Source organism: Minwuia sp. IMCC3060 (assembly GCF_029909435.1).
Lineage (GTDB): Bacteria > Pseudomonadota > Alphaproteobacteria > Minwuiales > Minwuiaceae > Minwuia.
The window spans coordinates 2,945,437-3,171,465 of sequence record NZ_CP123782.1 but is presented as its reverse complement, the minus strand read 5'-3'; the positions used below and the strand labels follow the sequence as shown (position 1 = coordinate 3,171,465).

224 protein-coding genes and 6 tRNA genes (2 of these 230 cut by a window edge) are annotated in these 226,029 nt (G+C 65.3%); 152 read left to right on the top strand and 78 right to left on the bottom strand.

What is annotated here, in order from left to right; translation table 11 throughout:
* Both QGV54_RS14945 and QGV54_RS14940 read right to left on the bottom strand, forming a co-directional pair.
* Positions 1–123: the 5' portion of a molybdopterin cofactor-binding domain-containing protein gene (locus QGV54_RS14945; protein WP_281016041.1), read on the bottom strand. It extends 2,631 nt beyond the left edge of the window; 123 of the gene's 2,754 nt are visible here — the first part of the coding sequence; its start codon is at positions 121–123; the stop codon falls past the left edge of the window.
* On the bottom strand, positions 120–938 hold the full coding sequence (locus QGV54_RS14940) for an FAD binding domain-containing protein (protein ID WP_281019862.1): 819 nt from the start codon (positions 936–938) through the stop codon (positions 120–122). The genes QGV54_RS14945 and QGV54_RS14940 overlap by 4 nt, the downstream gene beginning before the upstream one ends.
* A gap of 99 nt (positions 939–1,037) precedes the next feature.
* Between QGV54_RS14940 and QGV54_RS14935 the strand changes: the two genes are divergently transcribed.
* From QGV54_RS14935 to QGV54_RS14925, 3 genes are read left to right on the top strand one after another with little or no spacing between them, the layout of a single operon-like run.
* On the top strand, positions 1,038–2,195 hold the full coding sequence (locus QGV54_RS14935; RefSeq protein ID WP_281016042.1) for an acyl-CoA dehydrogenase family protein: 1,158 nt from the start codon (positions 1,038–1,040) through the stop codon (positions 2,193–2,195).
* A 16-nt stretch (positions 2,196–2,211) separates the two neighbouring features.
* Complete coding sequence (locus QGV54_RS14930; RefSeq protein ID WP_281016043.1) at positions 2,212–2,484, top strand: cupin domain-containing protein; 273 nt, start codon at positions 2,212–2,214, stop codon at positions 2,482–2,484.
* On the top strand, positions 2,421–3,017 hold the full coding sequence (locus QGV54_RS14925; RefSeq protein WP_348638790.1) for a PAS domain-containing protein: 597 nt from the start codon (positions 2,421–2,423) through the stop codon (positions 3,015–3,017). Before QGV54_RS14930 ends, QGV54_RS14925 begins: the two co-directional genes overlap by 64 nt.
* A gap of 13 nt (positions 3,018–3,030) precedes the next feature.
* Here the strand turns inward: QGV54_RS14925 and QGV54_RS14920 are convergent, their stop codons facing one another.
* The 3 genes from QGV54_RS14920 to QGV54_RS14910 all read right to left on the bottom strand — a co-directional run bounded on the left by QGV54_RS14920 (position 3,031) and on the right by QGV54_RS14910 (position 5,529).
* Positions 3,031–3,465: a hypothetical protein gene (locus tag QGV54_RS14920; protein WP_281019973.1), complete on the bottom strand. Its 435-nt coding sequence runs from the start codon at positions 3,463–3,465 to the stop codon at positions 3,031–3,033.
* 80 nt (positions 3,466–3,545) lie between these two features.
* Positions 3,546–4,394: a 3-keto-5-aminohexanoate cleavage protein gene (locus QGV54_RS14915; RefSeq protein WP_281016045.1), complete on the bottom strand. Its 849-nt coding sequence runs from the start codon at positions 4,392–4,394 to the stop codon at positions 3,546–3,548.
* A 13-nt stretch (positions 4,395–4,407) separates the two neighbouring features.
* A complete protein-coding gene (locus QGV54_RS14910) occupies positions 4,408–5,529 on the bottom strand; it encodes a DSD1 family PLP-dependent enzyme (RefSeq protein ID WP_281016046.1) in 1,122 nt (373 codons plus the stop codon).
* A gap of 83 nt (positions 5,530–5,612) precedes the next feature.
* On the opposite strand from QGV54_RS14910, the gene QGV54_RS14905 reads away from it, so the two are divergent.
* From QGV54_RS14905 to dgcA, 7 genes are all read left to right on the top strand, one after another.
* Positions 5,613–6,608 carry a S1C family serine protease gene (locus QGV54_RS14905; RefSeq protein WP_281016047.1) on the top strand — a complete coding sequence of 332 codons (996 nt, stop codon included), beginning with the start codon at positions 5,613–5,615 and terminating at the stop codon, positions 6,606–6,608.
* Between the two features lie 249 nt (positions 6,609–6,857).
* The gene (locus tag QGV54_RS14900; protein ID WP_281016048.1) at positions 6,858–8,618 is read left to right on the top strand and encodes an EAL domain-containing protein; all 1,761 of its coding nucleotides are present in this window, start codon (positions 6,858–6,860) and stop codon (positions 8,616–8,618) included.
* 32 nt (positions 8,619–8,650) lie between these two features.
* Positions 8,651–9,496, top strand: a complete 846-nt coding sequence (locus tag QGV54_RS14895) for a tetratricopeptide repeat protein (protein ID WP_281016049.1) — start codon at positions 8,651–8,653, stop codon at positions 9,494–9,496.
* Complete coding sequence (locus tag QGV54_RS14890) at positions 9,493–10,743, top strand: VacJ family lipoprotein (RefSeq protein WP_281016050.1); 1,251 nt, start codon at positions 9,493–9,495, stop codon at positions 10,741–10,743. Before QGV54_RS14895 ends, QGV54_RS14890 begins: the two co-directional genes overlap by 4 nt.
* Positions 10,744–10,784: 41 nt before the next feature.
* A complete protein-coding gene (locus tag QGV54_RS14885; RefSeq protein ID WP_281016051.1) occupies positions 10,785–11,387 on the top strand; it encodes a gamma carbonic anhydrase family protein in 603 nt (200 codons plus the stop codon).
* 11 nt (positions 11,388–11,398) lie between these two features.
* Positions 11,399–12,394, top strand: a complete 996-nt coding sequence (gene dgcN, locus QGV54_RS14880; RefSeq protein WP_348637690.1) for an N-acetyltransferase DgcN — start codon at positions 11,399–11,401, stop codon at positions 12,392–12,394.
* Positions 12,391–13,374: an N-acetyl-D-Glu racemase DgcA gene (gene dgcA, locus QGV54_RS14875; protein ID WP_281016053.1), complete on the top strand. Its 984-nt coding sequence runs from the start codon at positions 12,391–12,393 to the stop codon at positions 13,372–13,374. The genes dgcN and dgcA overlap by 4 nt, the downstream gene beginning before the upstream one ends.
* Before the next feature lies 1 nt (position 13,375).
* On the opposite strand, the gene QGV54_RS14870 is transcribed toward dgcA, so the two are convergent.
* From QGV54_RS14870 to QGV54_RS14855, 4 genes are all read right to left on the bottom strand, one after another.
* Positions 13,376–14,389: an LLM class flavin-dependent oxidoreductase gene (locus tag QGV54_RS14870; RefSeq protein WP_281016054.1), complete on the bottom strand. Its 1,014-nt coding sequence runs from the start codon at positions 14,387–14,389 to the stop codon at positions 13,376–13,378.
* A 94-nt stretch (positions 14,390–14,483) separates the two neighbouring features.
* Entirely contained in the window at positions 14,484–14,978 is a 495-nt protein-coding gene (locus QGV54_RS14865) for a PAS domain-containing protein (protein WP_281016055.1), read from the bottom strand.
* 220 nt (positions 14,979–15,198) lie between these two features.
* Positions 15,199–15,720 (bottom strand): hypothetical protein, encoded by a 522-nt coding sequence (locus QGV54_RS14860; RefSeq protein ID WP_281016056.1) that lies wholly within the window; start codon positions 15,718–15,720, stop codon positions 15,199–15,201.
* A 156-nt stretch (positions 15,721–15,876) separates the two neighbouring features.
* Positions 15,877–17,730, bottom strand: a complete 1,854-nt coding sequence (locus QGV54_RS14855; protein ID WP_281016057.1) for an SLC13 family permease — start codon at positions 17,728–17,730, stop codon at positions 15,877–15,879.
* 133 nt (positions 17,731–17,863) lie between these two features.
* Here QGV54_RS14855 and QGV54_RS14850 point away from each other — a divergent pair, with 133 nt between their 5' ends.
* The 3 genes from QGV54_RS14850 to QGV54_RS14840 all read left to right on the top strand — a co-directional run bounded on the left by QGV54_RS14850 (position 17,864) and on the right by QGV54_RS14840 (position 21,225).
* Entirely contained in the window at positions 17,864–19,144 is a 1,281-nt protein-coding gene (locus tag QGV54_RS14850; RefSeq protein WP_281016058.1) for an FAD-binding oxidoreductase, read from the top strand.
* Between the two features lie 100 nt (positions 19,145–19,244).
* Positions 19,245–20,364, top strand: a protein-coding gene (gene prfB / locus QGV54_RS14845; protein WP_281016059.1) for a peptide chain release factor 2 whose coding sequence is annotated in 2 segments (ribosomal slippage) — positions 19,245–19,313 and positions 19,315–20,364 — 1,119 coding nt in all. Because the reading frame shifts where the segments join, the coding sequence is not laid out codon by codon here.
* A 15-nt stretch (positions 20,365–20,379) separates the two neighbouring features.
* Positions 20,380–21,225 (top strand): DUF3883 domain-containing protein, encoded by an 846-nt coding sequence (locus tag QGV54_RS14840; protein WP_281016060.1) that lies wholly within the window; start codon positions 20,380–20,382, stop codon positions 21,223–21,225.
* Positions 21,226–21,250: 25 nt separating this feature from the next.
* Here QGV54_RS14840 and QGV54_RS14835 read toward each other — a convergent pair whose 3' ends face one another.
* Complete coding sequence (locus QGV54_RS14835) at positions 21,251–22,648, bottom strand: L-serine ammonia-lyase (protein ID WP_281016061.1); 1,398 nt, start codon at positions 22,646–22,648, stop codon at positions 21,251–21,253.
* A gap of 165 nt (positions 22,649–22,813) precedes the next feature.
* On the opposite strand from QGV54_RS14835, the gene QGV54_RS14830 reads away from it, so the two are divergent.
* Positions 22,814–23,947, top strand: coding sequence for a CoA transferase (locus tag QGV54_RS14830; protein ID WP_281016062.1), 1,134 nt, complete (start codon positions 22,814–22,816; stop codon positions 23,945–23,947).
* A gap of 118 nt (positions 23,948–24,065) precedes the next feature.
* Here the strand turns inward: QGV54_RS14830 and QGV54_RS14825 are convergent, their stop codons facing one another.
* From QGV54_RS14825 to QGV54_RS14815, 3 genes are all read right to left on the bottom strand, one after another.
* Positions 24,066–24,860 (bottom strand): enoyl-CoA hydratase-related protein, encoded by a 795-nt coding sequence (locus tag QGV54_RS14825; RefSeq protein WP_281016063.1) that lies wholly within the window; start codon positions 24,858–24,860, stop codon positions 24,066–24,068.
* A gap of 77 nt (positions 24,861–24,937) precedes the next feature.
* Positions 24,938–25,375, bottom strand: coding sequence for an ArsI/CadI family heavy metal resistance metalloenzyme (locus tag QGV54_RS14820; RefSeq protein ID WP_281016064.1), 438 nt, complete (start codon positions 25,373–25,375; stop codon positions 24,938–24,940).
* Positions 25,335–25,670, bottom strand: coding sequence for a metalloregulator ArsR/SmtB family transcription factor (locus tag QGV54_RS14815; protein WP_281016065.1), 336 nt, complete (start codon positions 25,668–25,670; stop codon positions 25,335–25,337). The genes QGV54_RS14820 and QGV54_RS14815 overlap by 41 nt, the downstream gene beginning before the upstream one ends.
* Before the next feature lie 130 nt (positions 25,671–25,800).
* Here QGV54_RS14815 and QGV54_RS14810 point away from each other — a divergent pair, with 130 nt between their 5' ends.
* On the top strand, positions 25,801–27,156 hold the full coding sequence (locus QGV54_RS14810) for an NAD(P)/FAD-dependent oxidoreductase (protein WP_281016066.1): 1,356 nt from the start codon (positions 25,801–25,803) through the stop codon (positions 27,154–27,156).
* Here the strand turns inward: QGV54_RS14810 and QGV54_RS14805 are convergent.
* Positions 27,141–28,232, bottom strand: a complete 1,092-nt coding sequence (locus QGV54_RS14805) for a helix-turn-helix domain-containing protein (RefSeq protein WP_281016067.1) — start codon at positions 28,230–28,232, stop codon at positions 27,141–27,143. The two genes, QGV54_RS14810 and QGV54_RS14805, sit on opposite strands and share 16 nt — an antisense overlap.
* A 107-nt stretch (positions 28,233–28,339) precedes the next feature.
* On the opposite strand from QGV54_RS14805, the gene QGV54_RS14800 reads away from it, so the two are divergent.
* Positions 28,340–29,269, top strand: coding sequence for a hypothetical protein (locus QGV54_RS14800; RefSeq protein WP_281016068.1), 930 nt, complete (start codon positions 28,340–28,342; stop codon positions 29,267–29,269).
* Between the two features lie 55 nt (positions 29,270–29,324).
* On the opposite strand, the gene QGV54_RS14795 is transcribed toward QGV54_RS14800, so the two are convergent.
* On the bottom strand, positions 29,325–30,362 hold the full coding sequence (locus QGV54_RS14795) for an LLM class F420-dependent oxidoreductase (protein ID WP_281016069.1): 1,038 nt from the start codon (positions 30,360–30,362) through the stop codon (positions 29,325–29,327).
* A 73-nt stretch (positions 30,363–30,435) separates the two neighbouring features.
* Positions 30,436–31,113 carry an HAD-IA family hydrolase gene (locus QGV54_RS14790; RefSeq protein WP_281016070.1) on the bottom strand — a complete coding sequence of 226 codons (678 nt, stop codon included), beginning with the start codon at positions 31,111–31,113 and terminating at the stop codon, positions 30,436–30,438.
* Between the two features lie 167 nt (positions 31,114–31,280).
* Here QGV54_RS14790 and glmU point away from each other — a divergent pair, with 167 nt between their 5' ends.
* Both glmU and glmS read left to right on the top strand, forming a co-directional pair.
* A complete protein-coding gene (gene glmU / locus QGV54_RS14785; RefSeq protein ID WP_281016071.1) occupies positions 31,281–32,639 on the top strand; it encodes a bifunctional UDP-N-acetylglucosamine diphosphorylase/glucosamine-1-phosphate N-acetyltransferase GlmU in 1,359 nt (452 codons plus the stop codon).
* Positions 32,640–32,649: 10 nt separating this feature from the next.
* Positions 32,650–34,473 (top strand): glutamine--fructose-6-phosphate transaminase (isomerizing), encoded by a 1,824-nt coding sequence (gene glmS / locus QGV54_RS14780; protein WP_281016072.1) that lies wholly within the window; start codon positions 32,650–32,652, stop codon positions 34,471–34,473.
* Position 34,474: 1 nt separating this feature from the next.
* Here the strand turns inward: glmS and thiE are convergent, their stop codons facing one another.
* Positions 34,475–35,110 (bottom strand): thiamine phosphate synthase, encoded by a 636-nt coding sequence (gene thiE / locus QGV54_RS14775; protein ID WP_281016073.1) that lies wholly within the window; start codon positions 35,108–35,110, stop codon positions 34,475–34,477.
* A 103-nt stretch (positions 35,111–35,213) separates the two neighbouring features.
* Here thiE and QGV54_RS14770 point away from each other — a divergent pair, with 103 nt between their 5' ends.
* The 17 genes from QGV54_RS14770 (at position 35,214) to QGV54_RS14690 (ending at position 50,161) form a co-directional block, all read left to right on the top strand.
* Positions 35,214–35,573, top strand: a complete 360-nt coding sequence (locus QGV54_RS14770) for a dihydroneopterin aldolase (RefSeq protein WP_281016074.1) — start codon at positions 35,214–35,216, stop codon at positions 35,571–35,573.
* Between the two features lie 6 nt (positions 35,574–35,579).
* A complete protein-coding gene (ccmA, locus tag QGV54_RS14765; protein ID WP_281016075.1) occupies positions 35,580–36,266 on the top strand; it encodes a cytochrome c biogenesis heme-transporting ATPase CcmA in 687 nt (228 codons plus the stop codon).
* 14 nt (positions 36,267–36,280) lie between these two features.
* The gene (gene ccmB / locus QGV54_RS14760) at positions 36,281–36,931 is read left to right on the top strand and encodes a heme exporter protein CcmB (protein ID WP_348637691.1); all 651 of its coding nucleotides are present in this window, start codon (positions 36,281–36,283) and stop codon (positions 36,929–36,931) included.
* An 80-nt stretch (positions 36,932–37,011) separates the two neighbouring features.
* A complete protein-coding gene (locus tag QGV54_RS14755) occupies positions 37,012–37,755 on the top strand; it encodes a heme ABC transporter permease (RefSeq protein WP_281016077.1) in 744 nt (247 codons plus the stop codon).
* Between the two features lie 14 nt (positions 37,756–37,769).
* Positions 37,770–37,955: a heme exporter protein CcmD gene (gene ccmD, locus QGV54_RS14750; RefSeq protein ID WP_281016078.1), complete on the top strand. Its 186-nt coding sequence runs from the start codon at positions 37,770–37,772 to the stop codon at positions 37,953–37,955.
* Positions 37,952–38,395 carry a cytochrome c maturation protein CcmE gene (gene ccmE / locus QGV54_RS14745; RefSeq protein WP_281016079.1) on the top strand — a complete coding sequence of 148 codons (444 nt, stop codon included), beginning with the start codon at positions 37,952–37,954 and terminating at the stop codon, positions 38,393–38,395. Before ccmD ends, ccmE begins: the two co-directional genes overlap by 4 nt.
* Complete coding sequence (locus QGV54_RS14740; RefSeq protein WP_281016080.1) at positions 38,395–40,410, top strand: heme lyase CcmF/NrfE family subunit; 2,016 nt, start codon at positions 38,395–38,397, stop codon at positions 40,408–40,410. The genes ccmE and QGV54_RS14740 overlap by 1 nt, the downstream gene beginning before the upstream one ends.
* 14 nt (positions 40,411–40,424) lie before the next feature.
* The gene (locus QGV54_RS14735; protein ID WP_281016081.1) at positions 40,425–41,009 is read left to right on the top strand and encodes a DsbE family thiol:disulfide interchange protein; all 585 of its coding nucleotides are present in this window, start codon (positions 40,425–40,427) and stop codon (positions 41,007–41,009) included.
* Positions 41,006–41,482: a cytochrome c-type biogenesis protein gene (locus QGV54_RS14730; RefSeq protein WP_281016082.1), complete on the top strand. Its 477-nt coding sequence runs from the start codon at positions 41,006–41,008 to the stop codon at positions 41,480–41,482. The genes QGV54_RS14735 and QGV54_RS14730 overlap by 4 nt, the downstream gene beginning before the upstream one ends.
* A 6-nt stretch (positions 41,483–41,488) precedes the next feature.
* Positions 41,489–43,015, top strand: a complete 1,527-nt coding sequence (ccmI, locus tag QGV54_RS14725) for a c-type cytochrome biogenesis protein CcmI (protein WP_281016084.1) — start codon at positions 41,489–41,491, stop codon at positions 43,013–43,015.
* Positions 43,016–43,328: 313 nt separating this feature from the next.
* Positions 43,329–43,949, top strand: coding sequence for an NUDIX hydrolase (locus QGV54_RS14720; RefSeq protein ID WP_281016085.1), 621 nt, complete (start codon positions 43,329–43,331; stop codon positions 43,947–43,949).
* A 105-nt stretch (positions 43,950–44,054) separates the two neighbouring features.
* The gene (gene hslV, locus QGV54_RS14715) at positions 44,055–44,603 is read left to right on the top strand and encodes an ATP-dependent protease subunit HslV (RefSeq protein ID WP_281016086.1); all 549 of its coding nucleotides are present in this window, start codon (positions 44,055–44,057) and stop codon (positions 44,601–44,603) included.
* Between the two features lie 5 nt (positions 44,604–44,608).
* Entirely contained in the window at positions 44,609–45,925 is a 1,317-nt protein-coding gene (gene hslU, locus QGV54_RS14710) for an ATP-dependent protease ATPase subunit HslU (protein WP_281016087.1), read from the top strand.
* 87 nt (positions 45,926–46,012) lie between these two features.
* On the top strand, positions 46,013–47,338 hold the full coding sequence (fliI, locus tag QGV54_RS14705) for a flagellar protein export ATPase FliI (protein ID WP_281016088.1): 1,326 nt from the start codon (positions 46,013–46,015) through the stop codon (positions 47,336–47,338).
* Positions 47,335–47,745, top strand: coding sequence for a flagellar export protein FliJ (gene fliJ / locus QGV54_RS14700; RefSeq protein WP_281016089.1), 411 nt, complete (start codon positions 47,335–47,337; stop codon positions 47,743–47,745). The genes fliI and fliJ overlap by 4 nt, the downstream gene beginning before the upstream one ends.
* Positions 47,746–47,841: 96 nt before the next feature.
* A complete protein-coding gene (locus QGV54_RS14695; protein ID WP_281016090.1) occupies positions 47,842–48,462 on the top strand; it encodes a LysE family translocator in 621 nt (206 codons plus the stop codon).
* 79 nt (positions 48,463–48,541) lie between these two features.
* On the top strand, positions 48,542–50,161 hold the full coding sequence (locus tag QGV54_RS14690) for a carboxyl transferase domain-containing protein (protein WP_281016091.1): 1,620 nt from the start codon (positions 48,542–48,544) through the stop codon (positions 50,159–50,161).
* Between the two features lie 238 nt (positions 50,162–50,399).
* Here the strand turns inward: QGV54_RS14690 and QGV54_RS14685 are convergent, their stop codons facing one another.
* Entirely contained in the window at positions 50,400–51,482 is a 1,083-nt protein-coding gene (locus QGV54_RS14685; RefSeq protein WP_281016092.1) for a M14 family metallopeptidase, read from the bottom strand.
* A gap of 129 nt (positions 51,483–51,611) precedes the next feature.
* Between QGV54_RS14685 and proS the strand changes: the two genes are divergently transcribed.
* The 21 genes from proS (at position 51,612) to QGV54_RS14580 (ending at position 74,806) form a co-directional block, all read left to right on the top strand.
* Positions 51,612–52,964 carry a proline--tRNA ligase gene (proS, locus tag QGV54_RS14680; RefSeq protein WP_281016093.1) on the top strand — a complete coding sequence of 451 codons (1,353 nt, stop codon included), beginning with the start codon at positions 51,612–51,614 and terminating at the stop codon, positions 52,962–52,964.
* Positions 52,965–53,015: 51 nt separating this feature from the next.
* Positions 53,016–54,263 carry a lipoprotein-releasing ABC transporter permease subunit gene (locus tag QGV54_RS14675; RefSeq protein WP_281016094.1) on the top strand — a complete coding sequence of 416 codons (1,248 nt, stop codon included), beginning with the start codon at positions 53,016–53,018 and terminating at the stop codon, positions 54,261–54,263.
* Positions 54,256–54,942, top strand: a complete 687-nt coding sequence (locus QGV54_RS14670) for an ABC transporter ATP-binding protein (protein WP_281016095.1) — start codon at positions 54,256–54,258, stop codon at positions 54,940–54,942. Before QGV54_RS14675 ends, QGV54_RS14670 begins: the two co-directional genes overlap by 8 nt.
* A 467-nt stretch (positions 54,943–55,409) precedes the next feature.
* The gene (gene dnaE, locus QGV54_RS14665) at positions 55,410–58,877 is read left to right on the top strand and encodes a DNA polymerase III subunit alpha (RefSeq protein ID WP_281016096.1); all 3,468 of its coding nucleotides are present in this window, start codon (positions 55,410–55,412) and stop codon (positions 58,875–58,877) included.
* A gap of 223 nt (positions 58,878–59,100) precedes the next feature.
* Complete coding sequence (gene rpsB, locus QGV54_RS14660; protein WP_281016097.1) at positions 59,101–59,955, top strand: 30S ribosomal protein S2; 855 nt, start codon at positions 59,101–59,103, stop codon at positions 59,953–59,955.
* Positions 59,956–60,008: 53 nt separating this feature from the next.
* Positions 60,009–60,935: a translation elongation factor Ts gene (tsf, locus tag QGV54_RS14655; RefSeq protein WP_281016098.1), complete on the top strand. Its 927-nt coding sequence runs from the start codon at positions 60,009–60,011 to the stop codon at positions 60,933–60,935.
* A gap of 137 nt (positions 60,936–61,072) precedes the next feature.
* The gene (gene pyrH / locus QGV54_RS14650) at positions 61,073–61,738 is read left to right on the top strand and encodes a UMP kinase (RefSeq protein WP_348638758.1); all 666 of its coding nucleotides are present in this window, start codon (positions 61,073–61,075) and stop codon (positions 61,736–61,738) included.
* 44 nt (positions 61,739–61,782) lie between these two features.
* Positions 61,783–62,346: a ribosome recycling factor gene (gene frr, locus QGV54_RS14645; RefSeq protein WP_281016100.1), complete on the top strand. Its 564-nt coding sequence runs from the start codon at positions 61,783–61,785 to the stop codon at positions 62,344–62,346.
* A gap of 64 nt (positions 62,347–62,410) precedes the next feature.
* Entirely contained in the window at positions 62,411–63,085 is a 675-nt protein-coding gene (locus QGV54_RS14640; protein WP_348638789.1) for an isoprenyl transferase, read from the top strand.
* Positions 63,078–63,911 carry a phosphatidate cytidylyltransferase gene (locus tag QGV54_RS14635; protein ID WP_281016102.1) on the top strand — a complete coding sequence of 278 codons (834 nt, stop codon included), beginning with the start codon at positions 63,078–63,080 and terminating at the stop codon, positions 63,909–63,911. The genes QGV54_RS14640 and QGV54_RS14635 overlap by 8 nt, the downstream gene beginning before the upstream one ends.
* A 59-nt stretch (positions 63,912–63,970) precedes the next feature.
* Positions 63,971–65,125, top strand: coding sequence for a 1-deoxy-D-xylulose-5-phosphate reductoisomerase (gene dxr, locus QGV54_RS14630; protein ID WP_348637692.1), 1,155 nt, complete (start codon positions 63,971–63,973; stop codon positions 65,123–65,125).
* A 46-nt stretch (positions 65,126–65,171) separates the two neighbouring features.
* A complete protein-coding gene (rseP, locus tag QGV54_RS14625; protein ID WP_281016104.1) occupies positions 65,172–66,287 on the top strand; it encodes an RIP metalloprotease RseP in 1,116 nt (371 codons plus the stop codon).
* Between the two features lie 6 nt (positions 66,288–66,293).
* The gene (gene bamA / locus QGV54_RS14620) at positions 66,294–68,579 is read left to right on the top strand and encodes an outer membrane protein assembly factor BamA (protein WP_281016105.1); all 2,286 of its coding nucleotides are present in this window, start codon (positions 66,294–66,296) and stop codon (positions 68,577–68,579) included.
* Positions 68,580–68,686: 107 nt separating this feature from the next.
* Positions 68,687–69,244, top strand: coding sequence for an OmpH family outer membrane protein (locus QGV54_RS14615; protein WP_281016106.1), 558 nt, complete (start codon positions 68,687–68,689; stop codon positions 69,242–69,244).
* Positions 69,244–70,275: a UDP-3-O-(3-hydroxymyristoyl)glucosamine N-acyltransferase gene (gene lpxD / locus QGV54_RS14610; RefSeq protein ID WP_281016107.1), complete on the top strand. Its 1,032-nt coding sequence runs from the start codon at positions 69,244–69,246 to the stop codon at positions 70,273–70,275. The genes QGV54_RS14615 and lpxD overlap by 1 nt, the downstream gene beginning before the upstream one ends.
* Positions 70,272–70,754 (top strand): 3-hydroxyacyl-ACP dehydratase FabZ, encoded by a 483-nt coding sequence (gene fabZ, locus QGV54_RS14605; RefSeq protein WP_281016108.1) that lies wholly within the window; start codon positions 70,272–70,274, stop codon positions 70,752–70,754. Before lpxD ends, fabZ begins: the two co-directional genes overlap by 4 nt.
* On the top strand, positions 70,755–71,561 hold the full coding sequence (gene lpxA / locus QGV54_RS14600) for an acyl-ACP--UDP-N-acetylglucosamine O-acyltransferase (RefSeq protein WP_281016109.1): 807 nt from the start codon (positions 70,755–70,757) through the stop codon (positions 71,559–71,561).
* 3 nt (positions 71,562–71,564) lie between these two features.
* Positions 71,565–72,398, top strand: a complete 834-nt coding sequence (gene lpxI, locus QGV54_RS14595; protein ID WP_281016110.1) for a UDP-2,3-diacylglucosamine diphosphatase LpxI — start codon at positions 71,565–71,567, stop codon at positions 72,396–72,398.
* Complete coding sequence (gene lpxB / locus QGV54_RS14590; RefSeq protein ID WP_281016111.1) at positions 72,395–73,564, top strand: lipid-A-disaccharide synthase; 1,170 nt, start codon at positions 72,395–72,397, stop codon at positions 73,562–73,564. The genes lpxI and lpxB overlap by 4 nt, the downstream gene beginning before the upstream one ends.
* Before the next feature lie 12 nt (positions 73,565–73,576).
* Complete coding sequence (gene gloA, locus QGV54_RS14585) at positions 73,577–73,978, top strand: lactoylglutathione lyase (protein ID WP_281016112.1); 402 nt, start codon at positions 73,577–73,579, stop codon at positions 73,976–73,978.
* Between the two features lie 3 nt (positions 73,979–73,981).
* Positions 73,982–74,806 (top strand): isocitrate lyase/phosphoenolpyruvate mutase family protein, encoded by an 825-nt coding sequence (locus QGV54_RS14580; protein ID WP_281016113.1) that lies wholly within the window; start codon positions 73,982–73,984, stop codon positions 74,804–74,806.
* A 28-nt stretch (positions 74,807–74,834) separates the two neighbouring features.
* On the opposite strand, the gene QGV54_RS14575 is transcribed toward QGV54_RS14580, so the two are convergent.
* The gene (locus QGV54_RS14575) at positions 74,835–75,524 is read right to left on the bottom strand and encodes a helix-turn-helix domain-containing protein (protein WP_281016114.1); all 690 of its coding nucleotides are present in this window, start codon (positions 75,522–75,524) and stop codon (positions 74,835–74,837) included.
* A gap of 134 nt (positions 75,525–75,658) precedes the next feature.
* Here QGV54_RS14575 and QGV54_RS14570 point away from each other — a divergent pair, with 134 nt between their 5' ends.
* The 3 genes from QGV54_RS14570 (at position 75,659) to QGV54_RS14560 (ending at position 77,922) form a co-directional block, all read left to right on the top strand.
* Positions 75,659–76,495, top strand: a complete 837-nt coding sequence (locus tag QGV54_RS14570; RefSeq protein ID WP_281016115.1) for a methyltransferase domain-containing protein — start codon at positions 75,659–75,661, stop codon at positions 76,493–76,495.
* Between the two features lie 124 nt (positions 76,496–76,619).
* Entirely contained in the window at positions 76,620–76,907 is a 288-nt protein-coding gene (locus QGV54_RS14565) for a putative quinol monooxygenase (protein ID WP_281016116.1), read from the top strand.
* A 10-nt stretch (positions 76,908–76,917) separates the two neighbouring features.
* On the top strand, positions 76,918–77,922 hold the full coding sequence (locus QGV54_RS14560) for an NADPH:quinone oxidoreductase family protein (protein ID WP_281016117.1): 1,005 nt from the start codon (positions 76,918–76,920) through the stop codon (positions 77,920–77,922).
* Between the two features lie 104 nt (positions 77,923–78,026).
* Here QGV54_RS14560 and QGV54_RS14555 read toward each other — a convergent pair whose 3' ends face one another.
* The 3 genes from QGV54_RS14555 to QGV54_RS14545 all read right to left on the bottom strand — a co-directional run bounded on the left by QGV54_RS14555 (position 78,027) and on the right by QGV54_RS14545 (position 90,398).
* On the bottom strand, positions 78,027–79,679 hold the full coding sequence (locus tag QGV54_RS14555; RefSeq protein ID WP_281016118.1) for a FumA C-terminus/TtdB family hydratase beta subunit: 1,653 nt from the start codon (positions 79,677–79,679) through the stop codon (positions 78,027–78,029).
* A gap of 125 nt (positions 79,680–79,804) precedes the next feature.
* The gene (locus tag QGV54_RS14550) at positions 79,805–80,200 is read right to left on the bottom strand and encodes a hypothetical protein (RefSeq protein WP_281016119.1); all 396 of its coding nucleotides are present in this window, start codon (positions 80,198–80,200) and stop codon (positions 79,805–79,807) included.
* 40 nt (positions 80,201–80,240) lie between these two features.
* Positions 80,241–90,398 (bottom strand): hypothetical protein, encoded by a 10,158-nt coding sequence (locus tag QGV54_RS14545; RefSeq protein ID WP_281019971.1) that lies wholly within the window; start codon positions 90,396–90,398, stop codon positions 80,241–80,243.
* A 464-nt stretch (positions 90,399–90,862) separates the two neighbouring features.
* Between QGV54_RS14545 and QGV54_RS14540 the strand changes: the two genes are divergently transcribed.
* From QGV54_RS14540 to QGV54_RS14525, 4 genes are all read left to right on the top strand, one after another.
* Positions 90,863–93,733, top strand: a complete 2,871-nt coding sequence (locus QGV54_RS14540; RefSeq protein ID WP_281016121.1) for a peptidoglycan-binding protein — start codon at positions 90,863–90,865, stop codon at positions 93,731–93,733.
* Between the two features lie 87 nt (positions 93,734–93,820).
* Complete coding sequence (locus QGV54_RS14535; RefSeq protein ID WP_281016122.1) at positions 93,821–94,444, top strand: hypothetical protein; 624 nt, start codon at positions 93,821–93,823, stop codon at positions 94,442–94,444.
* A gap of 55 nt (positions 94,445–94,499) precedes the next feature.
* Complete coding sequence (locus QGV54_RS14530; protein WP_281016123.1) at positions 94,500–95,417, top strand: sulfite exporter TauE/SafE family protein; 918 nt, start codon at positions 94,500–94,502, stop codon at positions 95,415–95,417.
* A complete protein-coding gene (locus QGV54_RS14525; RefSeq protein WP_281016124.1) occupies positions 95,417–96,154 on the top strand; it encodes a TIGR02186 family protein in 738 nt (245 codons plus the stop codon). The genes QGV54_RS14530 and QGV54_RS14525 overlap by 1 nt, the downstream gene beginning before the upstream one ends.
* A gap of 34 nt (positions 96,155–96,188) precedes the next feature.
* Here QGV54_RS14525 and QGV54_RS14520 read toward each other — a convergent pair whose 3' ends face one another.
* From QGV54_RS14520 to QGV54_RS14480, 9 genes are read right to left on the bottom strand one after another with little or no spacing between them, the layout of a single operon-like run.
* Positions 96,189–96,602 (bottom strand): iron-sulfur cluster assembly scaffold protein, encoded by a 414-nt coding sequence (locus QGV54_RS14520; RefSeq protein WP_281016125.1) that lies wholly within the window; start codon positions 96,600–96,602, stop codon positions 96,189–96,191.
* Positions 96,599–97,819: a cysteine desulfurase gene (locus QGV54_RS14515; protein ID WP_281016126.1), complete on the bottom strand. Its 1,221-nt coding sequence runs from the start codon at positions 97,817–97,819 to the stop codon at positions 96,599–96,601. The genes QGV54_RS14520 and QGV54_RS14515 overlap by 4 nt, the downstream gene beginning before the upstream one ends.
* Positions 97,819–99,435 (bottom strand): molybdopterin-binding/glycosyltransferase family 2 protein, encoded by a 1,617-nt coding sequence (locus QGV54_RS14510; protein WP_281016127.1) that lies wholly within the window; start codon positions 99,433–99,435, stop codon positions 97,819–97,821. Before QGV54_RS14510 ends, QGV54_RS14515 begins: the two co-directional genes overlap by 1 nt.
* Positions 99,432–100,109 (bottom strand): XdhC family protein, encoded by a 678-nt coding sequence (locus QGV54_RS14505; RefSeq protein WP_281016128.1) that lies wholly within the window; start codon positions 100,107–100,109, stop codon positions 99,432–99,434. Before QGV54_RS14505 ends, QGV54_RS14510 begins: the two co-directional genes overlap by 4 nt.
* 3 nt (positions 100,110–100,112) lie before the next feature.
* A complete protein-coding gene (locus QGV54_RS14500) occupies positions 100,113–100,436 on the bottom strand; it encodes an XdhC family protein (protein WP_281016130.1) in 324 nt (107 codons plus the stop codon).
* Positions 100,433–101,704 carry a VWA domain-containing protein gene (locus QGV54_RS14495; protein ID WP_281016131.1) on the bottom strand — a complete coding sequence of 424 codons (1,272 nt, stop codon included), beginning with the start codon at positions 101,702–101,704 and terminating at the stop codon, positions 100,433–100,435. Before QGV54_RS14495 ends, QGV54_RS14500 begins: the two co-directional genes overlap by 4 nt.
* Positions 101,704–102,639 (bottom strand): MoxR family ATPase, encoded by a 936-nt coding sequence (locus QGV54_RS14490; RefSeq protein ID WP_281016132.1) that lies wholly within the window; start codon positions 102,637–102,639, stop codon positions 101,704–101,706. Before QGV54_RS14490 ends, QGV54_RS14495 begins: the two co-directional genes overlap by 1 nt.
* 54 nt (positions 102,640–102,693) lie before the next feature.
* Complete coding sequence (locus tag QGV54_RS14485; protein ID WP_281016133.1) at positions 102,694–102,852, bottom strand: hypothetical protein; 159 nt, start codon at positions 102,850–102,852, stop codon at positions 102,694–102,696.
* Positions 102,853–102,861: 9 nt separating this feature from the next.
* The gene (locus QGV54_RS14480; RefSeq protein ID WP_281016134.1) at positions 102,862–103,749 is read right to left on the bottom strand and encodes an NAD(P)-dependent oxidoreductase; all 888 of its coding nucleotides are present in this window, start codon (positions 103,747–103,749) and stop codon (positions 102,862–102,864) included.
* Positions 103,750–103,909: 160 nt separating this feature from the next.
* On the opposite strand from QGV54_RS14480, the gene QGV54_RS14475 reads away from it, so the two are divergent.
* From QGV54_RS14475 to QGV54_RS14465, 3 genes are all read left to right on the top strand, one after another.
* The gene (locus QGV54_RS14475) at positions 103,910–106,303 is read left to right on the top strand and encodes a penicillin acylase family protein (RefSeq protein ID WP_281019970.1); all 2,394 of its coding nucleotides are present in this window, start codon (positions 103,910–103,912) and stop codon (positions 106,301–106,303) included.
* Positions 106,304–106,390: 87 nt separating this feature from the next.
* A complete protein-coding gene (locus QGV54_RS14470; protein ID WP_281019969.1) occupies positions 106,391–107,293 on the top strand; it encodes a DMT family transporter in 903 nt (300 codons plus the stop codon).
* A 56-nt stretch (positions 107,294–107,349) separates the two neighbouring features.
* Positions 107,350–108,795, top strand: coding sequence for a mannose-1-phosphate guanylyltransferase/mannose-6-phosphate isomerase (locus QGV54_RS14465; protein ID WP_281016137.1), 1,446 nt, complete (start codon positions 107,350–107,352; stop codon positions 108,793–108,795).
* A 5-nt stretch (positions 108,796–108,800) separates the two neighbouring features.
* Here the strand turns inward: QGV54_RS14465 and QGV54_RS14460 are convergent, their stop codons facing one another.
* Genes QGV54_RS14460 through cobD form a run of 3 tightly spaced genes read right to left on the bottom strand, consistent with a single transcriptional unit; the run spans position 108,801 to position 111,538 of the window.
* Positions 108,801–109,571 (bottom strand): enoyl-CoA hydratase-related protein, encoded by a 771-nt coding sequence (locus QGV54_RS14460; protein ID WP_281016138.1) that lies wholly within the window; start codon positions 109,569–109,571, stop codon positions 108,801–108,803.
* A 36-nt stretch (positions 109,572–109,607) separates the two neighbouring features.
* Positions 109,608–110,549 carry an adenosylcobinamide-phosphate synthase CbiB gene (cbiB, locus tag QGV54_RS14455; protein ID WP_281016139.1) on the bottom strand — a complete coding sequence of 314 codons (942 nt, stop codon included), beginning with the start codon at positions 110,547–110,549 and terminating at the stop codon, positions 109,608–109,610.
* Entirely contained in the window at positions 110,546–111,538 is a 993-nt protein-coding gene (gene cobD / locus QGV54_RS14450) for a threonine-phosphate decarboxylase CobD (protein ID WP_281019968.1), read from the bottom strand. Before cobD ends, cbiB begins: the two co-directional genes overlap by 4 nt.
* Before the next feature lie 300 nt (positions 111,539–111,838).
* On the opposite strand from cobD, the gene QGV54_RS14445 reads away from it, so the two are divergent.
* From QGV54_RS14445 to cobM, 7 genes are read left to right on the top strand one after another with little or no spacing between them, the layout of a single operon-like run.
* Positions 111,839–112,075, top strand: a complete 237-nt coding sequence (locus tag QGV54_RS14445; protein WP_281016141.1) for a DUF6732 family protein — start codon at positions 111,839–111,841, stop codon at positions 112,073–112,075.
* The gene (locus QGV54_RS14440) at positions 112,075–113,169 is read left to right on the top strand and encodes a sirohydrochlorin chelatase (RefSeq protein ID WP_281016142.1); all 1,095 of its coding nucleotides are present in this window, start codon (positions 112,075–112,077) and stop codon (positions 113,167–113,169) included. The genes QGV54_RS14445 and QGV54_RS14440 overlap by 1 nt, the downstream gene beginning before the upstream one ends.
* Before the next feature lies 1 nt (position 113,170).
* The gene (locus tag QGV54_RS14435; RefSeq protein WP_281016143.1) at positions 113,171–113,806 is read left to right on the top strand and encodes a precorrin-8X methylmutase; all 636 of its coding nucleotides are present in this window, start codon (positions 113,171–113,173) and stop codon (positions 113,804–113,806) included.
* The gene (gene cbiE / locus QGV54_RS14430; RefSeq protein ID WP_281016144.1) at positions 113,803–115,017 is read left to right on the top strand and encodes a precorrin-6y C5,15-methyltransferase (decarboxylating) subunit CbiE; all 1,215 of its coding nucleotides are present in this window, start codon (positions 113,803–113,805) and stop codon (positions 115,015–115,017) included. Before QGV54_RS14435 ends, cbiE begins: the two co-directional genes overlap by 4 nt.
* Complete coding sequence (gene cobI / locus QGV54_RS14425) at positions 115,014–115,709, top strand: precorrin-2 C(20)-methyltransferase (RefSeq protein ID WP_281016145.1); 696 nt, start codon at positions 115,014–115,016, stop codon at positions 115,707–115,709. The genes cbiE and cobI overlap by 4 nt, the downstream gene beginning before the upstream one ends.
* Positions 115,706–117,502, top strand: coding sequence for a precorrin-3B C(17)-methyltransferase (gene cobJ, locus QGV54_RS14420; protein WP_281016146.1), 1,797 nt, complete (start codon positions 115,706–115,708; stop codon positions 117,500–117,502). Before cobI ends, cobJ begins: the two co-directional genes overlap by 4 nt.
* On the top strand, positions 117,499–118,257 hold the full coding sequence (gene cobM / locus QGV54_RS14415; protein WP_281016147.1) for a precorrin-4 C(11)-methyltransferase: 759 nt from the start codon (positions 117,499–117,501) through the stop codon (positions 118,255–118,257). Before cobJ ends, cobM begins: the two co-directional genes overlap by 4 nt.
* A 65-nt stretch (positions 118,258–118,322) precedes the next feature.
* Here the strand turns inward: cobM and QGV54_RS14410 are convergent.
* Positions 118,323–118,398: transfer RNA gene (locus QGV54_RS14410), tRNA-Glu, on the bottom strand.
* Positions 118,399–118,493: 95 nt separating this feature from the next.
* Here QGV54_RS14410 and QGV54_RS14405 point away from each other — a divergent pair.
* Both QGV54_RS14405 and QGV54_RS14400 read left to right on the top strand, forming a co-directional pair.
* Positions 118,494–119,294 (top strand): hypothetical protein, encoded by an 801-nt coding sequence (locus QGV54_RS14405; RefSeq protein ID WP_281016148.1) that lies wholly within the window; start codon positions 118,494–118,496, stop codon positions 119,292–119,294.
* A gap of 27 nt (positions 119,295–119,321) precedes the next feature.
* Positions 119,322–119,711 carry a RidA family protein gene (locus QGV54_RS14400; RefSeq protein ID WP_281016149.1) on the top strand — a complete coding sequence of 130 codons (390 nt, stop codon included), beginning with the start codon at positions 119,322–119,324 and terminating at the stop codon, positions 119,709–119,711.
* Between the two features lie 45 nt (positions 119,712–119,756).
* Here QGV54_RS14400 and QGV54_RS14395 read toward each other — a convergent pair whose 3' ends face one another.
* The gene (locus QGV54_RS14395) at positions 119,757–120,278 is read right to left on the bottom strand and encodes a hypothetical protein (protein WP_281016150.1); all 522 of its coding nucleotides are present in this window, start codon (positions 120,276–120,278) and stop codon (positions 119,757–119,759) included.
* Positions 120,279–120,466: 188 nt separating this feature from the next.
* On the opposite strand from QGV54_RS14395, the gene QGV54_RS14390 reads away from it, so the two are divergent.
* Positions 120,467–120,700: a hypothetical protein gene (locus QGV54_RS14390; protein ID WP_281016151.1), complete on the top strand. Its 234-nt coding sequence runs from the start codon at positions 120,467–120,469 to the stop codon at positions 120,698–120,700.
* 13 nt (positions 120,701–120,713) lie between these two features.
* On the opposite strand, the gene QGV54_RS14385 is transcribed toward QGV54_RS14390, so the two are convergent.
* From QGV54_RS14385 to QGV54_RS14355, 7 genes are all read right to left on the bottom strand, one after another.
* Entirely contained in the window at positions 120,714–121,058 is a 345-nt protein-coding gene (locus tag QGV54_RS14385; protein ID WP_281016152.1) for a DUF4112 domain-containing protein, read from the bottom strand.
* Positions 121,059–121,074: 16 nt separating this feature from the next.
* Positions 121,075–121,233, bottom strand: a complete 159-nt coding sequence (locus QGV54_RS14380; protein ID WP_281016153.1) for a YqaE/Pmp3 family membrane protein — start codon at positions 121,231–121,233, stop codon at positions 121,075–121,077.
* A 47-nt stretch (positions 121,234–121,280) separates the two neighbouring features.
* On the bottom strand, positions 121,281–122,486 hold the full coding sequence (locus QGV54_RS14375) for a CoA transferase (protein WP_281016154.1): 1,206 nt from the start codon (positions 122,484–122,486) through the stop codon (positions 121,281–121,283).
* A gap of 31 nt (positions 122,487–122,517) precedes the next feature.
* Entirely contained in the window at positions 122,518–123,144 is a 627-nt protein-coding gene (parA, locus tag QGV54_RS14370) for a ParA family partition ATPase (protein WP_281016155.1), read from the bottom strand.
* Between the two features lie 97 nt (positions 123,145–123,241).
* Complete coding sequence (locus tag QGV54_RS14365) at positions 123,242–123,661, bottom strand: hypothetical protein (protein WP_281016156.1); 420 nt, start codon at positions 123,659–123,661, stop codon at positions 123,242–123,244.
* A 48-nt stretch (positions 123,662–123,709) separates the two neighbouring features.
* Positions 123,710–125,113, bottom strand: coding sequence for a HAMP domain-containing sensor histidine kinase (locus QGV54_RS14360; protein ID WP_281016157.1), 1,404 nt, complete (start codon positions 125,111–125,113; stop codon positions 123,710–123,712).
* A gap of 140 nt (positions 125,114–125,253) precedes the next feature.
* A complete protein-coding gene (locus QGV54_RS14355; RefSeq protein ID WP_281016158.1) occupies positions 125,254–125,502 on the bottom strand; it encodes a hypothetical protein in 249 nt (82 codons plus the stop codon).
* Between the two features lie 316 nt (positions 125,503–125,818).
* Here QGV54_RS14355 and ihfB point away from each other — a divergent pair, with 316 nt between their 5' ends.
* The 3 genes from ihfB to QGV54_RS14340 are packed head-to-tail and all read left to right on the top strand — an operon-like array spanning position 125,819 to position 127,457.
* Positions 125,819–126,100: an integration host factor subunit beta gene (gene ihfB / locus QGV54_RS14350; protein WP_348637694.1), complete on the top strand. Its 282-nt coding sequence runs from the start codon at positions 125,819–125,821 to the stop codon at positions 126,098–126,100.
* Positions 126,101–126,144: 44 nt separating this feature from the next.
* Positions 126,145–126,492, top strand: coding sequence for a LapA family protein (locus QGV54_RS14345; protein ID WP_281016160.1), 348 nt, complete (start codon positions 126,145–126,147; stop codon positions 126,490–126,492).
* Positions 126,493–126,512: 20 nt separating this feature from the next.
* Positions 126,513–127,457 (top strand): ornithine cyclodeaminase family protein, encoded by a 945-nt coding sequence (locus QGV54_RS14340; protein ID WP_281016161.1) that lies wholly within the window; start codon positions 126,513–126,515, stop codon positions 127,455–127,457.
* Here QGV54_RS14340 and rlmB read toward each other — a convergent pair.
* A complete protein-coding gene (gene rlmB / locus QGV54_RS14335) occupies positions 127,436–128,698 on the bottom strand; it encodes a 23S rRNA (guanosine(2251)-2'-O)-methyltransferase RlmB (protein WP_281016162.1) in 1,263 nt (420 codons plus the stop codon). The two genes, QGV54_RS14340 and rlmB, sit on opposite strands and share 22 nt — an antisense overlap.
* Positions 128,699–128,922: 224 nt before the next feature.
* On the opposite strand from rlmB, the gene QGV54_RS14330 reads away from it, so the two are divergent.
* From QGV54_RS14330 to QGV54_RS14095, 48 genes are all read left to right on the top strand, one after another.
* Positions 128,923–129,008, top strand: a tRNA-Tyr gene (locus QGV54_RS14330).
* Between the two features lie 60 nt (positions 129,009–129,068).
* Positions 129,069–129,142, top strand: a tRNA-Gly gene (locus QGV54_RS14325).
* Positions 129,143–129,217: 75 nt separating this feature from the next.
* The gene (tuf, locus tag QGV54_RS14320) at positions 129,218–130,408 is read left to right on the top strand and encodes an elongation factor Tu (protein WP_281016163.1); all 1,191 of its coding nucleotides are present in this window, start codon (positions 129,218–129,220) and stop codon (positions 130,406–130,408) included.
* A gap of 70 nt (positions 130,409–130,478) precedes the next feature.
* Positions 130,479–130,554: transfer RNA gene (locus QGV54_RS14315), tRNA-Trp, on the top strand.
* A gap of 99 nt (positions 130,555–130,653) precedes the next feature.
* Positions 130,654–130,977 (top strand): preprotein translocase subunit SecE, encoded by a 324-nt coding sequence (secE, locus tag QGV54_RS14310; RefSeq protein ID WP_281016164.1) that lies wholly within the window; start codon positions 130,654–130,656, stop codon positions 130,975–130,977.
* A 6-nt stretch (positions 130,978–130,983) separates the two neighbouring features.
* A complete protein-coding gene (nusG, locus tag QGV54_RS14305; RefSeq protein WP_281016165.1) occupies positions 130,984–131,514 on the top strand; it encodes a transcription termination/antitermination protein NusG in 531 nt (176 codons plus the stop codon).
* A gap of 219 nt (positions 131,515–131,733) precedes the next feature.
* Complete coding sequence (gene rplK, locus QGV54_RS14300; RefSeq protein ID WP_281016166.1) at positions 131,734–132,162, top strand: 50S ribosomal protein L11; 429 nt, start codon at positions 131,734–131,736, stop codon at positions 132,160–132,162.
* A 4-nt stretch (positions 132,163–132,166) separates the two neighbouring features.
* Positions 132,167–132,871: a 50S ribosomal protein L1 gene (gene rplA / locus QGV54_RS14295; RefSeq protein WP_281016168.1), complete on the top strand. Its 705-nt coding sequence runs from the start codon at positions 132,167–132,169 to the stop codon at positions 132,869–132,871.
* Positions 132,872–133,201: 330 nt separating this feature from the next.
* Complete coding sequence (rplJ, locus tag QGV54_RS14290) at positions 133,202–133,717, top strand: 50S ribosomal protein L10 (RefSeq protein ID WP_281016169.1); 516 nt, start codon at positions 133,202–133,204, stop codon at positions 133,715–133,717.
* 60 nt (positions 133,718–133,777) lie between these two features.
* A complete protein-coding gene (rplL, locus tag QGV54_RS14285; protein WP_281016170.1) occupies positions 133,778–134,158 on the top strand; it encodes a 50S ribosomal protein L7/L12 in 381 nt (126 codons plus the stop codon).
* A gap of 231 nt (positions 134,159–134,389) precedes the next feature.
* The gene (gene rpoB / locus QGV54_RS14280; protein ID WP_281016171.1) at positions 134,390–138,487 is read left to right on the top strand and encodes a DNA-directed RNA polymerase subunit beta; all 4,098 of its coding nucleotides are present in this window, start codon (positions 134,390–134,392) and stop codon (positions 138,485–138,487) included.
* A 50-nt stretch (positions 138,488–138,537) separates the two neighbouring features.
* Positions 138,538–142,707 carry a DNA-directed RNA polymerase subunit beta' gene (gene rpoC, locus QGV54_RS14275; protein ID WP_281016172.1) on the top strand — a complete coding sequence of 1,390 codons (4,170 nt, stop codon included), beginning with the start codon at positions 138,538–138,540 and terminating at the stop codon, positions 142,705–142,707.
* A 520-nt stretch (positions 142,708–143,227) separates the two neighbouring features.
* A complete protein-coding gene (rpsL, locus tag QGV54_RS14270; protein ID WP_281016173.1) occupies positions 143,228–143,599 on the top strand; it encodes a 30S ribosomal protein S12 in 372 nt (123 codons plus the stop codon).
* A 17-nt stretch (positions 143,600–143,616) separates the two neighbouring features.
* Positions 143,617–144,087: a 30S ribosomal protein S7 gene (rpsG, locus tag QGV54_RS14265; RefSeq protein ID WP_281016174.1), complete on the top strand. Its 471-nt coding sequence runs from the start codon at positions 143,617–143,619 to the stop codon at positions 144,085–144,087.
* Positions 144,088–144,112: 25 nt separating this feature from the next.
* Positions 144,113–146,191: an elongation factor G gene (gene fusA, locus QGV54_RS14260; RefSeq protein WP_281016175.1), complete on the top strand. Its 2,079-nt coding sequence runs from the start codon at positions 144,113–144,115 to the stop codon at positions 146,189–146,191.
* Between the two features lie 88 nt (positions 146,192–146,279).
* Positions 146,280–147,470 carry an elongation factor Tu gene (tuf, locus tag QGV54_RS14255; RefSeq protein WP_281016176.1) on the top strand — a complete coding sequence of 397 codons (1,191 nt, stop codon included), beginning with the start codon at positions 146,280–146,282 and terminating at the stop codon, positions 147,468–147,470.
* Positions 147,471–147,540: 70 nt separating this feature from the next.
* A complete protein-coding gene (rpsJ, locus tag QGV54_RS14250; RefSeq protein ID WP_281016177.1) occupies positions 147,541–147,849 on the top strand; it encodes a 30S ribosomal protein S10 in 309 nt (102 codons plus the stop codon).
* Between the two features lie 17 nt (positions 147,850–147,866).
* Positions 147,867–148,619, top strand: a complete 753-nt coding sequence (gene rplC / locus QGV54_RS14245) for a 50S ribosomal protein L3 (RefSeq protein WP_281016178.1) — start codon at positions 147,867–147,869, stop codon at positions 148,617–148,619.
* Positions 148,620–148,621: 2 nt separating this feature from the next.
* A complete protein-coding gene (rplD, locus tag QGV54_RS14240; protein ID WP_281019864.1) occupies positions 148,622–149,242 on the top strand; it encodes a 50S ribosomal protein L4 in 621 nt (206 codons plus the stop codon).
* Positions 149,239–149,532 (top strand): 50S ribosomal protein L23, encoded by a 294-nt coding sequence (locus QGV54_RS14235; RefSeq protein WP_281016179.1) that lies wholly within the window; start codon positions 149,239–149,241, stop codon positions 149,530–149,532. Before rplD ends, QGV54_RS14235 begins: the two co-directional genes overlap by 4 nt.
* A gap of 4 nt (positions 149,533–149,536) precedes the next feature.
* The gene (gene rplB / locus QGV54_RS14230) at positions 149,537–150,370 is read left to right on the top strand and encodes a 50S ribosomal protein L2 (protein ID WP_281016180.1); all 834 of its coding nucleotides are present in this window, start codon (positions 149,537–149,539) and stop codon (positions 150,368–150,370) included.
* 106 nt (positions 150,371–150,476) lie between these two features.
* Positions 150,477–150,755 carry a 30S ribosomal protein S19 gene (gene rpsS, locus QGV54_RS14225; protein ID WP_281019967.1) on the top strand — a complete coding sequence of 93 codons (279 nt, stop codon included), beginning with the start codon at positions 150,477–150,479 and terminating at the stop codon, positions 150,753–150,755.
* Between the two features lie 4 nt (positions 150,756–150,759).
* On the top strand, positions 150,760–151,140 hold the full coding sequence (gene rplV / locus QGV54_RS14220) for a 50S ribosomal protein L22 (protein ID WP_281016182.1): 381 nt from the start codon (positions 150,760–150,762) through the stop codon (positions 151,138–151,140).
* A complete protein-coding gene (gene rpsC, locus QGV54_RS14215; RefSeq protein ID WP_281016183.1) occupies positions 151,140–151,829 on the top strand; it encodes a 30S ribosomal protein S3 in 690 nt (229 codons plus the stop codon). The genes rplV and rpsC overlap by 1 nt, the downstream gene beginning before the upstream one ends.
* A 22-nt stretch (positions 151,830–151,851) precedes the next feature.
* Entirely contained in the window at positions 151,852–152,271 is a 420-nt protein-coding gene (rplP, locus tag QGV54_RS14210; protein ID WP_281016184.1) for a 50S ribosomal protein L16, read from the top strand.
* Entirely contained in the window at positions 152,271–152,468 is a 198-nt protein-coding gene (gene rpmC / locus QGV54_RS14205) for a 50S ribosomal protein L29 (protein WP_348637695.1), read from the top strand. Before rplP ends, rpmC begins: the two co-directional genes overlap by 1 nt.
* A gap of 4 nt (positions 152,469–152,472) precedes the next feature.
* The gene (gene rpsQ / locus QGV54_RS14200) at positions 152,473–152,709 is read left to right on the top strand and encodes a 30S ribosomal protein S17 (protein ID WP_281016186.1); all 237 of its coding nucleotides are present in this window, start codon (positions 152,473–152,475) and stop codon (positions 152,707–152,709) included.
* 45 nt (positions 152,710–152,754) lie between these two features.
* Positions 152,755–153,123 carry a 50S ribosomal protein L14 gene (gene rplN / locus QGV54_RS14195; protein ID WP_281016187.1) on the top strand — a complete coding sequence of 123 codons (369 nt, stop codon included), beginning with the start codon at positions 152,755–152,757 and terminating at the stop codon, positions 153,121–153,123.
* On the top strand, positions 153,123–153,446 hold the full coding sequence (gene rplX, locus QGV54_RS14190) for a 50S ribosomal protein L24 (protein WP_281016188.1): 324 nt from the start codon (positions 153,123–153,125) through the stop codon (positions 153,444–153,446). Before rplN ends, rplX begins: the two co-directional genes overlap by 1 nt.
* 14 nt (positions 153,447–153,460) lie before the next feature.
* The gene (gene rplE / locus QGV54_RS14185; RefSeq protein ID WP_281016189.1) at positions 153,461–154,012 is read left to right on the top strand and encodes a 50S ribosomal protein L5; all 552 of its coding nucleotides are present in this window, start codon (positions 153,461–153,463) and stop codon (positions 154,010–154,012) included.
* A gap of 4 nt (positions 154,013–154,016) precedes the next feature.
* Positions 154,017–154,322, top strand: coding sequence for a 30S ribosomal protein S14 (rpsN, locus tag QGV54_RS14180; protein ID WP_281016190.1), 306 nt, complete (start codon positions 154,017–154,019; stop codon positions 154,320–154,322).
* A gap of 12 nt (positions 154,323–154,334) precedes the next feature.
* Positions 154,335–154,733 (top strand): 30S ribosomal protein S8, encoded by a 399-nt coding sequence (gene rpsH / locus QGV54_RS14175; protein WP_281016191.1) that lies wholly within the window; start codon positions 154,335–154,337, stop codon positions 154,731–154,733.
* Positions 154,734–154,735: 2 nt separating this feature from the next.
* Positions 154,736–155,269, top strand: coding sequence for a 50S ribosomal protein L6 (gene rplF, locus QGV54_RS14170; protein ID WP_281016192.1), 534 nt, complete (start codon positions 154,736–154,738; stop codon positions 155,267–155,269).
* A gap of 12 nt (positions 155,270–155,281) precedes the next feature.
* Positions 155,282–155,650, top strand: coding sequence for a 50S ribosomal protein L18 (gene rplR, locus QGV54_RS14165; protein ID WP_281016193.1), 369 nt, complete (start codon positions 155,282–155,284; stop codon positions 155,648–155,650).
* A 14-nt stretch (positions 155,651–155,664) separates the two neighbouring features.
* Positions 155,665–156,219 (top strand): 30S ribosomal protein S5, encoded by a 555-nt coding sequence (gene rpsE / locus QGV54_RS14160; RefSeq protein WP_281016194.1) that lies wholly within the window; start codon positions 155,665–155,667, stop codon positions 156,217–156,219.
* Positions 156,220–156,224: 5 nt separating this feature from the next.
* Positions 156,225–156,416, top strand: coding sequence for a 50S ribosomal protein L30 (gene rpmD / locus QGV54_RS14155; RefSeq protein WP_281016195.1), 192 nt, complete (start codon positions 156,225–156,227; stop codon positions 156,414–156,416).
* A gap of 46 nt (positions 156,417–156,462) precedes the next feature.
* A complete protein-coding gene (rplO, locus tag QGV54_RS14150) occupies positions 156,463–156,996 on the top strand; it encodes a 50S ribosomal protein L15 (protein ID WP_348637602.1) in 534 nt (177 codons plus the stop codon).
* Between the two features lie 107 nt (positions 156,997–157,103).
* Positions 157,104–158,447 carry a preprotein translocase subunit SecY gene (secY, locus tag QGV54_RS14145; protein ID WP_281016196.1) on the top strand — a complete coding sequence of 448 codons (1,344 nt, stop codon included), beginning with the start codon at positions 157,104–157,106 and terminating at the stop codon, positions 158,445–158,447.
* Positions 158,444–159,013 (top strand): adenylate kinase, encoded by a 570-nt coding sequence (locus QGV54_RS14140; protein ID WP_281016197.1) that lies wholly within the window; start codon positions 158,444–158,446, stop codon positions 159,011–159,013. The genes secY and QGV54_RS14140 overlap by 4 nt, the downstream gene beginning before the upstream one ends.
* 147 nt (positions 159,014–159,160) lie before the next feature.
* Entirely contained in the window at positions 159,161–159,529 is a 369-nt protein-coding gene (gene rpsM / locus QGV54_RS14135; protein ID WP_281016198.1) for a 30S ribosomal protein S13, read from the top strand.
* A gap of 6 nt (positions 159,530–159,535) precedes the next feature.
* Positions 159,536–159,925 (top strand): 30S ribosomal protein S11, encoded by a 390-nt coding sequence (gene rpsK / locus QGV54_RS14130; protein ID WP_281016199.1) that lies wholly within the window; start codon positions 159,536–159,538, stop codon positions 159,923–159,925.
* A 105-nt stretch (positions 159,926–160,030) separates the two neighbouring features.
* The gene (locus QGV54_RS14125) at positions 160,031–161,044 is read left to right on the top strand and encodes a DNA-directed RNA polymerase subunit alpha (protein WP_348637603.1); all 1,014 of its coding nucleotides are present in this window, start codon (positions 160,031–160,033) and stop codon (positions 161,042–161,044) included.
* A 43-nt stretch (positions 161,045–161,087) separates the two neighbouring features.
* The gene (gene rplQ, locus QGV54_RS14120) at positions 161,088–161,516 is read left to right on the top strand and encodes a 50S ribosomal protein L17 (protein WP_281016200.1); all 429 of its coding nucleotides are present in this window, start codon (positions 161,088–161,090) and stop codon (positions 161,514–161,516) included.
* A gap of 109 nt (positions 161,517–161,625) precedes the next feature.
* The gene (locus QGV54_RS14115; RefSeq protein ID WP_281016201.1) at positions 161,626–163,032 is read left to right on the top strand and encodes a Do family serine endopeptidase; all 1,407 of its coding nucleotides are present in this window, start codon (positions 161,626–161,628) and stop codon (positions 163,030–163,032) included.
* The gene (locus QGV54_RS14110) at positions 163,029–164,345 is read left to right on the top strand and encodes a replication-associated recombination protein A (RefSeq protein WP_281016202.1); all 1,317 of its coding nucleotides are present in this window, start codon (positions 163,029–163,031) and stop codon (positions 164,343–164,345) included. The genes QGV54_RS14115 and QGV54_RS14110 overlap by 4 nt, the downstream gene beginning before the upstream one ends.
* Positions 164,342–164,728, top strand: coding sequence for a fluoride efflux transporter CrcB (gene crcB / locus QGV54_RS14105; RefSeq protein WP_281016203.1), 387 nt, complete (start codon positions 164,342–164,344; stop codon positions 164,726–164,728). The genes QGV54_RS14110 and crcB overlap by 4 nt, the downstream gene beginning before the upstream one ends.
* Positions 164,725–165,711 carry an RluA family pseudouridine synthase gene (locus QGV54_RS14100; protein WP_281016204.1) on the top strand — a complete coding sequence of 329 codons (987 nt, stop codon included), beginning with the start codon at positions 164,725–164,727 and terminating at the stop codon, positions 165,709–165,711. Before crcB ends, QGV54_RS14100 begins: the two co-directional genes overlap by 4 nt.
* A 106-nt stretch (positions 165,712–165,817) precedes the next feature.
* The gene (locus QGV54_RS14095) at positions 165,818–168,115 is read left to right on the top strand and encodes a penicillin acylase family protein (protein ID WP_281016205.1); all 2,298 of its coding nucleotides are present in this window, start codon (positions 165,818–165,820) and stop codon (positions 168,113–168,115) included.
* A gap of 7 nt (positions 168,116–168,122) precedes the next feature.
* Here the strand turns inward: QGV54_RS14095 and QGV54_RS14090 are convergent, their stop codons facing one another.
* Both QGV54_RS14090 and QGV54_RS14085 read right to left on the bottom strand, forming a co-directional pair.
* Positions 168,123–168,974, bottom strand: a complete 852-nt coding sequence (locus tag QGV54_RS14090; protein ID WP_281016206.1) for a prephenate dehydratase — start codon at positions 168,972–168,974, stop codon at positions 168,123–168,125.
* 93 nt (positions 168,975–169,067) lie between these two features.
* A complete protein-coding gene (locus QGV54_RS14085) occupies positions 169,068–169,811 on the bottom strand; it encodes a 3-deoxy-manno-octulosonate cytidylyltransferase (protein ID WP_281016207.1) in 744 nt (247 codons plus the stop codon).
* A 181-nt stretch (positions 169,812–169,992) separates the two neighbouring features.
* On the opposite strand from QGV54_RS14085, the gene QGV54_RS14080 reads away from it, so the two are divergent.
* The 7 genes from QGV54_RS14080 to QGV54_RS14050 all read left to right on the top strand — a co-directional run bounded on the left by QGV54_RS14080 (position 169,993) and on the right by QGV54_RS14050 (position 179,229).
* Positions 169,993–170,532, top strand: a complete 540-nt coding sequence (locus tag QGV54_RS14080) for a cytochrome c family protein (protein WP_281016208.1) — start codon at positions 169,993–169,995, stop codon at positions 170,530–170,532.
* A complete protein-coding gene (locus QGV54_RS14075) occupies positions 170,529–171,326 on the top strand; it encodes an inositol monophosphatase family protein (protein ID WP_281016209.1) in 798 nt (265 codons plus the stop codon). Before QGV54_RS14080 ends, QGV54_RS14075 begins: the two co-directional genes overlap by 4 nt.
* A 99-nt stretch (positions 171,327–171,425) precedes the next feature.
* Complete coding sequence (locus tag QGV54_RS14070; protein ID WP_281016210.1) at positions 171,426–173,267, top strand: extracellular solute-binding protein; 1,842 nt, start codon at positions 171,426–171,428, stop codon at positions 173,265–173,267.
* An 8-nt stretch (positions 173,268–173,275) separates the two neighbouring features.
* The gene (locus tag QGV54_RS14065; protein ID WP_281016211.1) at positions 173,276–175,123 is read left to right on the top strand and encodes an extracellular solute-binding protein; all 1,848 of its coding nucleotides are present in this window, start codon (positions 173,276–173,278) and stop codon (positions 175,121–175,123) included.
* 72 nt (positions 175,124–175,195) lie between these two features.
* The gene (locus QGV54_RS14060; protein ID WP_281016212.1) at positions 175,196–176,299 is read left to right on the top strand and encodes a microcin C ABC transporter permease YejB; all 1,104 of its coding nucleotides are present in this window, start codon (positions 175,196–175,198) and stop codon (positions 176,297–176,299) included.
* Between the two features lie 261 nt (positions 176,300–176,560).
* Positions 176,561–177,589: an ABC transporter permease gene (locus tag QGV54_RS14055; RefSeq protein WP_281016213.1), complete on the top strand. Its 1,029-nt coding sequence runs from the start codon at positions 176,561–176,563 to the stop codon at positions 177,587–177,589.
* The gene (locus QGV54_RS14050; protein ID WP_281016214.1) at positions 177,589–179,229 is read left to right on the top strand and encodes an ABC transporter ATP-binding protein; all 1,641 of its coding nucleotides are present in this window, start codon (positions 177,589–177,591) and stop codon (positions 179,227–179,229) included. Before QGV54_RS14055 ends, QGV54_RS14050 begins: the two co-directional genes overlap by 1 nt.
* A gap of 5 nt (positions 179,230–179,234) precedes the next feature.
* Here QGV54_RS14050 and QGV54_RS14045 read toward each other — a convergent pair whose 3' ends face one another.
* The gene (locus QGV54_RS14045) at positions 179,235–179,975 is read right to left on the bottom strand and encodes a hypothetical protein (protein ID WP_281016215.1); all 741 of its coding nucleotides are present in this window, start codon (positions 179,973–179,975) and stop codon (positions 179,235–179,237) included.
* Positions 179,976–180,124: 149 nt separating this feature from the next.
* On the opposite strand from QGV54_RS14045, the gene QGV54_RS14040 reads away from it, so the two are divergent.
* Positions 180,125–181,069 (top strand): glyoxylate/hydroxypyruvate reductase A, encoded by a 945-nt coding sequence (locus tag QGV54_RS14040; RefSeq protein WP_281016216.1) that lies wholly within the window; start codon positions 180,125–180,127, stop codon positions 181,067–181,069.
* A 3-nt stretch (positions 181,070–181,072) separates the two neighbouring features.
* Positions 181,073–181,552 (top strand): GNAT family N-acetyltransferase, encoded by a 480-nt coding sequence (locus QGV54_RS14035; RefSeq protein WP_281016217.1) that lies wholly within the window; start codon positions 181,073–181,075, stop codon positions 181,550–181,552.
* 7 nt (positions 181,553–181,559) lie between these two features.
* Here QGV54_RS14035 and QGV54_RS14030 read toward each other — a convergent pair whose 3' ends face one another.
* Positions 181,560–182,402 carry an SMP-30/gluconolactonase/LRE family protein gene (locus tag QGV54_RS14030; protein WP_281019966.1) on the bottom strand — a complete coding sequence of 281 codons (843 nt, stop codon included), beginning with the start codon at positions 182,400–182,402 and terminating at the stop codon, positions 181,560–181,562.
* A 172-nt stretch (positions 182,403–182,574) separates the two neighbouring features.
* Here QGV54_RS14030 and QGV54_RS14025 point away from each other — a divergent pair, with 172 nt between their 5' ends.
* Entirely contained in the window at positions 182,575–183,303 is a 729-nt protein-coding gene (locus QGV54_RS14025) for an SDR family oxidoreductase (protein WP_281019965.1), read from the top strand.
* A gap of 15 nt (positions 183,304–183,318) precedes the next feature.
* Here the strand turns inward: QGV54_RS14025 and QGV54_RS14020 are convergent, their stop codons facing one another.
* From QGV54_RS14020 to nthA, 3 genes are read right to left on the bottom strand one after another with little or no spacing between them, the layout of a single operon-like run.
* The gene (locus QGV54_RS14020) at positions 183,319–183,696 is read right to left on the bottom strand and encodes a nitrile hydratase accessory protein (protein WP_281016220.1); all 378 of its coding nucleotides are present in this window, start codon (positions 183,694–183,696) and stop codon (positions 183,319–183,321) included.
* Entirely contained in the window at positions 183,693–184,358 is a 666-nt protein-coding gene (gene nthB, locus QGV54_RS14015) for a nitrile hydratase subunit beta (protein WP_281016221.1), read from the bottom strand. Before nthB ends, QGV54_RS14020 begins: the two co-directional genes overlap by 4 nt.
* Positions 184,355–184,981 carry a nitrile hydratase subunit alpha gene (nthA, locus tag QGV54_RS14010; RefSeq protein ID WP_281016222.1) on the bottom strand — a complete coding sequence of 209 codons (627 nt, stop codon included), beginning with the start codon at positions 184,979–184,981 and terminating at the stop codon, positions 184,355–184,357. The genes nthB and nthA overlap by 4 nt, the downstream gene beginning before the upstream one ends.
* A gap of 94 nt (positions 184,982–185,075) precedes the next feature.
* Between nthA and QGV54_RS14005 the strand changes: the two genes are divergently transcribed.
* On the top strand, positions 185,076–186,476 hold the full coding sequence (locus QGV54_RS14005) for a M20 family metallopeptidase (RefSeq protein ID WP_281016223.1): 1,401 nt from the start codon (positions 185,076–185,078) through the stop codon (positions 186,474–186,476).
* Between the two features lies 1 nt (position 186,477).
* On the top strand, positions 186,478–187,242 hold the full coding sequence (gene truA / locus QGV54_RS14000; protein WP_281016224.1) for a tRNA pseudouridine(38-40) synthase TruA: 765 nt from the start codon (positions 186,478–186,480) through the stop codon (positions 187,240–187,242).
* On the opposite strand, the gene QGV54_RS13995 is transcribed toward truA, so the two are convergent.
* From QGV54_RS13995 to QGV54_RS13975, 5 genes are read right to left on the bottom strand one after another with little or no spacing between them, the layout of a single operon-like run.
* Positions 187,209–187,817: a hypothetical protein gene (locus QGV54_RS13995; RefSeq protein ID WP_281016225.1), complete on the bottom strand. Its 609-nt coding sequence runs from the start codon at positions 187,815–187,817 to the stop codon at positions 187,209–187,211. The two genes, truA and QGV54_RS13995, sit on opposite strands and share 34 nt — an antisense overlap.
* Before the next feature lie 13 nt (positions 187,818–187,830).
* The gene (locus tag QGV54_RS13990; protein ID WP_281016226.1) at positions 187,831–188,679 is read right to left on the bottom strand and encodes an alpha/beta hydrolase; all 849 of its coding nucleotides are present in this window, start codon (positions 188,677–188,679) and stop codon (positions 187,831–187,833) included.
* The gene (locus QGV54_RS13985) at positions 188,672–189,091 is read right to left on the bottom strand and encodes a hypothetical protein (RefSeq protein WP_281016227.1); all 420 of its coding nucleotides are present in this window, start codon (positions 189,089–189,091) and stop codon (positions 188,672–188,674) included. The genes QGV54_RS13990 and QGV54_RS13985 overlap by 8 nt, the downstream gene beginning before the upstream one ends.
* Before the next feature lie 2 nt (positions 189,092–189,093).
* Positions 189,094–190,134: a S1C family serine protease gene (locus QGV54_RS13980; protein WP_281016228.1), complete on the bottom strand. Its 1,041-nt coding sequence runs from the start codon at positions 190,132–190,134 to the stop codon at positions 189,094–189,096.
* Positions 190,135–190,140: 6 nt separating this feature from the next.
* Complete coding sequence (locus tag QGV54_RS13975) at positions 190,141–190,797, bottom strand: DsbA family protein (RefSeq protein ID WP_281016229.1); 657 nt, start codon at positions 190,795–190,797, stop codon at positions 190,141–190,143.
* A 168-nt stretch (positions 190,798–190,965) separates the two neighbouring features.
* Between QGV54_RS13975 and QGV54_RS13970 the strand changes: the two genes are divergently transcribed.
* Together QGV54_RS13970 and QGV54_RS13965 are read left to right on the top strand one after the other, a co-directional pair.
* Positions 190,966–191,052, top strand: a tRNA-Leu gene (locus QGV54_RS13970).
* A gap of 90 nt (positions 191,053–191,142) precedes the next feature.
* Positions 191,143–191,228, top strand: a tRNA-Leu gene (locus QGV54_RS13965).
* A gap of 60 nt (positions 191,229–191,288) precedes the next feature.
* On the opposite strand, the gene pcaG is transcribed toward QGV54_RS13965, so the two are convergent.
* The 5 genes from pcaG to QGV54_RS13940 all read right to left on the bottom strand — a co-directional run bounded on the left by pcaG (position 191,289) and on the right by QGV54_RS13940 (position 195,120).
* Positions 191,289–191,879 (bottom strand): protocatechuate 3,4-dioxygenase subunit alpha, encoded by a 591-nt coding sequence (pcaG, locus tag QGV54_RS13960; protein ID WP_281016230.1) that lies wholly within the window; start codon positions 191,877–191,879, stop codon positions 191,289–191,291.
* Between the two features lie 3 nt (positions 191,880–191,882).
* Positions 191,883–192,596, bottom strand: coding sequence for a protocatechuate 3,4-dioxygenase subunit beta (gene pcaH / locus QGV54_RS13955; protein ID WP_281016231.1), 714 nt, complete (start codon positions 192,594–192,596; stop codon positions 191,883–191,885).
* Complete coding sequence (locus tag QGV54_RS13950) at positions 192,593–193,465, bottom strand: hypothetical protein (RefSeq protein WP_281016232.1); 873 nt, start codon at positions 193,463–193,465, stop codon at positions 192,593–192,595. The genes pcaH and QGV54_RS13950 overlap by 4 nt, the downstream gene beginning before the upstream one ends.
* A 58-nt stretch (positions 193,466–193,523) precedes the next feature.
* Positions 193,524–194,243, bottom strand: coding sequence for a Crp/Fnr family transcriptional regulator (locus QGV54_RS13945; RefSeq protein ID WP_281016233.1), 720 nt, complete (start codon positions 194,241–194,243; stop codon positions 193,524–193,526).
* Between the two features lie 118 nt (positions 194,244–194,361).
* The gene (locus QGV54_RS13940) at positions 194,362–195,120 is read right to left on the bottom strand and encodes a TVP38/TMEM64 family protein (RefSeq protein ID WP_281016234.1); all 759 of its coding nucleotides are present in this window, start codon (positions 195,118–195,120) and stop codon (positions 194,362–194,364) included.
* Between the two features lie 165 nt (positions 195,121–195,285).
* Here QGV54_RS13940 and QGV54_RS13935 point away from each other — a divergent pair, with 165 nt between their 5' ends.
* From QGV54_RS13935 to QGV54_RS13920, 4 genes are all read left to right on the top strand, one after another.
* Complete coding sequence (locus QGV54_RS13935) at positions 195,286–196,179, top strand: alpha/beta hydrolase (RefSeq protein ID WP_281016235.1); 894 nt, start codon at positions 195,286–195,288, stop codon at positions 196,177–196,179.
* 144 nt (positions 196,180–196,323) lie between these two features.
* On the top strand, positions 196,324–197,709 hold the full coding sequence (locus QGV54_RS13930; protein WP_281016236.1) for a 3-deoxy-7-phosphoheptulonate synthase class II: 1,386 nt from the start codon (positions 196,324–196,326) through the stop codon (positions 197,707–197,709).
* A complete protein-coding gene (locus tag QGV54_RS13925) occupies positions 197,684–198,889 on the top strand; it encodes a hypothetical protein (RefSeq protein WP_281016237.1) in 1,206 nt (401 codons plus the stop codon). Before QGV54_RS13930 ends, QGV54_RS13925 begins: the two co-directional genes overlap by 26 nt.
* Positions 198,890–198,908: 19 nt before the next feature.
* On the top strand, positions 198,909–199,418 hold the full coding sequence (locus QGV54_RS13920; protein ID WP_281016238.1) for a GNAT family N-acetyltransferase: 510 nt from the start codon (positions 198,909–198,911) through the stop codon (positions 199,416–199,418).
* A gap of 229 nt (positions 199,419–199,647) precedes the next feature.
* Here the strand turns inward: QGV54_RS13920 and gltA are convergent, their stop codons facing one another.
* Together gltA and gltX are read right to left on the bottom strand one after the other, a co-directional pair.
* Positions 199,648–200,952 (bottom strand): citrate synthase, encoded by a 1,305-nt coding sequence (gene gltA, locus QGV54_RS13915; RefSeq protein ID WP_281016239.1) that lies wholly within the window; start codon positions 200,950–200,952, stop codon positions 199,648–199,650.
* A 141-nt stretch (positions 200,953–201,093) separates the two neighbouring features.
* Positions 201,094–202,488 carry a glutamate--tRNA ligase gene (gene gltX / locus QGV54_RS13910; protein ID WP_281016240.1) on the bottom strand — a complete coding sequence of 465 codons (1,395 nt, stop codon included), beginning with the start codon at positions 202,486–202,488 and terminating at the stop codon, positions 201,094–201,096.
* A gap of 52 nt (positions 202,489–202,540) precedes the next feature.
* On the opposite strand from gltX, the gene QGV54_RS13905 reads away from it, so the two are divergent.
* Entirely contained in the window at positions 202,541–204,703 is a 2,163-nt protein-coding gene (locus tag QGV54_RS13905; protein WP_281016241.1) for a ComEC/Rec2 family competence protein, read from the top strand.
* Positions 204,704–204,736: 33 nt separating this feature from the next.
* Here QGV54_RS13905 and lexA read toward each other — a convergent pair whose 3' ends face one another.
* From lexA to QGV54_RS13875, 6 genes are all read right to left on the bottom strand, one after another.
* Positions 204,737–205,465 carry a transcriptional repressor LexA gene (gene lexA / locus QGV54_RS13900; protein WP_281016242.1) on the bottom strand — a complete coding sequence of 243 codons (729 nt, stop codon included), beginning with the start codon at positions 205,463–205,465 and terminating at the stop codon, positions 204,737–204,739.
* 189 nt (positions 205,466–205,654) lie between these two features.
* Positions 205,655–206,860: a gephyrin-like molybdotransferase Glp gene (gene glp, locus QGV54_RS13895; RefSeq protein WP_281016243.1), complete on the bottom strand. Its 1,206-nt coding sequence runs from the start codon at positions 206,858–206,860 to the stop codon at positions 205,655–205,657.
* Complete coding sequence (gene moaC, locus QGV54_RS13890; RefSeq protein WP_281016244.1) at positions 206,857–207,336, bottom strand: cyclic pyranopterin monophosphate synthase MoaC; 480 nt, start codon at positions 207,334–207,336, stop codon at positions 206,857–206,859. Before moaC ends, glp begins: the two co-directional genes overlap by 4 nt.
* A gap of 2 nt (positions 207,337–207,338) precedes the next feature.
* Positions 207,339–208,172 carry an indole-3-glycerol phosphate synthase TrpC gene (gene trpC / locus QGV54_RS13885; RefSeq protein WP_281016245.1) on the bottom strand — a complete coding sequence of 278 codons (834 nt, stop codon included), beginning with the start codon at positions 208,170–208,172 and terminating at the stop codon, positions 207,339–207,341.
* Positions 208,173–208,175: 3 nt separating this feature from the next.
* Entirely contained in the window at positions 208,176–209,213 is a 1,038-nt protein-coding gene (trpD, locus tag QGV54_RS13880) for an anthranilate phosphoribosyltransferase (protein ID WP_281016246.1), read from the bottom strand.
* Positions 209,213–209,797, bottom strand: coding sequence for an aminodeoxychorismate/anthranilate synthase component II (locus QGV54_RS13875; RefSeq protein ID WP_281016247.1), 585 nt, complete (start codon positions 209,795–209,797; stop codon positions 209,213–209,215). Before QGV54_RS13875 ends, trpD begins: the two co-directional genes overlap by 1 nt.
* A 137-nt stretch (positions 209,798–209,934) precedes the next feature.
* Between QGV54_RS13875 and QGV54_RS13870 the strand changes: the two genes are divergently transcribed.
* The gene (locus QGV54_RS13870; protein WP_281019964.1) at positions 209,935–210,816 is read left to right on the top strand and encodes a divergent polysaccharide deacetylase family protein; all 882 of its coding nucleotides are present in this window, start codon (positions 209,935–209,937) and stop codon (positions 210,814–210,816) included.
* Here QGV54_RS13870 and trpE read toward each other — a convergent pair.
* Together trpE and QGV54_RS13860 are read right to left on the bottom strand one after the other, a co-directional pair.
* Positions 210,800–212,323 (bottom strand): anthranilate synthase component I, encoded by a 1,524-nt coding sequence (gene trpE / locus QGV54_RS13865; protein ID WP_281016250.1) that lies wholly within the window; start codon positions 212,321–212,323, stop codon positions 210,800–210,802. The two genes, QGV54_RS13870 and trpE, sit on opposite strands and share 17 nt — an antisense overlap.
* A gap of 44 nt (positions 212,324–212,367) precedes the next feature.
* Positions 212,368–214,272, bottom strand: coding sequence for a SurA N-terminal domain-containing protein (locus QGV54_RS13860; RefSeq protein ID WP_281016251.1), 1,905 nt, complete (start codon positions 214,270–214,272; stop codon positions 212,368–212,370).
* Between the two features lie 193 nt (positions 214,273–214,465).
* Between QGV54_RS13860 and tpiA the strand changes: the two genes are divergently transcribed.
* Positions 214,466–215,230: a triose-phosphate isomerase gene (gene tpiA, locus QGV54_RS13855; protein WP_281016252.1), complete on the top strand. Its 765-nt coding sequence runs from the start codon at positions 214,466–214,468 to the stop codon at positions 215,228–215,230.
* 1 nt (position 215,231) lies between these two features.
* Here tpiA and QGV54_RS13850 read toward each other — a convergent pair whose 3' ends face one another.
* The 5 genes from QGV54_RS13850 to QGV54_RS13830 all read right to left on the bottom strand — a co-directional run bounded on the left by QGV54_RS13850 (position 215,232) and on the right by QGV54_RS13830 (position 220,178).
* Positions 215,232–216,101 (bottom strand): SDR family oxidoreductase, encoded by an 870-nt coding sequence (locus QGV54_RS13850; RefSeq protein ID WP_281016253.1) that lies wholly within the window; start codon positions 216,099–216,101, stop codon positions 215,232–215,234.
* Positions 216,098–217,324: a glycosyltransferase family 4 protein gene (locus QGV54_RS13845; protein ID WP_281016254.1), complete on the bottom strand. Its 1,227-nt coding sequence runs from the start codon at positions 217,322–217,324 to the stop codon at positions 216,098–216,100. Before QGV54_RS13845 ends, QGV54_RS13850 begins: the two co-directional genes overlap by 4 nt.
* Positions 217,321–218,094, bottom strand: coding sequence for a TylF/MycF/NovP-related O-methyltransferase (locus QGV54_RS13840; protein WP_281016255.1), 774 nt, complete (start codon positions 218,092–218,094; stop codon positions 217,321–217,323). Before QGV54_RS13840 ends, QGV54_RS13845 begins: the two co-directional genes overlap by 4 nt.
* A gap of 28 nt (positions 218,095–218,122) precedes the next feature.
* Entirely contained in the window at positions 218,123–218,866 is a 744-nt protein-coding gene (locus QGV54_RS13835; protein WP_281016257.1) for a phytanoyl-CoA dioxygenase family protein, read from the bottom strand.
* 94 nt (positions 218,867–218,960) lie between these two features.
* Positions 218,961–220,178 carry a glycosyltransferase gene (locus QGV54_RS13830; RefSeq protein WP_281016258.1) on the bottom strand — a complete coding sequence of 406 codons (1,218 nt, stop codon included), beginning with the start codon at positions 220,176–220,178 and terminating at the stop codon, positions 218,961–218,963.
* Between the two features lie 206 nt (positions 220,179–220,384).
* On the opposite strand from QGV54_RS13830, the gene QGV54_RS13825 reads away from it, so the two are divergent.
* From QGV54_RS13825 to QGV54_RS13810, 4 genes are read left to right on the top strand one after another with little or no spacing between them, the layout of a single operon-like run.
* Complete coding sequence (locus tag QGV54_RS13825) at positions 220,385–223,111, top strand: ABC transporter ATP-binding protein (protein ID WP_281016259.1); 2,727 nt, start codon at positions 220,385–220,387, stop codon at positions 223,109–223,111.
* Between the two features lie 13 nt (positions 223,112–223,124).
* Complete coding sequence (locus QGV54_RS13820) at positions 223,125–223,595, top strand: cyclic nucleotide-binding domain-containing protein (RefSeq protein WP_281016260.1); 471 nt, start codon at positions 223,125–223,127, stop codon at positions 223,593–223,595.
* Positions 223,596–223,626: 31 nt separating this feature from the next.
* Positions 223,627–224,115, top strand: coding sequence for a class I SAM-dependent methyltransferase (locus QGV54_RS13815; protein ID WP_281016261.1), 489 nt, complete (start codon positions 223,627–223,629; stop codon positions 224,113–224,115).
* A 19-nt stretch (positions 224,116–224,134) separates the two neighbouring features.
* Entirely contained in the window at positions 224,135–224,587 is a 453-nt protein-coding gene (locus tag QGV54_RS13810) for a PaaI family thioesterase (RefSeq protein WP_281016262.1), read from the top strand.
* Between the two features lie 4 nt (positions 224,588–224,591).
* Here QGV54_RS13810 and hemA read toward each other — a convergent pair whose 3' ends face one another.
* Positions 224,592–225,821 (bottom strand): 5-aminolevulinate synthase, encoded by a 1,230-nt coding sequence (gene hemA / locus QGV54_RS13805; protein WP_281016263.1) that lies wholly within the window; start codon positions 225,819–225,821, stop codon positions 224,592–224,594.
* 157 nt (positions 225,822–225,978) lie between these two features.
* On the bottom strand, positions 225,979–226,029 hold the end of the coding sequence (locus QGV54_RS13800) for a hypothetical protein (RefSeq protein ID WP_281016264.1). 450 nt of this gene lie beyond the right edge of the window; only the last 51 of its 501 coding nucleotides appear in the window; its start codon lies off the right edge, out of view; its stop codon occupies positions 225,979–225,981.

Here is a 226,029-nt window from a genome sequence, read left to right as displayed (position 1 = left end):
GAACTCTTCCCGCAGGACAGCGGTCAGCCGGGTCGCCGGATCGGATATTGCCTCCACCTGTTGTCCGTTGACCGTGAAGCGTACGCCCTCGACATGTCCGGCCAGTTCCGCGCCCATGCTCATGATGCGATCTCCTCCAGCGCGCGGATCGTGCAGGTCCGGGCGGCGTCGCGGCGGTATCCTGCGCTGGCCCTAACGTCATCAATGGGCGTCAGATCGGCGAAATGCTCCGGGCTCACGCATTTCTCCCATGGTTCCGCTGGGTCGCGCCCGGCAAGGGCCTGCTCCAGACCGGCCATGCGGCGGGCCACGACGGAGCACGAACCGACAGCGACGGCGGCCTCGCCATCCGCCAGCCGTGCGGCGACCATGGCGATGGAAATGACGAGATAGCGGCGGCTGCCCAGCTTCACGAAACTGCTGCGCCCCGTCGCACTTTCCGACGGAACATGCAGGGCCACCATCATCTCGTCCGGCTTCAGGTCCGTCTGTCGATTGCCCTGGATGAAGTCGCACAGTGGCACCTGCCGCGTCCCGCGCGCGGCGGAGGCCAGTTCGACCGTCGTGTCGAGGATCAGCAGCGGTGGCACACCGTCGGCAGCAGGCGAGGCATTGCACAGGTTGCCCGCGACCGTGGCGGCGTTCTGGATCTGGATCGAGCCGACTTCGCGCGCCGCGGCCTTCAGCGCATCGAAGGCAGGCGGCAGGTCGGCGCGCACGATTTCGGTCCATGTGGTGGTGGCCCCGATCCGCCAGCCGGTATCGGCAGGCTCGATGCCGCGCAGTCCGGAAATGCCGGAAATGTCCAGCAGCGGGTGTCTGAAAGGTCGTTCCACATGCGCCGGGTAGAGATCAGTGCCCCCGGCCAGCACATGCCATTGACGGGTGGCCAGCAGGTCCAGGGTCTCGGTCAGTTCCTTCGGTCGTGTCAGGCGCATCTGGGGCAAGCATCTTTCTCCGCAGTATTGCGGACAGCATGGCGGAGCGTCAGTCTATCTTCAATGCACGTGAGCATATGACCGGGGAGGGTCTTCAGGATGCAATTTGGGTTTACCGAGGAACAGGAAGCGTTCCGGGACACGGCGCGGCGATACAGTGCGGATCATCTGGCACCGCGTTACCAGTCCCGCGAGAGTCAGGACGGATTCGAGGACGGGTTGCTGACGTCCATGGGAGAGGTCGGGCTGCTGGGCGCCGACCTGCCGGTCGAGTTCGGTGGCTCCGGCGTCGATGCCGTGACGGCGGGCCTGCTGATGCAGGAGACCTCGGTCGGTGACATGAATGTCGCCTATGCGCAGCTGCTCGCCTCGCTGCTGGGCGACATCGTTGCGCGGCATGCTGATCCGGACGTCCGGCGCAAGGTCCTGCCGCCTGTCTGTCGTGGCGAAAGCATGATCGCGCTGGGGCTGACGGAGCCGCGCGGCGGGTCGGACGCCGCCAATCTGATCTGCAAGGCCGATCGCACCAATGACGGCTATGTCCTGAATGGCGAGAAGACCTCCATCTCCTGCGCCACCCAGGCGGACTGGATCATCGTTGCGGCGCGGACCAGCGGCACGGATGACGGTGCCCGTGGTGTCACCGCCTTTCTGGTGCCGATGGATGCGGACGGGGTCTCCACGTCGAAGTTCGAGGATGCCGGCGCGCGGGTGGTCGGTCGTGGCTCGGTCTTCTTCGACAATGTGCGGATCCCCGATCACATGCGCCTCGGGGCGGAGGGCTCGGGGTTCAAGGAGGTCATGGCCGGGTTCGACTATTCGCGCGCCCTGATCGGCCTGCAGGTGCTGGGCTGTGCCCGTGCCTCGCTGGAGGAAACCTGGGAATGGGTGCAGCAGCGCCAGGCCTTCGGCAATCCGATCGCCAAGTACCAGGGCGTGACCCAGCCGCTGGCCGAGGCGGAGACCAGGATGCGGGCCGCCGAACTGATCTGTTACCAGACGCTCTGGCTGCGGGATCAGGGACTGCCCCACACGTCCGAGGCGGCAATGTGCAAGTGGTTCGCGCCGCAGGTGGCGTTCGAGACCGTGCACCAGTGCCTGCTGCTGCATGGCCACATGGGCTATGCGATGGATTTGCCGCACCAGCAGCGGCTTCGTGATATCATGGGCCTGCAGATCGGGGACGGAACCGCCCAGATCCAGAAGATGATCATCTCTCGGGAGAAGATCGGCAAGGTTGCAGTTCCCTACGCATGACAGGAGATGAAGGCAAATGGTGGATACAGCGGAATTCGAGGCCGGGCTGACACGGGACGGCTATGAGGTCGTCGGCATCAAGTCACTGGAGCCTGGCTGTCACAATGATGCCCATGCCCATGACTTCGCCGTCCGCGCCATGGTCTTCGAGGGCGGCGTTACCCTGACCTTCAACGGGGAGGAACGCTCCTACGGTCCCGGCGACATCGTGGTCATGGATGCCGGCTGCGAACATGTCGAGGATGTGGGGCCGAAGGGGCTGAAGTTCCTCGTTGGCCGGAAGCACTGACGCTGGCAGATATCGACTCCTATTGGCGGACAGTCCCGTCGCTGGAATTCGACCCGGACGGCCTGGCGCTGCTGCATCTGTGGCAGAGACTGCGCCGCGAAGCCGGTGGACGGCTGCCCCATCGCGCTGCATTCAGACCGGCCGACCTGGTCTCGGTGCTGCCTTCTCTGGCGGTCGTCCAGGTGCTGCAGGGCGGCACGGCGTTCCGCTATCGGCTGGTGGGCAGCCGCATCGTGCAGATCGCCGGTCGCAATGCGACGGGCCTGATGCTCGACGATGAACTCTATGGTGCGGAATTTTCCCGAATGATCAGCCCCTACCAGGCTGTCGTTCAGGCGCGCGCGCCAGTCCAGACCAGATCACCTGTACTTTTCGCCGATACCTGGCGGGCATCGGACAACATGTTCGTGCCCTTCACGACGTCTGGCGACGCCATCGACCAGATCATTGTCAGCGTGCATCTGGCCGACGGCAAGACCGCCAGACACGATCAGTCCGGACAGATCGTGATCCTGCACGATCACGCGGTCTGAAGTCGCCGCAGGTCTATTCCGTCGCCTCGTTCCAGCGTTCCTGGAACGCATCGACGGCGTCGCTGAAGGATGCCTTCAGACGGTCCCAGCGATCAGCCGAGCCCTCTCGCATTTCCTCCAGCTTCTCTGCAGCGTCCTCGCGCAGTTCCTTCAGTTCCACCAAGCGCTCGTCCAGTGCCTCACGGGCTTCGCCGGAGGCATCCGAGGCCTCGTCGCTCAGGGTCTCGATCCGCTCGTCGAGGGCGTCGATCAGTTCCTCGGCCTTCTCGATGGCCTGATCCTTCTTCTCGACGGAATATTCCTGGACAGATGCCCATGCCTCGCGCAGTTCCTCGCGCAGTTCCTCGCGGGTCTCCTTGCCGGTCTCGGTGGCGTAGGCGGCTGAACTGGCGGCGAGAACGCCGGCCGACGCCAGGGCGGCAATCATCGTGGTGCGAAATCGGCTCATGGTCATGTACCTCCATGGATACTGAACGTGTCTGACAGCACCCCATATGGTCATCGGGTATGAGCTTTGAAGGTCCTGTCTCAGCCCTGTCCGGTCATGAGCCTGCGTGCCGTCGCCGGGTCGGCGAGCGGGCGACCCAGGCTTTCCGCGGCTTTCGCGGCCTGTCGGACAAGGGCGGCATTGTCGGGTGCAATGCTGCCATCGGCCAGTTGCATGTTGTTCTCGAATCCCACCCGGGCATGGCCCGAGAGTTCCAGCGCACGCGCCGCACAGGCGCTTTCCTGCGCCCCGAAGGCACAGACCGACCAGAGCCAGCCGGCATGATCCGGTGCGGCGCGCATGGCGGCGAGGAACGGGTCGATGTCGGCGGGTTCCGACTGCTGATCCTTGCTGTAGCGGCCGAGGACGAAGAGCACGTTCGGCTGCCCCTGCGGCACGACCTGTCGCGCCCGCAGGCGCTGGAAGCGCCGGACGTCGGCGTCGTCATACAGGATGTGCTGCACCATGATCCGCTGTTCAGCCGCGAAGGCCAGGAACCGGGCGAAGGCATCGACGGCGTCCGCATCCGTCTCATCCGGCACGAACTCCCGCAGTCCCAGCGAAACCGCCTCCGGCACCAGCGCGCGCATGGCCGCGAGCTGTGCCGGTGCCTGGTAGATTCCCGCCGCCTCGCTGGTGGCCTGCACGACCAGGTCATCGCCCACGGCTGCCCGGATCGCGGCGGTGGCCTGCCGGTACAGTTCAGGGTCGAGGCTGTGGCGCTGGCCCGAATCCCGTACATGCAGGTGGATCATCGCCGCGCCTGCCTCGCGGCAGGCACGCGCGGTCTCGGCAAGGGTCGCTGGCAGCACGGGCAGCGCCGCATGGTCACCTGTGGTGCGGCGCGCGCCGTTCGGCGCGACGGTCAGGATGGCTGGCTGTGCGTTCATCGAAACGGCTCCTTCAGAAGAATGCGCCACGGGCGGAGACGGGCCAGATCCGCTCCACCACGCCACCGCGATGGCCGACATACCAGTCGTGCAGGTTGATGGTCGGGTCGCAATGCCCCGGGATCAGCAGGATCTTCTGCCCCAGGTCGAGCCTTGCCCCGCCGTCCAGGCGCAGGGTGCCATGCTCATCCGATGGACCGGCATAGGTCACGCCGGGCTGGTCCACGACCAGCGGCAGGCCGGATTCGAAGCTGGTGGACTTCAGACCGACGTCGCAGATCGCGGTGCCTGCGCGGGCGGTGCTCATGATCGTGGTCAGCAGGAAGAGGCTGTGTTCGAACCGCCGGTCCGGTGCGCCATCGGCGTCGAGATTGCGGCCATAGTCCGCATCCATGAAGGCATAGGACCCGGCCTGCAACTCGGTCCAGAGGCCCGATTCGGCCTCGAAGGGTGCCGTGCCCGTACCCGCCCCGGTGACCGTCGGGCAGGCAATCTCGGCCGCTGCCAGCAGATCGAGCATCGTCTGCACCGCCCCGGCTGCATGGCGAATTGCGCCGGCGCGTTCCCCCGCGCCCCGGATGTGCTGGGCCTTGCCGTGATAGGCCTGGATCCCGGCGAACCGCAGTCCCGGCGCCTCACCGATCCGGCGGCAGAGCGCGACCGCCCCGGCATCCGGCGCAACACCGCAGCGCCCCATGCCCACATCGATCTCCAGATAGACGTCCAGCCCGACACCGATCCGCGTTGCGGCGGCGGAGAGGTCGTCGATGTTCGCCGCATCATCCACGCAGACGCCCATTGTCGCCGTGCGGGCCAGCCGTGCCAGACGCTCCAGCTTGCGCGGGCCGACGATCTGGTTGCTGACCAGCACGTTGCCGATGCCACCGTGCACCAGCACTTCGGCTTCCGACACCTTCTGACAGCATTGCCCGACAGCGCCGAGGCTGATCTGTGCCAGCGCCACATCCACGGACTTGTGGGTCTTGGCGTGCGGGCGCAGGCCAACCCCTGACGAGTCGGCGAGCTGCTGCATGCGCTGCAGATTGCGCTCGAACGCGTCCAGATCGACCAGAAGGGCAGGGGTATCGACGTCCGCGATCGCATCCCCCGGACGCGCGGGTGGTGGCTGGGTCATGGTGCGGTCGCTTTCTCGTGATGCAGGGAGGCTGGCTGCACGGCGTCGCCAGGCGTAGGCTGAACCGCAAGGGAGATCCGATCATGCGTGCAATGTTTCACTGCCTTGTCCTTCTGATCCTTGCAACGGTCCTGAGCAGTCCCGGGAGTGCCAGGGCCGACGATACGCCGTTACTGCGGGCACTGGACAGTCTTGTTCGGGTGAACACGGAAATCGCGCCCGATGGCCGGACGGCGCAGGCACTGGGCACCGAGCGCGAAGGTACCGGAATCGTTGTCGATGATTCCGGGCTGGTCCTGACCATCGGCTATCTGATTCTCGAGGCGATGGCCGCGACCGTCACCGACATCGACGGGAACCCGGTCGCCGCCGATGTTGTCGCCTACGATCACGCGACCGGGCTCGGCCTTCTGCGCGCCCGGAAATCACTGCGCCGACCCGCCGCACGGCTGGGAAATTCGTCCGGACTGTCGCGGGAAGCGCCTGCCCTGGTGGCCGGTCATGGCGGACAGGAAGCCGCCTGGCCCGTCGCCGTGGCTGACATCCGGGATTTCAGCGCCTACTGGGAGTATCTGCTGGAGGATGCGCTGTTCACGATGCCTCCGGTGCCGGCCTGGCAGGGGGCGGCACTGTTCGGTCCTGAAGGGCAGTTGCTGGGTGTCGGCTCGCTGTTCGTGCCTGATGCGCGACGCAGGCCCTCGCGCCGTCCGGGCAACATGTTCGTTCCGATAGATTCCCTGAAGCCGGTGCTGGGCGACATGCTGACCGCGGGGCGCGGCGTGGCCTCGGAACGTCCGTGGCTTGGCATCTTCACCGACGATCAGAGGGGGTATGTTGTGGTTACATACGTCGCCGTCGATGGCCCGTCGGAGGCCGCAGGACTGCGACCTGGAGATATCGTGCTGGAAGTCGACGGCGAACGGGTCCGGACCATGGCGGAAATGTACCGAAAGGTCTGGACGATGGGCAATCCCGGTGTCGCGGTGCCATTGACCCTGGGACGCCAGGGCGGATTTCACAAGGTCACCGTGACCTCCGGCGACCGGTACAAGTACCTTAAGTGGGAAAGTACCTACTGAGACCGGTCGGACAAGGCACGCCGGAAGGGTTACCTGATTAAGGGGATATTTACAGGTCATAGGTACTACTGGGAGCCGGTCCCTTGCAGAACCAGGCTTTCCGGTTACGGGAGCAAGCTGCGGATCGTGGACATGGCAGAAGGCCGTGCAGGAGTTTTCATGCCCAGGGGCAGCAGTATGCACAATGGTCGTTTTCAGGTTCTGACCGTGTCTTCCGGCCACGGTCGCCTCGATGAGATAGCACCCAGGTTGAGTGTCGGCGGCACCACGGTCGTCGGTCACAGGGTCGCCTCATTGGAAGAGGCGGTTCAGGCCGCCGAGGCGGATCAGTTCGACTGCATCCTGCTGGACATGGGAACCGACGCCGACGCGCCGAAGGCGTTGCGCAATCGCCTGCTCGACAAGGCCATCAACCTGCCGATCATCGTGGTCGCGGACGGTCTCTCGTCCTCGGAGATGGTGGAACTGATGCGTGCCAATGTGGCTGACTGCATCACCGGCAGGGACCTGAGCATCGACCGTGTCGTGCGTGCGATCTGGAACGCGTCCCGGTCCGCCCGCACCGAGCGGGCACTGAGCCTGGCGGAGGCACAGCGCGTCCACAACGTGCTGCACGATCATCTGACCGATCTGCCGAACCGCTCGCTGTTCTTCGACCGCCTCGACCAGGCCCTGTCCCTGGGTGACAGGCAGCGGACACCGCTGGCGATCCTGACCTGCAACATCAATGGCTTCAATCGCATCAATGGCGAGATGGGTCACCATGTCGGTGACCAGTTGCTGCGTGCGGTGTCGGAGCGGATCAGTTCCGCCCTGCGCCGCTCCGACACGCTGGCGCGTCTGGGCGATGACGAATTCGGTGTCATCCTGCCCACCGGCGCCACCCAGGAAGGGGCCGAGCGCGCGGCGGCCAAGATCATCGCCGCGCTCGACATGCCGTTCGAGCTGCATGACCACACGTTCAGTATCGGCATGCGGATCGGCATCGCGCTGTATCCGACCCACGGCACCAAGGGATCGACCCTGCTGGTGCGCGCGGAGAACGCCATGCGGGACGGTCGGCGTGACAACCAGAGATTCGCGGTCCATGTCGCGGGCCGCCACCATGATCAGGACAAGGGCCGTCCCCTGGTCGAGGAATTCAAGCACGCCCTGAACGATGGCGACCGCCAGTTGTTCATGACCTTCCAGCCCAAGATCAACATGCGCAAGCAGCAGATCCATGGTGTCGAGGCACTGGTTCGCTGGCGTCATCCAGACCGCGGCATGGTCTTCCCCGACGACTTCATCCCGCTGGCCGAGGATGCCGGGCTGATCGACAAGCTGACCATGCATGTGCTGAACCACACGCTGGCCCAGCAGGCGGCCTGGCGGGCGGAGGGCATCGACCTCACCGTCGCGGTCAACCTGTCGGCCAAGACCCTGCAGGACGCCCGTTTCCCGGCCCAGGTGCAGGACATGATGCGCAAGTGGTCCTCCGATCCGACCAAGCTGGTGCTGGAGATCACGGAGAGCGCGATCATCCTGGACGTCGACCGCGCGACGGCAACGCTGAACCAGCTCGACAATCTGGGCATTCGCATCTCCATCGACGATTTCGGCACGGGCTATACCTGCCTTTCCTACATCCGGCGCCTGCCGGTCGAGGAACTGAAGGTCGACAAGTCCTTCGTCATCGGCATGGCCACATCGCCGGACGACTGGGTGATCGTCTCGTCCCTGATCGAACTCGGCCACAACCTCGGCATGACCGTGGTGGCCGAAGGGGTCGAGGATGAGCAGACCCTGCGCACACTGGGCGAGGTCGGCTGTGATTTCGCGCAGGGCTACTACATGGCACGTCCGCTTCCTGCCGATGACCTGACCGAATGGCTGATGACGTCCCCCTGGGGGCTGGAAACCACCATGGCAGGCGGCATGGCGAAGCCCAGCACCTCACCGCGTCATCTCCGCGTATCCGGCAAGGCAGCCGAGAACGTTCATGAGTTGCGCCCGGCCTCCAGTATGTGACAGTTTCCCTCGTCGACTGACGGAGGGTTCGGATGCAGATCGGAGCGGCCTGGCGGAGTAGTGTCCGCCGCGTTCTTTGCTGGGTGCTGCTGGTCATCGCCTTGGCACCATCTGCCATGGCGGAAACGGTTGCCGACGGGCTGAATGCCTATCGTGACGGTGATTTCGAGCGCGCACGGCAGATCTGGCAGGACCTGGCCGATGACGGCAATGCCGCCGCGCAGTTCAATCTGGGAACACTCTATGATTCCGGCGAGGGTGTTGCGCAGGATACCGCGCGCGCGGCCGAGCTCTGGGCCGCTGCGGCGGATCAGGGCCTGCTGATCGCGGCCCACAATCTCGCCTTGATGGAACTCGAACAGGCGGAGGGAGATCCCGCCCGTCTGGAGGCCGCCCGCGCGCGGCTGGAGCAGGCCGCAGCATCCGGTCTGCCCAGGGCGACCTATACCCTTGGCAAGATGTACCTGATGGGTGTCGGCGTGCCGCAGGATGAGGCCAGGGCGCTTGAACTGCTGCGTCGGGCAGCGGACGCCGGGCTGCCACAGGCGGAATACAACATGGGCAAGATCTATCGCGACGGTCAGGGTGTGACGGCTGATCCGGTCGCCGCCGCGGACTGGTTCGGGCGCGCGGCGCGTCACGGTCACGCCGGGGGACAGGATCACTATGCCCGACGCCTCGTGATGGGGGAGGGGGTCGCGGCAGATCCCGTCACGGCGCTGGGCTTCGCATTGCTTGCCGCCCGCCAGGATTACCCTGATGCTCTCGCCATGGCCGAAGACCTGAAACAGAAGCTGGGGATCATGGATGTTGCCGCCGCAGTACGGTTCGCCGATACCTTCGTGCCTGTCCCGCCTTCCACGGCGGTGACCCAGTGACGTCCGTGGCGTGGCAGTTGCTTCGTCGTGGGCTGCTTGTCCTGTGCGGGTTGCTGCTTCTGCTCGGAACCGCCAATGCACAGGCGGATCTGCCGCCCGACCTGAGACAGCGCCTCGACCATGGTGTTGCGGAGGCCCGGGCACGCAATGCGGAGGCGCGGGAAAACCCGGCTTTCAGCGATCTCAGACCCGGCAATGAACATGTCGCCTCCGTCGCGGTGATCAACGCGGCAGGCAACCCGTCGCGCGCCGCTGCGATCGTCGGCTATCTCTCGGAGCAGATGCCGGAGGCGCGGGGACAGATCAGCCGCGCGGTGGGTGGCAGTTTCCCGGGCTTCGGCACGGAGATTCGCGCCGCCGCCGGTACGCCGCCGACACCGCCACAGCCTGCGTTCGCGCAGGGCGCGGATACGGTCGGCTTCTGGTACAACCAGCCTGCCCTCGACCGGTTCCGCACCGGCCCGGCGGTTGCCGTTTCGGATGCCCCGCTGCCATCGGTCGGGGCCGGGCCAGCATCGGGGACCGGGCCGAAGCGTTCAGCCGAACTGCCCCCGCTCGTGGCTGTGGAGCAGCCCTGGGATCCGCTGCAGCCCATGAACCTGCTTTTCTACAGCTTCAATCAGGCGGTGGACCTGGTGGTGCTGCGTCCTGCGGCCTGGTTGCTGGACAAGGCACCGGACCCGGTCCAGACCAGCATCGCCAATGCGGTCCACAACTACAGCGAACCGATCATCTTCGTGAACGACATCCTGCAGGGCGAGTTCACGCAGGCCAGCCTGTCGGTGGGGCGTTTCGCACTGAACACGACGCTGGGCCTGGGGGGCCTGTTCGATGTTGCCGACATGTGGTTCGGGTGGGAGCCGCACAACGCCGACTTCGGGCAGACGCTGCACAGCTATGGTGTTCCGCCGGGTCCCTATCTGGTGCTGCCGGTGCTGGGGCCGACCAACCTGCGTGACGCGTTCGGCTATGCGGCGGCGGAGGCGGCGGACCCCTTCGCGCTGGTCACCCGGGTGCCGGGCCGTATCGTCCACGGTACCGTGGAGGAACTGTCGGACCGCATGATCGCCTATCCCGCCGAGGAAGCCATACGCAATGGCGAGAACCACTACGAGCGCCAGCGCGCACTGTACTATCAGCGCAGGGCCGTTACCCTGTCGCGGCGCACATCGCGACAGACAGACGGGGCGGCGCTGGACGCCGACCTGTCGCGGCCGGAATTCCACCGGCCTGAATTCGATCACTGACGGGGCGGGATTGATCCGCCCTCTGGGGAGGAAACTGGGACATGCCGATCTTCGGTCCTGATGTCACGCTCAACAATCCGGCCTACATCGACGAGTCCGCGCGCATCTTCGGCAAGGTGACGATCGAGGAACAGGCGTCCGTCTGGGCCTATGTCGCCATGCGCGCGGAAGTACGCGACATCGTCATCGGCAAGCGCACCAACATTCAGGATTTCTGCATGGTGCACGTGGGGTCCCATACCAGCTCCATCATCGGGCAGGACTGCTCGATCACCCATCATGCGATCATCCATGGCTGCCAGCTGGGCGACAACGTGCTGGTCGGCATCAATGCGACGGTCATGGACGGGGCGGTGGTGGGCGACAACTGCATCGTCGGGCAGAATGCCTTCGTGCGGGAGAACCAGGTGGTGCCCCCCAATTCCATCGTCGTCGGCGTGCCTGCCGTGGTGAAGGCGACACGCAACAACTATCTCGCCAACCGCATGAATGCGTTCATGTATTACGAGAACGCGCTGGCCTATGCGCTGGGCAATTATCGGCGTTGGAACGAGGAGTCATTCGTGCAGCTTGCCGCCGACGAAATGGACCGGCTGAAGGCTGAACTGGCCGCGATGCAGTCACAGGAGGCACAGCAGCAATGAGCACCGCCAACATCGAGATCCGCGCCCCTTACCTGATGTTTCTGGGCGACGTGCATGACCAGCTTGCCGCCAAGACGGCCACGGGGGTGGTCCACTGGCGCCGTGACGACTGCATCGGCCAGGTGCGCTTTCCCGACTGCAAGGCCGATCTGGGCCTCTCCGACATGACCGTGGCCGAAGGGCGGCAGGCGGGGGCGGCCACACTGGTGATCGGCGCGGTCAATCCCGGTGGCGTCCTGCCCGATCACTGGGTGGCAGCCATCGTCGAGGCGCTGGAGAGCGGTATGGATGTGGCCTCCGGCCTGCACATGCGGCTCGCCGCGCAGCCGCAGGTGGCGGCGGCGGCGCGACGCACGGGCCGCGCCCTGTTCGATGTGCGCCATCCGACAGGCAGCCTGCCCACCGGCAAGGGCACGAAACGTCAGGGCAAGCGGCTGCTGACCGTGGGCACCGACTGCTCCGTCGGCAAGATGTACACCTCCCTCGCCATCGCTGCCGAGATGCAGGCGCGGGGCTGGAAGGCGGATTTTCGCGCCACGGGCCAGACCGGAATCTTCATCGCCGGTTCCGGCATTTCGGTTGACGCGGTGGTCGCCGACTTCATTTCCGGCGCGGCGGAGGTGCTGGGTCCGGCCAACGACCCGGACCACTGGGACATCATGGAGGGGCAGGGATCGCTGTTTCATCCCTCCTTCGCCGGGGTGACCATGGGGCTGATACACGGCTCCCAGCCCGATGCGCTGGTGCTCTGCCATGAGCCGACCCGGCGGAAGATGCGCAACGTGGAACATCCGATTCCGGCCATCGACGCCTGCATCCGGGCGCATGTGGAGGCGGCGCACCTGACCAACCCGGACGCCCGCTGCATCGGCATCGCCGTGAACACCAGCGCATTGCCGGAGGCCGAGGCCGCCGACTGCCTGAAGATGATCGCCGACCAGCATGGCCTGCCGACCGTCGATCCGGTGCGGACCGGCGTTGCCGTGCTGGTGGACGCGCTGGCGTGAGGCAGCTTTCGTTTCAGCGGGAGGTCTGGCCGATCCGGGGCACCTTCCGCATCTCCCGCGGGACCAAGACCACCGCCGAGGTGCTGGTTGCCCAGGTGACCCAGGACGGCGTCACGGGGCGGGGTGAATGCGTGCCCTATCGGCGCTATGGCGAGACCTTCGAGAAGGTGGAGAAGCAGATTTCGGAGGCGCAGAAGGCCATCGAAGGCGGCGCCGACCGGCACGCCCTGCTGGAGCTGATGATCGCGGGCGCGGCCCGCAATGCGGTCGATTGCGCGCTGTGGGATCTGGAGGCGAAGCTGGCCGGAAAGCCCGTGCATGAACTGGCAGGCCTGCCCGCACCGGGACCCGTCACCACCGCTTTCACCGTCACCCTGGACGATCCGGAGAAGATGGCGGAAGTCGCGGCGCGGGAGGCGCATCGCCCGCTGCTGAAACTGAAGCTCGGCAATCCGGACGGCGATGTGGTGCGCGCCCGTGCCGTTCGGGAGGCAGCCCCGGATTCGATCCTCGTCGTGGATGCCAATGAGGGCTGGAAGCCCGACCAGCTGAATGACCTCTTCGCCGCCTTTGCCCAACTGGACGTGCGGATGATCGAACAGCCCCTGCGTGCCGGTGACGACGCCGCGCTGGGCACGGTCAGCCGGGCGGTGCCGATCTGTGCCGACGAGAGCTGCCACGCCACCGACAGCCTGGACGCGCTGCGGGGCCGCTACGACATCGTCAACATCAAGCTGGACAAGACCGGCGGCCTGACCGAGGCGCTGCGCCTGCGCGACGCCGCCCGGGCACAGGGGTTCCAGGTCATGGTCGGCTGCATGGTCGCCACCAGCCTCGCCATGGCCCCGGCCCTGCTGGTGGCGCAGGGCGCGGACTTCGTCGATGTCGACGGCCCCCTGATGCTGAAACAGGACCGCGAACCGGGCCTGACCTTCGACGGTTCGACCGTCAGTCCGGCGACTGCGGATCTGTGGGGGTAATTCAGCCCACCGCCGCCTTCAGCCGGGGCGCGACTTCCTTCACGAACTTCTCCAGGTGCGGGTTCATCTGGTCGGTGGTCATGCCGGGCGGGACGGCCCAGGTGACCAGGTCGGTGATGCCGAACTCGGTCACGAAGGCGGTCAGTTCGCGAACGCAATGGTCCACGTCGCCGACTACCCAGCTTTGGGGAATGCGGCCGACATCGGTCGTGCTGGACAGGCCGTCCCCGGATTCGCGGTTGAAGCGCAGGTAGACTTCCATGCGATAGCGTTCCGCGCGTTTCACGGCGGGCCAGTCGCGTTCCGGGTCGTCGGTGACGAGGCAGGAGCGGATGATGCCGATGCGCCGGGTGTCCGGGTCAATGCCCTTTGCCGTCATGTCTTCCCGCCAGGGGTCCAGCACCTCTGCCCGCGTGCCCTGGGGCAGCAGGTTGGTGCCGAAACGGGCAGCGCGACGGGCGCCGGCCTCCGACATGGCGGCGATCCAGAGCGGCGGGCCACCCGGCTGCACGAAACCCGGCTTGATCACCACATCCTCGAACTGGAACCGCTTGCCGGTGAAACTGAACGTCTCGCCGGAGAAGCAGTGCTGCAGGACCGCGATCCCTTCCTCCGTGCGTGACACCCTCTGCTTCACGGGAATGCCGAAGCCGCGGAACTCGTGCGGCGCGTAGCCCATGCCGATGCCGATCTCCACCCGTCCGTTGCTGATGTTGTCGATCACGGCCAGATCCTCGGCCAGCCGTACCGGGTTCTGGAACGGCATCAGGCAGATGTCCGACGACAGGCGCACATGCTTCGTGCGTGCCGCCATGGCCGCCGCAACCGGAATCCACGACGGCAGGTAGCCGTCGTCGAGGAAGTGATGCTCGGTGAACCAGGCGAGGTCGAGCCCCAGCGTATCCAGCCAGGCCACCTGATCCATGATCGAGGCATAGAGATCCGGGTTGGCGATGCCGGAATCCGGTGGATTGCGGAAGTCATAGGCGACGCCGATCCTCAAGGCTGGCTTCATCGGTCACTCCCTCCTGCGGCGAACGGTCAGGACCATGATGCCTGAACCGGGCGCGCAGATACAGAATGCGTGGCTGCGGGACGGGTCCGACGTCTCAGCGGACGGTCATGATGGTCAGGAACTGGTCAACTGTCCGGCCATCGGTGGCCAGCGGCAGCATCAGGGATTCCTGTTTCAGGAAGTCACGCCCACGCCAGTTGACGGTGCCCCAGCTCCGGACTGGCCGGGGGGTGTCCATGAGGCACAGGTAGGTCTCCAGCGCCCAGGACGGCATGGACGCGCCCACGGCCTTGCCGGTGTTGTCCCGACCGACCAGATCGACGATGCGGGTGCCGACCAGTGAATAGACCAGGTCCTGCCGGTCCGGGTTGACGCGCAGCAGGCAGAGCCATCCGAAGTAGGGCTGAAGCTCCGTCACTGTGAAATCGGACCGCGCGGGCAATCTTTCGCCGACATACCGGCTTTCCCAGAGGGTCAGCAGGGAGGCGACCAGTGGGTCATCAAATGCCAGTGCGGGGTCCAGATAGAACTCTGGTGGGGCGGAAAGTGCTTCCAGTCGGGAATCTTGGGCGGGCCAGGTGCGATTCATGTCTGCCTTTTCACTGGTGCGCCCTGCGCCGCTCAATCGGACGGAGGCCAGCAACTTCTCGTTCTGGGTGGAGGAGCCGCGACGGACATCCCGTTTTCGCGACCGGCCTTATCCCTGGTGGCATGCTTTGTCCAGAGCCGGACCGGCACAACCCACGGACCCGGTGTCGCAGTCCGGTTCTCGCCATGCCGACCGGCGGTCGGGAATCATGTCGTATCCGTCAGGTGCGGTGTGGCGTGTCGGGAGGGCTGTAGAACATTGCCAGTATCATCACCTGATCCACTTCGACGCCATCGTGGGCGAGGGGCAGCATCAGGGCCTCGTGCCGCAGGAACTCGCGTTTTCGCCAGGCGGCCGGACCCCAGAGGCGCAGGGGACGTGGATACCTGAGGAGCTGCATGGAGATGTTCCGCACGCCCTCCGGCAGGACCTCGCTCAGCTTCTTCCCGGTCGAGTCGCGTCCCACGTTCCGGACAATGTTGGTGCCGACCAGGGAGAGGACCATGTCGGACCGGTCCGGGGTGACGCGCTGCAGGCACAACCAGCCGAGATAGGGGCGCAGGCTGTCCATGTCGAAGTCCCGACGTGCCGGCAGTTGGCCTGCAGTGCAGCGGGAAGTCCAGAGGTCGAGCAGTGAGTCCGGCAGCTTGTTGTCGAACTGCAGCGTCAGATCAATGTTGAAATCCGGCGCCACACCCAGGGACTGGTATTGACGGTCGAACGGTTGCCAGATCGCGTTCATCTGCTCGGGCTCCCCACGGGCCACAGGACCAGGGCACCAAGGCCGCCATTCCGCAGTGCGCGCGAAACCCTGCCCTGACCGCGCGCCTCGGGCCGTAGAACTGGCGGAACGGTACGCGGATACGCCACTGGTGCGCGTATCATCGCACCGAATGGCTCAAAGGTCGAATGTCAGGGCCGCAACGCATGTGAACGTGAGCCAGATCAGCACCAGCAGGGGCAGTCCCGCCTTCACATAGTCGCTGAACCGGTAATGGCCGGGGCCCATGACCAGGAGGTTGGTCTGATAGCCCATCGGGGTCGCGAAGGAACAGTTGGCCCCGAACAGGGTAGCGTAGACGAAAGCCACCGGCGGCACCCCCAGCTGGTCCGCCAGGCCGATGCCGATGGGGGTGAACAGCACCGCAGTGGCGTTGTTCGACAATACGTTGGTGAAGCAGGCGACCAGCAGGAAGAAGCTGGAGAGGATCACCACCGGCGGCGCACCGTCCAGCACCGCCATCAATTGCTGCGCCACATAGTCGGCACCGCCGGTGCCATGCAGCGCGGTGCCCATGGCAAGTGCGGCCCAGACCAGCACGGCCACTCGCCGGTCCAGTGCGCGGGAGGCCTGGTGGATGTTCAGGCAGCCGGTGGCCAGCATCAGCACCGCCCCGCCAAGGGCCGCCACGACGATGGGCAGGATGCCGGTCGCCGCCGTCGCCACGACAGCGCCGAAGATCAGCGCCGCCCGCTTCGCCAGTTCCCGCGCCGGCAGGTCATAGGCCGACCATTCCTGCAGGATGACATCCCGGTTGAACCGCAGCCTGTGCACGTCGCTGCGGTGCCCCAGCGTCAGCAGCACATCGCCCGCCTCCAGACGGATATCGTTCAGGCCCTGCCGGATCATGCGGCTGCGGCGCTGGATACCCAGGACCGTACAACGGGTGCGGGTGTGAAAGACGATCTGTGCCAGATTGCGTCCGATCATCCGGCTGGCCGGAGCGACGATGACTTCCGCCAGCAGGAAGTCGCGGTCCATCGGCGCGTCATCGCCTTCCGGCGGGGGCAGGTCGTCGCTGGCATGCATCGCCTGCAGCATATCCGGCGTCCTTGCCATGGCCTCGGTGATCGACTTGCGCGTGGCGGCGATGATCAGCTCGTCGCCGACCTGCAACTCGATCTCGTCGAACGGGGGGAGCATCTGCTCCTCCCCCCGCTGGATCAGGCGCACGGTGATGCCGGGCATGCTGGGGAACAGTCCCGCGCGCGGTTTCTCGCCCACCAGGGACGATCCGTCGCGAACATCGATCTGGGCGATGAACTGCCGCCCCTCCACACCATGGGTCAGGGACTGGGCCAGGGTTGCACGGTCCGGCAGCAGTCTTGGGGCAACGAAGATGACGTAGATCATGCCGACCCCGGCCAGCACGATGCCGATGGCGGTGATGTCGAAGAACTCGATCTTCGGCTGACCGGCGCGGACGGCAGCGGCGGAGACCAGCAGGTTGGTGGACGAGCCGATGACCGTGGTCATGCCGCCCAGGATCGCGGCATAGCTGAGCGGGATCATCAGGCCACTGGCGCTGCGCCGCATCCGGTCGGCGATGACGACCATGATCGGAATGAAGATGACCACGACCGGCGTGTTGTTGAGGAAACCGCTGAGTGCCATGACAGCGCTCAGGGCCGCCGCAACGGCCAGGAAGGGGTGTTTCCGCCGCAGTGACACCATCCTGCGCGCGGACCCGTCCAGCGCGCCCGTCCGCACGATTCCCTGCCCGACGACCATCAGGGCGAGTACCGATATCAGGGCCGGATCAGCCAGCCCCGCCAGCAGCGTCGTGGTGGTGATCTCCGGCAGGCCCGGCTGCGCCGCCTGCGGCATGTGGAAGAACAGTGCCGACAGGAAGGCCACGACGCACAGGGACACCATCTCGATGGAGAACCGCTCCGTCGCATAGGCCACCACCGCCACGGCGATGATGCCGAAGACCAGCCACATCTGCAAAGTCGGCTCGATGGCCGCCATGGACCTGTTCCCCCTCCGGATGCCTGCGGTCACGCGACCTTCCCGGACCGAGCCAATATGGCGTAGGGCAGGGATGTTGCAATGCCTGTCTCCGTGGCTTGCCCGCTGCGCGGGGGAGGCGTATGAGGCGCGTATGAGCATCCCACCCGAAGCATGGTCCTACTACGAGGCCACGGTGCGCCGGCCAGTGTTCGCGGACCTGCCTGACGGCGATGTCGAGGCAGAGGTCTGCGTTGTCGGCGGTGGTCTGACCGGCGTCAGCGTCGCGCTGGAGCTGGCGGAACAGGGTGTGGATGTCCGGCTGATCGATGCCGGGCGGATCGGTGGCGGTGCCAGCGGGCGAAACGGCGGGCAGATCAATACCGGGCTGGCACCGGGCGCCACCGGCCTGCTGGACCTCTGCGACCGGGAAACGGCACGGGCGCTGTTCGACCTTTCGGAGCAGGCGATCCGGCTGATCGATGCGCGGGTGGCGCAGTACCGCATCGACTGCGACCTGGCGCGCGGGTTCTTCTTCGGCGCGGTAAAGCCATCGCGCATGAAACACATGGTGGCGGAGCGCGATGCCCTGCGGGATGTCTTCGGTCTCGACCGGCTGCATGTGCTTGACCGGGCCGAAGCCATCGACCTGACCGGCTCGGACCGGTTTCATGGGGGTCTGCTCGACCCTTCCGCCGGTCACCTGCACAGCCTGAAATACTGTCTCGGCCTCGCGCGCGCGGCGACAGCGGCGGGTGCGAAACTGCATGAGAACGTGGCGGCCACCGCCGTGGACGCCGAACAGGGCATCGTCACCACAGATCGGGGCACGATCCGCGCCGAGCATGTCGTTGTTGCCGCCAATGCCTATCTGGACGGGCTGCTGCCCGCGGTTGAACCACGCGCGCTGGGGGTCGGCACCTGGGTCATGACCACCGCGCCCCTGCCGATGGAGGTCAGGGAGCGGCTGCTGCCTGGCAATGAATGCGTCTGCGACGACAACAATGTCCTCGACTACTTCCGTTTCACGGCAGACAACCGGCTGCTGTTCGGTGGCGGCGTCAGCTATCTGGGGCGGGAGGATGGGCCGCAGGCCGCCGGGCTGCTGCGCCGTCGTATCGCCATGACCTACCCTGAACTGGCCGACGTGCCGGTGGGGGAGGTCTGGGGCGGCAAGGTCTCCATCACCATGAACCGCCTGCCGGATCTGGGGCGTGTGGGGCGGCGGGTCTGGTATGCGCAGGGCTTCTCCGGCCAGGGTGTGGCGGTCACCGGCATCGCCGGAAAGCTGATTGCGGAGGCGATCCGGGGCGACGACAGCGGCTTCCGCGTCATGGCGGATGTGGCGCACAGGGACTTTCCGGGCGGGCCGCTGCTGCGGCGCCCGCTGGTCACGCTCGGGCGTCTCTGGTACCGCCTGCTGGACCACTTCTGACACCCTGCGCGGCGCATCCGGTTTCCCTGTTGCGCCGCATCGTGTATCTTCCCGCCTCCGAACCTGATTTTCCGATACCTTCCAAGGGGTTGTACTGGCCATGCGCGCCGAAACCGAACAATTGGTCGCCGACATCAAGCAGTCACTGGAACTGCTGAGGAGGCGTCTTTGACTGGGATCAGTCCCTTCGCCGTCTCGATGAACTGAATGCCCTCGCCGAGGATCCGGACCTGTGGAACGACGCGGACCGGGCCCAGGCGCTGATGAAGGAGCGCACGACGCTCGACCAGTCGATCACCCGGCAACGCGAACTCGAACAGGAACTGGATGACTCCGCGGAGTTGATTCTGCTGGGGGAGGAAGAGGACGACGCCGCCACCGTGGAGGAGGCCGAGGCCACCCTGCGCCGCATGAAGGAACAGGTCGACCGCCTGTCGCTGGAGGCCCTGCTTTCGGGGGAAGCCGACAGCAACGACAGCTATCTGGAAGTCCATGCGGGTGCCGGTGGCACCGAAAGCCAGGACTGGGCGGAGATGCTGCTGCGCATGTATGTGCGCTGGGCGGAGAAGCGCGGCTACAAGATCGAATGGATCGAGGAATCGGGCGGTGAGGAGGCCGGCATCAAGTCCGCCACCGTGCGGGTCCAGGGCCACAACGCCTATGGCTGGCTGAAGTCGGAGAGCGGCGTGCACCGCCTGGTGCGGATTTCGCCCTATGATTCGCAGAGCCGCCGCCACACCAGCTTTGCCTCCGTCGGGGCGTTCCCGGCCATCGATGACGAGATCGACATCGAGATCGAGGACAAGGACCTGCGGGTCGACACCTACCGGGCGTCGGGCGCGGGTGGCCAGCACGTCAACCGGACCGATTCGGCGGTGCGTATCACGCATGAGCCGACCGGGATCGTCGTGCAGTGCCAGAATGACCGCAGCCAGCACAAGAACCGCGCCGCCGCCATGTCGATGCTGAAGGCGCGCCTCTACGAGCGTGAGCTGCAGATCCGGGAAGCCGAGAAGCAGGCCCTGCACGACGCCAAGGGCGACATCGGCTGGGGCCACCAGATCCGCTCCTACGTCCTGCACCCCTACCAGATGGTGAAGGACCTGCGCACGGGCGAGGAAACCGGCAATACCCAGGACGTCCTCAACGGCGACCTCGACGCCTTCATGGAAGCCGCCCTCGCCCAGCGCGTCGGCGGCGGCGAGGCGGAGGCGGGATAGGGACGATCAGGTGTCATGAGCGGAGAGTCGCCAGCGGGTCAGGACTGGAGCGATCGCGAGATCGACCTGATCGTTGCCGACTACTTCGCCATGCTGCGGCTGGAGCTTGCCGGCGAACGTTACAACAAGACCGAGCGTCGGCGGGCGTTGCAGCAGTTCGTCAAGCGCTCTGACGGTTCCATCGAATTCAAGCACCAGAACATCAGTGCCGTTCTGCGAGAACTCAGCCTGCCATGGATCTGGGGCTACAAGCCCGCAAAGAACTACCAGAAGACCGCCCTGCCCGCAGGCATCGAACGCTATCTGACGAAGCAGCCGGAAACCGTCGCGACCGCAGAAGCGTTGCGACCGCCGCAGGGATTGCAGGAGAGCGGAATCATCTTTCTTGAAACCGCACCGCCGCTGGTCGCAGCTGATACCGTCCTGGGCACCGAAATGCAGAGATTGGTACGCAAGTTCGACCCCGCAGCACGGGATGCCCGCAACAGGGCGCTGGGCAAGCGGGGAGAGGAGAAGGTGTTCCATGACGAACGGGCGCGCCTGAAACTTGGTGGGCGTGATGATCTCGCCCGAAAGGTCGAATGGACTTCGCAGGAACGGGGCGACGGCGCGGGGTATGACATCCACTCCTTCGACCTTCGCGGCAGGGAGCGCCTGCTGGAGGTCAAGACGACCACCGGCACCCGCACCACGCCGTTCTTCATCTCGGAGAATGAGCTCAGCTTCTCGGAGGAGCGTCCCGACGCCTTCTGCCTGGTGCGGCTTTACCAGTTCGGCCATGAACCCGGTGGCTTCGAACTCCGACCGCCATTGGAAAAGTCGGTGAATTTGAAACCGACCACCTACAGGGCGTCGTTCTGATTTCGATCGCCGTCGTCTGCGTCCCTCAACACTCCACCATGCTGACCGGGATGCGGAGGGCGAGGCCGCCGAGGGAGGTTTCCTTGTAGGTGGCGGCCATGTCGCGGCCGGTGTCGCGCATGGTCTCGATGACCTGGTCCAGGCTGACGAAATGGGTGCCGTCGCCCTTCAGGGCCAGCCGGGCGGCGTTGATGGCCTTGATGGCGCCCATGGTGTTGCGTTCGATGCAGGGGATCTGCACCAGCCCGCCGATGGGGTCGCAGGTGAGGCCCAGATTGTGTTCCATGCCGATCTCCGCTGCGTTCTCCACCTGCTCGTTCGTGCCGCCCAGCACCGCGGCGAGACCGCCCGCGGCCATGGAGCAGGCGACGCCGACTTCGCCCTGACAGCCGACCTCCGCCGCCGAGATGGAGGCGTTGAGCTTGTAGAGGCTGCCGATGGCGGCGGCGGTGAGCATGAACTTCACGACACCGGCGTCGGAGGCGCTGTTCACGAAGCGGGTGTAATAGGCCAGCACGGCGGGGATGACGCCCGCCGCGCCATTGGTGGGGGCGGTGACGACCCGGCCCCCGGCCGCATTCTCCTCGTTCACCGCCAGGGCGTAGAGGTTGATGTAGTCCATCACCGTCAGCGGGTCCTTCATGCTGGCTTCCGGCCTGGCCAGCAGGGACTGGTGAATGGCACGGGCGCGGCGTTTCACCTTCAGCCCGCCGGGCAGCAGGCCTGTCTCCCGACAGCCACGCTCGATGGAGCTTTCCATCACCTGCCAGATCTCGATCAGGTGCGCTGAAACATCAAGGCCGGGGCTGATCGCCGCCTCGTTCGCGGCCATCATCTCGGCGATGCTCAGCCCGGTCTGCCGACCCCGTTCCAGCAGCTCGACCGACCCTGCAAAGGGATGGGGTACCGCGATGTTGCGTCCCGCCCAGGCCGGTGTCTCGCCCCGCATCTCCGCCTGGTCCTGGATGAAGCCGCCGCCGACGGAGAAGATGACTTCCCGGTGCAGTTCCGCGCCGGTGGCGTCCTCAGCCACGAAGACCATGCCGTTCGGATGCTCGGGCAGGCTTTCGGTCAGCAGGAAATCGAGGTCGCGTCGCGGCTCGAAGCCGATCTCCACCCGCCCGTCGAGCAGCATCCGCCCGGTCTCGCGAATCTGCGCCACCATGCGGTCGGCATCGTCCGCATCCACCCTGTCCGGCACCTGGCCCGCCAGGCCCAGGATCAGTGCCTTGTCGGTGGCATGGCCAAGGCCGGTCAGCGCGAGGGAGCCATAGAGGTCGACCCGTACCCGGGCGGTGGCCTCCGTCAGCGCACGGCTGTCCAGCGCGTCAAGGAAGCGGCGCGCGGCCCACATCGGGCCGACGGTGTGGGAACTGGACGGGCCGATGCCGACCTTGAACATGTCGAAGACGCTGATGGTCATGGGTGCAGCCTCCTGAGCGCGCGCGTCCTACCCTAGCGTCAATGTACTTGCGTGGGGGCGGTCCATGCACGGCGTGGACGGCAACAATACCGACATCGCGGTTTGACCATCGCCTCTGCGGGGGCATAGGTTCGCGACAGACGGAACATTTGGGGAGAACCGGTCGTGACCTTGCCTCTGGAAGGACTGACGGCTTACGAATTCGGCAGCAATGTCGCGGGGCCTTTCGCGGGGTCGATCCTTGCGGAACTGGGCGCGACCCTGATCAAGGTGGAGCGGCTGGAGGGCGACGACGCCCGTGTCTGGGGACCGCCGTTCGCCGATGACGGCACGGCGACGATCTTCCACGCCCTGAACCGCAACAAGCGCTCCATCACCGTTGACCTGAAGGACCAGGCGGCGCTGGACGAGCTGAAGGCACGCATTGCCGCCGATGGCGACATCGTGGTGCAGAACATGCGCCCCGGTGCCATGGCGCGGCTGGGACTGGATGCGGAGACCCTGCTGGGCCTCAACCCGCGTCTGATCGTCTGCAACCTGCACGCCTTTGGTGCCAGCGGTCCGCTGAAGGACCGCCCTGGCTATGACGCGCTGATGCAGGCCTTCGGCGGCATCATGTCGGTCACGGGGGAGGAGGGGCGTCCGCCGGTGCGGTGCGGCATCTCCGTCATCGACATGGGCACCGGCATGTGGTGCGCCATCGGTATCCTTTCCGCCCTGCTGCGGCGCGGCGTGACGGGCAAGGGCGGGGTGGTCGATGCGGCCCTGTTCGAGACCGCGGTGCAGTGGATGACCTTCTATTCCGCCGATGCGCAGGTCACCGGCAAGTCACCGACACGGCATGGCTCCGGCGTGCGCGGCATTGCCCCCTATGAGGCGTTCGAGTGCGCCGACGGCTACCAGATCGTCGCCGCCTCCAACGACCGGCTGTTCTTCAAGCTGGCGGACGCGCTGGGTCACCCGGAGTGGAAGAACGACCCGCGCTTCGCCACCAATCCGCAGCGCGACGCACACCGGGTGGAACTGAAGACCATGCTGACCGGCATCTTCCTGCGTGAGCCCCGCAGCCACTGGCAGGGGATTCTGGATGACGCCGGGGTGCCCAGCGCCCCGACCCAGACCACCCAGGAGGTTCTGGCCCACCCGCAGACGATTGCCTCGGGCATGGTGCAGCATCTGACCGGCTATCCGCTGGGCCTTATCGGCCTGCCGCTGCAGTTCGACGGCAATCGCCCCGGCCTGCGCAGCAGCGCGCCCGCGCTGGGCGAGGCCAACGCTGAGGTATTCGGCGGGGAGTGAGCGGTATTTTATCGCCGACCCCGGCCTGCCCTCTCCCCCTGCCGACCACCCACGGGATTATCCTGAACGGGCGGCCGGGAGGCGGAGAGGGCAGGCCGGGGACCGCAAATGATTCCCCTCAGCCGTTCGGCCAGTCGGGCTTGCGCTTCTCCTGAAACGCGCGGAAACCTTCCTTGGCGTCTTCGGTGCCGGCCATGACCGGTAGCATCAGTTGCGTGTACTGCTGCGCCTCGTGGATCGGCATGTCCTGCACGGCGTGCAGCGCCAGCTTGCCCAGCCGCATCGCGGTGGGGGAGCGGCTGGTGATGTCGGCGAGCATCTCGTCCAGCACCTTGTCCAGTTCGCCTGGCGGCGCGACGGCATTGAGGACACCCTCCGCTGCGGCGCGCTCCGCGCTCCACGGGGTGCCGCGCATGCAGAGTTCCATCACCTTGCGGCGGGGCAGGACGCGCAGCATGTAGGGCAGGATGGTCATGGGAAACAGACCGACGCCGACTTCCGGCGTGCCGAGGCGCGCGCCTTCGACACCCACCGCCAGGTCGGCGACGCAGACCAGGCCGAAGCCGCCGCCCAGTGCATGACCATTCACCCGCGCGATCACGGGCAGGGTGCAGGTCTCGAAGGCGCGGAACATTTCCGTCAGCTGCAGTTGCGGACGCGCCGGATCGGTGGCGAAGGGGCTGCCGTCCGGCTGTGGGGAAAGGTCGCCCCCGGCGCAGAATACACGGTCCCCGGCACCGGTCAGCACGACCGCGCGAATCGCCGGGTCAGCCTGTGCGCTGGCCAGTCCCGCGGCGATGCCGCCCGTCACCCGGTCATTCAGTGCGTTGCGGCGTTCCGGCCGGTCGATGGTGATGCGGCAGACCGCGCCATCCATCTCCACACGTACCGGATTTTCCTCAGTATCGGCCATTGCCGTCTCCTCCCCTGTGTCTCTCCCGGGCCGCAGCCTAGGCGATAGGGGAGGAGTGGCAAGTCCGGTCTGTCGGATCAGCCGCAGCAGGCGCCGCCGGAGGCCGGTTTCTCGACCTCGTCCAGCGGCTGGTGGTCGGAGCCGTAGAACTGGATCTCCGCCATGGTGTGGAAGGTTTCCCACGGGACACCGGCGGGATCGCGTGACCAGGACTTGTTGCCCTTGGCGTAGCAGCAGGCAGCATCGCGCTGCGGGGCAACCATCTCTTCCGCAGCAGCCATGCGCGCCTCGATCTCTTCGACTTCGGCGTCCGTATCGACCTGCAGGCCCAGATGATCCAGCCCTTCGCTGCGTCCGGCGCGGGTGGAGATCGCAAAGTTCACTGCCGGATCATCCAGCATCCACTTGGCGTAGTCGTGCTTCTCCACTGTCGGCGCGACATCGAACATGGTCGAGTAGAAGGTCTTGGACCGCTCAAGATCCGAAACCGCGATATGCACGTGCAGGCGTTTCATCCGTCTTCTCCTCTCGGGCGCAGCAATTCTGCATCAGGAAGCTTGAGAGCAGCGCGACCTTCGGGAACTCCGCCCGATGCACCATCCGGCGCCCGTCGCGGGTGGCCGTGATCAGAGCTGCCCGTTTCAGGTGGTCGAGGTGATGGCTGAGCGTCGTCCAGGCGATCTCCAGTTCCCGCACCATGGTGGAGGCATCGGCACCGTCGCGTCCGCGTTCCACCAGATAGCGCAGGATCTGGATCCTGCTGGGATGACCCATCGCCCCGAAGGCTTCTGCTGCTATCTCGTTATCCATGTTTCTAGATATATAGATAATGAGGCGCGCGTCAAGCGGTTCCTGGTGGCGGGCAATGCGATATCCTCTGCCTGCAACACCGGCGGCGATCCTGCCCCGGACGCATGAACTTTCCGGAGAAGGTCCCGCAATGATCTCACGGCGGCGCGCATTGGGTGGCTTGGCGGCCACGGCGGCGATGGCCGGTACCGGTTCGGGGTCGTCGATGGCTGTGGGTGCCGACAGGTCCGTGATTGTCATTGGTGCCGGGATTGCCGGACTGACCGCAGCACGAATGCTCCACCGGAGCGGAATTGATGTCGTGGTTCTGGAGGCATCCGGGCGAATCGGCGGGCGCATCCGGACAGACCGCAGCATGGGTATTCCGCTGGAGGCTGGTGCGGGCTGGATTCATGGCCCGGATGGCAATCCGCTGAGCAGGCTGGTCACGGCGACCGGCAGCGAGACATTCGTCACCGATGACGACAGTCTGGAGGTGCGCACTGCGGACGGTTCCATTGTTCCCGGTCAGGAAGTGGAGGCGACGGAGGACCGGTTGCAGGACATCATCGACGCCGTTGATGCAGTCGCGGAGCCAGGTGCGGGACTGGCGGACGTGATCCATGATGTCGCGCCCGGGGCATTGGATCAGCCCCTGCTTCGCTGGATGGGGTCAGCCTTTACCGAGTTCGATCAGGGAGGCCCGCTGCATCTGCTTTCGGCCAGTGACTTCGATGAGGGCGCAGAGTTCGACGGGGCAGATGTGATCGTGAATGGGGGCTACGACCGCCTTCTCGACCCCCTGCGCCGGGGCCTCGATATCGCCTTCCGGACGCCGGTGGACGCGATACGCCTGCTGCCCGGCGGTGCCGGGGTCGAGGTCCGGGCGGGAGACCGGACATGGCGCGCGCGCCAGGTCGTTTGCACCGTTCCACTGGGCATTCTGAAACAGGGCCGGATAGGTTTCGAGCCGCCTCTGCCAGATGGCCACCGGTCTGCGATTGCGCGGATGGGCATGGGAAACGTGACCCGGATCGCGCTGAGGTTTGCCGCGCCGTTCTGGCCTGTCGGGACGCAGTATTTCGGCATCGTGACGGATCCACCGGGTCGTTGGTGCTGGTTCATGAACGCCCGCACCTTCTCATCCCGGAATATCCTGATCGCGATTTCCGTAGGGTCATATCCGGCAATCGCCGAGGCCATGACGGATGAGGAAATGACCGCTGATGTGATGCAGGTGCTGCGTGGTGCCTTCGGGTCAGCTGTGCCCGAACCGCTGCAGATCATGGCGACACGCTGGTCCCGGGAACCGCACGCGCTCGGGGCCTATTCCTTCAGTCACCGGGACAGCAGCATGGATGACTGGCACATGCTGGCGAAGCCGATCGGAGTCGCCCTGCACCTGGCGGGTGAACATACCAGCTGGCGGCATCGCGGCACCACACATGGCGCCTTGCTGAGTGGTCGCCACGTCGCCCGGCGCATACTTGATCAACTGGCGAGGTAGGTCAGCCACCCCTCGTACTGCCGGTCCAGCCGGTCGTGGTCGATCGGCCCCGCATGGCCGGGACCGGGCATCTGGCCGTCGCGGACTTCGCTGGGGGTGATGCCGAACCGCTTCTTGAAGGCCCGGCCGAACGCCGTGTCGCTGCCATAGCCATGCATCAGGGCGATCTCCAGCAGGGACCTGTGCTGGTGCTGCGGGCTCAGCAACTGCTGCAGCGCGCGGCGCATTCGCGCCTCCCGGATATAGCCCGCGATGCCGCCCATCGGCTCGAACATCCGGTACAGCACCGTGCGTGACATGCCGGCCTCTGCGGCCAGCCACTCGGGGGTCAGGTCGGGTTCCGCGAGATGCGTCTGGATCAGCCGCCGGACCGCCGTCATCCGGCCAAGGTTGCGCAACTGCTCCTGTGGCAGGTTCTCGTCATGCGCCGCGTTCAGGCAGGCCGCGACCAGCGTCAGCGCCGCCGCGCCCAGGTTCTCGGCTTCGGAAAGGGACATCTTTCCGGCGTGACTCATCGCACCGCGGAGGAAGTCCCAGAGGATGGCGACCGTCGGTTGCTGGCGGGTGAAGTGGCGCATGTGCTGGTCGTCGGGGGCGATCAGCCGCTCCGAAAGCAATTCCCGTGGGATGATCAGGGAGAGGTTGCTGAAGGTATCCGTGGTCGCGTGCATTTCACGGGCAAGGTCGTAGACCAGCATCGTGGCGGCCGGATGATCGATCTCCAGGGATCCCGCGACTATCCTTTGCGCGCCTGTCTCGAAGAACTGGATCATGTAGTGATCCAGGCCGTCCTGGCTGATCCGCCCTGCACCACGGGTGAACATCTGCGCCCGCGTCTGGCAGCGGGCGAGCATCATCGGCCCCAGCATGGTCGCGTGGATGCGCGCCTCGAAACCGTCCTGCAAGGCGCTGCGCGGGGCATCGACATCGAAGATGACGGCAATACTCTCCTTCCAGATGCCGAACTGGTCACGTGTTTCGACATTGCCGACGTCGAACAGCGCCTCCGGCGCGAACCCCTTGCGGTTCGACGGTGAAAGGTCAGCGCCTGAACCTGTCGCGTCTCCTCCCAGCATCGGCTCCACTCCCTGTCGAATATCCGGGACACATGATCGGGCGCGACAATATCGCGCGGGCTAGCCTTGGATGAATGTTCTCCGTCACAGAGAAGGCCGTGAACCGAATGTTGCTCAGAAGCTGCGAGATTGCCTCACCCGGAAAATCCGACTTCCTGTCCCTGCGTCCCGACAACCACGATACCTTCAGTCTGACGATGTGGCAGGGCAATGGCGGTGCAGACCAGCGCTTCGTCTTCGTACCTGTGGATGAATCATATCATCGGATACTGACCTTGCGAAAGGATGCCGCCGACCGGCCCTTCCTGGGGGTGGAGCGGCAGTCAGGCGAGGTGGTGGTGGGCCCGCACACCAGTGATGGCAGCCAGCTCTTCCGTGTCATCGACCAGGATGAGGGCCATTTCTCCATTGCCGCCTGCCTTGCCGGGTGCGGCTATCTCGACAGTGCCGACGGCACCCGGGACGTACGCTTCCGTGCCGGCGAGACCAGCGGCGCGCCGCGCCGCAGCCAGTTGTTTCATGTCATCAATGATCACTGCCTCGACTACACGTCCGCCATGCTGGTGGAGACAGGCAGCAAGCCGCGCGCCTTCAAGCTGCTGGAGTGCATCAATGTGGTTGTGGAGGCGGAGCAGTCGGTCTTCCTGCTGCAGGCACTGTCGCTGGAGCAGCTGGAGCGGCTGGCGCGGGCCCTGATCACCGATCCCGGTTTCCGCGCGCTGGTGCAGGATGTCGGTCAGCAGGGCTACCTCAGCGCCAGACAGGCGGAGGCCACCGAACTGCTGCAGAACGCCAAGCAGATCGTGAAGAAGCACCTGGGCCTCAACATCGATCACACGCCGCCGTCGATCGGCGGCATCGTTGCCATCATGGCCGTGACCTGTGCCCTGATGCCGCTGCGCATCTCCACGGAGGAGAAATCCGTGGTCGAGACCGTCGTCGGCACCCTGGGCCTGGTCTCCGCCGTCCTCAAGATCGTCACCCTGCTCGGCATCGGAGGGGCACTCTGGTTCATCGAGATCATGTGGACCGAGTGAGAGGGGGCGGCCCGCTGAAGGTGCCGGGGCGCACTTTCAGCGGGCCGCAATCTCCCTAGAACAGTTCCTTCGCCAGGATTTCCAGGGCTTCCTTCGAGGTGGCGCGGCAGAGCATGGCGCTGACCTTGCGCTCCTTGCCGGCCTGTTTCCAGGCGGCGAGCTGTTCGCGGATGTGGCCGGCCGGGCCGACCAGCGCGACCCTGTCCACCAGTTCATCGGGAACCATCGAGAAGGCTTCGGCCCGGCGACCGGACAGGAAGGCGTCCTGGATCGCGGAGGCGGCCTCGCCATAGCCCAGACGGGTGGCATATTCGGCGTAGTAGTTTTTCTTCTTCGCGCCCATGCCGCCGATGTAGAAGCCCATGTTCTCCTTCACCGGACGCCGCGCCGCCTCGATGTCGTCATTCACGACCACGGTGACGAAGGGGCAGATGTCGAAGTTCTGCAGGCTCTTGCCCTCGGTCTTGCCGAAGCCCTGGTCGATGTAGGTGCCGATGGCGTCATAGTTGGACGGGTCCATGTAGACCGGGATGACCCCGTCGCAGACCTCGGCGGCGGTGCGGATGCCGCCCGGCGAGATGGAGGCGGAATAGATCTTCAGCGGATGTTCGGGGCGCAGGATGGTCTTCAGCGGCTTGCCGAGGCCGGTGGCGCCGGGACCGTTGTAGGGCAACTGGTAATGCGTGCCCTCATGCGTCACCGGCTCCTCCCGCGCGATCACCTTGCGCATGATGGAGACATACTCGCGGATCAGTTCCAGCGGCTTGCCGTAGGGCACGCCGTGCCAGCCCTCGATCACCTGCGGGCCGGACGGGCCGAGACCGAGGATGAAACGACCGCCGGACAGGGCCTGCAGGGTCAGGGACGTGGTGCTCATCAGCGCGGGGGAGCGGGCCTGCATCTGGCAGATGCCGGTGCCGACCTTGATCTTCGAGGTCTGGCTGAGAATCCATGAGGCGGAGGAGATGGCGTCCGCGCCCCAGGCTTCCGACGTCCAGACGGAGTCATAGCCCATCGCCTCCGCCGCCTTGATCATCTCCATGTCAATTCGGTAGTGGGCATCGCCCGTGCCGAGTATCAGACCGACGTCCATTGCGCGCATCCTCCCGCATCGCAGAAATTCCTGCGCGGGAGGTTAGAGCATTCCGTCAGAAGATGGAATCGGCTCAGGCGCGGTTTGCGTTCAGCCGCGCGATGGCGGCATCCAGCTGGTCGAAATGGTCGATCACCGCGTCCGCGCCCAGGTCGTGCGCCGACCCCCGGCCATAGCCGAACGTGACGGCCACGACGGGCACCCCGGCGTTGCGGGCTGCACCGACATCCGTTGCAGAATCACCCACCATGATGGCCCGTTTCGCATCACCCCCGGCCAGGCGGATGGTTTCCAGCAGATGCCGCCCGTCCGGTTTGCGGAAGGCGAAGGTATCGGATCCGGTGACCGCGTCGAAATGGTGGTTCAGGCCCAGCAGGTCGAGCAGCCGGTCCGCGAATTCGAAGCGCTTGTTGGTGCAGACGGCGACTTTCGCGCCACGGGCCCTGGCCCGCAGCACCGCCGAGATGGCCCCGGGATAGGGCTCGCTCAGGTCCGCCAGATGTGCCTGATAATGGTCGAGGAACAGGCCCATCAGACGCTCGTAACCGGCGCCTTCCGGCAGGGTTCCCGTATCGCGGAAGCTGCCCTGGATCATCGGTCCCGCGCCATCGCCGATCAGGTCCTTGACCCGGTCGAAGGAAACATCCGCGCGTCCCTCGTGCCGCAGCAGCCAGCGGACAGTGCCATAGAGGTCGGGTGCGCTGTCGATCAGGGTGCCGTCCAGATCGAAGACAATCGTGTCTGCTGTCATTTCACTCCGCCCCGCCGCTCTGTTCACATCAAGGGCGCGGTTTACAGCAGGAATGGCATGGTGTCTGCAAACCTCTGAAACATCGTTTGAATTGTTGTGTGTCGTGTGACTGTGGCACTGTCACTGTGCGCCAGACGTTCGGGGCGCACTTGGGAAGGGAATGCGGAATGGGGTCGAAATCTCTGGCGGCCATTGTACTGGCTGCGGGCAAGGGCACGCGGATGAAGTCCGATCTGCCGAAGGTGCTGCACCGTGTTGCGGGCAAGCCCATGATCAATCACATCCTGGATGCGCTGGCCCCGCTGCAGCCTGCGCGGACCACCGCCGTCGTGGCCCCGGGCTATGATGATGTGGCGGCCGCCGTTGCGCCCGCCGAGACAGCGATCCAGAGTCCGGCGCGGGGCACGGGCGATGCCGTGCTGGCGGCGCGGGAGACGCTGAAGGATTTCGACGGCACCGTGCTGGTGCTGTTCGGGGACACGCCGCTGCTGACCACCGCCACGATCCAGGCAATGGTCGATGCCATGGCCGGCACGGATGACCCGGCGGTCGCGGTGCTGGGCTTCCGTCCTGATGATCCGGCGGCCTACGGGCGTCTCGTCACCTCCGGCGACGGGCAGCTTGAGGCAATCGTCGAATTCAAGGACTGCTCGGAGGCGCAGAAGCAGATCACGCTCTGCAATGCCGGGATCATGGGGCTGGACGGTCGCGTGGCCCTGTCGCTGCTGGAGCGGATCGACAGCAACAATGCGCAGAACGAGTTCTACCTGACCGACGTGGTCGCCATTGCCCGCGGTGACGGGCGCGCCTGTGTCGTGGTCGAGGGTGATGAGGAAGAGGTCATGGGCGTCGACAGCCGGCTGAAGCTGGCGGAGGCGGAGGCCGTGGCTCAGCGCCGCCTGCGGGAGGCCGCGATGGCCGATGGCGCCACCCTGATCGCGCCGGAAACCATCTGGTTCTCCACCGATACCGTGCTGGGCCGCGACGTGGTGATCGAACCGCATGTGGTCTTCGGTCCCGGCGTCACGGTGGCCGACAATGTCCGCATCAAGGCGTTCAGCCATCTGGAGGGCGCGACCGTGGCGACCAAGGCCGATATCGGACCCTATGCCCGCCTGCGTCCCGGTGCGGACGTGCGCCAGGGGGCGAAGATCGGCAATTTCGTCGAGGTCAAGAAGGCGGTGATCGAGGATGGGGCCAAGGTCAATCACCTGACCTATGTCGGCGATGCCCGCGTCGGTGCCGGGGCCAACATCGGGGCCGGGACCATCACCTGCAACTACGACGGCTTCATGAAATATCACACCGACATTGGTGCGGGGGCCTTCATCGGTTCCAACAGTGCGCTGGTGGCGCCGGTGAAGATCGGCGACGGGGCCATCGTCGGTGCCGGATCGACCATTGCGAAGGATGTACCGGCGGATGCCCTGGTGGTGACCCGTGCGAAGCCGGTGGTGAAGGGCGGCTGGGCCGCAGATTTCCGTGTCAGACAAGCCGCCGCCAAGGCCGCGCAGAAGAAGAACTGAGGATCAGGCCATGTGTGGAATTGTTGGTGTTGTCGGTGGAGCCGAGGTTGCGGGTCGTCTGGTCGAGGGTCTGCGCCGTCTCGAATACCGGGGCTATGACTCGGCGGGTATCGCGACCCTGGTGGACGGCGGAATCGACCGCCGCCGGGCCGAGGGCAAGCTGGTCAATCTGGAGAATGTGGTGCGCGACCATCCGCTGGATGGCGTCATCGGCATCGGCCACACCCGCTGGGCCACCCACGGCATTCCGAACGAGACCAATGCCCATCCCCACGCCACGGACAAGGTCGCGCTGGTCCACAACGGCATCATCGAGAACTACCGGGAACTGGCGGCGGAACTGAAGGCCGCAGGCTCCGTCTTTGCCTCCGAGACCGACACCGAGATCGTGGCACATCTGATCACGCGCCACCTGAACGATGGCGACGACCCGCAGCAGGCGGTCGCGCGCGCCCTGAAGCGGCTGGAAGGCGCCTTCGCGCTGGCCATCATCTTCGCCGGTCACGAGGGGCTGATGATCGGCGCCCGGCGCGGCAGCCCGCTGGCCGTCGGCTATGGCGATGGCGAGATGTTCCTGGGCTCCGACGCCATGGCGCTGGCACCCATGACCAACCGCATCAGCTACCTTGAGGAAGGCGACTACGTCGTCCTGCACAATGAGAGCGCCAGCTTCTTCGACGCCGACGACAATCCGGTGAAGCGGGAGATCAAGCAATCGGCCATTTCCGGCGCGATGATCGGCAAGGGCAACCACCGCCACTTCATGATGAAGGAGATCTTCGAGCAGCCCGCCGTGATCGGCGACACGCTGCACAGCTACCTGAACCCGGCGACGGGCGAGATCCACATGCCGCCGATGCCGTTCGACATGGCGACGGTGACCAAGGTGACGATCATTGCCTGCGGCACCTCCTTCTATGCCGCCATGGTGGCGAAATACTGGTTCGAGAGCGTGGCGCGGCTGTCGGTGGAGGTCGATGTGGCCTCCGAGTTCCGCTATCGGGAAGCCCCGCTGCCGGAGGGGGGCCTCGCCATCTTCATCAGCCAGTCGGGCGAGACCGCCGATACCCTGGCGGCGCTGCAGTACGCCAAGGCCAACGGCCAGCACATCGCGGCAATCGTCAATGTGCCGGAAAGCTCCATCGCACGGGAGGCTGACCTGGTGCTGCCGACCCTGGCGGGGCCGGAGATCGGCGTGGCCTCCACCAAGGCCTTCACCTGCCAGCTCGCGACGCTCGCCTGCCTGGTGATCGCCACCGCCCGTGCCCGTGGCGCCATTGACGAGGCGGAGGAAGACCGCCTGTCAGCGGCCATCGCCCATGTGCCGGCCATGGTGTCGGAGGTGCTGAACCACGACGACACCATCCGCGACCTGGCGCAGAGCATCTTCGAGGCGCGGGACGTGCTGTATCTGGGGCGTGGTCCCGGCTACCCCATCGCGCTGGAGGGCGCGCTGAAGCTGAAGGAAATCTCCTACATCCACGCGGAGGGCTATGCCTCCGGCGAGATGAAGCACGGCCCCATCGCCCTGATCGACGAACTGGTGCCGGTGATCGTGATCGCGCCCACCGACAAGTGGTTCGACAAGACCATCTCCAACATGCGCGAAGTCATGGCGCGCGGCGGGCGGGTGGTCTTCCTGTCCGACGCCAAGGGCCTGGCGGAAGTCGGCAGCGACGCCGCCCACACCGTCGAGATCCCCATGGCCGACCCCTTCGTCGCCCCGATCCTCTACTCGATCCCGGTGCAGCTCCTCGCCTACCACGTCGCGGTACTGAAAGGCACGGACGTCGACCAGCCCCGCAATCTCGCCAAGTCGGTGACGGTGGAGTAGGTCAGCCGCCCGCGAACACCCGGTTGAACGCCGCCACCGCTTCAGCGGGGCCGTCCGGGTGGTTCCAGACGCCGTTGACGACGGCCAGGAAGTCGGCGCCGGCGGCGACCAGCGGGGGGCAGTTGTCGACGGTGATGCCGCCGATGGCGACGCAGGGCACGGTGGTCATCGCGGACCAGATCTCCAGCATGTCCACCGTCGCCTGTGACTTCGGCACCTTGGTGGTGGTGGGGAAGAAGGCACCGAAGGCGACATAGTCGGCCCCGGCATCCGCTGCCTCCATCGCGAGCTGGCGCGAATCGTAGCAGCTGACACCGACGATGGCGTTGCTGCCGACGGTGGCCCGCGCGGTCTCGTAGGGCGCGTCGTCTCCGCCCACATGCACGCCGTCGGCATCGAATTCGGCGGCGAGGTCGGGGCGATCGTTGACGATGAAGGCGACATCGCGGGCCTGCGCCACCGGCATCAGCCTCTCGATGGCGCGGCGGATTGTGTCGTCATCCACATCCTTCAGCCGAAGCTGCAGGCAGGCGACATCGCCCCCGTCCAGGGCGGTGGCCAACGTGTCCGCGAACGCATCCGGGTCCAGTTGCGGCGGGGTGATCAGGTAGAGGCGGCAGGGCGTTTCATCGTTCATGCGTGACCTGTACTGTTGGTCACGCGCCGGGGCAAGTGCCGCTTGACGCTGAGGCGGCGGGGTGGCTACCTCACCCGCGCAACCCGCTGCCGGAGGATGAACCGTGTCGGACAGTTACAGGATCTTCGTACGCGACCTGGTTCTGGCCATGGAAATCGGGATCCATGATCACGAGATCGGGCGGAAACAGAGGGTGCGGCTCAACCTGGATGTCGAGACCCTGCGCGACGTGGACACCCCCGGCATCGACGGCGTGGTCTCCTACGAGGACCTGATCAACAACATCAAGGACATCGTCGATCGCGGCCATATCGACCTGGTGGAGACGCTGGGCGATGCGGTGCTGGAGATGGTGGTGGAGGACCCGCGCGTGATCGAGGCCGTCCTGCGGATCGAGAAGCTGGACGTCTTCGGCGATGTGGAGAGTGTCGGCGCGGAAATGACCCGCCGTCGCGAGATCTGACCGCCGATGGCTGAGGCGCCGCTGCTGCAGGGCCGGGATCTCGCCGCACTCAGGGGGGAGCGGCTGATCTTTGCCGGTGTCGGCTTCGAACTCGACAATGGCGGGCTGCTGAAGCTCACCGGTCGCAACGGCGCGGGCAAGTCCACCCTGATCCGCATGATCGCCGGTCTCGTCGCGCCCTTTGCCGGCAGCCTGCACTGGAAGGGCGCGGAAGTGGGCCGGGACCGGGAGGCTTTCCTGGCCGACCTGATCTATGCCGGGCACCAGGACGGGCTGAAGACGGCGCTGACGGCCACCGAGAATCTCGAGCTGTTCGCCCGCCTGCGGGGGGCGTCCGACCGGGATGCGGTCGCGGCGCTGGGCAGTTTCGGCATCGCGGAACTGGCTGACCTGCCGGTGCGTTACATGTCGGCAGGCCAGCGTCGCCGGGTGTCCCTTGCACGGCTGCTGATGTCGCCTGCAAGTCTCTGGCTGCTGGATGAACCGCTGACCGCGCTGGATACGGGGGCCATCGCGCAACTGGGTGTCGTCGTCGATGCGCATCGCGATGCAGGCGGCATGGTCATCGCCGCCACCCATGCGGACCTGCCGGGGCAGCCGGGCAGCGTGCTGGAGATCGTGCCGCCCGTGGATGCGGACCTCGATACGGACCTGGACGACGAGATGGACGGTGACAGGGAGGACGCGTGGTGAGCCGCACGTTCCTGATGCTGATCCGCCGTGACCTTCTGCTGGCCCGTCGGCAGGGCGGGGGCAGCCTGCTGTCCATCACCTTCTTCGTGCTGGTGGTCAGCCTGTTTCCGCTGGGGGTCGGTCCGGCACCGGAGACGCTGGAGCGAATCGCCGCCGGAACCATCTGGGTCGCGGCGCTGCTGTCGGTGCTGCTGTCGCTGGACCGCATGTTCCAGGCGGATCTGGAAGATGGCAGCCTGGACCAGCTCGCCCTGCTGCCGCTGCCGCTGTCGCTCGTGGTGCTGGCCAAGACCATCGCCCACTGGCTGACGACGGGCCTGCCGCTGACGCTGGCCGCGCCGCTGCTGGGCCTGCTGATGCAGCTCTCGCCGGATGCCTATGGTGCCCTGATCGCGGCCATGTTGCTCGGGACACCGATCCTCAGTCTGATCGGGGCCATCGGGGCGGCACTGACGGTCGGTGTCCGGCGTGGCGGGGTGCTGCTGACCCTGATCGTGACACCGCTCTACATCCCGGTGCTGATCTTTGGCGTCAGTGCCGCGGAGGCAGCGGCGCAAGGGTTCTCCTATTCCGCTCATATGCTTTTTCTATCGGCCATCCTGTCTGGCGCAATCGTGATCGCGCCGATCGCCGCAGCGTGGGCACTGAAACTTGCCTTGGACTAGGTTCCTGTGAGAAATCAGAGCCGTACTGCGACGACCGTCACCTTGGAATTCGCGGTTTTCGCCCCAGCTTGAGGAGCGACATGCACAGGTTTGCCAACCCCACGCGCTTTTTGCGCCTTGCCGCCGCCGTGCTGCCGTTCAGCGCGGCCGTCGCTGCGTTGTGCCTGGGCGCGGGCCTGGTGTGGGGCCTGTTCTTCGCGCCGCCCGATTACCAGCAGGGCGACACGGTGCGGATCATGTTCATTCATGTGCCGGCCGCGATGATGTCCATGGGCGTCTACGCAGGTATGGCCATCGCCAGCGCCATTGCCCTGATCTGGCGTCATGCGGTCGCCGACCTGATCGCCAAGGCCAGCGCTCCCATCGGTGCCACCTTCTGCTTCATCTGCCTGCTGACCGGCTCGCTCTGGGGCAAGCCCATGTGGGGGACCTGGTGGGTCTGGGACGCGCGCCTGACCTCCATGCTGATCATGCTGTTCATCTATCTGGGCTACATGGCGCTCTGGCAGGCCTTCGACGACCAGACCAAGGCCGCCCGCGCCGCCGCGATCCTGGCGCTGGTCGGTGCGATCAACCTGCCGATCATCAAGTTCTCCGTCGAATGGTGGAACACGCTGCACCAGCCCGCCAGCCTGATCACCATGTCGGGGCCGAAGATCCATGCGTCCCTGCTCTGGCCACTGTTGCTGATGATCGTCGGGTTCGGGGCCTATTACCTGACAGTGCTGATCTATCGCGTCCGCGCCGAGATCCACATGCGCCGCACCCGGATGCTGCGCCTCGCGCAGGCTGACCGCCACGCGGCGATGCAGGCCGCGGAATGAGTTGGGGGGGCAGCATGAGTGAATTTCTTTCCATGGGCGGCTACGGCTTCTTCGTCTGGACATCCTGGGGCGTCGGTGCGGTACTGATGATCGGCCTGCTGATTCAGAGCATCGCCGCCGCGCGATCCGCCGCACGTGAAGTCCAGGCCATCGAACAACTCAGCCCCCGCCGCCGCCGCAGAAAGGCAGACGCCGAATGAGGCCAAAACGCCAGCGACTTCTGATCGTCATCACCGGCCTCGTGTTCATCGGGGCGGCAATCGGGTTCGCGCTGTTTGCGCTGAACGAGGAACTGGACGTCTTCCGCAGCCCCTCGCAGGTGGCCGAGAGCGGCTTCCCTGAAGGCAAGCGGTTCCGTGTCGGTGGACTGGTCGAGGATGGATCGGTCAGCAGCGAGGGGATCGTCACCACCTTCCGCGTGACCGACGGGGCGCATTCCCTCACCATCTCCTACGACAAGATCCTGCCGGACCTGTTTCGCGAAGGGCAGGGGGTGATCGCGCTCGGCACCCTGAACGCGGGCGGCACCTTCGAGGCGCAGGAAGTCCTGGCCAAGCATGACGAGAACTACATGCCGCCGGAAGTCGCTGACGCGCTGAAGAAATCCGGACATTTCAAACCTGAAGGCGGAGACAGCTGATGGCACCCGAACTCGGCCAGTATGCACTGGTCCTCGCGATCCTGGTCGCGGTGGTGCAGGCCATCGTGCCCCAGATCGGCGCCTATCGCCGCGATGCCGCCTGGATGGGGGTTGCGCCCGTGGCGGCGCGGGCGCAGTTCCTGCTGGTGCTCTTTGCCTTCGGCTGCCTGATGACCAGCTTCATCGCCTCCGATTTCTCGGTGGTGAATGTCTTCGAGAACAGCCATTCCCTGAAGCCCATGATCTACAAGATCAGCGGCGTCTGGGGGAATCACGAGGGCTCCCTGCTGCTCTGGATCCTGATCCTGACCCTGTTCGGGGCCGCCGTGGCGCAGTTCGGCCAGAACCTGCCGCCGACCCTGCAGGCGCGGGTGCTGTCGGTGCAGGCCATGATCGGTGTCGGCTTCCTGGCCTTCATCCTGTTCACCTCCAATCCCTTTGCCCGGCTTGATCCGGCGCCGTTCGAGGGCGCGGGCCTCAATCCGCTGCTGCAGGATCCGGCGCTGGCGATCCATCCGCCGTTCCTCTATCTTGGCTATGTCGGGTTGTCGGTGGCCTTCTCCTTCGCCGTCGCCGCCCTGATCGAAGGGCGCGTCGATCCCGCCTGGGCGCGCTGGGTGCGGCCCTGGACCCTTGCCGCCTGGTGCTGCCTGACCGCGGGTATCGCGCTCGGCAGCTACTGGGCCTATTACGAGCTTGGCTGGGGTGGCTGGTGGTTCTGGGATCCGGTGGAGAACGCGTCCTTCATGCCCTGGCTGGCGGCAACCGCGCTGCTGCATTCCTCCATCGTGGTGGAGAAGCGTGATGCACTGAAGAGCTGGACCGTGCTGCTGGCGATCCTGGCCTTCTCGCTCTCGCTGCTGGGGACCTTCCTGGTCCGCTCCGGCGTGCTGAATTCCGTCCATGCCTTCGCCTCCGATCCGGCGCGCGGCGTCTTCATCCTGGCGTTCCTGGTCTTCGTGGTCGGCGGATCGCTGACGCTCTATGCCATTCGTGCGCCATCGCTGAAGGGTGGCGGACTGTTCCGGCCGATCAGCCGGGAGGGTACGCTTGTGCTCAACAACCTGCTGCTCTCCACCGCCTGTTTCACCGTGCTGCTGGGGACGCTCTACCCGCTGTTCCTCGATGCGGTTGCGGAGGAGAAGGTCTCGGTCGGCCCGCCCTATTTCAATGCGGTCTTCGTGCCGCTGATGACGCCGCTGATCGCCGCGCTGGCGATCGGGCCGATGCTGGCATGGAAGCGGGGTGATCTGGCCGGGGTCATGGGGCGGCTGAAGTTCGTGGCGGCGATTGCCGTTCTCGTCGGACTGGGCATGGCCTGGTACGCCTGGAACGTGATGCCGCTGGCGGTGCTCGGCTTCGCACTGGTGGCCTGGCTGTCGCTGGGCGTGTTCCGCGAATGGGCGGAGCGGGTCAGGCTGTTCCGCTGGGACATCGCTGACAGCTGGCGACGTGCCACCGGGCTGCCGCGCGCATCCTACGGCATGTCGGTGGCGCATCTGGGCGTGGCCCTGACCGTCTTCGGCATCACCGCGTCGGAAGCCTGGCAGGAAGAGAAGCAGGTCTTCATGCGCCCCGGCGACGTGCAGACCGTCAGCGATTTCGAACTGACCTTCGTCGGCGCGGAGCGGCTGCCTGGTCCGAACTATTCGTCGCTGGCCGGAACCTTTGCGGTCACCCGCAACGGCCAGCCGGTGACGATCCTGCAGCCGGAGGCCCGGACCTTCACCAATCCGCCAATGGAAACGACGGAGGCTGCGATCCGCACCACGCTGGCCGGTGACCTCTATACCGTCGTGGGTGAAGGGGATGGTCAGGGTGGCTATGCCGTGCGGCTGTACTACAAGCCGATGGTGATCTGGATCTGGCTCGGCACGCTGGCCATGATGATCGGCGGCATGATCTCTCTCAGCGACCGTCGCCACCGGATCGGCGCACCTGCCCGGAAACCGGCGGAGGCGGCGGACACTGATCGCGACAGCGGGGCGCTTGCCGCCGCCGGTGCGGGCGATTGAGCGGGGAGCCGGACATGACCGACAGTGCTGAACAGGGTGGCGAGACGCCGTCGCGGCGTCGGACCCGCACCGGGCTGCTGTTTGCCCTGATACCGGTTGCCGCCTTCGTCGTGATCGGTGTGTTCCTCTTCCGCGGCCTGTCGCTGGACCCGTCGGAGATCTATTCGGTCCTGATCGACAAGCCCGCGCCTGCCTTCGATCTGGCGCCGCTGCCGGGCAAGGAACACGGTCTCGCCACCAGCGACCTCACCCAGCCCGTGCAACTGGTGAATGTCTTCGCATCCTGGTGCGTGGCCTGCCGGGTGGAGCATCCGCTGCTGATGGAGCTGAAACGCAACGGAACGGTTCCGATCTATGGTCTGAACTACAAGGACCAGCCGCAGGCGGCGCTGAACTGGCTGCGCAATTTCGGGGACCCCTACGATCGGATCGGCTCTGACCTGAACGGGCGTGTCGGCATTGATTTCGGTGTCTACGGCGTGCCGGAAACCTTCATCGTCAATGGCGAGGGTATCATCGTGCGCAAGATCACCGGGCCGATCACACCGCAGATCCTGCAGAAGGAACTGCTGCCCCTGATCGCGGAGATGCAGAAGTGAGCCGCTCCGCCCTTGCGACACTGATCGGCGCGGCGTTGCTGATCCTGAGTCTGCCCGCCTTCGCCATCTTCACGGAGAAGCCGCTTGCGGACCCGGAGCAGGAGGCGCGGGCACAGCACCTGATGCGGGAATTCCGCTGCCTCGTCTGCCAGAACCAGGCGATTTCCGAGAGCCATGCGGACCTGGCCGGGGACATGCGGGCCATCGTGCGTGAACGCATCGCCGCCGGGGACGATAATGATGCGGTGCGGCAGTACTTCATCGACCGTTACGGCGACTGGGTGCTGCTGGACCCGCCGCTGAACCGCAAGACGATCCTGCTCTGGGCGGGAGGTGGCGTGATCCTGCTGGTCGGGGCCGGGCTGATCTTCATCCGGATGCGGCGTTCGACCCGGTCCGGGGCGCTGGGACAGACGGCGCTTTCCGAGGCCGAGAAGGCCGAACTTGAACGACTGATGCGAGAGCAGGGCTGAGCATAGATGAACCTCTGGATTGCTGTTGGCCTGATCACTTTCGCCGTTTCCGTCTATCTGCTGCGGCCCCTGATACGGGGTGGCAATGCCGGCGTGCGACGCGGTGACTTCGATCTTTCGGTCTATCGCCGGCAGCTGGATGAACTGGCTGCCGATGCGGAACGCGGGGTGATTTCCGGACCCGAGGCGGAGGCCGCGCGGGTCGAGATCCAGCGGCGCATGATCCAGACCGGTCGCGATGCGGAGACTGCGGCGCAGGACGGTGGCAACAGCCGCTTCATTGTCGGCGCGATCGTGGCCATTGCCCTGCCGGCCGCTGCGGCCGCGCTCTACATGGTGCTGGGATCTCCCAACCTGCCCTCCCAGCCGCTTGCCGACCGGGGCGCGATACCGGGCCGGACGCAGGTTGCGCAGGCCGGTGGCGCTGAGGCTGCGGCCAGCCAGGAAGGGCTGGCCTCCATCGAGAAGATGGTGGAAAGCCTGTCCGACAAGCTGGAGAAGGATCCGACCGATTTCGATGGCTGGATGCTGCTGGGCCGTTCCTATGGCGTCATGGAGGCCTATGACAAGGCGGTGGAGGCCTATGCCCGCGCCGCTGCGCTGCCGGAAGGTTTCGGCGATGCCAATGCCCAGATGCAACTGGGGGAGACCATCATCTTTGCCAGCCAGGGCGTGGTGACGGAGCGGGCGCAGGGCGCATTCCGCCGGGCGCTCGAAATCGATCCCGGTCACCCCGGGGCGCAGTTCTATCTGGCGCTGGCCATGGGGCAGGCGGGCAATCTGCGCGGCGCCTACGAGGGCTGGCTGGCGCTGGCTGCCCAAAGCCCTGCCGACGCGCCCTGGATGCCTGCGCTGCGCGCGCGGCTGGAGGAAGTGGCCCGGGATCTGGAGATCAGCCTGCCTGATCCGCTGCCGACCCTGCCTGCGGCACCGGCGGGGGCACCGCCCTCCGCGCCGGTTGCTGCCGCGCCGGGTTCCGCGCCCGCGCCATCTGCTGCAGCACCGTCGACGCCGCCCGCCGCTGGCCCGATCGCGGGCACCCGCGGACCGGATGCCGAGCAGATGCGTGCGGCGGCTGAAATGTCGGCGGATGACCGTCAGGCCATGATTCGCGGCATGGTGCAGCGCCTTGCCGACCGCATGGCCGACAATCCCGATGACGCCGATGGCTGGAACCGACTGGCCCGCGCCTATGGCGTGCTGGGGGATCAGGAAGGCGCGGCGGAAGCCTATGGCAATATCGTTCGGCTGAATCCGAATGACGTGCAGGCACGCCTGTCGCTGGGTGGCGCCTATCTGGCCCAGGTCGGGCCGGGGCCGATGCCTGCCACGGCGATCGAGCAGTTCGAGGCGGTGCTGGCGCTGGATGCCGACAACCCGGATGCACTCTGGTTCCTCGGCCGTGCCGATGCGGAGGCCGGGCGCAATGATGCGGCACGCGAGAAGTGGCAGCGTCTGCTGGGGCAGCTTCAGCCGGGATCGGAGGCGCACGACAATGTCCGCGCCCAGATCCAGCGACTGGACGAAGGCTGACCTGACCCGGGTATCCCGAAAGAAAAAACGGAGGCGTCCCAGGGGGACACCTCCGTCGAGTGTCGGCCGCCGACAGTCGCGGTCGGCCGATGAGGGAATGCTGCGGCGCCAAAATCACGTGGTGACAAGCACCGAACAGGTCTGACGAAGCAATTCACGATCCACACACGTGTGGGTTATTTGCTTTTGTATTTCAACGGCCTCAAACAGGTCGCAGCGTGCCGTTGCCCTGTTTTCGGACAGGGTACCTGTTTCAGAATGATTCAGTTTCCGCGAACTGTCCCGAAATGGGGCGTGCCGGTGAGCGACCATCATGCTTGAAATACCGGGGCGCTTCACCGCAAAGTCGGACGATGCGGAGCAGGAGAAATCTACATTGACCATTCCCAGTCATCTGCCGGGCGCCGATCAGTTCTCGACCCGGGTTCCGGAGGGCGACAACAGAGAACGCATGGTATGCGGCGATTGCGGCTGGGTTCACTATGTGAATCCGAAGATCGTCGTCGGCGCTGTCTGCCGTCTGGATGACCGGATCCTGCTGTGCCGCCGCGCCATCGAGCCGCGTCACGGCTTCTGGACCATCCCCGCCGGCTTCATGGAGGAGCGGGAGAGTTCCGAACAGGGGGCCGCGCGCGAGGCCATGGAGGAGGCCCATGCCGACATACGCATCGGCAACCTGCTGGCGGTCTACAACATCCCGCGGATTTCGCAGGTGCAGCTGATCTACTGCGCGGAGATGAATGCGCCGGAGGTGAAACCGGGACCGGAATCACTGGAGGTTCGCTACTTCGCCTGGGACGAGATCCCGTGGGATGAACTGGCGTTCCCGAGTGTCACCTGGGCACTGCAGCAGTACCGTCAGGTCTGGAACAGTCCGTCCTTTGCCGCCTTCACCAACCCGCCGGGCGAGACGGGCGCAAGCACCCCCGGGTGAGCCGCGGGCAGGCATCGCCGCCTTGAACGGTACGGCAGACAATATACATGGTGGCGGACAGCCCTGACGGCTGTCGCCACATTCTTCCTCAATTCGGGAGCGATCATGGATCAGGAGCAGTCGGCCACCTGGCACGGCACAACCATTCTCTCCGTGCGCAAGGGCGGCAAGGTCGTCATTGCCGGCGACGGGCAGGTCACACTCGGCCAGACCGTCATCAAGGCCAATGCGCGCAAGGTCCGCAGGCTGGGCAAGGGCGACATTGTCGCCGGATTTGCCGGGGCCACCGCCGACGCCTTCACCCTGTTCGAACGGCTGGAGGCGAAGCTGGAACAGCATCCGGGCCAGCTCACCCGTGCCGCCGTGGAACTGGCCAAGGACTGGCGCACGGATCGCTATCTCCGGCGGCTGGAGGCCATGATGGCCGTGGCGGACGCGGAGACTTCGCTGGTCCTGACCGGTACCGGCGATGTGCTGGAGCCGGAGGACGGGCTGATCGGCATCGGCTCCGGCGGCAACTACGCGCTGGCCGCCGCACGGGCGCTGATCGACCGCGACGACATGGACGCGGAGGCGATTGCCCGCCGCGCCATGAAGGTCGCGGCCGACATCTGCGTCTATACCAACGAAAACGTCATCATCGAGAGTGCCTGAACCCCATGAGTGATTTCAGCCCGCGCGAGATCGTCCACGAACTGGACCGCTTCATCATTGGCCAGAACGACGCCAAGCGCGCCGTTGCGGTGGCGCTGCGCAACCGCTGGCGTCGCCAGCAGTTGCCTGACGACCTGCGCGACGAGGTGCTGCCCAAGAACATCCTGATGATCGGCCCGACCGGTGTCGGCAAGACGGAGATCTCGCGGCGGCTGGCCAAGCTGGCCCATGCGCCGTTCCTGAAGGTGGAGGCCACGAAGTTCACCGAAGTCGGCTACGTCGGACGTGACGTGGAGCAGATCGTCCGTGACCTGCTGGAAACCGCCATCACCATGGTCCGCGAACGCAAGCGCAAGGAAGTCCGTGCCCGCGCCGAGCAGGCGGCGGAGGAACGTGTGCTGGACGCGCTGGTCGGCGATGGTGCCAGCCGCGAAACGCGGGAGAAGTTCCGCCAGAAGCTGCGCAACGGCGATCTGGATGACAAGGAGATCGAGCTGCAGCTGCGTGATGCGGGCGGCGGTTTCAGCCTGCCCACCTTCGACATTCCCGGCCAGCCGGGCGCGCAGATGGGCATGATGAATCTCAACGACATCCTCGGCAAGGCCATGGGCGGCGGCAAGGGCAAGCCCCGGCGCATGACCGTCGGCGACAGCCATGAAGTCCTCATCGCCGAGGAATCCGACAAGCTGCTGGATGACGAGGATGTGGTGCAGGACGCGATCCGGCGCGTGGAGGACAATGGCATCGTCTTCCTGGACGAGATCGACAAGATCACCGCGCGCTCCGACCGTCAGGGCGCGGACGTGAGCCGGGAAGGGGTGCAGCGCGACCTGCTGCCGCTGATCGAGGGCACGACCGTGTCCACCAAGCATGGCGCGGTGAAGACCGACCACATCCTTTTCATCGCCTCCGGCGCGTTCCATGTGGCGAAGCCGTCGGACCTGCTGCCTGAACTGCAGGGGCGCCTGCCGATCCGTGTCGAGTTGCTGCCGCTCACCAAGTCCGACTTCAAGCGCATCCTGACGGAGACGGAGGCCAGCCTGATCCGCCAGTACACGGCGCTGATGGGCACGGAAGAGGTGACGCTGACCTTCGGCGATGACGCCATCGACGCGCTGGCCGATCTGGCGGTGAAGGTGAACGAAAGTGTCGAGAACATCGGTGCCCGCCGCCTGCACACGATCCTGGAGAAGGTGCTGGAGGAAATCAGCTTCACGGCCAGCGACAAGGCCGGTGAGACTGTCGTGATCGATGATGCCTACGTGCGGGACCGGATCGGCGATCTCGCCCAGAACGCGGATCTTTCGAAATTCATTCTCTGATTCCGAGGGTACCGTTCACCGGAAATTAAGGCTGTTGCGTCAGCTTGGGTGTCGAGATCGAGCAACGACACATCCGGTGAATTTCCCTTGCGCACACTGCTGACCGAACTCGAACAGATACCCGCGCGGCAGGAATATGGCCGCGTCGCCGCTGTACAGGGCCTGATGGTCGAAGTCGCCGGGATCGCCTGGCGGCTCTCCGTCGGCGGTCGTGTCCTGCTGGAGACCCGTGACGGTCGCCAGGTGGAGGCAGAGATCGTCGGATTCCGCGGCGACCACGCGCTTGCCATGCCCTTCGGCCAACTGGAAGGCGTGGGTGTCGGCTGCAAGGCGGTCGTCGGTGCGGAACAGCCCTGCATCCGTCCCGATGCATCCTGGCTGGGCCGTGTCGTTGACGCCATGGGACGCCCCATCGATGGCGGCCCGCCGCTGGTGCAGGGCCGGCAGAGCTATTATCTGCGCGCCCGCCCGCCTTCGGCCCACCTGCGTGACCGGGTCGGTGCGCCGATGGACCTCGGCATCCGTGCCATGAACACGTTCCTGACCACCTGCCGCGGGCAGCGCATGGGCATCTTCGCCGGGTCCGGTGTGGGCAAGTCCGTCATGCTGTCGATGCTGGCACGCTACACCGAAAGCGATGTGGCCGTGGTCGGTCTGGTGGGGGAAAGGGGCCGCGAGGTGAAGGAATTCATCGAGGACAATCTGGGACCGGAGGGCATGGCGCGGACCGTGGTCGTCGTCTCCACTTCCGACGAACCCGCGCTGATGCGCCGCCAGGCCGCGCATCTGACGCTGACCCTGTCGGAATATTTCCGCGATCAGGGGCAGGAAGTGCTCTGCATGATCGACAGCATCACCCGTTTCGCCATGGCGCAGCGGGAGATCGGACTGTCGGCGGGTGAACCGCCTGCCTCCAAGGGCTACACGCCGTCCGTCTTTGCGGAACTGCCGCAGTTGCTGGAACGGGCCGGTCCCGGCATTGGCGGGGCAGCGATCACGGCGCTGTTCACGGTGCTGGTGGAGGGTGGGGATCATGACGAACCCATCGCCGACGCGGTGCGCGGCATCCTGGACGGCCACATCGTGCTGGAACGCCAGATCGCGGAACGGGGTCGCTATCCGGCCATCAACATCCTGAAATCGATCTCCCGCACCATGCCCGCCTGCCAGACACCGGAGCAGCGCGAAGTGGTGTCGAAGGCCCGTGACCTGCTGGCCGCCTATGAGGAGATGGGCGAGATGATCCGTATCGGTGCCTATCGTCGGGGCTCCGACCCGCGCATCGACCAGGCCATTACCTATAACCCGGCACTCGAAGCCTTCCTGTCGCAACGGCAGGAGGAGCGTGCCGATCTGCATGACGGGTTCGAACAACTCGCCGGACTGCTTGAACAGGGAGGCCTGGCGGCATGAGCACGCTGGACAAGTTGCTGCAGGTATCGAAGCTGGAACTGGATCGCCGCCGTCACGAGATCGGCGAGCTGCACGCCATGCGCGAGGACCTGCAGGAGCGCTGTGACCGCATCGATGCGCGTATCGCTGCGGAGAAGGCGGCGACTGTCAGCGATCCACTGGCCGGAACCACCATCGGGGCCTTCGTCAACGCGGCCCGCCGTCAGCAGGAAACCCTCACCGCCTCCATGCAGGAAGTGGACGCCCAGATCGACGCCCTGCGCGATGTGGTGGCGGAAGCCTTCCGCGAGACCAAGCGCTACGAGAACCTGATCGAGCGCAAGCAGGCCGAACGCCGGCGCGCGGCCGATCGCCGCGAACAGATCCAGATGGACGAGATCGGTCTGCGCCAGATGGCCGGGAACTGAGGATCCGTCGCCTTTCCGGCCGCAGCAACTAGCCTCTTGACGCTCCTGCCCGGGCAGGGATGACTGCCCGCCAGTGATCCCGACGGAGCCGGTCCCATGTCCCTCGACATCTATCTCGCCTATGTTCTCGCCTCTGCCCTGCTGGTCGTGCTGCCGGGACCGACGGTCATGCTGGTGGTGGCCAATGCCCTGTCGCGGGGACGACCGGCGGCGATGAAGTCGGTGATCGGTGTCGGGCTTGGGGATGTGACCGCGATGGTGGTCTCCTTCGCCGGTCTCGGCGCGGTGCTTGCCGCCTCCGCGACCCTGTTCACGGCGCTGAAGTTCGTTGGCGCGGCCTATCTGATCTGGCTTGGTATCGGTCTGCTGCGGGCGAAGGCGGACCCGTCGATCCTGACCGACGTGCAGCCGTCAACCGGCAGGCAACTTGTCCGTCAGGCCTGGATCGTGACGGCGCTGAACCCGAAGGGCATCGTCTTCTTCATTGCCTTCGTGCCGCAGTTCATGGACCCGGCCGCGGCGGCGCTGCCGCAGTTCCTGATCCTGGGCAGCACCTTCCTGGCGCTGGCTGTCATCAATGCCGCCGCCTATGCCTGGATCGCCGGGTCGGTGCGCCGCCACATCACGCAGGTCTCGACCCTGCGCTGGATCAACCGGATCGGCGGTTCGGTAATGATCGGCGCGGGCCTGCTGACGGCGGCCATGCGCCGGGCGTGACCCCGGTGGCGGAACGGATGCTTCAATCCTGCGTCAACAGCCTGTAGCCTGCCCCGACAGCCAATCCGGGGAGGGACTCTTGGCCGTTCTGCAATCTCAGATCTCGACGAACAGTGACAGTTTCAAGGCCAATCGCGCCGACATGCTGGGCATGATCGCGGCGGTGCGCGCACTGGAACAGAAGGTACGCGACACATCGAACGCGAAGGCCGATGTCTTCCGCTCCCGCGGGCAGTTGCCGCCCAGGGCGCGCATCGACCAGTTGCTCGACAAGGGCTCGCCGTTCCTGGAGCTTTCGACGCTTGCCGGGCTCGGCATGCATGACGACGACGGCTCCAAGAGCGTCATGGGCGGCGGTGCCATTGCCGGCATCGGCTATGTGCAGGGCATCCGCTGCATGATCTCGGCCTCCGACAGCGGCATCAAGGGCGGCACCATCGCGCCCATGGGTCTGAAGAAGAACCTGCGAGTGCAGGAGATCTGTCACGAGAACAAGCTGCCCAAGATCAACCTGATCGAATCAGGTGGCGCCAACCTGAAGTACCAGTCCGACATCTTCGTGGAGGGCGGGCGCGGCTTCTACAATCAGGCGCGGATGTCGGCGATGGGCATTCCGCAGATCGCGGTGGTGCATGGCTCCTCCACTGCGGGCGGGGCCTATGTGCCCGGCATGTCCGACTACACGATCATGGTGAAGGGGCGCAGCCGCGTCTTCCTGGCCGGTCCGCCACTGCTCTATGCCGCGACGGGTGAGGTTGCGACGGACGAGGATCTGGGCGGGGCGGAGATGCACAGCCTGGTCTCCGGCGTGTCCGAGTTCATGGCGGAGGATGATGCCGATGGCATCCGCATGGCCCGCGACGTGATGGGCAAGCTGCGCTGGAACGACCGCCTGCCGCCGGAGCCTGCGCGGACCTGGCGCGAGCCGCTGTATGATCCGGACGAGATCTGCGGACTGGTGCCTGCGGACTATCGCCGCCCCTACGACGCGCGGGAACTGATCGCGCGACTGGTGGACGGATCGGACTTCGTGGACTTCAAGAGCAACTATGGCCCTGCCACGGTCTGCGGCTTCGCGGAGGTCATGGGAATGGCCGTCGGCATCGTCGGCAACAATGGTCCCATCGACAATGCCGGGGCCACCAAGGCGGCGCAGTTCATGCAGCTATGCGATCAGGCGGATACGCCGATCGTCTTCCTGCACGACACCACCGGCTTCATCGTCGGCACGGAGTCGGAGCGCGGCGGCATGGTCAAGCATGGCTCCAAGATGATCCAGGCCGTCTCCAACGTGCGGGTACCGAAGATCACGCTGATGGTTGGGGCCAGCTTCGGTGCCGGCAACTACGCCATGTGCGGCCGGGCCTACAGCCCGCGCTTCATCTTCGGCTGGCCCAACTACCGCATGTCGGTGATGGGCGGTGAGCAGGCGGCGACGGTGCTGAAGATCGTGGCCGAACAGGGCGCGAAGCGGAAGGGCGTTGAGCCCGATCACGCCGTGATCCAGAAGATGTATGACGGCATCGTCAGCCAGTTCGACAAGGAAAGCCAGGCGCTCTACAACACCGCGCGGCTGTTCGATGACGGCCTGATCGATCCCCGCGACAGCCGCCGGTTGCTCGGCATGTGCCTCGACATCTGCCGCGAAGGCGACCGTCGCCCGCTGCAGCCGAACAGCTTCGGTGTCGGTCGGATGTAGGTGCCGCTGCGCGCTTTTTCCGACGCTCGCTGAGGTAACCCGAGCGCCAGTCTCCGACGTTTGTGAGGCACTCCCGGGTACCCGGGTCGAGCCCGGGCACGGCGTCATGGGGGTGGCCAGGTACGGTTGTCCTCTCCACCCTCACTCCGACGCTCGCGGAGGTGATCCGCGAGCCCGGTCTCCGAGGCTTGTGCGGCACTCCCGGGTGCCCGGGGTCGCGCCGGCAAGCGCGTTTCGGCTACCCCTGCAGTCCCCGGATGGCGCGGCGCTGGGTGTCCAGGGCACGTTCGAAGACGGCCTGCTTCCAGTCCAGGGCGTCCTGATAGAAGGCTTCGCGCACCCGCGCCTTGATGTCCCGGCCCTTCGGTGACGACACATCGCCGTGGAAGCGCAGCCAGTTGTCGACGCACAGGGCGCTGATGACCTGATTCTCCGGCTGGGTGCCGTACTCCAGCGCGATGGCCGTCACCTCCACCTGGGGCAGGCCGTGTTCGATGGCGTCCAGCATCTGCCCGGTCAGCTTTGCCGAGGCTGAGGTGCCGAGGTGGGGGGAGGCGCAGTCGCTGTCGTACCAGTCGAGGCAGCGCTGATAGCCTGCCGTGTCGGGCAGGTGATCCACGATCCGCTCCCCGAATCCCCGCGGGCCAAGCCCGGTGTGATAGTCGATCACCGCCAGTCGCCTGCGCGTGCTGCAATGGGTGGCGAGCAGACGCGCGACCGTCAGCCGTGACCAGCTCGGGGCCGTGCCGCCGAAGAAGATGCCATCCCGGTGCGTGTGCTGGCCTGATGTTGCCGCCTCCTGGAACGCCCAGAAACCATGCTCCTCGGTATATTTCGCGACGCCTTGCGCGAGCCGGGTCTCCGCCTCGTCATCCCAGACCTTCGGGCAAAGGATGTCGTGGATTGTCTCATAGCCCGCGTTCACCGGTGCGCCCGCCGCGAAATCGACAAAGTTCCGGTTCAGATCAACATTATCTTCCGTGGTGCGGGAGAGGTGGGCGAAGCCGAAGGGGTTGATGCCATGCACATGGATCTGGGCGATGCCATCCGGCACTTCCCGCCAGAGACCGCTTTCCAGCCAGCCGACCTGCACGCCGGAGCCGCAGAATCCTTCCGCACCATGGGTGCCGGAGAAGGTGAGCAGCGCGGCTTCCGCCTGCGGGTCACCCAGGAAGGCGACATCGGTGGCCAGCGGCCCGCCGTTCGGCCCCGGCACCGGGTTCTCGTGGGTCTCGACCCGCGCGCCGACGTCTGCCGCGGCATCCAGGAAGCGCCCGCGTGCCTGCCGATAGTCGGCGGAGAACCATGCATTTTCTGACACGTCGAAGGCTCCATTCCAGATCAGTGGCGCACCATACCAGCGCCCGCGACCCTGCGGAATTGCATCATGTCGCGCCAGACCCTACAAACCTCGTTCCTGTGACCGTTTCCCACCAACGGAGTATGGCCCATGCGGCTTTCCGAATTCTTTCTGCCCGTCCTGCGTGAAACCCCGAACGAGGCGCAGATCGCGTCCCACCGGTTCATGCTGCGCGCCGGCATGATCCGCCAGTCCAGCGCGGGGATCTATTCCTGGCTGCCGCTGGGCTACCGGGTGCTGAAGAAGATCGAGGCCATCGTCCGCGACGAGCAGAACCGTACCGGCGCGCACGAGGTGCTGATGCCGACGATCCAGCCCGCCGAACTGTGGCGCGAGTCCGGTCGCTATGACGATTACGGCAAGGAAATGCTGCGCATCAAGGACCGCCACGGGCGGGAGATGCTCTACGGCCCGACGAACGAGGAGCAGATCACGGAGATCTTCCGCGCCGCCGCCAAGTCCTATCGCGATGTGCCGCAGATGCTCTACCACATCCAGTGGAAGTTCCGCGACGAGGTGCGGCCCCGGTTCGGCATCATGCGCGGGCGCGAGTTCCTGATGAAGGACGGCTATTCCTTCGATCTGGACTTCGAGAGCTCGAAACGTGCCTACAACAGGATGTTCGTATCCTACCTGAAGACCTTCGAGCGGATGGGACTGAAGGCCATTCCGATGGCCGCCGATACCGGCCCCATCGGCGGTGACCTGAGCCACGAGTTCATCATCCTGGCGGACACGGGCGAGTCGGAGGTGTTCTGCCATCGCGACCTGATCCGGATGGCGGTGCCCCAGGACGTGGACTATCGCGCCGACCTGCAGCCGATCGTCGATCAATGGACCTCCGTCTATGCCGCCGCCGACGACATGCACGACCCGGACACCTGCCCGGTGGCGGAGGCTGATCTGGTCAGCCAGCGCGGCATCGAGATCGGCCACATCTTCCACTTCGGCAGCAAGTACTCCAAACCCATGGGGTTGAGCGTGACCGGGCCAGACGGCGTGGACAGGGACGTCATCATGGGCTCCTACGGCATCGGCGTGTCCCGGCTGGTCGGTGGCATCATCGAGGCGAGCCATGATGACGACGGGATCATCTGGCCGGACTCGGTGGCACCGTTCCATGTCGGTATCGTCAACCTGAAAGCGGGCGACGCCGATTGCGATGCCATGTGCGCGGACCTGGAACGGAAGTTCCAGAGCGCCGGTCTGGACGTTCTGGTGGACGACACGGGGGAGCGTGCCGGGGCCAAGTTCGCGACCATGGATCTGATCGGCCTGCCCTGGCAGGTGGTGGTCGGTCCCCGTGGCCTGAAGGACGGTCAGGTCGAGGTGAAGCGGCGTTCGGAGGGCGAGCGGCAGGCCCTGGCACCCGACGCGGCGCTGGAACACATCGTTGCGGGCACCATGCTGGACCCGGCGACGACAGGCCTCTTTCCGGGCTGACCGACCGGCTCCGTTCAGGCTGACCCGCAGACGCAGACAGGAAACCGGACCATGTTCAACGCCTTCGAATGGATGATCGCCGTACGGTATCTGCGGGCGCGACGGGCGGAGGGGTTCATCTCCGTCATTGCCTGGTTCTCGCTGGTGGGCATCGCGCTCGGTGTGGCGACCCTGATCATCGTCATGGCGGTGATGAACGGTTTCCGCACCGAACTGGTGGACCGCATCCTGGGGCTGAACGGCCATATCTCGGTCCTGACCTACGAGGAGCCGATCACGGACTTCGAGGTGATGTCGGCCCGCATCGGTGAACTGCCGGGCGTGGTCCAGGCCGCGCCCTATGTCGAGGGGCAGGTCATGATCACCGCCCGGAACGAGGCGCGGGGCGCGCTGGTGCGGGGACTGTCGGTCGCGGATCTGGAGGTGCACAAGGCGCTCTCCACCAACCTGCGCGCCGGGTCCGCCGCTGCGCTGGCCGAACCGGCGACCATCATGATCGGTACCCGGATGGCGGAGCGCTTCGGCCTGAGTGTCGGCGACAAGGTCACTCTGATCTCGCCCAAGGGCACGACGACGGTGATGGGGTTCGTGCCGCGCCTCGCCACCTACCAGGTCGTCGCGCTGTTCGAAGTCGGCATGTACGAATATGACTCCAGCTACATCTTCATGGGCCTGCCGCAGGCGCAGCGCTATTTCCGCACCGGCGATGGCGTGACGGGCATCGAGGTGGTGCTGGACAGCGCCGATGACGCGGCGGCGCGGGCCGGGGACATCTACGGCATGTTCGCGGGCCAGGGAATCCGCGTGGTGGACTGGCAGCGGGCCAACGCGTCCTTCGTTGCCGCCCTGCAGGTGGAGCGGAACGTGATGTTCCTGATCCTGACCCTGATCATCCTGGTGGCCGCCTTCAACATCATCTCCAGCATGATCATGCTGGTGAAGGACAAGGGGCGTGACATCGCAATCCTGCGCACCATGGGCGCGGCGCGGGGGTCGGTGATGCGCGTGTTCCTGATCGCCGGGGCCAGCATCGGGGTCGTCGGCACGCTGGCCGGTTTCGCGCTGGGCGTGGTCTTCTGCCTCAACATCGACGCCATACGGGTGTTCCTGGAAAGCCTGACCGGCACCGTGCTCTGGTCGCCGGAGATCCGCTGGCTGTCGCAGATCCCGGCGCGGATGGAGACGGGAGAGGTGGTCGGCGTGCTGCTGATGGCACTCGGCCTGTCCTTCGTCGCCACCATCTATCCGGCCTGGCGGGCGGCCCGCCTCGATCCGGTAGAGGCGCTGCGCTATGAGTGAGATCGCGCTCAGGCTGGATGGCGTCGGGCGTACCTTCCGTCAGGGGGAACGCGAACTGCGCGTGCTCGACGGGGCCTCGCTGGATGTGCGGCCCGGTGAGATCGTGGCGCTGGTCGGCCCTTCGGGTGCGGGCAAGTCGACCCTGCTGCAGATCGCCGGACTGCTGGAGCGTCCCGATCAGGGCGACGTGCTGATCGCCGGTCAGAGCAGCGCCCGCATGTCGGAGGCGGAGCGGACCGTGACCCGGCGCAGCTCACTCGGCTTCGTCTACCAGTATCACCACCTGCTGCCGGAATTCTCGGCGGTGGAGAACATCATGCTGGCACAGATGATTGCCGGAAAGTCGAAGCCGGTGGCGCGCCAGCGCGCGGCGGAACTGCTGGAGACGCTGGGCATTGCGGAGCGCGCCAGCCATCGTCCGGCACGGCTCTCGGGCGGCGAGCAGCAGCGCGTTGCCATCGCCCGCGCCGTGGCCAACCTGCCCCGCGTGCTGCTGGCGGACGAGCCCACCGGCAACCTGGACCCGAAAACGGCGGACCGGGTGTTCGCGCATCTGATCGAGATCGCCCGGGAGTCGCGCATCGGCGTGCTGCTGGCGACCCACAATCTGGCTCTCGCGGCCAGCATGGACCGGGCCGTGACCCTGGCGGAGGGACGGATCACGGAGGCGGCGCTGTAGTCCATCGGCTGTCTGTTCCATCCCTCTCCCTCTCCGGCCACCCACGGGATCATCCTGAATGGGTGGCCGGGAGGGGGAGAGGGACGGAACAGGCCACACAATCCACATGTTCTCATTTTGTTTGAGAACACATGTTGACTCAAAGAGAACATTGATGGAACATCACCTCCGGCAACGAGATGCAGGAGGTGATGATGGATTGGGTCAAGGACGCGTTTGGACTGGCAACGCTTGTGGGTCTCTGGGGTGCTTTCGCGGCCTGGGGGGAGATCATCAGCACGGTCGTCGGCGGCTGACGGCCGGTCAATCCGTCAACAGTTTTTTCCACAGGAAATTCGGCCTCCCCGGCGGGTGAACCGCGACAGTGGGGCATCAAGCAACGATGATTGGTCCCTGATGCGGGATTCGCTCCGGGCACCGATTCCGGTGTCCGGCCGGTCCCGCGACTTGTCGCTGGGGACCGGACCATGGGTCATGCCGATTTCGTACATCTGAGGCTGCACAGTGCCTACTCCCTGTCCGAGGGGGCGATCCGGTCAAAGGATCTGGCGGTGAAGGCCGCGAAGTTCGGCATGCCCGCTGTCGCGGTGACGGACACCAACAATCTCTTCGGTGCCATGGAATACGGTCCCGCACTGGCGGAGGCGGGGGTGCAGCCGATCATCGGCTGCCAGCTTGCCGTCGCCTTCGGCATGGAGCAGCGACAGGGTTCCGCCCTGCCGCGCCCGCGCCTGGGTTCCGTCGTCCTGCTGGTGCAGGACGCGACCGGCTACGGCAACCTCATGAAGCTGGTTTCCTCCGCCTTCCTCGATACCGATCCCGGTTTCGACACCCATCTGGCGGAGGGGAAGTTCGCGGAGCTGACCGACGGGCTGATCCTGCTGACCGGCGGCGCCTCGGGACCGCTGGGGCGCTTGCTGGCGGACGGGGAGGAGGCAGCGGCGCGGACCTGGCTGCGGCAGATCGCCGGACTGTTTCCGGGCCGCGCCTATGTCGAGCTGCAGCGTCATGGCCTGGCGGCGGAGGATCAGGTCGAGCAGGTGATGATCGACATGGCGATGGCGGAGGATGTGCCGCTGGTCGCGACCAACGACTGCTTCTTCCTCGAACGGGGCATGTATGACGCCCATGACGCCCTGATCTGTGTGGCGGAGGGCGCCTATGTCAGCCAGACGGAACGCCGCCGCCTGACGCCGGAGCATCGGTTCAAGAGTGCCGACGAGATGAAGGCGCTGTTCGCCGATGTGCCGGAGGCGATCAGCAACACGCTGGTGATCGCCCGCCGTTGCGGTTTCATGGCCCCCCGGCGCGACCCGATCCTGCCCCGTTTCCCCACGACGGAGGGGCGCAGCGAGGCGGATGAACTGCGTGCCATGGCCTATGCGGGACTGGATGCGCGCCTCGCCGCCATGGCGGAGAAGGGGATCGTGGTCGAGGAGAAGGTCTACCGGGAACGGCTGGACCTGGAACTCGGCATCATCATCGACATGGATTTCCCCGGCTACTTCCTGATCGTCGCCGACTTCATCCAGTGGACCAAGGGCCAGGGCATTCCGGTGGGGCCGGGGCGCGGTTCCGGTGCCGGGTCGCTGGTGGCCTATGTCCTGACCATTACCGACCTCGATCCCCTGCGCTACGGGCTGCTGTTCGAGCGGTTCCTGAACCCCGAACGCGTGTCCATGCCCGACTTCGACATCGACTTCTGCCAGGACCGGCGGGACGCGGTCATCCGCTACGTGCAGGACAAGTATGGCCATGACCAGGTGGCGCAGATCATCACCTTCGGAAAGCTGCAGGCCCGTGCGGTGCTGCGCGATGTCGGGCGGGTGCTGCAGATGCCCTATGGCCAGGTGGACCGGATTTCCAAGATGGTGCCGAACAATCCGGCCAATCCGGTCACCCTGAAGGAGGCACTGGAGCAGGAACCGGCGCTGAAGGCCGAGTACAGGGACGATGACGCCGTCCGTCATCTGATCGATCAGGCCCTGCAGCTCGAGGGCCTCTATCGCCATGCCTCCACCCATGCGGCGGGTGTGGTGATCGGCGACCGGCGGCTGGACGAGCTGGTGCCGCTCTACCGCGATCCGAAGTCCGACATGCCGGTCACCCAGTTCTCCATGAAGTATGTGGAATCGGCGGGGCTGGTGAAGTTCGACTTCCTGGGCCTGAAGACGCTGACCGTGCTGGACCGCGCCATCGGTCATGTCCGCGATGGCGGGCTGGACATGACTGTCGCAGACATACCGGAGGGTGACGAGGCCACCTTCGCCATGCTGGGGCGGGGCGAGACGGTGGGCGTGTTCCAGTTGGAAAGTTCTGGCATGCGCGACGTGCTGCGCCAGATGAAGCCTGACAAGTTCGAGGACATCATCGCCATCGTTGCCCTCTACCGTCCCGGCCCGATGGACAATATCCCGAAGTACATCGCCACCAAGCACGGGCGGGAGGAACCGGACTACCCGCATCCGATGCTGGAGGCCATCCTGGCCGAGACCTATGGCATTCCCGTCTACCAGGAACAGGTCATGCAGATCGCCCAGGTCATGTCGGGCTACAGCCTGGGCGAGGCTGATCTGCTGCGACGGGCCATGGGCAAGAAGATCAAGGCGGAAATGGACCAGCAGCGGGCCCGTTTCATCGAGGGCGCGCAGCGCAACAACGTCACCGACCGCATCGCCAATTATGTCTTCGAACTGATCGAGAAGTTCGCGGGCTACGGCTTCAACAAGTCCCACGCGGCGGCCTATGCGCTGGTGGCCTGGCAGACCGCCTGGCTGAAGGCCAACCATCCGGCGGCCTTCATGGCTGCGTCGATGACCCTCGACATGGGCAATACGGACAAGCTGGATGTCTTCCGCCAGGAACTGAAGCGGCTGAAGATTCCCATGCTGGCGCCGGACGTGAATGCCTCCGGCGTCGTCTTCGGGGTGGAGCGCGACGCCGACGGGCAGGAACAGGGTATCCGCTATGCCCTGGCCGCAATCAAGAACGTCGGCCGCGACGCCATGGCTGCGATTGTTCACGCGAGGGACGAGGGCGGGCCGTTCAGGGACCTGTTCGATTTCATCACCCGCGTCGAGACCTCCGCCCTGAACAAGCGCCAGCTGGAGAACCTGGCCCGTGCCGGTGCCTTCGACAGTCTGAACGCCAACCGCCGCCAGGTGATCAAGTCACTGGACGTGCTGCTGGGCTATGCGTCGCGGCAGGCGGCGGACAGGGCCAGCGGCCAGATGGGACTGTTCGGCGGCGGTCCCGATGCCGGTTCCGCGGGCGACCGTCCGCCCCTGCCTGACTCCCCGCAGTTCGATGACCTGGAACGCCTGGCCGAGGAGCGGGGGGCCATTGGCTTCTACCTGTCCGGTCACCCCCTCGACGACTATCAGCAGCGCTTGCGGCAGAAGGGGGTCCGGGCGCTGGATCGTCTGCCGGATGCCTTTGCCGAGGGCATGACCTCACTGATGCTGGCGGGCAGCATCTCCGCGCTGCAGGTCCGGCGCTCCGCAAAGGGCCGGGCATTCGCCTTCATCGGCCTGTCCGACCCGTCCGGGGAATGTGAGATCCTGTGCTTCGGCGATGTGCTGAACGAATATCGCGAGAAGCTGCAGGTCGGCTGGAACGGTGTCTTCCGGGTCGAGATCAGGCGCGACCGGGAGGAACCGACCCTGACCCTGCTTGGCGCGGAGGACATCGATGCCTTCGTCGCCGACGCCGCGGCGGGTGCGCGGATCACGCTGGCGCGGCCGGATGCCCTGCCCACCATCCGATCCATCCTGCAGCGCGCCGAGGGTGGACGTGGTCTTGTCCAGCTTACCCTGCGTGACACCGGGGCGATGAGCGAGGTGGCGATGGAACTGCCGGCCGCGTTCCGCATCGACCGTTCGGTGCGGCAATCGCTGAAGTCGATTGGCGGCGTCATCGATGTGGCGGAGATCTGAGGCGCGCATTCCGGCCACCGCTGCTGATTTCGTGCGCAAGCCCCGGATATCCGCCCGTTGCGGGGTTGCAAGTGGGGCCAAGGGGCTGTATGACCCGCCCCATCACGCACGCAGGATTTGGGACAGCGGAGAGAAAGCCCCGTCTGCCCTTCCGGTGTTCGGCCCCTGACGGGTCGGATCACAGTCCTGCGGAGGCACAACCGGAAACAAAGGAAATCGGTTCATGGCTCTGCCAGACGTTTCGATGCGCCATCTGCTGGAAGCAGGCGCCCACTTCGGTCATCAGACCCACCGCTGGAACCCCCGCATGGAGCCGTATATCTTCGGCGCCCGCAACGGTATCCACATTGTCGATCTTTCCCAGACCGCCCCGCTGCTGCACCAGGCCCTGAAGGTCGTGCGCGACGCGGTTGCGTCCGGTGGCCGTGTGCTGTTCGTCGGCACCAAGCGCCAGGCATCCGGCCCGGTGGCCGAAGCCGCGAAGCGCTGCGCCCAGTTCTACATGAACCATCGCTGGCTCGGCGGCACACTGACCAACTGGAAGACCGTTTCCAACTCCATCCGCCGCCTGCGGGAGCTGGAGGAACTGCTGGTTCAGGAACAGACGGGCCTGACCAAGAAGGAAACCCTGCAGCTGACGCGGGAGCGTGACAAGCTGGACATGGCCCTGGGCGGCATCAAGGAAATGGGCGGCCTGCCGGACGTCATGATCGTCATCGACACCGGCAAGGAGAAGATCGCCGTGGCCGAGGCCCGCAAGCTGGGCATTCCGGTCATTGGCATCTGCGACACCAACGCCGATCCGACCGTCATCGACCACCCGATCCCGGCCAACGACGATGCGCTGCGCGCCATCAACCTCTACTGCGACCTGTTCAGCCAGGCGGTGCTTGATGGCATCCAGGCGGAAATGGGTGCGGCGGATGAGGACATCGGTGCCCTGGAGCAGCCGATCGAGGAGCCGGTGATTGCCGCCGAGGAAGCGGAAGCCGCTGCCGAAGCTGCACCTGCGGCTGCCGAGGAGGCCCCGGCCGCCGAAGCTGGTGCCGAAGAGGCTGGCGAGGCTCCGAAGGCCTGAGCCTTTCCGGGTTCGGGATTGATGCGAAATATCTGACGAGAAGAGGGCGAGTAATGGCTCAGATCACGGCAGCGCTGGTCAAGGAACTGCGCGAGAAGACCGGCGGCGGCATGATGGACTGCAAGAAGGCGCTGGCGGAAAACGATGGCGACATCGAGGCGGCAGTGGACTGGCTGCGCAAGAAGGGCCTTGCCGCGGCGGCCAAGAAGGCAGGCCGTACTGCGGCCGAAGGTCTGGTTGGCGTTGTTACCGACGGCAAGCAGGGCGCGATGATCGAACTCAATTCCGAGACCGATTTCGTGGCCCGCAACGACAGGTTCCAGAATCTGGTGAGCACGATTGCCGGTATCGCGCTGGCGAACAATGGTGATCTGGATGCGGTCAATGCAGCGGACTTTCCCGGTTCGGGGCGGACCGTTGCGGAGGAACTGACCAACGCCATCGCCACCATCGGTGAGAACATGTCGCTGCGCCGGGCCGATTGCATCTCGGTCAGCGAAGGTGTGGTCTGCAGCTATGTGCACAACGCCACCGCGCCGGGTCTGGGCAAGATCGGTATCCTGGTCGGCCTGGAAGGCTCCGGTGATGCAGGGAAGCTGGAGGCCTTCGGTCGCCAGGTTGCGATGCATGTCGCCGCCGCCAACCCGCAGTCCATCGACGTTGCCGATCTGGACCAGAGCCTGGTCGAGCGCGAGCGCTCGGTCCTGCGGGAGCAGGCACTGGCCTCCGGCAAGCCCGCCGAGATCGTCGACAAGATGATCGAGGGCCGTCTGCGCAAGTACTATCAGGAAGTGGTGCTGCTGGAGCAGGCCTTCGTGATCGACCCGGACCAGACCGTGAAGAAGGCCCTGGCCGACGCGGCGAAGGATGCGGGCGGCACGATCACGATCACCGCGATCCGGCGCTTTGCGCTGGGCGAGGGCATCGAGAAGGCCGAATCGGACTTCGCTGCCGAGGTCGCTGCCGCAACCGGCAACTGATCGACGGCAGGATATCAGGTTGGATGAGGGGGCGGGTCATGCCGCCCCCGATCCCGCCGGAAAACAGGGAGCCTTGAACCATGCCGGATACATCTGGTCACCGCAGGGTGATGCTCAAATGTTCTGGCGAGGCCCTGATGGGCGATACCGCATTCGGTATCGACTTTCCTACTCTCAACCGCATTGCCGGTGATATTGCCGACACGGTCCGCGCCGGCACCGGAATGGCCATCGTTGTCGGTGGGGGCAACCTGTTCCGTGGCGTGAAGACCGCTGCGGCGGGCATGGACCGGGCCAGCGCCGATCACATGGGCATGCTGGCAACGGTGATGAACGGACTGGCACTGGCGGATGCGTTGCGCGCGGCAGGGCTGGTCGCACATGCCTGGTCGGCCATTCCGATGCCGACGGTCTGCCGCCCCTATGTGCGCGATGACGCGCTTGCCGCCCTTGACCGCGGGGAAGTGGTGATCTGCGTCGGTGGCACCGGCAACCCCTTCTTCACGACGGATACGGCAGCGGCGCTGCGGGCGGCGGAGCTGAAATGCGATCTGATCGCCAAGGCGACCCAGGTGGATGGCGTCTACAGCGCCGACCCGAAGAAGGACCCGTCCGCGACACGCTACGACCGGCTGACCTTCGACGAGGCACTGGCGAAGGATCTCCAGGTCATGGACACTGCAGCCTTTGCACTTGCGCGGGAGAACCATATTCCAGTCATGGTTTTCGCGCTTGATGGCGAAGGCGGTATCGCGGAGGCTCTGACCGGGAGTGGCCGTTCCACGATAGTCGATAACGGATAGAGGCCGCACGACAGGCCGGACGAAAGCAGGGCAGGTACAGGGCAATGGCAGATTCGGAAATTGATCTCGACGACCTCACGCGGCGCATGAATGGCGCGGTGGAGGCCCTGAAGAAGGACTTCACCGGTCTCCGCACCGGGCGCGCATCGGCTTCACTGCTGGATGGCGTGGTCGTCAATGTCTATGGCAGCGACATGCCCCTGAACCAGATCGGCACCGTCAACGTGCCGGAATCGCGGCTGATCTCGGTCCAGATCTGGGACCGCAACAATGTCGGTGCGGCGGAGAAGGCGATTCGCAACTCCGGCCTGGGACTGAACCCGGCCACCGAAGGCAGCACGATCCGCGTGCCCATTCCGGAACTGACCGAAGAACGTCGCCGGGACCTGACCAAGGTCGCCGGGCAGTACGCGGAGCAGGGCCGTATTGCGGTGCGCAATATCCGTCGTCACGCGATGGACGAACTGAAGCGGCTGGAGAAGGCCGGCGAGATGAGCCAGGACGACCAGCGGCTCTACTCCGAGGAGGTACAGTCGGAAACCGACCGGACGATCAAGGAGATCGACGAGGTGCTGGAGGTCAAGCAGCAGGAAATCATGCAGGTCTGATCACGTGTCCAATCCCGACCCCCTGACAGCCTCCACGACCCTGCCGCGTCATGTGGCCATCATCATGGATGGCAACGGACGCTGGGCGAAGGCGCGTGGCCTGCCGCATGTGGCCGGCCACCGGAAGGGGGCGGACGCGGTGCGGGCGACGGTGCGCGCGGCACGGGAACTCGGCCTGCCCTATCTGACACTCTTCGCCTTCTCCTCCGAGAACTGGCGTCGTCCGGCGGATGAAGTCCGCGACCTGATGTCCCTGCTGAAACTCTATCTGCGGCGCGAGATTGCGGACCTTCACCGGAACGGCATCCGCGTCCGTTTCATTGGTGACCGGAACGGACTTTCCGGCGACATCTGTGCGCTGATGGAGCAGGCGGAGGAAACCACGCGGTCAAACGCTGCGCTGACGCTGATCATTGCGTTGAACTATGGCGGTCAGGGGGAGATCGTGCGCGCGGCGCGGCGGCTGGCGACCGAGGTCGCGGCGGGCAGGCTTGATCCGTCCGACATTGACGAGGCTGCGGTGTCCCGGCATCTGGACCTTCCCGATGTCCCGGCCCCTGATCTGCTGATCCGCACCAGCGGCGAACAGCGGCTTTCGAACTTCCTGCTCTGGCAGGCGGCCTATTCGGAACTTGTTTTCGACGACACGCTCTGGCCCGATTTCGGGCTGGAGCAGTTGCAGCAGGCCGTCGAGATCTTCGGGCAGCGTGAGCGGCGCTTTGGCGGACGCAGTGGCTGACAGTGACCTGCGCCTAGGTGCCCGGATCGGGTCTGCACTGGTTCTTGGCACGATTGTCATCCTGGCGGCGCTCGCCGGGGGTGTCTGGTTCAATGTCGTGCTGGTCATCGCAGGCAGCGTCGCGGCCTTCGAGTGGTCGCGGGTGACCGCGACCGCCGACGCCAGGGCCACTGCCGGACGGTTCCCGCTCGCCATGGCCATCGGACTGCTTGGTGGCGTTGCCGCGATCGCGCTGCTGGACCTCGGAACCACCATTGGAATCGCGCTCTCTGCCGTGGTTGTCTCGACAGTGCTGGCCGGACTGGCGGCATGGTTCGCAGGCGGGCGGGCGATCTGGACAATGCTCGGCGTCGCGGTGATCTGCGGGGCCATGCTTGCGCTGCTGATGCTTCGCCAGTGGGGGGCGTGGCCGCTGATCTGGCTGCTAGCCTGTGTCTGGGCCAGCGACATTGGCGCGCTGGCGGCGGGGCGGACCTTTCAGGGGCCGCGCATCTGGGTTCGCGTCAGTCCGAACAAGCGCTGGTCGGGTGCTGCCGGGGGCGTGGTGGCTGCGGCCGTGACGTCCGTGGCGATCGGGCTCGGGTCCGGCATGGGGGGGGACACGGAGGACCTGTCCGTGACGGCCCTTCTGTCCGGTGGTGTGCTGGTCTCCGTCGTCGCACAATGCGGCGATCTGGCAGAGTCTGCATGGAAACGTCATTTCGGCGTGAAGGATTCGGGTACTATCATTCCCGGACACGGTGGAATCATCGACCGGGTCGATGGTCTGGTGGCGGCGGCAATCATGCTGGCGCTGATGCCGGATGTGATGGGATTTGCTGCATGAGCGCCACAGCCGGTATCGCGAGCCTGCCGCATCCGAACCGCGACGCGGCCATCGCCGCCATCGGGCCGCAGAAGTCGGTGACGATCCTGGGCGCCACCGGGTCCATCGGCCTGAACACGCTGGACCTTGTTTCACGCCATCCGGACAGGTTCCGTATCGACGCCCTGACCGCCAATACCAATGTTGGCGACCTAGCCGCACTGGCGCGACAGCATGGTGCCCGGCTGGCGGTCATCGCGGACCCGGCGCTGTATGGCGACCTCCGGGATGCCCTGGCAGGCAGCGGGATCGAGGCGGCGGCAGGGCCGGAGGCACTGGTGGAGGCGGCTGCGGGCCTGTCCGACTTCGTCATGGCCGGGATTGTCGGTGCGGCAGGGCTTGCGCCCACGCTGGCCGCGATCCGGCGGGGGGCCGACGTCGGACTGGCAAACAAGGAATGTCTGGTCTGTGCAGGCGATATCGTGATGCGCGATGTCCGGCGCTTCGGCGGAACGCTGCTGCCGGTGGATTCCGAGCACAATGCGATCTTCCAGGTCTTTGACCGTGACCGCGCCCAGGCCGTCAGACGCATCGTGCTGACCGCTTCGGGGGGACCGTTCCTTGATTTCGGGATGGAACAGATGACGGATGTCACACCGGCGCAGGCCGTGGCGCATCCCAACTGGTCGATGGGTGCCAAGATCTCCGTCGATTCCGCCACGATGATGAACAAGGGCCTGGAGATGATTGAGGCCTGGCACCTGTTCCCCGTCGCCGACCATCAGATCGACGTGTTGGTGCATCCGCAGTCGGTGATCCATTCGATGGTCGAATATGTCGATGGCTCGACACTGGCCCAGCTTGGCAGCCCCGACATGCGCACGCCGATCGCGTCCTGCCTGGCCTGGCCGGAGCGGATCGCCGCGCCGTCGCCGCGCCTTGATCTGGCCACACTCGGCCAGCTTACTTTCCAGGCACCGGACCCCGTCCGATTCCCGGCGCTGCGACTGGCGCGGGCCGCCATGGAGGCGGGCAAGGGGGCACCCACGGTGCTGAATGCGGCGAATGAGGTGACGGTCGCCGCATTCCTGGCGGGCCGGATCGGGTTTCTTCGCATTGCGGAGCTTGTCGAAACCGCTCTGGAAATGATTGATTCAGGTGCGCCTGATACGATTGAGGCCGTCATGGCACTGGATGCGGAGACACGTGTCCGGACGGCTGCCCTGCTGGGCTGATGTGGCCGGCATGGCGCTGTACAACTGATCCTGCAAGGGAACCTGCATGTTTCTGATCGACTACATCCTGCCGTTCCTCGCCGTCCTGACGGTGCTGGTTTTCGTTCACGAGATGGGTCACTACCTCGTTGCCCGCTGGTGTGGCGTCGGGGTCGAGGCCTTCTCGGTCGGTTTCGGTCGGGAGCTGTTCGGCTGGTATGACCGTCGCGGCACACGCTGGAAGGTCTCGATGATCCCCTTCGGCGGCTATGTGAAGTTCCGCGGTGACAGCGGCGCGGCAAGCACCCCCGACCATGCCGGCAACCTGCACGACGATGATCCGGAGAATTTCCACAACAAGCCGCTGGCGAAGCGTGCCGCGGTCGTCGTTGCCGGCCCCCTGGCCAACTTCCTGCTGGCGATCGTCATCTTCGCGGGCATGTTCACGGTCTGGGGCCAGCCCTTCACGACCGCGATGGTATCCGATGTCGTGGCTGACAGTGCGGCGGCTGAGGCCGGACTGCAGCCCGGTGACCTGATCGTCAGTGCAGGTGGCGAGGAGGTTGTCTCGTTCGAGGATCTGCGCCGCATCGTGTCGCTGAACCTGGACCGGCCGCTGCCCCTGACCGTGGAACGCGACGGCGCGCTGATCGACCTGGATGCACAGCCGCGTGTGGTCGTGATCCAGGACCAGTTCGGCAATGACAGCAAGGTCGGCATGCTGGGCGTGCGGGCGATGGAGCGTGGCTGGCGCGAGCTTGGTGTCGGCAGTGCCCTGGTCGAGGCGGTGCGCCAGACCTGGGTGATCACCAGCAGTACCCTGTCCGCGGTCGGTGACATGATCACCGGTCATCGCTCGGTGGAGGAACTGCGCGGACCGGCCGGTATTGCGGAGATTTCAGGACAGGCGGCCAGCTTCGGCATCGCCTCCCTGATCAATATCGCGGCCTTCCTTTCGATAAGCCTCGGTCTCATCAACCTGTTTCCGATCCCGATGCTGGACGGCGGCCATCTATTGTTCTATGCCGTCGAGGCAGTACGGGGGCGTCCGCTGGGTGAAACGACTCAGGAAATCGGCTACCGTCTGGGCTTCGCCATGGTTATCGGCCTGATGCTCGTGGCGACGTTCAACGACATCGACCGTTTCGGTGTGGTTGATTTCATGAAGGGTCTGTTTTCCTGATACCCGGTGACGGGTCAGACCGGAGATAGAGGGTTCCACGGCGTGTCGCGACGGCTGATCCTGATTACTGTGCTGGCCTGGCTGTTGCCGTTCGTCGCGAACGCGCAGCTTATCCAGGATATTGTCGTCGAGGGTAACCAGCGGATCGAGGCCGAGACCGTACGCTCCTACATGCAGCTGGAGCCGGGCAGCCCGTTCGAGGCATCCCGTCTGGACCGCGCCCTGAAGACACTCTACGGCACCGGCCTTTTCGCCGACGTGAACCTGCGGCGCCAGGGCAATGCCCTGATCGTGACCGTCGTCGAGAACCCGGTAATCAACCAGCTTGTTTTCGAAGGCAACAAGCTGCTGAAGGACGACCTGCTCGCCTCGGAAGTGCAGCTGCGGTCACGGGTGGTCTATACCCGCGCGCGGGTGCAGAGCGACGTGCAGCGCTTGCTGCAGATCTATCGCGCCAGCGGCCGTTTCGCCGCGACCATCGAGCCAAAGATCATCCAGTTGCAGCAGAACCGGATCAACCTGGTCTTCGAGATCAATGAGGGCGATCCGACCGAAATCAGTGCCATCCGGTTCCTCGGCAACACGGTCTTCGATGACGACGACCTGCGCTCGGTCATCGCCACCAGCGAGAGCGCCTGGTGGAATTTCCTGAGTTCGACAGACGTCTATGACCCGGACATCGTCGCGCTGGACCGCGACCGTCTGCGGCAGCATTACCTGGAGCATGGCTACGTCGATTTCCGTGTCGTCTCGGCGGTGGCCGAACTGACCCGTGACCGGGAGGACTTCTTCATCACCTTCACGGTGGAGGAGGGGGAGCAGTACCGTTTCGGCAACGTCGATCTGAAGGCCGATGTGAAGGACGTGGATCCGAAGGAACTGCGCAAGGCCATCACCGACGAGACCGGCGAGGTCTACAATGGCACGCAGGTCGAGAAGTCCATCAAGGACATCCAGTTCCAGCTTGGCCGCAAGGGCTTTGCATTTGTCGATGTACGGCCCCGCACCGAGCGTGACCGCGAGAAGCGGACCGTCGACATCACCTATGAGGTTCGTGAAGGTCCGCGGGTCTATGTCGAACGGGTGGATATCGAGGGCAATACCAGAACGCTGGACGAGGTGGTGCGCCGCGAGGTGCAGCTGATCGAGGGTGATGCCTTCGATACCGCGAAGATCAGCCGTTCCAACCGCCGCATCCGGGCGCTGGGCTTCTTCAAGACCAATGACATCACGCCGGAACAGGGATCAGCCCCCGACAAGGCGATCCTGAAGGTGAAGGTCGAGGAACAGCCGACCGGTGAACTGTCTGTCGGTGCCGGCTTCTCCACCACGGAGGCCGTGATCGGTGATGTCTCGATCAGTGAACGCAACCTGCTGGGACGGGGGCAGAACCTGCGGCTTTCCTTCTCCCTGTCCCTGCGTCGGCGTGAAGTCGATCTGAGCTTCACCGAACCCTATTTCCTGGACATGCCGATCGCCGCGGGTATCGACATCTTCAACACCAACATCGACTTCCAGGACGAGTCATCTTTCGACCAGAGCACCTCCGGCGGGCGCCTCAGGACCGGTTTCTCGCTGTCCGAAGCGCTGCGGATGAGCCTGAATTACCAGCTGCGCCGCGACAACATCAAGAACGTGGGCAACACCGCGTCGCTGTTCATTCAGCAGCAGCAGGGCGTCTCCGTCACCAGTTCGCTGGGGTACGAGCTGAAGCTGGATCTGACGGATGATCCGATCACGCCGCACGACGGCTCCCTGTCGACGTTCGGTCAGGAACTCGCGGGCTTCGGTGGTACGGTGCGCGACCTGCGGACCCAGGCACGGCACACGCAGTTCTTCCCCGTGTCGGAAGAATGGACACTGTCGCAGACGGTCCGCGGTGGCGCGGTCTTCGGTATCGCGAAGGATGTCCGCATCAATCGCCGCTTCTTCGTTGGCGGGGACACGCTGCGCGGTTTCGCGGCCAGTGGTATCGGTCCCCGCGACGTGGCAACGCGTGACGCGCTTGGCGGTGAGTTCTTCGTCACCGGCTCGACGGAGCTGACCTTCCCGCTTGGCCTGCCCGATGAACTGGGCATGTCGGGCCGGTTCTTCAGCGACTATGGCTCCGCGTTCGGTGTCGTTGCCAATGGCGGTGTCGAGGATGATCCTTCGCTCCGCCTGGCGGTTGGTGTCGGTGTGACCTGGCGCTCGCCGTTCGGGCCGTTGCTGTTCGACGTGGCCCGCGCGATCCTGCGCAACGATCTCGATGAAACGGAAGCCTTCCGCTTCAGCTTCGGTACACGCTTCTGACGCTCTCCGGTTGCCGCCGGTTGGTAACCTGTGCTGTAACCAATATCTGGTTTCTGCCGTGAGAATCATTGGTTCCCCTGCGAACGAGTAGAATTGAGGAAACATCCATGCGTGCCATCTGGCTTGCCGCGATCTGTATCTCGCTCATGACGCTTGGCGGTCATCAGGCCGCCCGGGCGCAGTCGATGCCGCCGCCGATCATCGCGACGATGGATTCGCAGCAGATCCTGCGTGAATCCAAGGCCGCAATCAGCATCGCGAACCAGATCAAGGGCTACATGGACAGCCTGCAGCAGCTTATCCAGGCAGAGGACAAGGCGCTGAAGGCACGGCAGGACGAATTGCGCCAGCAGGCTGCCATTCTGTCCCCCGACGCCGTCGAGCAGCGCAAGAACGAACTGCAGAAGAGCTATACCGACGCGCAGCGCATGGTGCAGGACCGTCGCCAGTCCATCGGCCAGACCCAGCAGCAGGCGGTCGAGGTGCTGAAGGGGCAGATCCTGGGCATCATCGAGGAACTGGAGCGGGAACGGGGCTTCAATCTGGTTCTGGACCGCAACAGCATCAGCTGGACCAATGGCGCCCTGGACATCACCAAGGAAATCATCACGCGGCTGAACCAGCGGCTTCCGTCGGTCAAGGTCGGGCGGCCTGAAGGTTTCTGATGCCTGACGCGCGGTTCCATCGACGGCTCGGGCCGTTCACGCTTGGCGATCTGGCGCAGAAGACAGGCCTGTTCAAAGTACCTGAGGGTGTGGACCCGTCGATGCAGATCCGTGATGCCTTGCCGCTGGAGCAGGCGGGCGACGGTGATCTGAGCTTCCTCGACAACCGCAAGTATCTGCCGGCCCTCACCGAGACAAGGGCGCAGTTCTGCGTGATCACACCGGAACTCGCCGACCGCGCGCCGGCAGGCACGATCGTCCTGCCGACACCGCATCCCTATCTGGCCTTTGCCATGGTGTCCCAGGCGCTCTATCCCGGTCCTGAACCGGATGGCGTCATTCACCCCACCGCCTTCATCGACGACACCGCAGTCGTGGGCGATGGCGTCTCGGCCGCCCCCCACGCCGTTGTGGGGGCAGGTGCGGAGATCGGTGACGGGGTCGTCCTTGGCGCCAATGTCACGGTTGGTCCGGGCGTCGTTATCGGTGCAGGCAGCCGTATCGACGCCAATGCCTCGCTGGAGACCTGCATCCTGGGCGCGCGCGTGCATGTGCAGTCCGGGGCGCGGATCGGACCGGGGGGATTCGGGTTCGCGCCGCATCCGCAGCGTCACGTCGCGGTGCCCCAGGTGGGGCGGGTGCTGATCGGCGATGACTGCCACATCGGCGCGAACGTCTGTGTCGCCTCCGGTTCCGGCCATGACACGAAGATCGGCAGCAATGTGTGGATCGATAATCTGGTGCAGATCGCGCACAATGTCGAAATCGGAGACGGTTCGATCATTGTGGCGCAAGTTGGGATTGCCGGTTCAAGCAAGCTCGGCCAGTTTGTGCAGGTAGGTGGTCAGGCAGGTATTTCAGGCCACGTGAAGATCGGCAATGGCGTGAAGATCGGTGCGCTTTCCGGCGTGATGAATGACCAGCCTGACGGTGCCGCGGTTCTGGGGCAGCCCGCGATGCCGGTAAGGGAGTTCTGGCGCCAGCTCGCCGCCATTCGGCGGCTGGGCACGAAGAAGGGGACGGATACATGACGGACACGGATGCGACCATCGTGGATGACATGGCTGGCCCGGTTGATATCAACCGGATCATGCAGATGATCCCCCACCGCTACCCGATGCTGATGGTTGATCGTGTCGTGGACATCCAGCCGAACCACAGTGCGGTCGGCATCAAGAACGTGACCATCAACGAACCGCACTTCGTCGGCCATTTTCCGGTCAAGCCGGTGATGCCGGGTGTGCTGATCATCGAGTGCATGGCGCAGACTTCTGCCGTGCTGTTCGCGCGCACGCTGGGCAAGGGGATGGAGGGCAAGGTGGTCTATTTCATGACCATCGACAATTGCCGCTTCCGCCGGCCGGTGGAGCCGGGCGACCAGTTGCGGGTGCATGTCGAGAAGCTGCGCGGGCGCGGCGACATGATCTGGAAGATGCATGGCAAGGGCTATGTCGATGACAAGGTGGTGGCCGAGGCCGACTTTGCCGCCATGATCCAGGAAAAGCTCTGAATGGCCGAAATTCACCCCACTGCGGTTGTCAGTGATGACGTGACGCTGGGCGAAGGTGTCCGCATCGGTCCCTTCTGCGTGGTTGAAGGCGACATCACCCTGGATGACGGGGTGGAACTGGTCTCCCATGTGGCACTCGCGGGGCGCAGCCGCATCGGCGCACGGACCCGGGTGTTCCCCTTCGCCTCCATCGGCCACCCGCCGCAGGACACCAAGTACAAGGGCGAGCTATCACGGCTGGAGATCGGGCAGGACTGCACGATCCGCGAACATGTGACGGTCAATCCCGGCACCGAGGGTGGTGGCATGCTGACCACGGTCGGCAATGGCTGTCTGCTGATGACCGGGGCCCATATCGCGCATGACTGCCAGGTGGGGAATCACGTCATCATCGTGAACAACGTGCTGCTGGGCGGACACGTGGAAGTCGATGACTGGGCCATCGTGGGCGGCATGACGGCGGTGCACCAGTTCGTGAAGATCGGCAAGCACGCCATGGTGGGGGGCGCGTCGGCGCTCGGCACCAGCGTGATTCCCTACGGTCTGGCACGGGGCAACCTGGCGCGGCTGGACGGGCTGAACCTGGTTGGTCTGAAGCGGCGCAACTTCAGCCGCGACGAGATCAGCACGCTGCGCCGTGCCTATCGCTTCCTGTTCGGGCCGGAGGGCACGATGGAAGAGAAGGTCGCGGATGCGGAGAAGCTCTTCGAGGGGGAAGCCGGTGTCGACGACATCATCGGCTTCATGAAGGCCAATTCCTCCCGCGGTCTCTGCACGCCCCGCAAGGATGCGGCGGCGGCGCAGTAAGCCATGACCGAGCTGCCCAAACGGCTGGGCATCATTGCCGGTGCCGGTGACGTGCCGGGGGATGTTGCGGCGGCGGCGGAAACCATGGGCGTCGGCGTGCATGTGCTGGCCTTTGACGGGTTCACCGAACCTGATCTGCTGGCACGCTACCCCCATGACTTCATCCAGTTCGACCGGGTCGGTGACATCCTCGCCGCCCTGAAGCGCGGTGGCTGCGACAGTGTCTGCATGGTGGGCAAGGTCGCGCGACCGGACTTCTCCAAGCTGCGCCCCGACCTGGCAGGCATCAGTCTGCTGCCGAAGGTGATCGCCGCAGCCCGGAAAGGCGACGACGCGCTGCTGCAGGTGCTGGTCGGCTATTTCCAGAAGAAGGGGTTCCGCGTTGTCGGCGCCCACGAGATCAAGGGCGACGTGCTGGTGCAGGAAGGCCCGCTCGGGTCGGTGCTGCCGGATGATGCGGCGCGGCAGGACATTGCCCGTGCAGTCGTCGTCGTGGAGGCTCTGGGGGCCCTGGACATCGGTCAGGGTGCCGTGGTGCGCGACGGGCTGGTCCTGGCCGTGGAGGCCGCTGAGGGTACCGACAGGATGCTCGAACGCTGTGTCGATCTGGTCAAGGGCACGGGTGGTGTGCTGGTGAAGCTGACCAAGCCGGGGCAGGATCACCGGGTGGACATGCCGACCATCGGTCGGGAGACGGTGCGCCGGGCCGCCGCCGCCGGACTGAGCGGTATCGCCGTGGAAGCGGGGGCGGCGATGATCGTGGACCGCGCCGGAACCGTCGCCGATGCCGACGCGGCCGGCCTGTTCATCACCGGCATCAACCGCGAGACCCCATGAGCGTGCAGCAGTCGCCGGGCCGGACGATCATGCTGGTGGCGGGGGAACCATCTGGTGACGTGCTGGGCGCGCGTCTGATGCGGGCGCTGCGTGACCAGTCGGGCGGAACGGTGCGCTTCGTCGGCGTAGGTGGGGACGAGATGGCGCGGGAGGGGCTGCAGAGCCTGTTCCCGATCACCATCCTTTCCGTCATGGGACTGTTCGAGGTCCTGCCGCGTGCGCTGGCCATCCGCCGCAGGCTGAAGCAGACGGAGGCCCTGGTGCGGCAGGTGCAGCCCGATTGCCTGATCACGATCGATTCGCCCGGCTTCAATCGTCGGCTCGTGCAGGCGGTACAGGACATGGACCTGCTGAAGATCCATTACGTCGCGCCCTCTGTCTGGGCCTACAAGCCGAAGCGGGCGGTGCACATGGCGCGGCTCTATGACCATCTGCTGACCCTTCTGCCCTTCGAGCCGCCCCTGTTCGAGCGGGAGGGACTGCCGTCCTCCTTCGTCGGGCATCCGGCGATCGAGGCGGAGCGCAATTATGCCGGTGACCCCCGTGCTTTCCGCAGCAATCTGGGCATTCCTTCGCACGCGCCGGTCGCGGCGGTGCTGTTCGGCAGCCGGATGGGTGAATTGCGCCGGATGGGGCCGATCTTCATCGATGGCCTGCGCCGGGCCATGGTTCAGGTTCCGAACCTGGTCGTGGTCGCGCCGACGCTGCCGCATCTGAAACCGGCGGTGGAACGGATGCTGGGGGACCTGAAGGCCCCTGTGCACGTCGTCGGCCCGGATCTGAAGATGGACGCGTTCCACGCCGCCGACGTGGCACTGGCCGCTTCAGGCACGGTCGCGCTGGAACTCTCGCTCGCCGGTACCCCGTCGGTCGTCGCCTATCGGCTGAACGGCCTGACGGCCGCCATCGCCAAGCGCCTGATCAGGATCCGCTGGGCGAGCCTGACCAACATCCTGCTGGACCGGGAGGTGGTGCCGGAACTGATCCAGGAACGCTGTCGCGCGGACCAGATCGCGCCGCACGTCGTTGCCCTTTTGAGCGACAGCACCCATCGTGATGCCCAGGCTGAGGCCGGGCGGCTGGTTGCCGACATGCTGCGTCCCCCGGGGGAATGGCCTTCGGAAAAGGCCGCCCGCGTGGTACTGAAACTGACAGACAGGAACTGAGGAGGGAACGTCATGGAAGGCGCACGGCTGCTGCACACCATGATCCGGGTGAAGGATCTCGACAAGTCGCTGGATTTCTATGTCCGGCTGCTGGGCATGAACGAACTGCGCAAGACGGATTTCCCCACCGGCGAGTTCACCCTGGCCTTCGTCGGCTACGGGGAGGAGAAGAACAGCACGGTGATCGAACTGACCCACAACTGGGGTCAGGAAGAGCCCTATGACCTGGGTTCCGGCTTCGGGCATCTGGCCATCGGCGTGCCGGACATCTATGCCACCTGCAGCGAGCTGGAGAAGGCAGGCGTGCCCATTCCGCGCCCGCCGGGACCGATGAAGCACGGCGGCTCCGTCATTGCCTTCATCGAGGATCCGGATGGCTACAAGATCGAGCTGATCGAACGGAAGCAGGGCTGAACCATGACCGCAGGCCCCGCCAAGTCCTTCGCCGACCTGCATCGGGGTGACAGGCCATTCGTCATGCCGAATCCGTGGGACCGGGGGTCCGCCCGGATCCTGCAGAGCATGGGTTTCAGCGCCCTGGCCACCACCAGTGCCGGGTTTGCCTTCTCCATCGGACGGCGCGATGCGGAGGGCGGCGTTTCCCGCAAGGAGGCGATCAGGCACGCGGCGGAAATCGTGCAGGCAACGCATCTGCCGGTGAACGGCGATCTGGAGAACGGTTTCGGCACCAGCCCGGAAGCCTGTGCGGAGACGATCCGGCAGGCGCTGGCCGCCGGACTTGCGGGATGTTCCATCGAGGATACGACCGCGGATCTCAGCGCCCCGATTGTCGACTTCAATCTGGCTGTCGAGCGCATTGCGGCCGCCGCGGAGGTCGTGCGCCAGTCCGGCAAGCCCTTCGTGCTGACCGCGCGGGCGGAGAACTTTCTCTACGGTCGGCGGGACATGGACGAAACCCTGCGCCGCCTCAATGCCTTCGCCGACGCCGGTGCCGATGTGCTCTATGCACCGGGCCTGCGCAAGATCGAACTGGTGCGGGAGGTCTGCCAGGGCGTTTCCCGACCGGTCAATGTGCTGGCGACTGCCGGTCTGACCGTGGCGCAGATCGCCGACGCCGGGGCGAAGCGGATCAGCCTGGGTGGCGCCTTCGCGCTCGCCGCCATTCGCGGCCTGATGCGGGCGGCGACCGAGGTGCAGGAGAAGGGCACCTTCAGCTTCGCGGCAGAGACACCGGGGTCCGCAGATATCAACGCCATGATGCTGGGCCGCGACGAGGCATAGGCCGGTCCGCGGGTCCCGGGGGGGGCGCTCAGCTCTCGTAGGCAGGTCTTACATCTGCGAGCGGGCTGAGATTGAGCCAGGCGCCCAGACACTTTCTTGCCGCCGATGAGCCGATGGCCTCCAGCCGTTCACTTGCAAGGGCCGGAACGAGCGGCAGATCACCCCTGACGATGTGGATCATGTCGGGCAGGGTGCAACTGAGATAGAGATCGACCTCGAACCCCGGATCGTCGAGGCAGAGTTCACACTGCCCGTCCTGGTTCACGAACCACCACACGTCCTGACCGTTGGGCAGGTCGGTGAAGGCGAGGCGAACAACGGCAGGTGACTTGCCAAAGGCATCAGCCTCGACACTCCGTTCTATTGCCCAGAGAAGCAGGCCGAGGTCGATCTCGCCTTCGGCAAGATCGCGCCGCGTCCAGCGTTGACCCCAGACGCCGAGCGTGTCGATGAGCGGGATGAACTCACGCCCCGCCTCTGTCAGATGATAGGTCCAGCCCTTCCGGTTCTCCTGCGGTCGCCGTTCCACCACCCCTTCCGCCACAAGCTGCTTCAGTCGCCTGGACAGAAGTGTTGGCGACATGAGCGGTACGCCGCGCTGCAGTTCGGAGAAACGGGTCGAGCCCCAGGCCAGATCGCGAATGATCAGGGGCGTCCACCTTTCGCAGAACAGTTCGGCTGCCTTGGCTACCGGACAGAACTGAGCGTAGCTCTTCATCACTGTGCCTTCCGACGTTTCCGGGGACAGAAATCCGATGTCCGCCAAACTACAGTTTGTGGAGTTTCCAGCCAAGTTTCGCAGGTGGAGAATGCGCACGCAGAACAAGCAGTGCACGATTTCGGGAGACAGAAATGCAAGAGAAACTGGAGGATGCCGTCGCGACGCACTATGGCAGGGACGGGCTGCTGGAAGACATTCTGGCAGGGCTTGAGAAGCTGGGCGGAAACCCGGATGACCCCGCACCTGAACAGCTCGCGGCGGTCGATGAATTTCACACCGCAGGCCGGATCACCACGCTCGAGGCGCTCGGCATGGCACCTCTCCGGGAGGGCATGCACGTGCTTGATGCCGGCTGCGGCATTGGAGGAACGGCGCGGGTGCTGGCCCGTGACTTTGGATGCCGCGTGACGGGCATCGATCTCACTCCGCAGTATGTCGATGTGGCACGCAAGCTGACCGCACGCATGAAGTTGGACACGGCATGCGAGTTCCAGACGGGCAACGTCCTCGCCATGCCCTTCCCCGACGGTGCCTTCGATGCCGCCGTGACATTCCATGTGGCCATGAACATTCCGGACCGGGGACGCCTCTATGGCGAACTCGCCCGTGTGTTGCGGCCCGGCGCGACGCTCTGCCTGTTCGACGTCATGAAGGGGGCGGCGCCCGGCATGGTCTATCCGGTGCCCTGGGCGGAAACGGAGGCCACGAGCTTTCTCAGGACCCCGTCCGAGACACGGAATCATCTGGTGACTGCCGGATTCAGCCTCGACAGGGAGGAAAGTCGGCATTCCTTTGCCGTGTCGTTCTTTCGCGAGGTGCTGGCAAATGCGGCAAGGGCCGGAAGTCCGCCTCCCCTTGGGCTGCATCTGCTGACCGGTCAGAACTCGCCGGAGAAGTTCGCCAATTATCTGCGGGGACTGGAGGCCGGGCAGATCGACCCGGTGATCATGGTGGCGACACGACTTTGAGTTCCGATCGACCGGACCTGCGTCAGCGGCATGGCTGTGGGCGCGCTCCGGCCCGGAAAGCGGCTTGCCGTTGCTGTCTGCCCAACCTACCCTTCCGACAGGCTCAATTCAGGGGAGGATGGCCATGATTGGTGTAGTTGCGACGATCAAGTGCAAGGACGGTTCGGCTGAGGATTTCGAGGCTGCGGCGAAGCAGCTTGTGGAGGCCGTGAACGCGAACGAACCCGGATGCCTGTTCTATCGCCTGTTCAAGACCGATACGCCGAACACCTACCGCTTCCTGGAAGCCTACAAGGACAAGGAAGCGACGGAGGCACATCGCGCCTCGGATCACTTCAAGACCATGGGCCGTGCCATGGGGGCATTCATGGATGGCCCGCCGTCGGTCGAGCGTCTGCCGGGCGTCGAGTGACCGAAGCCCGATGAGGGCACTCATCTGCAACGACTGGAAACCGTTCGACGAACTGGAACTTGGCGACCTGCCCGTGCCGGAGATGCGGGCGGGGGCGGTGCGCATCCGTATCGATGCCTGCGGTATCTCCTTTGCCACCGGTCTGGTGGTGCAGGGCAAGTACCAGCGCAAGCCGCCCCGGCCATTCGCGCCGGGGACGGAGATCGTCGGCATCATCACCGAATGTGCCGACGATGTGGACCGGTTCCGGGTCGGTGATCGCGTCATGGCCTTCATCGACTGGGGCGGCGCGGCGGAGGAGGCCGTGGTCTGGGCCGGGCAGGCCTATCCCGTGCCGGACGGCCTGTCGGATGCGGAAGCCATTCCGCTGCTGTCGTCCTACGGCACGTCCTATGGGGCGCTTGTGGAGCGGGCAGAACTGAAGCCTGGCCAGACCGTGCTGGTGCATGGGGCCGGGGGCGGTGTCGGCCTTGCGGCGGTGGAGATCGCCCACGATATCGGCGCCACCGTGATCGCCCGGGCAGGAACGGCTGAGAAGCGCGACTGGCTGCGCCAGCGCGGCGCCGACCATGTGCTCGACAGTCGTGAAACCGATTTTCGTACCGCTGTTCAGGAACTGACGGACGGACGCGGTGTCGACGTCATCTACGACCCGTTGGGCGGGGACGTGTTTCACCAGTCGCTGAGATGCCTCGACCTGGGCGGGCGACTGCTCACCATCGGTTACGCGGCAGGAGAAATTCCGCAGCTTGGCGTCAATCTGCTACTGCTGAAGAATGCCACCGTGATGGGCTTCAACTGGGGCACCTACTGGGGCTGGACCCCGGTGGACGAGCGTGTCCGGCTGACCCCGGAACGGAACCGTGTGATGGCGGGACTGACCGAACTCTGGTCACGCAGGGCCATCAGCCCGAAGATCCATGCCACCTATCCGCTGGCCGACTACAAGGCGCTCTGGGCAGAGATTTCCGAACGCCGAGCCGTTGGCCGCGTGGTGCTGCTGCCGCAGGCCTGAGGCCGCCGACGTCGCCGCATTGACCAAATTCAACCTGGACACCTGCCTTCCCCCTGCGTTGGGGGGAAGGCAGGCCAGGTCCGGTGCGGCCAGTCCGGCGGGTCTTACTTCGCCGTGACGGACGCGTCCATTTCCGGTTCGTGACGGCGGCTGGAGCGATCGAAGAAGTCGTTGCCCTTGTCATCGATGACGACGAAGGCGGGGAAGTCCTTCACCTCGATCTTCCAGACGGCTTCCATGCCCAGTTCAGCGAAGTCCAGCACCTCGACGCTGGTGATCTCGTCACGACCGACACGGGCGGCGGCACCGCCGATGGAACCGAGGTAGAAGCCGCCGTTCTTCTTGCAGCTGTTGACCACCTGCTTGGAACGGTTGCCCTTGGCGACGGAGATCATGGAGCCGCCAAGCTCCTGGAACTCCGCCACATAGGGATCCATGCGGGCGGCGGTTGTCGGTCCGAAAGCGCCGGATGCATAGCCTTCCGGGGTCTTCGCCGGACCGGCGTAGTAGATCGGGTGATCCTTGAAGTAGGCCGGCAGCTCGCCACCCTGGGCCACGCGCTTCGACAGTTCGGCGTGCACGATGTCGCGGGCGACGATCATGGTGCCTGAAAGCAGGATCGGCGTTTCCACCGGCAGCTTGGTCAGGATGTTGCGCAGTTCATCCATCGGCTGGCTGAGGTCGATGCGGACCGCGTTGCTGGCATCCGCCTCCGCCGTCGGCAGGTACTTCGACGGATCACGCTCCAGCGCCTCCATGAACACGCCGTCGCGGGTGATCTTGGCCTTGGCCTGGCGGTCGGCGGAGCAGGAGACGCCGATGCCGATGGGCAGGGACGCACCGTGGCGCGGCAGGCGGATGACCCGCACGTCGTGGCAGAAGTACTTGCCGCCGAATTGCGCGCCGATGCCCAGGTTCTGCGACAGCTTGTGGATCTGCGCCTCCAGCTCGATGTCCCGGAAGGCGCGACCGGTCATGTCGCCGGTGGTCGGCAGCCCGTCGTAGAACTTGCAGCTGCCCATCTTCACGGTCTTCAGCGTCTGCTCGGCGGACATGCCACCGATGACGATGGACAGGTGATAGGGCGGGCAGGCAGCAGTGCCGAGGGTCGGCAGCTTCTCCGCGAAGAACTGCAGCAGGCGGTCCGGATCCAGTACCCGGCGGGTTTCCTGGAACAGGAAGGTCTTGTTGGCCGATCCGCCGCCCTTGGCGATGAACAGGAACTTGTAGGCGTCGCCGCCCACGGCCTCCAGATCGATCTGTGCGGGCAGGTTGGAGCCGGTGTTCTTCTCCTCGAACATCGACAGGGGTGCCATCTGGCTGTAGCGCAGGTTGCGGGTTGCCCAGGTGCGCTGGACGCCGACGGAAAGCGCCTCCGCATCGTCGCCATCGACGATGACCTGCTGACCCTTCTTGCCCACGACGATCGCGGTGCCCGTATCCTGGCAGGAGGGGAACTCCATGGCCGCGGAAATATTCGCGTTCTTCAGCAGTTCCAGCGCCACGAAGCGGTCGTTGTCCGACGCCTCCGGATCGTCGAGGATATTGCGCAACTGCTGCAGGTGCGCAGGCCGGAACAGGTGGCTGATATCGCCGAACGCGGTCTCCGCCAGGTCGCTCAGCACGTTGGGCTGGACCGTGACGAACTCCCGGCTGCCCAGCTTCTCCACCTTGACGCCGTCCACGTCCAGCTGCCGGTACTCGGTTTCATCCTCGCCCAGCGGAAACAGCGGCCCATACCCAATGTCGCTAGCCATCTCAAAGACCCCCTTTGATCACCCCAAAATCATGCAGACGCCAAGCAGAACACAAATCGCCGGGAAATGCAGTATCCGCGCAGGCGAATTCTGTGGCGCTGGCCACAGGCGGTCACACGGACGGTCTAATCCGTGATGACAATCAGGTTGCTGGCCGTCAGGTCGCCGGACCGGGTTCCGGCAACGCGGATGCTGTCGGTGTTGGAGAGGCCGATGAACAGCCCGTGCGGTGTTGACCAGACCCGGCGCGCAACCTTCTCGTAGGTCGGCCAACGCTCCAGGTTGCGCAGGATGATCCGATCCTCCGCCGGGTCGAAACCGGTGATCAGGTCATGGCCGCTGTCAGGACCGAAGATGAATGTATCGGGGCCGAAGCCTGCCTGATGCATGGTCTTGCCCGGCGTGTCGACGTGCTGGCGTACACCGTCCCGCAGCGTGACGGCCGGTTCGGCCATGGCCAGTGGCGGCAGCAGGGCCAGACCAAGTGTGGCGGCGCAAAGCAGACGGGCACCCCTTTGCACGAGGGGTGCCCGCTGGTGTCCTTGTCCTCTGGTCACGGGATCAGAAGATGAAGTCGTCCGTCTCATCCAGTGTCACACCGGCCAGACCCTGCAGGGTGAGGGATTCCGTCCCGCCGCCCGTGATGGTGATGACCAGATTGCCGCCGGAGTCGACGAAGTTCAGATCGCCGAAGCTGATCGACAGGGCAGAGAAGTCGATGACGTCGTCGGTGCCCGCGCCAGCCACGAAGTCCTCGATCACGTCATTGCCGAAGCTCGCGTTGTCGAAGACGAAGAGGTCGTTACCATCCTCACCGGCCAGCGTGTCATTGCCACCCGTGCCACCGTTCAGCGTATCGGCACCGGCATCACCGAAGATGCTGTCGTCACCCAGCCCGCCGAACAGGAGATCGGTACCTTCACCGCCATCCAGCACGTCATTGCCGTCCTGGCCCAGCAGGGTGTCGTCACCGGCCTCGCCGCGCAGGGTGTCGATGCCATTGCCGCCGTCGAGGCTGTCGTTGTCGTCACCACCCAGCAGCGAATCATTGTCGTCGCCGCCGAACAGCACGTCCTGGCCGCCGGCACCGTTCAACTGGTCATCGCCGGTACCGCCGAAGATGGTGTCGAAGCCGACCAGGGTGTCGAGGGACGGATCATCGCCGTTGATGGTGTCGTTGCCTTCATTGCCGAACAGGCTGTCGAAGTTGCCGCCACCCAGGATGAAGTCGTCGCCAAGGCCACCGTTGATGGTGTCATTGTCGAACTGACCGCGCAGCGTGTCGTTGCCGTCGCCACCGTCGATGAGGTCATTGCCCGCGCCACCGAAGACCCTGTCGATGCCGTCACCGGCGGAGATGGTGTCATCGCCGTCACCGGCGCTGATCGTGTCGTTGCCGATTCCGCCATTGATCGTGTCGGCGCCGACATCACCAACCAGGGAGTCGTCTCCGTCACCGCCGTCCAGCGTGTCATCGCCGGAGCCGCCATTCAGGGTGTCGTTCTCCGTCCCGCCTGTCAGCAGGTCGTTGTCCGCGCCGCCGAACAGGGCGTCGGCACCAGCCTGGCCGGAAATGATGTCCGCGCCATTGTTGCCTGTCAGCGAATCCGCGCCGGTCCCGCCGTCGATGGTGTCATTGTCATCACCGCCGGAAATCGTGTCATCGCCGTCGCTGCCGGTCAGCAGGTCGGCACCGGCATCACCGAAGATCAGGTCAGCATCGGTTCCGCCGTCGATCAGGTCGTCGCCCAGGCCGCCTTCCAGCGTGTCGTTCCCGGCATCGCCGATCAGCGTGTCATTGTCGTCGCCGCCGTCGATGGAGTCGGCACCCAGGCCACCGGTGATCGTGTCGCTGCCGGTGCCGCCACTGGCGATGTCATCGCCGTCGCCGGCACTGACGACGTCGTTCCCGGCACCCGCCTGCACCGTGTCATTTCCGGCACCCGCATCGATGTTGTCATTGCCGATCCCGCCGGAGACCGTGTCGGCCCCGTCACCTGCGTTGAGGACGTCATCGCCGTCCCCGCCGCTCAGCGTATCGGCCCCGTCACCGGCCAGGATCGTGTCGTTGCCACCCTGACCGAAGAAGTGGTTGTCCAGCGTGTCTCCGGACAGGAAGTCGCCGAAATCGGAGCCGAGCACACCTTCCATGCTGGTCAGCGTGTCATTCTCCGCCGAACCGCCGGACGCCGTGCCCAGGTCGAGGTCGATGAACACTGCCGAACCGCTGTCGGAATAGTCGGCGCAGTCATCGCCCGCGCCGCCGTTCAGGCTGTCGGCACCCAGGCCGCCCTGCAGCGTGTCGTTGCCGTCGCCGCCGTCCAGCGTGTCGTCACCGTCTCCGGCAACGATGGAGTCATTGCCGTCCAGACCCTGGATGGTGTCCGCGCCACCGGTTCCGTTCAGCGGAATGTCATCGCCCGGCGTGCCGGTGATGACGGTCGGGCCGCCAAAGTCGAAATCGTCCGCGTCCAGTTCGGCGACCAGCACGCCCTGCAGCACCAGCACACCGGCTGCACCCAGGTTGATGGTGGTGTCGGTACCGTCGTCCGTGGCGTTGGCCAGCACGTCGGCGAAGTTGTTCAGCGCCGTGACCGCCTGCACGTCGATGACGTCATCGGTTCCGGCACCGGCCACGAAGCCCTGGATGGTGTCGTTGCCGAAGCCGTCGGCCAGGATGAACAGGTCGTCGTCGCCGCCGCCGTTCATGAAGTCGTCGCCCAGGCCCCCGGTGATGGTGTCGTTGCCCGCACCGCCCTGCAGCGTGTCGGCCCCGTCGCCGCCATCCAGGATGTCGTCGCCATCCTCGCCGATGGCGATGTCGTTGCCGCCGCCGGTGGTGATGGAGTCCGCCCCGGCACCGCCGACAAAGCGGTTGTCCTCGGCGCCGCCGGAGAGCGTGTCGTCTGCGGAGGTGCCGATGGCACCCTCGAAGTTGCTGATGGTATCGTCACCGAACAGCGTGTCTGACGTGTCGAAGGTGACCGGTCCGGTCTCTCCGGAAAGGTCGAGCACATCGAGACCCGCACCGCCGTCCAGGCTGTTCGCCCCGGCACCGCCACTGACGGTATCGGCACCCAGTCCGGCATCGACGGTATCGTCGCCGTCACCGGCCGCGATGGTATCGGCACCACCGGCACCGAACAGCGTATCGCCTGCGGCGCTGCCGATCAGCGTGTCGGCAAGGTCGGAACCGATGACCTGCTCGATCCCCGAAACCGTGTCATTGCCACCGTTGGAAAGGTCGAAGCTGACCCCCGTGACTTCCCCGGCGAAGCTGACCGTGTCGGAACCCGCACCGCCAACCACCGAGTCGGCACCCTGGCCCACGAACAGCAGGTCATTGCCGTCACCGGCGTCCAGCGTGTCATTGCCTGCATTGCCGCCCAGCGTATCGTCGCCGTCACCGGCCAGCACCAGATCGGCACCCTGTCCGCCCAGCAGGCTGTTCGCGCCCGCCGTGCCGATCAGCGTGTCGCTGAAGCTGGAACCGATCAGGTTCTCGACATTCGTGATGATGTCGCCGGCCGCATCGCCACCTGCGGCAGTGCCGAGGTCGAGATTGACGTTCACGGCAGCCGAGGAGCCTTCGTAGGTCGCCGTGTCGTTGCCGGCACCGCCGTCCAGCGTATCGCCACTGGCGCGGCCCTGCAGCAGATCGTCGCCGCCCAGACCGAACAGGGCATTGCCGAATTCGTCGCCGCGCAATGTGTCGTCGAAGTCGGAGCCGATGATGTTCTCGATCTTGTCGAAGAAGTCGCCGGTTGCATCGCCACCCGTGGCTGTGCCCAGGTCGATGTCGACATTCACGCCGGAGGCGGAATTGGCATAGGTGATGGTGTCATCGCCCAGTCCGCCGCGCAGGGTGTCGGCACCTGCGCCACCTTCGAACAGGTCGTTGCCCAGGCCACCGGCCAGGCTGTCGTCGCCGCCCTGGCCGAGCAGCGTGTCATCCTCCGAGCCGCCGAACAGCGTATCGGCGCCCGTGCCACCCTCCATCGAGTCGGCACCCTCGCCACCGTTCAGCAGGTCGTTGTCATTGCCGCCGAACAGCACGTCATTGCCATCATCGCCGATCAGCGTGTCGTTGCCGCTGTTGCCTTCCAGCGTGTCGTCGTGACAGTTGCCGTCAATCGAGTCGGCACCGTCGCCACCAATGACGCTGTCGTCGTCGTTGCCGGCGTTGATCGTGTCGTCGCCCGCACCGCCGTTGATCGTGTCATTGCCGAGGTCGGTGCTGATCGAGTCATTGCCCAGACCGCCATTGACGTCGTCGGCACCAAGCCCGCCAGAGATGGTGTCATCGCCATCCTGACCCAGCAGCGTGTCATTGCCGTCCCCGCCGTCCAGCAGGTCGCCATCGTCGCCGCCGAGGATGGAGTCGTCACCGTCGCCGCCCAGCAGCGTGTCGATGCCTTCGTCACCCTGAAGCACGTCGTTGCCGATACCGGCCACGAGCGAGTCGGCACCCAGGCCACCGGCCAGCGTGTCATTGCCTTCGCCCGCGCTCAGCGTGTCATTGTCGTCGCCACCGTCCAGGCTGTCATTGCCGAGACCGCCGATCAGCGTGTCCTCGCCCGCATTGCCGGTGATCGTGTCGTCGCCCGCATCGCCGAACAGGGCATCAAGACCGTCGCCGCCGGTCAGGTCGTCGGCATCGTCACCGCCACGCAGGGTGTCGTCGCCCGCGTCGCCGCGCAGCGTATCGATGCCTGCGCCGCCGCTGATGCTGTCCGCCCCGATGCCGCCGTCGCCCAGGTCATCGCCGTCGCCGAGCGTCAGCGTGTCATCGCCTTCCTCGCCCCGCAGCGTGTCATTGCCCAGACCACCGTCGAGCAGGTCGTTCTCCGTGCCGCCAAGCACCGAGTCATTGCCGTCGCCACCGAACAGCCGGTCAACGCCTGCGCCGCCGTTCAGATTGTCGTCGTCCGCGCCACCGTCCAGCGTGTCGTCGCCATCCTCACCGGCCAGGGTATCGTTGCCTGCGCCGCCGGAGGCGGTGTCCGCCCCGATGCCGCCGACCAGAAGGTCGTCGCCGTCGCCTGCATCCAGCGTGTCGTCGCCTTCATCGCCCTGCAGGGTGTCGTTGCCCAGACCGCCGATCAGCGTGTCGTTCTCGGTGCCGCCGAACAGACGGTCGGCGTCATCGCCGCCATCCAGCAGGTCGGCACCGGTCGAACCGGAAAGCGTGTCATCGCCTGCACCGCCGGTGACGGTATCGTCACCATCCGCTGCGCTGACATTGTCGTTGCCGTCCAGTGCGTCGATGTTGTTGGCGGAGCTGTTGCCGGTGATGTTGTCGTCGAAATTGGTCGCGATCAGGTTCTCGAAGCCGGCAACCGTGTCGCCGGCGGCGAAACCACCGGACCCGACACCCCCGGCCAGATCCACCGTCACCCCGGCGTCGGAGTTCGAATAGTCGATCAGGTCGATGCCGCCCAGCGCGTTGATGTCATCCGCACCGGCACCCGCGATGACCGTGTCGTCGCCCAGGCCGCCGTTGATGCTGTCCGCACCGGCCCCGTCGATGATCAGGTCGTTGTCTTCGCTGCCGCCCAGCGTGTCGTCGCCGTCGCCGCCTTCAAGCGTGTCGCCGCCCGTACCGCCGATGATGCTGTCCGCACCCAGGCCACCGACCAGGGAGTCGGCCCCGGCGCCGCCGGCCAGCGTGTCATTGCCGTCACCGCCGTCCAGCACGTCGTCGCCGCCCAGGCCTTCCAGCTTGTTGTCGGCGGCGCTGCCCAGCAGGGTATCGCCGAAGCCATTGGTGCCGACCGCGCTCTCGATGGAGATCAGCACGTCGCCGTCGGCGTCGCCGCCGGTGGCAACGCCAAGCCCGATATCGACATTCACGGCCGCGCCGGAACCGCGATAGTCGGCGGAGTCATTGCCGTCGCCGCCATCCAGCACGTCTGCGCCCGCGCCGCCTTCCAGGCTGTCGTCGCCAGCCTGGCCCAGCAGGGTATCCGCAGCCGCACCGGCGGAGATCAGGTCGTTGCCGCCGCCGCCCTGCAGCAGGTTCTCGGTCGCGGAACCGGTGATCTCGTCATCGTCGAAGCCGCCGATGGCATTCTCGATGAAGGCGTAGGTGTCGCCTGCCGCATCGGAAAGCTCGCCGACGCCCGTGGTCAGATTGATGCGCAGGGCACCACCTGCGGCGGAATAGTCCACCGTGTCGGTGCCATTGTTGCCGTTCAGCTGATCCGCACCGGCATCGCCGATGATCAGATCGTCGCCTTCACCACCGGCAATCGTGTCGTCGCCCGCATCGCCGGACAGGGTGTCGGCCCCGTCGCCGCCCCGGACCACGTCGTTCTCCGAACCGCCGAACAGACGGTCGTCGTCGGCGCCGCCGTCGACCAGATCCTCGCCCGACTCGCCGAACAGGGTGTCCGCGCCAGCGCGCCCGAACAGATTGTCGAGGCCATCGCCGCCGAACACCAGGTCCGCGTCCGCGCCGCCGTCCAGGGCGTCGTCGCCCGCGCCACCCGACAGGGTATCGGCGCCATCCTCACCCAGCAGCGAGTCGATGCCCGCATCACCGGTCAGGGAGTCATTGCCCAGGCCACCCAGAATGGTGTCGTTGCCGTCGCCACCGATGCCGCTGTCATCGCCCGCGTCGGTCTTGATCAGGTCGGCGCCCGCGCCGCCGTTGGCCACGTCGGAGCCGGCCCCGCCACGCAGCGTGTCATCGCCGTCATCACCGGCAAGCGTGTCATCATCGTCACCGCCGAACAGCGCGTCGTTGCCCGCCCGGCCCAGCAGGAAGTCATCGCCTGCGCCGCCGCTGAGGGTGTCGTCACCGTCCAGTGCGTTGGCGCCGTCGGCACCGTCCAGCACGTCCGCGCCGTCCGAACCCACCAGGCTGTCATTGCCCAGGCCGCCACGCAGCGTGTCGTCACCCAGTTCGCCGAACAGGCTGTCATCGCCCTCATCGCCGCGGATCGAGTCATTGTCGTCGCCGCCGGAAATCTGGTCGTTGTCGGCCCCGCCGCGCAGATTGTCCGCCCCGGCACCGCCGAAGATCTCGTCGTTGCCGCTGTCGCCGTTTAGGCTGTCGTTGCCACCTTCGCCGAAGATGCGGTCCGCGTCCGCGCCGCCGTTGGCCGAGTCATTGCCGTCGCCACCGAAGATATTGTCGGTCCCGGCATCGCCATTGACCGTGTCATCGCCCGCCTGGCCGAACAGGCGGTCGGTACCTGCACCGCCGAAGATCTGGTCGTTGCCGTCACCGCCGTCTGCCAGGTCGTCGCCGTCGCTGGCCGACAGGGTGTCATTGTCCGCGCCGCCGAACAGGTCATCCTGATCGCCGCTGCCGGAGATGAAGTCGTTGCCAGCCAGACCGAACAGGTCATTGGCCGCATTGGAGCCGGTGATCGTGTCGTCGAAGTTCGACCCGATCACGTTCTCGATATTCAGGTAGATGTCACCCAGAGCATCGCCGGCGGTGCCGTTTCCGGTTCCGAGATCGACACCCACTGCTGCCGTGGAGGCCGCGAAGGTGATGGTGTCGGTCGCCGCGCCGCCATTGATGGAATCCGCGCCCGCGCCGCCGATGATCGTGTCGGCCCCGGCGCCCAGCGCCAGGGTGTCGTCGCCCGCACCATCCGACACCAGGTCCAGCCCGTTGCCTGCCGTGATGCTGTCGTTGCCGTCGCCCGCGACCAGGGTGTCGTTGCCCGTGCCGCCGATCAGCGTGTCATTGCCCGCCCCGGCGTCGATGGAATCGTCGCCCGCCGCGCCATCGAAGTTGTTGTCACCGCCATCGCCGATCAGCGTGTCACCGGCACTGGTGCCGATGGCACCTTCGATGTTGGTCAGCGTGTCGCCGGTCGCGTCGCCACCGGACGCCGTGCCCAGTCCGATATCGACGGTGATGGGGCCGAGCGAGCCGGAATAGTCGGCCACGTCGATACCCGCGCCACCGTCCAGCGAGTCAGCGCCCGCGCCGCCCTTCACCGTGTCCGCACCGTCCCCGCCCAGCAGGGTGTCGTCACCGGCCAGACCGGACAGGCTGTCCGCGCCTGCCCCGGCATCGAGTACGTTGTTGTCCAGGTTGCCCTGGATGATGTCGATACCGCTGGTGCCGATGACATTCTCGACCTTGCGCAGCTGGTCGCCTTCCGCATCGGAGCGGCTGCCCTTGCCGTTGTTCAGGTTGACGGTCACGCCACCGGCAGAGCTGGTGTAGTCCGCCGTATCGATGCCTGCACCACCCGCCATGCGGTCAGCGCCCGCGCCACCCACCAGGGTGTCATTGTCGTCGCCGCCGCGCATGTCGTCATTGCCGGAGCCACCGAAGATGGAGTCCGCGCCCGCATCGGCATTCAGGATGTCATTGCCACCCTGACCGAGCAGCAGATCGTCGCCGCCACCGGCCCGAATGATGTCGGAGGCTGCACCGCCGTCCAGACTGTCGTTGCCAAGGCCGCCTTCGATGATGTCGGAGTCCGCGCCGCCGAAGATGCTGTCGTCGCCGTCGCGGCCCTTCAGGATGTCGCTGCCCACGCCGCCGGAGAGGGAATCCGCGCCATCCTCGCCGTCAATGAAGTCGGCGCCATTGTTGCCGAAGATCGTGTCGTTGCCGGTGCCGCCGACCAGCGTGTCGCCGCCATCGCCACCGTCGATGCTGTCGTCGCCGCCATCGCCCTTGACGGTATCCTTGCCGTCATTGCCGAACAGCCGGTCGTCGTCGGCACCGCCGCGGATCAGGTCGGAGTCATCGAAGCCACGGATGGTATCCGCACCGTCGCCGCCGAAGATCCGGTCGCGCCCGCCATCGCCATGGGCCGAGTCATCGCCGGTACCGCCGAAGATCGTGTCCTCGCCGGAGCCGCCCTCCAGACTGTCATTGTCCTCGTCACCCGAAATCAGGTCGTCGGCCGATCCGCCGCGCAGCGTGTCATTGCCGAAGCCGCCCTCCAGCGTGTCAGCCGCGCCGCCTGGGACCGTCTCGGCCCCGGAATCGCCGATGATCGAGTCATCGCCCAGGCCACCGAACAGCTGATCGAAGTCCTCGTTGCCCGTGATCGTGTCGGCGCCGTCGCCGCCGAAGATGCGGTCGTTGCCTTCCTCGCCCGACAGGTCGTCGTTGCCGGCATTGCCCTCGATCGAGTCCGCGCCGATGTTGCCGCGTACCGTGTCCGCGCCCTCACCACCGGTAATGGTGTCGAGGCCGGAGCCACCTTCGATCAGGTCATTGTTCAGGCCGCCGTTGATGATGTCGTCGCCGGTCTCGCCACGCAGGGTGTCGTCGCCGTCCTGTCCCTGGATGGTGTCGTTGCCGACGCCGCCCTGGATGGTGTCACCGCCGGTGCCGCCTTCGATGGAGTCGGCGCCGCTGCCACCCCGAATGGTATCCGCGCCGTCGTTGCCGAACAGGGTGTCGTCATCCGCCTGTCCGTTGATCTCGTCATCGCCGAGGCCGCCGGTCGCGAAGTCCGCGCCCGCGCCACCGTCGATCCGGTCGTTGCCCGCGTTGCCGTCCAGCAGATCGTTGCCGTCGCCACCATTGACCGTGTCCTGGTCGGTGCCGCCGACGATCGTGTCGTCGCCATCGTCACCGAACAGGCGGTTCGCACCGCTGGAGGCCGTGACGACGTCATTGCCGCGACCGCCCTGAACCTCGTCATCGCCGGCACCTGCAATCAGGGTGTCGTCGCCGCCGACTGCATCGCTGTTCAGGTCACCGCGCAGCGTGTCATTGCCATCGCCGCCGTCCAGCAGGTCGCTGCCCTGGCCGCCGAACAACTGGTCGTTGCCCGCATCGCCAAAGACGATGTCATTGCCCGCGTCGGCACGCACGGTGTCATTGTCGTCACCGCCGGAAATCTGGTCGGCACCATCGCCGCCGACGATCACGTCGCTGCCCGCGTCACCGCTGATGGTGTCGTCACCGGCATCGCCGAGAATCTTGTCGAACGCGTCACCACCGGAGATCAGGTCGCCGTCACCGCCACCGATCAGGCTGTCCTGTCCGGCACCACCCTCCAGGGTATCGGTGCCGCTGCCACCGGCCAGCGTGTCGTTCCCCAGGTCGCCGGTCAGCGAATCCGCGCCGCCTTCACCTGCCAGGGAATCATTGCCATCGCCGCCTACGACGGTGTCATTGCCTTCCTTGGCGAAGACGGTGTCATTGCCGGCACCGCCGTCCACATTGTCGTTGCCGCTGCCTGCGTGGATGAAGTCATCGCCATCTCCGCCGGTGACGCTGTCATCACCCGTGTCGGCGAAGATCGTGTCGTCGCCCGCGCCGCCATCGACCGTGTCGTTGCCGCCGTCCGTCTCGAAGCGGTTGTTGGTCGCATCGCCGGTAATGACGTCATCGCCACTGCCGGACCGCAGTTCCTGCACCGCGATCAGGGAATCAGTGCCGAACTGGGAAGTGACCGTGCCGCTGTTGAGGTCCGCCAGGACGGCATCGGTCGCATTGGTATAGTCGGCTTCGTCGCGGCCTGCGCCACCCGCAAAGGTGTCGTCACCGAGTCCGCCACGGAACGTGTCGTCCCCCTCGTTGCCGAAAAGGGAGTCTGCCCCGTCGCCACCGTTCAGTGAATCATTGCCAAGGCCACCGAGCAGGGTGTCATCCCCGTCCAGGCCTGCAATCGTATCATCCGTCGTCGTGCCGGTAAGCGAGTCGGGGTTGTTGGTCCCGACAATCTCGGCGAATCTCACATTGGAGACAGCCGTAGCCTTGAGCAGTTCAACCAGAAGCGACATTCAGGACCTCCAAAGTCCGACTTCTTGCTGACCGCAGCATTCCTTGTTTTTGCTCTTAACGACCAGAATTAGCACAATCTTTACGAAAATGCCAAGCGTTGCATAGGCACGATCTGTCACAGTCCCGACGAATGACCGATATGTCGCGCGCCAGGCGAAACGGACGGTCGACGCGACAACCTGAGACGTATGTGCCGCCGACCTGCACCAACCCGGACGCAAGCCCTGGAACGGGCAGGCCGGAGCCGGTCCGTTGACCGGTACACCCTGCGAGACCAGCCGTACCAAGGCTGTCCCGATTTCAATTCGGCCCTACCGGTCCCTGGTCATACGTCTTGCAGGGACCTTTGACTTTGGCGAAAATTCGGCCCTACTTGTCGGTCAGGTAGTACGAATCAGGCAAGCATGCTTCACCGTGATGCGGGAATGTCCTTGCCTGTGAACAGGTTCGGGAAGCGATTGCCATGAAGCCGGGAGCACCGTGGAGCATCAAGGGCGTCGACGGCGACGCGCGTGAGGTGGCCAAGGCCAAGGCCAGGGCGGCGGACATGACGCTGGGCCAATGGCTCAATCGTGCCATTGCGGAGGCGGACAGGCCACAGGCCGCCGCGCCTGCACCAGCCCAGCCGCAGGGATCCTCGCTGGATACCGCACGGCTGATGCGCGCCATTTCGGAGGTGGCGCGAAGGGTCGATCAGGTGCGAGACAATCCGTCGGCACCTGCGGACTCTTCGCAACTCGAGGCGGCCATCGACAGCATCGGCCGGCGGCTGGCCGGGCTGGAACGTTCGCTCGCTGCAACCTCCGACATGTCAGGCATTGTCGAGAAGATCGATGCTGTGAACGGGCGGCTCGAAGCCATGGAGTCCGCGCGCGGTCAGTCGGCACCGCCACCTGACCTCACGGAGGGTCTGGCCCCCCTGAAGGCTGACATGCAGCGCATGATGAACGGCATGCTCAACCTGGCGCGGAAGATCGATGCGGTTGATCAGCGGGCGGAGGAAAGGCTGGTTCCCCTGCGGGAGGAACTGGCGGCGCGCGCGACGGATATCGCGCCGACCGCGGAACCGGCGCCGGAAGACCCGAGGCTCGACCTGTTGCGCGACGATATCCAGGAACTTCGGCAGGCTGTCGAGGCGCGGCCCGACGTGCCGCGGGAAGCCGCTCCGGACATTGGCGGCGCGGTCGCCGCAGCGCTGGCACCCGTACTGGCCAAGCTGTCGGATCTGGAACGGCAGTTCGAGCAGGCGCAGAAGACACCGGTTCCGCCAGCGCCGGAACCGGTCTCCGTCACTGCTCCGGTACCCGAGCCGGAACCGGAGCCCGAGCCGGAACCGGAGCCCGAACAGAGTGAACAGCCTGCTGAAGGGATTGCTGCACCAGCGGGACCTTCGGACGCGGAATCCGCCGATGTTCGGGATGAACCGGAGACCGGGGATGGAGGAGACCTCGACGATGACGATGCGCCGATGCAGCGCCCTGCGCCGGGCGCCATTCAGGCACTGCACGATCTGACGGCGAACCGTCAGTCTGTCAGTCGCCGTGTCGAGCCGATCCTGCGAGACCTGCCGACCGAGAATACCGGTGACCTTGACGATGACGACAGGCCTGACTTCAGCATGGCACGCGGCGCGTCGGAAGAGGAACTGCGCGGGGAAGAAGCTTCCCCGGAATCCGAGGCGCCAGCGGCGGCGCCCGTGACGCAGGACGAGACGGGGGCCTTCGCCGCCTTCAATGAGGACACCGAGCCCGGCCCGCCGGATGATGCCACCGTGATGGCACCGGAGCCGCGCGCGTCAGAGGTTTCCGGCGCGGATGCGGATGATTCCGATGCCGATATTCCCGCCGCTGCCGCGCCACCGGATCGGCCAAGGCGTATCGTGCCCGTGGAAAGCCTGCTTGCGGGCGGCGACGGCGCAGACCCGCAGGTCGCGCCCCGGGATTCAGGCCCAGAGATCGAGACCGGGCACCCCGAATCCGCGACGGCGGCGGCTTCCCCGTTGGAGCGGCCAGCCGCAGGCATGGCCGCGTCCGGACCCATGGCGGCGGGTCATGTCATGCCAGATCAGCCCCGCCGCAGCCGCCGTGGTGCCGGCTATCTGGTAATTGCCCTGATCTTTCTGGCAATTCTCGTGGGTGGCTTCTTCGTCATCGGTGACCCGCGTTTCAATGACTGGGTGACGCAGGGACGTCAGGCCATTGCAACACTGACCGACATGGTGCCTGTTGGTGATGAGGAGCCATCGGTCGTGTCGGAAGGGGCATCGGAGTCTGATGCAGCCGAACCGCCTGCGGTATCGAGCGCACCGGCGGCGATCACACCCCCGACCGAACCGGCACCGGAACGCTCCGCACCTCTGGCGTCCGAGGCTGTGGAAGCAGCGCCGTCACCTGCGCCGAGCGCACCGTCGGAGCCGGAGGCGTCCCCGGCGCCTGAGCAGGTTGCTGCGGCGCCTGCGGCGGTTTCTGCCCCGCCCGCCCCTGCAGCACCGGCATCGACGGGGGATGATCTCGCGGCCCTGCAGGCCCGCGCGGACGCCGGAGATGCCGCGGCGCAGTTCGAGCTTGGCGTGCGCTACAGGGATGGCAACGGCGTCGGTGTCAGCTATGCGGAAGCGGCCCAGTGGTTCCAGCGGGCGGCGGAACAGGGAAATGTCCCGGCACAGGTCGATCTCGGCATCTTCTACCGCCAGGGGGTGGGCGTCGCGAAGGATGTGGATTTGGCGAAAGTCTGGTTCCACGCGGCTGCCCGCGCCGGTCATCCGGAGGCACAGAACTTCCTTGGCCAGGTCTATGTCGGCGAGGAGCAGGATCGTCCTGACTACTTCCAGGCAGCCCGCTGGTTCCGCGAAGCGGCCGAGCAGGGAGTACTGGACGCGCAGTACAATCTGGCCTCGCTCTACATGGGCGGACTGGGCGTTCCGCGAGACGACGCGCAGGCCTACTTCTGGTTTGGCGTTGCTGCGGGGCAGGGGGACAAGGATGCGGCCGGCAATCAGGAGAATGTCGCCGCCCTGATTTCCCCGGCTGAACGGGCCGAACAGGACCAGCGGATCTCGGCCTTCAGGCCGGTGAAGCAGTTCAGGCCCGCCGCGGACCAGGCAGGATCAACCGCCGCACCGCCGGCGCCCGCTTCGGGCGAAATCCGCCGCCGCGACCAGATCCGTCTGATTCAGCGGTTGCTGATCGCCCGTGGCTATGATCCGGGAGAGCCGGACGGGCTGCCGGGCGAACAGACCAGGGAAGCCATTCGCCAGTTCGAGACCGACAATGCGATGCAGGTCACCGGCAAGATCACGGAGAGAGTCCTTCAGGCGCTTCAATCCGGCGGATAATGTCCTGAGTCCCGTGGATTCCTTGCCGATTCAGTCCGACTGTGGGCAGACTGACCAAATCATGTCCGATGAGCCCTGAAGCGCAAAATGTCATCAGAAACCCCCTGGAGCGTTCGTGGAGTCGAGCCCGAGACGCGTGAGGCTGCCAAGGTTGCCGCACGACGGGCCGGACTGACGCTCGGCCAGTGGCTCAACCGGACGATCCGGAATGCGGTTGCCGAGCAGCTTGGGACGCGGGAAGCCGCTGCCGACACTGGACAGTTGCCCGCCCTGGCCAACGAAGTGCTGCTTTCGGCAATTCAGGAACAGCTCGACGCGCAGCGCGCGGCACTTGAAGCCACGTTCCAGCAGGCGCGGCCTGCCAGCGAGAATGTCGAGACGACACATCTACGCGAAGTGCAAGAGGCACCGACGGAGCTGAGCACGCGGCTGCAGGGAGAACTGGACGAGATCAAGTTGCTCATCCATGACTACCTCGGGCTGCTGTTGCCGGTGGCGGAGCCGGTGCAGGAACTTTCAAGGCAATTGCAGGATATCGGCAGCCTGTCGCAGGATGTGCGCCGCGCTGCCGATGCGGCGGAGAAGGCGGCGGCCTCGGTACTGCCGCTGGAACGTGCCGTGATGCGAATGAGCGGTGAATACAGGACGGAAGAGGCGGGCCAAGCGCATGAGCGCCGTGGTGGTGGGCTGGGAAAACTGTTCGGCAACTGAGGCGTGGTATCGGCAGTTTGTCGGTATGCGGCTTGTGACAGGCTAGGCGCGCCCGGTGCAGATCTATCTCCCCATCGCCGAGATGCCCGTGAACATCCTGCTGCTGATCGGCATGGGTGCGGGAATCGGGTTCCTGTCAGGCATCTTCGGCGTTGGCGGCGGCTTCCTGATGACGCCACTGCTGATCTTCATGGGCATCCCGGCCGCCGTCGCCGTAGCCACCCAGGCCAACCAGATCGTCGCCGCCAGTGTCTCCGGGGCCATCGGTCACTGGCGACGCAAGAACGTCGATATCCAGATGGGGCTGGTGCTGCTGGCCGGGGGCCTTGTCGGATCCTTCTTCGGCAGTCTGATCTTTGCCTGGATGAAGAGTCTGGGTCAGATCGATCTGATGATCCGTCTTTCCTACGTGGTCTTCCTGGGCATCATCGGTTCGCTGATGTTCGTCGAGAGCACACGGGCGCTGCTGCGCCAGCGGCGTGGCGCGCCGCGGCGGCGCATGCGACAGCACTACTGGGTGCATGGCCTGCCGTTCAAGATGCGTTTCCGCCGCTCCAAGCTCTATATCAGCGCGCTGCCGCCACTCGGTGTCGGCTTCGTCGTCGGACTGCTGGCCGCGATCATGGGCGTGGGGGGCGGCTTCGTCATGGTGCCCGCCATGATCTACCTGCTGGGCATGCCCACGGCGGTCGTGGTTGGCACTTCCCTGTTCCAGATCACGTTCGTCACCGCCGCCGTGACCATCATGCACTCGATCAATACCCAGACGGTGGATGTGCTGCTGGCGCTGCTGCTGCTGCCCGGATCGGTCATCGGGGCACAGATCGGTTCGCGTGTCGGCGTCAATCTGAAGGCGGAACAGTTGCGCGCCCTGCTGGCCACGATGGTGCTGGGTGTCTGCATCAAGCTGGGCATCGACCTGTTCCTGACCCCGGATGATCTCTACAGCCTGTCGATCAGCAGGTCCGGGTGATGCGGCAACTGCTGATTGCCATTTCCGTGTTTCTGGCCAGCAGCGCACCGGCGCATGCGGATGCGACACTGGTCAGCGACATCTCCTCCCACCGGATCGGCATCACCTCCAGTTACACCGGTACCGAACTGCTGCTGTTCGGAGCGCTGGGCGGCGGCGGCGGCGATGTCGTGATTGTCGTGCGTGGACCGGATCAGGATCTGACCGTCCGGCGCAAGGAAAGTGTGGGTGGCGTCTGGCTCAATACGGATGCCGTCAGCTACAGCGGTGTGCCGGGCTTCTACGCCATTGCCTCCAACCGACCCCTGTCGGAGATCGCCAGCGAGCGCATCCTGCGACGCAACGGGATCGGCATCAGCAGCCTGAAGTTCACCGGCGAGACATCGACGCCGGAAACGAGCGACCTGTTCGCCGAAGCGATTCGCCGCCGCAGGCTGGCGAACGGTCTCTACCGTTCCGATGAAGGGGCGGTCTCCGTCATCTATGACCGGTTGTTCCGCGCCACGATCCCGTTTCCGGCCAATGTGCCTGTCGGCAACTACAACGCCCAGATCTACCTGTTTCAGGACGGCCAGGTGGTGGTCGGTGAAACCAAGCCGATCATCATCGACAAGTCGGGCATCGAACGGGCGGTCTTCATCTTTTCCCGTCGCCAGCCGGCGCTCTACGGCATCTGCGCCGTCATAGTCGCCTGTCTGGCAGGATGGGGTGCGGCACAGTTCTTCCGCAAGCGCTGAAGCCGTCTCATGACGGCCCGGGGACCTGTATGGCTCAATCGCTGATCGTGGCTGAAACGGCGTCCTGAATGGCCTGATAGGGCAGCAATACGCAGTGATGACGGCTGATGTGGGCCCTTACGGCTTCAAATTCACTGTAATCGTCAGGCGCATCCGACTCGCTCTTCAGGAATGCGCGGATCGCTTCGCGCTGGTCGGACAGATCGTCCAACGTGCGTCCGACAGCGGTTTCACCAACGATCGAGGCGGAGGCCTGACACACCAGACAGGCCCGGATCTCGTAGCCGAGCGCAACGATCCGGTCCCCGTCCAGTTTCAGGTCCATCGTGATGCGGTCACCGCACATGGGGTTGTGTGTGGTCGCCGTCGCGTCCGGGGCGTCGAGCCGTCCGGCCCCGCTGGCCCGCCCGGCGAGTTTCAGGAACGCCGTCTGATAGATCTCGCTCACAGCAATGCCCTCACCTGTTCCAGCCCGTGCAGCAGGGCGCGAATGTCATCGGCATCATTGTAGAGCGCGAGGGAGGCGCGGACGGTGCCCGCAATGTCGCGGCTGTCCATGAAGGGTTGGGCGCAGTGGTGGCCGCCGCGTACGGCGACCCCGTGACTGTCCAGAATCTGGGCCACGTCATGCGGATGCAGCGGGTCCATGGTGAAGGAGATCACGGGCAGGCGCGCCTGTGACCCGGTGGGGCCGATGACGCTGACCCCCTTCATGGCCGAAAGTCCGTCGATGGCCTGTCCGGTCAGGGTCGCCAGATGCGCCTCCGCCCCCGCAAGGTCCTGGCCCGTCAGCCAGTCCGCTGCCGCTGCCATGCCGATGGCAGGGGTGATGGGCGGTGTACCGGCCTCGAACCGCATGGGTGGCTCCGCATAGCGGGTCCGGTCCAGCGATACATGGGCGATCATCTCGCCGCCGCCCATGAACGGGGGCATGTCCGCCAGCAGGTCAGTCCGGCCCCAGAGCACGCCGACGCCGTTCGGTCCGAACATCTTGTGGCCAGAGAAGCAATAGAAGCCGACCCCGAGCGCGGTGACGTCGAGCGGCCCGTGCGGCACCATCTGGGCGCCATCCAGCAATACCTCCGCACCGACCGACCCAGCAGCCTCCACCACGCGGGCGACGTCGGTCACCGCACCGGTGACGTTTGCGACGTGGGTCAGCGCGATCAGGCGTGTGCGCGGTGTGACCAGATCCTCCAGCCGGTCCAGGTCGATGCGGCCATCCTCCGTCGCGGGCAGGGCTTTCAGCACGATGCCGCTGCGGTCCCGCAGCATCTGCCAGGGCACGATGTTGGAATGGTGCTCCAGGACGGAGACCAGCACTTCGTCCCCCGCCTGCAGCCGTGCGCCGAAACAATGGGCGACGAGGTTGATGGCTGCCGTGGTGCCGGATGTGAAGATGATTTCCTCCGCCGCCGCACCGACAAAGCGCGCCATGGTCTGGCGCGCACCCTCGTAGGCACGGGTCGCGGCCTCCGCCAGCCGGTGAACCGACCGGTGCACATTGGATCGTGCCGTTGTTTCATGGGCCTGTATCGCGGCCAGCACCGCGTCAGGCATCTGCGCCGTCGCGCCATTGTCGAGGTAGTGCAGTGACGGCATCCCGTCAGCCGCATGGTTCAGGATCGGAAACTGCGCCCGGACGGCTGAAACATCGAAAGCCATCAGTCCCTTATCCTCGCCAACGCCTCGGGCGTGTCGACATCCATGAAGATGGAGTCATCGTCCACCGCTATCTCCGCTACCAGATCCTCGTGCTGGCCGATGAGGTGGCGCGCGCCGGTGTCGCCTGCAACATCGCGGATCGCGGCGAAGAAGCGCCGGTCGAACAGCACCGGGTTGCCGCGCTTGCCGTGCCGGGTCGGGATGACGATGGCGCGGCCCTCCACCGGGTTGAAGGCGGCGATCATGCGGTCCAGCAGGGCGGAGGTGACGCGGGGCATGTCGCCGAGGCAGACCAGCGCCCCGTCACAGCCTTCCGGTACAGCGGCGATCCCTGTCGCCAGCGATGTGCTCAGTCCCTCCGCAAAGCGCGGATTGTGCGTGACGGTCACCGGCCGCTGGTCGCCGAGAGCTGCCGTGACCTGATCCGGCTCATGCCCGGTGACGACGATCAGCGGTGTCGCGGCACTGGCCTCCACCGCCTCGATGGCATGCAGCAGCATGGGCTTGCCGCCCACGTCGGCCAGCAGCTTGTTGTCCGCGCCCATGCGGCGTGACTGCCCTGCCGCGAGCACGATGCCGGCCACGCGTGGCATTCTCTGTGCGCCTGAGTTCATGTCGGTCTTTCCGTCCCTGGGCGCACCGCGTTGCACCGTGTCCATCAGCAGGCCGCCGACACCCATCCCCATGATCGCCGCGGCATCCACGTCCTGTCCGGCGAGCAGGCGGTTGAGTACCCAGTCGAAACCATTCGGTTTCGGGCTGCGGGCGCAGCCGGGCGCGCCGATCACCGGCACCCCCTGCAGGTCGCCGATCAGCATCAGATTGCCCGGATCGACGGGCATGCCGTAGTGACGGATCATGCCGCCTGCCGCGACGATCCCGGCGGGAATCACATCCCGGCGGTCGGTAATGGCGGAGGCGGCGAAGATCACGATGGGGTTGTTGCCGCGCGCATGCTGACGCCGGATGGTGTCGGCCAGCGCATCCTCGTGATGGTCGACGGTCTCGACGTCGCCCACCGAACTGCCCACGCGGCGCAGGCGCAGGTCCATCACCTCGGCGGCCTTGGCGATCACGGACGGCTTGGTTTCAGGCAGGCGGGTGGCGATGACGCCGACCCTGTGCGGCGTGAAGGCGGCGAGGGCGACGGCCCCCTGTGCCCGTCCGACGACCGCCGCAACGGTTTCAGCCGGAACCGCGAAGGGAATGATCTTGATGGTGGCCAGCATCTGCCCGGCCTCCACGGTTGCCCAGGGTTCGACCGTGGCAATGGTGATGCTCTCGTGCACCGCATTCATCGCGTTGATCACCTCGCGGTCGATCAGCACGACCCCCGCCGCCTCCGCATAGATGTTGCAGCGGCCCGTGAAGGGGGCATTGGTGCGGGTGCCGTCCCCTGCACTGGCGGTCGCCACCTGCTCCGCCGCCAGATCCTCGGCAATGTCATCCGGCCCGGCATGGGCGGCGAGCACGCTGGTTGTCCCCTTGTCGCGCAACCACGCGATGTCAGCGGCAGTCAGCGCGTGGCCCTTCTTGTGGCGCCGCCCGTCGATGGTCAGGCCATGGGCAAGCCAGGCACCCAGTGCCTCATCCAGCGGCAGGCGGCCGAAGATCACGCCGCGGCTCCACGCAGTGCGGCGGTGACCTGTCCCATGATGGAGACGGCGATCTCCGCGGGCGACTTCGCGCCGATGTTCAGGCCCACCGGTCCATGGATGCGGCTGTGGTTGCTCTCGTCGAAACCGGCTGTTTCGAGCCGCTGGATCCGCTTCGCGTGGGTGCCTCGCGACCCGAGGGAGCCAATGTAGAACGCATCCGACGCCAGGGCGGCCTGCAGGGCAGGGTCGTCCAGTTTCGGGTCATGTGTCAGGGTGACGATGGCGGTGCGGTGGTCGGGTTTCAGCTCCGCCAGCGCCTCGTCGGGCCAGGCGTCCATGATGCGGATATCGGGGAACCGTTCCGGCGTGGCCCAGGCCTGGCGCGGATCGACGATGGTCACGTCATAGCCGGTCATCGCCGCCATGGGGGCCAGTGCCTGCGCGATATGCACCGCACCGACGATGATCATCCGAAGCGGCGGATTGAAGACGTTCAGGAACACGTCGCCGTCCGCAGTCTCGACCGTGCGGGGCTTGTCGGACTGGATCGCCAGTGCCGCCTCTGCGGCCAGCGGGTCATTGTCACCGGGATGGATCAGGCGCTGGTCGCCGCTGGCCAGATGGGTGGCAACGACAACGGTGCGCTGTGCCGCGCGGTCAGCCAGCAACTGGTCGAGAAGTTTACGTTTCATGGTCTATTCCAGCCGTTCGACGAAGACGGAGATCTTGCCGCCACAGGCCAGTCCGACTTCCCAGGCCTCGTCATTGCTGACGCCGAAGTCGAGCTGTTTCGGGGTGCCGCTGCGCATGATCTCCAGCGCTTCGGCCACGACCGCGCCCTCGACGCAGCCGCCGGAGACGGAGCCGACGAAGTCGCCGTTCTCCGCGATCGCAAGCTGGCTGCCCGCCGGTCGCGGGGCGGAGCCCCAGGTGGAGACCACGGTCGCCAGCGCGACCTTGCGACCGGCTGCCTGCCAGTCAGCGGCGCTCTGCAGGATGTCGCGTGTTTCGGTGCTCATGCCAGTTCTCCAGACCAGGTGCGGGCAGCTTCCAGACGACGCGGTCCCATGTCGCCCAGTGCTTCGGCAAGTTGTGACAGACTCTCCAGATTGTGGACCGGGCGGAAATCGTCAACATGCGGCAGGATCGCGCGGATGCCGCGTGCCTTCGGCTCGAACCCCTCGAACCGCAACAGCGGGTTCAGCCAGATCAGCCGCCGACACGACTTGTGCAGCCGTTCCATCTCCAGTTCCAGCCCGTCCCCGGCGTCCCGGTCCAGCCCGTCGGTGATCATCAGCACCACCGCCCCCTGGCCCAGCACCCGCCGCGACCAGAATCGGTTGAACTCCTCCAGCGTCGCGCCGATGCGGGTGCCGCCGGACCAGTCCTGTACCTGTGCGCCGATCCGCTCCAGCGCCACGTCGATGTCGCGGTGGCGCAGGTGGCGGGTGATGTTGGAAAGCCGGGTGCCGAACAGGAAGCTGTGCACCCGGTCGCGGTCGCTGGTCATGGCGTGCATGAAATGCAGCATCATGCGGCTGTAGCGTTCCATGGACCCGGAAATGTCGCACAGCACCACCAGCGGCGGATGACGTTCGACCCGCGCCCGATGCTCCAGCGGCATGGCATCCCCGCCGGACTTCATGATGGCGCGGAAGCTGCGGCGCATGTCGACCCGGCGACCGTTCGGCTTCGGCTGGAACCGTCGCGTCTTCACGTTCATCAGGGGCAGGCGCATCCGTGCCATGGCACGCCGCGCCTCCTCCATTTCCGTATTGGTCATGTCCTCGAAATCGCGGGTCTGCAGCCGTTCCTCGTCGGAGACGGTCAGGGTCGCGTCGATCTCGATTTCCTGCTCGCCGCTGTCGGGTGGTTCCTGGCGCGACTGCGGTGCCAGTGCCTCGGCGATCCGGCGCATGGTCTTCTTGCGCTCCGCCTCCTCCGATCCGTCGATGTCGGGGCGGACCTCCGGCAGCAGCAGCGACATCATCTTCTCGAGCAGCTGCGGATCGCGCCAGAAGATGTGAAACGCCTGGTCGAACAGTTCCTTCTGGTCGCGGCGGTTCACGAAGACCGAATGCAGGGTCCAGTAGAAGTCCTTGCGATGACGCAGCCCGGCGGTCTCCACCGCGCGGATCGCGTCCAGTGTCTTGCCGGGGCCGACCGGCAGCCCGGCAACCCGCAGCGCGCGGGCAAAATGCATGATGTTCTCCGGCAGCCGGCCGCCCTTCGGCCCGTCGGCCGCAGCCTCGCCGTCCGCCGGGGGAACCGGTGCCGAGCCGAACATCAGCCTGCCACCGCCTCCGCCCGCACCTGCTGCAGGATGCGCGACGCCTCGCTGCCCTGCATCTTCACGATGTCGTCCTGATATTTCAGGATCACGCCCAGCGTGTTGTTGATGGTGTCCGGGTCCAGGACAATGACGTCCAGTTCGGTCAGCGCCCGGGTCCAGTCGATGGTCTCCGCCACGCCCGGCTGCTTGAACAGGTCCTGCTTGCGCAGTTCCTGGATGAAACCGACGATCTGCTGGGTCAGCTGCTCCGGCGCTTCGGGGGCCTTGCGCCGCAGGATCTCCAGTTCCCGCGCCGCATCCGGGTAATCCACCCAGTGATAGAGACAGCGGCGCTTCAGCGCGTCATGGATCTCGCGGGTCCGGTTCGATGTGATGACCACCAGCGGCGGCTCGGGCGCCTTGATGGTGCCGATCTCCGGGATCGAGATCTGGAAGTCGGACAGGACTTCCAGCAGATAGGCCTCGAACGGTTCGTCCGTGCGGTCCAGTTCGTCGATCAGCAACACCGGTGCCGCACCCGGCTTCCCGTCCAGGGCCTGCAGCAGCGGCCGCCGGATCAGGAATTCCTCCGTGAAGATGCCCTTCGAGAGGCGTTCGCGATCCGTCTCGCCCGCCGCTTCCGCAAGCCTGATCTCCAGCATCTGGCGGGCGTAGTTCCATTCGTAGACGGCGGAGGCAACGTCCAGCCCCTCGTAGCACTGCAGCCGGACCAGCGGTCGGCCCAGCGTGGTCGACAGCACCTTCGCCAGCTCGGTCTTGCCGACACCGGCCTCTCCCTCCAGGAAGATGGGCCGTCCCATGCGCATGGAGAGGAAGGAAACGGTGGCGAGACTGCGGTCTGCGACGTAATCCGCCTCCGACAGCAGGGTCGCGGTCTCGTCGATGGAACTCGGCAGGGCACGGGGCAGGGCGCGGGGCGCATCACTCATGAAACAGGATCTCCGGCAGGCATTGTGGTCTTCGGGTTCTTCCGCGTGGCGAGGTCAGGCAAGCAACAAGGTATACAGCGTGACGGCGGCGACAAGGATCACGGCCCAGAGCAGGGGACTCATGCGCCCTGACTTTCGCCGGTTGCGCGCCGCATCCTCCGCCGCGCGCATCGACCGGGCCGTGATGTTGTCCTGATCTACTTCGTCAGACATGGGGCCTCTTCAGTCATAGCTCTTCTTCAGTTGGCGCAGGCGCCGGATCAGGCTGGAGGTGTCCCAGCGGCCACCGCCCATGGCCTGCACATCGCCGTAGAACTGATCGACGACAGCCGTGACCGGCAGGCTGATACCCATGCGCTTCGCCTGTTCGAGGCAGATGCCCAGGTCCTTGCGCATCCAGTCGACGGCGAAACCGAACTCGAACTGGTCGTCCAGCATGGTCTCGTAGCGGTTTTCCATCTGCCAGGACTGCGCCGCACCCTTGGAGATGGTGTCCACCACCTTGCGCCCGTCCAGTCCGGCGGACTGGGCGAAATGCAGGGCCTCCGACAGGCCCTGGACCAGACCGGCGATGCAGATCTGGTTGACCATCTTGGCGATCTGGCCGCTGCCGGCCTCTCCCAGCAGTTCACAGGCGCGGGCATAGGACATGATCGCGGGCTTCGCGGTGTCGAAATCCTTCTGCGAGCCGCCGCACATGACGGTCAGCACACCATTCTCCGCCCCGGCCTGGCCGCCGGAGACCGGGCCATCGACGAAGCCGACACCCTTGTCCGCCGCATGTGCCGCGATCTCCCGCGCCACGTCGGCGGAGGCGGTGGTGTGGTCAACCAGAACGGCACCGGCCTTCATGCCCGCCAGGGCGCCATCGTCACCCAGCACCACACTGCGCAGGTCGTCGTCATTGCCGACACAGACCATGACGAAATCCGCGCCTTCGGCCGCCTGTCTCGGCGTCCGGGCACTGTTGCCGCCATACTTGCCCACCCACTCGTCCGCCTTCGCCGCGGTGCGGTTGTAGACGGTTGTCTCATACCCCTTCTGCTGCAGGTATCCGGCCATGGGAAAGCCCATGACGCCGAGACCGATGAATGCTGCTTTCTGTGCCATGGTGCGATACCCCTGCCCGATGTTCCCTTTGCCCCATTCCTACACTGCGCGGCGGGGGACCGGAAGGCCTGCGAATCGCAGGCTGTGCGGTTGACGTGCACGGCAAAGGGGCCATGCTCGGGACTATGAGCGATTCGGGAATCCTGCGGCGGTAATTCAAATGAAGTGGCTCTGGCGACTGCTGTTCACCATCGTGCTGACGCTGGCCATCGCCGTGGTGGGTGTCTTCATAGCCGGTCGCATGTCGCTGCCCGAGTATCAGGGCACCGTCGCCCTGCGCGGACTGGAGAACACGGTACGCATCGTGCGCGACCGTTTTGCCGTGCCGCATATCCGTTCCCAGAACCGCGCCGACAGCCTGTTCGCGCTGGGTTACGTGCATGCGCAGGACCGGCTCTGGCAGATGGAGATGCAGCGGCGCATCGGGCAGGGGCGGCTTTCCGAGATCGCCGGGGAATCCACGGTTTCCACCGATGTGTTCCTGCGGACGCTTGGCGTCTACCGGGTGGCGGAGCGGACGGTGGAACGGCTGGACACCGAAACCCGCGCCCTGCTTGACGCCTATGTCGCGGGCATCAACGCGTTCCTGCAGAACCGGGACGGGCTGCTGCCCCCGGAGTTCCTGATCACCGGCATCGAACCGGAACCATGGCGGCCTGCCGACACGCTGGTCTGGCTGAAGATGATGGCCTGGAACCTGAGTGGCAACTGGGCCAACGAGGCACGGCGCGCGGCGCTCGCCACCCGTCTGAGCCCGGAACAGATCCGTGACCTCTGGCCCGACTATCCGTCCGATGGTCCGACCGCCATCCGCAGTCTGGCCAGTGCCATGCCCGCCGACTTCTGGTCGGACCTGGCGAAGCTGGACCCGTTCCCGCAAGGTCCGGGCACGGGGTCGAACAACTGGGTGGTCAGTGGCAGCCGCAGTGCCACCGGCAAGCCGCTGCTGGCCAATGACCCGCATCTGGGCCTGCAGACACCCGCCATCTGGTACTTCGCGGCCATGGATGACGGCACTGACGCCACCATCGGCGCCACCCTGCCCGGCGTTCCCTTCGTGGTGCTGGGACGCAACCGCCATATCGCGTGGGGGTTCACCAATACCTTCCCGGATACGCAGGACCTCTACATAGAGCAGGTCAACCCCGACGACCCGACGCAGTACCGGACGGAAGACGGCTGGGCCACGTTCGAGACGGTGCAGGAAGTCATCCGTGTCAGCGGCGGAGACGATGTGCCCATCACCGTGCGCAAGACACGGCACGGCCCGGTGATGTCTGACGTGACGGAGCGGCTTTCGGGCATCGCACCGGACGGTCATGTCGTGGCGTTCCGCTGGCATGTCCTGGATGACGATGAATTCTCGGTCCGGGCGGGTCTGAACACCCACACGGCCCGCAACTGGCGCGATTTCCGGGAGGCCATGCGCGACTTCACCGGTGCCCAGCAGAACATGGTCTATGCCGATGTGGCCGGAAACATCGGCTTCATCGCGGCGGGCAAGGTGCCGGTACGCGTGGACCAGTCCGACTGGCAGGGCATGCTGCCGGTGAAGGGGTGGGAGCCGGAAGCGGTGCGTGTCGGCTACATCCCCTATGACGCCCTGCCGCAGACCTTCAATCCGGCGAAGGGTTATGTCATCACGGCCAACAACCGCATCGTCGGTGACGATTATCCCTGGTTCATCACCAACGAGTGGGCGGCCCCCTATCGGGCGCAGCGGATCACCGACCTTCTGGAAGCACGGTCGATCCATTCGATCGAGAGCTTCAAGTCGATCCAGGCTGACCAGGTGTCACTGTTCGTGCGCCAGATGAAACCCCTGATGACGGCGATCGCGCCGGAGCGGGAGGGTCTGCGGACCGTCGTGGCGGACCTGAAGCTCTGGGACGGCGACATGGATGCCGACAGGACGGAGCCGACGATCTTCGTCGCCTGGTATCTGGAACTGGTGCGCCAGCTGATCGTCGATGAGACCGGGGAGCAGATCGACCAGGTCTTCGGTTTCCGCCCGACCTTCGTTCACAACGTGCTGACCGACCGCAACGGGGCCAGCCGCTGGTGTGATGACGTGGCGACGGAGGGGGTGGAGAGCTGTACCCTGATCACCATGCGCGCGCTGGACCTGGCCATGGCCGGGCTGGAGATGCGGCACGGCAGCGACCGGGCAGACTGGCGCTGGGGCGACATTCACCGGGCGATCAGCCCGCACAATCCGTTCGGGCGCGTCGATCCGCTGAAACAGGTGTTTGATGTCTCGGTTCCCGTCGGCGGCGGGTCCTTCACCGTCAATGTGGCGCATGGGCGGCCCACCAGCCCGGAAGGTCCGATGACCACGGGGCATGCGGCATCGCTGCGCGCGCTTTACAATCTCGATAATCTGGATGCGTCGCTCTACATGCATTCCACGGGGCAGTCGGGGCATCTGCTGTCGCCGCATTACGACGACTTTGCCGAACGCTGGCGGCAGGTGGACTACATCCCCATGTCACTGCGGGCAGAGGATATCGAACCCGGCGCGATCGGTACGCTGGTGATGCAACCGCTGCGGTAGGTTGCCAAGGGTCGGCACTGTTCCGAAGCACCCTGTCATACCTGCCAGCCCGTTCCCAAACGGTGCGGCTTGCTCTATGCAGCACGCATGAGTTCCGCGCCCAACACACCGACCGCGACACTGGCCACGACCGTGCTGATGCCGGCACTGTTCGTGTTCCTGTGGTCGACCGGTTTCATCGGCGGCAAGCTTGGCCTGCCGCACGCGGAGCCGATGACATTCCTCGCCATCCGCTTTGCCATTGTTGCGGCCGGACTGACGCTGGTCGCGCTGGTGTTTCGTGCCGCCTGGCCCCGGGACTGGCGGCAGATCGCGCATCTGGCGGTGGTGGGCATCCTGCTGCACGGATTCTATCTCGGCGGCGTCTTCGCGGCGATCCATGACGGGGTGGAGGCCGGAACCTCGGCCCTGATCGTCGGCATCCAGCCGATCCTGACCGCCATTCTCGCCGGGCCTGTGCTGGGGGAGCGGGTTACCCGCCGCCAGTGGGCCGGGTTCCTGCTGGGACTCACCGGCGTGGGGCTGGTGGTGGAGCAGAAGCTGGGGCTGGGTCTCGGCACCCCGTTCGGCATGGGCCTCTGTATCGTCGCCCTGTTCGGCATCACCCTGGGAACGCTGTACCAGAAGCGGTTCTGCACCGCGATGGACCTCAGGACCGGCAATGCCATCCAGTTCGGGGCGGCTTTCCTGATGACCACGACCATGGCCTTCATCTTCGAGACCCGTGAGGTGGACTGGACGCCGGAGTTCATGATCGCGCTGGCCTGGCTGGTCATCGTCCTGTCATTCGGGGCGATCACGCTGCTGATGGTGCTGATCCGTCAGGGTGCCGCCTCCCGGGTCGCCAGCCTGTTCTTCCTGGTGCCGCCCTCCGCCGCCCTGATCGCCTGGCCCCTGTTCGGCGAGACTTTCGGCATTGTCGCGATTGTCGGGATGGTACTGGTTGTCATGGGTGTCGCGCTTGTCAATCTGTCGCCGGTTCGCCAATGATCGGCGTGTCGCCCTGACCTTCCTTCGCCTGACCCAGAGCAGCAAGAGGCTCCATCATGTCCGCCCCTGAAGACCAGCGCATCTTTCCCGTCCTGCTGTCCGGCGGTTCCGGCACGCGGCTGTGGCCCCTGTCGCGCAAGCTCTATCCGAAGCAGCTTCTGGCACTGGGCGGTGAAGCGACCATGCTGCAGGAAACGGCGCTGCGCCTGCCGGAGGACGGCAGCCTGCGTGCCCCCATGGTGATCTGCAACAATGACCACCGCTTCATCGTGGCCGAGCAGCTTCACGCCATCGACCGCGCGCCGCTGACGGTGATGCTGGAGCCCGTGGGCCGCAACACGGCCCCCGCCGCCGCCGCCGCCGCGCACTACTGCGGCGGGCTGGACAGGGACGCGATCATCGTGCTGCTGCCTGCCGATCACGTGATCCTGGACCGCGAGACCTTCCGCGCCCGTCTGGCGGAGGCGATCGCGCTGGCCGATCAGGGCCACATCGTTACCTTCGGCATGCGCCCCGACGGTCCCAATACCGGCTATGGCTACATCCGCGCGGGGGAACATCTCTCCGGCGACGCCCACAAGGTGGCGCGGTTCGCGGAAAAGCCGGATCTGGCAACGGCGAAGGAGTATGTCGCCAGCGGCGAGTATCTATGGAACAGCGGCATGTTCGTGGCGCGCGCCGACATCCTGCTGGGAGAACTGGAGAACCTGCGCCCCGACATACTCGGGGCCGTGAAGACGGCGGTCGACAAGGCGGAGCCGGATCTTGATTTCCTGCGCATCGACGCGGATGCCTTCGCCGCCTGTCCGGCCGAATCCATCGACATCGCGGTGATGGAGAAGACGGATCGCGCCGCGGTCATCGCCTGCGACTTCGGCTGGTCGGACATCGGGTCGTGGTCGGCACTCTGGGACGTGGGGCAGACGGACGCCAACGGCAATGTCACCTTGGGCGACACCATCCTGCATGATGTCCACAACAGCTACGTCCGTACCGAGAACGCCATGGTCGCCGCCATTGGCGTGGAGAACCTGGCCATCGTGCAGACGGCGGATGCCGTGCTGGTGGCGCACCGCGACCGGGCGCAGGACGTCAAGATCGTGGTCGACCGGCTGCAGCAGGAAGGCCGGGCCGAGCACGAGACCCACGTGCGCCATTACCGGCCATGGGGGTTCTACGAGACCCTGGACGAAGGGCCGCGGTTCCAGGTGAAGCGCCTGATGGTCAATCCGGGGGCAGAGCTTTCACTGCAACTGCATCATCATCGCGCCGAGCACTGGGTGGTCGTGTCCGGCACCGCGCGGGTGACGCGCGGGGAGGAAAACCTGCTGCTGTCGGAGAACCAGTCGACCTATATCGCCGTCGGCATGGCGCACCGGCTCGCCAACCCCGGCAAGGTGCCGCTGGAGGTCATCGAGATCCAGTCCGGCAGCTACCTGGGCGAGGATGATATCGTCCGTCTGGACGACCCCTACAACCGGGCCGCCCATGAGACGAAGTAGGCTGCTCAGGCACCCTTGAAGACCGGTCGCCGCTTCTCCTGAAATGCCTTGAAGCCTTCGACCCCGTCGGCGGCCTTGCAGGCTTCGTCCTGTCCGCGCGCTTCCTCGGTCAGGGACGCATCCAGGTCGAGATCGTCACGCAGGATGCGCTTGGAGATGGCGAAGGCCTTTGTCGGTCCGGTGGCGATGTGGCGGGCCATCTTCAGGACTTCTTCCTCCAGCGCGTCGGGCGCGAAGGCGTGGTTGATCAGGCCCATGTCAGCCGCTTCCTGCCCGGAAATCAGGCGGCCCGTGTAGATCAGTTCGAAGGTGCGGTGGGTGCCTATGCGCTGCTGCATGTGGTAGTGGCCGCCGGAGTCGAGGATGCAGCCGATGTTGCGGAACGGACTGCCCAGCACGGCATTGTCCGCAGCCATCTGGATATCGCAGGCGAAGGCCAGGCCGAAGCCGACACCCAGGCACGGCCCTTCGATCAGGGCGATGGTCGGGATGTCCAGCGCGCGCACGGCCAGCAGTACCGGGTGGATCACGTCGCGCAGCAGCGCCTCATTGTCATCGCTGGCCGGATCGGCTCCCGCAATGTCACGCCCCGCGCTGAATGCGCCGCCCGCCCCGCGCATGATCATGCATCGTGCGCCCGCGTTCTCCACGGCCTCCAGACAGTTCACCAGTTCCGCCAGATCCTCCGGGCGCAGGCTGTTCTTCGCCTTTGGCCGGTTGAGCGTGATGGTGGCGACATCGCCATCCATGGCCCAGAGCACGGTCGCTTCGGTCATTGCTGTCTCCCCTTGTCCGATTGACCGGCATTCTGCTCAGAGCAGCAGGCCGAGGACAAGCACCAGCCCGAGGCCGAGGAAGAAGGCGCGCCAGACATGTCCGACGGCGCGGCGGATGTCACCCGCGCCAGCGGTCCTGCGTCCTTCCGGGTTCATCCATGGGTCATCGACGGTCGTGCTGCCATATCGGCGCGGGCCGGCGAGCGCGAGACCCAGTGCGGCGGCCAGTGCCGCCTCCGGCCAGCCTGCGTTGGGGGAGCGGTGACGCGGGGCGTCGCGCCAGACGGTCCCGGCCTTCTCCGGCATCATGGCAACGGCCAGAAACAGCAGCGCCGTCAGGCGAGCCGGGATCAGGTTCATCAGGTCGTCGAGCCGCGCGGCGGCCCAGCCAAAGGCCTGATGCCGGGGGGTGCGGTGACCGATCATCGAGTCCGCCGTGTTCACCAGCTTGTAGACCATGATCCCGGGCAGGCCCGCGACGGCGAACCAGAATGCGGGGGCGACGACACCGTCGGAGAAGTTCTCCGCCGCCGATTCGATTGCGGCGCGCGCCACACCGGCCTCGTCCAGGCTTTCCGGGTCGCGACCGACGATACGCGCGACCGCGGCGCGTGCTTCGGGCAAGGACGCTTCCATGGCGTCGGCGACGTCGATGACGTGGTTCGTCAGGCTCCGCTGCGCCAGCAGGATCGCGGCCCCGAGCATGGCCAGCAGCCCGCCGAAGGGCAGGTTCTCGATCAGCGTGCCGAGCAGGCCAGCGCCGAGCACCAGTATGACCATGGCCAGGATGCCTGCCCGCCGCCGCTCCGCCTGGCTGTCGTCCATCAGGTTCATGCGCCGGTCCAGCCAGCCGATTGTGCGGCCGGCGATCACGACAGGATGCGGCATCCGCTTCCAGAGCCAGTCCGGTTCCCCGAACAGCGCGTCGAGCACCATCGCCCCGGCCAGCAGGAACAGCAGCCCTTCCGATTCCATCATGTCACCCCCTGTGACAGGGCCTGTTCCAGTCGCCCGAATGCGGCGTCGGAAGCCGGAAGGCCGAAACGGATATGGTCCGGCCAGTCATCGAATATCCGGGTCCAGATCCGCGCCCGGGCGAGGGTCTCATGCAGGGCAGCGGCGTCAGGCGCTTCGGCTGTCTGGAACAGGTCGGTGCCGGAAAGTCTGTCCAGCCCCGCCGAGGCAAGCATTTCCCGCAGCCGCAACGTCTCGCGCGACAGGGTCTGTTTCATCTCGGCGATCCAGCGGTGATCGTTCAGCGCAGCAGCCCCCAGGTGCAGGGTGGGCCCCGCCACCGCCCATGGTCCCAGCAGGCGGCTGATCCGTTCCATTGTTTCAGGCGCACCAACCGCGAAGCCAAGACGCAGTCCCGCCAGACCGAAGAACTTGCCGAAGGACCGCAGCACCACGACATTCGCGGGCAGGGGAAGGCGACAGAGACTGTCGTCCTCCGTCATGTCCATGAAGGCTTCGTCCACGATCAGGGTGCCGACGCGCACTGCCAGGTCAATCAGGTCACTGCTGGCGGTCCGGTGACCGTCCGGATTGTTCGGGTTCACGCAGACCACGGTCCCAACGTCGGGCGCTGTCGTGACCTGCCAGCCTGCATCGGCAAAGACGCCGCGATGCTCGTTGTAGCTGGGGTGCCGCACTGCAACCCGATCGCCGCTGGCCAGCCGCGGCATCAGTTGAATCAGCGCCTGTGTGCCGGGTGCCGCGACGATGCCGTTCGACGGATGCAGGCCATAGACCCGACGCGCTGCATCCAGCAGCCGGTCCTGCGCCTGGTGGTCGGGCAGGGTCTGCCAGACTGACCCGGGCATCGATTGCAACGCCTGCTGCAGCGGCCACGCATGGGGATTGATGCCGGTCGAGAGGTCGATCCATTGCGCGCGGGATCCGCCGTAGCGTGCCGCCGCCCGGTCCAGATCGCCCCCGTGGGCACGTGTTTCAGCAGCTTGAGCCATGGCGCTGTTCACCACGCGCACCGCGTCCGGTCAATGCGAAACGCGTCTGTCGCGGGGCAGGATTGAAACATCGGATGTCGCCTTTCGCATTGCAGTGCAGCACGCGGAGCCGTAGGTTCTGGCCATGGATAGCGCCCCGGAGTCGAATCCGCGAAGGGGCTGAAACGATTTCGGTGGCGGTCGACCCAAACCGGGGACCAGGCCCGAACTGTCCGGTGGAGTGTCAGGGATTGCACCCCTTGGGTGCATGTCCCCCGTCGTTGCCATCCGGTCGCAATGCAACGAAGGAGGAGCAGTCCGATGCGCCTTGTCCTTGGACCCATTTCCGTCCTTTTCATGCCCTTCGGCGCAATGGCCCATGTCGGTCATGTCGGCGAACTGGCCGGTCACAGCCATTGGGTCGGCGTTGCCGCCGTGGTCGGTGCCGCAGCGGTCGCGGCCATTGCCGCAAAGCTGCGCAAGCGGGGCGAACGCGACGGTCAGGAGGCCGAATCCGAGGCCGAAGGCGGCGAACAGACGGCTGAGGAAGCTGCCTGATGTCCATCGATGACGCTGCGCGCCTGCCCGAAGGAACCGGCATCATGGTCTGTGGCCATGGCAGTCGTGATGAACGTGCCGTTGCCGAGTTCGCGCAGGTGTCGGCCCGGCTGCGTGACCGCTTTCCCGGCCTGCCGGTGGACTACGGCTATCTGGAATTTGCCCGCCCGATCATTCGCGACGGTCTCGACAATCTGCTGGCGCAGGGCGTGAAACGTATCCTGGCCGTGCCGGGCATGCTCTTCGCTGCCGGGCACGCGAAGAACGACATTCCGTCTGTCCTGAACACCTACGCCGCGCAGAACGACTGCCAGATCGACTATGGCCGTGAACTGGCGGTCGATCTGAAGATGCTGCAGGCCGCGGGCGAGCGGGTGTCGCAGGCCGTGGCAGCAGCCAATGCGGAACATGGTGAACTGCCGATGCATGAGACCATGCTGGTCGTCGTCGGGCGCGGTTCCTCCGACCCCGATGCCAACAGCAATGTCTCCAAGGTCGCGCGGATGCTGTGGGAGGGGATGGGCTTCGGCTGGTGCGAGACAGCCTATTCCGGAGTCACCTTCCCGCTGGTCGCACCCGCGCTGGAGCATGCAGCCCGCCTCGGCTATCGCCGCATCATCGTCTTTCCCTATTTCCTCTTCACCGGAATCCTGGTGGAGCGGATCTACAGCTACACCGACGAAGTGGCCGCGAAGCATCCGGACATCTGCTTCGTGAAGGCCGGGTACCTGAACGACCATGAGCGGGTGATCGACACCTTCGTGGACCGGGTGCACGAGATCGTGGACGGCCGGAACCTGATGAACTGCGGCATGTGCAAGTACCGCGCGCAGGTGCTGGGTTTCGAGGCCGAGGTCGGACTGGCGCAGGAGAGCCACCACCATCACGTGGAGGGGATCGGATCCGGGGAAGCGGATACGGCCCATGGTCAGGCGCACGATATTGATCACGCTCACGGCCATGACCATGACCATGACCATTCGCATGACCACGACCATAGTCACGGGCATGGGCATGATCATGGACATCATCATCACCCCTACCCGCACGCCGATCATCCGCACGGACCGCGCAGCATGAAATCCGGGGGATGAGGTGACGCCGCTCGATTACGAGCGTGACCCGGATGCGATCTACCGTCAGTCCTTTGCGACTGTCGCTGCCGAAAGCGACCTGAGCCACCTCGCCCCTGCCATGCATCCGATCGCGACCCGTCTGATCCACGCCTGCGGCATGGTCGGCATCGCCCCGCATATCGTCTGTTCCGATGATGCGGTCGCGGCCGGGCTTGCCGCACTGCGCGGCGGTGCGCCGATCCTCTGCGATGCGCGGATGGTGGAAATGGGGATCATTCAGCGACTCCTGCCGTCTGCATCGCCCATCGTCACCACCCTCAACGACCCGACGGTTCCAGGTCGCGCCCGGGAGATCGGCAACACCCGTTCCGCCGCTGCGGTGGAACTGTGGCGCCCCCATCTCGACGGTGCCATCGTCGTCATCGGCAATGCGCCAACGGCGCTGTTTCACCTGCTGGAACTGCTGGACGTCGGCTGGCCGAAGCCCGCGCTGATCCTCGGTTTTCCGGTCGGATTTGTCGGTGCCGCCGAATCGAAGGCGGAACTGGCCGCGAACCCGCGCGGTGTTCCTTACATGACCTTGCTTGGCCGACAAGGGGGCAGCGCCATTGCCGCCGCCGCGGTCAATGCGCTGGCCGTAGAGGCCGGGCGATGAGTGTCTGGCTCCACGTCATCGGCATTGGCGAGGACGGCGTGGATGGCCTTTCCGCCGCCGCCCGGTCGCTGATCAACGATGCTGAAACCGTCTTCGGCGGCGCGCGGCATCTGGAATTGCTGGGGCCCCTGGCTGAGGGCCGCGAAACGCGGGCCTGGCCACGGCCATTCCGGGCCGGAGTGGCGGAACTGATCGGGCACAGGGGCCGCCCCACCGTCGTCATGGCCAGCGGTGATCCGCTCTGGTTCGGTGTCGGTGCCCGGCTGATGCAGCATTTTCCGGCATCGGAGGTGACTTTCCTGCCCGTGCCGTCGTCGTACAGCCTTGCCGCCGCCCGCATGGGCTGGCCGCTTCAGGATACCGCCTGCATCAGCATGCATGGCCGCCCGGTCGCCGCGCTGGCACTGCATCTGGCCCCCGGCGCGCGCCTGCTGTGTCTGACCAGCGATGCGCAGACGATCCATGACGCCGCCGGTGTCCTGCGGGGGAACGGCTATGGCGAAAGCCGGATGACAGTGCTTGGCCATCTGGGTGGTCCGGATGAGTCCCGACATGAGATGACTGCGCAATCCCTGCCCGATGCAGGCAGCCTGCCCGCCCTCAACGTACTGGCCATCGACTGCCGGCTGGCGCCGGGCAGGGTGCCGCTGTCCCGCACGGCGGGCCTGCCCGACGATGCCTTCGAGCATGACGGCAAGATGACGAAGCGGGAAGTCAGGGCGGTGACGCTGGCGCGGCTTGCCCCGCAACCGGGTCAGCATCTCTGGGACATTGGTGCTGGCTGTGGCTCGGTCGCCATCGAATGGCTGCGGTCTGCCGCATGGATGCGGGCCACCGGGCTGGAGCCACATGCTGAACGCCGGGCCATGGCCGCCCGCAACGCGGTGACACTGGGGGTGCCTGGGCTGGACCTGCGTGCCGACCCTGCGCCCGATGGCCTGTCGGATCTGGATGCGCCCGACGCGGTCTTTGTCGGCGGCGGGGTATCCGACCGCGCCGTGCTCGACGCCGCCTGGCAGGCGCTTTCGCCTGGCGGACGGCTGGTGGCGAACGCGGTGACGGTGGAGGGGCAGGCCGTACTGACGGCGCTCTGGCAGGAACGAGGCGGCGACCTCGTGCGCCTGCTGGTGGAGCGTGCCGGGCCGGTGGGCGAGATGCATGGCTGGCGTCCTGCCATGCCCGTGATGCAGTGGGCGGTGATCCGGGCATGAGCGGAACCCTTTACGGTGTCGGTGTCGGTCCGGGCGATCCGGAACTGATGACCTTCCGGGCCTGGCGGATCATTGCCGCCGCCGATGTCGTCGCCTTCATTGGCGCCGACGGGCGCGCCTCCCGCGCACGGGCGACCGCGCAGGCGGCGATCCGTGCCGCGTCCGAGCTGCTGGCCATCGACATGCCCATGCGCGCGGACCCGCAGGCCGGGCAGGCGGCCTATGACGGCGCTGCGGCGCAGATCGCGGCCCGCCTGAGTGCCGGTCGGAACATCGCGTTCCTGTGTGAAGGCGACCCTTTGCTCTATGGCTCCTTCATCTACCTGATGGCGCGGTTGCAGGCGGACTTTCCGGTCGAGGTGGTGCCGGGCCTGCCGTCCTTCGTCGCCTGTGCGGCAGAGCTCCGGCAGCCGCTGGCGCGGCGCAGCGAGAGCTTCGGCATCGTGCCCGGAACCCTTCCCGACGCGGAACTGCGGCACCGGCTCTCGGCCCTCGATTCCGTGGCAATCATCAAGGCCGGGCGTCATGCCGGGCGCATCGGGCGGGTGCTGTCGGACCTGGGACTGCTCGACCGGGCCTTGGTGGTGGAGGAAGTCTCCACCGACCGGCAGACGATCCGACCCTTCACGGCGGATCAGGATGTCCTGCCCTATTTCGCGACCATCATCATTCCTGCAGGGGACGCGGCATGAAACCGGCCATTGTCATTCTTGATCCGGCTGCGCTGCCGCTGGCGCGGCGCATCGCGGCGGCGACCGGGGGAGAGGTCCATGGCCCGGCCGGGCGTGCCGGGGCGGACAGTACCTTCACCAGTGTCATGGAACGCCTCGACAGCCTGTTCCGGGCGGGGGTTCCCATCATCGGGATCTGCGCGGCGGGCATCCTGATCCGGGGCGTCGCGGCCTGCCTGTCGGACAAGCGTCAGGAACCGCCGGTGATCGCGGTCTCCGCCGACGGGCACCATGTGGTGCCGCTGCTTGGTGGCCATCACGGGGCCAACGCGTTGGCGCAGGATGTCGGTGCGGCAACAGGCGGTGAAGCGGCAATCACGACGGCGGGCGAAACACGTCTGGGGCTGGCGCTGGATGCGCCGCCGTCGGGCTGGTCCCTCGCCAACCCCGAGGATGCGAAGGGGGTCATGGCGCGGCTGATCGCCGGTGGTGGCGCGCACATCATCGGCGAATGGCCCTTCGATCCCGTACCCCGACCGCCGGAGGGCGAGGATGTCGTGCTGATGGCGACGGAGCGCGCGGCGGAGGGGGGCGCGACCATGCTGGTCTATCACCCGCAGCGATTCGTGCTGGGTATCGGCGCGGCGCGCAATTGCCCGACCGACGAGCTTGAAACCCTGCTGGCGGAAACCCTGCAGGAGGCGGATCTGGCACCGGGCGCCCTGGCCTGCATCGCGACACTGGATCTGAAGGCGGATGAACGCGCCATTCTGGAGGTGGCGGAGCGACTCGGCCTGCCAGTCCGGCTGTTCGATGCCACGACGCTGGAGCGGGAGACGCCGCGCCTCGCCAACCCGTCGGACGTCGTGTTTCAGGAGGTCGGGTGCCATGGCGTGGCAGAGGCCGCGGCGCTGGCAATGGCCGGCGAAACGGCCAGCCTGATCGTGCCGAAGCGCAAGAGCGCCAACGCCACCGTTGCCATCGCGCGGACCGATGATTTCATCGACCCGGTTTCCGCTGGCCGGGCGCTGGGGCACCTGCATGTCATCGGCATCGGCCCGGGGATGAGTGACTGGCGCACACCGGAGGCCGGACGTCTGATCGCGGCGGCGGATGAGGTTGTGGGCTATGATCTCTACCTCGATCTGGTGGCCGGACTGGTGTCTGCCGCCAAACGCACGACCTTCCCGCTGGGGCAGGAGACGGAGCGCTGTGCCTATGCGCTGGAACAGGCGGGGAAGGGGCGCAGGGTTGCCCTGATCTCCTCCGGTGACGCGGGGATCTACGCCATGGCGGCGCTGGTGGAGGAACTGGTGGCCGATGGTCAGGTCTCCGATGCGGCGTCGCGGGTGCCGGTGACGGTCGCACCTGGCATTTCCGCCCTGCAGGCCGCGGCGGCACGGATCGGCGCGCCGCTGGGACATGATTTCTGCACCATCTCGCTCTCGGACCTGCTGACGCCCTGGAGCGCCATCGAGGGCCGGGTGCGCGCGGCGGCGGAGGGGGACTTCGTCATTGCCTTCTACAATCCGGTCTCCCGCCGTCGGCGCACCCAGCTTGCGGACGCCCGCGCCATCCTGCTGCAGCACCGCCCCGCCGACACGCCGGTGGTGCTGGCCAGCAATCTCGGCCGGGTGGAGGAACAGGTGCGAGTCACCACGCTGGCTGACCTGCGGGTCGATGATGTCGACATGCTGACCCTGGTGCTGGTGGGCGCCAGCAGCACCCGGACCCGCACCGCGCAGGGCCGCACAAGGGTCTTCACCCCACGCGGCTATGCCGCCAAACGCCCGCTGGAGGGGCAGAGCACATGACGGTTCATTTCATTGGTGCCGGTCCCGGTGATCCCGAACTCATCACGGTCCGCGGGCTGCGGCTGATTCAGGAATGTCCTGTCTGCCTCTATGCCGGGTCACTGGTGCCGGAGGCGATTGTCGCCGCCGCACCGGAGGGCGCGCGAGTGGTCGATACCGCACCGCTGCATCTGGATCAGATCATCGCGGAGATCGCGGCAGCGCACGAGAAGGGGCAGGACGTCGCCCGGGTGCATTCGGGCGACCCCTCGCTCTATGGCGCGACCGCCGAGCAGATGCGCCGTCTCGATGCGCTGGGCATTCCCTATGACGTGGTGCCGGGGGTTCCGGCCTTCGCCGCCGCCGCCGCCGCGCTGAAGATGGAACTGACGGTGCCGGAGGTGGCGCAGACAGTGGTGCTGACACGCACCAGCATGAAGGCCTCCGCCATGCCGCCGGGGGAGGACCTGGAGACCATCGGCAGGACCGGCGCGACCCTGGCCATCCATCTGTCGGTCCGCAACATCCGGGAGATCGAGAACCGCCTGATCCCGCTATATGGCGCGGATTGCCCGACGATCATCGCCTATCGCGTCGGCTGGCCGGACGAGCAGTTCATCCACGGCACCCTCAGCACCATCCGCCAGAAGGCCCGCGACGCCAAGATCACCCGCACCGCCCTGATCCTGGTGGGTCCAGCCCTGGGCGCCAGCAGCTTCCGCGACTCGGCGCTCTATGATGCAGAACACGCACACGTCCTGCGCACGGGGCGCTGAAGTCGTTGATCGTACTGGGAGAAATGTCGTCCTGATCCGGCGACTGGAAGTCGCGGGCGGCAGATTGGTACCCCGTAGGGGAATCGAACCCCTGTTTCCGGCGTGAGAGGCCAGCGTCCTGGGCCACTAGACGAACGGGGCGTGACCAAGCTCAGGTGGCGTCTTCTATCGCTTTGAATGGCTTGCCGTCAAGCGGTGGTCTTGCGATTGTCGCTGCCGCCACATCCGGGGGACACATGGGACTCAATCCGAAATACTGGCCGCGCCGCCAGCGCTTCATGGTGGGGCTGATCGTCGTGATCATCCTTTCCATCATCATGACGCTCTACGACTGGAACCGGCGTACCCGCTTTCCCAATGACGAGCGGCTGATGAGCTTCTTCGAGGCGACCGTGCTGACGGGACCGGCCGGCGATCTGGTGGAGGCCGTGCCCTTCACCGGGCCCGTGGTGCTGTGGTTGCCGGAACGGGTGGAGACAGACGGGGGAGAGGTCGCGACCTATCCGGTGGTGATGGAGGTCGACCGTTCGCTGAAGTACTTCGCCGCGGTCACGGGGCTGGATTTCTTCCGGACAGAGAACCGCGCCGAGGCCGCGATCACCTTTGACTTCGAGTTTGATGGCAAGGGCCCCGAGCGACGCACGACCCGGCGGATCGCCGACGGATTGACCAGCGGCGCTGCCGTGACCATCGACATCGCACGGGTGGCGGAGGGGCATGACAGCCAGTGCGTCAGCCTGAAGGATGGCTGCGTCGGTGACGAACGGGTGCTGCAGTCGATCCGGGCGCTGGTGTTCTCCGGACTGGTGGAGGCGCTGGGCCTGCAGCAGCGCCCGCGCCGGGGTGCCAGCGTGCTGCGGGGCGACCCCTGGCCGACAGGCTATGACATGGCGGCGCTGGGCCTGCTTTATCATCCGAAGGTGCTGGAGGCGGAGGGGCCGTTCGACAAGCTCGCCCGTGCCGGAGAGGTGGTGGAGGAATGGCCCGATTTCCCACGCATCGACAAGTTCTACGCCTATCATGGCCTGCGGGAGTGACAGGTCAGCACACAGGGAGATCCAAGCATGCCCAACAAGTCCATTGTCCCCGACACCATTGCCAAGCCGGGCAGTCGCTACAGCCACGGCATCGAAGTCGCACCGAATGCCCGCTGGGTCTATGTCTCCGGCCAGGTCGGCTGGAGTCCTGACGGCCGCATCGAGGAGGGTATCGAGGCGCAGACGCGCCGGGCCTTCCAGAATGTGCTGGCGGTGCTGGCGGAGGCCGGAATGGGTGCAGAAGACATCGTCCGTCTGAACAGCTACCTGACGGATGCGGCGGATGTGCCGAGGTTCCGGGCGGGGCGGGATGCGGTCATGGGCGATGCGATGCCGGCATCGACCCTGGTCGTCGTCGATGCCCTGATCCATCCGGACCTGAAGGTCGAGGTGGAGGCTGTCGCCGCAAAGGCGTGACGCGCTCGGCCGGTCCCTGGTCCCCGCGCCGGACGGACGTTCCGGTCAGTGGGCGACGATGGGCCTGGAGTGGAGGGCCAGGGCGAGGTGCGTGATCTCGCCTGCCGGGTTGCCGAAGGGCATGCCGACGGTCTCGTAGTGCATCAGGCGACGGAACAGCAGGATGTTCTCGGCAATGTCGATCGTGGGCTCATTGCGTTGCGCCGCATGAATGCAGAATTTCTCGATGTTCTTCCGGTGCATTTCCGACGGATAGTCATCCAGGTACAGGCCTGTGAGATCCTTGCCGCAATTGCGCGCAGCCAGTGTCGAGTGGACACGGTAACGGAAGCGCCAGGGATTGCGTTCGACCTCCATCATGTTCAGTGAGCCGACCATGTAGCTGAAATCGCAGATATCGAAACTGCGATAGTCCGGGACGCCGGGACCGGTCCTGAGCCGGTACCAGTCAGCATGGGCACGCCTCAACAGCTCCGATTTCAGGGCCTCCGGCTTCAGGTTCATCGCCAGACGCTGCTCGATGGACGGATGGGCCGTGTCCTCGACCTGGGACTGGTCCGCGGGCATCAGGACTTGTTCCGGTGCTTGGGTCTGCGTGCGTGCAAGGGATGCTCGGTTCGTTGGTCAGTCGGGCCGGTCAGGATGACCGGAAGTCGTCCCCACCGCAATATGGGTGACGAAACGCATTGACGATCGGTTAAGGAGGGGTGTGGCACTATCCGCCAGGGTCATTCAGTGACGGGAAGGTTGGACCGGTGCGTTCTCACGATGCCCGCGAGGTTCTGCTGGAATATGTGGAGATGAACGGCAGTGTCCGTGCCTGCGCCATTGATGTCGCAACAGGCACGGAAATCTGCATCGTTGGTCCGGCATCGGCTGGCGAAGCGGAACTGCGCCGGAACGCGCTGGCGCGTCTGGACTATGTCCTGCGGCAGAAGTCGGAGCCCCGGACAGGACCGCTGGACCGGCGGCCGGGTCTTCTGGTCTGAAGGGCCGCGGGACTCAGCGGCTCAGCCAGTTCCGCAGCAGGTCGATATTTCGGATGTTGGCCTTGAAGGCGATGTCGAAGATGTCACCGAGAACCGGCACCGACCCGACCACGAAATCCAGTGCCACATTGACCAGCATCTGCAGGATGATCGACATCGGCGCGCCGAGCATCCTGGCGCGCAGCACCACATAGAGGCTGGCAAGCAGCATCAGGCTGTCGCCGATCCCGGGCACGAGGCCGATCAGGCCATCCAGCCCGATGTGAATCCGGGTGCCGGGTATTCGGATGCTGTTGTCGAGCAGGGTTGCCAGTCGATCCAGTCGCTCGAAATCCCTGTCGCGGTCTCTCGCACTCATCCCGTGGATATCCCGCTCAGCGCCGGGCAATGATCCAGATCGCATGCACGATGCCGGGGATGTAGCCACAGAGTGTCAGCAGGATGTTGAGCCAGAAATGCAGTCCGATGCCGACCTGCAGGAATACCCCCAGCGGCGGCAGGATGACCGACAGAATGATGCGGATGATGTCCATGAGATGAAGCCTGTTCCAAAATGTATTTGGGAAAGTGAGTGTCCGGTTCAGTTCTTGTCGGACCTGGTGATCTTGCGCGCATGCAGATCTCTCAGTTGCGTATCGTCAAACGCAAGCACCTCGGAGAGCACGCTATCCGTATCAGCACCGAGATGGGGCGCAAGACCCGAAATGCCAACTGTCGCATTGGTGAACCGGAACGGCGTGTTGACCACCTTGTGCCGGCCCATCGCATCCTCGATCTCCACAACGGACCGGCGTGCGGCAAGTTGCGGATTTTCAAGAGCTTCAGCGGGCGTGAGGTACTTGTTGCAGGGGCATCCGGCGGCGTCGATCCGTTGCGCGGCCTCGGCTGCGGTCAGTGGCGCCGCCCAGGCCTCGACTTCGGCGATCAGCTTCGGCCAGTTCTGCATCCGGGCCAGAGGTGTGGCGAATCGGGGGTCCTGCATCCAGTCCAGCCGTTCACAGGCACGGGCCATGGCCTCGAAGTTCTTCGCCGTGACCGGCGCGACAACGATATAGCCATCGGCACAGGCAACAGGGTCGAAGACCGGCACCTTCAGTTCCGGGTCCGGGAACTGAGCCTCCTGCAACTCGAACGGCATCATGTTCATCAGCCCGGCCAGCAGTTCGACGTCCAGATGGTCGCCCTTGCCGGTGATGGATCGCTGGCGCAGCGCTGCCAGAATGGCAATCAGGGCGTGGGTGGCGCCCAGCGCGTCCGCCGAAAGGTTCCGTGACCTCTCCGGCTTCTCCCGCCCGCGCTGATACCGGAATTCGCCCATGGTGAAACCGCTGGCCGCATTGATGATCGGCGCGAAGGCAGGCCGCGCGGTATCCGGGCCGGTCTGTCCATAGCCCGAGATCGAACAGTAGATCAGGCCCGGATTGCGCTGCTGCAGCTCCGGGTAGCCCAGTCCGAGGCGGGTCATGACGCCGGGCCTGAAGTTCTCGACAAAGACATCGGCACTGGCGATCAGGTCGCGGGCGATGGCCAGGCCTTCTTCCTGTTTCAGGTCCAGGACCACGCTCTTCTTGCCCAGGTTCAGCTGGGTGAAGAACCCGCTCTGCCCGTTCACGACGGGGGCGGCATTGCGCATCGTGTCGCCGTCGGCGGGTTCGATCTTGATGACCTCCGCCCCCATGTCGGCCATCAGTCGCGTGGCGTAGGGGCCGGCGACGAAGGCTGTGAAGTCGATCACGCGAATGCCATCCAGCGGCCTCGGCCCGCTGCCATGTGCGGCATCGATCATTGTGGTCCTCCCCCTGTTGCATGCGGCTGCTTCAGCCCGGCAGCATTTCCCCGGCCAGTGCCGTGATTTCCTGTGCTGCCAGCCCTCTTGGCTGTGCCTCCGTGACGCCAAGCCCTTCCAGCAGACTGGCGGCGAAGGCCTGGCGGTTGCCAAGGCTCTGGTGCGCCACTGTCAGTCCATCGCGTGCGATCATCTCCCGGATCTGGTCAGCCAGGCGTCCGCGTGACGGCAGGCGATTGAGCACAAGCGTGAAATCCTTGGTCTCGCGCCGGGCCATGTCGATGGTCTGACGGGCGGCCCAATAGTCCATGGGACTTGGCTGGATCGGCATCAGCACCTTGTCGGCGGCGCGCATGGCGACTTTCGAATCGGTTTCGCCGTGTGGCGGGCTGTCGATCAGGACAAAGTCGAAGTCGCGACCGAGCCGCTGGACTTCCGCGCCCGATCGCCAGCCGGAGACCTGGCGCAGCGCGATCCCGCCGTCGTTGCCGAGATTCCTGACCCGTGCCGCATGCCAGGCGGAAAGGCTCTGCTGCGGGTCGATATCCATGATCGCCACGGCATTGCCCCGCTGGGCCAGGACCACGGCAAGATGAACAGCGAGCGTCGTCTTGCCTGCGCCACCCTTCTGCTGTGCGATGATGATTGTCGTGCCCACGCGATGCGCCCTCTGAAGGAATCAGTTGGTCAATCATACGTTGGGCCGCACCCGAGTGCCATTGTCGCGCAGCAGGCCTCCCATGTTCCGGCGCAGGCTATTCTGTGGGGGTGGCCTCGGCCTGCGCGTCCGGCTCCGGTTCGCTCTTCGCGACCTCTTCGGTCGCAGTGTCCTCGGCCTCCTGCTCATCCGACTCCTGCTCATCCGCCTCTGATCCTGCGAGCGGTTGCGGGGCGGTTCTCCTGTCGATGGGAGCCAGCACTGCACGATCACTTGTGGCATTGCCGAAGGGATTGCTGGTCCGGTAGCAATCGACCGTGCCGAGCGTACGGTAGCATTGCAGGTCCATCTGGTGGCGCGCATCGATGCAGGCACGGGACTGGCGGCCCGCGGCATCGCAGACTTCCCGCGCATAGGCCACCTCCGTTGCCGTGCGCGGGGTATCGCGCAGGCCGAACGGATCCTTGCCGCAGGCGGCAAGCAAGAGGAACAGTGTTATGGCGACGCTACGATGCATGCGTTCTTATCGCCCGACATGCTGAAGGAATCGTAAAGCCCGCGTGGATCAGGCGTCGGGAAGCGTGATGCTGAACACGGTACCGTCAGGGCCGGTTCGTTCCAGTTCGATCTCACCGCCATGTGCGGTAACGAGATCGCGCGCGATCGCCAGTCCCAGCCCGGTCCCGCCGGCACGGACCGAGCCGACGAAGGGCCGGAACAGGTTCTCCTTCGCCTGTTGCGGCAGGCCGCCGCCATTGTCGCAGACACGGATGCGGACATTCCCCTGCAGGCGTTCCGCAGTGACGCGTACCAGGCCATCCTCGCCAACGGCCTGAGCCGCGTTGCGGCCCAGATTCATCAGCACGCGGAACATCTGCTCCCGGTCCGCGTGAATGCTGAACCCGTCCGGGACATCATTGCGCCACAGCGTGTCTTCCTCGTCCCGCGGTTCGACGACGCCCCGGCATTCCTCCACCAGCACGGCGAGGTCGAAGCGTGTCGGCGACGGAGGCGGTTCGTCCGCGCTGCCGCTGCGCAGTGACCGGTCGCACAGGGTGATGGCCCGGTCCAGGGTCTTCAGCAGGCGCGGCGCCATCTTCTTGACGATGGGGTCGTCGCTGCTGGCCAGGAACTCGGAGACCAGTTGTGCGGTGGAAAGGATGTTGCGCAGGTCGTGACTGATCTTGCTGACGGCGGTGCCGAGCGCGGCCAGGTGGCTCTTCTGAGCCAGTGCGCGGCGCAGGTCCTCCTCCATTGCGGCCAGTTCGGCCGCCGCTATGCCGATCTCGTCGGTCCGGTTCCGTGGCAGGGGGGGCAGGTCGGGCGATTCCGGATCGGTCCGGAAGGCGACCATGTTCTCGGCCAGCCGGTGCAGCGGACGCACCATCAGCCAGCGCAGTGTCAGGAACAGCATGCTCGCGCTGATGATGGAGATCACCATGCTGAGTGTCAGGATGTTCCAGCCATAGGCGCGCAGGGCCGCCTGCAGCTGGTCCTCGTGCATCAGCAGTTCGACCGTCGCATCCGACTGGCTGCGGGCGTTGCCGATCACGCGCAGCATTCTGGGGTCCGTATGCAGCAGGGAAGCAAGCGCGTCCATGACCAGTGTAACCGCATCCGCATCGCGCAGATCGACTGTCGCATCGACGTCCGGCGGCATGTCATCGGACATCAGCAGCATCCTGCGGTCGCTGAACTTCAGCACCACACCCGATGCGCCGACACTGGAGAGCAGGGTGGCCTTCAGTTCCTCGGACACCATCTGGTCGGGTGCTGCCAGCAGGGAAAGGGCAGCCAGATTCGCCTCATCCAGGCGCTGTTGCAGATAGCTGACACGGTAGCGGGCGACGGACGGCAGGAAGATCATCACTTCCGCCAGCATGACGAAGACAATGGTAAGGATCAGCAGTCGCGCCGAAAGGCTGCGCCGGATTGGCGGGGGGACGCTGGCTGTTGGATGCTCGCTCATGGCGCGCAGACTAGATCATTCCATCAGGTGATGGAATCGCACCTGCCCGCACCCGCCGACGGCCTGTGGCCGGAAAAGGAAAAACCGCGCCCCCGTCGGGAGGCGCGGCATTCCGGCAGCAGACAGCTGTCTGCGAAAGATCAGTTCTTCTTCGCTGCGCAGGGATTGCAGGCCTTGGCGGCACTGCAGGGGTTCTTGGCAGCACACGGGTTGCACTTCGCGGCGCAGGGATTGCACCTGGCCGCGCAGGGGTTGCACTTGCCGGCACAAGGGCTGCAGGCCTTCGCCGCGCCGCATGCCGACTTGTGTGCACCGGCATAGGATGCCGGAACGGCGGCGGCCATCGCGACGGTGGCCATTGCGGCGACAGTGAGGGTTTTCTTCAGCATGATCGATCTCTCCCGAATGACTCCGGAGCCGGATTGATCCCGGTTCCTGTGGCGGAGTTTGGGTGCCGGAACTCCCCGGCGCAAAACACCCTTCTTCACCGCCCTTCACAACAGCGTTAGGGCGTTCCGCTGTGCGTTGGCATCGTCGGCGGACCGATCCGGAGTGCTGCATTGATGGATGGAAGCGATACCGGCCAGCGGACGGTGGAACATTTCGCCCCGCGCTGAATCCGTGGCGGCGCTTGACCGTGGCGGGCAAGCTTTGGCATTGTTGGCAATCACGGCAGGGAAGACCGCGACAAGCGGTGTTGGTTCAATGATAAAATCCGAGCTCATCGCGAAACTCGCGGAAGAAAATCCCCACCTTCATCAGCGTGATGTCGAACGCATCGTGTCGACCATCTTCGACGAGATCACGGGCGCGCTTGCCAAGGGCGAACGTGTGGAACTGCGTGGTTTCGGCGCCTTCTCCGTCAAGCGCCGTCCGGCGCGGGTGGGGCGCAACCCGCGAACGGGTGAATCCGTGCAGGTTGACGAGAAGTTCGTGCCGTTCTTCAAGACCGGCAAGGAACTGCGCGAACGTCTGAACGACAGTTGATTTGCCTGGCGGCCGAGCCCGGGCGCAGTAGCGGGGTCTGACTGGTGAAGCTGATTCGTGTGCTCATCCTTCTCGTGGCGCTGGTGATATGTGCCTCGCTGGCCATTTCCAATCGCGGCTCCGTCGCGGTGGGGCTGGAGCCTCTGCCCTTTGTCCTGAATGTTCCGATGTTTGCGGTCATCTTCGGTGCCATGTTTGCCGGTGTGCTTCTGGGTGGTTTCAGCATGTGGTGGCGGGATGGCGCGGTGCGGCAGCGTGCCCGGCGTGAACATCGCCATGCCGACGAGCTGGAGCGCGAGATCGCGAAGCTGAAGGTCGAGCTGGACCATGCGCGGGACCTGGCCCGCGCCGCCAACGACCGGAAGGCCCTGCGCGGGCCGGAAGCTGCCTGACCGATGCGGGTCGAATACCGATGCTGAACATTGATGCGGCCGCGATCGATCGCGTCCTCGACGAGACGGCACTGGCCGACAGCCTTGGCGCGATGTTTCGCGACGGCTGCGAACAGCCTGTGCGCCATCACCATACCATCGAAGTACCTTCGGAGCCGGATGCGACCCTGCTGCTGATGCCGGCCTGGCAGCCGGGCGAGTCGGTCGGCATCAAGGTCGCGACGGTCTTTCCCGGCGCGAACACGCGCGGACTGCCTGCCGTCCAGGCGAACTACCTGCTGCTGGATCCCCGGACAGGTGCGCCTCTGGCGTTGCTCGATGGTTCGCGGCTGACGGTGCTGCGTACCGCCGCCGCTTCTGCGCTCGCGGCACGGTATCTGGCGCGGCAGGATGCCGCCGGGATGGTGATGGTGGGATCGGGCGCCCTGGCACCCTGCCTGATCCGTGCCCATCTGGCGGCGCGACCGTCACTGCAGCGTGTGCAGATCTGGAACCGCAATCCGGACAAGGCCGCGGCACTTGCGGCGGACCTCAAGGGGATGGGGCTGCCGACGGAGGCCGCGCCGGATCTGGAAGCGGCTGTGCGGCAGGCCGACCTGATCTCCTGCGCCACGCTTTCAAGGGAGCCGCTGGTCCATGGTGACTGGCTGAAACCCGGCGCGCATCTGGATCTTGTCGGGGCCTTCACGCCGGAGATGCGGGAAAGTGACGACCAGGCAATGCAGGTCGGAACCGTCTTCGTCGATACGCGGGCCGGGGCGACGAAGGAGGGGGGCGACATCGTCCAGGCGATGGCAAGCGGGGCCATCACGCCGGACTCGATTGCCGCCGACCTCCACGACCTGACGCGCGGTGACCATCCGGGGCGTCGTGACGCCGGGGAGATCACGGTGTTCAAGTCGGTCGGCGCGGCGCTGGAAGACCTCGCCGCCGCACGCCTGGCTTACGAACGACTCAGTTCGTAAAGGGCGATCGCCGCCGCGTTGGAGACATTCAGGCTCTCGATGGCACCGCTCATGGGAATGCTGACCAGCAGGTCGCAGTTCTCCGCCGTCAGACGGCGCAGGCCCTTGCCCTCGGCACCCATGACCAGGGCGATACGCTCGAACTTCGATGCCTCTGCCAGTCCGGCCTCCGCGTCACCATCCAGGCCGATGCGCCAGTAGCCCCATTCCTTCAGCATCGCCAGCGCGCGTGAGAGATTGGTCGGGCGCAGGTACGGCACGCTCTCCAGCGCACCGGACGCGGACTTGGCCAGGGCACCGGTGATTGGCGCGGCATTGCGTTCCGGTGCCATGACCGCGCGGGCACCGAAGGCTGCGGCGGAGCGCATGATGGCACCGACATTGTGCGGATCGCTGACCTGATCCAGCACGATCACCACCGACTTGCCTTCCGGTTTCAGCAGACTTTCGGCGGAGGGTACGGCCAGGGGGGCCGCATAGGCGGCGACGCCGCCATGGGTCGCGCCATCCCGGTCATAGCGGGACAGCACGGCGTCCATGTCGGAACGCGACATGGTCTCCAGCAGGCCGTGATTGCCAAATGCCGTATTCTCCAGCACCTGCGGTGTCGCGATCAGGCGCTGGATCTCGCGACGGGGGTTGGCCATGGCGGCGAGGACGGCGTGCCGGCCATATATCCAGTGCATCGTGTCCTTGACGCCGGTGGACTGGCGTCCGCCGGAACGCACGGAGACTTCCGGGTGACGGCGACTGGACTTCGGCTTGTCATTCTTGCGGTCGTCGCGGCGCGGACGCCGGTCCCCGTCCGGATTGAAGTGATTGCGGCCGCGCCGGTCCTCGCCGTCCCGATCCCGGCGCGGAACACTGGTGTCGGAACCCTCCCTGCGCGGCGGGCGGCTGTCGCCATCCCTGCGCGGCGGGCGGCTGTCGCCATCCCTGCGCGGCGGACGGCTGTCACCGTCCCTGCGTGGCGGGCGGCTGTCACCGTCCCTGCGCGGCGGGCGGCTGTCGCCGTCCCTGCGCGGCGGGCGGCTGTCACCATCCCTGCGCGGCGGGCGGCTGTCGCCGTCCCTGCGCGGCGGGCGGCTGTCGCCGTCCCTGCGTGGCGGGCGGCTGTCGCCGTCCCTGCGCGGCGGGCGACTGTCACCACGTCCCGAGTCCGCGGATCCACGACCGCCCTGACCCCGGCCAGCGCCACCATTGCGGCCCGGGCCGCCTTTTCGTTCTTCATTCTCGCTCATCGGGCGGCTTATAGGATCGTGTTGCCCCGGTCGCAAACGGTATTAAGGCAATCCGGGGCGACAATCCCGGAAGTCTGCCCTCCGGATCATGCCTCCCTGGCCGGCAGGACAACCAAACCGCGGGGCGGCGGTGGAGGAAATTCAGTCCGCGAGGTTGTTGACATGACGAGGGGATTGGGGATAGTGCAGCCGCGTTTGATCGGCCATCCGACATCGTCTGGTCTGGAGGGGTGCCCGAGTGGCTAAAGGGGACGGGCTGTAAACCCGTTGGCGTACGCCTACGTTGGTTCGAATCCAACTCCCTCCACCAACCGATGGCCGGGCGGTCGGGTCAACGCACGACGGCAGGATGGTACGGGCCGGATCGGATGCGGGTGTAGCTCAATGGTAGAGCCCCAGCCTTCCAAGCTGGTTACGTGGGTTCGATTCCCATCACCCGCTCCATTCCGTTGAGAGGCACGACGAGACGGAAGCCGTGTGGCTCCGTACGAAACAGAATATGAAGGCGGGCGTAGAGAGATGGCCAAAGAGAAGTTTGAGCGTACGAAGCCGCACTGCAATGTGGGCACGATTGGTCACGTTGACCATGGCAAGACGACGCTGACTGCAGCGATCACGATGGTGCTTGCGGAGAGTGGCGGCGCGACGGCGAAGGCGTATGCGGACATTGACGCCGCGCCTGAGGAGAAGGCGCGCGGCATCACGATCTCGACGGCGCATGTCGAATACGAGACGGCGAACCGCCACTACGCCCACGTTGATTGCCCGGGTCATGCCGACTACGTGAAGAACATGATCACGGGTGCGGCGCAGATGGACGGCGGCATCCTGGTTGTTTCGGCTGCTGACGGCCCGATGCCGCAGACGCGCGAGCACATCCTGCTGGCGCGCCAGGTGGGTGTTCCGGCGCTTGTCGTCTACATGAACAAAGTCGATCAGGTCGACGACGAGGAGCTGCTTGAGCTCGTCGAGCTCGAGATTCGCGAGCTGCTGTCGTCGTATGACTTCCCGGGCGACGACATTCCGATCGTGAAGGGTTCTGCCCTGGCCGCGGTGGAGGGTCGTGACGAGGAGATCGGCAAGAATTCGATCCTGGAACTGATGGCGGCGGTTGACGAATACATCCCGCAGCCGGAGCGTCCGAAGGATCAGGCCTTCCTGATGCCGATCGAGGACGTGTTCTCGATCTCGGGTCGTGGCACGGTTGTTACGGGTCGCGTCGAGCGCGGCGTCGTGAAGGTCGGTGAGGAAGTCGAGATTGTCGGCATCCGGGCGACGAAGAAGTCGACCTGCACGGGCGTCGAGATGTTCCGGAAGCTGCTGGACCAGGGCGAGGCCGGTGACAACATCGGTGCGCTGCTGCGCGGTGTCGGTCGTGAGGATGTGGAGCGTGGCCAGGTTCTGGCCAAGCCGGGTTCGATCACGCCGCACACGAAGTTCCAGGCGGAGGCCTATATCCTGACGAAGGAAGAGGGTGGCCGTCACACGCCGTTCTTCGGCAACTACCGCCCGCAGTTCTACTTCCGCACGACGGATGTGACGGGCGTCATCGAGCTGCCGGAAGGCACGGAGATGGTGATGCCGGGCGACAACATCGCGATGGTGGTGGAGCTGATCAACCCGATCGCGATGGACGAGGGACTGCGCTTCGCCATCCGTGAAGGCGGCCGCACCGTCGGTGCCGGCGTCGTCGCGAAGATCGTCGAGTAAGGTCTGAGACGCGGTATCTTCAGGGCTGCATCGCCACTGGCGGCGCAGCCCGCGAAGATGCGGTGGGCATAGGAGTGTAGCTCAATTGGTAGAGCACCGGTCTCCAAAACCGGGGGCTGGGGGTTCGAGTCCCTCCACTCCTGCCAGCGCCTGAGACCAGACAAGGGTCTGGCATCCGGCAAGGGCAACACAGGCGTCACCTGATCGGACGCAACGGTCAAGACACGCAACGGAACGGGATCACGATGGCAAAGTCCAGATCAGGACAGGGCAAGGGCGGACAGGGCAAGGCCACCAGGGGTGGTCCGAACCGCAGCGGTACGTCCGCTGAGGTCGCCGCGCCCGTGAAGACCGCCGACCGCCCGTCCGCGAAGAAGCGTACCGGTCCGCTGCGGTTCCTTCAGCAGGTGCGTGCGGAAGGTGCCAAGGTGACCTATCCGACGCGAAAGGAAACCGGCATCACCACCCTGATGGTCTTCATCATGGTGGCGCTTGCATCCGTGTTCTTCCTGCTTGTCGACATTATCATTCAGACCGGCGTTGGTTTCGTTCTGGAACTGGGGAGCTGACCTGACATGCCAATGCGCTGGTACATCGTGCACGCCTATTCCGGCTTCGAGAAGAAGGTCGCCGAGGCCATCCGCGAGCAGATCGAGCAGAAGGACATGTCCGACCTGATCGAGCAGGTCCTGGTGCCGACCGAGGAAGTGGTCGAGATGCGCCGGGGCCAGAAGGTCAATTCGGAGCGCAAGTTCTTCCCCGGCTATGTGCTGGTGAAGATGGACATGACCAACGAGAGCTATCACCTGGTCAAGAACGTCGGCAAGGTGACCGGCTTTCTGGGAACCGCGAACAAGCCGCAGCCTATCCCGGACCGGGAAGCCGAGCGGATCCTGCAGCAGATGCAGGATGGCATCGAGCGTCCGAAGCCATCGATCATGTTCGAGATCGGGGAGCAGGTGCGTGTGTCCGACGGGCCGTTCGCATCCTTCAACGGCATCGTCGAGGATATCGACGAGGAGCGCACGCGTCTGAAGGTTTCCGTCTCGATCTTCGGCCGGGCGACGCCGGTCGAACTGGAATATACCCAGGTCGAGAAACTCTGATCCTTGACAATCATCCGATTTTGCACTTGCGATCCGGCTGGCAGGTCGTTACAAGCCGTTCGCTCGTTCCGAGCTACCGGAAATGAAATCCGCAATGTCAACTGCGAAAGCGGTTCGTGATCCATGAACCACGACGCAGCGCTGGCTTGCGGTCGTTTGTGTGGGAGGCGAGCCATCGCCGGACCACGCACCCGCTCTTGAAGTTGAGAAGGGACTGAAATGGCCAAGAAAATTGCTGGCTACATCAAGCTGCAGGTGCCTGCGGGCTCTGCCAATCCGTCACCGCCGATCGGCCCGGCCCTGGGTCAGCGCGGTCTGAACATCATGGAGTTCTGCAAGGCCTTCAATGCGGCCACGCAGCAGATGGAAAAGAACATGCCGATCCCGGTGGTGATTACCGCCTTCTCCGATCGCTCGTTCACCTTCATCACGAAGACGCCGCCGGCGTCCTACTTCCTGAAGAAGGCCGCGAAGCTGCAGAGCGGCGCCAAGACCCCGGGCAAGGGCACTGTCGGCAAGGTCACCTCCGCGCAGGTCCGCGAGATCGCGGAAGCGAAGATGGAAGACCTGAATGCCAATGACATCGACCAGGCGATGAAGATCATTGCCGGTTCCGCCCGTTCCATGGGCATCGCGGTGGAGGGCTGAGGATATGGCCAAGAAGGGTAAGCGCTATTCGGCCGCCGTGGCGACTGTCGACCGCAATTCCGAGATCGGACTCGAAGCTGCGATCCGGCTCGTGAAGGCCAATGCAACGGCGAAGTTCGACGAGACCGTCGAGATGACTGTCGGCCTGGGTGTCGATCCGCGTCATGCCGACCAGATGGTCCGTGGTGTGGTCCAGTTGCCGAACGGCACGGGCAAGACGGTGCGTGTCGCCGTGTTCGCACGTGGCGACAAGGCCGACGAGGCCACCAGCGCCGGTGCCGATGTCGTCGGTGCGGAGGATCTGATGGAGCGGGTGCAGAGCGGTGACATGCCGTTCGACCGCGTCATCGCCACGCCCGACATGATGCCGATCGTTGGTCGCCTGGGCAAGATCCTGGGTCCCCGCGGCATGATGCCGAACCCGAAGCTGGGTACGGTGACGCCGAATGTCGCCGACGCGGTGACGGCGGCCAAGGGTGGTCAGGTTGCCTTCCGTGTGGAGAAGGCCGGGATCATTCATGCCGGTATCGGCAAGGCGAGCTTCGGTGAGGAGCAGCTGATCGAGAACGCCCGTGCCCTGATGGATGCCTTGCTGAAGGCAAAGCCGTCGGGTGCCAAGGGCCAGTACCTGAAGCGGATCGCCGTGACCTCCACCATGGGGCCGGGCGTGAAGGTTGATGTGGCATCGGCAGGCAGCAACGCCGGCTGATCGTCACGAGCAGAGTTTCGTCGGCGGACCTGTCCGCCGGCGGCACCCGGCCTGATGCCCTTTCGGGGGTGAGGGCCGGACCTGTCCGAGACTGCGGGTGCCGCGCAGGTGTTTCACCAGCGTGACCTAAGTGCCAGACGGTTCCCTCAGGGGAGCAGGCAGCCGGTAATAGACGGGGGAAGGTGCATCGGGATCTGACCAATCGGTCACCTGGTTCGCCACCCTGGGGCAGGCTTTGAGAGCGGAGCAGAACCGGCGTGCCGGAACTGTTCCAGGGTAGAAGCCCGGCAACGGCTTGCCGGAACCGGGCTTCAGATGAGGAGCGAAACCGTGAACCGAGAACAGAAATCGGAGCTGGTTGCATCATTGCACGGGGTGTTCTCGAACACCTCGCTGGTGGTGCTGACCCACTACACGGGTCTTTCGGTTGCGGAGATGACTGATCTCCGTACCAAGGTCCGCGCAGAGGGTGCCAGCTTCAAGGTTACGAAGAACCGGCTCACCAGAATCGCTCTTGATGGCACCGACTACGGTGGACTGGCCGAAAGCTTCAAGGGTCCGACCGCGATCGCCTATTCGGACGATCCGGTCGCAGCCGCGAAGGCAACGGTCGAGTACGCGAAGAAGAACGAGAAGCTCGTGATTCTTTGTGGTGCTCTGGGTGAGCAGCTGCTGGACGCTGATGGGGTCAAGGCCCTTGCCAGCCTGCCGTCTCTGGACGAACTGCGTGCGAAACTCCTGGGCCTCATCGCCGCGCCGGCTACACAGCTGGTCCGGACGATCAAGGAACCGCCGAGCCAGCTCGCACGCGTCCTGCAGGCCTATGCCACCAAGGAAGATGCCTGATCGAGTGGTCTAGTGACCGAATTCCGACAAACGATCCCGAAGACTTGAGGAACTGAAAAAATGGCCGATCTTGAAAAGATTGCAGAAGATCTCTCGAACCTGACCGTCCTTGAGGCGGCTGAACTGACCAAGCTGCTGGAAGAGAAGTGGGGCGTTTCCGCCGCCGCTGCTGCCGTGGCGATGCCGGGTGCCGTCGCTGGTGGTGGCGATGCCGCTGCCGCCGAGGAGAAGACCGAATTTGACGTCATTCTTGCCGAAGTTGGCGACAAGAAGATCAACGTCATCAAGGAAGTCCGTGCCGTCACCGGTCTTGGCCTGAAGGAAGCCAAGGACCTGGTCGAGGGCGCGCCGAAGGCGGTCAAGGAAGGCGTCGACAAGGACGAGGCCGAGAAGATCAAGAAGCAGCTCGAGGACGTGGGAGCGAAAGTCGAGCTGAAGTGATGCCGATGGCACCGACGGTGCCGGGCCGTTGCCCGGTACCGTCGGTGCCACATCGGACGGCCGTCGCCCTGTTCGGGTGACGGATGACCGGCCGGAGCGTGCTGCTTCGGGCGGTCAAAGGCGTTTCGGGGACGTGCAGTCGCCCCGGTTTTGACACATTCGTGTCGGAACGAAGACTGTCGGACAATGTGGGCCCGTCCGGACCGGGCCCCGATCGGACGAGGATTTGGGATGCCGCTGTCATTCACTGCGCGCAAGCGCGTTCGCCACAGTTTCGGTCGCATCGGCGAGGTTATCGCGATGCCCAACCTTATCGAGGTCCAGCGCGCGTCCTACGAGAAGTTCCTGATGGCGGACATTCCCGCCGATCAGCGCGATGATACCGGACTGGAGAGTGTCTTCAGGTCCGTCTTCCCGATCTCGGATTTCTCCGAGACGGCCAGCCTGGAATTCGTTTCCTACGAGTTCGAGGAACCGAAATACGACGTCGACGAGTGTGTACAGCGCGGGCTGACCTATGCCGCGCCGCTGAAGGTCACGCTGCGTCTGATCGTGTTCGAGGTTGATGAGGATACCGGCGCCAAGTCGGTCCTGGATATCAAGGAGCAGGACGTCTACATGGGCGACATGCCCTTCATGACGGACAAGGGCACCTTCATCGTCAATGGCACCGAGCGCGTGATCGTCAGCCAGATGCATCGCAGCCCTGGCGTGTTCTTCGACCATGACCGCGGCAAGACCCATTCGTCGGGCAAGCTGCTGCATGCCGCGCGCATCATCCCTTACCGTGGCAGCTGGCTGGACCTTGAGTTTGACGCCAAGGACATCGTGCATGTCCGCATCGACCGCCGCCGCAAGCTGCCGGCCACCACGCTGCTCTATGCGCTGGGCTATACGGCCGAGGAGATTCTTTCCAGCTTCTACGGCACGGTGATGTATCGCCGTGACAAGAATGGCTGGCGTGCCCCGTTCGATCCCGATCGCTATCGCGGCGTCCGTCTGCTGGCCGACATCGTCAACGCCGATACCGGTGAGGTCGTGGCCAAGGCCGGTGACAAGCTGGCCCCGCGTGCCGGGCGCAAGCTGGTCGAGGACGGCATGACCGAGATGCTGATCTCGCCGGAGCAGGTCGAGGGTCGCTTCGTCGCCGAGGACATCATCAATATCAAGACCGGCGAGGTTCTGGTCGAGGCCGGTGATGCCCTGGACGAGAAGGCCCTGGAAGCCCTCGAGGAAGCCGGGATCGAGGAAGTGCCGACGCTGGACATCGACAATGTCACGGTCGGTTCGCACATCCGCGATACCCTGATGGTCGACAAGAACATCAACCGCGACACGGCGCTGGTGGACATCTATCGGGTCATGCGCCCGGGTGAGCCGCCGACCGAGGAGACTGCGGAGACCCTGTTCAAGGGCCTGTTCTTCGATTCGGAGCGCTATGACCTGTCAGCGGTCGGTCGCGTGAAGCTGAACAGCCGCCTGGATCTGGAGTGCGAGGACACCATGCGTGTCCTGCGGCGCGAGGACATTCTGGCCGTGGTGCAGTACCTGGTCGGCCTGAAGGACGGCAAGGGCGAGATCGACGATATCGATCATCTCGGCAACCGCCGCGTCCGCTCCGTCGGTGAGCTGATGGAGAACCAGTACCGTATCGGCCTGCTGCGCATGGAACGTGCGATCCGGGAGCGGATGAGCTCCGTCGAGATCGACACGGTGATGCCGCAGGATCTGATCAACGCCAAGCCCGCTGCGGCTGCGGTGCGGGAGTTCTTCGGTTCTTCCCAGCTCAGCCAGTTCATGGATCAGACGAACCCGTTGTCGGAAGTGACGCACAAGCGTCGTCTCTCGGCGCTTGGCCCGGGTGGCCTGACACGTGAGCGTGCCGGCTTCGAGGTGCGCGACGTGCATCCGACGCATTATGGCCGTATCTGCCCGATCGAGACGCCGGAAGGCCCGAACATCGGTCTGATCAACTCGCTGGCCAGCTTTGCCCGCATCAACCAGTACGGTTTCATCGAGAGCCCGTACCGGAAGGTGGTCGATGGTATCGTGACCGATGAGGCGATCTATCTGTCGGCGATGGAAGAGGGCCGCTACACGATTGCCCAGGCCAACGCGATCTTCGATCAGACGACCGGTGTGTTCCAGGAAGACCTGGTCGCGACGCGTCATGCGGGTGAGTTCCTGCTGGCCCGTCCGCAGGACATCGACTTCATCGACGTGTCGCCGAAGCAGCTGGTCTCTGTCGCCGCCGCGCTGATCCCGTTCCTGGAGAACGATGACGCGAACCGCGCGCTGATGGGCTCCAACATGCAGCGTCAGGCCGTGCCGCTGCTGCAGCCGGAAGCGCCCTATGTCGGCACCGGCATGGAATCGGTCGTGGCCCGTGACTCCGGCGTCACCGTTGTCGCCCGTCGCGAGGGCGTGGTGGAGCAGATCGATGCGGAACGCATCGTGGTGCGCGCCACGGAAGTCAGCGACCTGTCCCGCTCCGGCGTTGATATCTACAAGCTGCTGAAGTTCCAGCGCTCCAACCAGTCGACCTGCATCACGCAGCGGCCGCTGGTGAAGGTTGGTGACAAGGTGCAGCCGGGCGACATCATGGCGGACGGACCGTCAACGGAACTGGGCGAGCTCGCCCTGGGCCGGAACGTGCTCGTCGCCTTCATGCCGTGGATGGGCTACAACTTCGAGGACTCGATCCTGATCTCCGAACGCATCGTCAAGGACGATGTCTTCACCTCGATCCATATCGAGGAATTCGAGATCATGGCCCGCGACACGAAGCTGGGTCCGGAGGAGATCACCCGCGACATCCCGAATGTGGCCGAGGAATCGCTGAAGAACCTCGACGAGGCCGGCATCGTCTACATCGGTGCCGAGGTCGAGGCGAGCGACATCCTGGTCGGCAAGATCACGCCGAAGGGCGAAAGCCCGATGACGCCGGAAGAGAAGCTGCTCCGCGCCATCTTCGGTGAGAAGGCTGCGGACGTTCGCGACACCTCGCTGAAGATGCCTCCGGGCACCTCCGGCACGGTGGTCGAGGTCCGGGTCTTCAACCGTCACGGTGTCGACAAGGACGAGCGTGCGCTGCAGATCGAACGCGACGAGATCGAGCGTCTGCGCAAGGACATGGCCGACGAGCGCGCCATCTACGAACGCAGCATCTTCTCGACCCTGCGCAAGCTGCTGGTCGGCAAGACGGCGGACAGCGGCCCGCGTGGCTTCAAGACCGGTATCGCGATCACCGAGGAGGCCCTGAGCGACCTGAGCCACGGTCAGTGGTGGCAGGTCGTGCTGTCCGATGACAAGGCAATGGCCGATATCGAGGCGCTGCGCCGCCAGTTCGACGAGGCGACCGGCGCGTTGCAGGCCCGCTTCGATTCGAAGGTGGAGAAGCTGCAGCGCGGTGACGAGCTGCCGCCGGGCGTGATGAAGATGGTCAAGGTCTTCGTCGCCATCAAGCGCAAGCTGCAGCCGGGCGACAAGATGGCCGGCCGTCATGGCAACAAGGGTGTCATCAGCCGGATCATGCCGGAAGAGGACATGCCGTTCCTGGATGACGGTACGCCGGTTGACGTCGTGCTGAACCCGCTGGGCGTGCCGTCGCGCATGAACGTCGGGCAGATCCTGGAGACCCATCTGGGCTGGGCCGCGCGCGGCATCGGCCTGAAGATCGGCGATGCGCTGGAGAAGGTGCAGGGCAGCGGCAAGAGCACCAAGGCGCTGCGGGCCGAGATGTCGAAGGTCTACAATGAAGGCGAGATGGCCGACATTGATGCGCTTTCGGATCCGGAACTGTTCGAACTGGCAGGGAACCTGTCCCGCGGCGTGCCGATGGCAACGCCGGTGTTCGACGGCGCAACCGAGCCGGAGATCGTGACGATGCTGGAGAGCGCGGGGCTGGACCGTACCGGTCAGGTCACGCTGTTCGATGGCCGTTCGGGTGAGCAGTTCGACCGTCCCGTGACGGTGGGCTATATCTATATGCTGAAACTGCACCATCTTGTTGATGACAAGATCCATGCCCGGTCCATCGGCCCGTACAGCCTGGTGACCCAGCAGCCGCTGGGTGGCAAGGCGCAGTTCGGTGGCCAGCGCTTCGGCGAGATGGAGGTCTGGGCACTGGAAGCCTACGGTGCGGCCTATACGCTGCAGGAGATGCTGACAGTGAAGTCGGACGACGTTGCCGGTCGTAACAAGGTCTACGAAGCGATTGTTCGTGGTGATGACACGTTCGAGGCTGGTATTCCCGAGAGCTTCAATGTTCTCATCAAGGAAATGCGCTCCCTCGGACTGAACGTCGAACTCAGGAATTCCGAGAGCTGATTGACCGGAAACGGTCACGCAATCAGCCCTGAAATCGGAGGACAAATATCATGCAAGACGCCCTGCAGCTTTTCGGCCAACAGCAGAGTGCCCAGAGTTTCGACCACATCCGGATCTCGCTCTCCAGCCCGGACCAGATCAGGTCCTGGTCGTTTGGTGAGGTGAAGAAGCCGGAGACCATCAACTACCGGACCTTCAAGCCGGAACGGGACGGTCTGTTCTGTGCCCGCATCTTCGGCCCGATCAAGGACTACGAGTGCCTGTGCGGCAAGTACAAGCGCATGAAGTATCGCGGCGTGATCTGCGAGAAGTGCGGTGTCGAGGTCACGACGCAGAAGGTGCGGCGCGAACGCATGGGCCACATCGAGCTGGCGGCCCCGGTGGCGCACATCTGGTTCCTGAAGTCCCTGCCCAGCCGGATCGGCCTGATCCTGGACATGGCGCTGAAGGATCTGGAGCGGGTGCTCTATTTCGAGCAGTACATCGTCATCGAGCCGGGCCTGACCCCGCTGAAGCGGTTCCAGCTGCTGACCGAGGACGAGTTCTTCGATTATCAGGACGAGTATGGTGAGGACGCCTTCACCGCCGGTATCGGCGCGGAAGCGGTTCGCGACATTCTCGAAGGTCTGGACCTGGAAGAGATCAAGGCGGAGCTGAAGCAGGAACTGGCCGAGACCAAGTCCGAGCTGAAGCCGAAGAAGATCGTGAAGCGGATGAAGCTGATCGACGCCTTCCTGGAATCCACCAATCGTCCGGAGTGGATGATCCTGGAAGTGATTCCGGTGCTGCCGCCTGAGCTGCGCCCGCTGGTGCCGCTGGACGGGGGCCGGTTCGCGACCTCCGACCTGAATGACCTCTATCGCCGCGTCATCAACCGCAACAACCGCCTGAAGCGTCTGATCGAACTGCGCGCGCCGGACATCATCGTCCGCAATGAGAAGCGGATGCTGCAGGAAGCCGTCGATGCGCTGTTCGACAATGGTCGCCGCGGCCGGATCATCACGGGCGCCAACAAGCGCCCGCTGAAGTCCCTCGCCGACATGCTGAAGGGCAAGCAGGGCCGGTTCCGCCAGAACCTGCTGGGCAAGCGCGTCGACTATTCGGGCCGTTCCGTGATCGTCGTGGGACCGGAGCTGAAACTGCACCAGTGCGGTCTGCCGAAGAAGATGGCGCTGGAACTGTTCAAGCCGTTCATCTACGCCAAGCTGGAGCTGCAGGGGCTGGCCCCGACCGTGAAATCCGCCAAGAAGCTGGTGGAGAAGGAGCGGCCGGAAGTCTGGGACGTGCTGGAGGAGGTCATCCGGGAACATCCCGTGATGCTGAACCGCGCACCGACCCTGCATCGTCTCGGTATCCAGGCGTTCGAGCCGGTGCTGATCGAGGGCAAGGCGATCCAGCTGCATCCGCTGGTCTGCACGGCCTTCAATGCCGACTTCGACGGTGACCAGATGGCCGTTCACGTGCCGCTGGCACTGGAGGCGCAGCTGGAAGCCCGCGTGCTGATGATGTCCACCAACAACATCCTCTCGCCCGCCAACGGCAAGCCGATCATCGTGCCCAGCCAGGACATCGTGCTCGGCATCTACTATCTGTCGATGGTGCGGGAGAACGTGAAGGGCGAGGGCCTGACCTTCAGCGGCATGGACGAGCTGTCCTATGCGCTGGACCAGGGCCTGGTCGATCTGCACGCGAAGATCACCACCCGGCACTGGGGTTATGACGACGCGGGCGAACTGTCCATGATGCGTCTGGAAACCACCCCGGGCCGCATGCTGATCGCGGAGAAGCTGCCGCTGAACCCGCGCGTGCCGATCTCGCTGATCAACCGCCTTCTGACGAAGAAGGAAATCGGCAATCTGATCGACATCGTCTATCGCCACACCGGCCAGAAGGAGACGGTGCTGTTCTGTGACCGGATCATGGGTCTGGGTTTTGCCCATGCCTGCCGCGCCGGCATCTCCATCGGCAAGGATGACATGATCATCCCGGACTCGAAGAAGGGTCTGGTCGATGAGACCAACGCGCTGGTGAAGCAGTACGAGCAGCAGTACCTGGACGGCCTGATCACCTCCGGCGAGAAGTACAACAAGGTTGTCGATGCCTGGATGCAGTGCTCCGACAAGGTCGCCGAGGAAATGATGAAGGGGATGGAGAGCGCCGGTGCCGCCAATCATGGCCAGCCGAACTCCATCTACATGATGGCGCATTCCGGTGCGCGCGGCAGTCAGGCCCAGATGAAGCAGCTTGCCGGCATGCGTGGCCTGATGGCCAAGCCGTCGGGCGAGATCATCGAGACCCCGATCATTTCCAACTTCAAGGAAGGTCTGACGGTTTCGGAATACTTCATCTCCACCCATGGTGCCCGAAAGGGTCTCGCGGACACGGCGCTGAAGACGGCCAACTCCGGTTACCTGACCCGTCGTCTGGTCGATGTGGCACAGGACGCGGTGATCCACGAGGAAGACTGCGGCACCACCCACGGTCTGGTCGTGCGTGACGTGGTCGACGGCAGTGACGTCATCGAGGCGCTGGGCGAGCGTATCCTGGGCCGCACGGCGGCCGAGGACATCACGGACCCGGCGAGCGGCGACATTCTGGTCAAGGCGGGGGCCCTGATCGAGGAGAACGAGGTCGACATCATCGAGAAGGCGGCTGTTGAGGCCGTCATCGTGCGCTCCACCCTGACCTGCGAGAGCCGTCATGGCGTCTGCGGCAAGTGCTATGGCCGTGATCTGGCTCGTGGCACGAAGGTCAACATGGGTGAGGCCGTTGGTGTCATCGCGGCGCAGTCGATCGGTGAGCCGGGTACGCAGCTGACCATGCGCACGTTCCACATCGGTGGCGCGGCGCAGGCCGGTGAGAACTCGTCCATCGAGGCGGCACATGATGCCACGCTGAACATCGAGAACCGCGCGGTTGTCGAGGATTCGGAGGGCCGTCTGGTTGTCATGAACCGGACCACCGAGCTCGTCCTGCTTGACCAGAACAACCGGGAGCGCGCGCGCCACCGGGTGCCTTACGGTTCCCGTCTCGCCAAGGATCACGGCCAGACCGTGATCAAGGGCGAGAAGTTGGCCGAATGGGATCCGTTCACTGTTCCGATCATCACGGAGCGCAGTGGTTTCGTTACCTATCGTGACCTGCTGGACGGCGTCAGCGTCCGGGACGTGGTGGACGAGAATACCGGCATTTCCTCGAAGGTCGTCGTCGACTGGAAGGGGCATCCGGGGTCGAATGACATCCGCCCGCGCATCACGCTGCGTGATGACGCCGGGGAGATCATCAGCCTGGATACCGGGCAGGAAGCACGTTACTTCCTGTCGGTGGACTCGATCCTCTCGGTGCAGGACGGACAGGCGGTTCACGCCGGTGACGTGCTGGCACGTATCCCGCGCGAAGGTTCCAAGACCCGTGACATCACCGGCGGTCTGCCGCGTGTGGCGGAACTGTTCGAGGCACGGCGTCCGAAGGATCATGCGATCCTGGCCGAGATCGACGGCCGCATCAGCTACGGCAAGGACTACAAGGCAAAGCGTCGCCTGACGATCACGCCGGAAGAGGAGGGCAAGGATCCGGTCGATTACCTGATCCCGAAGGGGCGCCACATCGGTGTCCACGAAGGCGATCAGGTGCGGCGTGGTGACTACATCGTCGATGGCAACCCTGCACCGCACGACATCCTGAAGGTTCTGGGTGTCGCGGCACTGGCCGAGTTCCTGGTCAACGAGATCCAGGAGGTCTATCGGCTGCAGGGCGTGAAGATCAACGACAAGCACATCGAGGTCATCGTGCGTCAGATGCTGCAGAAGGTGGAAATCACCTCCTCCGGTGACACGACCATGCTGATCGGTGAGCAGATCGATCGTCACGAGTTCGACGAGATCAACGCCAAGGCGGTCAAGGAAGGCGGCGAGCCGGCAACCGGCGAACCGGTCCTGCTGGGCATCACCAAGGCCAGCCTGCAGACGCGTTCCTTCATCTCTGCCGCATCCTTCCAGGAGACCACGCGTGTCCTGACGGAGGCCTCGGTGCAGGGCAAGCTGGACGTGCTGAACGGCCTGAAGGAAAACGTGATCGTTGGTCGTCTGATCCCGGCTGGTACCGGTGGCCAGATGAACGAGGTGAAGCGTGTCGCGGCGGAACGCGACCGCAAGCTCGCGGCCCAGAACGCCGACAACGACCAGGGCAGCGCACCGGCGGCGATTCCCGCCGCGGAGTGATGGCCTGACGGCTCCGGTTTCTCCTGCCGGTGACGGCGGGAAGACCGGGGGCGGCGAGTCACGATCCGGAGTCGAATTGGCCCCGTATCCCGAGGTGGATGCGGGGCCTTTCCTTGCCCGCGCCTGTCCGGGCCGGGAAGCCGCGACAGATCATTGCGATGTGGCGGCGAAGGACGCCCGAATCTTGCGTTTGCGGGCCTTCCGGGCCCTTCTGAGACGACGGCGGAATTAGCGGATATTAGCTGTTGACCGATCAGGGGGGCGTTCATATAGTCCGCGCCCAATGCGGCGCTGGTAGTTGGCGTGTTTTGACCAAGACACGGCGACCGTTCGTCCAAGCACTCAGGGCCTCTTTTGGACGGGCCACTGAAAGGCGGAAAGCGGCAACGATCCCGACAACAAGGGGTCGTTGGTTTGCTTCTGTTCGTTTGGAAGGACGCTTGTTCCACGATCGCAAACAGATTTGGCCATCGATGCCGTTCGGGTATCGGGGTGTTCTATCGAAGAAGGTTCGGACCGTATGCCGACGATCAACCAATTGATCCGCAAGCCGCGTCAGCAGCCCCTGGCGCGCAACAAGGTTCCCGCGATGGAGGCGTGCCCGCAAAAGCGTGGCGTCTGCACCCGTGTCTATACAACGACCCCGAAGAAGCCGAACTCCGCGCTCCGCAAGGTTGCGCGTGTGCGCCTGACGAATGGCTTCGAGGTCACGAGCTACATCCCCGGTGAGGGCCATAACCTTCAGGAGCACTCGGTCGTTCTGATCCGTGGTGGCCGCGTGAAGGATCTTCCCGGTGTGCGTTACCACATTCTGCGTGGCGTTCTGGATACCCAGGGCGTCAAGGATCGCCGCCAGCGCCGTTCGAAATACGGCGTCAAGCGTCCGAAGTGATTGGAGAGTTCTGAAGCATGTCCCGTCGCCACGCTGCCGAAAAGCGCGAAATCCTTCCCGATCCCATTTATGGAGATCTGGTCGTCACGAAGTTCGTGAACAACCTGATGATGCACGGCAAGAAGTCCGCCGCCGAACAGATCGTCTACAAGGCGTTCGAGCGGGTGGAGCAGAAGCTGGGTCGCAGCCCGATCGATGTGTTCCACGAGGCGCTGGCCAATTCCCGCCCGCAGCTTGAAGTGCGGTCCCGCCGTGTCGGTGGTGCCACCTATCAGGTGCCGGTCGATGTGCGCACCGAGCGTGCGCAGGCCCTGGCGATCCGCTGGGTCATCGACTCGGCGCGGAAGCGGTCCGAGACCACGATGATGGAGCGTCTGGCAGGTGAGCTGATGGATGCGTCCAGCAGCCGCGGCGGCGCGGTGAAGAAACGTGAAGACACCCATCGGATGGCGGAGGCCAACAAGGCCTTCTCGCACTACCGCTGGTAATTCAGAGCAGGAAAGAGTCCTCCCCATGTCTCGAGTGACGCCCCTCGACCGTTATCGCAACATCGGCATCATGGCCCACATTGATGCCGGCAAGACCACGACGACGGAACGAATCCTTTATTACACCGGCCGGTCACACAAGATCGGTGAGGTGCATGATGGCGCAGCCACCATGGACTGGATGGAGCAGGAGCAGGAGCGCGGAATCACGATCACGTCCGCTGCCACGACCTGTTTCTGGCGCGATCACCGTATCAACATCATCGATACGCCGGGCCATGTGGACTTCACCATCGAGGTGGAGCGTAGCCTCCGTGTGCTCGACGGCGCGGTTGCCGTATTCGACGCCGTCGCCGGTGTCGAGCCGCAGACCGAGACGGTCTGGCGCCAGGCGGACAAGTACCGTGTGCCGCGCATGTGCTTCGTCAACAAGATGGACCGCATGGGTGCCGACTTCTATCGCTGCGTCGAGATGATGGTCGATCGCCTCGGCTGCACCCCGGTGCCGCTGCAGCTGCCGATCGGGTCCGAATCCGATTTCGTCGGTGTTGTTGACCTGATCAACAACCAGGCGATCATCTGGAAGGAAGAGACCCTCGGGGCCGAGTTCGAATTCACCGCCATTCCCGACGATCTGGCCGACAAGGCCGCGGAATACCGCGAAGCGATGATCGAGGCCGCGGTCGAGTTCGACGACGATGCCATGACTGCCTATCTGGAAGGTGTCGAGCCGGAAGCCGACGAGCTTCGTCGCCTGATCCGCAAGGGCGTGATGGCCAGCAAGCTGATCCCAGTGCTGTGTGGTACCGCCTTCAAGAACAAGGGTGTGCAGCCGCTGCTGGATGCCGTTGTCGATTACATGCCTGCGCCCACCGACGTTGCCGACATTCGCGGCTCCAAGGTTGGTGACCCTGACACGGAAGTCGTGCGTCACAGCTCGGACGACGAGCCCTTCTCGGCGCTGGCTTTCAAGATCATGGCCGACCCGTTCGTCGGTTCGCTGACCTTCTGCCGGGTCTATTCCGGTCGCGTCGAGAGCGGCGGTTCCGTGCTGAACTCCGTCAAGGACAAGCGCGAGCGTATCGGGCGCATGCTGATGATGCATGCCAACGACCGCGAGGACGTGAAAGAGGCAATGGCCGGCGACATCATCGCGATCGCGGGCCTGAAGGACACCACGACCGGCGACACCCTGTGTGATCCGCTGCGCCCCGTGGTTCTGGAAGCCATGGAATTCCCCGATCCGGTCATCGAGATCGCGGTCGAGCCCAAGACGAAGGCCGACCACGAGAAGATGGGCCAGGCCCTGGGCCGTCTGGCGCAGGAGGATCCGTCCTTCCGTGTCACGACCGACCACGAGACCGGCCAGACCGTGCTGAAGGGCATGGGCGAGCTGCACCTCGACATCCTGATCGACCGCATGAAGCGTGAGTTCAAGGTTGAGGCGAACATCGGTGCGCCGCAGGTGGCCTATCGCGAGACGCTGACCCGCCAGGCGGAGATCGACTATACCCACAAGAAGCAGACCGGCGGTTCGGGCCAGTTCGCCCGTATCAAGTTGGTGCTGGAGCCGGGTGAGCCGGGTTCGGGCTTCCAGTTCGAGAGCAAGGTCGTCGGCGGTTCGGTGCCCAAGGAATACATTCCGGGCGTCGAGAAGGGGCTGCGCTCCGTGGTCGAATCCGGTGTGCTTGCCGGGTTCCCGATCATCGACGTGCAGGCAACCCTGGTCGATGGCGCCAGCCATGATGTTGACTCCTCGGTTCTCGCGTTCGAGATCGCGGCCCGTGCCGCTTTCCGTGAGGTTGCGCCGAAGGCCGGTGCGAAGCTGCTTGAGCCGATGATGAAGGTCGAAGTGGTGACGCCGGAAGATTTTGTTGGTGACGTCATGGGTGACCTGAACAGCCGACGTGGTCAGGTCACGGGTTCCGAGCCGCGCGGCAACGCAACGGTGATCGGTGCCATGGTGCCGCTGGCCAACATGTTTGGTTACGTGAACACGCTGCGGTCGATGACCCAGGGTCGGGCACAGTTCACCATGCAGTTCGACCACTACGAGCAGGTTCCGCAGAGCGTCTCCGACGAGGTGATCGCGAAGCTGGCCTGATCGGGGCGATACCGATAGCCGGTCTCTCGGGGCCGGAACGAGACTTGAGCAATTATCTGACACCTCTTGAGAGCCGGAGAATAGAGAGATGGCCAAAGAGAAGTTTGAGCGTACGAAGCCGCACTGCAATGTGGGCACGATTGGTCACGTTGACCATGGCAAGACGACGCTGACTGCAGCGATCACGATGGTGCTTGCGGAGACTGGCGGCGCGACGGCGAAGGCGTATGCGGACATTGACGCCGCGCCTGAGGAGAAGGCGCGCGGCATCACGATCTCGACGGCGCATGTCGAGTACGAGACGGCGAACCGCCACTACGCCCACGTCGATTGCCCGGGTCATGCCGACTACGTGAAGAACATGATCACGGGTGCGGCGCAGATGGACGGCGGCATCCTGGTTGTTTCGGCTGCTGACGGCCCGATGCCGCAGACGCGCGAGCACATCCTGCTGGCGCGCCAGGTGGGTGTTCCGGCGCTTGTCGTCTACATGAACAAGGTCGATCAGGTCGACGACGAGGAGCTGCTTGAGCTCGTCGAGCTCGAGATTCGCGAGCTGCTGTCGTCGTATGACTTCCCGGGCGACGACATTCCGATCGTGAAGGGTTCTGCCCTGGCGGCGGTCGAGGGTCGTGACGAGGAGATCGGCAAGAATTCGATCCTGGAACTGATGGCGGCGGTTGACGAATACATCCCGCAGCCGGAGCGTCCGAAGGATCAGGCCTTCCTGATGCCGATCGAGGACGTGTTCTCGATCTCGGGTCGTGGCACGGTTGTTACGGGTCGCGTCGAGCGCGGCGTCGTGAAGGTCGGTGAGGAAGTCGAGATTGTCGGCATCCGGGCGACGAAGAAGTCGACCTGCACGGGCGTCGAGATGTTCCGGAAGCTGCTGGACCAGGGCGAGGCCGGTGACAACATCGGTGCGCTGCTGCGCGGTGTCGGTCGTGAGGATGTGGAGCGTGGCCAGGTTCTGGCCAAGCCGGGTTCGATCACGCCGCACACGAAGTTCCAGGCGGAGGCCTATATCCTGACGAAGGAAGAGGGTGGCCGTCACACGCCGTTCTTCGGCAACTACCGCCCGCAGTTCTACTTCCGCACGACGGATGTGACGGGCGTCATCGAGCTGCCGGAAGGCACGGAGATGGTGATGCCGGGCGACAACATCGCGATGGTGGTGGAGCTGATCAACCCGATCGCGATGGACGAGGGACTGCGCTTCGCCATCCGTGAAGGCGGCCGCACCGTCGGTGCCGGCGTCGTCGCGAAGATCGTCGAGTAACTATTGACCACACCTCGGTGCCGGGCGCTGTGCCCGGCACCGTTGCTGCTTGTTTTGAGGGAAGGGTGACATGGACAGTCAGAATATCCGGATCAGGCTGAAGGCCTTCGATCACCGGGTACTCGACCAGTCGACGAGCGAGATCGTCAACACGGCCAAGCGCACAGGCGCGCAGGTTCGTGGACCCGTCCCGCTGCCGACACGTATCGAGAAATTCACGGTGCTGCGTTCGCCGCACATTGACAAGAAGTCGCGTGAGCAGTTCGAGATTCGGACGCACAAGCGGCTGCTCGACATTGTCGAGCCGACTCCGCAGACGGTGGACGCGCTTATGAAGCTCGACCTCGCTGCCGGTGTCGACGTCGAGATCAAGCTGTAAGGATGGGATTGGACACGATGCGTACCGGTCTTATTGCACGCAAGCTGGGCATGACCCGCGTCTTCGGTGAAGACGGTGGCCATCTGCCAGTGACGGTGCTCCAGATTGACTCCTGCCAGGTGGTGGCTCACCGCACGGCGGAGCGTGATGGCTATCAGGCGCTGCAGCTTGGTGCCGGCACGGCGAAGGTGAAGAACACCATCAAGCCGATGCGCGGTCACTTTGCGAAGGCGCAGGTTGAGCCGAAACAGAAACTGGCGGAATTCCGCGTTGCCGACGATGCTTTCATCGATGTCGGCGCGGAACTGTCGGCGGATCATTTCGTGGACGGCCAGAAGGTCGACGTGGTCGGCACTTCCATCGGCAAGGGCTTTGCCGGTGCGATGAAGCGACACAACTTCTCTGGTCTGCGGGCCAGTCATGGTGTGTCCATCTCGCATCGCAGCCATGGTTCGACGGGCCAGTGCCAGGATCCGGGCAAGGTCTTCAAGGGCAAGAAGATGGCCGGCCACATGGGTGATGCCCGTGTGACGCTGCAGAACCTGAAGGTTGTGCGCACCGACGTGGCGCGCGGCCTGGTGATGGTCGAGGGCGGTGTCCCCGGCGCGAAGGGTTCCTGGGTGCTGATCCGCGATGCGGTGAAGAAGGCACGGCCTGACGCGGCCCCCTATCCCGGTTCTGTCGTTGCCGCTGAGACGGCTGCGGACGACACCACCGCCGAGGATGCGGCCCCGGCCGATGCACCCGCGACGGAAACGGAGGGCGCGTGACCATGCAGACCAAGGTCATCAACCTGGACAACGCCGAAGCCGGTGAGATCGATCTGAATGATTCGATCTTCGGGCTGGAACCGCGCCAGGACCTGCTGCACCGGATGGTGCGGTATCAGCTGGCAAAGCGGCGTGCCGGTACGCACAAGGTGAAGGGGCGTCACGAGATTGCCCGCACCGGCGCGAAGCCCTTCAAGCAGAAGGGTACGGGCCGCGCGCGTCAGGGTTCGTGGAAGGCTCCGCAGCATCGTGGCGGTGGCGTTGCCCACGGCCCGCAGGTGCGCAGCCATGCCCACGACCTGCCGAAGAAGGTGCGTCGTCTGGCCATGCTGCACGCGCTGTCGTCGAAGGCAGCGGGTGAGAAGCTGATCGTTCTTGACCAGGCGGTCATGGACGAGGGCAAGACGAAGATCCTGGCGGCCAAGCTGAAGGCGATGGGGCTGAACTCCGCGCTGATCATCGATGGCACCGACGTGAACGAGAACTTCGTTCGCGCCGCGCGCAACATCCCGCTGATCGACGTGCTGCCTCAGCAGGGCGCCAATGTGTACGACATCCTGCGGCGGGAGCACCTGGTGCTGACCCGTTCCGCGGTCGAGGCACTGGAGGCCCGCCTGTCATGAGCCTGGAACGCTATTACGACATCATTCTCAGCCCGGTGATCACCGAGAAGGCGACGAATGTATCCGAGCACAATCAGGTTGTGTTCCGGGTTGCCAAGGACGCCACCAAGCCGGAGATCAAGGCAGCGATCGAGACGCTGTTCAAGGTTGAGGTCAAGGGTGTCAACACGCTCATCACCAAGGGCAAGACCAAGGTGTTCCGGGGCCGTCGCGGACGTCGCCCGGACGTCAAGAAGGCCGTGGTGACGCTTGTTGATGGCCATTCCATCGATGTGACGACGGGGCTCTGACAGCATGGCACTCAGGAAATTCAATCCGACGACACCGTCGCGGCGTAACCTGGTCCTGGTTGACCGTTCACACCTGCACAAGGGTGATCCGGTCAAGAGCCTGACCGAGGGGTTGACGAAGAAGGGCGGTCGCAACAATACCGGCCGTATCACCGCACGCCGTATCGGTGGCGGCCACAAGCGTCGCTATCGCCTGGTCGATTTCAAGCGTCGCAAGTTCGACGTGGTCGGCACGGTCGAGCGTCTGGAATACGATCCGAACCGGACCGCGTTCATTGCGCTGATCAACTACGAAGACGGTGAGCAGGCCTACATCCTGGCGCCGCAGCGTCTGTCCCCGGGCGACAAGGTCGTTTCCGGTGAGCGTTGCGACATCAAGCCGGGCAATGCGATGCCCCTGCGGAACATGCCGGTGGGTACGGTCATCCACAATGTGGAGCTGAAGCCGGAAAAGGGTGGCCAGATCGCCCGTTCGGCTGGTACGTACGCACAGCTGATCGGCAAGGACTCCGGTTATGCCCAGCTTCGCCTGTCCTCCGGTGAACAGCGGATGGTGCGTGGCGAGTGCATGGCCACTGTCGGCGCGGTCAGCAACCCGGACCAGCAGAATGCGAAGCTCGGCAAGGCCGGTCGCAAGCGCTGGCTCGGCAAGCGCCCCGCAGTTCGCGGTGTCGCCATGAACCCGGTCGATCATCCGCACGGCGGTGGTGAAGGCCGGACCTCCGGTGGTCGCCATCCGGTGACGCCGTGGGGCAAGTCGACGAAGGGTGCCCGGACGCGTTCGAACAAGGGCACCGACAAGTACATCATGCGCAGCCGCCACAAGACGAAGAAGTAGGCATCGTTTGACGATGCCCGGTGCCGTGTCTGGCACCGGTGGCTGGGTGGACGAAATGGGGTGAGGGCCAGGAGCCGTCATTCCGAAAAGAAGGAAGAAGCGAACCGTGGCACGTTCAGTTTGGAAAGGTCCGTTTGTCGACGGATACCTCCTGAGGAAGGCCGAGGCGGCGCACGCGTCAGGGCGGAAGGATGTGATCAAGATCTGGTCGCGCCGCTCCACGATCCTGCCGCAGTTCGTCGGTCTCACGTTCGGCGTCTACAACGGCCAGAAGCACCTGCCGGTGCTGGTGTCGGAAGAGATGGTCGGACACAAGTTCGGCGAGTTCGCGCCGTCCCGCAATTACTTCGGCCACGCCGCCGACAAGAAGGCGAAGAGGAGGTAATCGGGTGGGCAAGGAAGCCAAAGAGCGCAAGCAGGCGGACAACGAGGCCAAGGCCGTCGCCCGTAACCTGCGTGTCAGCCCGCAGAAGCTGAACCTGGTCGCCGGGATGATCCGCGGTCGGCGGGTGGAGGACGCATTGCTGCGTCTGACATTCTCCAACAAGCGCATCTCCGGACCGGTGAAGACCGCGCTGCAGAGCGCGATCGCCAATGCGGAGAACAACCACCAGCTGGACCCCGACGCGCTTGTCGTGAAGGAAGCCTGGGTGGGCAAGGGACTGGTCATGAAGCGGTTCCAGGCGCGCGCCCGTGGCCGCGCCGGTCGTATCGTGAAACCTTTCAGCCATCTCACGATCGTGGTGGCCGAAGTCGAGGAGGCGAACTGATGGGGCAAAAGGTATCCCCGGTCGGGCTCCGGCTCGGCATCAACCGTACGTGGGATTCGCGCTGGTTCGCGGATCGCGGCGAATACGCCACGCTGCTGCATGAGGACATGCGGATGCGGGAGCACCTGTTCGACAAGCTGTCGGGTGCCGGTGTGTCGCGGATCGTCATCGAACGTCCGGCCAAGAAGGCCCGCGTGACCATCCACTCGGCGCGTCCGGGTGTGGTCATCGGCAAGAAGGGCCAGGACATCGAGAAGCTGCGCCGCGAACTTAGCGAGCTGAGCAGCTCCGAGGTGTCGGTGAACATCGTCGAGATCCGCAAGCCGGAACTGGACGCGCGTCTGGTGGCCGAGAACATTGCCCAGCAGCTGGAGCGCCGCGTGGCGTTCCGCCGGGCGATGAAGCGGTCGGTGCAGAATTCGATCCGTCTCGGCGCCCAGGGCATCCGCATCAATTGTGGCGGTCGTCTGGGTGGCGCGGAAATCGCGCGTACGGAGTGGTATCGCGAAGGCCGCGTGCCGCTGCATACGCTGCGTGCCGACATCGACTACGGCGTGGCGACGGCGAAGACCGCCTATGGCGCGATCGGTATCAAGGTCTGGATCTTCAAGGGCGAAATCATGGCCCACGATCCGATGGCCCAGGACAAGCGTGCGCAGGAGCAGCAGAGCTCCGGCGGACGTGGTTGAGGAATCGGGAGCGAGTTAGAAAATGCTGCAACCGAAACGCACCAAGTTCCGCAAGGCCCACAAGGGCCGCATCCATGGCAACGCCAAGGGTGGAACGACGCTGAACTTCGGCGCCTATGGCATGAAGGCCCAGGAGCCGGGACGTATCACGGCACGCCAGATCGAGGCGGCACGTCGTGCCATCACCCGTCACATCAAGCGTGCGGGCCGTGTCTGGATCCGTATCTTCCCGGACGTGCCGGTGTCGAAGAAGCCGACCGAAGTCCGCATGGGTAAGGGCAAGGGCACACCGGAATTCTGGGTTGCCCGTGTCAAGCCGGGCCGGATCATGTTCGAGCTGGACGGTGTCCCGCCCGAGCTGGCCGTCGAGGCCTTCGAGCTGGCGTCTGCCAAGCTGCCCATCGCGACCAAGATGGTCAGCCGTTATCCGGAGGGTAACTGATCATGAGTGTCGAGGAATTTCGCGCCAAGTCCGACGACCAGCTGAAGGACAGCCTGGTCGACCTGAAGAAGGAGCAGTTCAACCTGCGCTTTCGCCGGGCCACCGGGCAGGTCGAGGACACCAGCCGCATCCGGACCATCCGTCGCGACATTGCGCGCGTGAAGACGGTCCTGACCGAACGGGCGAAGGGAGCCTGAGAACATGCCAAAGCGCATCATGCAGGGTGTGGTGGTAAGCGACGCAAACGACAAGACGGTCGTCGTCCGGGTCGAGCGTCGCGTGACCCATCCGCTCTACAAGAAGATCATCCGCATGAGCAAGAAGCTGCATGCGCATGACGCCGATAACCGTTGCAAGGCGGGTGAGACGGTGCGGGTACGTGAGTGCCGGCCGTTTTCGAAGCTCAAGCGTTGGGAAGTCTTGCACGAAGCCGAGTGACCAGCCGGTCACTGGGGTTCAGTTAGCCAAGGACAGGAGTAGTCCATGATTCAGATGCAAACCAACCTGGATGTCGCCGACAATTCCGGCGCCCGCCGGGTGCAGTGCATCAAGGTACTGGGTGGCGCGGCCCGCAAGGTTGCCGGGGTTGGCGATATCATCGTCGTCTCGGTGAAGGATGCGATTCCGCGCGGCCGTGTGAAAAAGGGTGACGTGATGCGTGCGGTGATCGTGCGTACCGCGAAGGAAGTCCGTCGCCCGGATGGAACCGCCATCCGCTTTGACCGCAATGCGGCCGTTCTGATCAACAAGCAGAACGAGCCGATCGGGACACGTATCTTTGGCCCGGTGACGCGCGAACTGCGCGGCAAGGGTTACATGAAGATCGTTTCCCTGGCGCCGGAGGTGATCTGATGGCCGAGAAGTTCAAGATCAAGAAGGGCGACAAGGTCGTCGTTCTGGCCGGCCGGGACAAGGGCCGTCGCGGCGAAGTCCTGCGGGTCCTCCGCGAGGACCGTCGGGCCGTTGTTTCCGGTGTCAACATGATCAAGCGGCATCAGAAGCCTGGTCAGGGCAACACCGGCGGCATCATCGAGCGTGAGGCCGCGGTTCACATTTCCAATCTCGCCCTCGAGGATCCCAAGGACGGCGCACCGACGCGCGTCGGATACCGGGTTCTCGATGACGGTCGCAAGGTGCGCTTCGCCCGGCGGTCCGGCGAAGTCATCGACGTCTGAGGAGGGGCAGTACAATGGCTCAGCCGAGGCTGAAGGAACAGTATCAGAGCGATATCCGGCCGGCACTGCGGTCGCGCTTTGAATACACCAACGAGATGCAGACCCCGAAACTCGACAAGATCGTCATCAATATCGGCGTGGGCGAGGCGGTCAGCGACTCGAAGAAGATCAATGCAGCGGTCAGCGAACTGGAGAAGATCTCCGGTCAGAAGGCCGTCGTGACCAAGGCGCGGAATTCCATCGCCGGCTTCAAGCTGCGCGAAGGCATGCCGATCGGCTGCAAGGTCACGCTGCGCGCGGACAGGATGTACGAATTCCTGGATCGCCTGATCACCATCGCCCTGCCCCGGGTCCGTGACTTCCGCGGTGTCAACCCGAACAGCTTTGACGGCAATGGCAACTATGCGATGGGCCTGAAGGAGCAGATCGTGTTCCCCGAGATCAGCTACGACGAGGTTGATGAAATTCGCGGGATGGACATCATCATCTGCACCACGGCCCGGACCGACGAAGAAGCCCGGGAGCTTCTCGCCGCGTTCAACATGCCGTTCCAGAAGAAGGACTGAATCCATGGCCAAGAAGAGTTCAGTCGAGAAGGAAAAGAGCCGCCGCAAGCTGGTGGCGAAGTATGCGGCCAAGCGGGAAACCCTGCGCCAGATGGCGAAGGATGAGTCCCTGTCGCAGGAGGAGCGGTTCGCCGCCCGCCTGAAGCTGGCCGAACTGCCGCGCAACAGTGCCGCAACCCGCGTGCACAACCGCTGCGGCGTCACCGGGCGTCCGAAAGGCTATTATCGGAAGCTCAACATGTCGCGTATCGCGCTTCGTGAGCTGGGGTCTGCTGGTCAGATCCCCGGTCTCGTGAAGTCGAGCTGGTAAGGGTAGCGAGATATGTCATTTTCGGATCCGATCGGGGACATGCTCACCCGTATCCGCAACGGGCAGATGGCGCGCAAGGGTGTCGTCCGCTCCCCCGCCTCCAAGTTCCGGGCCAACGTTCTCGAGGTCCTGAAGCGCGAAGGCTACATCCGTGACTGGCGGCGTGAGGACGGTGAGTCCGGTCACGGCGAGCTGGTCATCGAGCTGAAGTACTATGAGGGTGATCCGGTGATCAGCAAGATCCGCCGCGTATCGCGCCCCGGCCGCCGTGTCTATTCCGGTGTCGGTGACCTGACGAAGGTTGCCAACGGTCTCGGTATTTCGGTGCTGTCCACGCCCCGTGGCGTGCTTTCCGACGCGGAAGCACGGTCGGAGAACGTGGGCGGTGAAATCCTCTGCGAGGTATTCTGATCATGTCACGTATTGGCAAGAACCCTGTTCCGGTTCCGGCTGGCGTTGACGTCAAGCTGGAAGGCCGCGACATGAACGTGAAGGGAAAGCTGGGTCAGCTTTCCATGCGTTTCGTTGACGATGTCGATGTCGAGATGGCCGATGGCCAGATTACCGTGAAGCCTGTCGGCAACAGCAAGAAGGCCCGGATGATGTGGGGCATGCAGCGTACGCTGGCGGCCAACCTCGTCCAGGGCGTTTCCGAAGGCTTCGTCAGGGACCTGGAGATCACCGGTGTCGGTTATCGTGCGCAGGTGCAGGGCAAGGTGCTGAACCTGTCTCTGGGCTACAGCCACGATGTGCTGTACGACATCCCGGAAGGCATCGAGATCAAGTGCGAGAAGCCGACGTCCATCCGCGTGTCAGGTATCGACAAGCAGCGTGTGGGCCAGGTTGCCGCCGAAATTCGCGCCTGGCGCCCGCCGGAGCCCTACAAGGGCAAGGGTGTGCGTTACTCGGACGAGTATGTCGTCCGCAAGGAAGGCAAGAAGAAGTAAGGACGCCGTATCATGGGTTTCTACAAGCGCAAGACATCCGCGGAGAAGCGCCGCGAACGCGTCCGGGGGAAGATCCTGTCGGTGGCCAATGGCCGCCCGCGGCTCTCCATCCATCGGACTTCGAAGCACATCTATGCCCAGGTCATCGACGACAAGGCGGGGGTCACGCTGGCCGCTGCCGGTACCGTCGAGAAGGACCTGAGGGAGAAGGTGGGCAACACCTGCAACGTCGACGCCGCCGCCGAAGTCGGTCGTGTGGTCGCCGAACGTGCGGTTGCCGCCGGGGCGAAGGCTGTTGTCTTCGACCGTGGTGGGCTTCGCTATCATGGCCGCGTCAAGGCGCTGGCTGAAGCCGCCCGTGAGGGCGGTCTGGAATTCTAGGGAGTACGGAACGCATGGCCCGTCCCGATTTCAACGATCGTGACCGTGACAATGAATTCACGGACAAGCTGGTTCACATCAACCGCGTCGCCAAGGTGGTGAAGGGCGGTCGCCGGTTCGGCTTTGCCGCGCTGGTGGTTGTGGGCGACCAGAAAGGCCGCGTCGGCTTTGGCAAGGGCAAGGCCCGTGAAGTGCCGGAGGCGATTCGCAAGGCCACGGAAAGTGCCAAGCGCACCATGATCCGTGTGCCCCTGCGTGAGGGCCGGACGCTGCATCATGATGTGACGGGTCGCCACGGCGCCGGTCGTGTCGTGCTGCGTGCCGCCCCTGCCGGTACCGGTATCATCGCGGGTGGTCCGATGCGTGCGGTGTTCGAGAGCCTGGGTGTGCATGACGTCGTCACCAAGTCGATCGGCACCTCCAACCCCTACAACATGATCCGCGCGACGTTCGATGCGCTGGCGCACATCAACTCGCCGAAGCGGATTGCCGCGAAGCGTGGCCGCAAGGTCGGTGACATTGTCGGTCGTCGTGACGATGCCGCCGCTGCCGCCGCCGCGCAGGAGTGACAGCCATGAGCAACGCGAAGATCAAGGTCACCCAGACCGGCAGCCCGATCGGGCGGCCGAAGGACCAGCGCGCAACGCTGGTCGGCCTGGGGCTGAACAAGATGCACCGTTCGCGCGTTCTGGACGATACGCCGTCCATTCGCGGCATGGTGAACAAGGTACATCACCTGGTGAAGGTGGAGCAGGTCGACGCCTGATCAGGCGGACCGACCGGCACAAGCAGGATAGAAGGACAGGCATCGCATGCGCCTCAATGACATTACGGACAACGAAGGTTCGGCCCGTCCGCGCAAGCGCGTGGGCCGCGGCATGGCGTCCGGCACCGGCAAGACCGCCGGCAAGGGCATGAAGGGTCAGAAGTCGCGCTCCGGCGTGGCGATCAAGGGCTTCGAAGGCGGTCAGATGCCGCTGCATCGGCGTCTGCCGAAGCGCGGCTTCAACAGCCTGAAGTCCTCCGACTTCGCCGAGGTCAATCTCGGTCGCCTGCAGCAGGCGGTCGACGCGGGCAAGCTGGAGGCCGGCGCGAGCGTCGATGCCGCCGCGCTGATTGCCGCCGGTGTCATCCGTCGCGAAGGCGATGGTGTGCGTCTGCTGGGCAACGGCGAACTGACCGTTGCGCTGAACCTGACGGTGGCCGGTGCCTCAGCCGGTGCGGTTGCCGCGGTCGAGAAGGCTGGCGGTTCCGTGACCCAGACCAAGGCACGCACCGAGGCCGATGAGGCCGCGCGGGCTGCCAAGACCGAACGCCGCAAGGCACGGTCCGCAAAGAAAAAGTGATCGACGCCGGGGTGGCATTCATGCGACTGCCGCCCGATCTGGAGATGATCCGGCAAGTCTGAACGGGCGGCGCCTGACCGGGACCGCCCATCTATCGAGGTGAAGCAATGGCGTCAGCCGCCGAACAACTCGCGGCCAATGTTAACTGGAGTGCCTTCGCGAAAGCGACGGAACTCCAGAAGCGTCTGTGGTTTACCCTCGGTGCGCTGATTGTCTTCCGCCTTGGCACCTATATCCCGGTGCCGGGTGTCGATCCGGCGATCATGCGTGACGTGTTCGAACAGAACGCCAATGGCGTGTTCGGCATGTTCAATGTCTTTGCCGGTGGCGCGCTCGAGCGCATGACGATCTTCGCGCTGAACGTCATGCCCTACATCTCCGCCTCGATCATCATGCAGCTGATGACCACGATCTCTCCCACTGTCGAACAGTGGAAGAAGGAGGGGGAGCAGGGCCGCAAGAAGATCAACCAGTATACCCGCTACGGCACCGTGATCCTGGCGGCCTTCCAGGCCTATGGTATCTCGATCGGTCTCGAGGGGCTGGAGGGATCGGGCGGCAATGCGGTGCATTCGCCAGGCGCCTTCTTCCGTTTCACCACAGTGGTGACGCTGACCGGCGGCACCATGTTCCTGATGTGGCTGGGTGAGCAGATCACCTCGCGCGGTGTCGGCAACGGTATTTCCCTGATCATCTTCGCCGGTATCGTCGCCGAGCTGCCGAGTGCGCTCGCCGGTACCCTGGAACTTGGCCGTCTGGGCACGCTGTCGACCGGTATCATCCTGTTCCTGATGATCCTGATCGTCGGCGTCATTGCCTTCATCGTCTACATGGAGCGGGCGCAGCGGAAGGTGCTGGTGCAGTACCCGAAGCGGCAGATGGGCAACCGCATGGTCGGTGGCGAGACCTCGCATCTGCCGCTGAAGCTGAACACTGCCGGTGTCATTCCGCCGATCTTCGCGTCGTCCCTGCTGCTGATGCCCGTTACCGTGGCGCAGTTCAGCCAGGGTCAGGGACCGGAATGGATGCAGACCATCGTGGCCATGCTCGGTCGCGGTCAGCCGCTCTATCTGGCGCTCTATATCGGCGGCATCATCTTCTTCTGCTTCTTCTATACGTCGGTTGTCTTCAACCCGACCGACACAGCGGACAACCTGAAGAAGAATGGCGGCTTCGTGCCCGGCATCCGGCCGGGGCAGCGTACCGCGGAACATCTCGACTACATCCTGACCCGTATCACGGTGATCGGTGCGGCCTATCTGACGGCGGTCTGTCTGCTGCCCGAACTGCTGATCAGCCAGTGGGGCGTGCCCTTCTATTTCGGCGGCACGTCGCTGCTGATCGTTGTGTCGGTGACCATGGATACGGTCGGACAGGTGCAGAGCCATCTGCTGGCGCACCAGTATGAAGGGCTGATCAAGAAGTCTCGCCTGCGGGGAGGGCGCCGATGAACATCATTCTTTTCGGTCCGCCGGGCGCGGGCAAGGGCACCCAGGCGGAGTTCATCGTGAACCGCTTTCAGGTGGTCCAGCTTTCGACGGGCGACATGCTGCGCGCGGCGGTGAGCCAGGGAACGGAACTCGGCAAGATGGCCAAGGCTGTCATGGATGCCGGCGATCTGGTCGATGACGCGATCATCCTGGGCATCATCGGTGACCGGATCGCGGAACCCGACTGTGCCAAGGGCTTCATCCTCGACGGCTTTCCGCGCACGCTGCCGCAGGCCGAAGGGCTGGACAGCATGCTGGCCGAGAAAGGCCTGAAGCTGGATGCGGTGATCGAAGTCCGTGTGCCGGATGAGGAGCTGTTCTCCCGGATCGAGAAACGTGCGGCGGAGACGGGCGGTGCCCGGGCCGACGACAATGCGGAGACGCTGAAGAAGCGTCTGGAAGTCTATCATTCACAGACCGCACCGGTGCTGCCCTACTACCAGGACAAGGGCATGCTCAAGACGGTGGACGGCCTGCAGGCGATCGAGGCGGTGACCGCCGAGATCATGTCGATCCTGGAGGGTTGAGAACTTAGTACGAGAGGCTGAGAGACCGCTGGTTTGGGGTGGTTGACGGGCACGGTTCGATACGTATAATCGCGCGCCTTCAACAGATCATCGTCCCTTGACGGTTTTTCCGCGGTCCTTTCGGCTTGCGTTATGAGGAGATTGCGCGTGGCGCGTATTGCTGGTGTGAATATCCCGACCTCGAAAAGGGCGGAAATCGGACTGACCTACATTCACGGAATCGGGCGCACCAAGGCGCGCGAGATCTGCGAGGCGGTCGGCATCGCGCGGGAGCGCCGCGTGAACGAGCTGACCGAGGCGGAGGTCATCCAGATCCGCGAAGTGATCGAGAGCGGTCATCTGGTGGAAGGTGATCTGCGGCGCGAAGTCGCCATGAACATCAAGCGCCTGATGGATCTGAAGTGTTATCGCGGTCTGCGCCATCGCCGGGGTCTCCCGGTTCGTGGTCAGCGGACTCACACCAATGCACGTACCCGCAAGGGCCCCGCAAAGGCCATTGCCGGCAAGAAAAAGTAGGGAACGATGGCGAAGAAAGAGACACGGGTCCGCCGTCGCGAGCGGAAGAACATCACCAATGGCGTCGCGCACGTCCAGGCGACGTTCAACAACACCATGATCACCATCACCGACGTGCAGGGGAACGCGATTTCGTGGTCCTCCGCCGGCATGATGGGATTCAAGGGGTCACGCAAGTCCACGCCTTACGCTGCCCAGATGGCGGCCGAGGATGCGGGCAAGAAGGCGCAGGAACACGGCGTGAAGACGCTGGAAGTCAAGGTTCGGGGTCCGGGATCGGGTCGTGAGTCGGCCCTGCGCGCGCTTCAGGCCACCGGGTTCAACGTGACGTCGATCCGTGACGTGACGTCCATCCCGCACAATGGCTGCCGTCCGAAGAAGCGTCGTCGCGTCTGAGTACCTGTCCAGGCTGTCATCCTGACAGCGTGGGCGCATGTGAGGCCCGGGACACCCTGTGGTGCCCGGGTGCTGCCATGCTGAACGAACAATGAGGTCCGCGAAGTGATCCAGCGCAACTGGAAAGAGTTGATCAAGCCCGAAAAGCTCGAGATCAACGCAGAAGATCCCAAGCGCAAGGCGACTGTCGTGGCGGAACCGCTGGAGCGCGGTTTCGGCATGACGCTCGGCAATGCGCTGCGTCGTGTGCTGCTGTCCAGTCTCCAGGGCGCTGCCGTCACGGCGATCCACATCGACAATGTGCTGCACGAATTCTCCTCCATCGAGGGCGTGCGCGAGGATGTCACCGACATCGTGCTGAACGTGAAGCAGCTCGCCATCGCCATGCATGGCGAGGGGCCGAAGCGGATCACGCTGCGCGCGACCGGGCCGGGTGCCGTTACCGCCGGTCAGATCGAGACCGGGCATGACATCGATGTGCTGAACCCCGATCTGGTGCTGATGCATCTGGACGATGGTGCCAGCATCAACATCGAGATGACGGTGAACAACGGCAAGGGCTACGTTCCGGCCAGCGCCAACCGTCCGGAAGATGCGCCGATCGGTCTGATTCCGGTGGATGCGCTCTATTCGCCGATCCGCAAGGTCGCCTATCGCGTCGAGAACACGCGTGAGGGCCAGGTGCTGGATTACGACAAGCTCAGCATGGATATCCTGACCAACGGTGCCATCAGCCCCGAGGATGCCGTGGCCTATGCCGCGCGGATCCTGCAGGACCAGCTGCAGCTCTTCATCAATTTCGAGGAGCCGAAGCGGGAGCAGGTCGAGGAGCGCTCGGGCGAGCCGGAGATCAACCGCAACCTGCTGCGGAAGGTCGACGAGCTGGAGCTCTCGGTGCGTTCGGCCAATTGCCTGAAGAACGACAACATCGTCTATATCGGCGATCTGATCCAGAAGACGGAAGCGGAGATGCTCCGTACCCCGAACTTCGGTCGGAAGTCGCTGAACGAGATCAAGGAAGTGCTCGGTCAGATGGGCCTGCGCCTCGGCATGGAAGTGCCGGGCTGGCCGCCGGACAATATCGAGGAAATGGCCAAGCGGCTCGAAGACCACTACTGAGGCGGACCTCCGGTCGGCTTCCTTTGAAGAAGGTTTCCAAATCATGCGTCATCGCAACAAGGGGCGTCGGTTCAACCGCTCCAGCTCGCATCGGAAAGCGATGCTGTCGAACCTCTGCAACGCGCTGATCAAGCACGAGCAGATAAAGACCACACTGCCGAAGGCGAAGGACCTGCGTCCGGTTGTCGAGAAGCTGGTGACCCTGGCCAAGCGGGGTGGTCTGCACGCCCGCCGTCAGGCCTATGCCCAACTGCCGGAAGAGAAGGTGGTGGCGAAGCTGTTCGACGAGCTGGCCGGTCGCTACGCGGATCGTTCGGGCGGTTACACCCGCATCATCAAGGCCGGTTTCCGTTATGGCGACGCCGCGCCGATGGCGATCATCGAATTCGTTGACCGTGACACGGACGCCAAGGGCACGGACAGTGGTCCGGTCCAGGGTGACGACGAGGATGATTTCGAGGACGCCGCCTGATCAGGCCAGTCCGGTTCCGCAGACGCGGTGCCACTGAGATGTCAGAATGGGGCGGTCCGGTTGACGGATCGCCCCATTTTCGTTTCCACCAGCACGCTGGAGTCGATCCATGCGCAAGATCCTGTTCATGCCCCTGCTGGCTTTCGCGGTGACCGTGGCGGTCGCCTCGGCCTCCGCCCAGACGGTTCCGCAGGACCGTGCTGCGCTGACCCAGAGCTTCGCGCCGCTGGTGGAGCAGGTGGCACCGGCGGTGGTGAACATCTACGCCAAGCGCATGGTACGGCAGCGCGCCAATCCCCTGTTCGATGATCCCTTCTTTGGTCGTTTCTTCGGTGACGTGTTCCGGCGCAACCGCCCGAAGGAGGAACGCTCCCTCGGGTCCGGCGTGATCATGGATGGGGCGGGGCTGGTGGTGACCAACCATCATGTCGTGGCGGATGCGGAGGACATCACGGTTGTCCTCAACGACCGGCGGGAGTTCGAGGCACGGCTGGTGCTGTCGGACGAGGATACGGATCTCGCCGTGCTCTCGATCGAACCGGAGGGCGGAGATCTGCCGTTCCTGCGGGTGCGGTCGTCCGACACCATTCGGGTGGGCGATATCGTGCTGGCCATCGGCAATCCGTTCGGTGTCGGCCAGACCGTGACCAGCGGCATCATTTCCGGTCTGGCCCGCAGTCACGTGACCGATTCCGGTGGGCCGCAGTCATTCATCCAGACCGATGCGGCGGTCAATCCGGGCAATTCGGGCGGGGCGCTGGTCGGCATCGACGGGCTGCTGGTCGGGGTCAATACCGCGATCTTTTCCCGGTCGGGGGGCAGCCATGGTGTCGGCTTTGCCATTCCGGCCGACCTGGTGGCGGCGGTCGTTCAGGCCGCACGCAATGGCACGGGACTGGTGCGGGCGTGGGTCGGTATGGAAGGGCAGGATCTGACGGCTGACCTGGCCCAGGGCATCGGGCGGGCGAGGCCAGGCGGCGTGCTGGTCGCGGATCTCTATCCGGGCGGCGCGGCAGAGCGTGCCGGACTGCGTCAGGGCGACGTGGTGCTGCGGGTCGACGGGCGCGCGGTCCGTGATCCGGCAGAGATGCAGTTTCGCATCGCGACCCTGCCAATCGGGGGGGAGGTCGATCTGACGGTCTGGCGGCGTGGTGAGACACTGTCGCTTGCCCTGCCGCTGGAGGCCGCGCCGGAGGACCCGCCACGGGACGTCGTGGATCTGTCGGGCAGCCATCCGCTGCAGGGGGCGAAGGTAGGCAACATGTCGCCGGCCTTTGCGCTGGAACTGGATCTGGACCCGATGCAGCGCGGGGTGATCATCCTTGGCGTGCGCCGGGGTGCGCCCGTCTCGCGCTTCGACTTCCGGCCCGGCGATATCATCCGCAGTGTCAACGGACGGCCGGTCGAGCGCACCCGTGGACTGGACCGTCGGCTGGCCGACGAGCCGGAGCAATGGGTCATCGATGTCCTGCGCGCCGGTCGCGCCCATCAGGTCCGTGCCAGGCGGAATTCATGACCGGTTCCCTGTTCGAGGCGGCGGGCGTTGATGACGGCATTCCCCGACCCCTGGCAGACCGTCTGCGGCCGCAGTCGCTGGAACAGGTCGTAGGGCAGGATCATCTGCTGACGGGGGAGGGACCCATCGCCCGCATGGCCGCGCAGCGCCGTCCGGGGGCGGTGATTCTCTGGGGCCCGCCGGGAACCGGCAAGACCACCATCGCACGGCTGCTGGCCGGTTCGGTCGATATGGAGTTCGTGCAACTGTCCGCCGTGTTCTCTGGCGTCGCCGACCTGCGGAAGGCCTTTGATCAGGCGCGGGCCCGGCGCAGCGACGGACGCGGCACCCTGTTGTTCGTTGACGAGATCCATCGGTTCAACCGCGCGCAGCAGGACGGATTCCTGCCGGTGGTGGAGGACGGGACCATCGTGCTGATCGGCGCGACGACCGAGAATCCGTCGTTCGAGCTCAATCCCGCGCTGCTGTCGCGCTGTCAGGTGCTGGTATTGCGGCGGCATGATGATGCGGCGCTGGAGGCTTTGCTGACCCGGGCGGAAGCCCTGATGGAAGCGCCATTGCCACTCACCGCGGACGGGCGGCTGACACTGAAGGCCATGGCGGACGGAGATGGCCGCTATCTGCTCAACCTGGCGGAGGAACTCTACCGTCTGGCGCCCCCGTCACCGCTTGAACCGTCGGAACTGGCGGAGGCGCTGCAACGCCGCGCGCCGATCTACGACAAGGGGCAGGAGAGCCACTACAATCTGATCAGTGCCCTGCACAAGTCGCTGCGCGGGTCGGACTGCGACGCGGCGCTCTACTGGCTGGCGCGGATGCTGGCGGGGGGCGAGGACCCGCTGTTCATCGCCCGGCGTCTGGTCCGCTTCGCCTCGGAGGACATCGGGCTGGCGGATCCGGAGGCGCTGCACCAGGCGCTCGCCGCCAAGGCGGCCTATGATTTCGTCGGCTCGCCGGAGGGGGAACTGGCACTGGCGCAGGCGGTGCTCTACCTCGGTACGGCGCCGAAATCGAACGCCGCCTATGTCGCCATGAAACAGGCGCAGAAGGCCGCGCGCGCCACCGGCTCCCTGTCGCCGCCGATGCATATCCTGAACGCGCCGACGGGCATGATGAAGGATCTGGGGTATGGCAAGGGCTATGCCTATGACCATGATCAGGAAGACGGCTTCTCGGGTCAGAACTATTTCCCCGATGACATGCCGCGACAACAGTTCTACCAGCCTGTGGAACGCGGCTTCGAGCGCGAGGTGGGCAAGCGCCTGGCCTACTGGAACAGGATCCGTGACCGCCGCGCGGGGGAGAGTGAATGATGTCACCAGGCCTGATCGTCGCGATTGCGCTGGGTGGCGCGGTGGGGGCCGTGGTGCGCTACGGTGTGGTGCAGACCACGTTGCGGCTCTGGGGTACGGGTTTCCCGGTGGGCACGCTGGTGGTCAATATCGTCGGCAGTCTGGCGATGGGACTGGCCGTGGAATGGCTGACCGCACGCGGCATGTCCGATGCCTGGCGTGGATTTCTGACCGTTGGCCTGCTGGGCGCCCTGACCACCTTCTCCACCTTCTCGCTGGATGTGGCCCTGTTGCATGGGCGGGGTGAGATGGCGCTGGCGGCGCTGTATGTGATGCTGTCGGTGTGCCTGTCCGTGGGCGCGCTGTTTCTTGGATTGTGGCTTGGGCGGGGGATGTTTGCATGAGTGGTGTTCGCCATGAACGTGTGGGCCGTGACGAGGACGGCATGCGCATCGATCGCTGGTTCCGCAGCCGCTTCCCCGATGTGACCCAGGGACGGGTGCAGAAGATGCTGCGCAAGGGCGAGATCCGTCTCGACGGCGGACGGGTCAAGGCCGACACGCGGGTTGCCGCGGGACAGCAGGTGCGCGTGCCGCCACTGGCGCCCATGCCGCGTGCCGACCGCAAGCCACAGACCCGGCCCGTCACATGGACCGAGTCGGAAGCACGGGATCTGCAGAACCTGGTCATCTATCGCGACCGGGAGGTGCTGGTGATCAACAAGCCAGCCGGACTGGCCGTGCAGGGGGGCAGTGGCATCAGCCGTCATCTGGATGGCATGCTGCCCGCGCTGACCTTCGACGCCGACGAGACGCCGCGTCTGGTGCACCGGCTGGACCGGGATACCTCCGGCGTGCTGGTGCTGGCCCGTACCCGTCAGGCGGCGCAATGGCTGACCCGCGCCTTTCGCGACCGGGCCACCGTCAAGACCTACTGGGCCATCTGCATCGGCGCGCCACGACCTGCGGAGGGAACCATCGATCTGCCCCTGCTGAAGGAAGGGGGCAATTTCGGCGAACGGGTGGAGGCGGTGCCGGAGGGCGGGCAGCGTGCCATCACCCAGTACATGACTGTCGCACATGCCGCGAAACGTGCCGCCTGGCTGGCCATGCGCCCCGTGACCGGGCGGACGCATCAGCTTCGGGTCCACGCAACGGAGATCGGGCACCCGATCATCGGCGACGGCAAGTACGGCGGTGCCGATGCGCACCCAGGCGGCTTCGATGGCCAGCTTCATCTGCATGCCCGCCGACTGGAACTGCGACGCCCCGACGGGCGCATGCTGGACGTCACCGCCGATCCGTCACGGCACATGCTGAATGCCATGGATCTGCTGGGGTTCGACGTGAACGACATTGCCGCGGACATCATCTGGCCGGACGCCTGATTCCAAACCGTCACATGACCGTGTTAACGGATTGCTTGCCCCGGGAGTGGTCCAACCGGTCTCGGGCACTGTAGAAATTCCGTCTGAACTGCTGGAGTTGATCCTCATGCGTCGTCGCGGTTTCCTGATCGGAGCGCCCCTGGTTGCCGTCATGCTGCTGCTCACGGGATGCAGCCTGTTCACCTCCCTGCCCGAGAAGACCAGCACGGCGGAGCGGATTGCCGGTTTGCCTACTGCGGGCCTGGATCTGCAGCGGCCGGTGGAGGTGCGCTGGAACAGCCACATGGTGCCGTGGATCACGGCGGAGACCGATGATGACGCCGCCTATGCGCTGGGTCTGGTACACGCCCATCTCAGGCTCGGCCAGATGGAGATCGCGCGCAGGCTGGCCGCCGGTCGCCTGTCGGAGATCGGCGGCGTCCTGGCCGCCGACATCGACGAGACCATCCGCATCATTGGCTACTACCGGGGAACCCGGGAAGCCTTCGCGCAGTTGCCGGAACCGACCCGACGCTGGCTGCAGCGCTTCACGGACGGTATCAACGCCTATCTGGCTCAACTGACCGATCTGCCGCACGAATACAAGCTGTTCGCCTTCGAGCCGGAACCCTGGACTGTCTATGACGTGATGGCATTTGGTCGGCTCGCGGGGTCAGACGTGAACTGGCTCACGGGGATCGGCATGCTGGCTCTCAGCGACCGGCCCGACTGGCCCGATATCTGGGCGCAGGCGATGGCGTTCAACGGTGGTGCGGTGCCAAGCGTGGCGGTCGGTGGCGCGGCGGAGGAACGGCAGAATGCGGCGCGTCTGGCAACGATGCTGGACATGATCGGTGCCCATGCCCGCAGCGGCTCCAATGCCTGGGCCGTCAGCGGTGAGAGATCGGCAAGTGGCAAGCCTGTGCTGGCCACCGATCCCCATCTGGGTATCCTTGCCCCGAACGTCTGGATTCTGGCCGGGCTCAAGTCGCCGGGTCATGAGGTCGTGGGCATGATGCCCGCCGGCCTGCCGGTATTCGGGCTGGGACGCAGCCAGCATCTTGCGTGGGGCGCGACCAACCTGCGTGCCCGATCCAGTGATCTGGTTGATGTGACCGACCTGCCGGATAGTGCCTACGGGATCGAGCAGGAAACGGTCAGGATCCGCTTCGGCTTCGACCGTGATGTGGAGCGCAGGGTCTCGCCCTATGGTCCCCTGATCACCGACAGCCCGCTGGTGAACGATCCGAAGGGGCGCCGTATTGCCCTGCGCTGGATCGGGCATCTGCCGTCCGATGAACTGACGGCCTACATCGCTGGCGCACAGGCGACCAGCATCGCGGAGTTCCGTGCGGCCTTTGCCGACTATGCGGTACCTGGCCTGGCCTTCGTGGTGGCCTCGGCCGATGGCGACATTGCGATAGGTACCGCGGCCAGACTGCCGGTCCGCCCGCTGGACATACCGCGCGACCTGGTGCTGCCCGTTCCGGTCGAAGGGGCGGACCCCTGGGACCGCGTGCTCGGGGCCGCCGACCTGCCGTGGATCGTCAATCCGGCCCGGGGCTATGTTGCCTCCGCCAACAATCCGACCGCGATTGCCTCCATTCCCCTGACCATGTTCGATACGCCGCCTGACCGGATCACCCGGCTGAACGCGCGTCTGGCCGCCGCGACAGCCGTCGATCGCGACTTCATGGCGGAACTGCAGCGCGATACCTATTCCATGTCGGCGGTATTCCTGCGCGATGCCATCGTGGAGGCCGCCCTGGCGGCTGGCATGGCCGAGCAACTGCCGGCGCGGATGGTTGCCTGGGATGGTCAGTACACGGTGGATTCCGAGGGCGCGCTGCTGTTGGAGGCGATGCAGGCGACCCTGGCCCCGAACGTCTATGACACGCTGGATGAAGCGGACGTCTTCGATGTGGTCAGCCGCTGGTCCTGGTTCCGCTACAAGCTGGCGGCGGACATTCGCCGCCTTTCAGCGGAACAGGTTCGGGCCATCATGCCCGCGGCACTGGACGCCGCCGCGAAGGCGGATACGGAATTCGGTGAGTGGGGACAGATGCATCGCCTGCAACTGCGTCATCCGCTGGCCAATGCACCGGTGCTTGGCGGTCGCTATGTCTTTGCCGACGTGCCCTCCGGCGGATCGAACGAGACAGTCATGAAGTCGGCGCACAGTCCGACGACCGAACGCCATCCGGCGAGCTATGGCAGCCAGGCGCGACAGATCAACGACATGGCGGATCCGGACGCGAACTGGTTCGTGCTTCTGGGGGGTCAGGATGGCTGGATGAATGCGGAAGCCTTCGCCGACCAGTTGCCGCTCTGGCAGCGGGGCGAGTACATCCGGATCCCGTTGACCCGTCCGGCGGTGGAGGCCGATTTCGACCGGGTCACCGTGCTGCGCCCGTCCAGCCGGTAAGCGCGCGTCACCCGATCCGTCGGAACGGGTGGGCGCGGTAGACGCCGAGTTCGCGCACGGTGGTCGAGTAGTAGCGCAGTTCGTCCAGGGCCCGGGCGACGGCAACGTCCGAGACATGTCCCTCGATCTCCGCGTAGAACTGCGCCACCGTGAAGCTCATGTCGGTGATGTAGCTCTCCAGCTTCACCACATTGATGCCATTGGTCGCAAAGCCGCCCAGTCCCTTGTAGAGCGCGGCGGGCACGCTGCGCACCTGGAACACCAGGCTGGTGATCGCGGGCTCGTCCGGCGGTGAATCCATGCGCTGGCGGGACATGATGACGAAACGGGTGGTATTGCCTATCCGGTCCTCGATGCGGCTGCGCAGCGGCTTCAGGCCGTAGATCTCGGCTGCCAGGGAGGAGGCGATGGCAGCTTCCTCGGGGTTGTTGCGTTCCGCCACTTCCTGCGCGGAACCGGCTGTGTCGGCGGCCACCACGGCTTCGATTCCCAGTTCACGGATGATGTCCCGGCACTGGGCCAGCGCCTGTTCGTGGCTGTAGACGCGCTTGACGCTCTCCAGCGTCGCGCCTTCCGGGGCCAGCAGCATGTGCTGCACGCTCTGGAAGTGTTCGCCGATGATGTAGAGGCCGGAGTTGGGCAGCAGGTGATGAATGTCGGCCACGCGCCCGCCCAGGCTGTTCTCGATCGGGATCATCCCGACATCGACCGTCCCGGACTTCACCGCGTCGAAGGCGGCGTCGAATGTCTTGCAGGCCACGGCCTCCGCATTCGGAAACACTTCCCGGCAGGCCAGGTTGGAATAGGCACCGGGGACGCCCTGGAAGGCGACCGTCTTGGGCGAAACCTGCATGTTCATGGGACTGTGTTTCCTGTCGGGTCGGGAAGTGATTCGGCTGGTCGGGGTGAGGGGGGTGAAACTCGGCTCGCGGTCCGGCCCGCGCGGCCGGTTTCAGGCGCGGCGGCTGGCAAACAGGGCCCGCATCCGCGCCAGATCCTCTGGTGTATCGACCCCGAACGGAATTGTCTGCACCCTTGCGGCATCAATGCGCATGCCGTTCTCAAGCGCCCGCAGCTGTTCCAGCTTCTCGCGCTGTTCCAGCGGGCTGGGCGGCAGGGCGACGAAACGCTGGAGTGCTGCCCTGCGGTAGGCATAGAGGCCGATGTGGTGCCAGTAGGGACCGTCGCCACCGGGCGCGCGCAGGCGCGTGAACCAGAGCGCGCGGGCAATGTCCTGCCCGGCATCGAAGGCTGTCACGACCTTCACGGCATTGGGGTCGTCCACCTCAGCCGGGTCATCGATCTCCGCCACCAGGGTGCCGATATCGACTGCGCTGTCCGCCTGCAGGGGCGCGAGCACGGCGCGGATGGTTTCGGCGTCCAGGGCCGGCAGATCGCCCTGCAGGTTGATGATCGCGTCGTGTGACCCGTCCGGGTCGGCACGGTTCAGGGCCTCGAAGATGCGGTCGGAGCCGGACGGGTGTGCCGGGTCGGTCAGCACCGCCGTACCGCCTGCGTCCTGCACGACGTCGCAGACTTCCCTTTCCGCCGCGGCCACCACCACGGGGCCCAGATCCGCCTCCTGCCCCCGGCGGAGAACCTGCACGATCATGGGCACGCCTTCGATCTCCGCCAGCGGTTTGCCGGGCAGACGGGTGGAGGCCATGCGGGCGGGTATGATCAGGATCGGGCGCATGGCATTGTCATCTTCCGGGTGGGGCCTAGGGTCTATGCGGCGTTTGACCGCATCATTCCGAGGGGGGGCGAAAGGGTATCACCAGACACGTATCGTTGTGGCCCTGCGAGGGGACGCACGATCACTGGCGCCGCCTGATTGGCATCCAGAAAACCGGAAGGATCGAGCCGTGAAATTCGACATGTTTGAGTTCAACAAGATTGCGGGCGCAGTCCTGTTCACCGTCCTGATCGGCTTTGGTGTGTCGGAGCTTTCCGGCATCCTGATCCACCCTGCCGGTCACAGCGACACTGTCGCCTATCCGGTCCCCGATATCCCGGAGAGTGGCGCGGTCGCTGCGGAAGCCGCTGACGAGCCTGCGGTATCCATCGGCACGCTGCTGGCCAGCGCCGACGCCGCCAAGGGCGAGAAGGTCTTCAAGAAGTGCGCCGCCTGCCACACCATCGACGATGGCGGTCCCAACAAGGTCGGCCCGAACCTGCATGGCATCCTGGACCGTGACATCGGTTCCATCGGCGGCTTTGCCTATTCGGCGGATCTGGCGGAGCTGGAAGGCAACTGGACCTATGAGTCGCTGAATGCGTTCCTGACCAAGCCGAAGGATTTCGCGTCCGGCACCAAGATGGCCTTCGCGGGCATCAAGAAGGATATCGATCGCGCCGACCTGATCCTCTACATGCGTGCGCAGGGTGACGCCGACACGCCGCTGCCGGCCGAGTGATCACGACATCTTCTCCGATACCGGTAGCTGACCCTGAACTGATCGCGTTCGCGCACGATCTTGCGGATCGTGCGGGCGCGGTCATCCGGCCGCTGTTTCGTCAGCCACTGGACGTCGACACCAAGTCCGATGCCAGCCCGGTGACGATTGCCGATCGCGGGGCCGAGGCGGCGATCCGGGAACTGATCAACGACCGCTACCCGGAGCATGGCATCCTGGGGGAGGAGTTCGGTGCGGAACGCGCGGACGCCGACTGGGTCTGGCATCTGGACCCGATCGACGGCACCAAGTCCTTCATCTGCGGCTCTGCCCAGTTCGCGACCCTGATCGCGCTGGCCTGGCGCGGGGAGCCGGTGATCGGCATCATCGACCAGCCGATCCAGCGGGAACGCTGGGTGGGGGTGACGGGCAAGCCGACCCTGTTCAACGGCAAGCCCGTGCAGACCCGCGAATGCGCCGGGATAGACCAGGCGACCTTCTTCTCCTGGGGCGCGGAATGTTTCGAAGGCGACCGCGGTGCCGCGCTCTGGCGGCTGGCGGAGGGGACTGCGCTGCGACGCTACAGCGCCGATGCCTATGCCTATGGTCTGCTGGCGCTGGGCTTCGTCGACATCGTGGCGGAGAACGACCTGAAGCCGCATGACTATCTGGCCCTTGCCCCCGTCGTGAATGGTGCCGGTGGCCGCATCACCGACTGGGAAGGCAACCCGATTCGGTTCGGAACCGGTGCCGAGACGGTGGCCGTCGGTGACCCCGCGCTGCATGCGGAAGTGATCGCCCGCCTGAAAGGTTGACGCGATCACGGTTGCGCGTCTTTCGCCCCGTGCCCAACTCTGGTCATAATGAAACGGCAAGCCGCTGTGACTGGCGTGAACAGATGGAGGATGATGCCGGTGAAGCTTTCGGGTTCGAAGACCATTCTGGGTGCCGTGCTGCTGCTGGCCGCGATCGGCATCAATGCCGGGTCTGCGCTGGCGGAGAATGTCGAGAAGACCCATGCACTGTCGCTGCTGGGCGAACCGCAGTATCCGCCGGGCTTCGATCATCTGAGCTTCGTGAACCCTGACGCGCCGAAGGGCGGCACGCTGCGTCTCAGTGCCTTCGGCGGCTTCGATTCCCTCAATCCCTACATTCCGAAGGGCAATGCGGCCAGTGCCGCCGCGCAGGCCATCGAGACCCTGATGGACACGCATCTGGGTGAGCCCTCCGCGGAGTACGGGCTGATCGCCGAAACGGTTGAAGTGCCGGAGGATGACTCCTGGGTCATCTTCAACCTGCGGGAGGAAGCGCGCTTCCACGACGGGTCGCCGATTACCGCCGAGGACGTGGTCTTCAGTTTCGAGCGGCTGCAGGAGGAAGGCGAGCCCTTCTACCGCTACTATTACCGCAACGTCGTCAGCCACGAGATCCTTGGTCCCCGTCGGGTGAAGTTCACCTTCTCCAGTGCCGGAAACCGGGAGCTGCCGCAGATCATGGGGCAGTTGCCGGTGATGTCGAAGGCCTGGTGGTCGACCCGCGAATTCGGGGCCACGACGCTGGAGGCCCCCATGGGGTCCGGCCCCTACCGCGTCTCCGAAGTGGAACCGAACCGCCGCGTCGTTCTGGAGCGGGTCCCCGACTACTGGGGCCGCGACCTGGGCTTGGCGAAGGGGCGCTACAACTTCGACCGTATCCAGTACGAATATTTCGCTGACCGCACCGCGCTGCTGGAGGCGTTCAAGGCCAATGTCTACGACTTCCGCTCGGAGAACAGCTCGAAGGACTGGGCCACGGGCTACGACTTCCCGGCCCGCAAGGACGGGCGCGTGAAGCTGGAACTGGTGCCCCACAATCGCCCCACCGGCATGCAGGGCTTCATCTACAACCTGCGCCGCCCGTTGTTTCAGGACCCGGCGCTGCGGCAGGCGCTGGCCTATGCCTTCGATTTCGAATGGGCCAACCAGAACCTGTTCTTCGGACAGTATACCCGCACCCAGAGCTTCTATTCGAACACGGAGCTTGCCTCGACCGGCCTGCCATCGCCGGAGGAACTGAAGCTGCTGGAGCCGCTGCGGGGCCAGATCCCGGATGCGGTCTTCACGGAAACCTACGAGGCCCCGTCGACCGAGGGGCGGGGCGGATTGCGCAGCAACCTGCGGGAGGCCAACCGGACCCTGAAACAGGCCGGCTACCTCATTCGCGACGGCAAGCTGATCGACCCGGCAACCGACGCGCCGGTGACCTTCGAGATCCTGCTGATCGATCCGGGTTTCGAGCGGATCGTGCTGCCCTTCACGCAGAACCTTGCCCGACTGGGTGTCGATGCAACGGTGCGTGTCATCGATTCGGCGCAGTACCAGAACCGGCTGCGCGCCTTCGAGTTCGACATGGTTGTCGGCACCTTGCCGCAATCGGCCAGTCCGGGAAATGAACAGCGGGATTTCTTCGGCTCTGCCGCGGCGGAGCGGGAAGGCAGCCGCAACCTGATGGGGCTGAAGTCGGAGGCGGTGGACAAGCTGATCGAGCATGTGATCTTCGCCGATAGCCGCGAATCCCTGATCACCGCCACCCGCGCCCTCGACCGTGTGCTGCTGCATTCGCATCTGGTGATCCCGCAATGGCATATCTCCGCCAGCCGGATCGCCTATTGGGACAAGTTCGGCAGGCCGGACACCAACCCGTCCTACGGTGTCGATATCTTCTCCTGGTGGGTGGACCCGGAGAAGGCAGCAAGGATCGGGGGCAAGGCACAGTGAGGTGCACCGTGAGGCGCACCGTGCCCGTACTGGCGGCATGCGCGCTGGCACTGCTGGTCCTGCTGCCGTGGGGGCAGGCGGTTTCCGAACCGCGTCACGGGATCTCCGTCTTCGGCAAGCTGAAGTACGGACCGGATTTCCGGCACTTCGACTGGGCCGATCCGGCGGCACCGAAGGGCGGACTCCTGCGCATCCGCGACCTCGGTACCTTCGACACGGTCAACCTCTACATCCTGAAGGGGCGGCGCCCGAGTGCCATCCAGCTGCACGAGATCCGGCTGCACGAGCGGCTGATGGTGCGGTCCTATGACGAGCCGGATGCGCATTATGCACTGGTGGCCAAGACCGTGGATGTGGCGGAAGACGGGCGGACAGCGACGTTTCAGCTCGACGCGCGGGCCCGGTTCCACGATGGCAGCCCGATCCGCGCCGAGGATGTTGTCTGGAGCCTGAACACGATCCGCGACAAGGGCCATCCGGTACTGCGCAGCGTCTTCGCCAAGGCGACGGCGGAAGTGCTTGCACCAGACAGGGTCCGTTTCAGTTTCGCACCGGGGGCGCCCCGCGACCTGGCGGTCCGCGTTGCAGGTGACCTGCCGATCCTTTCGGCGAACTACTACGCGACTCACGACTTCACCGAGACCACGCTGGATCCGCCGCTCGGCTCCGGTCCCTATCGGATCAGCAAGGTGCGTTCCGGCAGCAGCATCGAGGTGGAGCGTGTCGCGGACTACTGGGCTGCCGATCTGCCGGTCAATCGGGGCCTGTGGAACTTCGACACCATCCGCGTCGACTACTACCAGGACCGCACCTCCGCCCTGCTTGCCTTCTTTGCCGATGAATATGACTTCCGGGAGGAGTTCACGTCCAAGAGCTGGGCCACCGAATATGACGACAAGCAGCCGGTGCAGGACGGTCGGATCGAACGGCTGACCCTGTCCGACGGTCGCCCGTCGGGCGCGCAGGGCTGGTTCCTGAACCTGCGCCGCGACCGCTTCGCCGACCCGAGGGTGCGCAAGGCGCTGGACCTGGCGTTCGATTTCGAATGGACCAACAGGAACATCTTCTACGGCCTCTACAAGCGGACCGGGTCGGTGTTCGAGAATTCGGAACTGGCGCAGGACGGTCCGCCGTCGGCGGCGGAACTGGCCCTGCTGGAACCCCTGCGCGGGCAGGTGCCGGACGGCGTTTTCGGAGATGCCTATGCGAGTGCATCGACCGAGGCGAAGGGCGGTATCCGCGGACAGTTGCGCCAGGCCGGTCGTCTGCTGAAACAGGCCGGCTGGGAAATACGGGACGGGGTGCTGGTGGACGCGAAGGGGGAACCCTTCGCACTCGAATTCCTGATGTACCAGCCTTCCTTCGAGCGGGTGATCGGTCCCTACGTGAAGAATCTGGAGCGGCTGGGCATCCGCGCGACCATGCGCTTCGTCGATGCGGCGCAGTATGTGGAACGGGTGAAGGCCTTCGATTTCGATCTGGTCACGGCACGCTTTTCACCACCGGAGACGCCGGGGGCGGAACTCTACAGCTTCTGGGGCAGTGCTCAGACCGATGTGCCGGGCTCCAACAACTACGCCGGAGTCAGGGACCCGGCGGTGGATGCCCTGATCGAGGATGTGCTGTCCGCGCCTGACCGCCCGGCCCTGCTGGCCGCGACACGGGCGCTGGACCGGGTGATCATGTGGAACAGCTACATCATTCCCCAGTGGTACAAGGGGGAGCACAATCTGGCCTATTGGGACCGCTTCGGTCGCCCCGCCGCGCCGAAACCCGATTACCATCGCGGCGTGGTGAACAGCTGGTGGTTCGACGCCGACAGGGCCCGCCGGACCGGGGGCAGGAATGGCGGCTGACCTGCTATCCGCGAGAGCCATGTCTGACACTGCGCGTCTGGACCTGAACCGCCCGGCAGGAGCCGCCCGTCCATGATCGCCTATATCGTCCGCCGCCTGCTGTTGATGATCCCGACCCTGTTCGTGATCCTGCTGATCAATTTCGCCATCATCCAGTTCGCCCCCGGCGGACCCGTGGAGCAGGTGATCGCGGAGATTCAGGGAACGGCGGTCGGTGCGGGCGCAAGGCTGACGGGCTCGGGAGGTGGCGAGGTTTCGGGCGGCGGCCAGCCAGGTTCCGGCGTTCAGGACAGCAGCTATCGCGGCGCCCAGGGGCTGGACCCGGAATTCATCAAGGAACTGGAGGCCCAGTTCGGCTTCGACAAGCCGCTGCACGAACGCTTCCTGCAGATGGTCGGCAACTATCTGGTCTTCGATTTCGGCGAGAGCTATTTCCGTGACGAGACCGTGGTAAGTCTGGTGCTCGACAAGATGCCGGTGTCGATCTCGCTCGGCGTCTGGACGTTCCTGATCGCCTATCTGATCTCGATCCCGCTGGGCATCCGCAAGGCAGTGTCCGACGGCTCGCGCTTCGACATCTGGACCTCGACCGTCGTCATCATCGGCTATGCGATTCCGGCCTTCCTGTTCGCGGTGCTGCTGATCGTGCTCTTCGCGGGCGGATCGTACTGGCAGATCTTCCCGCTGCGCGGTCTGGTGTCTGAGAATTTCGCCGACCTGGCCTGGTACGAACAGGTGATCGACTATTTCTGGCACATCGCGCTGCCGGTGACGGCGCTGACCGTGGGTGCCTTCGCCAACCTGACGATGCTGACCAAGAACTCGTTCCTGGACCAGATCAACCTGCAATACGTGCAGACCGCGCGGGCCAAGGGCCTGACGGAGAATCGGGTGCTCTACGGCCATGTGTTCCGCAATGCGATGCTGATCGTCATCGCCGGTTTCCCGTCCGCCTTCATCGGCATGCTGTTCACCGGCACCTTCTTCATCGAGGTCTTCTTCAGTCTCGACGGGATCGGCAGGCTGGGCTTCGAGAGCATCGTCAACCGGGACTATCCGGTCGTCTTCGGCACGCTCTACGCCTTCACGCTGATGGGGCTGGTGATGACCCTGCTGCGCGACATCACCTACGCCTTCGTCGATCCACGCATTGATTTCGAGGGCCATGATGTCTGAGTCCGTCCGTATTCAGCCGGTGGAGCCTCTCTTCGGACACGGTCGCCCGCTTTCTTCCCCCCTTGCGGGGGAAGTGGCCGCGCAGCGGTCGATGGGGGGTGAAGCCGCAGGCTGCGGCACGGTGGATGGATCGTTGCGGTTCGGCCATGCCGACTCACCCCCATCCCGGCCTTCCCCCATCAAGGGGGAAGGGGAGTTCGGACTGTCCCGACGAATCGGTTCCCGCGTGCGACTGCCCGACCCGACCTCGGGGAGGGCGTCATGAAGATTTCTCCCCTCAACAAGCGACGGTTCCAGAACTTCCGGCGCAACCGGCGTGGCTATGTGGCGACGGTCCTGTTCTTCATGATCTTCACGGTCACGCTGTTCGCGGAACTGATCGCCAACGACAAGCCGCTGCTGCTGTCGCATGACGGCGAGCTCTATGTACCCTTCCTCGTTGCCTATCCGGAGACCCGGTTCGGCGGCGATTTCGAGACGGAGGCCGACTACCGCGACCCGTTCCTGGAGGAACTGATCGCGGAGAAGGACGGCTGGATGCTCTGGGCGCCGATCCGCTATTCCTACGACACCATCAACTATGATCTGCCGGTCCCGGCCCCTGCGCCACCATCGGCGGAGAACTGGCTGGGTACGGATGACCAGGGCCGCGACGTGCTGGCGCGCGTGATCTACGGCTATCGCCTGTCGGTACTGTTCGGGCTGATGCTGACGGTCCTTTCCAGCATCATCGGCGTCGCCGCCGGGGCCGTGCAGGGCTACTACGGCGGCTGGCTTGATCTGGTGGCGCAGCGTTTCATCGAGATCTGGGAGAGCATGCCGTTCTTCTTCATCATCCTGATCTTCTCGGCCCTGTTCGTGCCGGGATTCTGGACCCTGCTGAGCATATTGCTGATCTTCAGCTGGACCGCGCTGGTGGCGGTGGTGCGCGCCGAGTTCCTGCGGGCGCGGAATTTCGACTATGTGCAGGCGGCCAGGGCGCTGGGTGTCTCCAACGGTGTGATCATCTTCAAGCATCTGCTGCCCAATGCGATGGTTGCCACCATCACCTTCCTGCCCTTCGTGCTGACCGGCGGTATCACGGCGCTGACCGGTCTCGATACCCTGGGGCTCGGCCTGCCGCCCGGGTCGCCATCGCTGGGTGAACTGCTGGCACAGGGCAAGGCCAACCTGCAGGCCCCCTGGCTGGGCATCACCGCCTTCCTGGTGCTGTCGCTGATGCTGACCATGGCGATGTTCATGGCGGAAGCGGTGCGCGACGCCTTCGATCCGCGAAAGACGTTCAACTGATGGCGACGCAGGACAGATCAGACACCGCAGGACCGCTGCTGACGGTCGAGAGTCTGGCCGTCCGCTTCCATGCGGAGGGCGGGGATGTGGACGCCGTGCGCGGCGTCTCCTTCACCCTGGACCGGGGCGAGACCCTGGCCGTGGTGGGGGAGAGCGGCTCCGGCAAGTCGGTGACCGCGCTTTCGGTGATGCAGTTGCTGCCCTATCCCCGGGCCTCCCACCCCACCGGATCAATCCGGCTGGGATCGGACGAACTGGTGGGGGCGCCGGACGTCTTCATGCGCTCCATGCGCGGGCGACGCATCTCGATGATCTTCCAGGAGCCGCTTTCGGCCCTGAACCCGCTGCACAATGTCGAGAAGCAGGTGGCGGAGGTGCTGATCCAGCATCAGGGCATGACGAAGACGGCCGCGCGGGCGCGGGTGCTTGAACTGCTCGATCTCGTGGGCATTCCCGACCCCGAAAGCCGGCTGGACGACTACCCGCACCAGCTTTCGGGCGGGCAGCGGCAGCGTGTGATGATCGCGATGGCACTGGCCAACGAACCTGACCTGCTGATCGCCGATGAGCCGACGACGGCGCTTGATGTCACCATCCAGGCGCAGATCCTGGAGCTGCTGAAGGACCTGCAGCTGCGTCTGGGGATGGCCATCCTGTTCATCACCCATGATCTCGGCATCGTCCGGCGCATGGCCGACAGGGTTGCCGTCATGACACGGGGCGAGATCGTGGAGGCCGGTCCGACCGCGCAGGTCATGGACGATCCGCAGCATGACTACACGAAGATGTTGCTGGCGGCGGAGCCGAAGGGACGGCCCGAACGCTCCGGGGAAGTGCCGCCCCCGCTGCTCCGGACCGAGAACCTGAAGGTCTGGTTCCCGATCCGGCGTGGCGTCTTCCGCCGCACCGTCGGCCACGTGAAGGCGGTGGACGGCATCGACATAGACCTGGCAGAGGGCCGCACGGTCGGTGTGGTCGGCGAGTCCGGTTCCGGCAAGACCACGCTGGGGCAGGCCATCCTGCGTCTGATCCGCTCCGACGGCGCCATCAGCTTCGACGGGGAGCGTATCGACCAGCGAGGCTACAAGGCCATGCGCCCGCTGCGCCGCCAGATGCAGGTCGTGTTTCAGGACCCCTATGGTTCCCTCAGTCCGCGCCTTTCCGTCGGTGACATCATCGAGGAAGGGCTGCTGGTCCATGGACTGGTGGGAAAGGAAGCATCACGCCGCGACGTGATCGCCGCCGCGCTGGAGGAAGTCGGGCTGGAGGGGGCGATGCAGGACCGCTATCCGCACGAGTTCTCCGGCGGCCAGCGGCAGCGGATCGCCATCGCCCGCGCCATCGCCCTGAAACCGCGCTTCATCGTGCTGGATGAGCCGACCTCGGCGCTGGACATGTCGGTACAGGCGCAGATCGTCGATCTGCTGCGTGACCTGCAGGACCGCTACAACCTGGCCTACCTGTTCATCTCCCATGACCTGAAGGTCGTGCGTGCGCTCTCGGACGAGGTAGTGGTGATGAAGGACGGCAAGGTCGTCGAACGCGGCCCGGCGCAGCGCATCTTCGACAGTCCGGAGCAGGACTACACGAAGGCCCTGCTCGCCGCCGCCTTCGAACACCGGATGATCGGGGACGGGTAGCGGTCCTATCGCCCGAACAGCATCCGCTTCAGCCGACCGAACAGGGAGTCCTGTCGCCTGTCGAGCCGTTCCATGGTCTCGAAGGTCGTCTCGACGATGGTCCGGGTGTTGAACCGGGCTTCCCTGACGGTCTCGTTCTCGGGAAACCTCTCGCGCAGCACACCGAGATCACGGAGCCAGGTCCGCGCAAGGTTCTCGCCGTAGGTGAGAACGGAGAGACCCAGCATCTGCAGCGCCATGGCCAGCGTGGACGCGTGCTTCTCCGAAACGCTTTCCGCATCCCCGACCAGGCTCTTGAGCCGTTCGAACGTGGCCACGGCCTGCGTCGGGTCATCCGTTTTCGTCTCGGCTTCGATACGGAACACGATCAGATTGTACCAGTGATCCTCCAGTTCCCCATCGTCCGGGAACTGCCCGTGCAGCTTGCCGAGTTCGTCATCCAGTTGTGCAGCGGTTTCAGGTGAGTAGTCGCCGACCTCCCGCACCATCGCCATGGCGCACAGTGCCGCCACGGTGCGCCACATGGGCTGCTCCGGTACCTGTCGGCTCATCTCCAGGGCAGCCATGCACAGCATTCCCGCCAGATCGACGTCAACTGGCAGCACATCCTGCAGGACGTGAAAGCAGTCGCCTGGCGTCTGTGTATCCTCCGGGTCCGGCTGTGCCGCGCCCTGCAGGCAGTCGTTGATGTGCACGATGAACGCCTTGGCATTCTCGATGCGTTCGTCTGTCCCCGCTTCCGCCATGAATGTTGCCTCCCGGGCCAATCTGACATGCAATTCAGGGTTTATGAAAATTCTTCCCTACATCCTTTCAGTCTTGCCCTGCGGGTGCAACGTCTTGACCCGTCGGGCGGGGGTGGCCAAAAGGGACCGCACCCTTGGAGGACCGAGCGATGACGACACTGCTGTTCTATTCCGATTCCGATGACATCGGATCGCGCGAGGACTGGTGGCGCGACACGGTGGCGGAGCACATGCCGGAACTGGAATTCCGGGTCTGGCCGGATGCCGGTGACCTGGCGGAGATCGACTACGCGCTGGTCTGGAAGCCGGAGCCGGGTCTGCTGGCCAGCCTGCCGAACCTGAAGGCGATCCTGTCGCTGGGGGCCGGTGTGGACCACATCTTCGCGGATCCCGAACTGCCGCAGGGCGTGCCGATCAGCCGGGTGGTGAACGAGAACATGGCGCTGCGGATGCGGGAGTGGGTGCTGCTGCACGTGCTGTCGCACCACCGCCGCCAGCGTGAATACAACCAGCTTCAGCGCGCGCGGGTCTGGCGCGATCTGGAACAGCCGCACGCCGGCGAACGCTCTGTCGGGGTGATGGGTCTGGGCGAACTCGGCGGCGATTCCGCGCGGCACCTGGCTGCCATCGGCTTCGACGTGATCGGCTGGTCACGCAGCCCGCGCGACGTGCCGGGCGTGCGCACGTTCCATGGTCGCGACGGGCTGAAGGCCTTTCTGGCTGAAACCGACATCCTGGTTTCCGTGCTGCCGCTGACGCCGGAGACCACCAACATGATCAATGCCGACTTCCTGTCGCGTCTGCCGCGTGGTGCATCCTTCATCAATGCGGGGCGCGGACAGCAGGTGGTGGAGGCGGACCTGCTTGCTGCGCTGGACAGCGGCCAGATTTCGGAGGCGACGCTGGACGTGTGCCAGACGGAGCCGCTGCCGGTCACCGATCCGCTCTGGACCCATCCACGGGTTACCGTGACCCCGCACATTGCCGCCTTCACCGACCCGCGCGCTCTGGTGCGGCAGGTGGTGGAGGACATTCGCCGTGTGGAGCGTGGCGCGGAGGTCACCAACCCCGTCGATCCGGCCCGGGGGTACTGAGACGTGGCGGCGTTCAGCATCCGGCGTGCGACTCCCGCAGATGCCGAGGCGCTGGTGATCATGGCCAACGATTTCGATGCGGAGGACATGGGCGCGGAGACGCTGCGCCCGTTCACCGTGGCCAATGTGACCCGCGACATGATCGGGCCGGGCGCGACCCTGACCACCAATGTGGCGGTGGCCGGTGACCGGCTGGCCGGGTTCACCAATCACCTGCCATCCTATCGCTTCGAGTCAGCCGAGCCGGCGATCTGGCTGGAGAGCCTCTACGTGGTGCCGGATTTCCGGCGCGCAGGCGTCGCCCGTGCCCTGATGGCAGCCGTCGCGGCGGATGCCATTGCCCGCGACGTGGCGGCGATCTACTGGGGCGTGCGCATGGTCAACGACGGCGGCAAGGGTTTCTACCGTTCCATCGACGCGCAGAGCGAGAAGGCAGAGATACTGGCGCTCTTCCGCGATCAGATTGCCGCGCTGACCACCTGACGCGGGATCAGAACTTCACCCGGCACGGCGGGACCGGCAGGCCCGCGACGCCGATTTCCGTGCGGAAGATGGTGCCGCTCCTGTCATCGGGGCCGCCGACGGAGCCGGTGACGACATACAGATCCTTCAGACCCTCACCGCCGAAGGCGACGCTTGTCACCATGGGCAAGGGGCAGGGCAGGCTTTCGCGCAGGGTGCCGTCCGGTTCATAGACGTCGACGCGCCCGCCGTGGGCGACCGCAACGACCACCGCCCCGTCCTCCGCCACGCACAGCCCGTCCGGGTGACCATCGTCGTAGCTGGCAAAGGTCTGCCAGTCACCGACCTGCCCGTCGTCCACGTCATAGACGCGCACGATGTTGGCACGCGCGTCCGAGTGGTAGAGCCTGCGGCCGTCGGGGCTGAAACCCATGCCGTTGGTCAGCAGGATACCGTCCGAAACCGTCCTGACCTTGCCGTCGAGATCAATGACATGCAGGTGTCCGGGTTTCTCCGGCTGATCGGAAAAGACCACATACCCGAGGGAGCCGACATAGAGCCGTCCTGCGGCGTCGGTGGTGAAGTCGTTGAAGCCGATGGCCGATTCCGTCACGTCCTGGTCGAGCAGCACGACCGACCGACCGTCGCCCAGGCCCTTGAAACATATGTTGCGCCCGCCGACGACAATACCGCCGTCGGCGTGTTCGACCATGCCGCCGATGCCCTTGCGGTGTTCGATGACATCAGTGACCAGACTGTTGGCGTCCAGCGCATAGACGCCACCATTCAGCACATCGCTGAACAGCAGTCCCCGTCCTTCGATCCACAGGGGACCCTCGATCAGGCCATAGCCGGTAACGATCTTTTCCATTGGCGTATCCTCCTGCACCAAGCATGGGAGTTGCACCGCAACCGTGCAAGCCGACGCAGCGCAGGTCTGGCATCCAGAAGAACCGTTGGATGGCACATGCAGCGGTCGCCGCATCCCGTGACAGGCTGATCAGGTTTGTCTATTGAAAGCGCGAGAACGAGGGGAGGAACCGATGAACGAACTGGACTTCAAGGACCGCCGTGTGCTGATCACGGGGGGCACCAACGGCATGGGCAACGCCATGGCCCATGCCTTCCGCGCGCGGGGCGCTGCCGTCACGGTGACAGGCACGAAACCGGCTGAATCCTACGATACCGATCTGCACGGTCTGGACGTGCGCCATTTCGATGCCGGTGATCCGGAGCAGGTGGCGCGGCTGGTGGCATCGATCGAGAAGCTGGACGTGCTGATCAACAATGGCGGCATGGTGCTCTATCGCGGCAAGGAGTTCGAGGCGGAGGGCTTTCAGCGCGTGCTGGACGTCAACCTGACCGGCGTCATGGGGCTCTGCACCGGCTTCCGGCCCAAACTGGCGCTGCGCAAGGGCTGCATCATCAACGTCTCGTCGCTGGCGGCCTTCAGCGCCGTGCGGGGCAATCCGGCCTATGGCGCCTCGAAGGCCGGGCTGGTCGCCCTGACCAAGACCCTCGCCGTGGCCTGGGCGCGCGACGGAATCCGGGTCAACGGCATCGCACCGGGCTTCGTGAAGACCAACATCACCCAGGTCAGTCAGGACAACGACCAGATATCCGATGCCATCGTGCAGAAGACCCCGGCGGGCCGTTGGGGTGAGCCAGAGGACATGGTCGGTCCGGCCCTGTTCCTCGCCTCATCGCAACTTTCCGGTTTCATGACCGGTCAGACGCTGATCGCGGACGGCGGCTACAGCCTGCAGGCCTGACGCGGCGCTTTCGCCTCAGCCGGTCTTCAGTTTGACCGGGTGTCCATGGGGCGTGCTGCGATAGGCGCGGACCCAGTCCTGCGCGCGCAGGTCCAGCGCCTCCGGCGTGGCAAGTGCCTTTGTCGTCACCAGGGACTCCAGCGCCGCGAGCCAGTGCCGGTAATAGGTATTGCCGAGGTCGGGATCGCCCGCCGCCTGCGCCGCGCTGATCTGCTGGCTCAGCGTGGTCGCCCATTCGTCCCAGGTGAAGTGGCCGGCCGCATGCAGTTCCAGCGTGATGGCAAAGGCGCTGGCTTCCCAGGGTTCGCGGAAGACAGGTCCGTCGTCGTCCCGGGGCAGGTCCGGCAGGGCCTCCAGCGCGGGCAGTTGGTCTGGCGTGGTGGCAGGGGTCATGGCGCTTCCAGATAGGGTTCCCAGAGATCCACCATCACCGAGTCCTGCGCCGCCGCCTCCGGTCCCCAGAGGTCGCGGGCCATGAACTGCACGGTATAGAGATGTTCGCCGCGCCGGATGCCCCGCGCACTGTCGTCGGCAAAGACATGCCCACCATGCCACAGCACGATCTCGCCCACGTGGCCCCGGACATAGCGGGGAATGCGGGTGTGACCGATGGGGTTCATGTTGCGGGCCAGGACCAGATCGCCGACCTTGAACAGGGGGGCATTGTCGATGTCCATGCTGGTCGGGCCACCAGCGGAATAGACCTTGTCCACGGCTTCGGCATTCAGAACACGATAGCGGCCCGGTTCCGGCATCTGGCGGACGGTTGCGGTCTCAAGCTCTTCAGAGGTCAGCAAGCCCTTCTCGACAACCTGCCGAGTCAGGGCCTCGACCCATTTCTGGTAGTAGCTGGAGGAGGTATAGAGCGCGGGGTCGAGCGATTCGCGAACCGAGCGCGCCTCGTCGATCGACCATTGTCCCAGCGCACCACAGGCCAGGGTCAGCGCCAGTGCCTTCCGCTCCCATGGTTCATGGAACAGCGGCTCTGACTCCTCCGGTTCCGGGTTGATGGCACCAAAGGCGTGCATCCCGCCCATGTCGTGCGGGCCGTTCATGCCGCGGCTCCGGTGGCGGGGCGGGCCTTCTCCACACCGATCATGGAATTGCGGCTGACAAGCGGGATGAGCTGCTCAATCGTCCAGCCTTCCGTTCCCTCCGGCCGTTCGGGCAGGACCAGGAACCGCACCTCGGAGGTCGAGTCCCAGACCTTCACCTCCACATCCTCATCCAGCATCGTGCCGAACTCCGCCAGCACCCCGCGCGGATCGATCACCGCGCGGCTGCGGTAGGGGGAGGACTTGTACCAGGCCGGTGGCAGGCCCAGCACCGGCCACGGGTAGCAGGAGCAGAGCGTGCAGACGACGAGATTGTGCAGCTTCGGCCCGTTCTCCACCACCACCATGTGCTCCCCCTGGCGGCCGGTATAGTCCAGCTCCGCAATGGCGGCTGTGGCGTCGGCGCGCAGGCGTTCCAGATAGTCCGGGTCGGTCCAGGCGCGGGCGACCACATGGGCGCCATTGCGTGGTCCTACGCGATTCTCGTAGCGGTCGACGATGACATCCAGGGCCTTCGGATCGACCAGCCCCTTCTCCACCAGCAGGGATTCCAGCGCCTGCACGCGCAGCGCCATCTCCGACGGCGGCTCCGTCATTTCGTCACCATGATGATCGTGTGCCATTGCAAACCCCCGTGTCCAAGGCGGAACGGGCGAAGCTTGCCACGGACGCCGCCCGGTGTCAGCCTCCGGCCTGTCCGAAGGCAGGAGCATTGAGATGAGCAGGGAAGCAGCGGTAGCGGCGGCAGAAAGCTGGATCAGCGACGGTGGATTCTTCGATGAACTCGCACGGCGCGTGGCCGTCCGGACGGAAAGCCAGAAACCCGAGAGCCTGCCCGAACTGCATCGCTATCTCGACACCGAGATGCAGCCGGCGTTCGAGGCGATGGGCTTCACCTGCACCAAGTATGAGAACCCGCTTGGTTTCGGCCCTGTGCTGCTGGCCACGCGGCATGAGGGTGATGCCCTGCCGACCGTGCTCGGCTACGGCCATGGCGACGTGATCCGGGGGCTGGAAGACCAGTGGAGCAAGGGGGAGGGACCCTGGATCCTCAGTCGCGACGGGGAGCGGCTCTACGGGCGCGGCACGGCGGACAACAAGGCACAGCACACCATCAACATGGCCGCCCTGCGCCAGGTCATCGCCACGCGCGGCGCCCTGGGCTTCAACGCCAAGTTCATCATCGAGACGGGGGAGGAAACCGGCTCGCGCGGACTGCATGAGGTGATTGCCGCCAACCGCGATGACTTTGCCGCAGACGTCTTCATCGCCTCCGACGGGCCGCGGGTGAAGCCCGACCGGCCGACGCTGACGCTGGGGGCACGCGGGGCGGTGAACTTCGATCTGCTGGTGGACCTGCGCGACGGGGGCCATCATTCGGGCAACTGGGGCGGACTGATCGCCAATCCGGCGATCATCCTTTCCCATGCCCTGGCCTCCATCACAGGTCCGGAAGGCTCGATCCGCGTGCCGGAGTGGCGCCCGCCCGCCATCGATGCGGTGACGCGCGCCGCGCTGACGGACATCGAGATCGATGCCGGTGCCGGTGGACCGAGCATCGACCGTGACTGGGGGGAGCCGGGCCTGACGCCGCCGGAGCGGGTCTATGCCTGGAACAGTTTCGAGGTGCTGGCCTTCAGGACCGGCAACCCCGACCGGCCCGTCAATGCCATCCCGCCGCGTGCCTGGGCACACTGCCAGTTGCGCTTCGTCACCGGCATCGATCCGGACGACATCGTGCCGGCGCTGCAGCGGCATCTGGCCCGTGGCGGCTTCGGTCAGGTGCAGGTGCTGCCGCCGGACGAGAAGAACGCAGGCGCCTTCATCGCCACGCGCACCCGCCCCGATGACCCCTGGGTGCAACGCATCCATGCCTCCATGGAACGCACCATCGAGGCCGCCCCGGCGGTGATCCCGAGCCTTGGCGGGTCGATCTGCAACGAGCTGTTCACCGACCTGCTCGGTCTGCCCGCGATCTGGATTCCGCACTCCTATGCCGCCTGTTCCCAGCATGCGCCGGACGAGCATGTGCTGATGCCCTGCATGACCAGTGCGGCCCGGATCATGACCGGTCTCTACTGGGACATCGGCGCGGCGCAGGACGGTGCTGCGCACTGACATGCAGCGTTATCGACTGACCCTGGAATTCGACGGCAGCGCCTTCGTCGGCTGGCAGTACCAGACCAACGGCCTGACCGTGCAGGAAGTGGTGGAAACGGCGATCGGCCGGTTCTGCGCCACGGTTCCGCGCATCATGTCGGCGGGCCGCACTGATTCCGGTGTCCACGCGCTGGGCATGGTGGCCCATGCCGACATCGACCGGGACATGCCGGTGGACCGGCTGTTCGAGGCGCTGAACTTCCACATGCGGCCCCATCCGGTCGTGGTGCGGGAGATCGCGCCGGTGCCGCCGGAGTTCGATGCCCGGCGCAGCTGTATCCGGCGGCACTACGTCTATCGCATCCTCAACCGTCATCCGCCGCCTGCGCTGGATGCGGGACGGGTCTGGCACGTGGTGAAACCACTGGATCTCGACCTGATGCGTGAAGGCGCGGCACGGCTGGTGGGGCACCGGAATTTCGAGAGCTTCCGTTCCGCCCATTGCCAGTCGAAGACCGCCGAGAAGACCCTGGAACGGCTGGAGATCACGCGGGAGGGGGAGGAGGTGCATGTGCATGCCTCCGCCCGATCGTTCCTGCACAATCAGGTGCGGATCCTGACCGGCACGCTGGTCGATGTCGGCAAGCGGCGCTGGACCCCGGATGACGTGACCCGTGCGCTGGAGGCGCGTGACCGTCAGGCGGCGGGGCCGACCGCCCCTGCCTGCGGACTCTACTTCCTGCGGGCGGACTACCCGCCGGAGACGTCCGGCAGCGTCATGTAGGGCGCAACAAGCCGCAGCACCATCAGCGACCAGGCGATGCTGAGCACGAAATCGAGGATGGCGACACCCATCGCGGCGAACCTGTCGATGCCGAGCACGTCATGCGCCAGCAGGAAGCGATAGGCGAGGACCACAAGGACGGTCAGGACCATGACGAAGCCGCCGCCCTCCGGGCTTACCAGACCGCTCTGGCTCAGGGCCAGCAAGGGCAGTTGCAGCAGCATGATCCAGACGTGTGACCAGTTGTAGGCCACCACGTATCGACGCCAGGCGTTTCGCACGCTGAAGAAGCGGGCGACCTCGTGCGAAATCACCGGCCAGACCAGCCAGCCGGCCATGTAGGAGGCGGCTTCGATGGCCGCGACCGCAACGGCGTCCTGAGGTGGCTGGTCCAGATAGCTCCGGATGACGGAGATCAGCAGATAGAGCGGAGCGATCAGCACGGCGACGAAGAACGACTTCCAGACACCGGCGACCGAGTCGTCCAGCATCCAGGCCGCGGCCCTGTCACGCAAGGCGACGCGCCAGGTTGCCAGCAGCGCGATCGCGATCTCCATCCGGTTGGGGATCAGCATGAGGGGGGACGGCTCATTTCAGGCGGGCCACCCGGTCGAGTACGGGCAGGATGTATTCCCGGAACTTCTCCGGGTTCTCCGACATGGGGAAGTGGCCCAGTTCCTCCATGATCTCCGCCTCGACGCCGGGAATGTCCTTGGCGGTCCGCAGGGTGTCCTTCGGGGTGCAGGAGAAATCATACTCCCCCGTGAGCAGGAACACCGGACAGCGGGTGGTGTCGATCAGGTGCACGCGGTCGCGGAAGTCGGAATCAGCGCGATAGAAGTGCAGGTCGCCCCGGAACACGCCCGGCCCGCTGCTGAGGTAGCCCCAGAGGGTCTCCCAGCGGTAGCGGTCAGGGCTCTGCGGTGCGACCAGGCCGGAGATCATGGCGGCGCAGACCTCGCCCCCGTGCACGTCCGGACGGTTGAGCCATTCGGTGTCGTACCAGGGCTGCTGATGGTCCGCGGCCTCCAGCCCGATCACGGCACGCAGGTCGTCCGCATGGGCATGGGCCAGATGCAGCACGATGCGGCCGCCCATGCTGCATCCCATGACCACCGGGCGGTCAAGCTCCAGCGCGTTCGCCACGCCCATGATCGCCGCCGTGTAGAAATCCGTGGTCAGGGCATAGTCCTCGACCTCGTACCCTTCCCACGGCAGTGACTTGCCATGCCAGGGCAGGTCGAAGGCGATGACGCGGTAGCGGTCGGTGATCGCGGGGTCGAGCATCAGGCGGCGGAACTGCCGCCCGTCCGCCCCGGCCGTGTGCAGGCAGAGCAGCGGAATGCCGGATCCGGCCTCCTCGAAGTAGATGCGGCAGGACCGTCCCCCGATCTGAAGGGTCATGTAGCGTCCGACAATGGGCTCCAGCTCAACCATGGTGTCCATCCTCCGCCAGCTTGCGCGGGGCGGCCAGCACCTCCTTGAAATAGCGCAGGTTGGCCATCAGGGGCTGCAGGTTGCCGTCAATGCTGGCGCGGCCGGACTTGGTCATGGCGAACAGGTCATGAAAACCGGGGCGCGGCATCGGCGCCCAGAACCGTTCCCAGTTTTCCTGCGCCCCCCGGATGGCAAATTCATGCGACCGCATCAGCACCGGCCCGCGTACCAGTTCCAGGATCATGCCGCGCCGGATGCTGATGAAATAGGGCACCTCGCCGATCTGCCAGAGCCATTGCAGGTCGATGAAACGCCCGCGATGCACCAGGGGCTGGTCGGCGTTCACGACGTCGGCCAGATGTTCGATGGCGTGACTGGCGGGCGGCCCGCCTGCGGTGCTGAGCTTTGCCATGTTCAACGCTCCCAGCGGGGAATCTTCAGGAAACTGTCTCTGGCAGCGGTACGGATGCGGCTCTCGAAGACCCGCCCGTCCCGCATCAGGGTCAGTCCCAGTTCGACACCTGCCGGACCGGCACCCCAGAGCTGGTCATAGAAATCGTTCAGGCCGCCGATCGCCACCTCGTTGACGCGCAGGACGACGTCGCCCTGCGCCAGCTTGATGGCCGCCGCGGGGCCGGAGGGTGCCACGCCCATGATGATGAGGTGACCGTTCTGCTCCGCCGCATAGACCCCGATCCATGGCCGTGGCGGGCCGGACCGGCGACCGTCCAGCAGCAGTTCGTCCAGGACCGGCTCCAGCAGGTCGATGGGGACGAACATGTTGCCGACGGCCTCTTCCTCGCCCTCCCGCGCGTCCTCGACATAAAGCGACCCGACACCATAGAGCAGGCCATCCAGGCCCAGCAGCGCCGCGCCGCCCCAGTTGGGATGCACCGGCATGGTGAACAGTGCCTCATCCAGCCGATATTCCCAGTAGCCGCAGAAACGCCGCTTGCTGACGATCTTCTGCATCACGGTCTCCGCGCCGCCGCAACTGGCCACGACGGTGGAGCCTTCGCTCAGGTCACGCGCGGTGCCGAACTCCAGTACCGGTCGTCCCAGTGGTTCGATGGCACGCACCAGACCCAGCCCGCTTTCGAAATCATAGGCCACGACATCGGCCTCGATGGGCTCACCACCCGCATTGAGCACGGCAACGCTCTCCGCCTCCACCACCACATAGCCGATGGTCAGCACCAGACTGTCGGCCCCGATGACGATCCCGCCGCCCTGACGTTCGGTGCCCAGGATGCCGGCGGTGAAGGCGTCCTCGGGAACCTCGCTCTGGATCGGGGTCAGGGCGCGTCGCGCCGCCTCGAAATCGAACGGCAGGTCCTCGCTGCTTGCCGCCGCTGGCGGACTGACCCTGCCGGTGGGCGACAGCGCCGGATGCTTGTGGCCGTTGACCTTGTGGCCATTGGTGCGCGGGCCTTCTTCGTGTCCGTCGTCAGCCATTCGCGATCACGCCTTGCGGGGCTGCAGGCCCGCCTTCTGCATGCGCCAGATGCACATGTCGATCCGGTCCTGACCGAAGAAGGCCTCCCCCTTGAACGCCAGCGTCGGCACGCCCCAGTGTCCGGCCTTTTCCAGCGCGGCCTCATTGGCGGCGATGGCGTCGCCATATTCACTCTCCCGCCCGGCGATGGTGGCTTCCATGTCGGCGAGGTCCAGCCCGGCGCGCGCCGTCGCCTCCGCCAGGTGATCGCCTTCGTGCCACTGCTTAACGGCGCGGCCCCAGATCAGGTCCGAAACCTCCGAGATGAAGGCCAGCCCGGCATCGCGATTCACGGCCTCGATCCCCAGCCGCGTCAGGCGATGGATATAGGGCTGTTCCTTCGGGATCGTCCGCGTCGGCATGTCCATGACCACGGGGTCGGGTTCGGGCCAGGAAAACGGCAGTTCCAGATAGTCGGCGACACGGAAGACGTCGCGCATCAGGTATCGCGGCCAGAGCGGATTCACGTCGCTGAAGAATTCCGGTGTGCGAATCGCGATGGGGTAGACCGGACGCACATTGATCTTCAGATCGTGTTCCCGCTCCATCTCCCGATAGCGCGGCGTGCCGAGGTAGGAGTAGGGGCTGCGAAACGACCAGAACAGGTCGACTTCCATGGTCATGAGCTCGGTCCTTACGCCAGTTTCTCCGGCTCTGCCGGAATGCCCGGGCAGTCTAGCCGCGCCCCCCTCCGCTTGGCAAAGCGCGTCATGTTGCAGGAAACGGAAAATCGCGCTTGCACAGAACCGGGGCAATCGCTAGAACGCGCCCTCGGCGGCTGTAAGGTCGAAGCCCAGGTGGCGGAATTGGTAGACGCGCTAGCTTCAGGTGCTAGTTCTGGAAACGGAGTGGAGGTTCGAGTCCTCTCCTGGGCACCACCGCCGACCTTCACACAGCCAACGTATCGGGGAGTGACCTGACTGCCTCCCCACGCGTCAATCCTCACGACGCCCGACAAGACGACCCGTGCCCAGGTGGCGAAATGGTAGACGCGCTAGCTTGAGGGGCTAGTTCTGGCAACGGAGTGGAGGTTCGAGTCCTCTCCTGGGCACCATTTCCTGGCGATACCATCCCTGATGATTGCTGCGGCGCTGCGGCCCCGGCCGGATCGCGCCTACACGTCGAAGAACACCGTTTCATTGTCGCCCTGCAGGTGAATGTCGAACCGGTACGTCGGAACGCCCGATGTGTCCGTTCTCTGCGCGATCAGCGTTTCCCTGCGCTCCGCCGGGACCTGTGACAGCACGGGGTCGGTGGCGTTGGCGGCGGCCTCGTCGGCGAAATAGATGCGGGTATAGGCGTGGCTGGGCAGCCCGCGTGCGAAGACGATCAGGCTGACATGCGGCGCGCTGCCGTCTTCGGTGACGCCCGGCTTGACGGTGTCGAAGCGAAAGCGGCTCTGCAGATCGGTGCCCGTTCCCTGGCGCCCGAAACCGGTGAAACCGGCGTTGGAGCCGCGCGGATCATCGGGGTGGGCATAGCGGCCCTGGGCGTCCGCCTGCCAGATCTCGATCATGGCATCACTCACCACATCGCCTCGACCGTCCAGGACGCGGCCTTCGATACGGATATGCGTTCCCGCCGTATCGTCATCGCGGACGGCGCCATCGGCGACACTGGTCAGGTCATAGCCGTACTGCTCCGGCGTCAGCCCGTAGGCAAAGAAGGGGCCGACGGTCTGTGAAGGGGTCTGCTTCAGCGCCATGGCTCAATCCTCCATCGGGGTGGTGCCGCGTCCACGCAGGACAATGTCGAAGACATACCCAAGGGCGAAATCCTGCTCCGTGACATCAATCGAGAAGTCGGCGACCAGACGATCCCGCGCTGCCTCCGGAATTCCTGTGAAGATCGGATCGAGTGCCAGCAGCGGATCACCCGGAAAATACATCTGGGTCACCAGCCGGGTCGCGAAGGCCGGTCCGAACAGCGAGAAATGGATGTGGTTGGGGCGCCAGGCGTTGGGGTGATTGCCCCAGGGGTAGGCGCCGGGCTTGATGCTGTAGAACCGGTAGCGGCCTTCACTGTCGGTGATGCAGCGGCCGCCGCCGAAGAAGTTCGGATCGATGGGCGCATCGTGCTGATCGACCTTGTGGAGGTAGCGGCCCGCCGCATTGGCCTGCCAGATCTCGATCAGCGTATTCGGCTGCGGTCGGCCATTCTCGTCCAGCACCCGACCGGTGACCACGATCCGCTCCCCCAGCGGCTCGCCATTGCGGCGGCCGTTCCGGGTCAGGTCCCCGTCCAGTTCGCCGACGCTGTCGTGGCCATAGACGGGACCGGTCAGCTCCGACAGGGACTGGCGGATCGGAATCAGCGGCTTCGTCGGTCCCCTGAGCGCGGAAGACCTGTACCCGTCGGCGCGGGGATCGACGAACGACGGGTGAGACGACCAGTCGCGCGGCCGGAACGGGGTCGAAGTCATGTCGTGCCTCCTGTCGATGATCCTGCGCTGTCGAACCTGTAGCCGATCCGGGCAACGGCGCGCAGTTCTTCCGGGGTGGTCGAACGCAGACCGAAGAATTCGAGATAGGCCGGTATCTGCTCGAAAAGCATATCGACACCAACCTGGATTTCACAGCCACGCGCCTGAGCCGCTGCCAGAAAGGGCGTGATCTCGCGCGCCATCACGACCTCGCCGATCAGCGTGGAGGGGGCGACGGCGGAAACATCCATCGGCATCGGGTCACTGGCGTTCATGCCCAGAGGCGTGGCATTGACGATCACGTCCCAGCCGCCGTCGGCAGGGGCGTCGGTCTGCACGGTCAGGTCCGGAAAGAACGCCGTCAGCCGACTGGCCAGCCCGTCCATGATCCGGTGGTTGGTGTCGCGCAGGCCGATGCAGGCCGCGCCGGACCCGGCCAGGGAGGCGGAGATCGCCGACCCGACGCCGCCGCTGCCGATCACCAGAACGCGCGATCCCCGAATCCCACGCCCCTTTCGCCTGACGCCGCGAACGAAGCCCTCGCCGTCGAACATGTCGCCGATCAGCCGACCATCCGTGCCGCGCCTGACGGCGTTGCAGGCTCCGGCAACGGAGACCGTCGTGGTGACCTCATCCAGCAGGGCCACGGTCGCGGTCTTGTAGGGCATGGTGACAAGCGCGCCGAGGAAGTTGGACAGCCGCGCCACCTGCGGCAGGAACGTCGCGTAGTCGGCTTCCTGACAGCCCATCGGCATCACGACCGCATCGATGTCGTGTTTCTCGAAATAGGGATTGTAGATCATGGGCGCCATGAAGCTCCCGATCGGCAGACCGAGATGGGCGATCAGTTTCGTGCGTCCGCTGATCATCCGACGGGTGGGCCTTGTCAGGCGCAGGATCGTCTGAGTTCCGGCACCCGGGCAGGGTTCATCGCGCCAGCGTCTCCGGGCCCGCCATGCGCTCGGCGCGGAAGGCGAGGGAATCCCTGTCCCAGATATAGAGGCTCTTGCCCTTCTTCTTCACGATCTCTTCCTGCGCCAACTGGCCGATGACGCGCGCCACGGTCTCGCGCGTCGTGGAGGCGCGGGCGGCGATGTTGCTCTGGGTCGGCATCGGATAGATCACCCAGGACCCGGGTGTGACCGGATCCTCTTCGGCCAGGCGCAGCAATTCGAGATAGACACGCTGCACGGCACCCAGCGTCGACAGGTCCATGATCCGCTCGTCACAGGTGCGGATGATCTTGGCCAGCCGCTGCATCACCTGGTGCGCCGCGCCTGGGTGGTTGGCGACATATTCCATGAAGGCGTTGGGGGCGACGAGTGCCAGCACGCAACTGCCCACCGCGACGGCGGAGGCGGAACGCGACTGGCCGTCGATGGCTGCCAGCTCACCGAAGTATCCGCCCTGCCGGACCGTGGCGTAGGCGATTTCCCGCCCCGACGCCGAGTAGTTGACGATCTGTACCTGGCCTTCGGTGACGAAGAACACGTCACGTGAGTCGTTGTTGCGATCCAGTATCTGCTCACCGTTCTTGAATCTGCGCCATGTGCAGCGTCGTTCAAGTGCGAGGATTTCTTCTTCCGGCAGTCCTTCAAGCAGTTCAACACCACTCAGATTGCCCGGTACCTGTTGCTGTGCGGACATTCGACCCTCTGACTTACCCCGTCGCAGGTGCGGCATCTGCCGACCCTGTCTTCCCATCAACGGCGTAGTATAACGGAACCGCACAAGTTGTCCGCAATCCTTTGCGGTAACGTCGGGCTCAGTCAGGCTTTCGCCTCAGTCGCTTGACGACTACCGGCAGGATCGAGAGAACAGCCAGCGCAACCAGCGCAATAACGACATCTGTCGTCAGGACAGTTGTGAAATCGGGCTCGCCACCGGTGGCCAGAACGCTGTCCAGCCCCCGGCCGACCTGCGCGAAGACGAACGTGCCGGGAATGATCCCGATCAGCGTGGCGATGACGAAGGTATGGGTGGGCACGCCGAGGAATGCGGGCACCAGATTGACGACGAAGAACGGGAACAGGGGGACGAGCCTCAGGAACAGCAGATAGTTGAAGGCATCCTTGCGGAAACCGTCCTCCATGCGCTTCAGTGCCGGTCCGGCCTTCTTGCGCAGGCTGTCACCCAGTGCCGTGCGGGCGGCCAGAAAGATGCCGGTGGCGCCGACCGTGGCCCCGATGACCGCCCAGAGCGTGCCGAAGACATTGCCGAACAGGAAGCCGCCGGTGACCGTCAGCACCAGCCCGCCCGGCAACGACAGGGCAACGGCGACCATGTAGATCGCCATGTAGATCAGGACGGCGACAACGGCGTTCTCGTCGACGAAGGCCTGCAGCGTATCGCGATTGTCACGCAGCGTGTCGAAACTTATGAACCGGTGCAGGTCCAGGGCCAGGAACAGGCCTGTCGCCAGCACGATGATGGCCAGCGGCAGGAAACGCCGGACAACCGACTTCCCCGAGGTCGATGCGGCCTCGGGTACGTCTTCGCCGGTTTTCTGATCGTTGTCCGCCATCGGGTAGCCGCCTGAACAGGTGGGTCTGCCACCCACATAGTGCACCGGCGATCCCGTGGCGAACCAACTGGGCGTGATCGTGCCCTGCGTTTGCCTGCATTGTGGTTCCGTCCGTTCTGCGCCAGACTTTGCGCAGCAACACGGCCAACATCCGGGGAGGGACCGATGACCGTTCAGGAACTCGACACACTGATTGAACTGCTGACCAGCCGTCCGGCAGCGGAGAACCTGCCGCCAGCGGAAATGCGGGAACGGTTCGAGAAGCTTGCGGGCTTCCTGCCCGTGCCCGAAGGCACCACGGTGGAGACAGTCGACGCAGGCGGTGTTCCTTCCGAATGGGTCACGGCAAAGGGCGTGTCGGGGAACCGCGTCATTCTGTATCTGCATGGCGGTGGTTATGTCATCGGATCACTGAACACGCACCGGACGCTGGCATCGAACATGTCGAAGGCGGCGGATGCGAAGGTACTGGTCATCGACTACCGGCTGGCACCGGAGCACCCGTTCCCGGCAGCCGTCGATGACGCGGTCGCGGCCTACGGCTGGCTGCTCGACCAGGGTATTCCGGCCGGAAACATCGCGGTTTCGGGTGATTCCGCCGGTGGCGGCCTGACGGTGGCCGCGCTGGTCGCGATCCGCGACAAGGGGCTGGCCACGCCCGCCTGCGCCGTGCCGATCTCCCCCTGGGTGGATCTGGAGGGGACGGGCGAGTCCATGGTGGCGCTGCACGATGCCGATCCGATGGTGAAGCAGCCGGGACTGGGCCGGATGGCGGACATGTATCTCGGCGGTGCCGATCCGAAATCACCGCTGGCCGCGCCGATGCATGCCGATCTGACCGGTCTGCCGCCCCTGCTGATCCAGGTGGGCACGCGGGAAACCCTGCTGGATGACGCGCGTCGGCTGCACCGCAATGCCCTGGCTGCCGGAGTCAATTCCTCGCTGGAGGAAGCGGGCGGAATGATCCATGTCTGGCACCTGTTCGGCCCGATGCTGACCGAGGCGCGGGAAGCCATCGGGCGGGCCGGCGCGTTCATCAACACGCACGCCGCGGGCTGAACCGGCAGGCCGCAATGCTGACGTGACGGCATCTCGGGGCGGGAGTCCTGAAAATCCGCCGTTTTCATTCAACCGCCCAGCACTTATAAGGTGCGCTGCCCTGCGTATTCAGGGCATCACCGATGTGTTTCTGGAGTTGGTACGATGGCTGCGACGAACTGGACCCCGCAATCCTGGCAGAAGAAGCCCGCGAGGCAGATGCCGGATTATGCGGACAAGGCGGCGCTGGACGACGTCGAGGCGCGGCTGCGGCGGAACCCGCCGCTGGTCTTTGCGGGTGAGGCCCGGAACCTGAAGTCCCGTCTGGCCGAGGTGGCCGCGGGCCGGGCCTTCCTGCTGCAGGGTGGCGACTGCGCCGAGAGCTTTGCCGAGTTCCATGCCGACAATATCCGCGACACCTTCAAGGTGCTGCTGCAGATGGCCGTTGTCCTGACCTACGGCGCCCAGTTGCCGGTTGTGAAGGTCGGGCGTCTGGCCGGCCAGTTCGCCAAGCCGCGGTCATCGCCCACCGAGGTGGTGAATGGTGTCGAGCTGCCGATCTATCGCGGTGACATCATCAATGCGATCGAGGAAGACCCCATCGCGCGGCAGCCGAACCCGGACCGCATGCTGCGGGCCTATGCCCAGTCGGCCAGCACGCTGAACCTGGTGCGGGCCTTCGCCCAGGGCGGTTTCGCGGACCTGAACCGGGTGCACCAGTGGAACATGGGCTTCGTCGCCGACAGCCCGGCCGGTGAACGCTATCAGGAGATGGCCGACCGCATCGCCGATGCGCTGGCGTTCATGGAAGCCTGCGGCATCAGTGCCGACAGCTCACCCTCCGTGGGGCAGGTGGATTTCTACACCAGTCACGAGGCGCTGCTGCTGCGCTACGAGGAAGCGCTGACGCGCATGGATTCGACCACCGGCACCTGGATCGATACCTCCGCCCACATGCTGTGGATCGGTGACCGCACCCGCGACCCGGACGAGGCGCATGTCGAGTTCATGCGCGGGATCACCAATCCCATCGGCATCAAGTGTGGCCCGAGTCTGGACGCGGACGGCCTGATGCGTCTGCTCGACGCCCTCAGCCCGGATAACGAGGCCGGGCGGATCACGCTGATCTCCCGCTATGGCGCGGGCAATGCGGGTGACCATCTGGTCAGCCTGGTGCGCCGGGTACAGCAGGAGGGCCGGACGGTGGTCTGGTCCTGTGACCCGATGCACGGCAACACCATCAAGTCGGCCTCCGGTTACAAGACCCGGCCCGTCGACCGGATCCTGCAGGAGGTCAAGGAAGTCTTCGAGGTGCATATCGCCGAAGGTTCATATCTCGGTGGCGTGCATTTCGAGATGACCGGTCAGGATGTGACCGAGTGCCTCGGCGGCGCGCAGGCAATCTCCGACGAGACCCTGTCCGACCGCTACCACACCCATTGCGATCCGCGGCTGAATGCCAGCCAGGCCCTGGAACTGGCGTTCCTGATTGCGGAGATGCTGAGAAAGCAAAGGGGAGAGCGTGATGTCGCCCTCCGGGAAGCTTCCTGAACTTCGTGTAGTCGGGCGCTCCGACGCGCCCGGTGCCGCCAACGACCGGGTGCCGGATCCGGCGCTGGAACATGACATTGCCGACCGGACGGATCACTATTTCCGCCGGACCAAGGCGATCGTCTCGCAACTGGGTGACATGCCGGTCACCTATGCCGTGTTCATGCGCCGCCCGGTCATCTTCTCGCCGCGGCTGGCTGTGGCGCTGCTGGAGAAGGCGGCGGACGAGCGGGGGGTCACCTTCAAGATCGAGCTCTGCCACACGGAGGGCGACTGGGTCGGTGCCGGTGATCCGCTGTTCTACATCAGCGGCAGCCTGAAGCATCTGGTGGACCTGGAAACGCTGTACCTGCAGAAGCTGGGGGCCGCCTGTGTCGCGGCCTACAATGCATTCGCCATGTGCAGCGACCTGCCCTATGCCGGGTTCCTGGCGATGGATGCCCGCCATTGCACCGGTCCCGACATGGCCGAACTGATGGCCTATGCCGCCTCGGTCGGCTCGGTGGCAGCCAAGCGGGACAATCCGGACGTCGTCGGTTTCATCGGCAATGCGACCGACGCAACGGCGCACTTCTTTGGCCAGGACAGCGGCCTCGGCACCATGCCGCATGCCCTGATCGGATATGCCGGATCTACCCTGCGCGCGGCGGAGATGTTCCGGGAGGTCTATCCGGACGATCCGATCACCGTGCTGGTGGACTATTTCGGGCGCGAGGTGACGGACGCCCTGACCGTCTGCCGGCGTTTTCCGGACGTGGCGAGCGAGGGCAACATGTCCATCCGCCTCGACACCCACGGCAGCCGCTATGTGGAGGGGCTGGATCCGAGTTCATCCTATGCGGTGCTGGAACGGCATGTGCCGAACGCGACACGGCAGTACCGCAACGAGACGGAGCTGCGCTATCTGATCGGCACCGGGGTTTCGGCCGCCGCCATCTTCCATCTGCGGGAGCGGCTGGACCTGGAAGGCTTCCAGAACGTCAAGATCGTGGCTTCATCGGGCTTCGGGCCGGAGAAGTGCCGGGTCATGGGGTCGGTCAAGGCACCGATCAATGTGGTCGGCACGGGGTCCTACCTGCCTGACCGCTGGACGGAAACCTATGCCACTGCGGACATCATCGAATATGACGGTGAACCACGCGTGAAGCTGGGGCGGGAGTTCCTGCTCCGGCGCACCTGAACCGGGCGGATCTGAAACGATGGCCCTGTCGATCAGTCCGGCACGTACGGCTGCGGACATCGAGGCCGCGCGGAAGCTGTTCCTCGCCTATTCGGAAAGCCTCGACTTCGATCTGTGCTTCCAGGACTTCGACGCGGAGATGGCGCGCTTTCCGGGCGAGTATGTGCCACCGGGCGGAGATCTGCTGCTGGCCCGGAACGGTGGGGAAGCCGTGGGCGTCGTTGCGCTGCGCCGCTTCGGCGAGGGCGTCGCGGAGATGAAACGGCTGTATCTGGGCGAGGCCGCCCGGGGGCTGGGGGCAGGGCGCAAGCTGGCCGAACAGGTCGTTGTCTCGGCCCGCTCGCTCGGCTATCGCAGCCTGCGGCTGGACACGGCGACCAGCATGACGGCGGCAATCGGTCTCTATGAATCGATGGGGTTTCGCAGGCTCACGGGACCGGATGCAGGAACCGGGGCCACGGACACCGGAAAATCAGATACCGGACAATCAGACACTCCGGCGCTGATCTACTTCGAACTGGACCTCTGAGCGTCTATCCGGCCAGAAGCGTGCCTGCCAGCAGGACTCCAACCGCACATGCCGCCGCGATGCGCAGCACGAGGCGCCGCCGCCCAGTTGGCCGGTTGTCGTTCGCGGCATGCAGGAATGCAACGCGGGCGGGGGTGTCGAAACGCCTTCCGCCTGCGGCAATGCCGACCCGGGGCGCGCGTCCGGCGCCCCGGGTCGTGCCGACAGCCCGGTTTCGGGCCACTGGTCCTTACCTCTTGTGGAGCGGTACGAACGAACGCTGCGCCGGACCCGTGTAGAGCTGGCGCGGGCGACCGATCTTCTGGTGCGGATCCTGGATCATCTCGTTCCACTGGGCGACCCAGCCGACGGTCCGTGCCAGGGCGAACAGCACCGTGAACATGTCCACGGGGAAGCCCATCGCCTTCAGGATGATGCCCGAGTAGAAATCGACGTTCGGATACAGCTTCTTCTCGACGAAGTACGGATCTTCCAGGGCGACCTTCTCCAGCGCCATGGCGATCTGCAGCAGCGGATCGTCCTGCACGCCCAGCCGGTCCAGAACCTCGTGGCAGGTGGCCTGCATCACGGTCGCGCGCGGATCGTAGTTCTTGTAGACGCGGTGACCGAAGCCCATCAGGCGGAACGGATCGTCCTTGTCCTTGGCCTTCTTCACGAACTCGCCGACGCGATCCGGCGTGCCGATCTCGTTCAGCATCTTCAGCACCGCCTCGTTGGCGCCGCCATGTGCCGGACCCCAGAGACTGGCGATGCCGGCTGCGATGCAGGCAAACGGGTTGGCACCCGACGAACCCGCAAGGCGGACGGTCGAGGTCGATGCGTTCTGCTCATGATCCGCATGCAGGATGAAGATCTTGTCCATCGCCTTGGCCAGGATCGGATCGATCCGGTATTCCTCCGCCGGGACGGCGAACATCATGTCCAGGAAACGCTCCGAATAGGTCAGGTCGTTCTTCGGATAGATGAAGGGCTGGCCGATGGAATACTTGTAGGCCCAGGCTGCGATGGTCGGCATCTTCGCGACGAGGCGGTAGGACGCGATCTCGCGCTGCTTCGGGTCATTGATGTCCGTGGAGTCGTGGTAGAAGGCGCTCATCGCGCCAACGACGCCGACCATGATCGCCATCGGATGCGCGTCACGGCGGAAGCCACGGAAGAAGTAGTTCATCTGGTCATGCAGCATCGTGTGGCGCGTGACGGTATTCACGTAGTCCGCCTTCTCCTCCGCCGACGGCAGCTCGCCATTCAGCAGCAGGTAGCAGACTTCCAGATAATCGGAATGTTCCGCCAGTTCGTCGATGCTGTAGCCGCGATGCAGCAGCACCCCGGCGTCGCCGTCGATATAGGAAATCTCCGACTGGCAACTGGCTGTCGAGGTGAAGCCAGGATCGTAGGTAAACTGCCCTGTCTGGGCATAGAGCTTGCGGATATCAACAACGTCAGGACCAACCGTACCGGAAAGGACATCGAATTCGATGCTTGATCCCCCGCCGGTCGCAAGGCTGGCACTGCCGGTTTTCTTCGCTTCATCCATTATCTGACCCCTCATCTGTTGCATCCGCACGCTACTTCGTCGGCATTCGAAAATCGATACCGCACGTGCGAAACATTATACCCAAAGCCGGACCATTGCACACGTCCCGCGTCCCCTTCGCGTGGACCCCAAGATAGCGCGTCAGAGGCAATCGTCGATCCGCGCCAGGGATTCCTCGCGGCCCAGGGCCACCAGAACGTCAAAGATGCCGGGCGACATGTTGGAGCCTGTCAGCGCCGCGCGCAATGGCTGAGCGACCTTGCCGAGCTTCAGTTCGTTCGATTCCGCATAGGCCCGCACAGCCGCGTCTGTGCTTTCTGCATCCCAGCCCTGCAATGCTGCAAGTGCGGCCCGGACACCGGCCAGAACGCCCTTCGCATCGCCGTCGATCAGCTTCGCCGCCTTGGCATTCATGCTCAGTGGCCGTGATGCCACCAGGAAGGCGGCGCTGTCGGCCAGTTCGATGATGGTCTTCGCCCGTTCCTTCAGGCCGTCCATCAGGCCGTTGATCCTGGCAACGGCCACGGCATCGCCCGCGATTCCCAGGCGTTCGGCAACCAGCCCGGTCAGGCGGTCATTGTCGCCTTCACGCAGGTAGTGGCCGTTCAGGTTTTCCAGCTTGGCGAAGTCGAACCGCGAGGCACCGCGCCCGATGGCGTCGAGCCCGAACCACTCGATGGCCTGCTCCATGGAGAAGATCTCGTCGTCACCATGTGACCAGCCCAGTCGAACGAGGTAATTCAATACCGCCTCTGGCAGGTATCCCATCTCCCGATAGGCATCCACGCCCAGCGCGCCGTGCCGCTTCGAAAGTTTCGCACCGTCCGCACCATGGATCAGCGGAATATGCGCGAATACGGGCACGTCCCAGCCGAGTGCCTGATAGATCAGGCTCTGCCGCGCGGCATTGACCAGATGGTCGTCCCCCCGGATGACGTGGCTGACGTTCATGTCGTGATCATCGACGACGACGGACAGCATGTAGGTCGGCGTGCCGTCCGCGCGCAGCAGGATCAGATCGTCGAGCTGGTCGTTCTGGAAGGTCACATCACCCTGCACCGCATCGGCGATCACCGTGCTGCCGGTCTGTGGCGCGCGCAGCCGGATGACGGGATCGACACCTGCCGGTGCCTCCCCCGGGTCGCGGTCGCGCCAGCGTCCGTCATAGCGAACGGGCTGACCGGCGGCGCGCTGGGCCTCCCGCATCGCGGTGAGTTCCTCCGGGCTGGTGTAGCAGCGATAGGCATTGCCGCTGTCCAGCAGCATCTGCGCCACCTCGGCGTGACGCGCGGCGCGTGCGAACTGGAACACGGGTTCCTCGTCGCCCTGCAGGCCCAGCCAGTTCAGGCCATCGAAGATCGCGTCGATGGCTTCCGTCGTGGAGCGCTGGCGGTCCGTATCCTCGATCCGCAGCAGGAACCGCCCGCCATGGTGCCGGGCGAACAGCCAGTTGAACAGGGCCGTCCGTGCTCCGCCGATATGCAGGAACCCGGTGGGGGAGGGGGCGAACCGCGTCACCACTTCCGAACGCGCCATCAATGTTTCTCCATTTGGCAGAAAGACATAAAGTCCCGGGCGGGAGGCGGTCATGTATCACATCGCCCGGCAGGTGACGAGACGACTGGGAACGATGGTGGCAATCAGCGGGGCCGCCCTCGCGCGTCCCGTGGATACCCTCGGTGCCCTGCTGGCGCAGGAGCGTGGACGCCTGTTCTTCTGGCTGCCCGTGGTGTTCGCCAGCGGGATCGGCGTCTACTTCGCGCTCCCCGTCGAGCCGGACTGGCCCCTTGCCGCCGTCATCGCTCTGCTGGCCCTGTTCGCCATGTGGCAGCTCCGCGGTACCGCCCTGGCCCCGGTCGCGCTTGTGTTCGGTCTCGTTGCCCTGGGGCTGGCGGCGGCTGTCCTGCGGACACTGCTGGTTGCCGCCCCGGTCCTGCCAGCCGAGATCGGCCCGTCGCAGCTTTCCGGCGTGGTGGAGCGGGTCGAGCTGCGGGAGGGGGACACGCGCCTGACGATCCGGCCTTCTGCGTTCGGGAAGCTGCACGCCGACGATCTGCCGCATCGGGTACGGGTGACGATCCGCACCCACGGCGATACGGCGCGGCCAGGCGACCTTGTCGAAGTTCTGGCCAATCTGCTGCCCCCATCGCCACCGGTGGAACCGGGGGCGTTCGATTTCCAGCGTCATGCGTTCTTCCGGGGCATCGGCGGCAGTGGCTACGCCCTTGGACCGGTTCGGGTCGTTGAACCCGGATCAGCCGCGGACCAGGCCTTGCCTCGGCTGCGCGATCACATGGCGGCGCGGATCAGGACCGTTCTGGGGGGTGCGGCTGGTGGCGTGGCGGTGGCGCTGCTGATCGGAGACAGGGGCGGCATTCCGGGGGACGACACCCAGGCGCTGCGGGACGCCGGGCTGGCGCACCTGCTCGCCATCTCCGGGCTGCACATGGGGCTGGTCAGCGGTTTCCTGTTCTGGCTGATCCGCTTCGGCCTGGCCCTGCGACCGTCCATTGCCCTGAACTGGCCGATCAAGAAGATCGCTGCCGTCGCCGCGCTGTTCGGCGGCCTGTTCTATCTGGTGCTGACCGGTGCATCGGTGCCGACCATCCGCGCCTTCATCATGGTGGCGCTGGTGATGCTGGCGGTTCTGACCGACAGACGCGCGATCTCCCTGCGGACCGTGGCCATCGCGGCGCTCGCGGTGCTGCTGATGACGCCGGAGGCCCTGACGGAGCCGGGTTTCCAGATGTCCTTCGCCGCCGTGACCGCCCTCGTCGCGGCCTACGAGCGGTTTGGCGACCGCATGCTGCACCGGACGCGGGAGACGGGGCCCGCAGGCCGGATGCTGATCTATCTTGCCGGGGTCGGTGTCACCACGGTCATCGCCGGTCTGGCGACCGCACCTTTCGCGATCTACCACTTCGGACGGGTTGCGGATTATGGCGTCATTGCCAACCTGGCCGCCGTGCCGGTCACGGGCTTCTGGGTCATGCCTGCCGGGACGCTTGCCCTGATCGCCATGCCGCTGGGGCTGGAGGCCGCGCCGCTCTGGCTGATGGGCCAGGGGATCGACCTGATCCTTCGGATCGCGCATGGCGTGGCGGCGCTGGAGGGGGCGGTACGGCTGGTGCCCGCCATGCCTGCCGCCGGACTGGTCACGGTGACCCTCGGCGGACTCTGGCTGTGCCTCTGGTCAGGGGGCTGGCGGAACCTCGGCTGGCTGGCGATCCTGCTCGGGATGGCGAGTCCCTATGTGGCGGATGCCCCGCTGGTCCGGGTCACTGGCGACGGTCGCCTTGCTGCCGTCACCGCGCAGGACGGCGGGCTGCTGCTGTCGACGCTGCGGCGGGAGAAGTTCGTGGCGCAGCAATGGCTGGCGCGCTCCGGTACTTCGGAACCGGGCGGTCGCTGGCCACTGGACGGCGCCAGCGCCGACGGCAGTCTGCGCTGCGACCTGCTGGGCTGCATCCTGCGCCGCGACGGCTGGATGATCGCGCTGCCGGTGGACGAGCGCGCGGTGCGCGACGACTGCGGTCGCGCGGATGTGGTGATTGCCACGGTCCCGGTGCGTGGGCGCTGCCCATCGGCGCGGGTGGTCGTGGACTTCTTCGACCTCTGGCGCGATGGGCCGCACACGCTGCACCTCAGCGCCCGTTCAGGCCCCTCGGTCCAGTCGGTCAACGCCCATCGGGGCGACCGCCCCTGGGTGTGGCGACCGATACCGCGCAGCGAACACTACTGGCGACAATGATGCCGCCGCGCGGTCTGTTCCGGACTGCCAGGCTCAATATTGCCGGAACAGGGCCACGAGACGTCCCTGGACCCGTACCTGGTCGGGGCGATAGATCCGCGTCTCGTAGGCCGGGTTCTCCGGCTCCAGCGCGATGGCGTTGCTGCGACGGCGCAGGCGTTTCAGGGTGACTTCCTCCCCCTCCACCAGGGCCACGACGATGCTGCCATTTTCTGCTACGTCGCCGCGTTCCACGATCACCGTGTCGCCGTCGAGAATGCCAGCGTTGATCATGGAGTCACCGGCGACTTCCAGTGCGTAATGTTCGCCGCGTCCGACCATGTGGGACGGTACATCGACATAGTTCGAATGGTCGCGCAGGGCCTCGATCGGTGTGCCGGCGGCAATCCGGCCATAGAGTGGCAGGCTGACCGTATCGCTGGCGGCGCGGGAAGTGGGCGGCGGCGCGGAGGACAGCGGCAGATCCGGGTTGTTGACCACCGTCGGCCGGAAACCGCTGGAGCTCAGCACCGGCTCCCCGGAGGCGCGGCGGCCCGCGGGAGTGGCGGCGTCCGGCAAGCGCAGGACTTCCAGTGCGCGGGCGCGATGAGGCAGGCGACGGATGAAGCCCCGTTCCTCCAGCGCCGAGATCAGGCGGTGAATGCCCGACTTGGACTTCAGGTTCAGGGCGTCCTTCATCTCGTCGAATGACGGTGAGACACCATTCTCGTTCAGGTGACTGTCCACGAACAGAAGCAGTTCGTGCTGTTTCCGGGTCAGCATGGCGATCCCCCGCTGAGGGCACATCTGTGTGTGCGTTGCTGGTTCGTCCTTCCGCACGGCCGGTCCGGGTCGTGAAACCCGAAACGAATCACTTGGTTAGACCGCCTATGTTCTATGAAAGTTCCGGAATTCCGTCAATGTTCCTGTTTCAACCCGGCGTTGGTCCCCATGTGGTTCCGCCGCCGGGTCTCAGATCATCCCGGTCAGGGGGATATAGGGAATCGGGCTTCCGGCCTTCAGCGCCTCCGCGTGGGGTGCACGTATGGCGAGTGCTCCGGCGCGGGAGAGGACATGCAGCATCGATGAGTCCTGGCGCGCAAAGGGGGTGACGGTCGCATGCCCCTCCGCGTCGAGATGCAGTTCGCTGCGCAGATAGTCCTCCCGCCGGTCGTTGGTGCCGAGATCGCGGCCCAGCGTCGCCGTGCGGACCTCCGGTTCCACATCCTCCGCCCCCAGCATCCGGCGGATGGCGGGGCGCAGGAACAGCAGGCCGCAGACCACGGCGGAGACCGGGTTGCCGGGCAGGCCCAGCAGGCGCACGTCACCGAACTGCCCGAACATCAGCGGCTTGCCGGGACGCATGGCAATGCGCCAGAAGTCCAGCGCCAGCCCCTTGTCCCCCAGCACGTCCTGCACCAGGTCGTGGTCACCGACGGAGGCCCCGCCGAGCGTCACCAGCATGTCGCAGCCGACTGCTCGGGCGGCTGCCTCCGCCAGCGCGTCGGGCCGGTCCTCCGCGATGCCGATATCGACCGGTTCCGCCCCGGCGCGGCGGACCAGCGCCGCCAGCGAAATGGCGTTGGAGGAGACGATCTGGTTCGGACCCAGCGACTCGCCCGGCCGCACGAGCTCGTCACCGGTCGAGAGCAGCGCGATACGCGGACGCCTGCGCACGCCGACCCAGGGCACATTCATCGCGGCAAGCAGGCCGAGGTCGCGGGGACCAATGTCCCGGCCCGGCTGAAGACCTGTTTCACCGGCACGGAAGTCCAGCCCGGCGCGACGCACGTAGGTGCCAGTCTTCAGGGCCTCCGTGGTCACGACCGTGGTGCCTGAAACCTCGGCATCTTCCTGGATCAGGATCGTGTCGGTGCCCGGGGGCAGGGGGGCACCTGTGAAGATGCGGACGCACTCGCCCGGTTTCACCTCGCCGTCGAAGGCGTGGCCCGCCGCCGACTCACCGATGCATGTCAGGCTGGCCCCGGCAGATACGACATCCGATCCCAGGACCGCATACCCATCCATGGCCGAGAGGTCGGCGGGCGGCTGGGTGCGCTGGGCAATGGCCGGTTCGGCCAGCACGCGGCCATCAGCCTCGGCGATCGAGATCCACTCGGCAGGCATCTGCGGCATCTGCGCCAGGATCCGCGTGCGTGCTTCCGCGACGGGGATCATGGCGCCACGTAGCGCCCGGACTTGCCGCCGTCCTTGAACAGCAGCCGCACGTTCCGGATCTCCATGCCCCGGTCCACGGCCTTGCACATGTCATAGACGGTCAGGGCGGCGACGGAGGCGGCGGTCAGCGCCTCCATCTCCACGCCGGTCTTGCCCCGCAGCCGACAGGTGGCGCGGATGACGACGGCGGGGTCGGGCGTGTCTTCCGTGGTCAGTTCCAGTTCGACATTGGTCAGGGCGAGCGGGTGGCAGAGCGGGATCAGGTCCGGCGTCTTCTTCGCCCCCATGATCCCGGCCAGTCGCGCGACACCCAGCACATCGCCCTTCTTTGCCCGGCCTTCCCGGATCAGCGCCAGCGTCTCCGGCTGCATGACGATCCGCGCCTCCGCGGTGGCCGTGCGCTCGGTCTCGTCCTTGTCCCCGACATCGACCATGCGGGCGGCACCCTTGTCGTCGAAATGGGTGAAACCGGACATGGTCAGGACGCTGCCTGCAGGGCGGCGGCCGGATCCCGCAGCAGCGCCTGAACGGCGGCGGAAACATCATCCTGACGCATCAGGCTCTCCCCGATCAGGAAGCTGCGGCAGCCCGCTTCGGCCATGCGGTCCAGATCGGCGCGGCTGTTCAGGCCACTCTCGCTGACGGCGACACAATCGTCCGGCAGGGCGCGGGCGCAGGCGATGGTGGTCTCCAGGCTGACGTCGAGGGTCTTGAGATTGCGGTTGTTGATGCCGATCAGGCGGCTCTTCAGATGGGTGCGGGCCCGTTCGAGTTCGCCGATGTCATGCACCTCCACCAGGACATCCATGCCCCAGCCGAGGGCCGCGTCCTCCAGTTCCTTCGCCTGACCGTCCGACAGCGCCGCCATGATCAGCAGGATGCAGTCGGCCCCGAGTGCCCGTGCCTCCGCCACCTGGTAGGTGTCGAGCATGAAGTCCTTGCGCAGCGCAGGCAGCGACACGGCGGTCCGTGCCGCGACCAGATAGCCGTCCGCGCCCTGGAAGTAGGGAATGTCGGTCAGTACCGACAGGCACGATGCGCCGCCTGCCTCATAGGCGCGGGCCAGCGACGGCGGATCGAAGTCGGCGCGGATCAGTCCCTTCGACGGGGATGCCTTCTTGATCTCCGTGATCAGCCCGTAGCGCCCGGCCGCCTGGTCCCGCTCCAGCGCAGCGATGAAGCCCCGGGGCGCATCCGCCGCCCGGGCGGCAGCCTCGACGGCGGCCAGCGGACGTTCTGCCTTGCAGGCGGCGATATGCTCACGCTTGTCGGCGCAGATGCGGTCGAGAACCGTGCCGGTGTCCGTCGTCATGCCTCAGGCCCCTCCGGTTTCATTGGAGATGGCGACAAGCTGCTCCAGCCGTGCCAGCGCCCTGCCGTTGTCCAGCACCTCTGCCGCCATTGCCGCGCCCTCACGCAGGGTCTCCGTCTTCTCGGCAACGATCAGACCGGCGGCGGCGTTCAGCAGCACGATGTCGCGGAAGGCATTCTTCTGCCCCTGCAGCACCCCGCGCAGGGCTGCCGCGTTCTCAGCCGGTTCCCCGCCTTTCAGGTCATCCGGTGATGCGACGGCCAGACCGGCGTCTTCCGGGGTGACGTCGAAGGTGCGGACCTGGCCGTTCGCCAGTTCGGCCACGTGGGTAACACCGGTGGTGGTCAGTTCATCCATGCCGTCCGCGCCATGCATGACCCAGACACGGTCTGCGCCAAGCTGGTTCTGCACATGGGCCAGAGGCTCGACCCACTGCTTCGCGAACACGCCCATGATCTGACGCTTTGCACCTGCCGGGTTGGACAGCGGTCCAAGCAGGTTGAAGATCGTGCGTGTCCCCAGTTCCACCCGTGTCGGGCCGACGTGGCGCATCGCACCGTGATGGCGCGGGGCCATCAGGAACCCGATGCAGGCATCCCTGAGAGACTTCTCCACCAGCGGGAACGGGCATTCGATGTTGACGCCCAGCGCGGTCAGCACGTCCGCCGCACCGGTCTTGGAGGACAGGGCGCGATTGCCGTGCTTGGCCACCGGAATGTCATGGGCCGCCAGCACGAAGCTGACCGCGGTGGAGACGTTCCATGTGCCCTTGGCATCGCCGCCGGTGCCGCAGGTGTCGATGGCGTTGGCCGGGGCGGTGATGCCCTGGGCCTTGGCCCGCATGGCCATGGCGCCGCCGGTCAGTTCATCGACCGTTTCACCACGCACCCGCAGCGCCATCAGGAATGCGCCCATCTGCGACGGCGTGGCATCGCCGGACATCATGATGTCGAAGGCGGTGCGGGCATCCTCCACGGAAAGTTCCTGGCGCTCGGCCACGCGGCCGATCAGCCCCTTGAAGGTCTCGATCTCGTTGGTCATCAGGCTGCCCTCTTCAGTCCGGCAGAATTCAGGAAGTTGCCGAGCAATGCATGGCCATGCTCCGAGGCAATGCTCTCCGGGTGGAACTGGACCCCGTGCACCGGGCGGTCCCGATGCTGCAGGCCCATGATCACCCCATCCTCGGTGCGGGCGGTGACCTCCAGCACGTCCGGCACACTGGCCGGCGCGACGGTGAGCGAATGGTAGCGCGTGGCGGAGAAGCCGTCGGGCAGCCCCTCGAAGACGCCCGTGCCCGCGTGGTGGACCCTGGACATCTTGCCATGCATCAGTTCTTCGGCGCGCACGACCTCGGCACCGAAGGCCTGCCCGATGGTCTGGTGGCCCAGGCAGACGCCGAAGATCGGCAGATCCGCAGGCGCATTGCGCACCAGATCAAGGGAGATGCCGGCACTCTCCGGCCGACCGGGGCCGGGGGAAAGCACCACTGCCTCCGGCTTCAGGGCGAGTGCATCCTCCACGCTGATCATGTCGTTTCGCCAGACTGTGACCCTGGCACCCAGTTCGCCCAGATAGTGAACGAGGTTATAGGTGAAACTGTCATAGTTATCGATCAGCAGAATCATGGTGTCGGTCCCAGGCGAACAGCGCCGGAGGGCGCGCCGAATTCCGCCGCACCGTCAGGGCGGCGTCAAGAAAACAGTGCGAACGCGGGGCGTCAAGCATGTCGCAGCATCAGGGCAGGGGTGGAAGGACGCGACAGGTGCGTCGATTGGGGCTTGGCGTTCTGCTGCTGGCCCTCGGCGTGCTGGCGCTGGCGCTGTTCTGGCCGGACCGGGTGGTGGAGCCGACGGTGCTTCACCCGGGTCAGCGGATGGATGCCAGAGCGCCCGACGGCAGTCCGGCACTGGACCGGCTGGTGGCGATCTTCCCGCGACTGACCGCGACCGTCCCGTCGCGTGAAACCGACGGTCGCGCGCGCATTGCCATCGTGCTGGACGACATGGGGCCGGACCGGGCCGCCCTGAAACGCGCCTCCGGCCTGCCGGTCGCCGTGACCTTCGCCTTCCTGCCCTATGCCGACAATGTGCGCGAACTGGCGAACGGCGCACGCGGGGCGGGGCGCACTGTCCTGCTGCACATGCCGATGGAGCCGATCGGCCCGGCAAATCCCGGTCCCGGAGCACTGCTGGCGGATCAGCCACCGGCGGAGCAAATCGCCCGTCTGGACGCGGCACTGGCGAAATTCGACCGGCTGGATGGCATGAACAACCACATGGGCAGCCGGCTGACGGCGGACCGGGAGGCCATGGACCGGATCATGGCGCGGCTGGCGGGGCGGGGCCTGTTCTTCCTGGATTCCCGGACCACGGCGGACACTGTCGCCGCAGGGGCGGCGGAACAGGCCGGACTGCCGACGCTGTCGCGCGACGTGTTTCTGGACGCTGATGGTACAGGCGCGATGGCGGCGGCGCAGTTGCGGCGTACGCTGGAGATTGCGTCAGCGACCGGGCAGGCCATCGCCATAGGGCACCCGCACCGGCGGACACTGGATGCGCTGGACGCATTCGTCGCGAACCTCGACCGGACACGGTTCCGCCTGGTTCGGCTCTCCGATCTGGTGCAGGTCAGCGCGGCGCGTTGACGCCACCGCTCTGGGCGAAGCGGACGGCTTCCTCCGCCGCGCGCATCAGGGCCTTGGCCTTGTTCACCGTCTCCTGATACTCGGCTTCCGGGTCACTGTCGGCGACCACGCCGCCGCCGGCCTGCACATGCATGACCCCGTCCTTGACGATGGCGGTGCGCAGCACGATTGCCGTGTCCATGGCACCGCTGGCCGAGAAATAGCCGATGCCCCCCGCGTAGAGGTGGCGCTTGTCACTCTCCAGCTCGTCGATGATCTCCATGGCGCGGATCTTCGGCGCACCGCTGACGGTGCCGGCCGGGAAGCCGCCGATCAGGGCGTCCAGCGCATCATGCGCCGGGTCCATCTCCCCTTCCACGTTGGAGACAATGTGCATGACCTGGCTGTAGCGTTCGATGGCGAACTCCTCGGTCACCTTCACGGTGCCGATCTTCGCCACACGGCCCACGTCGTTGCGGCCCAGGTCGAGCAGCATCAGGTGTTCCGCCAGTTCCTTCGGATCGGCAAGCAGCTCCTTCTCCAGCGCCAGATCCTCCGCCGGGGTCGCTCCGCGCGGTCGGGTTCCGGCAAGCGGGCGGACCGTGACCAGGCCATCGCGCACGCGCACCAGGATCTCCGGGCTGGAACCGACGACGGAGAAATCGCCGAAATTCAGGTAGTACAGGAACGGCGAGGGATTGGTCCGGCGCAGGGCGCGGTAGAGCGCGAACGGCGGCAGTTCGAATGGCACCTCGAAGCGCTGCGACGGCACCACCTGGAAGATGTCGCCGGCGCGGATGTACTCCTTCGCCTTCTCCACCATGGCGTAGTACTCGGGCCGGGTCATGTTGGACTTCGGCTCCGGCAGGCTTGCCAGATTGTCCACGCCGCTGCGGCTGTAGGGCAGGGCGCGTTCGAAATCGGCCACCGTATCCGCCAGCCGCTCGCAGGCCCGGTTGTAGGCCTGGCGTGCGCCGACGCCGGGCTGCGGCCAGACCGGTGTCACGATGCTGACCATGTCGCGCACGGAATCGAAGATGGCGATGACGGTCGGGCGCACATACAGCGCGTCGGGCACACCCAGCACGTCCCTGTTGGCGGCGGGCAGCCGTTCCATCAGCTTCACGGTGTCGTAGGCCATGTAGCCGAACAGCCCCGCCGACATGGGCGGCAACTGGTGCGGCATGTCGATATGCATCTCCGCCACAAGCTTGCGGAAGCTCTCCAGCGTCGGTTCGGCACAGGGCTCGAACGCGTCCGGGTCGAACCGGGCGGAGCGGTTGATCTCGGCGCTGTTGCCATGCGCGCGCCAGATCAGGTCCGGCTTCATGCCGATGAAGGAATAGCGACCGCGCACGGCGCCACCTTCCACCGATTCCAGCAGGAAGACGTTCGGGCGGCCGTCCGCCAGCTTCATGAAGGCGGAAACCGGGGTTTCCAGGTCGGCGACGATCTCGGTCCAGACCACCTGGCCCTCACCCGCGTCATACCGGGTGGCAAAGTCATCCGCGCTTGGTGTGAAGGCCATGGCTCAGGCTCTCCTGATCGGGTCGGGCCGGTCGGCCGCGACCGCTATTCGATGTCGCGCAGCAGGGCCGGATCGATGGCCTGGATCATCGCCTGGCGATTGACCCCGACGCCGAACTCGTCCCGCAACTGCTGCTGATAGGTGGCGAAGGCATCCTCGGCCATGGATTCACCGATGGCGGCCTCCAGTGCCGCAATCTGGCCAGCACTCTCGAGCGGATTGGCCTCGACGATCTCCACAACCTCGGCCAGGACCTGGGCGGGTTCGCTGGCGTGCGCACCGGCCGCATGGTCTCCGGCCTGGGCCGAGAAGACGACCGAGCGCAGGTTGCCCGCCAGCTCCGGTGCGCCGCCCTGGCGGGTCACGCTGTCTGCGGTCTGCACCGTCACATCGAACTCGCTGGCCAGTCCGTCAAGCGTGGTGCCTGCCTGCAGGCGCTCCAGCAACTTGTTGCGCACGTCGGCGGCAGCTTTGGCCAGGTTCTCTGCCCGCCATGCCGCTGTCACTTCCGTTTCCACCTCGGCGAAGGGGCGCAGTTCCGGTTCCATGACCTCCACGACCTCGACAACGAAGTAGCCGCCATCGCTGGTTTCATGCCGCTCCAGGTCCTCGTCCTGGGTCTGCGCGAAGGCTATCTCGAGAGCCTGCGGCGGCAGCGGCGTATCCAGTTCCGCGCCGTTCATGTCGACACCATTGCGGTCAATGGGACCAATCTCCCGCACCGCGACACCGACGGCATCGCCGACAGCGCGCAACCGGTTGCCACCAGCCAGTTCGTCCTCGACCTGGTTACCGAGATCAATGACGCGTTCCAGCGCGTGCTCGATCCGGATGGCGTTCAGCAATTCCTCGCGCACCTCCGCAAGCGGTCGCGTGGTCGCCTCCGTCACCTCGGTGACCTGCACCAGATGCCAGCCAAAGGCGGTCTGCACCGGTCCGGCAACCTCACCGACCGACGCGTTGAACACGGCGTCGCCGAGATCACCCGGTACGTCGCCGGGGCGCACGGTGCCCAGGCTGGTCGGTGCGTTGCCGTTCTGCTTCTCCACGGCGGCAGCGAAGGACAGGCCCTCGTTCACGCTGGCCAGCACGGCGTTGGCCGCATCCTCGTCCGGGAAGATCGCCTGATCCACCGTGCGGGAACCCGCAACGCTGAAGCTGGCGATCTGATCCTGATAGGCCTGCTCGATCTCCGCGTCATCCACGACGATATCCTGGGCGATGATCTCGGGGGACAGGTCGATCAGCAGGATGCGACGGCGTTCCGGGGTGGAGAACAGCTCCGGGTGGGCTTCGTGATAGGTCGTCAGATCGTTCTCGCTCGGCGGTGCCGTGTCGGCCAGACGGTCATTCGGCACGGAGATGAAACGGATGTTCCGCGCCTCGTTCTGGAACGCGAACAGGGCCCTGGCGTAGGCATTGACGCCCACCTCCAGCCCGGCAGTCACGGATGCCTGGATCTGACGACGGATCAGGTCACCGCGCAGATCCTCGGCGAAGGCATTGGGGGAGCGGTAGCCAAGCTGGCGGATCACCTGCTCGAACCGGACAGGATCGTACTGGCCGAGCTGGTTCTGGAAGTTCGGGTTGGCGTGGGCCGCCGCACTGACGGCGGAGTCCGGCACGGCAAGGCCGAGTTCCGTCGCCCGCAGGTTCAGCGTCCGGCGGTCGATCAGCGACGACAGCACCTGGTCATAGATGCCGAATGCCAGTGCCTCGCGCGGCTGCAGCACCATGTTCTGCTGTTGCTGGAGCAGGCGCAGGCGGCGGCTCGCCTCGTTCGCGAACGTGCTGGCGTCGATCACTTCCCCGCCGACGTCCGCCACCGGCGGATTGGTCGGGCCGGTGATGTAGTCGTTGATCCCCCAGAAGGCGAAACTGAGAATGAGCAGGACCAGCAGGATTCGTACGACCCACTTGCCTGCGCCCTTGCCGAGATTGCTGATCATGATCCGCCGCTGATGTCCGTGATATTGAGGATGGCGGACATTACGCATCAGGCGGTGCATCCGCAACCTGCGGAAGGCGCGTTCTCGGCGGGATCAGGCGGATTTGGGCTGCGGGGCGCGAATCGGTTGGCTTGGCGGCCCCGACAGCGGATGCTTGGGGTTGGTGAACGGGCTGAATTGACGGGGGCAGGACATGCGCAAGATGCTGATCGCGGGAAACTGGAAGATGAACGGCCTTGCCGGTGATGCTGCGCGCGAAGCCACGGCACTCGCCGAAGGGCTCTCGGTCGCCGCACATGTGCATCTGCTGATCGCGCCGCCCGCGACCCTGATCTCGCCCCTGCGCATCACGCTGTTCGAACGAGGCATTGCCGACCGCGTGGCCGTCGCGGGACAGGACTGCCACGCGGAGGTCAGTGGCGCACACACCGGCGATGTGTCGGCGGAGATGATCGCCGATCTGGGCGGCAGCCACGTCATCGTCGGCCATTCGGAACGGCGCACGGATCACGGTGAAACCGACGCTATCGTCAAGGCCAAGGCGGAGGCTGCGCTGCGCGCCGGTCTGATCGCCATCGTCTGTGTCGGCGAGACGGAGGCGGAGCGGCGCGCGGGCGAGACCCTGGCGGTGCTGCAGCGGCAGGTCAGCGGCTCGCTGCCGGAAGGTGCCACGATGGTGAACACGGTCGTTGCCTACGAGCCTGTCTGGGCCATCGGCACCGGCCTGACCCCGTCCACCGATGACATCGTGGAGGCCCATGCGGCGATCCGTGCCACGGCGGCGGCCCGGATCGGCGACGTCGATACCCTGCGGATCCTCTATGGCGGCTCGGTAAAGCCGGGCAACGCCGCTGAACTGCTCGCGCTCGAGGGGGTCGATGGCGCCCTGGTGGGCGGTGCCAGCCTGAAGGCGGCCGATTTCCTGAGCATCGCGGCGGCGGCACCCGTCAGGGAATAGATCAGCCTGGCTGTTTGGCGTCGTCCTGTTCCTGCGCCAGGACGGCCCGCAGACCGCTGCGATAGTCCGGGTACTGCAGCTTCACACCCAGTTCCGACTTGATCAGATCATTGCTGACCCGTTTGCTCTCCCCATAGAAGCTGCGGCCCATCGGGCTCAGGTTGGCCTCCTCGAACGGGGTGTCGGGCGGGACAGGCATGCCCAGCAGATTGGCCGCGAATTCCACCACATCCTGCGGCGGTGCCGGTTCGTCATCGCAGACGTTGTAGATGCCCGCGCGCCGGGGGCGGTCGATGGAGGCCAGCAGGGTCCGGGCGATATCCGCGACATGGATGCGGGAGAATACCTGACCGTCCCGGATCACCCGCCGTGCGGTACCCTCCCGCAGGGCCCTGAAACCATTGCGTCCGGGGCCGTAGATTCCGGCGAGGCGGAAGATCTGAACGGCGGCGTCGGTTTCGTCCTGCAGGTCCAGCCATTGCCGTTCCGCCAGCACCCGCCGTTCCCCGCGCCGCCCGGCGGGCTTCAGTTCCCCGGTTTCGTCCACCCAGCCACCCTGCCGGTCGCCATAGACCCCGGTGGTGGAGAGATAGGCCACCCACTCCAACGTCGCACAGGCGAGGATCTGCCCGCGTGCGTGGCGCAGTACCGGATCGCCGTCATCGTCCGGGGGGATCGACGCAACAATGTGGGTGACGCCATCCAGCGCCCCGTCGGGCAGTGGGGCACGCCCGTCGAAGGCCACCCCTGCCACATCAGCGGGCAGGGACCCGGCCGTCCGCTCGGTTGCCGCGATCGAGAAGCCGCGCTGGCGCAGCTGTGGTGCCAGGGTCTTGGTGGAGAAGCCATATCCGAAACAGAACAGCCTCATTCCCGTGCCTCCAATCCGAATTTCGCGGCCAGCCGGTCAATGCATCGGTCCAGATCAAAGGCTGACCGGACCCTGGCCTCACCTGCCTGACCCATGGCCTTTCGTGCCGCCGGATCACGCAGCATCCGTGACAGCGCAGCGGCCAGCGCCTGCGGATCGTCAGGGGGGACCAGCAGACCGGTCTCCCCGTCCCGCACCAGCTCCGGGATGGCCGAGACAGCGGTGGCGACCACCGGCAGCCCCTGGCTCTGCGCCTCCATCAGCACATTGGGCAGGCCGTCCCGGTCACCATCATCGGCGATCCGGCTGGCCAGCACGAACAGGTCCGCCTGTCGGCAGGCCTCCAGCACCGCCTGCTGCGGTTGCGGGCCGCGCCAGTCGATCCGGTCGGCAATGCCAAGCGCTTCCGCCTGCTGTTTCAGTTCGGCGAGTTGCTCCCCGCCCCCGATATGGATGAACCGCCAAGGCAGACCGATCTCCGCCAGCGCCTTCAGCAGCACCGGATAGCCCTTCTTCGTGACCGCCCGCCCGACGGACAGGATGACCGGCACAGGGTTCGCGGGACGCGTAGCGGGGGCAGGGGGAAAACGCGTCAGGTCAAGCCCGTGATAGACCAGACTGACCCGCCCTTCCGGTGCCAGTTCGGCCAGATGATCGGCATTCGCTGCGGTGCAGGTCACGGCGAAGGCGCAGTCGGCAAGTTTCTCCCGCTTCTCCCACGCCGGGCTGGTCCAGATGTCCTTGGCATGCGCGGAGACACTCCACGGCAGCCCCTTCAGCAGCGCGGCATAGCGGGTGGTGGAGGCCGGAGTGTGCAGGAAATGGGCGTGCAGGCGGGTGACCGACGGCGGCAGTTCGGCGGCCAGCACCACGGCCTGCCCGAAGCGGCGCACACGGTTCACGGTCGGATCGCGCCGGTAGTCCCGCCCGAACAGGGCAGTGGCAGCCTGCCAGGTCGGCCAGGCGGAACATGTGCGCCACGCCTGGCGGACCCGTGCAGGCTCATCGCGCAGATATTCGGGCAGATAGCTGACCGGGGCCGCGATGTCCTGATGCACGGGATGGCTTGTCGTATCGGTCGGATGGCGCAGGGACCAGATGTCGATGGCCAGGCCGCGCTGTTCCAGCGCCAGGATCTCCTGGGCGATGAAGGTCTCCGAAAGCCGGGGATAGCCCTTCAGGACGAAGGCCACCCGCCCGGTCGCGGGAGGGGCAGTGCTCAAGCCGGCTTGACCGCAATCCGTGCGGCCGTGTCGATGCGGTTCAGGTAGGGGCGATTGCCCTTCTCGGCGAAATATTCGTCCGTGGCCTGACGCGCGCCGGCATAGGCCCCATAGTCGTCGATGATCAGGAAGCCGCCGGTGGTGAGCCGCGGATAGAGATGATCGAGTTCGTGGCGGGTGGACCGGTACCAGTCGGTGTCCAGCCGCAGCAGGGCGATCCGGTCCGGCGCAACCTCCGGAATGGTTTCCTCCACCACGCCCTTCACGTAGATCAGCCGGTCCTCCGGATAGCCGGTGCTGGCCAGATTGGCCTTCACCTGATCGATGGGCGCGTAGCACCATTCGTTGTGGTCATCGCGCTGCTGCATCTCCCAGCGGCTGATCGTGTCCGATCCATCGCGCTGGCGGATGTCGATCTCCTCCGGTTTCACCATGCCGGTGTAGGTGTCATAGAGGTAGATGTTGCGGTCGGTGACGCCCATGTGCAGCAGGGTCAGCGCCATGGTCATGGCACTTCCGCCCTGCCAGACGCCGCATTCGACGAAATCGCCGGGAATGTCCTGCTCCACCACATGTTTCGTGGCGGCATAGAGCGCGTGAACGCAGTCCGGTGTGGTCAGGGTGTGGTCGCCCACCTTGCCGAAGATCTCGCTGAAGATCGGCTCCATGTCCCGCGGCAGCTTCATCTGCCGGTTGCGCAACCCGTGCTGCGGCAGCTTGCGGAACGTGAAGTCGTAGCCGTAGCGCAGGGCCAGCTTCTTCAGTTTCATGTTGACCATTGTCTGGACCGCCTGTCGTTCAGGCCGCGCGGGCCGGATCACGACCAAGGCGACGTTCCTGCTCCCGACGGTAGGGTGCGGGCAATTGCAGTTCCGTCGCCACGTTGCGGAAGTGGAAGCCGAGGCTGATCCGCGGTTCATCGGTACGATTGTGGAACGAGGCATGGACCGTGTAGGTGTGCGCCAGGACGGCGTCACCGGCCTCCAGCACCATCGGCACCGGTTCGCGGAACGCGCTCATCTCGCAGCGCAGGTTCTCCAGCCCGAACTCGTCAGTGGCCACATCGTGAAAGATGCGTCCCAGCTTGTGGGTGCCGGGAACCATCCAGATGCAGCCATTGTCCTCGTTCGTCGCCGTCATGGGCACGAAGACACAGCACACGCGGGAATCGCTCAGACCCCAGTAGACACCATCCTGGTGCCAGTGCTTGGTCCGCACTTCCTGCGGCAGCTTGGTGAATGCGAAGCTCTGCAGCAGCGTGGACGGCCCGTTTGCCGCCTCGATCAGGCCCTGGATCCGGTCGGAACGCATCATCTCATCGACCGCAGCGGACTTCGTGTTGATGTCCTTCTGCCGACGATGGTTCTCCGCCACCAGCCGTTCCACATCCGGGCGTATCCGCGCGAGTTGAGCCTGCGGGATCCAGTCCTTCAGGATGACGTAGCCGTCCCTGTTGTACTGCTCCGCCTGCTCTACCGTCAGCAGATCGCCTGCTTCGGCGGGCACGAACTGCTGTGCTTCGATGAAATCATTGATCGCCATGAGGCGTATTTAGTCCCTGATGGATGAAACGCAAAGTCCGGTGGACCACGGTCGGATCGTCGCAGGGGCAGGGTCACACGGGCGGCGGAACCGTTCAGAACATCTTCCGCACGGCACTGGTCCTGACCTTCCCCTTCCGGTCCAGCCATGGCGCGGCCAGGCGGTTGACGTTGGTCAGGCCCTCCAGCAGGCCGGGGACGACGATGTCGGAAGGCTTCTTCTGGCGCGGCAGGGCACGGATCGCGGCGGCCATGACCTCCGGGTCGCGGTCATCGTCCAGCGGTGTCATCTGCACCAGGCCGAGCGCCGCAGCGCGTTCCGCGCGGATCGTCTGTTCCATCCGGGGCACGCTGCGCGGCACGATGATGGCGCGCTTGTCCAGCGAGAGCACCTCGCAGAAGGTGTTGTAGCCGCCCATGGCGACCACCCCTGCCGCGCTGGCCATCAGGTTCTCGAAATGCGGGTCGAAGGTAATGGCCTCCACCCTGTCCAGCTTCGCGGCACGTTCATGGAACCCGGCCTGCAGTTCCGGGGCCATGAAGGGACCAAGCGCCAGCAGCGCCGGATAGGGCAGCAGCGGATCGGTCTCATAGGCGCGCAGGACCCAGTCGATCAGCGCATCGCCGTCACCGCCACCACCGGTCGTGACGAGCAGGAACGGGCGGTTGGTGATCTCCGGCAGGGAAACGGAAGGCGCGGTGCTCGGCCGCCGGGGCAGATAACCGGTGTAGACCATCTTGCGCGACACGCTCTCCGGAATTTCCAGTCCTTCCAGCGGGTTGCAGATCTGCGGCAGGCCATAGACCCAGATGTCGTCGTACAGGTCTTCCAGCGCCGGCAGCACGTTCTTGCGCTGCCATTCGGGTACCAGCAGCTTCGGTTCGTCCATGACGTCGCGCAGGCCGAGTACCAGCCGGGTGCCGCGCTTCTTCAGCATCTCCAGCGTCGGCATGACCTCGCCCCGCAGGCCCAGCGGTTCCTTGTCGACGATGAAGATGTCGGGATCGAAGCTTTCCGCCGTGTGCTGGATGATCGACGCGCGCAGCGCCAGCATGTCCTCGATATCCAGATGCAGGTTCAGCGAGGTATATTCGCCGTTGCGCAGCTTGATGACACCGGGGACGCGCACGAAATCCACGCGGGCGCGAAAGTCGAAGCTGCCGATGATCGGCGAACCCGACAGTATCAGCACCGACAGGTTCTTGTTGTTCTCGACCAGCGAATGGGCAATTGCCCGGCAACGCCGCAGGTGTCCCAACCCGAAAGTATCGTGGCTGTAGATCAGGACACGCGAACCTTTTCCGTTCGCCATTCTATTCCCCATTGCGCCGATTGTTCCGGCTGGTGTTGCGCGGGACTATGGCAGAATCGTCACGTGGCGGCAAACGGCTTGTCGGTGGCCAAGCATCGCGATTGTCGCAGGGGGCGCGGTCCACTAAGGTTCGTGACAGAGAACGTCTGCGCGGTGCTGGGCCGGGGGTGGCAACCAGCATGCGCCATGCGTGAGGGGGAAGCGGCTTGGAACGGAACGTATTCAGTTTCATCCTGAAATACAGCTATCGCCAGCAGATCGTCCTGGTGCTGCTTGCGGTGGTGAACATGCCGTTCACGATGCTCGGCTACACGCTGGTCGAGAAGATCGTGAACGAGGGTATTCAGGGCTTCCGCAAGGTTCCCGAAATGGTGACCCAGGCTGATGGCTCGACCATCGAGAAATCGGTCAAGACAACGATCGACTTTCCTGAGGCCGTCTTCAACATCGGGCCCGAGTTCGATCAGGTCATTTTCCTCTTTGTCCTCGTGGGTCTGTTCCTGCTGAACATCCTGCTGCTGCAGGGCATCAAGTACGCGCTGAACGTCTATCGCGGTGTCACGGCGGAACGCATGCTGCGGCGCCTGCGCTATGCCCTGTTCCAGCGCATCCTGCGGTTCCCCAAGCCGACGTTCAAGAAGACCAGCCAGGGTGAGGTGATCTCCATGATCACCGGCGAGGTGGAGCCGCTGGGCGGTTTCGTCGGCGAATGTTTCTCCCTGCCGGTGATGCAGGGCGGCATCATGCTGATGTCGCTCGGCTACATGCTGATCGCGGACTGGAAGCTGGCGCTGGCCGCCGTCGCGCTCTACCCGCTGCAGTTCTACATCATCCCGAAACTGCAGAAGCGTGTGAACCTGCTGGGCAAGGAACGCGTCAAGCGCGTCCGGAAACTGTCGGAGAAGATCGGTGAGACGGTCACGGGCATCGGCGAAATCCATGCCCATGACGCCTCCAACCTGGAGCTGGCGACATTCTCCGAGCGGCTGAACGGCATCTATTACATCCGCCTGCAGATCTACATCTGGAAGTTCATCATCAAGTTCGTGAACAACTTCATCCAGCAGCTCGGTCCGGTGATGTTCTATTCCATCGGCGGCTATCTGGTGATCAAGGGCGAGCTTGACCTGGGTACCCTGTTCGCCGCCATCAGTGCGCACAAGGAAATCGGCGCGCCCTGGAAGGAACTGCTGGGCTACTACCAGCGTCAGGCCGACGCCCGCATCAAGTACGAGCAGGTGGTGGAGCAGTTCGCCCCGGCCGGACTGTTCGAGGAAGAGCGTCTGATGAGCGAGCCGGAAAGCCCGGTCCGCTTCGAAGGCGAGATCAAGGCCAGCGGCGTCACCCTGACCGACGACCAGAACAACAGCATTCTCGACTCGGTCAGTTTCACGCTTGGCCTGGACAAGCGGGTCGCCCTGGTGGGCGGCGGCGGATCCGGGCGTGATGAGCTGGCCGAGGTGATGGCCCGGCTGATCGACCCGGACCGTGGCACGGTCAACTATGGCGAGCACCTGCTGCAGGGCCTGCCGGAAGCGGTCACGGGACGGCGGATTTCCTTCGTCGACAATGCGCCGTTCATCTTCAACCTGACGCTCGGGGACAACCTTTTCTACGGCCTGAAGCATCGGCCGCTGAAGGAAGCGACCTACGAGGGCGACAGGAAGAAGGAGCGCGACAGCTACGTCACCGAGGCGCAGGCTTCAGGCAATCTGGATTACGACCTCGCCGCAGACTGGGTGGACTATGGTGCCGCCGGGGTCGAGGACAATGTCGGCCTGCGCCGCGCGGGTATCGAGGCGCTGAAGGTCGTCGGACTGGACGAGGATGTCTATCAGTTCGGCCTGCGCGGGCGGATCGATCCGGAGAAGCGGAGCGATATCGCCGAGGGTGTGCTGAAGGTGCGCAAGGCGCTCGACGAGCGGCTGACGGACCCGTCCCTGGCCGTCCTGATCGAACGGTTCGACCCGGCGGCGTACAATTCCAATGCGTCCCTGGCCGAGAACCTGCTGTTCGGCACGCCGGTCGGCGATACCTTCGATCTCGACCATCTGGCGGACCACCCCTACATCCTGGAGGTGCTGGAGAAGGTCGGCATGACGGATCAGATGGTCAGCATGGGCTATCAGGCCGCCGCTACCATGGTCGAACTGTTCTCCGACCTGCCTCCGGACCACGAACTGTTCCAGCAGTTCAGCTTTGTCTCGTCGGACGACCTGCCGGAGCTGCAGGGTCTGCTGGCGCAATATACCAAGGACCAGCTGGATGGGCTGAAGCCGCATGAGCGCGCGAAGCTGATGTCGCTGCCGTTCAAGCTGGTACAGGCAAGGCACCGTCTCGGTATCATCGACGACGCGGTGAAGATGAAGGTGCTGGAGGCGCGCAAGGCCTTTGCCGAGAACCTGCCTGACGACCTGTCCGGCTCGGTCGCCTTCTTCGATCCGGACCGCTACAACGCCGCGGCCAACATTCAGGACAACATCCTGTTCGGCAAGATCGCCTACGGTCAGGCGCAGGCGCAGGACCGTGTCGGTTCCCTGATGCGGGAGGTCATGGCGGAACTGGGCATCATCGAGACGGTGTCGGAGGTTGGTCTGGAGTTCGAGGTCGGTATCGGCGGTTCGCGCCTGACCGGTGCCCAGCGCCAGAAACTGGCCCTTGCCCGTGCAGTGGTGAAACGTCCGGATGTCCTGATCCTGACCGAGGCCACGGCATCGCTGGATACCAGCAGCCAGGCACGGATTCTCGATGGCCTTCTGACCGACTTCGAGGGTCGTTCCATCATCTGGGGTGTGCATCGCCCGGCGATGGCGGAACGCTTCGATCATGTGCTGGTCATGAAGGGCGGACGCATTGTGGAGAGTGGCAGCTTCGAGGAACTCAGCAAGGAAGGCACCGCGCTTTCCCAGCTTATCGCAGCCGAAGCCGCCTAGGGGAGATACGACCTTGAGCCTGAATGAAGAAGTCGAACTGCTGCGTCAGATCCCGATGTTCCAGAAGGTGGAACAGTCGAAGCTGAAGCTGCTGGCCTTTACCTCGGAGCGGCTGACGTTCCCTGCCGGGGAGATGGTCTGCGAACAGGGGGAGCCCGGCGATTCCATGTATGTCATCGTGCAGGGCGATGCGGACGTGATCGTGAATCTGCCGAACGGGCCGCTGACCGTCGCGCAGTTGCACAAGAACAGCTTCTTCGGCGAGATCGCGATCCTGTGCGACATCCCCCGAACGGCCACGATCAAGGCCAAGACCGAGCTTGTCACCCTGCGGATCACCAAGGACCTGTTCTATCGCCTGGTTTCGGAGTTCCCGCAGATGACCATCGAGATCATGCGGGAGATCGCCTTCCGCCTCGACCGGACGACGCAGGACCTGCAGCAGGCCCGCAATGACCTGAACAAGCTGCAGGGGGTCGACTAGGGCCGGACGGGACCGGCCCGGTTCAGCGAAGATGAGTCGCCTCGATTCCGTCATCGAACGCCTTTGCGCGCAGCGCGCGTGTCTCGACTGGGCCGCATCCGCCATCGACGGTCTTTCCGGCGATGTGCTGGAGCTTGGCCTGGGCAACGGACGCACCTTCGACCATCTGCGCAGCCTGCTGCCTGACCGCCGGATTCTGGTGTTCGAGCGTCAGGTGAACGCCCATCCGGACTGCATTCCCGCCGATGAGGACCTGCTGCTGGGCGATTTCCTCGAAACCCTGCCGCGGGCCGCGCGGATGATCGGCCGCTCGGTGGCACTGATCCATGCCGACACCGGAACCGGGGACAAGGCCGCCAGTGTCGCCATGGCCGCGATGATCGCACCGCTGCTGTTGCCCCTGTCGCAGGCGGGAACGATCCTGGTCAGCGACCAGCCGCTGCCGGATCCGGCTTTCGCGCCACAGGACCTGCCGCAGGGCGTGCGTCCCGGGCGCTATCACATCCACAAACGCATCTGAACGAACGGACGGACCCGCAATGTCTGAAAGCATTGAAGAGACGAAGCGCGAGCGTGCGCTCCGCATCCTGCGCAGCCGCCCGCTGGCCCCGGCCAGCGAACTGCTGGGGCAGTATCTGATGGACTGCGACCCGGACCGGGGCTGGGCGCGGGTGCGCTACACGGCCCGGCCGGAATTCATGAACGGCATCGGTGTCGTCCAGGGCGGCATCCTGACCGCCATGGTCGACGAGGCCATGGCTGTCGCCTGCATCATCAGGGGTAACTTCGGCATCATCATCCCGACCCTGGAACTGAAGGTCAGCTTCCTGAACGGTGGCAAGCCCGGGGAACTCTTCGCCGAGGGTCAGGTCGAGAAGCTGGGCAAGTCGGTGGCCTTCCTGTCCGGCCGCCTGTTCGACGCCGATGGCGAGATCGTCGTCACGGCCACCGCGACGGGACGGGTGCTGCAGCGCAAACCGAAAGGAGCCTGACGGCCTACTCCGCCGCCGCCGCCGCGCCGTTCAGGGGCAGGCCGAGCGTTTCCCAAACGGCCAGCAGCGCCTCGACCAGTTCATCCATCAGCTCATCGCTGTGGCGCGGGCCGGGGGTGATGCGCAGCCGTTCGGTGCCGCGGGGCACCGTGGGATAGTTGATCGGCTGGATGTAGATGCCATGCACGTCCAGCAGCATGTCGGTTGCCTGCTTGCACAGGGCCGGGTCACCGACCAGCACCGGGACGATGTGGGTGTTGGACCGCATGACCGGCAGCCCGACCTCGGCCAGACGGCGTTTCAGGGTGGCGGCGCGCTCCTGCTGCTGCTCCCGCTCCAGATTGCTGGTCTTCAGGTGGCGGATGCTGGCAACCGCGCCAGCCGCGACGCCGGGGGGCAGTGCCGTGGTGAAGATGAAGCCGGGGGCGTAGGAGCGCACGGTGTCCACCAGATCGGCGGAGGCGGCGATATAGCCGCCGATGACGCCGAAGCCCTTGGCCAGCGTGCCCTGGATCACGTCGATGCGGTCCATGACCTTCTCACGCTCCGCCACGCCGCCGCCGCGCGGGCCGTACATGCCCACCGCATGCACCTCGTCCAGGTAGGTCAGCGCCCCGAACTCGTCGGCCAGGTCGCAGAACTTCTCCAGCGGGGCAATGTCGCCGTCCATGGAGTAGACGGATTCGAAGATCAGCAGTTTCGGCCGGTCCGGATCGGTCTCCTCCAGCAACTGCCGCAGGTGATCGACGTCATTGTGGCGGAAGATCTTCTTCTCGGCCCCGGAATGACGGATGCCGGCGATCATGGAGGCATGGTTCAGTTCATCGGAGAAGATGACACAGTCGGGCAGGAACTGGGCGATGGTGGAGATCGCGGCCTCGTTGGCGACAAAGCCGGAGGTCATGACCAGCGCGGCCTCCTTGCCATGCAGATCGATCAGTTCCCGTTCCAGTTCCACCAGCGGATGGTTGGTGCCGGAGATGTTGCGGGTGCCGCCTGCGCCGGCGCCCATCCGGTCGATGGCGTCCTTCATCGCGGTGGTCACGATGGGGCTCTGGCTCATGCACAGGTAGTCGTTGGAACACCAGACGACCACATCGGGCTTGTTGCCTCCGGAATGGTTGGTGGCGCGCGGGTAATGTCCGGCGTGGCGTTCCAGTTCGGTGAAGACGCGATACCGCTTCTCTTCATGCAGCGACTGCACGGCGCTGGAGAAGACTTTCGCATAATCCATTGGTGGAACCTTTCGACTGGTTCTGGATTCCGTCTCCGGCCCTTTCGGTACTGGAGAGGGTAGACATATCGGGCGCGCATTGTGCCGTCAAAACCCGCTTGCGGCGAGTGTGACGGATGCGACAATTCCGCGTCACGCGGGCCGGCCATGACCAGCTTCAGGTCGGGCAGAACCGCATGATCGCAGCGATCAGCAGGCCGATGCCGCC

Coding starts and splice junctions, on each gene's coding strand:
- QGV54_RS14850 (WP_281016058.1), top strand. CDS start 17,864: ATGAGCATCCCACCCGAAGCATGGTCCTACTACGAGGCCACGGTGCGC.
- nusG (WP_281016165.1), top strand. CDS start 130,984: ATGCCAATGCGCTGGTACATCGTGCACGCCTATTCCGGCTTCGAGAAG.
- QGV54_RS13995 (WP_281016225.1), bottom strand. CDS start 187,817: ATGCTGATCCCCAACCGGATGGAGATCGCGATCGCGCTGCTGGCAACC.
- QGV54_RS14095 (WP_281016205.1), top strand. CDS start 165,818: ATGCGTCGTCGCGGTTTCCTGATCGGAGCGCCCCTGGTTGCCGTCATG.
- frr (WP_281016100.1), top strand. CDS start 61,783: ATGGCAGATTCGGAAATTGATCTCGACGACCTCACGCGGCGCATGAAT.
- QGV54_RS14805 (WP_281016067.1), bottom strand. CDS start 28,232: ATGCTGGGAGGAGACGCGACAGGTTCAGGCGCTGACCTTTCACCGTCG.
- QGV54_RS14670 (WP_281016095.1), top strand. CDS start 54,256: ATGAGTGAGATCGCGCTCAGGCTGGATGGCGTCGGGCGTACCTTCCGT.
- trpD (WP_281016246.1), bottom strand. CDS start 209,213: ATGACCAACGAGATCGAGACCTTCAAGGGGCTGATCGGCCGCGTGGCC.
- QGV54_RS14475 (WP_281019970.1), top strand. CDS start 103,910: ATGAAGTGGCTCTGGCGACTGCTGTTCACCATCGTGCTGACGCTGGCC.
- QGV54_RS14505 (WP_281016128.1), bottom strand. CDS start 100,109: ATGAAACGTAAACTTCTCGACCAGTTGCTGGCTGACCGCGCGGCACAG.
- QGV54_RS13940 (WP_281016234.1), bottom strand. CDS start 195,120: ATGGCGGACAACGATCAGAAAACCGGCGAAGACGTACCCGAGGCCGCA.
- thiE (WP_281016073.1), bottom strand. CDS start 35,110: ATGAACGATGAAACGCCCTGCCGCCTCTACCTGATCACCCCGCCGCAA.
- rpsN (WP_281016190.1), top strand. CDS start 154,017: ATGGCCAAGAAGAGTTCAGTCGAGAAGGAAAAGAGCCGCCGCAAGCTG.
- glmU (WP_281016071.1), top strand. CDS start 31,281: ATGGGGTCGAAATCTCTGGCGGCCATTGTACTGGCTGCGGGCAAGGGC.
- QGV54_RS14100 (WP_281016204.1), top strand. CDS start 164,725: ATGAGTGGTGTTCGCCATGAACGTGTGGGCCGTGACGAGGACGGCATG.
- hslU (WP_281016087.1), top strand. CDS start 44,609: ATGAGTGATTTCAGCCCGCGCGAGATCGTCCACGAACTGGACCGCTTC.
- QGV54_RS13905 (WP_281016241.1), top strand. CDS start 202,541: ATGTATCACATCGCCCGGCAGGTGACGAGACGACTGGGAACGATGGTG.
- rplK (WP_281016166.1), top strand. CDS start 131,734: ATGGCCAAGAAAATTGCTGGCTACATCAAGCTGCAGGTGCCTGCGGGC.
- QGV54_RS14560 (WP_281016117.1), top strand. CDS start 76,918: ATGAGGGCACTCATCTGCAACGACTGGAAACCGTTCGACGAACTGGAA.
- gltX (WP_281016240.1), bottom strand. CDS start 202,488: ATGGCGCGTTCGGAAGTGGTGACGCGGTTCGCCCCCTCCCCCACCGGG.
- rplQ (WP_281016200.1), top strand. CDS start 161,088: ATGCGTCATCGCAACAAGGGGCGTCGGTTCAACCGCTCCAGCTCGCAT.
- tsf (WP_281016098.1), top strand. CDS start 60,009: ATGGCTCAGATCACGGCAGCGCTGGTCAAGGAACTGCGCGAGAAGACC.
- ccmA (WP_281016075.1), top strand. CDS start 35,580: ATGGCTGAGGCGCCGCTGCTGCAGGGCCGGGATCTCGCCGCACTCAGG.
- QGV54_RS14045 (WP_281016215.1), bottom strand. CDS start 179,975: ATGGCGGAAGCGGGGACAGACGAACGCATCGAGAATGCCAAGGCGTTC.
- rpsG (WP_281016174.1), top strand. CDS start 143,617: ATGTCCCGTCGCCACGCTGCCGAAAAGCGCGAAATCCTTCCCGATCCC.
- QGV54_RS13925 (WP_281016237.1), top strand. CDS start 197,684: ATGTCGCCCTCCGGGAAGCTTCCTGAACTTCGTGTAGTCGGGCGCTCC.
- QGV54_RS13950 (WP_281016232.1), bottom strand. CDS start 193,465: ATGATCAGCGGACGCACGAAACTGATCGCCCATCTCGGTCTGCCGATC.
- lpxA (WP_281016109.1), top strand. CDS start 70,755: ATGGCCGAAATTCACCCCACTGCGGTTGTCAGTGATGACGTGACGCTG.
- crcB (WP_281016203.1), top strand. CDS start 164,342: ATGATGTCACCAGGCCTGATCGTCGCGATTGCGCTGGGTGGCGCGGTG.
- QGV54_RS14460 (WP_281016138.1), bottom strand. CDS start 109,571: ATGACCGAAGCGACCGTGCTCTGGGCCATGGATGGCGATGTCGCCACC.
- cobJ (WP_281016146.1), top strand. CDS start 115,706: ATGAAACCGGCCATTGTCATTCTTGATCCGGCTGCGCTGCCGCTGGCG.
- QGV54_RS14865 (WP_281016055.1), bottom strand. CDS start 14,978: ATGAATCGCACCTGGCCCGCCCAAGATTCCCGACTGGAAGCACTTTCC.
- lexA (WP_281016242.1), bottom strand. CDS start 205,465: ATGCTGACCCGGAAACAGCACGAACTGCTTCTGTTCGTGGACAGTCAC.
- QGV54_RS14470 (WP_281019969.1), top strand. CDS start 106,391: ATGAGTTCCGCGCCCAACACACCGACCGCGACACTGGCCACGACCGTG.
- QGV54_RS14885 (WP_281016051.1), top strand. CDS start 10,785: ATGCCGATCTTCGGTCCTGATGTCACGCTCAACAATCCGGCCTACATC.
- QGV54_RS14895 (WP_281016049.1), top strand. CDS start 8,651: ATGCAGATCGGAGCGGCCTGGCGGAGTAGTGTCCGCCGCGTTCTTTGC.
- QGV54_RS14030 (WP_281019966.1), bottom strand. CDS start 182,402: ATGGAAAAGATCGTTACCGGCTATGGCCTGATCGAGGGTCCCCTGTGG.
- rplF (WP_281016192.1), top strand. CDS start 154,736: ATGTCACGTATTGGCAAGAACCCTGTTCCGGTTCCGGCTGGCGTTGAC.
- QGV54_RS13990 (WP_281016226.1), bottom strand. CDS start 188,679: ATGGTTGAGCTGGAGCCCATTGTCGGACGCTACATGACCCTTCAGATC.
- QGV54_RS14005 (WP_281016223.1), top strand. CDS start 185,076: ATGAGCAGGGAAGCAGCGGTAGCGGCGGCAGAAAGCTGGATCAGCGAC.
- QGV54_RS14820 (WP_281016064.1), bottom strand. CDS start 25,375: ATGAAACGCCTGCACGTGCATATCGCGGTTTCGGATCTTGAGCGGTCC.
- pcaH (WP_281016231.1), bottom strand. CDS start 192,596: ATGACTTCGACCCCGTTCCGGCCGCGCGACTGGTCGTCTCACCCGTCG.
- QGV54_RS14640 (WP_348638789.1), top strand. CDS start 62,411: ATGGATGGCAACGGACGCTGGGCGAAGGCGCGTGGCCTGCCGCATGTG.
- rpoB (WP_281016171.1), top strand. CDS start 134,390: ATGCCGCTGTCATTCACTGCGCGCAAGCGCGTTCGCCACAGTTTCGGT.
- rpsB (WP_281016097.1), top strand. CDS start 59,101: ATGGCTCTGCCAGACGTTTCGATGCGCCATCTGCTGGAAGCAGGCGCC.
- pyrH (WP_348638758.1), top strand. CDS start 61,073: ATGGGCGATACCGCATTCGGTATCGACTTTCCTACTCTCAACCGCATT.
- QGV54_RS14380 (WP_281016153.1), bottom strand. CDS start 121,233: ATGGACATCATCCGCATCATTCTGTCGGTCATCCTGCCGCCGCTGGGG.
- QGV54_RS14860 (WP_281016056.1), bottom strand. CDS start 15,720: ATGAACGCGATCTGGCAACCGTTCGACCGTCAATACCAGTCCCTGGGT.
- QGV54_RS14840 (WP_281016060.1), top strand. CDS start 20,380: ATGAGCGGAGAGTCGCCAGCGGGTCAGGACTGGAGCGATCGCGAGATC.
- QGV54_RS14525 (WP_281016124.1), top strand. CDS start 95,417: ATGCGGCAACTGCTGATTGCCATTTCCGTGTTTCTGGCCAGCAGCGCA.
- QGV54_RS14090 (WP_281016206.1), bottom strand. CDS start 168,974: ATGAACATGCAGGTTTCGCCCAAGACGGTCGCCTTCCAGGGCGTCCCC.
- QGV54_RS14440 (WP_281016142.1), top strand. CDS start 112,075: ATGTCCATCGATGACGCTGCGCGCCTGCCCGAAGGAACCGGCATCATG.
- QGV54_RS14825 (WP_281016063.1), bottom strand. CDS start 24,860: ATGGCCGATACTGAGGAAAATCCGGTACGTGTGGAGATGGATGGCGCG.
- lpxB (WP_281016111.1), top strand. CDS start 72,395: ATGAGCGTGCAGCAGTCGCCGGGCCGGACGATCATGCTGGTGGCGGGG.
- rplO (WP_348637602.1), top strand. CDS start 156,463: ATGCGCCTCAATGACATTACGGACAACGAAGGTTCGGCCCGTCCGCGC.
- tuf (WP_281016176.1), top strand. CDS start 146,280: ATGGCCAAAGAGAAGTTTGAGCGTACGAAGCCGCACTGCAATGTGGGC.
- QGV54_RS14815 (WP_281016065.1), bottom strand. CDS start 25,670: ATGGATAACGAGATAGCAGCAGAAGCCTTCGGGGCGATGGGTCATCCC.
- rpmD (WP_281016195.1), top strand. CDS start 156,225: ATGAGCAACGCGAAGATCAAGGTCACCCAGACCGGCAGCCCGATCGGG.
- rpsK (WP_281016199.1), top strand. CDS start 159,536: ATGGCGAAGAAAGAGACACGGGTCCGCCGTCGCGAGCGGAAGAACATC.
- QGV54_RS14695 (WP_281016090.1), top strand. CDS start 47,842: ATGTCCCTCGACATCTATCTCGCCTATGTTCTCGCCTCTGCCCTGCTG.
- QGV54_RS14740 (WP_281016080.1), top strand. CDS start 38,395: ATGGCACCCGAACTCGGCCAGTATGCACTGGTCCTCGCGATCCTGGTC.
- QGV54_RS14940 (WP_281019862.1), bottom strand. CDS start 938: ATGCGCCTGACACGACCGAAGGAACTGACCGAGACCCTGGACCTGCTG.
- QGV54_RS14110 (WP_281016202.1), top strand. CDS start 163,029: ATGACCGGTTCCCTGTTCGAGGCGGCGGGCGTTGATGACGGCATTCCC.
- truA (WP_281016224.1), top strand. CDS start 186,478: ATGCAGCGTTATCGACTGACCCTGGAATTCGACGGCAGCGCCTTCGTC.
- fusA (WP_281016175.1), top strand. CDS start 144,113: ATGTCTCGAGTGACGCCCCTCGACCGTTATCGCAACATCGGCATCATG.
- rplR (WP_281016193.1), top strand. CDS start 155,282: ATGGGTTTCTACAAGCGCAAGACATCCGCGGAGAAGCGCCGCGAACGC.
- QGV54_RS14085 (WP_281016207.1), bottom strand. CDS start 169,811: ATGCGCCCGATCCTGATCATACCCGCCCGCATGGCCTCCACCCGTCTG.
- nthB (WP_281016221.1), bottom strand. CDS start 184,358: ATGAACGGCCCGCACGACATGGGCGGGATGCACGCCTTTGGTGCCATC.
- gloA (WP_281016112.1), top strand. CDS start 73,577: ATGGAAGGCGCACGGCTGCTGCACACCATGATCCGGGTGAAGGATCTC.
- QGV54_RS14795 (WP_281016069.1), bottom strand. CDS start 30,362: ATGGACGTCGGTCTGATACTCGGCACGGGCGATGCCCACTACCGAATT.
- QGV54_RS14755 (WP_281016077.1), top strand. CDS start 37,012: ATGCACAGGTTTGCCAACCCCACGCGCTTTTTGCGCCTTGCCGCCGCC.
- QGV54_RS14495 (WP_281016131.1), bottom strand. CDS start 101,704: ATGTTCGGCTCGGCACCGGTTCCCCCGGCGGACGGCGAGGCTGCGGCC.
- ccmE (WP_281016079.1), top strand. CDS start 37,952: ATGAGGCCAAAACGCCAGCGACTTCTGATCGTCATCACCGGCCTCGTG.
- QGV54_RS13860 (WP_281016251.1), bottom strand. CDS start 214,272: ATGATCAGCAATCTCGGCAAGGGCGCAGGCAAGTGGGTCGTACGAATC.
- ccmI (WP_281016084.1), top strand. CDS start 41,489: ATGAACCTCTGGATTGCTGTTGGCCTGATCACTTTCGCCGTTTCCGTC.
- QGV54_RS13815 (WP_281016261.1), top strand. CDS start 223,627: ATGAGTCGCCTCGATTCCGTCATCGAACGCCTTTGCGCGCAGCGCGCG.
- cobM (WP_281016147.1), top strand. CDS start 117,499: ATGACGGTTCATTTCATTGGTGCCGGTCCCGGTGATCCCGAACTCATC.
- QGV54_RS14570 (WP_281016115.1), top strand. CDS start 75,659: ATGCAAGAGAAACTGGAGGATGCCGTCGCGACGCACTATGGCAGGGAC.
- QGV54_RS14050 (WP_281016214.1), top strand. CDS start 177,589: ATGGCGACGCAGGACAGATCAGACACCGCAGGACCGCTGCTGACGGTC.
- rseP (WP_281016104.1), top strand. CDS start 65,172: ATGTTTCTGATCGACTACATCCTGCCGTTCCTCGCCGTCCTGACGGTG.
- QGV54_RS14140 (WP_281016197.1), top strand. CDS start 158,444: ATGAACATCATTCTTTTCGGTCCGCCGGGCGCGGGCAAGGGCACCCAG.
- QGV54_RS14080 (WP_281016208.1), top strand. CDS start 169,993: ATGTTTGAGTTCAACAAGATTGCGGGCGCAGTCCTGTTCACCGTCCTG.
- rpsC (WP_281016183.1), top strand. CDS start 151,140: ATGGGGCAAAAGGTATCCCCGGTCGGGCTCCGGCTCGGCATCAACCGT.
- QGV54_RS14580 (WP_281016113.1), top strand. CDS start 73,982: ATGACCGCAGGCCCCGCCAAGTCCTTCGCCGACCTGCATCGGGGTGAC.
- QGV54_RS14565 (WP_281016116.1), top strand. CDS start 76,620: ATGATTGGTGTAGTTGCGACGATCAAGTGCAAGGACGGTTCGGCTGAG.
- secE (WP_281016164.1), top strand. CDS start 130,654: ATGGCAAAGTCCAGATCAGGACAGGGCAAGGGCGGACAGGGCAAGGCC.
- QGV54_RS14040 (WP_281016216.1), top strand. CDS start 180,125: ATGACGACACTGCTGTTCTATTCCGATTCCGATGACATCGGATCGCGC.
- QGV54_RS14905 (WP_281016047.1), top strand. CDS start 5,613: ATGCGTGCAATGTTTCACTGCCTTGTCCTTCTGATCCTTGCAACGGTC.
- rpsH (WP_281016191.1), top strand. CDS start 154,335: ATGTCATTTTCGGATCCGATCGGGGACATGCTCACCCGTATCCGCAAC.
- QGV54_RS14540 (WP_281016121.1), top strand. CDS start 90,863: ATGAAGCCGGGAGCACCGTGGAGCATCAAGGGCGTCGACGGCGACGCG.
- QGV54_RS14485 (WP_281016133.1), bottom strand. CDS start 102,852: ATGTCTGACGAAGTAGATCAGGACAACATCACGGCCCGGTCGATGCGC.
- gltA (WP_281016239.1), bottom strand. CDS start 200,952: ATGGATGAAGCGAAGAAAACCGGCAGTGCCAGCCTTGCGACCGGCGGG.
- QGV54_RS13830 (WP_281016258.1), bottom strand. CDS start 220,178: ATGGCGAACGGAAAAGGTTCGCGTGTCCTGATCTACAGCCACGATACT.
- QGV54_RS14720 (WP_281016085.1), top strand. CDS start 43,329: ATGCTTGAAATACCGGGGCGCTTCACCGCAAAGTCGGACGATGCGGAG.
- QGV54_RS14360 (WP_281016157.1), bottom strand. CDS start 125,113: ATGAGCGAGCATCCAACAGCCAGCGTCCCCCCGCCAATCCGGCGCAGC.
- cbiB (WP_281016139.1), bottom strand. CDS start 110,549: ATGATGGAATCGGAAGGGCTGCTGTTCCTGCTGGCCGGGGCGATGGTG.
- hemA (WP_281016263.1), bottom strand. CDS start 225,821: ATGGATTATGCGAAAGTCTTCTCCAGCGCCGTGCAGTCGCTGCATGAA.
- QGV54_RS14555 (WP_281016118.1), bottom strand. CDS start 79,679: ATGGCTAGCGACATTGGGTATGGGCCGCTGTTTCCGCTGGGCGAGGAT.
- glmS (WP_281016072.1), top strand. CDS start 32,650: ATGTGTGGAATTGTTGGTGTTGTCGGTGGAGCCGAGGTTGCGGGTCGT.
- QGV54_RS14910 (WP_281016046.1), bottom strand. CDS start 5,529: ATGACCCAGCCACCACCCGCGCGTCCGGGGGATGCGATCGCGGACGTC.
- rpoC (WP_281016172.1), top strand. CDS start 138,538: ATGCAAGACGCCCTGCAGCTTTTCGGCCAACAGCAGAGTGCCCAGAGT.
- QGV54_RS13920 (WP_281016238.1), top strand. CDS start 198,909: ATGGCCCTGTCGATCAGTCCGGCACGTACGGCTGCGGACATCGAGGCC.
- QGV54_RS14375 (WP_281016154.1), bottom strand. CDS start 122,486: ATGATCGATGCCGCACATGGCAGCGGGCCGAGGCCGCTGGATGGCATT.
- tpiA (WP_281016252.1), top strand. CDS start 214,466: ATGCGCAAGATGCTGATCGCGGGAAACTGGAAGATGAACGGCCTTGCC.
- QGV54_RS13875 (WP_281016247.1), bottom strand. CDS start 209,797: ATGATTCTGCTGATCGATAACTATGACAGTTTCACCTATAACCTCGTT.
- pcaG (WP_281016230.1), bottom strand. CDS start 191,879: ATGGCGCTGAAGCAGACCCCTTCACAGACCGTCGGCCCCTTCTTTGCC.
- QGV54_RS14405 (WP_281016148.1), top strand. CDS start 118,494: ATGGGACTCAATCCGAAATACTGGCCGCGCCGCCAGCGCTTCATGGTG.
- QGV54_RS14870 (WP_281016054.1), bottom strand. CDS start 14,389: ATGAAGCCAGCCTTGAGGATCGGCGTCGCCTATGACTTCCGCAATCCA.
- QGV54_RS14480 (WP_281016134.1), bottom strand. CDS start 103,749: ATGGCACAGAAAGCAGCATTCATCGGTCTCGGCGTCATGGGCTTTCCC.
- QGV54_RS14235 (WP_281016179.1), top strand. CDS start 149,239: ATGAGCCTGGAACGCTATTACGACATCATTCTCAGCCCGGTGATCACC.
- QGV54_RS14060 (WP_281016212.1), top strand. CDS start 175,196: ATGATCGCCTATATCGTCCGCCGCCTGCTGTTGATGATCCCGACCCTG.
- moaC (WP_281016244.1), bottom strand. CDS start 207,336: ATGTCCGGTTTCACCCATTTCGACGACAAGGGTGCCGCCCGCATGGTC.
- QGV54_RS13835 (WP_281016257.1), bottom strand. CDS start 218,866: ATGGCGATCAATGATTTCATCGAAGCACAGCAGTTCGTGCCCGCCGAA.
- QGV54_RS14445 (WP_281016141.1), top strand. CDS start 111,839: ATGCGCCTTGTCCTTGGACCCATTTCCGTCCTTTTCATGCCCTTCGGC.
- cobD (WP_281019968.1), bottom strand. CDS start 111,538: ATGGCTCAAGCTGCTGAAACACGTGCCCACGGGGGCGATCTGGACCGG.
- cbiE (WP_281016144.1), top strand. CDS start 113,803: ATGAGTGTCTGGCTCCACGTCATCGGCATTGGCGAGGACGGCGTGGAT.
- ccmD (WP_281016078.1), top strand. CDS start 37,770: ATGAGTGAATTTCTTTCCATGGGCGGCTACGGCTTCTTCGTCTGGACA.
- QGV54_RS14920 (WP_281019973.1), bottom strand. CDS start 3,465: ATGAGCCGATTTCGCACCACGATGATTGCCGCCCTGGCGTCGGCCGGC.
- QGV54_RS14915 (WP_281016045.1), bottom strand. CDS start 4,394: ATGAACGCACAGCCAGCCATCCTGACCGTCGCGCCGAACGGCGCGCGC.
- QGV54_RS14490 (WP_281016132.1), bottom strand. CDS start 102,639: ATGAGTGATGCGCCCCGCGCCCTGCCCCGTGCCCTGCCGAGTTCCATC.
- QGV54_RS14545 (WP_281019971.1), bottom strand. CDS start 90,398: ATGTCGCTTCTGGTTGAACTGCTCAAGGCTACGGCTGTCTCCAATGTG.
- QGV54_RS14615 (WP_281016106.1), top strand. CDS start 68,687: ATGCGTGCCATCTGGCTTGCCGCGATCTGTATCTCGCTCATGACGCTT.
- QGV54_RS14020 (WP_281016220.1), bottom strand. CDS start 183,696: ATGACCCCTGCCACCACGCCAGACCAACTGCCCGCGCTGGAGGCCCTG.
- QGV54_RS14575 (WP_281016114.1), bottom strand. CDS start 75,524: ATGAAGAGCTACGCTCAGTTCTGTCCGGTAGCCAAGGCAGCCGAACTG.
- QGV54_RS13850 (WP_281016253.1), bottom strand. CDS start 216,101: ATGAGGCTGTTCTGTTTCGGATATGGCTTCTCCACCAAGACCCTGGCA.
- rplX (WP_281016188.1), top strand. CDS start 153,123: ATGGCCGAGAAGTTCAAGATCAAGAAGGGCGACAAGGTCGTCGTTCTG.
- ccmB (WP_348637691.1), top strand. CDS start 36,281: ATGCTGATCCGCCGTGACCTTCTGCTGGCCCGTCGGCAGGGCGGGGGC.
- trpC (WP_281016245.1), bottom strand. CDS start 208,172: ATGACGACGGACACCGGCACGGTTCTCGACCGCATCTGCGCCGACAAG.
- proS (WP_281016093.1), top strand. CDS start 51,612: ATGCGGCTTTCCGAATTCTTTCTGCCCGTCCTGCGTGAAACCCCGAAC.
- rplC (WP_281016178.1), top strand. CDS start 147,867: ATGCGTACCGGTCTTATTGCACGCAAGCTGGGCATGACCCGCGTCTTC.
- QGV54_RS14385 (WP_281016152.1), bottom strand. CDS start 121,058: ATGAGTGCGAGAGACCGCGACAGGGATTTCGAGCGACTGGATCGACTG.
- QGV54_RS14930 (WP_281016043.1), top strand. CDS start 2,212: ATGGTGGATACAGCGGAATTCGAGGCCGGGCTGACACGGGACGGCTAT.
- fliJ (WP_281016089.1), top strand. CDS start 47,335: ATGAGCACGCTGGACAAGTTGCTGCAGGTATCGAAGCTGGAACTGGAT.
- QGV54_RS13985 (WP_281016227.1), bottom strand. CDS start 189,091: ATGGCAAAGCTCAGCACCGCAGGCGGGCCGCCCGCCAGTCACGCCATC.
- QGV54_RS13980 (WP_281016228.1), bottom strand. CDS start 190,134: ATGGCTGACGACGGACACGAAGAAGGCCCGCGCACCAATGGCCACAAG.
- rpsJ (WP_281016177.1), top strand. CDS start 147,541: ATGGACAGTCAGAATATCCGGATCAGGCTGAAGGCCTTCGATCACCGG.
- QGV54_RS14500 (WP_281016130.1), bottom strand. CDS start 100,436: ATGAGCACCGAAACACGCGACATCCTGCAGAGCGCCGCTGACTGGCAG.
- QGV54_RS14810 (WP_281016066.1), top strand. CDS start 25,801: ATGATCTCACGGCGGCGCGCATTGGGTGGCTTGGCGGCCACGGCGGCG.
- QGV54_RS14515 (WP_281016126.1), bottom strand. CDS start 97,819: ATGGCTTTCGATGTTTCAGCCGTCCGGGCGCAGTTTCCGATCCTGAAC.
- rpsQ (WP_281016186.1), top strand. CDS start 152,473: ATGCCAAAGCGCATCATGCAGGGTGTGGTGGTAAGCGACGCAAACGAC.
- QGV54_RS14055 (WP_281016213.1), top strand. CDS start 176,561: ATGAAGATTTCTCCCCTCAACAAGCGACGGTTCCAGAACTTCCGGCGC.
- QGV54_RS14400 (WP_281016149.1), top strand. CDS start 119,322: ATGCCCAACAAGTCCATTGTCCCCGACACCATTGCCAAGCCGGGCAGT.
- QGV54_RS14535 (WP_281016122.1), top strand. CDS start 93,821: ATGTCATCAGAAACCCCCTGGAGCGTTCGTGGAGTCGAGCCCGAGACG.
- QGV54_RS13945 (WP_281016233.1), bottom strand. CDS start 194,243: ATGTCCGCACAGCAACAGGTACCGGGCAATCTGAGTGGTGTTGAACTG.
- QGV54_RS14115 (WP_281016201.1), top strand. CDS start 161,626: ATGCGCAAGATCCTGTTCATGCCCCTGCTGGCTTTCGCGGTGACCGTG.
- rplE (WP_281016189.1), top strand. CDS start 153,461: ATGGCTCAGCCGAGGCTGAAGGAACAGTATCAGAGCGATATCCGGCCG.
- nthA (WP_281016222.1), bottom strand. CDS start 184,981: ATGGCACACGATCATCATGGTGACGAAATGACGGAGCCGCCGTCGGAG.
- QGV54_RS13975 (WP_281016229.1), bottom strand. CDS start 190,797: ATGACCATGGAAGTCGACCTGTTCTGGTCGTTTCGCAGCCCCTACTCC.
- QGV54_RS14355 (WP_281016158.1), bottom strand. CDS start 125,502: ATGCTGAAGAAAACCCTCACTGTCGCCGCAATGGCCACCGTCGCGATG.
- lpxD (WP_281016107.1), top strand. CDS start 69,244: ATGCCTGACGCGCGGTTCCATCGACGGCTCGGGCCGTTCACGCTTGGC.
- QGV54_RS14365 (WP_281016156.1), bottom strand. CDS start 123,661: ATGCATCGTAGCGTCGCCATAACACTGTTCCTCTTGCTTGCCGCCTGC.
- QGV54_RS14465 (WP_281016137.1), top strand. CDS start 107,350: ATGTCCGCCCCTGAAGACCAGCGCATCTTTCCCGTCCTGCTGTCCGGC.
- dnaE (WP_281016096.1), top strand. CDS start 55,410: ATGGGTCATGCCGATTTCGTACATCTGAGGCTGCACAGTGCCTACTCC.
- rpsE (WP_281016194.1), top strand. CDS start 155,665: ATGGCCCGTCCCGATTTCAACGATCGTGACCGTGACAATGAATTCACG.
- rplA (WP_281016168.1), top strand. CDS start 132,167: ATGGCCAAGAAGGGTAAGCGCTATTCGGCCGCCGTGGCGACTGTCGAC.
- cobI (WP_281016145.1), top strand. CDS start 115,014: ATGAGCGGAACCCTTTACGGTGTCGGTGTCGGTCCGGGCGATCCGGAA.
- QGV54_RS14935 (WP_281016042.1), top strand. CDS start 1,038: ATGCAATTTGGGTTTACCGAGGAACAGGAAGCGTTCCGGGACACGGCG.
- rplB (WP_281016180.1), top strand. CDS start 149,537: ATGGCACTCAGGAAATTCAATCCGACGACACCGTCGCGGCGTAACCTG.
- QGV54_RS13930 (WP_281016236.1), top strand. CDS start 196,324: ATGGCTGCGACGAACTGGACCCCGCAATCCTGGCAGAAGAAGCCCGCG.
- rplP (WP_281016184.1), top strand. CDS start 151,852: ATGCTGCAACCGAAACGCACCAAGTTCCGCAAGGCCCACAAGGGCCGC.
- lpxI (WP_281016110.1), top strand. CDS start 71,565: ATGACCGAGCTGCCCAAACGGCTGGGCATCATTGCCGGTGCCGGTGAC.
- QGV54_RS14395 (WP_281016150.1), bottom strand. CDS start 120,278: ATGCCCGCGGACCAGTCCCAGGTCGAGGACACGGCCCATCCGTCCATC.
- fabZ (WP_281016108.1), top strand. CDS start 70,272: ATGACGGACACGGATGCGACCATCGTGGATGACATGGCTGGCCCGGTT.
- tuf (WP_281016163.1), top strand. CDS start 129,218: ATGGCCAAAGAGAAGTTTGAGCGTACGAAGCCGCACTGCAATGTGGGC.
- QGV54_RS13935 (WP_281016235.1), top strand. CDS start 195,286: ATGACCGTTCAGGAACTCGACACACTGATTGAACTGCTGACCAGCCGT.
- QGV54_RS13810 (WP_281016262.1), top strand. CDS start 224,135: ATGTCTGAAAGCATTGAAGAGACGAAGCGCGAGCGTGCGCTCCGCATC.
- secY (WP_281016196.1), top strand. CDS start 157,104: ATGGCGTCAGCCGCCGAACAACTCGCGGCCAATGTTAACTGGAGTGCC.
- QGV54_RS14675 (WP_281016094.1), top strand. CDS start 53,016: ATGTTCAACGCCTTCGAATGGATGATCGCCGTACGGTATCTGCGGGCG.
- trpE (WP_281016250.1), bottom strand. CDS start 212,323: ATGGCCTTCACACCAAGCGCGGATGACTTTGCCACCCGGTATGACGCG.
- rplN (WP_281016187.1), top strand. CDS start 152,755: ATGATTCAGATGCAAACCAACCTGGATGTCGCCGACAATTCCGGCGCC.
- QGV54_RS14835 (WP_281016061.1), bottom strand. CDS start 22,648: ATGACCATCAGCGTCTTCGACATGTTCAAGGTCGGCATCGGCCCGTCC.
- ihfB (WP_348637694.1), top strand. CDS start 125,819: ATGATAAAATCCGAGCTCATCGCGAAACTCGCGGAAGAAAATCCCCAC.
- rlmB (WP_281016162.1), bottom strand. CDS start 128,698: ATGAGCGAGAATGAAGAACGAAAAGGCGGCCCGGGCCGCAATGGTGGC.
- rpsL (WP_281016173.1), top strand. CDS start 143,228: ATGCCGACGATCAACCAATTGATCCGCAAGCCGCGTCAGCAGCCCCTG.
- QGV54_RS14855 (WP_281016057.1), bottom strand. CDS start 17,730: ATGGCGGCCATCGAGCCGACTTTGCAGATGTGGCTGGTCTTCGGCATC.
- QGV54_RS13840 (WP_281016255.1), bottom strand. CDS start 218,094: ATGAAACTGAAGAAGCTGGCCCTGCGCTACGGCTACGACTTCACGTTC.
- QGV54_RS14025 (WP_281019965.1), top strand. CDS start 182,575: ATGAACGAACTGGACTTCAAGGACCGCCGTGTGCTGATCACGGGGGGC.
- rplL (WP_281016170.1), top strand. CDS start 133,778: ATGGCCGATCTTGAAAAGATTGCAGAAGATCTCTCGAACCTGACCGTC.
- rplD (WP_281019864.1), top strand. CDS start 148,622: ATGCAGACCAAGGTCATCAACCTGGACAACGCCGAAGCCGGTGAGATC.
- glp (WP_281016243.1), bottom strand. CDS start 206,860: ATGATCCCCGTCGCGGAAGCACGCACGCGGATCCTGGCGCAGATGCCG.
- QGV54_RS14800 (WP_281016068.1), top strand. CDS start 28,340: ATGTTGCTCAGAAGCTGCGAGATTGCCTCACCCGGAAAATCCGACTTC.
- QGV54_RS14340 (WP_281016161.1), top strand. CDS start 126,513: ATGCTGAACATTGATGCGGCCGCGATCGATCGCGTCCTCGACGAGACG.
- hslV (WP_281016086.1), top strand. CDS start 44,055: ATGGATCAGGAGCAGTCGGCCACCTGGCACGGCACAACCATTCTCTCC.
- QGV54_RS14735 (WP_281016081.1), top strand. CDS start 40,425: ATGACCGACAGTGCTGAACAGGGTGGCGAGACGCCGTCGCGGCGTCGG.
- QGV54_RS14790 (WP_281016070.1), bottom strand. CDS start 31,113: ATGACAGCAGACACGATTGTCTTCGATCTGGACGGCACCCTGATCGAC.